General features: G+C 70.1%; 193 protein-coding genes, 1 tRNA gene, 3 rRNA genes and 3 pseudogenes (2 of these 200 cut by a window edge). 129 read left to right on the forward strand and 71 right to left on the reverse strand.

Going from position 1 to position 230,686, the window contains the following annotated elements; all coding sequences use genetic code 11:
* From OG623_RS18825 to OG623_RS18860, 8 genes are all read left to right on the forward strand, one after another.
* A protein-coding gene (locus OG623_RS18825) for a methyltransferase (protein ID WP_406147877.1) crosses the window boundary here: on the forward strand, positions 1-649 show its 3' portion. Its footprint begins 854 nt before the window's first position; only the last 649 of its 1,503 coding nucleotides appear in the window; its start codon lies off the left edge, out of view; its stop codon occupies positions 647-649.
* Positions 650-824: 175 nt separating this feature from the next.
* Positions 825-1,022 (forward strand): hypothetical protein, encoded by a 198-nt coding sequence (locus tag OG623_RS18830; RefSeq protein WP_362892263.1) that lies wholly within the window; start codon positions 825-827, stop codon positions 1,020-1,022.
* Positions 1,023-1,338: 316 nt separating this feature from the next.
* Positions 1,339-4,206, forward strand: coding sequence for a type I DNA topoisomerase (gene topA, locus OG623_RS18835; RefSeq protein ID WP_406147878.1), 2,868 nt, complete (start codon positions 1,339-1,341; stop codon positions 4,204-4,206).
* 157 nt (positions 4,207-4,363) lie between these two features.
* A complete protein-coding gene (gene tmk / locus OG623_RS18840; protein WP_406147879.1) occupies positions 4,364-7,567 on the forward strand; it encodes a dTMP kinase in 3,204 nt (1,067 codons plus the stop codon).
* A gap of 112 nt (positions 7,568-7,679) precedes the next feature.
* Entirely contained in the window at positions 7,680-8,885 is a 1,206-nt protein-coding gene (locus tag OG623_RS18845; RefSeq protein ID WP_406147880.1) for a DNA polymerase III subunit delta', read from the forward strand.
* Between the two features lie 107 nt (positions 8,886-8,992).
* On the forward strand, positions 8,993-10,522 hold the full coding sequence (locus tag OG623_RS18850) for an alpha/beta hydrolase (protein ID WP_406147881.1): 1,530 nt from the start codon (positions 8,993-8,995) through the stop codon (positions 10,520-10,522).
* Between the two features lie 98 nt (positions 10,523-10,620).
* A tRNA-Thr gene (locus OG623_RS18855) sits at positions 10,621-10,694 on the forward strand.
* Positions 10,695-11,006: 312 nt separating this feature from the next.
* Positions 11,007-12,059 carry a hypothetical protein gene (locus OG623_RS18860; RefSeq protein WP_406147882.1) on the forward strand — a complete coding sequence of 351 codons (1,053 nt, stop codon included), beginning with the start codon at positions 11,007-11,009 and terminating at the stop codon, positions 12,057-12,059.
* Positions 12,060-12,259: 200 nt separating this feature from the next.
* Here OG623_RS18860 and OG623_RS18865 read toward each other — a convergent pair whose 3' ends face one another.
* A complete protein-coding gene (locus OG623_RS18865) occupies positions 12,260-14,020 on the reverse strand; it encodes a CocE/NonD family hydrolase (protein ID WP_406147883.1) in 1,761 nt (586 codons plus the stop codon).
* A 268-nt stretch (positions 14,021-14,288) separates the two neighbouring features.
* Between OG623_RS18865 and OG623_RS18870 the strand changes: the two genes are divergently transcribed.
* Together OG623_RS18870 and OG623_RS18875 are read left to right on the forward strand one after the other, a co-directional pair.
* Positions 14,289-14,963 carry a TetR/AcrR family transcriptional regulator gene (locus OG623_RS18870; protein WP_406147884.1) on the forward strand — a complete coding sequence of 225 codons (675 nt, stop codon included), beginning with the start codon at positions 14,289-14,291 and terminating at the stop codon, positions 14,961-14,963.
* 141 nt (positions 14,964-15,104) lie between these two features.
* Positions 15,105-15,239 (forward strand): transposase, encoded by a 135-nt coding sequence (locus OG623_RS18875; protein ID WP_406151901.1) that lies wholly within the window; start codon positions 15,105-15,107, stop codon positions 15,237-15,239.
* A gap of 78 nt (positions 15,240-15,317) precedes the next feature.
* On the opposite strand, the gene OG623_RS18880 is transcribed toward OG623_RS18875, so the two are convergent.
* Positions 15,318-15,755 (reverse strand): HIT family protein, encoded by a 438-nt coding sequence (locus tag OG623_RS18880; protein WP_406147885.1) that lies wholly within the window; start codon positions 15,753-15,755, stop codon positions 15,318-15,320.
* Between the two features lie 337 nt (positions 15,756-16,092).
* Here OG623_RS18880 and OG623_RS18885 point away from each other — a divergent pair, with 337 nt between their 5' ends.
* From OG623_RS18885 to OG623_RS18915, 7 genes are all read left to right on the forward strand, one after another.
* Entirely contained in the window at positions 16,093-16,773 is a 681-nt protein-coding gene (locus OG623_RS18885) for a DUF3159 domain-containing protein (RefSeq protein WP_406147886.1), read from the forward strand.
* 249 nt (positions 16,774-17,022) lie between these two features.
* Positions 17,023-17,583 carry an RNA polymerase sigma factor gene (locus tag OG623_RS18890; RefSeq protein ID WP_406147887.1) on the forward strand — a complete coding sequence of 187 codons (561 nt, stop codon included), beginning with the start codon at positions 17,023-17,025 and terminating at the stop codon, positions 17,581-17,583.
* Positions 17,580-18,383: a zf-HC2 domain-containing protein gene (locus tag OG623_RS18895; RefSeq protein WP_406147889.1), complete on the forward strand. Its 804-nt coding sequence runs from the start codon at positions 17,580-17,582 to the stop codon at positions 18,381-18,383. The genes OG623_RS18890 and OG623_RS18895 overlap by 4 nt, the downstream gene beginning before the upstream one ends.
* Positions 18,384-18,403: 20 nt before the next feature.
* The gene (locus tag OG623_RS18900; RefSeq protein WP_406147890.1) at positions 18,404-19,213 is read left to right on the forward strand and encodes an ABC transporter ATP-binding protein; all 810 of its coding nucleotides are present in this window, start codon (positions 18,404-18,406) and stop codon (positions 19,211-19,213) included.
* Complete coding sequence (locus OG623_RS18905; RefSeq protein WP_406147891.1) at positions 19,210-20,592, forward strand: hypothetical protein; 1,383 nt, start codon at positions 19,210-19,212, stop codon at positions 20,590-20,592. The genes OG623_RS18900 and OG623_RS18905 overlap by 4 nt, the downstream gene beginning before the upstream one ends.
* Positions 20,589-21,149 carry a hypothetical protein gene (locus tag OG623_RS18910; RefSeq protein ID WP_406147893.1) on the forward strand — a complete coding sequence of 187 codons (561 nt, stop codon included), beginning with the start codon at positions 20,589-20,591 and terminating at the stop codon, positions 21,147-21,149. Before OG623_RS18905 ends, OG623_RS18910 begins: the two co-directional genes overlap by 4 nt.
* Before the next feature lie 228 nt (positions 21,150-21,377).
* On the forward strand, positions 21,378-23,270 hold the full coding sequence (locus OG623_RS18915; RefSeq protein WP_406147894.1) for a S9 family peptidase: 1,893 nt from the start codon (positions 21,378-21,380) through the stop codon (positions 23,268-23,270).
* Between the two features lie 88 nt (positions 23,271-23,358).
* On the opposite strand, the gene OG623_RS18920 is transcribed toward OG623_RS18915, so the two are convergent.
* Complete coding sequence (locus OG623_RS18920; protein ID WP_406147895.1) at positions 23,359-23,970, reverse strand: NAD(P)H-dependent oxidoreductase; 612 nt, start codon at positions 23,968-23,970, stop codon at positions 23,359-23,361.
* Between the two features lie 80 nt (positions 23,971-24,050).
* Between OG623_RS18920 and OG623_RS18925 the strand changes: the two genes are divergently transcribed.
* On the forward strand, positions 24,051-24,992 hold the full coding sequence (locus OG623_RS18925; protein ID WP_406147897.1) for a cupin domain-containing protein: 942 nt from the start codon (positions 24,051-24,053) through the stop codon (positions 24,990-24,992).
* Positions 24,993-25,005: 13 nt separating this feature from the next.
* Here the strand turns inward: OG623_RS18925 and OG623_RS18930 are convergent, their stop codons facing one another.
* A complete protein-coding gene (locus OG623_RS18930; RefSeq protein ID WP_406147899.1) occupies positions 25,006-25,728 on the reverse strand; it encodes a hypothetical protein in 723 nt (240 codons plus the stop codon).
* Positions 25,729-25,802: 74 nt separating this feature from the next.
* Positions 25,803-26,120 (reverse strand): hypothetical protein, encoded by a 318-nt coding sequence (locus OG623_RS18935; RefSeq protein ID WP_406147900.1) that lies wholly within the window; start codon positions 26,118-26,120, stop codon positions 25,803-25,805.
* A 156-nt stretch (positions 26,121-26,276) separates the two neighbouring features.
* Between OG623_RS18935 and OG623_RS18940 the strand changes: the two genes are divergently transcribed.
* Together OG623_RS18940 and OG623_RS18945 are read left to right on the forward strand one after the other, a co-directional pair.
* On the forward strand, positions 26,277-27,170 hold the full coding sequence (locus OG623_RS18940; protein WP_406147901.1) for a serine/threonine-protein kinase: 894 nt from the start codon (positions 26,277-26,279) through the stop codon (positions 27,168-27,170).
* An 88-nt stretch (positions 27,171-27,258) separates the two neighbouring features.
* Positions 27,259-30,753 carry a protein kinase domain-containing protein gene (locus tag OG623_RS18945; RefSeq protein WP_406147903.1) on the forward strand — a complete coding sequence of 1,165 codons (3,495 nt, stop codon included), beginning with the start codon at positions 27,259-27,261 and terminating at the stop codon, positions 30,751-30,753.
* A 216-nt stretch (positions 30,754-30,969) separates the two neighbouring features.
* Here OG623_RS18945 and OG623_RS18950 read toward each other — a convergent pair whose 3' ends face one another.
* The 4 genes from OG623_RS18950 to OG623_RS18965 form a co-directional block, all read right to left on the reverse strand.
* Positions 30,970-32,175, reverse strand: a complete 1,206-nt coding sequence (locus OG623_RS18950) for a beta-1,3-glucanase family protein (protein ID WP_406147905.1) — start codon at positions 32,173-32,175, stop codon at positions 30,970-30,972.
* Between the two features lie 52 nt (positions 32,176-32,227).
* Positions 32,228-33,562 (reverse strand): family 16 glycosylhydrolase, encoded by a 1,335-nt coding sequence (locus tag OG623_RS18955; RefSeq protein ID WP_406147906.1) that lies wholly within the window; start codon positions 33,560-33,562, stop codon positions 32,228-32,230.
* A 296-nt stretch (positions 33,563-33,858) separates the two neighbouring features.
* Positions 33,859-34,914 (reverse strand): DUF2804 domain-containing protein, encoded by a 1,056-nt coding sequence (locus OG623_RS18960; protein WP_406147908.1) that lies wholly within the window; start codon positions 34,912-34,914, stop codon positions 33,859-33,861.
* A gap of 162 nt (positions 34,915-35,076) precedes the next feature.
* The gene (locus tag OG623_RS18965; protein WP_406147910.1) at positions 35,077-36,783 is read right to left on the reverse strand and encodes a bifunctional 3'-5' exonuclease/DNA polymerase; all 1,707 of its coding nucleotides are present in this window, start codon (positions 36,781-36,783) and stop codon (positions 35,077-35,079) included.
* A gap of 146 nt (positions 36,784-36,929) precedes the next feature.
* On the opposite strand from OG623_RS18965, the gene OG623_RS18970 reads away from it, so the two are divergent.
* From OG623_RS18970 to OG623_RS18980, 3 genes are all read left to right on the forward strand, one after another.
* Positions 36,930-37,859, forward strand: coding sequence for an NADP-dependent oxidoreductase (locus OG623_RS18970; RefSeq protein ID WP_406147911.1), 930 nt, complete (start codon positions 36,930-36,932; stop codon positions 37,857-37,859).
* A 51-nt stretch (positions 37,860-37,910) separates the two neighbouring features.
* Positions 37,911-39,086 carry a DUF2786 domain-containing protein gene (locus OG623_RS18975; RefSeq protein ID WP_406151902.1) on the forward strand — a complete coding sequence of 392 codons (1,176 nt, stop codon included), beginning with the start codon at positions 37,911-37,913 and terminating at the stop codon, positions 39,084-39,086.
* Positions 39,087-39,155: 69 nt separating this feature from the next.
* Positions 39,156-41,237 carry an FUSC family protein gene (locus OG623_RS18980; protein WP_406147912.1) on the forward strand — a complete coding sequence of 694 codons (2,082 nt, stop codon included), beginning with the start codon at positions 39,156-39,158 and terminating at the stop codon, positions 41,235-41,237.
* Between the two features lie 12 nt (positions 41,238-41,249).
* On the opposite strand, the gene OG623_RS18985 is transcribed toward OG623_RS18980, so the two are convergent.
* A complete protein-coding gene (locus OG623_RS18985) occupies positions 41,250-41,744 on the reverse strand; it encodes a hypothetical protein (protein ID WP_406147913.1) in 495 nt (164 codons plus the stop codon).
* A 254-nt stretch (positions 41,745-41,998) separates the two neighbouring features.
* On the opposite strand from OG623_RS18985, the gene OG623_RS18990 reads away from it, so the two are divergent.
* Positions 41,999-42,241, forward strand: a complete 243-nt coding sequence (locus OG623_RS18990; protein ID WP_362892371.1) for a DUF397 domain-containing protein — start codon at positions 41,999-42,001, stop codon at positions 42,239-42,241.
* A gap of 96 nt (positions 42,242-42,337) precedes the next feature.
* Here OG623_RS18990 and OG623_RS18995 read toward each other — a convergent pair whose 3' ends face one another.
* Positions 42,338-42,931 carry an ATP-binding protein gene (locus tag OG623_RS18995; RefSeq protein ID WP_406147914.1) on the reverse strand — a complete coding sequence of 198 codons (594 nt, stop codon included), beginning with the start codon at positions 42,929-42,931 and terminating at the stop codon, positions 42,338-42,340.
* Between the two features lie 353 nt (positions 42,932-43,284).
* Between OG623_RS18995 and OG623_RS19000 the strand changes: the two genes are divergently transcribed.
* The 4 genes from OG623_RS19000 (at position 43,285) to OG623_RS19015 (ending at position 46,979) form a co-directional block, all read left to right on the forward strand.
* Positions 43,285-44,169 carry a helix-turn-helix domain-containing protein gene (locus tag OG623_RS19000; RefSeq protein WP_406147916.1) on the forward strand — a complete coding sequence of 295 codons (885 nt, stop codon included), beginning with the start codon at positions 43,285-43,287 and terminating at the stop codon, positions 44,167-44,169.
* A 54-nt stretch (positions 44,170-44,223) separates the two neighbouring features.
* Positions 44,224-45,681 (forward strand): aldehyde dehydrogenase family protein, encoded by a 1,458-nt coding sequence (locus OG623_RS19005; RefSeq protein WP_406147918.1) that lies wholly within the window; start codon positions 44,224-44,226, stop codon positions 45,679-45,681.
* A gap of 83 nt (positions 45,682-45,764) precedes the next feature.
* Complete coding sequence (locus tag OG623_RS19010) at positions 45,765-46,319, forward strand: DinB family protein (protein ID WP_406147919.1); 555 nt, start codon at positions 45,765-45,767, stop codon at positions 46,317-46,319.
* 18 nt (positions 46,320-46,337) lie between these two features.
* The gene (locus OG623_RS19015; RefSeq protein ID WP_406147921.1) at positions 46,338-46,979 is read left to right on the forward strand and encodes a PadR family transcriptional regulator; all 642 of its coding nucleotides are present in this window, start codon (positions 46,338-46,340) and stop codon (positions 46,977-46,979) included.
* 13 nt (positions 46,980-46,992) lie between these two features.
* Here OG623_RS19015 and OG623_RS19020 read toward each other — a convergent pair whose 3' ends face one another.
* The gene (locus tag OG623_RS19020; RefSeq protein WP_406147922.1) at positions 46,993-48,417 is read right to left on the reverse strand and encodes a glutamate decarboxylase; all 1,425 of its coding nucleotides are present in this window, start codon (positions 48,415-48,417) and stop codon (positions 46,993-46,995) included.
* 274 nt (positions 48,418-48,691) lie between these two features.
* Here OG623_RS19020 and OG623_RS19025 point away from each other — a divergent pair, with 274 nt between their 5' ends.
* Positions 48,692-50,065, forward strand: coding sequence for a DedA family protein (locus tag OG623_RS19025; protein ID WP_406147924.1), 1,374 nt, complete (start codon positions 48,692-48,694; stop codon positions 50,063-50,065).
* Between the two features lie 40 nt (positions 50,066-50,105).
* Here OG623_RS19025 and OG623_RS19030 read toward each other — a convergent pair whose 3' ends face one another.
* Together OG623_RS19030 and OG623_RS19035 are read right to left on the reverse strand one after the other, a co-directional pair.
* Positions 50,106-51,818, reverse strand: coding sequence for a threonine/serine exporter ThrE family protein (locus OG623_RS19030; protein ID WP_406147925.1), 1,713 nt, complete (start codon positions 51,816-51,818; stop codon positions 50,106-50,108).
* 194 nt (positions 51,819-52,012) lie between these two features.
* Entirely contained in the window at positions 52,013-52,507 is a 495-nt protein-coding gene (locus OG623_RS19035; RefSeq protein ID WP_406147926.1) for an inorganic diphosphatase, read from the reverse strand.
* 86 nt (positions 52,508-52,593) lie between these two features.
* On the opposite strand from OG623_RS19035, the gene dacB reads away from it, so the two are divergent.
* From dacB to OG623_RS19070, 7 genes are all read left to right on the forward strand, one after another.
* The gene (dacB, locus tag OG623_RS19040) at positions 52,594-54,096 is read left to right on the forward strand and encodes a D-alanyl-D-alanine carboxypeptidase/D-alanyl-D-alanine-endopeptidase (protein ID WP_406151904.1); all 1,503 of its coding nucleotides are present in this window, start codon (positions 52,594-52,596) and stop codon (positions 54,094-54,096) included.
* Between the two features lie 48 nt (positions 54,097-54,144).
* A complete protein-coding gene (locus OG623_RS19045; RefSeq protein WP_406147927.1) occupies positions 54,145-55,290 on the forward strand; it encodes a zinc-dependent metalloprotease in 1,146 nt (381 codons plus the stop codon).
* 187 nt (positions 55,291-55,477) lie between these two features.
* Positions 55,478-56,551 (forward strand): tRNA lysidine(34) synthetase TilS, encoded by a 1,074-nt coding sequence (gene tilS, locus OG623_RS19050; RefSeq protein ID WP_406147928.1) that lies wholly within the window; start codon positions 55,478-55,480, stop codon positions 56,549-56,551.
* A gap of 98 nt (positions 56,552-56,649) precedes the next feature.
* Positions 56,650-57,189, forward strand: a complete 540-nt coding sequence (hpt, locus tag OG623_RS19055) for a hypoxanthine phosphoribosyltransferase (protein ID WP_406151906.1) — start codon at positions 56,650-56,652, stop codon at positions 57,187-57,189.
* Between the two features lie 210 nt (positions 57,190-57,399).
* Positions 57,400-59,448, forward strand: coding sequence for an ATP-dependent zinc metalloprotease FtsH (ftsH, locus tag OG623_RS19060; RefSeq protein WP_406147929.1), 2,049 nt, complete (start codon positions 57,400-57,402; stop codon positions 59,446-59,448).
* Between the two features lie 182 nt (positions 59,449-59,630).
* Positions 59,631-60,236 (forward strand): GTP cyclohydrolase I FolE, encoded by a 606-nt coding sequence (gene folE / locus OG623_RS19065; protein WP_406147930.1) that lies wholly within the window; start codon positions 59,631-59,633, stop codon positions 60,234-60,236.
* Between the two features lie 44 nt (positions 60,237-60,280).
* Positions 60,281-60,634, forward strand: a complete 354-nt coding sequence (locus tag OG623_RS19070; protein ID WP_406147931.1) for a VOC family protein — start codon at positions 60,281-60,283, stop codon at positions 60,632-60,634.
* A gap of 43 nt (positions 60,635-60,677) precedes the next feature.
* Here OG623_RS19070 and OG623_RS19075 read toward each other — a convergent pair whose 3' ends face one another.
* The 6 genes from OG623_RS19075 to OG623_RS19100 form a co-directional block, all read right to left on the reverse strand.
* The gene (locus OG623_RS19075; RefSeq protein ID WP_406147933.1) at positions 60,678-61,163 is read right to left on the reverse strand and encodes a DUF3180 domain-containing protein; all 486 of its coding nucleotides are present in this window, start codon (positions 61,161-61,163) and stop codon (positions 60,678-60,680) included.
* A 96-nt stretch (positions 61,164-61,259) separates the two neighbouring features.
* Positions 61,260-61,871, reverse strand: coding sequence for a 2-amino-4-hydroxy-6-hydroxymethyldihydropteridine diphosphokinase (gene folK, locus OG623_RS19080; RefSeq protein WP_406147934.1), 612 nt, complete (start codon positions 61,869-61,871; stop codon positions 61,260-61,262).
* Complete coding sequence (gene folB / locus OG623_RS19085) at positions 61,868-62,227, reverse strand: dihydroneopterin aldolase (RefSeq protein WP_362892405.1); 360 nt, start codon at positions 62,225-62,227, stop codon at positions 61,868-61,870. The genes folK and folB overlap by 4 nt, the downstream gene beginning before the upstream one ends.
* Positions 62,228-62,419: 192 nt before the next feature.
* Positions 62,420-62,902 (reverse strand): nuclear transport factor 2 family protein, encoded by a 483-nt coding sequence (locus OG623_RS19090; RefSeq protein WP_406147935.1) that lies wholly within the window; start codon positions 62,900-62,902, stop codon positions 62,420-62,422.
* Entirely contained in the window at positions 62,899-63,696 is a 798-nt protein-coding gene (gene folP / locus OG623_RS19095) for a dihydropteroate synthase (RefSeq protein WP_406151908.1), read from the reverse strand. The genes OG623_RS19090 and folP overlap by 4 nt, the downstream gene beginning before the upstream one ends.
* 115 nt (positions 63,697-63,811) lie before the next feature.
* The gene (locus OG623_RS19100; protein WP_406147936.1) at positions 63,812-64,987 is read right to left on the reverse strand and encodes an ABC transporter ATP-binding protein; all 1,176 of its coding nucleotides are present in this window, start codon (positions 64,985-64,987) and stop codon (positions 63,812-63,814) included.
* Positions 64,988-65,128: 141 nt separating this feature from the next.
* Between OG623_RS19100 and OG623_RS19105 the strand changes: the two genes are divergently transcribed.
* The 4 genes from OG623_RS19105 (at position 65,129) to OG623_RS19120 (ending at position 68,698) form a co-directional block, all read left to right on the forward strand.
* Positions 65,129-65,848, forward strand: coding sequence for an ABC transporter permease (locus tag OG623_RS19105; protein ID WP_406147937.1), 720 nt, complete (start codon positions 65,129-65,131; stop codon positions 65,846-65,848).
* A gap of 3 nt (positions 65,849-65,851) precedes the next feature.
* Entirely contained in the window at positions 65,852-66,526 is a 675-nt protein-coding gene (locus OG623_RS19110) for an ABC transporter permease (RefSeq protein ID WP_406147938.1), read from the forward strand.
* A 52-nt stretch (positions 66,527-66,578) separates the two neighbouring features.
* Entirely contained in the window at positions 66,579-67,559 is a 981-nt protein-coding gene (locus OG623_RS19115) for a glycine betaine ABC transporter substrate-binding protein (RefSeq protein WP_406147939.1), read from the forward strand.
* A gap of 116 nt (positions 67,560-67,675) precedes the next feature.
* Entirely contained in the window at positions 67,676-68,698 is a 1,023-nt protein-coding gene (locus tag OG623_RS19120; protein WP_406147940.1) for a hypothetical protein, read from the forward strand.
* 14 nt (positions 68,699-68,712) lie between these two features.
* Here OG623_RS19120 and OG623_RS19125 read toward each other — a convergent pair whose 3' ends face one another.
* Together OG623_RS19125 and OG623_RS19130 are read right to left on the reverse strand one after the other, a co-directional pair.
* Complete coding sequence (locus OG623_RS19125) at positions 68,713-69,855, reverse strand: NADH-quinone oxidoreductase subunit D (RefSeq protein ID WP_406147941.1); 1,143 nt, start codon at positions 69,853-69,855, stop codon at positions 68,713-68,715.
* A gap of 18 nt (positions 69,856-69,873) precedes the next feature.
* Complete coding sequence (locus OG623_RS19130) at positions 69,874-70,854, reverse strand: SAM-dependent methyltransferase (RefSeq protein WP_406147942.1); 981 nt, start codon at positions 70,852-70,854, stop codon at positions 69,874-69,876.
* Positions 70,855-70,950: 96 nt separating this feature from the next.
* On the opposite strand from OG623_RS19130, the gene OG623_RS19135 reads away from it, so the two are divergent.
* Together OG623_RS19135 and OG623_RS19140 are read left to right on the forward strand one after the other, a co-directional pair.
* Positions 70,951-72,159, forward strand: a complete 1,209-nt coding sequence (locus OG623_RS19135; RefSeq protein ID WP_406147943.1) for a sensor histidine kinase — start codon at positions 70,951-70,953, stop codon at positions 72,157-72,159.
* A gap of 23 nt (positions 72,160-72,182) precedes the next feature.
* Positions 72,183-72,857 (forward strand): response regulator, encoded by a 675-nt coding sequence (locus OG623_RS19140; RefSeq protein WP_406147945.1) that lies wholly within the window; start codon positions 72,183-72,185, stop codon positions 72,855-72,857.
* 69 nt (positions 72,858-72,926) lie between these two features.
* Here OG623_RS19140 and OG623_RS19145 read toward each other — a convergent pair whose 3' ends face one another.
* Positions 72,927-74,075 (reverse strand): threonine aldolase family protein, encoded by a 1,149-nt coding sequence (locus OG623_RS19145; protein WP_406147947.1) that lies wholly within the window; start codon positions 74,073-74,075, stop codon positions 72,927-72,929.
* 165 nt (positions 74,076-74,240) lie between these two features.
* Between OG623_RS19145 and OG623_RS19150 the strand changes: the two genes are divergently transcribed.
* From OG623_RS19150 to OG623_RS19195, 10 genes are all read left to right on the forward strand, one after another.
* A complete protein-coding gene (locus OG623_RS19150) occupies positions 74,241-75,215 on the forward strand; it encodes a Rossmann-like and DUF2520 domain-containing protein (RefSeq protein WP_406147948.1) in 975 nt (324 codons plus the stop codon).
* Positions 75,212-76,225, forward strand: a complete 1,014-nt coding sequence (gene panC, locus OG623_RS19155) for a pantoate--beta-alanine ligase (RefSeq protein WP_406147949.1) — start codon at positions 75,212-75,214, stop codon at positions 76,223-76,225. Before OG623_RS19150 ends, panC begins: the two co-directional genes overlap by 4 nt.
* Positions 76,222-78,003 carry an L-aspartate oxidase gene (locus OG623_RS19160; RefSeq protein WP_406147951.1) on the forward strand — a complete coding sequence of 594 codons (1,782 nt, stop codon included), beginning with the start codon at positions 76,222-76,224 and terminating at the stop codon, positions 78,001-78,003. Before panC ends, OG623_RS19160 begins: the two co-directional genes overlap by 4 nt.
* Positions 78,004-78,005: 2 nt before the next feature.
* Entirely contained in the window at positions 78,006-79,049 is a 1,044-nt protein-coding gene (gene nadC / locus OG623_RS19165; RefSeq protein WP_406147952.1) for a carboxylating nicotinate-nucleotide diphosphorylase, read from the forward strand.
* Positions 79,049-79,846 (forward strand): type III pantothenate kinase, encoded by a 798-nt coding sequence (locus OG623_RS19170; protein ID WP_406147954.1) that lies wholly within the window; start codon positions 79,049-79,051, stop codon positions 79,844-79,846. Before nadC ends, OG623_RS19170 begins: the two co-directional genes overlap by 1 nt.
* A 140-nt stretch (positions 79,847-79,986) precedes the next feature.
* Positions 79,987-80,583, forward strand: coding sequence for a hypothetical protein (locus tag OG623_RS19175; protein ID WP_406151910.1), 597 nt, complete (start codon positions 79,987-79,989; stop codon positions 80,581-80,583).
* Positions 80,584-80,646: 63 nt separating this feature from the next.
* Positions 80,647-80,826, forward strand: coding sequence for a hypothetical protein (locus OG623_RS19180; protein WP_406147955.1), 180 nt, complete (start codon positions 80,647-80,649; stop codon positions 80,824-80,826).
* A gap of 100 nt (positions 80,827-80,926) precedes the next feature.
* Positions 80,927-81,361, forward strand: a complete 435-nt coding sequence (locus OG623_RS19185; protein ID WP_406147956.1) for a BlaI/MecI/CopY family transcriptional regulator — start codon at positions 80,927-80,929, stop codon at positions 81,359-81,361.
* A gap of 9 nt (positions 81,362-81,370) precedes the next feature.
* Complete coding sequence (locus OG623_RS19190; RefSeq protein ID WP_406147958.1) at positions 81,371-81,940, forward strand: amino-acid N-acetyltransferase; 570 nt, start codon at positions 81,371-81,373, stop codon at positions 81,938-81,940.
* A 144-nt stretch (positions 81,941-82,084) separates the two neighbouring features.
* Positions 82,085-82,420 (forward strand): Lsr2 family protein, encoded by a 336-nt coding sequence (locus OG623_RS19195; protein WP_406147959.1) that lies wholly within the window; start codon positions 82,085-82,087, stop codon positions 82,418-82,420.
* On the opposite strand, the gene OG623_RS19200 is transcribed toward OG623_RS19195, so the two are convergent.
* Positions 82,399-82,983, reverse strand: a complete 585-nt coding sequence (locus OG623_RS19200) for an SCO3374 family protein (protein ID WP_406147960.1) — start codon at positions 82,981-82,983, stop codon at positions 82,399-82,401. The genes OG623_RS19195 and OG623_RS19200 overlap by 22 nt on opposite strands.
* Before the next feature lie 440 nt (positions 82,984-83,423).
* On the opposite strand from OG623_RS19200, the gene OG623_RS19205 reads away from it, so the two are divergent.
* Positions 83,424-85,949 carry an ATP-dependent Clp protease ATP-binding subunit gene (locus OG623_RS19205; protein ID WP_406147961.1) on the forward strand — a complete coding sequence of 842 codons (2,526 nt, stop codon included), beginning with the start codon at positions 83,424-83,426 and terminating at the stop codon, positions 85,947-85,949.
* 518 nt (positions 85,950-86,467) lie between these two features.
* Positions 86,468-87,163: a M23 family metallopeptidase gene (locus OG623_RS19210; protein WP_406147963.1), complete on the forward strand. Its 696-nt coding sequence runs from the start codon at positions 86,468-86,470 to the stop codon at positions 87,161-87,163.
* Between the two features lie 47 nt (positions 87,164-87,210).
* On the opposite strand, the gene OG623_RS19215 is transcribed toward OG623_RS19210, so the two are convergent.
* On the reverse strand, positions 87,211-87,801 hold the full coding sequence (locus OG623_RS19215) for a TetR/AcrR family transcriptional regulator (protein WP_406147964.1): 591 nt from the start codon (positions 87,799-87,801) through the stop codon (positions 87,211-87,213).
* 136 nt (positions 87,802-87,937) lie between these two features.
* Here OG623_RS19215 and OG623_RS19220 point away from each other — a divergent pair, with 136 nt between their 5' ends.
* A complete protein-coding gene (locus tag OG623_RS19220; protein ID WP_406147966.1) occupies positions 87,938-89,530 on the forward strand; it encodes an MDR family MFS transporter in 1,593 nt (530 codons plus the stop codon).
* 69 nt (positions 89,531-89,599) lie between these two features.
* Here OG623_RS19220 and cseC read toward each other — a convergent pair whose 3' ends face one another.
* From cseC to OG623_RS19245, 5 genes are all read right to left on the reverse strand, one after another.
* Positions 89,600-90,922 (reverse strand): two-component system sensor histidine kinase CseC, encoded by a 1,323-nt coding sequence (cseC, locus tag OG623_RS19225; RefSeq protein ID WP_406147968.1) that lies wholly within the window; start codon positions 90,920-90,922, stop codon positions 89,600-89,602.
* On the reverse strand, positions 90,919-91,629 hold the full coding sequence (gene cseB / locus OG623_RS19230) for a two-component system response regulator CseB (RefSeq protein WP_406147970.1): 711 nt from the start codon (positions 91,627-91,629) through the stop codon (positions 90,919-90,921). The genes cseC and cseB overlap by 4 nt, the downstream gene beginning before the upstream one ends.
* A gap of 12 nt (positions 91,630-91,641) precedes the next feature.
* The gene (locus OG623_RS19235; protein ID WP_406147971.1) at positions 91,642-92,253 is read right to left on the reverse strand and encodes a hypothetical protein; all 612 of its coding nucleotides are present in this window, start codon (positions 92,251-92,253) and stop codon (positions 91,642-91,644) included.
* 71 nt (positions 92,254-92,324) lie between these two features.
* A complete protein-coding gene (locus OG623_RS19240) occupies positions 92,325-92,909 on the reverse strand; it encodes a SigE family RNA polymerase sigma factor (protein ID WP_406147972.1) in 585 nt (194 codons plus the stop codon).
* 182 nt (positions 92,910-93,091) lie between these two features.
* Positions 93,092-93,994 carry an A/G-specific adenine glycosylase gene (locus tag OG623_RS19245; RefSeq protein ID WP_406147974.1) on the reverse strand — a complete coding sequence of 301 codons (903 nt, stop codon included), beginning with the start codon at positions 93,992-93,994 and terminating at the stop codon, positions 93,092-93,094.
* A 254-nt stretch (positions 93,995-94,248) separates the two neighbouring features.
* Between OG623_RS19245 and OG623_RS19250 the strand changes: the two genes are divergently transcribed.
* A complete protein-coding gene (locus OG623_RS19250; RefSeq protein WP_406147976.1) occupies positions 94,249-95,094 on the forward strand; it encodes a hypothetical protein in 846 nt (281 codons plus the stop codon).
* Positions 95,095-95,146: 52 nt separating this feature from the next.
* On the opposite strand, the gene disA is transcribed toward OG623_RS19250, so the two are convergent.
* Together disA and radA are read right to left on the reverse strand one after the other, a co-directional pair.
* A complete protein-coding gene (gene disA / locus OG623_RS19255) occupies positions 95,147-96,271 on the reverse strand; it encodes a DNA integrity scanning diadenylate cyclase DisA (RefSeq protein WP_406147977.1) in 1,125 nt (374 codons plus the stop codon).
* A gap of 80 nt (positions 96,272-96,351) precedes the next feature.
* Positions 96,352-97,764 (reverse strand): DNA repair protein RadA, encoded by a 1,413-nt coding sequence (gene radA / locus OG623_RS19260; RefSeq protein ID WP_406147978.1) that lies wholly within the window; start codon positions 97,762-97,764, stop codon positions 96,352-96,354.
* Between the two features lie 211 nt (positions 97,765-97,975).
* Here radA and OG623_RS19265 point away from each other — a divergent pair, with 211 nt between their 5' ends.
* A complete protein-coding gene (locus tag OG623_RS19265; RefSeq protein ID WP_406147979.1) occupies positions 97,976-99,787 on the forward strand; it encodes a BACON domain-containing protein in 1,812 nt (603 codons plus the stop codon).
* Positions 99,788-99,904: 117 nt separating this feature from the next.
* Here OG623_RS19265 and OG623_RS19270 read toward each other — a convergent pair whose 3' ends face one another.
* Entirely contained in the window at positions 99,905-100,744 is an 840-nt protein-coding gene (locus tag OG623_RS19270; RefSeq protein WP_406147981.1) for a hypothetical protein, read from the reverse strand.
* A 32-nt stretch (positions 100,745-100,776) separates the two neighbouring features.
* Here OG623_RS19270 and OG623_RS19275 point away from each other — a divergent pair, with 32 nt between their 5' ends.
* The 5 genes from OG623_RS19275 (at position 100,777) to ilvD (ending at position 106,667) form a co-directional block, all read left to right on the forward strand.
* Positions 100,777-101,724, forward strand: a complete 948-nt coding sequence (locus OG623_RS19275) for a Ppx/GppA family phosphatase (RefSeq protein WP_406147983.1) — start codon at positions 100,777-100,779, stop codon at positions 101,722-101,724.
* A gap of 83 nt (positions 101,725-101,807) precedes the next feature.
* Entirely contained in the window at positions 101,808-102,632 is an 825-nt protein-coding gene (locus tag OG623_RS19280) for a sugar phosphate isomerase/epimerase family protein (protein ID WP_406147985.1), read from the forward strand.
* Complete coding sequence (locus tag OG623_RS19285; RefSeq protein ID WP_406147986.1) at positions 102,629-103,252, forward strand: TetR family transcriptional regulator; 624 nt, start codon at positions 102,629-102,631, stop codon at positions 103,250-103,252. The genes OG623_RS19280 and OG623_RS19285 overlap by 4 nt, the downstream gene beginning before the upstream one ends.
* A 272-nt stretch (positions 103,253-103,524) precedes the next feature.
* Positions 103,525-104,715, forward strand: coding sequence for a PQQ-binding-like beta-propeller repeat protein (locus tag OG623_RS19290; RefSeq protein WP_406151912.1), 1,191 nt, complete (start codon positions 103,525-103,527; stop codon positions 104,713-104,715).
* 101 nt (positions 104,716-104,816) lie between these two features.
* Positions 104,817-106,667 (forward strand): dihydroxy-acid dehydratase, encoded by a 1,851-nt coding sequence (gene ilvD, locus OG623_RS19295; protein WP_406147988.1) that lies wholly within the window; start codon positions 104,817-104,819, stop codon positions 106,665-106,667.
* Between the two features lie 43 nt (positions 106,668-106,710).
* On the opposite strand, the gene OG623_RS19300 is transcribed toward ilvD, so the two are convergent.
* A complete protein-coding gene (locus OG623_RS19300; RefSeq protein ID WP_406147989.1) occupies positions 106,711-108,942 on the reverse strand; it encodes a serine/threonine-protein kinase in 2,232 nt (743 codons plus the stop codon).
* Positions 108,943-109,066: 124 nt separating this feature from the next.
* Between OG623_RS19300 and OG623_RS19305 the strand changes: the two genes are divergently transcribed.
* From OG623_RS19305 to proC, 6 genes are all read left to right on the forward strand, one after another.
* Complete coding sequence (locus OG623_RS19305) at positions 109,067-109,417, forward strand: SH3 domain-containing protein (protein WP_406147990.1); 351 nt, start codon at positions 109,067-109,069, stop codon at positions 109,415-109,417.
* 34 nt (positions 109,418-109,451) lie between these two features.
* Entirely contained in the window at positions 109,452-109,997 is a 546-nt protein-coding gene (locus tag OG623_RS19310; RefSeq protein WP_406147991.1) for a hypothetical protein, read from the forward strand.
* A 51-nt stretch (positions 109,998-110,048) separates the two neighbouring features.
* Positions 110,049-110,819 carry a class I SAM-dependent methyltransferase gene (locus OG623_RS19315; protein ID WP_406147992.1) on the forward strand — a complete coding sequence of 257 codons (771 nt, stop codon included), beginning with the start codon at positions 110,049-110,051 and terminating at the stop codon, positions 110,817-110,819.
* A 64-nt stretch (positions 110,820-110,883) separates the two neighbouring features.
* Entirely contained in the window at positions 110,884-111,678 is a 795-nt protein-coding gene (locus OG623_RS19320) for an ABC transporter ATP-binding protein (RefSeq protein ID WP_406147993.1), read from the forward strand.
* Positions 111,675-112,433 carry an ABC transporter permease gene (locus OG623_RS19325; RefSeq protein WP_406147994.1) on the forward strand — a complete coding sequence of 253 codons (759 nt, stop codon included), beginning with the start codon at positions 111,675-111,677 and terminating at the stop codon, positions 112,431-112,433. Before OG623_RS19320 ends, OG623_RS19325 begins: the two co-directional genes overlap by 4 nt.
* A gap of 63 nt (positions 112,434-112,496) precedes the next feature.
* Entirely contained in the window at positions 112,497-113,306 is an 810-nt protein-coding gene (proC, locus tag OG623_RS19330; protein WP_406147995.1) for a pyrroline-5-carboxylate reductase, read from the forward strand.
* Between the two features lie 10 nt (positions 113,307-113,316).
* Here proC and OG623_RS19335 read toward each other — a convergent pair whose 3' ends face one another.
* Entirely contained in the window at positions 113,317-113,904 is a 588-nt protein-coding gene (locus OG623_RS19335) for a cysteine hydrolase family protein (RefSeq protein ID WP_406147996.1), read from the reverse strand.
* A gap of 74 nt (positions 113,905-113,978) precedes the next feature.
* Here OG623_RS19335 and OG623_RS19340 point away from each other — a divergent pair, with 74 nt between their 5' ends.
* From OG623_RS19340 to OG623_RS19395, 12 genes are all read left to right on the forward strand, one after another.
* Positions 113,979-114,971 (forward strand): GlxA family transcriptional regulator, encoded by a 993-nt coding sequence (locus tag OG623_RS19340; protein ID WP_406147998.1) that lies wholly within the window; start codon positions 113,979-113,981, stop codon positions 114,969-114,971.
* A gap of 668 nt (positions 114,972-115,639) precedes the next feature.
* A 16S ribosomal RNA gene (locus OG623_RS19345) occupies positions 115,640-117,165 on the forward strand.
* A 296-nt stretch (positions 117,166-117,461) separates the two neighbouring features.
* Positions 117,462-120,585, forward strand: a 23S ribosomal RNA gene (locus OG623_RS19350).
* A 79-nt stretch (positions 120,586-120,664) separates the two neighbouring features.
* Positions 120,665-120,781 (forward strand): 5S ribosomal RNA (gene rrf / locus OG623_RS19355).
* Together the 16S, 23S and 5S rRNA genes form the textbook arrangement of a ribosomal RNA operon.
* A gap of 72 nt (positions 120,782-120,853) precedes the next feature.
* Positions 120,854-121,501: an HAD family hydrolase gene (locus OG623_RS19360; RefSeq protein WP_406147999.1), complete on the forward strand. Its 648-nt coding sequence runs from the start codon at positions 120,854-120,856 to the stop codon at positions 121,499-121,501.
* A gap of 42 nt (positions 121,502-121,543) precedes the next feature.
* Positions 121,544-122,749 carry an MFS transporter gene (locus OG623_RS19365; protein WP_406148000.1) on the forward strand — a complete coding sequence of 402 codons (1,206 nt, stop codon included), beginning with the start codon at positions 121,544-121,546 and terminating at the stop codon, positions 122,747-122,749.
* The gene (locus tag OG623_RS19370) at positions 122,718-123,893 is read left to right on the forward strand and encodes an acetoin utilization protein AcuC (protein WP_406148001.1); all 1,176 of its coding nucleotides are present in this window, start codon (positions 122,718-122,720) and stop codon (positions 123,891-123,893) included. The genes OG623_RS19365 and OG623_RS19370 overlap by 32 nt, the downstream gene beginning before the upstream one ends.
* A 100-nt stretch (positions 123,894-123,993) precedes the next feature.
* Entirely contained in the window at positions 123,994-124,809 is an 816-nt protein-coding gene (locus OG623_RS19375; RefSeq protein WP_406148002.1) for a phosphatase, read from the forward strand.
* A gap of 128 nt (positions 124,810-124,937) precedes the next feature.
* A complete protein-coding gene (locus OG623_RS19380) occupies positions 124,938-125,150 on the forward strand; it encodes a helix-turn-helix domain-containing protein (RefSeq protein ID WP_014046653.1) in 213 nt (70 codons plus the stop codon).
* A 110-nt stretch (positions 125,151-125,260) separates the two neighbouring features.
* Complete coding sequence (locus OG623_RS19385; protein WP_003948845.1) at positions 125,261-125,359, forward strand: 30S ribosomal protein bS22; 99 nt, start codon at positions 125,261-125,263, stop codon at positions 125,357-125,359.
* Positions 125,360-125,540: 181 nt separating this feature from the next.
* Positions 125,541-126,611, forward strand: a complete 1,071-nt coding sequence (locus tag OG623_RS19390; RefSeq protein WP_406151914.1) for an NAD-dependent epimerase/dehydratase family protein — start codon at positions 125,541-125,543, stop codon at positions 126,609-126,611.
* A gap of 16 nt (positions 126,612-126,627) precedes the next feature.
* Complete coding sequence (locus tag OG623_RS19395; protein ID WP_406148003.1) at positions 126,628-127,695, forward strand: lysophospholipid acyltransferase family protein; 1,068 nt, start codon at positions 126,628-126,630, stop codon at positions 127,693-127,695.
* Between the two features lie 78 nt (positions 127,696-127,773).
* Here the strand turns inward: OG623_RS19395 and OG623_RS19400 are convergent, their stop codons facing one another.
* The 3 genes from OG623_RS19400 to OG623_RS19410 all read right to left on the reverse strand — a co-directional run bounded on the left by OG623_RS19400 (position 127,774) and on the right by OG623_RS19410 (position 131,238).
* Positions 127,774-128,970, reverse strand: coding sequence for a DUF5667 domain-containing protein (locus tag OG623_RS19400; RefSeq protein ID WP_406148005.1), 1,197 nt, complete (start codon positions 128,968-128,970; stop codon positions 127,774-127,776).
* Between the two features lie 209 nt (positions 128,971-129,179).
* A complete protein-coding gene (locus OG623_RS19405) occupies positions 129,180-129,956 on the reverse strand; it encodes an ECF subfamily RNA polymerase sigma factor, BldN family (RefSeq protein WP_406148006.1) in 777 nt (258 codons plus the stop codon).
* Between the two features lie 340 nt (positions 129,957-130,296).
* Positions 130,297-131,238: an HAD family hydrolase gene (locus tag OG623_RS19410; protein WP_406148007.1), complete on the reverse strand. Its 942-nt coding sequence runs from the start codon at positions 131,236-131,238 to the stop codon at positions 130,297-130,299.
* A gap of 146 nt (positions 131,239-131,384) precedes the next feature.
* On the opposite strand from OG623_RS19410, the gene OG623_RS19415 reads away from it, so the two are divergent.
* The 5 genes from OG623_RS19415 to OG623_RS19435 all read left to right on the forward strand — a co-directional run bounded on the left by OG623_RS19415 (position 131,385) and on the right by OG623_RS19435 (position 136,865).
* On the forward strand, positions 131,385-131,657 hold the full coding sequence (locus OG623_RS19415; protein ID WP_406148008.1) for a glutaredoxin family protein: 273 nt from the start codon (positions 131,385-131,387) through the stop codon (positions 131,655-131,657).
* Between the two features lie 285 nt (positions 131,658-131,942).
* Entirely contained in the window at positions 131,943-132,728 is a 786-nt protein-coding gene (locus OG623_RS19420; protein ID WP_406148009.1) for a redox-sensing transcriptional repressor Rex, read from the forward strand.
* Positions 132,725-134,218, forward strand: a complete 1,494-nt coding sequence (locus OG623_RS19425) for a glutamyl-tRNA reductase (RefSeq protein WP_406148010.1) — start codon at positions 132,725-132,727, stop codon at positions 134,216-134,218. Before OG623_RS19420 ends, OG623_RS19425 begins: the two co-directional genes overlap by 4 nt.
* Positions 134,215-135,201, forward strand: a complete 987-nt coding sequence (gene hemC / locus OG623_RS19430; RefSeq protein WP_406148011.1) for a hydroxymethylbilane synthase — start codon at positions 134,215-134,217, stop codon at positions 135,199-135,201. The genes OG623_RS19425 and hemC overlap by 4 nt, the downstream gene beginning before the upstream one ends.
* Positions 135,198-136,865 carry a uroporphyrinogen-III synthase gene (locus OG623_RS19435; RefSeq protein ID WP_406148013.1) on the forward strand — a complete coding sequence of 556 codons (1,668 nt, stop codon included), beginning with the start codon at positions 135,198-135,200 and terminating at the stop codon, positions 136,863-136,865. Before hemC ends, OG623_RS19435 begins: the two co-directional genes overlap by 4 nt.
* A gap of 88 nt (positions 136,866-136,953) precedes the next feature.
* On the opposite strand, the gene OG623_RS19440 is transcribed toward OG623_RS19435, so the two are convergent.
* Positions 136,954-137,691: a class I SAM-dependent DNA methyltransferase gene (locus tag OG623_RS19440; protein ID WP_406148014.1), complete on the reverse strand. Its 738-nt coding sequence runs from the start codon at positions 137,689-137,691 to the stop codon at positions 136,954-136,956.
* Between the two features lie 143 nt (positions 137,692-137,834).
* Between OG623_RS19440 and hemB the strand changes: the two genes are divergently transcribed.
* The gene (gene hemB / locus OG623_RS19445; protein ID WP_406148015.1) at positions 137,835-138,830 is read left to right on the forward strand and encodes a porphobilinogen synthase; all 996 of its coding nucleotides are present in this window, start codon (positions 137,835-137,837) and stop codon (positions 138,828-138,830) included.
* Positions 138,831-138,845: 15 nt separating this feature from the next.
* Here the strand turns inward: hemB and OG623_RS19450 are convergent, their stop codons facing one another.
* The 6 genes from OG623_RS19450 to OG623_RS19475 form a co-directional block, all read right to left on the reverse strand.
* Entirely contained in the window at positions 138,846-139,112 is a 267-nt protein-coding gene (locus OG623_RS19450) for a DUF397 domain-containing protein (RefSeq protein WP_406151916.1), read from the reverse strand.
* A 66-nt stretch (positions 139,113-139,178) separates the two neighbouring features.
* Complete coding sequence (locus OG623_RS19455; RefSeq protein WP_406148017.1) at positions 139,179-139,838, reverse strand: response regulator; 660 nt, start codon at positions 139,836-139,838, stop codon at positions 139,179-139,181.
* Positions 139,835-140,989: a sensor histidine kinase gene (locus OG623_RS19460; RefSeq protein WP_406148018.1), complete on the reverse strand. Its 1,155-nt coding sequence runs from the start codon at positions 140,987-140,989 to the stop codon at positions 139,835-139,837. The genes OG623_RS19455 and OG623_RS19460 overlap by 4 nt, the downstream gene beginning before the upstream one ends.
* Complete coding sequence (locus OG623_RS19465) at positions 140,986-141,819, reverse strand: CPBP family intramembrane glutamic endopeptidase (RefSeq protein WP_406148019.1); 834 nt, start codon at positions 141,817-141,819, stop codon at positions 140,986-140,988. Before OG623_RS19465 ends, OG623_RS19460 begins: the two co-directional genes overlap by 4 nt.
* A gap of 130 nt (positions 141,820-141,949) precedes the next feature.
* A complete protein-coding gene (locus tag OG623_RS19470) occupies positions 141,950-142,357 on the reverse strand; it encodes an SRPBCC family protein (RefSeq protein WP_406148020.1) in 408 nt (135 codons plus the stop codon).
* Positions 142,358-142,398: 41 nt separating this feature from the next.
* Positions 142,399-142,749 carry a hypothetical protein gene (locus tag OG623_RS19475; protein WP_362895702.1) on the reverse strand — a complete coding sequence of 117 codons (351 nt, stop codon included), beginning with the start codon at positions 142,747-142,749 and terminating at the stop codon, positions 142,399-142,401.
* Positions 142,750-142,977: 228 nt separating this feature from the next.
* Between OG623_RS19475 and OG623_RS19480 the strand changes: the two genes are divergently transcribed.
* Positions 142,978-144,258 (forward strand): lipase, encoded by a 1,281-nt coding sequence (locus OG623_RS19480; RefSeq protein ID WP_406148021.1) that lies wholly within the window; start codon positions 142,978-142,980, stop codon positions 144,256-144,258.
* Between the two features lie 70 nt (positions 144,259-144,328).
* Here the strand turns inward: OG623_RS19480 and OG623_RS19485 are convergent, their stop codons facing one another.
* The gene (locus OG623_RS19485; RefSeq protein WP_406148022.1) at positions 144,329-145,057 is read right to left on the reverse strand and encodes a DUF4232 domain-containing protein; all 729 of its coding nucleotides are present in this window, start codon (positions 145,055-145,057) and stop codon (positions 144,329-144,331) included.
* Positions 145,058-145,460: 403 nt separating this feature from the next.
* Here OG623_RS19485 and OG623_RS19490 point away from each other — a divergent pair, with 403 nt between their 5' ends.
* Positions 145,461-146,882: a helix-turn-helix domain-containing protein gene (locus OG623_RS19490; RefSeq protein WP_406148023.1), complete on the forward strand. Its 1,422-nt coding sequence runs from the start codon at positions 145,461-145,463 to the stop codon at positions 146,880-146,882.
* Here OG623_RS19490 and OG623_RS19495 read toward each other — a convergent pair.
* Positions 146,815-147,624: a 4'-phosphopantetheinyl transferase gene (locus OG623_RS19495; protein WP_406148025.1), complete on the reverse strand. Its 810-nt coding sequence runs from the start codon at positions 147,622-147,624 to the stop codon at positions 146,815-146,817. The two genes, OG623_RS19490 and OG623_RS19495, sit on opposite strands and share 68 nt — an antisense overlap.
* Before the next feature lie 112 nt (positions 147,625-147,736).
* On the opposite strand from OG623_RS19495, the gene fabG reads away from it, so the two are divergent.
* The 18 genes from fabG to OG623_RS19585 all read left to right on the forward strand — a co-directional run bounded on the left by fabG (position 147,737) and on the right by OG623_RS19585 (position 182,802).
* A complete protein-coding gene (gene fabG, locus OG623_RS19500) occupies positions 147,737-148,483 on the forward strand; it encodes a 3-oxoacyl-[acyl-carrier-protein] reductase (protein WP_406148026.1) in 747 nt (248 codons plus the stop codon).
* Positions 148,480-149,247 carry a thioesterase II family protein gene (locus OG623_RS19505; protein ID WP_406148027.1) on the forward strand — a complete coding sequence of 256 codons (768 nt, stop codon included), beginning with the start codon at positions 148,480-148,482 and terminating at the stop codon, positions 149,245-149,247. The genes fabG and OG623_RS19505 overlap by 4 nt, the downstream gene beginning before the upstream one ends.
* Before the next feature lie 37 nt (positions 149,248-149,284).
* Positions 149,285-150,220 carry a TauD/TfdA family dioxygenase gene (locus tag OG623_RS19510; RefSeq protein WP_406148028.1) on the forward strand — a complete coding sequence of 312 codons (936 nt, stop codon included), beginning with the start codon at positions 149,285-149,287 and terminating at the stop codon, positions 150,218-150,220.
* 112 nt (positions 150,221-150,332) lie between these two features.
* Positions 150,333-151,247 (forward strand): TauD/TfdA family dioxygenase, encoded by a 915-nt coding sequence (locus OG623_RS19515; protein ID WP_406151918.1) that lies wholly within the window; start codon positions 150,333-150,335, stop codon positions 151,245-151,247.
* Between the two features lie 33 nt (positions 151,248-151,280).
* Complete coding sequence (locus OG623_RS19520; protein WP_406148030.1) at positions 151,281-152,237, forward strand: beta-ketoacyl-ACP synthase III; 957 nt, start codon at positions 151,281-151,283, stop codon at positions 152,235-152,237.
* Positions 152,238-152,328: 91 nt separating this feature from the next.
* On the forward strand, positions 152,329-152,574 hold the full coding sequence (locus OG623_RS19525; RefSeq protein ID WP_406148031.1) for an acyl carrier protein: 246 nt from the start codon (positions 152,329-152,331) through the stop codon (positions 152,572-152,574).
* A gap of 3 nt (positions 152,575-152,577) precedes the next feature.
* Positions 152,578-153,975, forward strand: coding sequence for a condensation domain-containing protein (locus OG623_RS19530; RefSeq protein ID WP_406148033.1), 1,398 nt, complete (start codon positions 152,578-152,580; stop codon positions 153,973-153,975).
* Positions 153,972-154,985 (forward strand): 2,3-diaminopropionate biosynthesis protein SbnA, encoded by a 1,014-nt coding sequence (sbnA, locus tag OG623_RS19535; RefSeq protein ID WP_406148035.1) that lies wholly within the window; start codon positions 153,972-153,974, stop codon positions 154,983-154,985. The genes OG623_RS19530 and sbnA overlap by 4 nt, the downstream gene beginning before the upstream one ends.
* On the forward strand, positions 154,979-155,980 hold the full coding sequence (gene sbnB, locus OG623_RS19540) for a 2,3-diaminopropionate biosynthesis protein SbnB (RefSeq protein ID WP_406148037.1): 1,002 nt from the start codon (positions 154,979-154,981) through the stop codon (positions 155,978-155,980). The genes sbnA and sbnB overlap by 7 nt, the downstream gene beginning before the upstream one ends.
* A 55-nt stretch (positions 155,981-156,035) precedes the next feature.
* Entirely contained in the window at positions 156,036-160,907 is a 4,872-nt protein-coding gene (locus tag OG623_RS19545; RefSeq protein WP_406148039.1) for an amino acid adenylation domain-containing protein, read from the forward strand.
* A gap of 25 nt (positions 160,908-160,932) precedes the next feature.
* Complete coding sequence (locus OG623_RS19550; protein ID WP_406148040.1) at positions 160,933-161,850, forward strand: ornithine carbamoyltransferase; 918 nt, start codon at positions 160,933-160,935, stop codon at positions 161,848-161,850.
* Positions 161,847-163,214, forward strand: coding sequence for an MFS transporter (locus OG623_RS19555; protein ID WP_406148042.1), 1,368 nt, complete (start codon positions 161,847-161,849; stop codon positions 163,212-163,214). Before OG623_RS19550 ends, OG623_RS19555 begins: the two co-directional genes overlap by 4 nt.
* Positions 163,207-163,986: an ABC transporter ATP-binding protein gene (locus tag OG623_RS19560; RefSeq protein WP_406148044.1), complete on the forward strand. Its 780-nt coding sequence runs from the start codon at positions 163,207-163,209 to the stop codon at positions 163,984-163,986. The genes OG623_RS19555 and OG623_RS19560 overlap by 8 nt, the downstream gene beginning before the upstream one ends.
* Positions 163,983-166,472 carry an FtsX-like permease family protein gene (locus tag OG623_RS19565; RefSeq protein ID WP_406148046.1) on the forward strand — a complete coding sequence of 830 codons (2,490 nt, stop codon included), beginning with the start codon at positions 163,983-163,985 and terminating at the stop codon, positions 166,470-166,472. The genes OG623_RS19560 and OG623_RS19565 overlap by 4 nt, the downstream gene beginning before the upstream one ends.
* 183 nt (positions 166,473-166,655) lie before the next feature.
* Positions 166,656-166,871, forward strand: coding sequence for an MbtH family protein (locus tag OG623_RS19570; RefSeq protein WP_406148047.1), 216 nt, complete (start codon positions 166,656-166,658; stop codon positions 166,869-166,871).
* A gap of 77 nt (positions 166,872-166,948) precedes the next feature.
* Complete coding sequence (locus tag OG623_RS19575; RefSeq protein ID WP_406148049.1) at positions 166,949-177,880, forward strand: amino acid adenylation domain-containing protein; 10,932 nt, start codon at positions 166,949-166,951, stop codon at positions 177,878-177,880.
* A complete protein-coding gene (locus OG623_RS19580) occupies positions 177,877-180,729 on the forward strand; it encodes a non-ribosomal peptide synthetase (RefSeq protein ID WP_406148050.1) in 2,853 nt (950 codons plus the stop codon). Before OG623_RS19575 ends, OG623_RS19580 begins: the two co-directional genes overlap by 4 nt.
* Before the next feature lie 213 nt (positions 180,730-180,942).
* On the forward strand, positions 180,943-182,802 hold the full coding sequence (locus OG623_RS19585; RefSeq protein ID WP_406148052.1) for a BTAD domain-containing putative transcriptional regulator: 1,860 nt from the start codon (positions 180,943-180,945) through the stop codon (positions 182,800-182,802).
* Positions 182,803-182,851: 49 nt separating this feature from the next.
* Here the strand turns inward: OG623_RS19585 and OG623_RS19590 are convergent, their stop codons facing one another.
* The 4 genes from OG623_RS19590 to argS all read right to left on the reverse strand — a co-directional run bounded on the left by OG623_RS19590 (position 182,852) and on the right by argS (position 189,516).
* On the reverse strand, positions 182,852-183,685 hold the full coding sequence (locus tag OG623_RS19590; protein WP_406148053.1) for a 4'-phosphopantetheinyl transferase family protein: 834 nt from the start codon (positions 183,683-183,685) through the stop codon (positions 182,852-182,854).
* A 248-nt stretch (positions 183,686-183,933) separates the two neighbouring features.
* Entirely contained in the window at positions 183,934-184,110 is a 177-nt protein-coding gene (locus OG623_RS19595) for a hypothetical protein (protein WP_406148055.1), read from the reverse strand.
* Between the two features lie 173 nt (positions 184,111-184,283).
* Positions 184,284-187,271, reverse strand: a complete 2,988-nt coding sequence (locus OG623_RS19600; RefSeq protein WP_406148056.1) for a BTAD domain-containing putative transcriptional regulator — start codon at positions 187,269-187,271, stop codon at positions 184,284-184,286.
* Positions 187,272-187,746: 475 nt separating this feature from the next.
* Positions 187,747-189,516 carry an arginine--tRNA ligase gene (argS, locus tag OG623_RS19605; RefSeq protein WP_406148057.1) on the reverse strand — a complete coding sequence of 590 codons (1,770 nt, stop codon included), beginning with the start codon at positions 189,514-189,516 and terminating at the stop codon, positions 187,747-187,749.
* 149 nt (positions 189,517-189,665) lie between these two features.
* On the opposite strand from argS, the gene lysS reads away from it, so the two are divergent.
* Positions 189,666-191,423 carry a lysine--tRNA ligase gene (gene lysS / locus OG623_RS19610; protein WP_406148058.1) on the forward strand — a complete coding sequence of 586 codons (1,758 nt, stop codon included), beginning with the start codon at positions 189,666-189,668 and terminating at the stop codon, positions 191,421-191,423.
* Between the two features lie 85 nt (positions 191,424-191,508).
* Here lysS and OG623_RS19615 read toward each other — a convergent pair whose 3' ends face one another.
* The 6 genes and pseudogenes from OG623_RS19615 to OG623_RS19640 all read right to left on the reverse strand — a co-directional run bounded on the left by OG623_RS19615 (position 191,509) and on the right by OG623_RS19640 (position 196,789).
* On the reverse strand, positions 191,509-192,909 hold the full coding sequence (locus OG623_RS19615; RefSeq protein ID WP_406148059.1) for a DUF2637 domain-containing protein: 1,401 nt from the start codon (positions 192,907-192,909) through the stop codon (positions 191,509-191,511).
* 224 nt (positions 192,910-193,133) lie between these two features.
* Positions 193,134-193,348: pseudogene (locus OG623_RS19620) on the reverse strand (DUF3558 domain-containing protein); the annotation flags it as partial.
* 354 nt (positions 193,349-193,702) lie between these two features.
* The gene (locus OG623_RS19625) at positions 193,703-194,236 is read right to left on the reverse strand and encodes a hypothetical protein (protein WP_406148060.1); all 534 of its coding nucleotides are present in this window, start codon (positions 194,234-194,236) and stop codon (positions 193,703-193,705) included.
* Entirely contained in the window at positions 194,236-194,871 is a 636-nt protein-coding gene (locus tag OG623_RS19630) for a hypothetical protein (RefSeq protein ID WP_406148061.1), read from the reverse strand. Before OG623_RS19630 ends, OG623_RS19625 begins: the two co-directional genes overlap by 1 nt.
* A gap of 108 nt (positions 194,872-194,979) precedes the next feature.
* Complete coding sequence (locus OG623_RS19635; RefSeq protein ID WP_406148062.1) at positions 194,980-195,780, reverse strand: DUF3558 domain-containing protein; 801 nt, start codon at positions 195,778-195,780, stop codon at positions 194,980-194,982.
* Between the two features lie 196 nt (positions 195,781-195,976).
* Positions 195,977-196,789, reverse strand: coding sequence for a DUF3558 domain-containing protein (locus OG623_RS19640; RefSeq protein WP_406148064.1), 813 nt, complete (start codon positions 196,787-196,789; stop codon positions 195,977-195,979).
* Positions 196,790-196,962: 173 nt separating this feature from the next.
* Here OG623_RS19640 and OG623_RS19645 point away from each other — a divergent pair, with 173 nt between their 5' ends.
* Complete coding sequence (locus tag OG623_RS19645; protein ID WP_406148065.1) at positions 196,963-198,156, forward strand: RtcB family protein; 1,194 nt, start codon at positions 196,963-196,965, stop codon at positions 198,154-198,156.
* Between the two features lie 51 nt (positions 198,157-198,207).
* On the opposite strand, the gene OG623_RS19650 is transcribed toward OG623_RS19645, so the two are convergent.
* From OG623_RS19650 to OG623_RS19665, 4 genes and pseudogenes are all read right to left on the reverse strand, one after another.
* Entirely contained in the window at positions 198,208-198,966 is a 759-nt protein-coding gene (locus OG623_RS19650; protein WP_406148066.1) for an SDR family NAD(P)-dependent oxidoreductase, read from the reverse strand.
* Positions 198,967-199,021: 55 nt separating this feature from the next.
* Positions 199,022-199,786 carry a Mut7-C RNAse domain-containing protein gene (locus OG623_RS19655; RefSeq protein ID WP_406148067.1) on the reverse strand — a complete coding sequence of 255 codons (765 nt, stop codon included), beginning with the start codon at positions 199,784-199,786 and terminating at the stop codon, positions 199,022-199,024.
* Entirely contained in the window at positions 199,783-200,361 is a 579-nt protein-coding gene (locus tag OG623_RS19660) for a GNAT family N-acetyltransferase (RefSeq protein ID WP_406148068.1), read from the reverse strand. The genes OG623_RS19655 and OG623_RS19660 overlap by 4 nt, the downstream gene beginning before the upstream one ends.
* Before the next feature lie 102 nt (positions 200,362-200,463).
* Positions 200,464-200,877: pseudogene (locus OG623_RS19665) on the reverse strand (helix-turn-helix domain-containing protein); the annotation flags it as partial.
* Positions 200,878-200,913: 36 nt separating this feature from the next.
* On the opposite strand from OG623_RS19665, the gene OG623_RS19670 reads away from it, so the two are divergent.
* The gene (locus OG623_RS19670) at positions 200,914-201,075 is read left to right on the forward strand and encodes a hypothetical protein (RefSeq protein WP_406152143.1); all 162 of its coding nucleotides are present in this window, start codon (positions 200,914-200,916) and stop codon (positions 201,073-201,075) included.
* Between the two features lie 95 nt (positions 201,076-201,170).
* Here OG623_RS19670 and OG623_RS19675 read toward each other — a convergent pair whose 3' ends face one another.
* Positions 201,171-201,584 carry a MerR family transcriptional regulator gene (locus OG623_RS19675; RefSeq protein ID WP_406148069.1) on the reverse strand — a complete coding sequence of 138 codons (414 nt, stop codon included), beginning with the start codon at positions 201,582-201,584 and terminating at the stop codon, positions 201,171-201,173.
* Between the two features lie 137 nt (positions 201,585-201,721).
* On the opposite strand from OG623_RS19675, the gene OG623_RS19680 reads away from it, so the two are divergent.
* On the forward strand, positions 201,722-203,233 hold the full coding sequence (locus tag OG623_RS19680; RefSeq protein WP_406148070.1) for a SulP family inorganic anion transporter: 1,512 nt from the start codon (positions 201,722-201,724) through the stop codon (positions 203,231-203,233).
* Between the two features lie 58 nt (positions 203,234-203,291).
* On the opposite strand, the gene OG623_RS19685 is transcribed toward OG623_RS19680, so the two are convergent.
* The gene (locus tag OG623_RS19685; RefSeq protein ID WP_406148071.1) at positions 203,292-203,891 is read right to left on the reverse strand and encodes a hypothetical protein; all 600 of its coding nucleotides are present in this window, start codon (positions 203,889-203,891) and stop codon (positions 203,292-203,294) included.
* A gap of 291 nt (positions 203,892-204,182) precedes the next feature.
* On the opposite strand from OG623_RS19685, the gene hemL reads away from it, so the two are divergent.
* The 7 genes from hemL (at position 204,183) to ccsB (ending at position 211,831) form a co-directional block, all read left to right on the forward strand.
* Positions 204,183-205,490 carry a glutamate-1-semialdehyde 2,1-aminomutase gene (gene hemL, locus OG623_RS19690; RefSeq protein ID WP_406148072.1) on the forward strand — a complete coding sequence of 436 codons (1,308 nt, stop codon included), beginning with the start codon at positions 204,183-204,185 and terminating at the stop codon, positions 205,488-205,490.
* Entirely contained in the window at positions 205,487-206,176 is a 690-nt protein-coding gene (locus tag OG623_RS19695; RefSeq protein ID WP_406148073.1) for a histidine phosphatase family protein, read from the forward strand. The genes hemL and OG623_RS19695 overlap by 4 nt, the downstream gene beginning before the upstream one ends.
* Before the next feature lie 186 nt (positions 206,177-206,362).
* Positions 206,363-207,619, forward strand: coding sequence for a hypothetical protein (locus tag OG623_RS19700; RefSeq protein ID WP_406148075.1), 1,257 nt, complete (start codon positions 206,363-206,365; stop codon positions 207,617-207,619).
* Between the two features lie 67 nt (positions 207,620-207,686).
* Positions 207,687-208,286, forward strand: coding sequence for a TlpA family protein disulfide reductase (locus OG623_RS19705; RefSeq protein ID WP_406148076.1), 600 nt, complete (start codon positions 207,687-207,689; stop codon positions 208,284-208,286).
* A gap of 4 nt (positions 208,287-208,290) precedes the next feature.
* Positions 208,291-209,055: a cytochrome c biogenesis CcdA family protein gene (locus OG623_RS19710; RefSeq protein WP_406148078.1), complete on the forward strand. Its 765-nt coding sequence runs from the start codon at positions 208,291-208,293 to the stop codon at positions 209,053-209,055.
* 5 nt (positions 209,056-209,060) lie between these two features.
* Positions 209,061-210,755 carry a cytochrome c biogenesis protein ResB gene (locus OG623_RS19715; protein WP_406148079.1) on the forward strand — a complete coding sequence of 565 codons (1,695 nt, stop codon included), beginning with the start codon at positions 209,061-209,063 and terminating at the stop codon, positions 210,753-210,755.
* A complete protein-coding gene (gene ccsB, locus OG623_RS19720) occupies positions 210,752-211,831 on the forward strand; it encodes a c-type cytochrome biogenesis protein CcsB (protein ID WP_406148081.1) in 1,080 nt (359 codons plus the stop codon). The genes OG623_RS19715 and ccsB overlap by 4 nt, the downstream gene beginning before the upstream one ends.
* Positions 211,832-211,895: 64 nt before the next feature.
* Here the strand turns inward: ccsB and OG623_RS19725 are convergent, their stop codons facing one another.
* Together OG623_RS19725 and OG623_RS19730 are read right to left on the reverse strand one after the other, a co-directional pair.
* Entirely contained in the window at positions 211,896-213,221 is a 1,326-nt protein-coding gene (locus OG623_RS19725) for an aldehyde dehydrogenase family protein (RefSeq protein ID WP_406148082.1), read from the reverse strand.
* On the reverse strand, positions 213,218-213,913 hold the full coding sequence (locus OG623_RS19730; RefSeq protein ID WP_406148083.1) for a type 1 glutamine amidotransferase domain-containing protein: 696 nt from the start codon (positions 213,911-213,913) through the stop codon (positions 213,218-213,220). The genes OG623_RS19725 and OG623_RS19730 overlap by 4 nt, the downstream gene beginning before the upstream one ends.
* 84 nt (positions 213,914-213,997) lie before the next feature.
* Here OG623_RS19730 and OG623_RS19735 point away from each other — a divergent pair, with 84 nt between their 5' ends.
* Positions 213,998-214,438, forward strand: a complete 441-nt coding sequence (locus tag OG623_RS19735) for a MarR family winged helix-turn-helix transcriptional regulator (RefSeq protein WP_406148085.1) — start codon at positions 213,998-214,000, stop codon at positions 214,436-214,438.
* Between the two features lie 51 nt (positions 214,439-214,489).
* Here OG623_RS19735 and OG623_RS19740 read toward each other — a convergent pair.
* Positions 214,490-214,765, reverse strand: a pseudogene (locus tag OG623_RS19740) (PLD nuclease N-terminal domain-containing protein); the annotation flags it as partial.
* 89 nt (positions 214,766-214,854) lie between these two features.
* Here OG623_RS19740 and OG623_RS19745 point away from each other — a divergent pair.
* Both OG623_RS19745 and mqnP read left to right on the forward strand, forming a co-directional pair.
* Positions 214,855-216,312, forward strand: a complete 1,458-nt coding sequence (locus OG623_RS19745; RefSeq protein ID WP_406148086.1) for a menaquinone biosynthesis decarboxylase — start codon at positions 214,855-214,857, stop codon at positions 216,310-216,312.
* The gene (gene mqnP / locus OG623_RS19750) at positions 216,309-217,214 is read left to right on the forward strand and encodes a menaquinone biosynthesis prenyltransferase MqnP (protein WP_406148087.1); all 906 of its coding nucleotides are present in this window, start codon (positions 216,309-216,311) and stop codon (positions 217,212-217,214) included. The genes OG623_RS19745 and mqnP overlap by 4 nt, the downstream gene beginning before the upstream one ends.
* Here the strand turns inward: mqnP and OG623_RS19755 are convergent.
* Positions 217,204-217,809 (reverse strand): rhomboid family intramembrane serine protease, encoded by a 606-nt coding sequence (locus OG623_RS19755; RefSeq protein WP_406148088.1) that lies wholly within the window; start codon positions 217,807-217,809, stop codon positions 217,204-217,206. The genes mqnP and OG623_RS19755 overlap by 11 nt on opposite strands.
* A gap of 113 nt (positions 217,810-217,922) precedes the next feature.
* Between OG623_RS19755 and OG623_RS19760 the strand changes: the two genes are divergently transcribed.
* Positions 217,923-218,588 carry a UbiX family flavin prenyltransferase gene (locus OG623_RS19760; RefSeq protein WP_406151920.1) on the forward strand — a complete coding sequence of 222 codons (666 nt, stop codon included), beginning with the start codon at positions 217,923-217,925 and terminating at the stop codon, positions 218,586-218,588.
* A 27-nt stretch (positions 218,589-218,615) separates the two neighbouring features.
* Here the strand turns inward: OG623_RS19760 and OG623_RS19765 are convergent, their stop codons facing one another.
* Positions 218,616-218,765 carry a hypothetical protein gene (locus OG623_RS19765; protein ID WP_406152144.1) on the reverse strand — a complete coding sequence of 50 codons (150 nt, stop codon included), beginning with the start codon at positions 218,763-218,765 and terminating at the stop codon, positions 218,616-218,618.
* 121 nt (positions 218,766-218,886) lie between these two features.
* Between OG623_RS19765 and OG623_RS19770 the strand changes: the two genes are divergently transcribed.
* From OG623_RS19770 to OG623_RS19790, 5 genes are all read left to right on the forward strand, one after another.
* Complete coding sequence (locus OG623_RS19770; RefSeq protein WP_406148089.1) at positions 218,887-219,342, forward strand: Lrp/AsnC family transcriptional regulator; 456 nt, start codon at positions 218,887-218,889, stop codon at positions 219,340-219,342.
* Between the two features lie 91 nt (positions 219,343-219,433).
* Positions 219,434-220,597 carry an aminofutalosine synthase MqnE gene (gene mqnE, locus OG623_RS19775; protein ID WP_406148090.1) on the forward strand — a complete coding sequence of 388 codons (1,164 nt, stop codon included), beginning with the start codon at positions 219,434-219,436 and terminating at the stop codon, positions 220,595-220,597.
* A gap of 136 nt (positions 220,598-220,733) precedes the next feature.
* The gene (locus OG623_RS19780) at positions 220,734-221,261 is read left to right on the forward strand and encodes a GNAT family N-acetyltransferase (RefSeq protein ID WP_406148091.1); all 528 of its coding nucleotides are present in this window, start codon (positions 220,734-220,736) and stop codon (positions 221,259-221,261) included.
* A gap of 165 nt (positions 221,262-221,426) precedes the next feature.
* On the forward strand, positions 221,427-221,723 hold the full coding sequence (locus OG623_RS19785) for a DUF4229 domain-containing protein (RefSeq protein WP_406148093.1): 297 nt from the start codon (positions 221,427-221,429) through the stop codon (positions 221,721-221,723).
* 458 nt (positions 221,724-222,181) lie between these two features.
* Positions 222,182-223,537 carry a dicarboxylate/amino acid:cation symporter gene (locus tag OG623_RS19790; protein WP_406148094.1) on the forward strand — a complete coding sequence of 452 codons (1,356 nt, stop codon included), beginning with the start codon at positions 222,182-222,184 and terminating at the stop codon, positions 223,535-223,537.
* A gap of 73 nt (positions 223,538-223,610) precedes the next feature.
* Here the strand turns inward: OG623_RS19790 and OG623_RS19795 are convergent, their stop codons facing one another.
* Positions 223,611-224,816 (reverse strand): alpha/beta hydrolase family protein, encoded by a 1,206-nt coding sequence (locus tag OG623_RS19795; RefSeq protein ID WP_406148095.1) that lies wholly within the window; start codon positions 224,814-224,816, stop codon positions 223,611-223,613.
* Between the two features lie 220 nt (positions 224,817-225,036).
* On the opposite strand from OG623_RS19795, the gene OG623_RS19800 reads away from it, so the two are divergent.
* Positions 225,037-225,678: a TetR/AcrR family transcriptional regulator gene (locus OG623_RS19800; RefSeq protein ID WP_406148097.1), complete on the forward strand. Its 642-nt coding sequence runs from the start codon at positions 225,037-225,039 to the stop codon at positions 225,676-225,678.
* Here the strand turns inward: OG623_RS19800 and OG623_RS19805 are convergent.
* Both OG623_RS19805 and OG623_RS19810 read right to left on the reverse strand, forming a co-directional pair.
* Entirely contained in the window at positions 225,675-226,577 is a 903-nt protein-coding gene (locus OG623_RS19805; RefSeq protein WP_406148098.1) for a MaoC/PaaZ C-terminal domain-containing protein, read from the reverse strand. The two genes, OG623_RS19800 and OG623_RS19805, sit on opposite strands and share 4 nt — an antisense overlap.
* 3 nt (positions 226,578-226,580) lie before the next feature.
* The gene (locus OG623_RS19810) at positions 226,581-227,903 is read right to left on the reverse strand and encodes a 3-oxoacyl-ACP reductase (RefSeq protein WP_406148099.1); all 1,323 of its coding nucleotides are present in this window, start codon (positions 227,901-227,903) and stop codon (positions 226,581-226,583) included.
* A gap of 74 nt (positions 227,904-227,977) precedes the next feature.
* Between OG623_RS19810 and OG623_RS19815 the strand changes: the two genes are divergently transcribed.
* Entirely contained in the window at positions 227,978-229,255 is a 1,278-nt protein-coding gene (locus tag OG623_RS19815) for an acetyl-CoA C-acetyltransferase (RefSeq protein ID WP_406151922.1), read from the forward strand.
* 154 nt (positions 229,256-229,409) lie between these two features.
* Positions 229,410-230,686, forward strand: partial view of an AMP-dependent synthetase/ligase gene (locus OG623_RS19820; protein ID WP_406148100.1) — the 5' portion only. Its footprint extends 646 nt past the window's final position; the window shows 1,277 of its 1,923 coding nt (coding positions 1-1,277); it begins with the start codon at positions 229,410-229,412; the stop codon falls past the right edge of the window.

A 230,686-nucleotide genomic window follows, 5' to 3' on the forward strand; every position in this document is an offset into this window, starting at 1 on the left:
GCAGGACCGGGTGCGCTCCTGGGTGCCCGCCGGCTGTGACGCCTGGATCGTGCAGCGCGAGGTGCAGGACATCACGCAGTACGCCGAGCTGTGGCTCCGCGACAGCGGCGACCACCGCACCGACCCCGCCGTGTACACCGAGCGCTACGAGGCCTGGCTGGACGAGTTCGAGGCCAGGAACACCAGGGCCGTGGGCTTCGGCTGGATCACCCTGCGGAAGTCCGCGTCCGCCGCCGCGCATCCCTCGGTCGTCGCCGAGGAGTGGCCGCACGCGGTGGAGCAGCCCCTCGGGCCCGCGGTCGAGGCCCATTTCGCGCGGCAGGACTATCTGCGGGAGCATGACGACGCGGCGCTGCTCGGAGCGCACTTCACCCTCGCCGACGAGGTCGTGCAGGAGCAGGTCGGCCTGCCCGGCGCGGAGGATCCCGAGCATGTGGTGCTGCGTCAGCACCGCGGTATGCGCCGGGCCACCAAGGTCGACGCGGTCGGTGCGGGATTCGCGGGCGTGTGTGACGGTTCGCTGCCCGCGGGCCGGATTCTGGACGCCATCGCGCAGCTGATGGCCGAGGACCCGGTGCTGCTCCGCGACCGTACGCCACAGGCGATCCGGCTGCTGGTCGAGGAGGGCTTCATCGAGCCCGTGCGGTGACACGCCGGCGCGGATCCTTCCCATACCCGTCTCCCGGCAGCCGTGCGGTGTTCATCCGGGGTTCGTCCCTGCGTCGCCCTCACGTGGCAGCCTCCCACTGCCGAGCCGCCCGCACACCGCGGCGGCCTACGAGCGCCGCGGTGGCAGCCGTGGGGACGAGGGTGAGGATTCGGACATGGAGAGTGCCGCCGCGGTCTTCGCCGGTGCTGCCTTCGCGCTGTTCGGTGCGGCCCTCCTCGTCTGGACAGGGGCGCGCACCATCCAGCGCGCGCCGGTCGCCCTCGGTGTGAGCCCCGTCGCCTCCACCGTGCTCGCCACGCTCTTCGGCGTACTCTTCCTCGTTCTCGGCGTGTGGTGCTTCACCCGCATCTGATCCACTTCTCGGACCGGCGCGACGACCGGCGCGACGACCGGCGCGACGACCGGCGCGACGGCCGCCGAGCAGCCGCCCCGCGGGTTCCCCCGAGAGGGCGCCGAAACCCGCAGGCGAGGGCCCCGCGAGGAGCGGACCCGGCAGTCCGGGCGGCAGGAGTGGCGGAAGTCGGGTTACCGTTCGAGTGGCCGTTGCGGGCTTTTGCCGTTTGACACGGGGGCGGGTTGTACCGTCACACTCCGCAGCGACAGCACCGCGGGCAGCGTCAGAGGGCTGCCCGGATGCCCACGAGTGCCGACCGGAGAGAAGAGCGAAGTTGTCCCCGACCAGCGAGACCGCAGGCCGCCGACTCGTCATTGTCGAGTCGCCTGCCAAGGCGAAGACGATCAAGGGCTATCTCGGCCCCGGATACGTCGTCGAGGCGAGCGTCGGGCACATCCGCGACCTGCCGAACGGCGCCGCCGAGGTGCCGGACGAGTACACCGGTGAGGTACGCCGCCTCGGCGTGGACGTCGAGAACGACTTCCAGCCCGTCTATGTCGTCAACGCGGACAAGAAATCCCAGGTCAGGAAGCTCAAGCAGCTCCTCGCCGAATCCGACGAACTCTTCCTCGCCACCGATGAGGACCGCGAGGGCGAAGCCATCGCGTGGCACCTGCAGGAAGTTCTCAGGCCCAAGGTCCCGGTCCACCGGATGGTCTTCCACGAGATCACCAAGGACGCGATCCGCGCCGCCGTCGCCAACCCGCGCGAGCTGAACCAGCGCATGGTCGACGCCCAGGAGACCCGCCGCATCCTCGACCGCCTCTACGGCTACGAGGTCTCGCCGGTCCTGTGGAAGAAGGTCATGCCGCGGCTCTCCGCGGGCCGTGTCCAGTCCGTCGCCACGCGTCTGGTCGTCGAGCGGGAGCGTGAGCGCATCGCCTTCCGCTCCGCCGAGTACTGGGACCTGACGGGCACCTTCGCCACCGGACGCACAGGCGACGCCTCCGACCCCTCGACGCTCACCGCCCGCCTCAGCGCGGTCGACGGGCGCCGCATCGCCCAGGGCCGTGACTTCGGCCCCGACGGACAGCTGAAGCAGGGTTCCGCGCAGACGCTGCACCTGGACGAGACGAACGCCCGGGCCCTGGCCGCCGCGCTCGCCGACTCCGCGTTCGCGGTCCGCTCGGTCGAGTCGAAGCCGTACCGCCGTTCCCCGTACGCCCCCTTCCGCACGACGACCCTCCAGCAGGAGGCGAGCCGAAAGCTGGGCTTCGGGGCCAAGGCCACGATGCAGGTGGCGCAGAAGCTGTACGAGAACGGCTTCATCACCTATATGCGTACGGACTCCACGACGCTCTCGGACACCGCGGTCTCCGCGGCCCGTGCGCAGGTCACGCAGCTGTACGGGGCGAACTACCTGCCCGACAAGCCCCGGACGTACGCCGGGAAGGTCAAGAACGCGCAGGAGGCGCACGAGGCGATCCGTCCCTCGGGCGACCGCTTCCGCACCCCGGCGGAGACGGGCCTCACCGGCGACCAGTTCCGGCTCTACGAGCTGATCTGGAAGCGGACCGTCGCCTCCCAGATGAAGGACGCCGTCGGTAACTCCGTCACCGTCAAGATCGGCGGACGGGCGAGCGACGGCCGGGACGCCGAGTTCTCCGCGTCCGGCAAGACGATCACCTTCCACGGCTTCATGAAGGCGTACGTCGAGGGCGCGGACGACCCGAACGCCGAGCTGGACGACCGTGAGCGCCGGCTGCCGCAGGTCGCCGAGGGCGACGCGCTGACCGCCGACGAGGTCACGGTGGACGGCCACGCGACCAAGCCGCCGGCCCGCTACACCGAGGCCTCGCTGGTCAAGGAGCTGGAAGAGCGCGAGATCGGCCGTCCGTCGACGTACGCCTCGATCATCGGCACCATCCTCGACCGCGGCTACGTGTTCAAGAAGGGCACGGCCCTGGTGCCGTCGTTCCTCTCGTTCGCCGTGGTCAACCTGCTGGAGAAGCACTTCGGCCGGCTCGTCGACTACGACTTCACCGCCCGCATGGAGGACGACCTCGACCGCATCGCGCGGGGCGAGGCCCAGTCCGTGCCGTGGCTGAAGCGCTTCTACTTCGGCGCGGGCGACGACACGACCGGCGCGAGCGCCGCCTCCGACGCGGGCAACGGCGACGGGGACCACCTCGGCGGCCTGAAGGAGCTCGTCACCGACCTGGGCGCGATCGATGCCCGTGAGATCTCCTCGTTCCCCGTCGGCAACGACATCAAGCTCCGTGTCGGCCGCTACGGCCCGTACATCGAGCGTGGTGAGAAGGACTCCGACGGCCACCAGCGCGCGGACGTGCCGGAGGACCTGGCGCCCGACGAGCTGTCCGTGGAGTACGCGGAGGAGCTGCTGGCCAAGCCCAGCGGCGACTTCGAGCTCGGCACCGACCCGGTCAGCGGTCACCAGATCGTCGCGAAGGACGGGCGCTACGGGCCGTACGTCACCGAGGTGCTGCCCGAGGGCACCCCGAAGACCGGCAAGAACGCGGTGAAGCCGCGGACGGCCTCACTCTTCAAGTCCATGTCGCTCGATACGGTGACGCTGGCCGATGCCCTGAAGCTGATGTCGCTGCCGAGGGTCGTCGGTGAGGACGCCGAGGGCGTCGAGATCACCGCGCAGAACGGCCGCTACGGGCCCTACCTCAAGAAGGGCACGGACTCGCGTTCCCTGACGTCCGAGGACCAGCTCTTCGACATCACGGTCGAAGAGGCCCTGGCGATCTACGCGCAGCCGAAGCAGCGCGGGCGCGCCGCGGCCAAGCCGCCGCTGAAGGAACTGGGCACGGACCCGGTGAGCGGTGCCCCGGTGGTCGTGAAGGACGGCCGCTTCGGCGCGTACGTCACCGACGGCGAGACCAACGCGACGCTGCGCACAGGCGACAGCGTCGAGGACATCACGCCGGAGCGCGGCTACGAGCTCCTTGCCGAGAAGCGGGCCAAGGGGCCGGCGAAGAAGAAGACGGCGAAGAAGGCTCCGGCCAAGAAGGCCACCGCGAAGAAGGCCACGACGGCGAAGAAGACGACCGCCAAGAAGACGGCTGCCACCAAGACGACGGCCGCGAAGAAGACGACCACCGCCAAGAAGGCGCCGGCGAAGAAGTCGGCCACCGCGTCGAAGAAGGCGGCTTCGGCTTCGTCCGAGGAGAGCTGACCGCCTGCGGCAGCAGGCCGTGAGGCCGAGAACGCCGGAAGGGCCGGGGTCACCCCCGGCCCTTCCGGCGTTCGTACGACGCGGTGCCCGGGCTCCCCTTGCGCATATGTTCGGACGCGGCCCCCGGGCACCGCACCGCTCCCGATAGGCTGGGCGGATGACGCGAGCCGAGCAGCCACCGGTCGTGAGCCCCACCTCCGACACACTTGCCGCAGACTCACGCGAGCGCGCCGTACGAGCCCTGTTGCGTGTTCCCCCGCTCCGGCGGTTGTGGAGCGCCCAGCTCGTCGGCAGTATCGGCGATTCACTCGCCCTTCTCGTGCTGGTGCTGTTGTCGCTGCAAGCGGCGGTCATCGAGGGCTCCTTCGGGGCCGGATACCGCGGGGCGGCCTTTGCCGTCGCCGCCGTGTTCGGCGCCCGGATTCTTTCCACCGTGCTCTTCGGAGCCGTACTTCTGGGACCTCTGACGGCGCTCACCGCGCCCGGTGGTCCCCTCGACCGGCGCTGGCTGATGATCGGGGCGGACGCTCTGCGGCTCGCTCTGCTGGTCGTCGCGCCGCTGTGGATCGACTGGATGCCGGACAAGGCACTCATGATGATCCTGATCACCGTCTTCGTGGCCGGTGTCGGTGAACGCCTGTGGGCGGTCGCCAAGGAGAGCGCGGCTCCCGCGCTGCTTCCCGCCCCGCCCCCGGAGGGCGCCGCCGTGCGCCCCCTGCCCGACCACCTCGACGCCCTCCGCAGGCTGTCCCTGCGGACGAACTTCCTGTCGGTCCCCGTGGCCGCGGCCGTGCTGGTGGTCGCCGCGCTGATCGGTGAACTGCTGGGCACCGGCTTCGACTGGTTCTCCTTCCACCCGGCCGCGCTCGGTTCCTACGTCGCGGCGGGTCTCTTCTCCGCGTCCGTCTCGACCGTGTACTTCCTGGAGCTTCCGGCCACGCAGACGCCCCGTCCGCGTTCGCCCCTGGAGGGGCTCCGCAGGCCCTCCACCGGGACCGGCTCCGACAAGGGCCGCACCGGCAGCATCCCGCTCGTCGTCGCCGCCTGCTCCCTGGTCGCGGGGGCCATCGCCGCGGCGGCGGGCGTCTCCGTGCTGCACGCCTCCGACCTCGATGGCGGGCCCGCCACCTTCGCCCTGCTGATCGTCGCGCTGACCGGTGGCACCGCGCTCGGTATCCGTACCGCGCAGAAGGTGCTGCCCGCCCTGTCGCGGCGCCGGCTGCTGGCCCTGGCGGTCGCCGTCACCGGAGTGGCGCTCCTCGCGCTCGGTCTGGTGCCCGACACCGCCACCGGTCTGCTGATCGCACTGCTCGCCGGTTACGCGGCGGGGGTCGCCGCCCATGTCGGGCACGCGGTCATCGACCAGGAGACGGAGCCCTTCCGGCAGGCCAGGGCCACCGAGCACCTCCAGGCCGTCGTCCGGGTGCTGGTGGCGCTCGGCGCGGTGGGCGGGCCGCTGCTCGCCGCCGCCATCGGCCGGCACCGTCTCGGGTCGGGTGACTTCGTCTTCGCGCACGGTGGCGCGGCCTTCGCGCTGATGCTGATCGGCGCTCTGCTGCTGCCCGTCGCGGTGATCGTCCTCGCCAGGACCGACGACCGTGCCGGTGTGCCGCTCCGTCGTGACCTGCGGGAGGCGCTGCGCGGCGGCGACCCCGCCGTCGCGCCCGCCGCGAACGGTTTCTTCCTCGTCCTGGAGGGCGGCGACGGGGCCGGCAAGTCCACCCAGGTCGAGGCCATCGCCGAATGGATCCGGGCCAAGGGCCACGAGGTCGTCGTGACCCGCGAGCCGGGGGCCACCCCGGTCGGCAAGCGGCTGCGTTCGATCCTGCTGGACGTCTCGTCGGCCGGTCTGTCGAACCGGTCCGAGGCCCTGCTGTACGCCGCCGACCGCGCCGAGCACGTGGACTCGGTCGTCCGTCCGGCACTGGAACGCGGCGCGGTCGTCATCTCCGACCGCTACATCGACTCGTCCGTGGCCTACCAGGGTGCGGGCCGTGACCTCGCCCCGACCGAGATCGCCCGGATCTCGCGCTGGGCGACGAGTGGGCTCGTACCGCATCTGACGGTGCTGCTCGACGTCGACCCGGAGACGGCGCGGGAACGCTTCACCGAGGCGCCCGACCGGCTGGAGTCCGAGCCGGCCGAATTCCACACCCGGGTGCGGTCCGGCTTCCTCACCCTCGCCGCGGCCGACCCGGCCCGCTATCTGGTGGTGGATGCCGGGCAGGAACCGGAGTCGGTCACCACCGTCGTACGCCACCGTCTCGACCGGATGCTGCCGCTCTCCGAGGCCGAGATCAAGGCCCAGGAAGAGGCGCGCAAGGCGGCCGAGGAGGAGGCCAGGCGCAAGGCGGAGGAAGAGGCCGCCCGCAAGGCCGAGGAGGAGCGGCTGGAGCGTGAGCGGCAGGCTCAGCTCGCCAAGCTCCGGGCCGAGGAGGAGGAGCGCAAGCGCCGCGAGGAGGAAGAGGCGCGGCAGCGCGAGGCCGAACGGCAGGCGGAGGAGGCGCGGCAGCGCGCCGAGGATGCCCGCCGCCGTGCCGAGGAGGAGCGGGCCCGTCTCGAGGCCGAGGAGCGGGTGCGCGAGGCCGAGCAGGAGCGGCTGCGTCTGCAGGCCCAGGAGGAGGCGCGGCTGCGCAAGGAGGCCGAGGAGCAGCGCCTGGAGAAGCAGCGCAAGGCGGAGGAGGCGCTGGTGAGGGCCGAGGAGGCCCGCCACCGCGCCGAGGTCGAGGCCGCTGCCAGGGCCGAGGAGGCGGCAGCCGCTGCCGCACAGCGCTCCCGGGAGACCGGCCGCTCCGGGTCCACCGGGCAGCAGCCGGGATCGTCCGGTCCGTCCGGGGCATCCGGTCCGTCTGGTCCGTCTGGTCCGTCTGGTTCATCCGGTCCGTCCGGTCCGTCCGTGCCGGACAACGAGCTCACCGTCCCGACCCCCGTCGTCAACCCGAACGAGATCACGCAGCCCGTACCGGTCGCCAGGCCCGACCGCCCGGCGCCCGACGCGGACGAGACGACCGTCCTGCCGCCCGTGCGGGACGCGGACGAGACGGCTGTGCTGCCGCCCGTGCGGGACGAGCATCCGTCGGACCGGGTCCCGCCGGGCGTCTTCCGCGACGGGCGCAGGGCATCGGGCGCCGAGAGCGAGAACGAGCGCACGCGTGAACTGCCCCAGATCAGCGACGATCCGCAGGCCGGACGCGCGGCTCAGGCCGCCCCTCGCCAGAAGCGGCCGCGTCCCGACTGGGCCGAGGAGACGCCGCTCGACGACCTGCCGTCCCTGGCCGACGAACTGCTCGGCGACCAGGACGACGGCCGGGACGAGGGCCAGGGCGGATCGGGACGCGGCGGGCGCCGGCCGCGCCGCTGACGGACGGGCCGTGGGCACGGAACGCCGGGATTGTCAGACCCTTCCCGCACAATAGGGAGGCGCTGGGATTCCGGCGTTCCAGCACCACACCACCTCCGGAAGGGCGGTGACCATGACCGTATGGGACGACCTGGTCGGACAGGACCGGGTGCAGGAGCAGCTCGGTGCCGCCGCCCGGGACGCCGATGTGCTGGTCACCGCGAATTCCGCGGGCGATCCGGTGCCTCCGGGTTCGAAGATGACGCATGCCTGGCTGTTCACGGGACCGCCCGGCTCGGGCCGGTCCACGGCCGCCCGTGCCTTCGCAGCCGCGCTCCAGTGCACCAGCCCCGACCGGGCGTTGGGCGGGGCTCCGGGCTGCGGCTTCTGCGACGGCTGCCACACGGCGCTGATCGGGACGCACGCCGACGTCGAGGTGATTCGCACGGATCTGCTCTCCATCGGTGTGAAGGAGACCCGTGAGCTCGTCCGCAGGGCCCAGCTGTCCCCCGCCGTGGGCCGCTGGCAGGTCATCGTCATGGAGGACGCCGACCGCCTCACCGAAGGTGCGGGCAACGTCCTGCTGAAGGCGGTCGAGGAGCCCGCGCCCCGCACGGTGTGGCTGCTCTGCGCCCCCTCCCTGGAGGACGTGCTGCCCACGATCCGCTCCCGCTGCCGTCATCTCACGCTGCGTACGCCTCCGGTGGACGCGGTGGCCGATGTGCTGATCAGACGCGACGGTATCGACCCCGAGCGGGCCGCGTCCGCCGCCCGTGCCACCCAGGGCCACATCGGCCGGGCCCGCCGCCTGGCCACGGACGAGCGCGCGCGTGCCCGCCGTGCCACCGTGCTCAAGCTCCCGCTGCGTGTCCATGACGTCGGCGGCTGCCTCAAGGCCGCCCAGGAGCTGATCGACACGGCGACGGACGACGCGAAGCAGGTCGCCGAGGAGGTCGACGTCAAGGAGACGGACGATCTGAAGGCGGCGCTCGGCGGCGTGGCGGGAGGCCGGATGCCCCGTGGGACGGCGGGTGCGATGAAGGAGCTCGAGGACCGGCAGAAGCGCCGCAGGACACGTACCCAGCGCGACAGCCTCGACCTGGCGCTCAGCGAACTCACCGGCTTCTACCGCGATGTGCTGGCCCTTCAGCTGGGCTCCGGGATCGCCCTCGCCAACACCGATGTCCGTGACGCCCTCGACCGGATCGCCGAGTCGTCCACGCCCGAGCGCACCCTGCGCCGGATAGAGGCCGTCATCGCCTGCCGCCGCGCCCTCGACCGTAACGTCGCGCCCCTGCTCGCCGTGGAGGCGATGGCGGTGTCGCTCCGGGCGGGCTGAGGCCCGGCCCCGTCTCCCCGCGTGCCGGGAAGACGAGGTGACGGGGTGAATTCACCCGTATGAGCAGGGAATCGGTCGAGTCGTCCCCGGGCGGCTACGCTCCGGGGATGGACACCAGGCGCCTGCTCCGGATCTTCGCCACCGTGCTCGGCACTGCCGGCCTTCTCGTCTCCGGCTGCAGCAGCGGAGGGTCGGCACCGAGCGCGTCGGCGACGGGCTCGGCCGCCACCGAGGAGCTCGAGTCGTACTACGCGCAGAAGCTGAGCTGGCGGGACTGCGGTACGGAGGGCTTCCAGTGCACCACGATGAAGGCCCCGCTGGACTACGAGAAGCCCGACGACGGGGATGTGAAGCTGGCCGTCTCCCGTAAGAAGGCCACCGGTCCCGGTAAGCGGATCGGCTCGCTCCTGGTGAACCCCGGCGGTCCTGGCGGCTCGGCCATCGGCTACCTCCAGGGGTACGCGGCCATCGGTTATCCCGCCCAGGTCCGCGCCCGGTACGACATGGTGGCCATCGATCCGCGCGGGGTGGCCCGCAGCGAGCCGGTCGAGTGCCTCACCGGCAAGGAGATGGACGCCTACACACAGGTGGACCAGACCCCGGACGACAAGGCCGAGGTCGCCGAGCTGAACGCCTCCTTCGAGAAGTTCGCCGACGGCTGCGAGAAGCGCTCGGGCAAGATCCTCCCGCATGTCTCCACGGCCGAGACGGCGCGTGACATGGACATCCTGCGTTCCCTGCTCGGTGACGAGAAGCTGCATTACGTCGGCGCCTCGTACGGCACGTTCCTCGGCGCGACCTACGCCGATCTGTTCCCCGCCCGAGTCGGGCGTCTCGTCCTGGACGGGGCGATGGACCCCTCGCTCCCCGCGCTCGACGTCAACCGCGACCAGACGGCCGGCTTCGAGGCGGCGTTCCAGTCGTTCGCCGCGGACTGTGTGAAGCAGACGGACTGCCCGCTCGGCACCACGTCCACCGCCGCCGCGGCGACCGCCCTGAAGAAGCTCTTCGGCGATCTGGACTCCGAGCCCGTGCCCACCGGTGAGACCCGCCGGCTGACCGAGTCCCTGGCGACCACGGGTGTGATCGCCGCGATGTACGACGAGGCCGCCTGGCCCCAGCTCCGCCAGGCCGTCGCGGCGGCGCAGCGCGGCGACGGCTCCGGGCTCCTCTCTCTGGCCGACAGCTACTACGAGCGCGAGCCGAACGGGAAGTACGCCAATCTGATGTTCGCCAATGCCGCGGTGAACTGCATCGACCTGGCGCCGCCCTTCACCGGCCCCGCGGACGTGGAGAAGGCGATCCCGGACTTCGAGAAGGCCTCCCCGGTCTTCGGCAGGGGCTTCGCCTGGGCCGCGCTGAACTGCGGCGCCTGGCCCGTCGACCCCACCGGCACCCCGCACCGCACCGAGGCGAAGGGCGCAGCCCCGATCGTCGTGGTCGGCACCACCCGGGACCCGGCCACCCCCTACAAGTGGGCCGAGTCCCTCGCGGACCAGCTCTCCTCCGGCACTTTGCTCACCTACAAGGGCGACGGACATACGGCGTACGGCCGGGGCAGCGACTGCATCGACACGGCGATCAACACCTACCTGCTGGAGGGCACGCCGCCCAAGGACGGCAAGAAGTGCAGCTGACCTGCGCAGACGGCCACGGGGGCGGGCGGTTCGGAGCACCCCTGGAAACTGTGTAGACTTGGCGTCGCTGCTGACCGCACCATGGTGCGACAGAGCGTGCCGCCTTAGCTCAGTTGGCCAGAGCAACGCACTCGTAATGCGTAGGTCTCGGGTTCGAATCCCGAAGGCGGCTCCGTAGTGAACCCCAGGTCAGGCTTCTGACCTGGGGTTTCTTGGTTGAGATGACCTTGGAATGTCGATGCATCGGGCACCTGCGGTCTGTGCGTCGCACGGCGTGGGTCGGATGTGTGGTTTCCGTGGCCGCATGGATCGCCTGAGTCCCTGGGCTGGGCTTTTTCTCCAGGACAGCAGTTCCTCGCCGGGGTCGCCCCCTCGACGTACCTCAAGGCCTGCGGAGGCGGATCCCGCCGGATGGGGCAGAGGCGGAGTATAGGGCGGGCATGGAGGCTGGGATCAGGTCATTCCAACCTTCAAGGAGTCATGCATGAAGCCCATGAGACGTGCCGTCATGCCAGTGGTCTCCGCAGTCGTGGCTGCCGCCGCGGTCACCGCGGTCGCACCCTCTGCCCAGGCCGATGCGCAGGCCTGCACCTACCGGCCGAGCCAGCTGCCGGTGCCGGGCGGCACCACCGCCGGCGCCGTAACGGCGGTGGCCGGCGGCGGTATCTCCGCCGGACAGATCGAGTTGCCCGGCTCCGGTGATTCGCAGACGCACGCGGCACTGTGGACAGGGGACACTGTCACCGACCTGGGAACCGTTCCGGGCGCCGACGTCGCGCTCGGCGTCAACGACGTGAACAGCGCGGGCGTCGCGGTCGGCTATGGATGGGAACTCACCGGGTCGTCGGACGGCTTCCCGATCGGCGAGAACCACCCGTTCCGCTCCCGCGACGGGAAGCTGGAGCAACTGCCGGTGCCCGCAGGGGCGTTCAACGTCGTGGCGAGGGCCGTCACGGCGAACGGGGACGTCTACGGCGACGGCTTCGGCGACGACATCAACCACCGGACGGTCTACTACTGGCCCGCCGACAAGCCGGGGACGGTGACCACGCCGGCCGGCTTCCCGGTGGGCAGTCGGGTCGAGGGTGTCGACACCGATGGCACGGTGGCAGTGACAGCGGTGTCCGACATCAAGGGGACCACGCGCGCGTACCTCTGGAAGGGCGGCGTGGCCACGGCGCTGGCGATGCCCGCGGGCGCAACGAACTCCACCATCTCGGCGATCTCCAACGGCACGGTGGTGGGCGACGGCCGGACCGCGGACTTCGACCGGTTCGCCGTTGTGTGGGGCAAGGACGGCCAGGCGACGAAGCTGCCCGACGCCTTCGGCACCAGCGATGTCAACAGCAGCGGCCTGATCCTCGGTACGTCGGCCGGGGCGCGGGCCACCACGCTGTGGCAGGGCACCAGCACGGTGGCCACCCTCAGCGATGACGCGAAGGTGTACACAGTCGGCGACGACGCCACGCTGGGTGGCTCCAACCTGACGTCGAGTGCGCCGACTTTGAGGTTGCCGACCCTGTGGCGCTGCTCCTGATGTCCTGAGCCGTATGGCGTGGGGAGGCGCGGCCAGGAGGAGGACAACCACTGCCCACAACCCATCCTTCTGCCGCAGCCTTCAGCCGCGGGTGGGGACACGTTGCCCAGCGTTCCGGTCCGCGTAGGAGAGCTGGTGCAGCTGACCCGTGCCGATGTGGCGGACCGACGTGACGAGGATGCCCGGCGGTGTGGCGTTCCTCAGCGTCGCGTACCGGCTGGGGGCACGGTGAAGGTGGCGGGGCCCGGTGTCAGTTTCGCCGCGTTGATCTGTGTGTAGGTGTCGATCCATGGCGCTCGGTCGCCGTCGGTGGCGGTGTCTTCGGCCGGGTCGTCCAGGGGCAGATGGAGACGGGCGTTACTGATCCGGATCTTTTGCTTGGAGGGGGTGTCGAGCCAGTCGCCGGTTCGTACCGAGCCGATTTCCACAGCGAGGCGGTGGCCGGTCCGCAGGGTCCAGTCGGTCGACTTCAGGCCGATGTCCAGCTGGTCCTGGTCCAGGCGGGAGACGCGCTCGTCGAACGCGACGGCGTTGCCGTCGGGGTTCACGTCGTACAGCTTGACCATCACGTTGCCCTCGCCCCTGGCCGTCAGGGTGATCCTGGGTGTGCCGCTGACCCGGGTGGCTGCCTCGAGAGGCCCGGACCAGACGAAGAAGCTTCCGGCATCACGACCGGTTTCCTCTTCCGGGGGTGTGGGCTGTGAGCCCGCTCCGCTGTCCAGGTACGAGCCGTTGCCGAGCCGGAGGTTCGCGGAGCGGTTCGCTGTGGGCCAGGACTTCTCGGCCCGCCAGTCGCCGAGGTTGTCCTGGACGGCGTAGTCCGGGTACGTGACCTTGGGGTCCATGCCCTTGAGGTGTTCGTCGAAGAAGGACATCGTCTCCTTGAACCAGGTCGCCCGGCCCATCGCGAACTTCCCGTCCTGCGTGCGGTCGTTGCCGCGCACGTGGTCCCAGGGGCCGATCCAGGCGCGCTGCGGGCCGCGGTGGTTGTCGAGGAACACGTCCATCCCCACCGGGAGGGTGTTGGTCTCGGCGGTGCCCTGGGTGAACAGGAGTGGCGTGTCGGTGCCCTTCGCCTTTTCGGCGGGACTGCGGTCCTTCCAGTACGGGTCTTCCGGGTCGCCGATGGTGGGGCCGAAGGAGTTGAGTGCCAGGCACTCGGGGTGCTTCGTCTCGTACGCGGCGTTGGTCCGGTAGTGCTCGTCCTCGTCCGGCAACTGGGCCAGGCCGGCCATGCGGTTGTAGCTGGTGGGCAGTTGCACGCTGTTCGGGCGGGGCACACCGTTGGAGTGCAGGTGCTGATACAGGTCCCAGATGGGCTCCTGGGCGACGACTGCTTTCAGCGCGTCGTCCTTCGCGTTGTTACCGAGAAGGCCGGTGTAGGCGTCGAAGGACTTGCCGTACATTCCCACCGCTCCGGTGGACCATGGCTGTTTCGAGCTCCAGTCGATCGCGGCCTTGACGTCGGCCTGGTCTCCGGGGCCGCCGAGGTCGAGGCATCCTGTGGAGCCGCCGAAGCCGCGGGTGTCCACCATGACGAAGGCGTACCCCTTGTCGAACAGGTCGGTTCCCTCCAGGAGGTCCTGGAAGCGCCCCGAGGGGCCGGCGTGCTCTTCCTCCACCTCCATCTCCCCGGAGTGGCCGAAGTACGCGCCGGCCGACATGACCACGGGCACCTTCGCGCCCTCGGGAAGGTTTTCCGGAAGCAGAACATCGGCGTGCAGCTCGGTCCCGGAGCCGTCCGAGGAGGGGAAGTAGTGCTGGGTCCATCGCGCCCCCTCCGGCACCCGTTCGTTCTCCTCGTGGGTCACCGAATGGGTGGCCGTGGCAACAGTCGTCTTCTCTGCGCGGTCGCCGTCGGTCGTCCGGTCCGGCGTGGCGACGGCTGCCCCCGTGAGGGTGCCAGTCACAGCGCAGGCCGTGATCAGTGCTGCGGCGGTTGCGGCTGATCGTTTCCTCATGAAGTGCTCCTGGCTTCTGATGCGGGCGGACGAGGGAGGGTGGCACTCGCACGCATTGGTCACCCCTGCATGGAATCAACCTCTGTCACTTAGTGACAGTGTCACTAAGTGACGCGCTTTGCAAGGCGGGCCCCTCGTTCCGCGGGTGCACTCGGGTCGCGGATCGAGGCCGTGGGCTGCTGGAGGTGCGCCGCTGGAGACTGGCGAAAATCGTCACTTAGTGCCAATCTGGCGCCGGGTGAAAATTATGGGATCGGGTGGTGAAGAGATGGCCGACGACGAGGCCACGACCAGGCGCGGCCGTGGCGGGATGAGTGAGCAGCGGCGCCGTCGTGTACGTCTGGAGATTTCGCGGGAGGCGGCACGTCTGTTCTGGGCGCAGGGCGTCGACGGCACGAGCGGCGACCAGATCGCGGAGGCGGTGGGCTTGTCGACCCGCACCATCTGGCGCCATTTCCGCAGCAAGGAGAGCTGTGCGGAGCCGATCATCGCGCAGAGCGTGGAGTGGGAACTGGCCACTTTGCGCAGTTGGCCGCTGCACCGCTCACTGGAGGAGCACTTTGCCACGGAGGCGAAGCGGTTGGTCAGCGAGATCGGCCCGCAGGAGCAGGCCGATGCCGGGCTGGGCGTGAAGATGATGCGACTGGCTGACACCGAGCCGGCCCTGCGGACGGCCTGGCTGATGGCCTGCGATCAGGTGGAACACGAACTGGCCGCGGTCATCGCGACCCGGCTCGGACTTGAGCACGATGATCTGCAGGTACGTCTGCACGCCGCGGCTGCTTCTGCCGCCCTGCGCGTGCTCAACGAGTACGTGGGAGCAGGGCTTCTGGACGGCACTGATCCCCGGGAGCTCGGTGACGAGAGTTTCGCCTTCATCGCCGATGCGGTCCGCACGGCCACCGGGGGTGCCGTGGGCGACCCGGTCCACGCCGACCAGTAGTACTTCACGCGGCTCCGGGGTGAGTTGGCGGAGTTCGTGGGTGATGCGTTCGGGTCGCAGCAGTTCGTGAATCAGTAGCCGTGGGATCCGTTGCCGGTGCGGCGGTGGATCGCCCGGCGGCGGATCGCCCGTCGGCTGTCGGTGAACTGCCAGGTCTCGGCCGGTGTCCCTGCCGCCGCCGATACCGCGTCGTGTCCGTTGGACCGGCAGTTGTATCTGCCCCGTGAGTGGACGGACGAGCCGGGCCGCCGGGCCGGCGTCCCCGTCTCGGCCTGACCGGGCCGAACGATGAGCTGCGCACCCCGCTCGCCGTGCAGCGTGCCTGTATCGCCGCACCGTCCTCCTGGGTCCGGTTCACACTCCGGGGGCGGAGTCGCGAGCCTGTTCATAGCCGAGTTCCAGCAGGGCGGTACTCAGCTTCGCCGCCGCTTCGGTCAGAGCCGACTGGTCCTTCTCCTGCTCGGCCTTGCTGAAATCGAAGTCGGTCATGTCCCATACCGGCGCGACATGTATATGCATATGCGGTACCTCGAAGCCCGCAACGACGAGGCCGGCGCGCGGGGCGTTCCAGGCCCGCTGCACTCCTTGCCCCACGGCCTGGGCCACCTCGAAGCAGCGCGCCAGGAGGGCCCCGTCGATGTCCGTCCACCGGTCGACCTCACGGCGCGGCACCACCAGGGTGTGGCCAGGCCGCAACGGGGCTATCGACAGGAAAGCGACGATTTCCGGGTCCTGCCAGACGAAATGTCCGGGCAGCTCTCCGGTGATGATGCGCGAGAACACAGTGGTCATACGGGCATTCTCCCCGGAGGCGTCAGGGCCCGGACAGCGGGTCGGGCGACGTCGGTCAGTGGTTCGGCACAACGGAACTGTGGTGGCGATTCCCGGGGTTACCGGTCTGTCGAACAAGCGCAACGCGGTCGGCCCCGTCCGCGGCGGACGTGGGTGGTCCACGGCTGCCGCGTACGGACACCCCGTCGAGTGACGCGCTGAGCCTGGATGTCATCCCGATGTGGTCCAGATCACGTCGATCCGAGTGGTGCAGTCAGGCGCGCGATGACAAGATGTCACTTAGTGACGCTCTAATGAATCGCTGACGCTTTGAATCGACCCGGAGGCGCGGATCACTATGCAGACCACGAGTTCCCCAGAGGTGGCGGCCGCCACGCAGGCGACAGATCGGCAGGCGAAGAAGAAGACGGTGCTCGAGCAGGCGGGTGGCACCAAGGGCGTCATCTACTCGGCGTTGCCCGCCCTGGTGTTCGTCGTCGCCAACAGCGTCGGTGGACTCAAGGTCGGTGTCCTGGCCGCCCTGCTGGTCGCCGGCGGCATCGCGGCGAACCGGCTGGTGCGTAGGGAGTCGATCCAGCCGGCGCTGGGTGGTGTGTTCGGCGTGGCCGTCGCCGCCGGCGTCTCCTGGTACACGGGATCCGCCAAGGACTTCTTCCTCATCGGCATCTGGGCGAGCCTGGTCGGCGCCGTCGCCTTCGTTCTCTCCGTGGCGGTGCGCTGGCCTCTGGCCGGGCTGATCTGGAACTCGACGACCGGTAAGGGTGTTGTCTGGCGGGCGGACAGGCGCTCGCGGCTCTACTACGACATCGCCACCCTGGTGCTGGCGGCCATCTTCGGTGCCCGGTTCGTCGTGCAGCAGTACCTCTACCAGGCCGACGAGGTCGGATCGCTGGGCTTCGCCAAGATCGCCATGGGCTACCCGCTCCTCGCCGTCGGGGCCCTGGCCGTCGCCTGGGCCGCCCGGGCTTCGGACAAGCGACTGAAGGCGGTAGGGCTGCTGCCCGCCAAGCGCACCTGACCGACGGCTTGAGCTCCTCGTCCGCCCCGGACGGGCCACCCACGGCCCGTCCGGGGCGCACGTATGCGCCCCGTCTGTGGCCGGACTCGATTCGGCCGTGCTGCTTTCTTGCGGCTGCCGCCCTTGCCGGCCCACCGGTTGCCCGCGAGGCGAACGCCCTGACCGAGCGAGGGGGCTCCCCGGGGCAGAGGTGTGCCATAGGTCACATGGAAGTGAGAACCTGACGGGAACTGCTCGCGTCTGGGGTGTGTGAAGACCTGGAAGAAGCGGCCCCCCGATCTGACCGAGGAACTACTCCTCCGCCGGATCGCCGACGGTGATCGCGACGCGTTCGACGTCCTGTACGGGCGTACGGCGCCCTGGCTGGCAGTGCGTCTGCAACGCCGGTGTGCTGACGAGCAGATCGTCGCCGAGGTCATGCAGGAGACCTATCTCGCTGTGTGGCGTGCCGCCGGCGCGTTCGGTGGCAGTGACATCGGGGGAAGCGCGGCGGGATGGCTGTGGACCATCGCGGCCCGTCGACTGGTCGATGCCTTCCGCCGACGTGCTCACCACGCCCAGCCCCCTGTGACAGCTGTCGAGCGCACCGTCGCCCCTGCCGCCGAGGACGAAGTGCTGGCGGCCGGCATCGGCGGGGAGCTCGGCGACGCGCTGCGGGCCTTGGCGCCCGAGCTGCGACACGTACTTGAGGCGATGGTGCTCGACGGCCTTTCGGTCCGTGAGACCTCCGTACTCCTCGGTCTTCCCGAAGGCACGGTCAAGACCCGGGCACGCCGGGCCCGTATCGCGATGAGGAGGGCACTGGCATGAGCGCGAAGCACCCCACCGACCACTTGATCGACGGCTACGTCCGGGGAGGCGCCGACCTGCCCGCCGATGAGCTGTGGGCCGTCGAAGCCCACCTGGAACAGTGCGCCCGTTGCAGGGGGCGGCTGGCCGTCGCCGCAGCCGACGTGCCCGAGGTCACCGATCTGCTGACCGCTGTCCGCAGCGGCCTGGAACCGGCTCTCGCACGGTCGGTGCCCGCCCCACCCCGGCGACGGCGCATCCCGCTCCGGGCGACGCCGGCGATGGGTCCCTGGCTGGCCATGGTCGTAGGGGTAAGTGTTGTCGCGGTGCTGTTGGACCGCGTGGCCGGCTGGACGGCGAATACACCCGCCGTACTGCTGGTGGCACCGGCTCTTCCGCTCGCCGGAGTCGCCGCGGCCTGGTCACGGAGTCTGGACCCCGCGTTCGAACTGACCTCGGTCACCCCGCAGGCCGGTCTTCCCCTGCTCCTGAAGCGTACGTTGACCGTCCTCGCCGTCCTCCTGCCCGTGCACCTGCTTGCGGGGTTCCTGACGGGCGTCGCTCTCGCGCAGTGGTTGCTGCCTTCCCTCACCCTCACCGCGAGCGCCGTAGCGCTCGGCGGTGTCATCGGTGTCGGTCGTGCCACCGCTGCCCTCGGAACGCTCTGGACCGCGGTGGTCCTCGCACCAGCCCTTGCGCTGGGACGCCCTTTCCTCCTCCAAGCCGGCCAACTGCCGTTCTGGGCCCTGGCGCTCGCCGTCGCCGTCGCCGTCGTCCTGATCCGCCGACACACCTACACCACGCCCGTAACCCTCCGATAACCCTGTCATGGAAGGCATTGATGACTCTCCCGACCGGCGCGCTCGACACCGCGCCACGCATGTACACGCATGAAATCCATGCCACCGGGCTCACCGTGGAAGTGGGCCGCGGCCATCGCGCCGTCGATGGGCTCGACCTCTCGCTGGGCACCGGTACCCACGGTCTGCTCGGGCCCAACGGCGCCGGCAAGACCACCCTGATCCGGACGCTCGCCACCGTCCTGCGGCCCACCGGGGGAGACCTCGAGCTCTTCGGCCACTCGGTCCGCGACCGCGGTCACCACCGCGAGCTGCGCCGCCGTATCGGCTATCTGCCCCAGGAGTTCGGCTACTACAAGCGGTTCACCGTCCGCGAGTTCGTGACCTACATGGCCTGGCTGAAGGACATGCCCGCCCGGGACATTCCCGGCGCCGTACAGCGCGCCGTGGAACGGGTCGGTCTGGCGGACCGGGCCGAGAGCCGGATGAAGGCGCTCTCCGGAGGAATGGTGCGCCGCGCCGGCATCGCCCAAGCCATTGTCAACGACCCCTCGGTGCTGCTGCTCGACGAACCGACCGTCGGCCTCGACCCGGCGCAGCGCCTCCAGTTCCGCTCCCTGCTCCAGGAACTGGGTCGGGAGAGCTGCGTGCTGGTCTCCACCCACCTCGTCGAGGACGTCGCCGCCGCCTGCTCCGACGTGGTGCTCTTCGCCCAGGGGCGCCTCGTGTTCCAGGGGACCTCCGAGGAACTGGCCGCCGAGGGAAGCGCCGACCAGCCGGGCGACAGTCCTCTGGAACGCGGCTACTCCGCCCTGCTGTCGGAATCCGGGCATGAAAAGAGCACGTGGTGAACCTCCGAGTCCTGCGCACGGAACTCCTGCGCTCCGCCGCCCTCTGGGCCGGTGTCATCATCCTGACCACCGCTCTTCTGCTCCTGTACGCCATCGACGGCGGCTGGTGGCACGGCTCCGTTCGGTGGAACACGCAATGGACCTCGCTGGCCCTGTGGACCCGGGGGCTGCTCGCCTACCTGTGGCCCGTGGCCGCCGGGCTCGGCGCCCTGTACGGGCTGCGTGACCACCGTTCCCGCATGCCGGAACTCCTGGCCTCCATGCCACGCCCCGCGTGGCAGCGCGCGGCCGTACCGGCGACCGCCATGGCACTCGGCCTGACGGTCGGCTTCGGAGCTCTGTTGGTGACCGGCGGCGTGCAGGTGGCGCTCGCACCCACCTCTTACACCCACTACGGCTGGCTACCGATCTCCGCTGTGGCGATACTCGCCCTGGTGGCTGCGGCAGTGCTCGGAATGGGCGTGGCGCGTACTCTGCCCTCGCCTCTGACCCCGCCGATCGTGGCAGTGCTGTTCCTCGTCGTCACTGTCATGCTCATGCAGGAGGGAGACAGCGCTCTGCCGACCGCCCGCCTGGGCTCGCACCTGCTGTCGCAGTTCTCCCCCGTGGTCGCTGAACCACGCCAGGCCCTCCTGACTCCGACCGGCGCTGTACACCTGGGACAGATGATCTGGCTGCTCGGGCTCCTGGCCACGGGCTTCGCTCTCCTGGCTGCCACGCGACGCCGGGGCCGGCTGATGGCCCTCCTGCCCGCGGCTGTCGGAGCCGCTCTCGCTCTGGTCGTACTGCCCGCCGTCCCGAAGGACAGCTACCGTATCGATCAGGCCGCGGCCGCCCGAGTCTGCGAAGGCCAGGTGTGTGTCACCGAACTGAGCCGTGACCGGCTGCCCGCCCTCGCCCCGGTCGCCACCCGCGCTCTCGGCGCCCTGAGCGCCGCCCTCGGCGACGACGCACCCGAGCGCGTGTGGGAAGAGACCACGCCCCGGGCCGTCGGCGATCTGCGCCGCCTCGACCCTTCCACTGTTCTCGTGAACTTCGAAGATCCGAATATGGGTGCGACGAAGGGCGATGCTCTGCTGCGCCGACTGATCGGTGAGGGTCTGGCGCCGAACTGTCAGGCCGTCAGCTCCCGCGAGTCGTCCGGTGACATGGCCATCACCACGCAGAGTGTGCTCGCCAGTTGGGCGCTGGGATCGTACAAGCCCATAGAGGGGGATGTGTACGACCGGAAGTCCTACCTCGCCACCGCCGAGAGGGCGTGGAAGGAGTTCACGGCCCTGAGTGCGCAACAGCAACGGAACCGTGTCATCGAAGTACGGCGGGCCGCGCTCCGCTGCGAGTTCACCCTGGCCGAAAACCTCGCCGGGGGGCCGCAGTGACAGGCGGACTCCTGCTGTACGCCCGAGCCCGGCAGGCACCCGCCGCATTGGGAGGCGTCCTCGCATCGGCAGTACTGCTCATGCTCGCCACGGCCGGCGGCACCACCGACCCTCGATGGACCGCTCTGGCCACAGTGGCAGCAGCAGCTGCCGCCGCACCCGGCCTCGGCGGCCAGGACGCCGACCTGGACCGGACTGCCGCGATCCGCTGGGCCCTCCTCAGGGCAGCACACGTGCTGCTGATCGCCTCCGTCGCCACCCTTTCTCTCCTGGCGGCACAGGCGGTCGGCACCGAACCCACGACAGCCGGCTTCCTGGTCCGGAACGCGGCCGGGCTGACCGGACTCGCGGCCCTGGGCGCGGTCCTGTTCGGTGCACAGCATGCTTGGCTGCCGGTCGTCGCGTGGTCGGCCGTCGCCCTCTTCATCCCGTCCGACCCGGACGGGCTTGTCGGCTGGCTCCTGGCCCCGCCCGACGCTGCGCCTGCCAACTGGACCGCCGCCGTACTGATGGCCGTCGGCATCACCACCTATGCGCTGGCAGGCCCTCGGAGATGACCTGCCGGCCCTCCCGCCCGGGTGGTACGCGGTCCGCCGCCTCACTGCCTGCCCGGTGTCCGGCCGACGGTCCACAGCGACGGTTGACACTGCTGTCACTTAGTGACACTGTCATTAAGTGACAGCAGGGGCGGGAGGTGGCGACTCCAGGCTGCGGACCCGCTCAGGTTCCTTGCCGACGCCGGGGTCCTGTCGTTGCTGTCCGGGGTGACCACAGGAAGGACCGATATGGCATTGCCGAAGATCATCAGCGTTGAGGAGCTCTTCGCGCCTCCCAGGCGTTCGAGGGCCTCCATCTCGCCGGACGGCACAAAGATTGCTTATCTGGCCCCTTGGAAGACCCGTCTGAACCTGTGGGTCGCGAGTGTCGAAGCGCCCGAGAAGGCACGGCGGGTCACCTCTGAGGACCGCAACCTGCTGAGCTACCACTGGACGGATGATCCGCGGTGGCTGCTCTACACCCGGGACCAGGGCGGCGACGAGAACATTCACCTGTACCGCGTCGATCTCGACGCCCCGGACGCAGCGGCCGTCGACCTGACCCCCTTTCCCGGCGCACGCATCGCAGATCTGAAGCTTCCCGCCGCCCGGCCGGGGAAGGCGGTGTTCTCCTCCAACAGCCGGAATCCCGCTGTGTTCGACCTCTTCGAGCTGGACATCGCCACCGGTGACCTGCGGATGCTCGCGGAGAACACGGGAGGCGCGGCCACCACTCTCTTTCATGGCGGCAGCGCCGGCCCCCTCACCAGCGAGGTCACCGAACATGGCGACCTACGACTCTCACGCTGGGACGAATCCACGCAGACCTCGTGCCACCTCGCGCAGTTCGAGGGTGCGGACCATCCGCTGGGCATCTACCCGCTGGAGGTGACCGCCGACGGCGGCGGCGTGCTCCACGGCTCGTACCGGGGCTCGGACAGGCTCCGCCTGGTCCGGCTGGACACGGCGACCGGCGAGGAGACCGAGGTCGACTCCCACCCGGACCATGACCTGGACACTCGGGCCCGCGTGTTTCCCGCACTGCCCTCCCCGCTCATCTTCGGTCGGCGTACCGGTGAACTCATCGGGGTTCGTTATCTGGGGGAACGGCTGGTGATCAAGGCGCTGGACCCGCACTTCGCCGAGGTCCTGGAATGCCTGGAGAAACTGTCCGACGGCGACCTGGCCGACATCTCGTCCGACGAGGCCGGGCAGCGGTGGGTCGTCAGCTTCACCCACGACCGTGATCCCGGGGCCGCGTACTTCTACGACCATTCCTCAGGTGAGAGCCGGCTCCTGTTCCGGCCCCGTGGCCATCTGGATCCCGAGCAGCTGGCGCCGATGACACCGGTGACGATCACCTCTCGGGACGGTCTTGCGCTTCCCTCGCACCTGACGCTGCCGCTCGGGACGGAGCCGCACCGACTGCCGCTGGCTCTGCTCGTGCACGGCGGCCCCTGGGACCGGGACAGCTGGGGATTCAACCCTCTGGTCCAGCTGTTGGCCAATCGGGGCTACGCGGTTCTGCAGGTGAACTTCCGCAGCTCCACGGGGTACGGCAAATCGTTCATGAAGGCCGGCATCGGGGAACTGGCCGGGAAAATGCACGACGACCTGATCGACGGGGTCGACTGGGCCGTCGAACAGGGATACGCGGACCCGGACCGGGTGGCCATCCTGGGTGGCTCCTACGGAGGTTACGCGGCACTGGTCGGGGTCACCTTCACCCCCGATGTCTTCGCCGCCGCGGTGGACATCTTCGGAGTCTCCGACCTCGCGAACTTCCTGCGCAATCAGCCGGAGTTCCTCCGGCCGGCCCTTGCCGCCAACTGGTTCCGCTGGGTCGGCGACCCCGCGGATCCGCACCAGGAAGCCGACATGCTGGCCCGCTCACCGATCAGCCGGGTGGACCGGATCCGCACACCGCTGCTCATCGCCCAGGGCGCCAACGACGCGAGGGTGAGGCAGGCGGAATCCGACAACATGGCCCAGGCTCTCCAGGCGCGTGGGGCCTCCGTCGAGTACATCCTCATGGCGGACGAGGGGCACTCCATCGAGAACTCGGAGAACCTGATCACCGTGTATCGCGCAGTAGAGCGGTTCTTGGGCGAACACCTCGGACCCGGCCGGGACGACGCATAGACCATCGCCCCCACTCCCGGTGCTCCACCGACCCGCCTCACGGGCGCCCGCGTGCGGAGTCGGGGCAGCGGATCAGGAATGCAGCGGATCAGGAACGGGAAGCAGGAGCTCCGACGGCGGCGGCCAGCGTGCGGACCGCGCGGTCGACGTTGGCCTCCATGGTCCCTGCGGAGGACTGTTCGGAGTCGTGGACGAAGGCGGTGGCTCCGCGGTGGCTGCCGACGTAGTCGATGAGGCCGTGCGTGAGTTGTGTGCGCAGCGCCGCTTCGTAGCCGTGCCGCTCGTACGCGCCGGCGTCGGCACCCGCTACCGGTAGCAGGTGCGTCGTGAGGCGCTGGAGCTTGGGCAGCACTCCTCCTGCGGCGGAGTACTCGAAGGCCCAGCCGTTCACGAAGACCCGGTCGATCCACCCCTTCAGGAGGGCCGGTACCGACCACCAGTACACAGGGAAGACCAGAACGAGGTCGGTCGCCCGGTCCAGGCGCTGCTGCTCCCGGACCACATCGGGTGGGTGGCCGCCGCCCTCGCGGTAGGCGCGACGGTCCGCCGGGGTGAAGCGGGGGTCGAAGCCCTCCTGGTGCAGGTCCGCGATCTCGACCGCCCCGGGGCGCAGGGCCGTGCTGAGACGTTCCGCGACGTGGTGGGTGAGGGAGCCGGGGTCGGGGTGCGCGGTGACCACGAGAGAAGTGTGTGCGTTCATGCCTCCACACAACACCAGCAGCTCGGACCATCCCATGGGTGAAGAGCTGCATCACCTTTGCGATCGTCTAATCTGGGCGCGTGGACATCACCAGTGAGCTGTTCCGAGGCGTGCGAGCCCACGGCTCCCTGTTCGGCAGCTCCACGCTGTCCCCGCCCTGGTCCCTGCACTTCGTGGACGGGCCCCCACTGACGTTGTGCACCGTTCTCACAGGCGCCGGCTGGATCGTTCCGGACGGCCATCCGCCCGAACGGCTCGGCACCCACGACACGATCGTGGTGCGCGGCCCCGCGACCTTCACCTTCGTCGATGACCCGGCAACCACCGTCGAGCCCCTCGTCTGCAGCGCGGAGTGCGCCACCCCCGAGCAGGGTGGCACCCGCCATCGGCTCGGCTGGCACGAACCCGGCGAGGACGGGGCGGGGGACGGCACAACGACCCTGGTCATCGGCGCCTACCCGGTAAGCGGAGAGATCGGCCGCCGGCTGCTGGACAGCCTGCCCGTCGTGCTGCGCGTACCCGCCGGCGGCGACGGCGACCCGGTGCTGGATCACCTCGCCGCCGAGGTCGCCCGCGACGAACCGGGCCAGCAGGTGGTGCTCGACCGGCTCCTGGACTGGATGCTGGTGTGCACGCTGCGCACCTGGCTCGACGAGCCCGGTCGTCGTCCCCCGGCCTGGTGGTCCGCGCAGAGGGACCCGGTGGCCGGCAAGGCCCTGCGCCTGCTGCACGCCGAACCGGCCGCGCCCTGGACGGTGGCCGCGCTGGCCCGGCGTGCCGGGGTGTCCCGCTCGACACTGGCCAAGCGGTTCACCGAGCTGCTCGGCGAACCGCCGCTGACCTACCTCACCCGCTGGCGCATGACGCTCGCGGCGGACCTTCTGGCCGAGCAGCCCTCCGCCACGGTCTCGTCTGTCGCCTGCGCGGTCGGCTACACCGACCCGTTCGCGTTCAGCGTGGCCTTCAAAAGGATCCGCGGCATCACACCCAGCACCTACCGCCGGACCACCGAAGCACGCTGACGCACGCACGCGATCACGTCGCTCGGCGTCCCTGCCGGGATGCTCCTGGGCCGGTCTGTGTGCGGATCCGGGACGGTGCCTCGGGGGCCGGTTCCAGTGGCTGTCTGATCTCCTCGTCCAGGGCCGTCACAGCGCTCTGCAGCACCTCGGGGCCGACGATGTTGATCAGGAGGAGACCGAGAGCGTACGACTTCTGGGTGTCCGTCATGTCGCTGGCGTTCAGCGCTTCGACGGCCACCGCGAGGTCGCGTTGTTCCTGTTCGGCGAGGTTCTGCAGAAGGGCGAGGCAGAAGGTGGGCAGGGCGGTGTTCGCGCTGGCGAAGTGCACTCCCCGCATGATGCGGGTGACCTGCTGGGAGCGGTCCTTGGCGCGCATCCTGTCCACCCCCCGGTCGGCCACGCCCAGGAGCGTGACGAGGATGAGGTTGGGGCCGACGCCGACTTCCTGGTCGCCGATGCGGACCGTGAACAACGAGCTGCGGAACAGGGCCAGGGAGGCCAGACCGGCCATGAGTACCTGGATCGCTGCCGTCTGGTCGGCGGATGTGGTTCCGAACCTCCAGCCGAAGACCTGTACGACCCACAGAACGGCGCCGCTCGCCGCCGCGTTGAGCAGAACGTAGACCCAAGCGCTTGCGACGCCCAGCAGGGCCGACGGGCGGTCGCGGTAACGCGACGCCAGCTCCGCGGCTCCCACCAGTGCCCCCAGCAAGCCTGCCGCGACGAATGCCAGCACTCGGTGCCTCCCTCATCTGTCGCATGCCTGAGCATCCTGACGTACGCACAGGTCCGCACGGTGTTCTCCCGCGACTACGGTGCCGCAAGCAATGCCCTGCCCCGTGCGGTGAGTTCCAGCTCCTCGTCGATGCCGTCCTGGTGGATCTCGATCAGCCCCAGGCGGTTCAGCATCGTGACCAGGTCGGCGATTCGGCGTGTCGTGAGACCCAGGGTGAGGCGTAGCTCGTCGACCGGTGTGCGCTCCCTGTCCAGCAGGGCTTCGAGTGCCGTCCTCGCGATGGGCGGCAAGGGCTCGGTGGAGTCTCCTCGGCTCATCGCCTGGTGTGCGGACTGCCGGTTGGTGGCGTTGAGGAAGGCACTGAACGGATCCGCCGAGCGTTCCCTGGACATCCTGGTCCTCCCTGAGCTGCCACGAGTGGTCCTCGATGTCCCACTTCCGGTGTGGGTTTGTGGGCAAAGCGGGTCCGGCGCGGGTGGAGGCTCCTACTATACGAGGCGGCGCGCACCACGGAGTTGGTCTCGACCGGCGCGAAACGGGGAGCACCCATGGACCTGACACACCAGCCGCCCGTTCTCGACCGGTGGGCGGTCGGTGAGCCGCTGGGGCGTGGCGGGATGGGGACCGTGTACCTCGCAACCGACCGGGCCAGTGGCGAGCGGTGCGCCGTAAAGTTCATCCACTTCCTCGACGACGCACCGTCGGCGTCACCGGGCGAGGAGACGCATGTCCTGCGTGAACTCCGCACGGCAGCGGTCCTCGAACACGAGCATGTGGTGCGCACCCTGGCCTCCGGATACGCCGACGGGCAGTACTTCCTCGTCATGGAGCCATGCGAGGCAGGCAACCTGCACCAACTCGTGGAGCGCCAGGGGCCGCTGGCCCCCGAGGTGGCCGTTCCCCTGTTTCTCGATGTGCTCGACGGCCTGCACTACGCGCACACGGCACCGCTGGGCGCGTGGGACGACCAGGGGCGGCAGATCCAGGTCAACGGTGTGGTCCACCGCGACATCAAGCCGCGGAATCTCCTGCTGACCGGGGAAAACGCGGTCCCGCAGGTCAAGATCGCCGATTTCGGCCTGGCCAAGTCGTACGAGCTGGCCGGGGCGAGCGGCGTGACCCACACCGGCGCGACCGGCGGCACACCCACGTTCACCCCTCGGCAGCAGGTGGCCAACTTCAAGTACGCCAGGCCCGACGTGGACGTGTGGGCGGCCGCGGCGTCACTGTATTTCGCGCTGAGCGGCCACGCCCCCCGCGACTTCGCACCGGACAGGGACCCATGGCTGACCGTGTGGAACACCGCACCGGTGCCACTCGCCGAGCGGGTGAGGGGAATACCGCCGCGCCTGGCCCGCGTCGTGGACAACGCTCTCGTCGACGACCCGCGCATCCATTTCCCCACGGCCGCTGCCTTCAAGACGGCGCTGGAGGCGGTGTAGACCAGGCACCGGACCGCCTCGACAGCCGTCCGGACCGTCGCGACAGCCGTCCGTACGTCTCTCACTTCTGGAGGATTCGCCCATGCCGATGAGCAGCTCACGTCCCGGGCGCCCCCGTGCGGGAGGCGACACCCCGTGGCAGGAGGGGATGACGGTCCTGGGGGAGTTCGTCATCGAACGCAGTCTCGGCCGCGGCGGATTCGGCGAGGTCGTCCTCGCGGTGAGCCGACGCACCGGGGAGCGCTACGCGGTCAAACGCGTCCGCCGTGACGACCCCGTGGAGCAGGGGCGTTTTCTCACCGAGGCACAGCGCTGGACCGGCCTGGCGCCGCACCCGCACATCACCCCGTGTCGCTTCACCCGCACCGTCGGGAACCAGATGGCGGTGTTCAGCGAGCACGTCGGCGGAGGCTCCCTGGCCGACTGGATCAAGGACGGCCGCCTCTACGCCCGCGACCCGCAGGAGACCCTGGCCACGGTGCTGCGCATCGCGGTCGAAGCCGCCTGGGGCCTCGACGCCGCGCATGCCCACGGTCTGCTCCACCTCGACATCAAACCGGGCAACGTGCTGCTCACCGAGCGGGCCACCGCCAGGATCACCGACTTCGGGCTGGCGGCAGTCCCCGAGCGGGGCACGCGGGAGGTCCTCGCCAGGGAGTTCGTGGTGGAGCTCCTCTCGCGGCCCGGCCCGGGGATCGACGCCGCCACCAGCGACATGCTCAAGTCCACCATCCGCCAGGTCATGGGGGAGCCCCGCGCGGGCGAACCCGCCTCCGCCCTTCGGGCCGTCGCTGACGGCGTCACGCCCGGTTACGCCTCCCCCGAACAGGCGGAGGGCAGGACCCTGGGCCGGGCCGCCGACCTGTGGAGCTGGGCGGTGACCGTGCTGGAGATGTTCACCGGTGGTCGTACCTGGCGTTCGGGAACCGTCGCCGGGGCCTCGCTGGAGATGTACCTGAACGGCGAGAGCGACACCTCGATGTCTCTCGCCATGCCGGAGGGGGTGGCCGAACTCCTGCGCGCCTGCTTCCGGCCGGATCCGGATGAGCGCCCGCGGTCCCTGCGGGCGGCGGCGGACAGCCTGACGCGTACCGCGGCACGGGAGTGCGGCATCACGCTGGACGGCGAACCGCCCCGGAGCCGGCCGCGAAGCCCTGCCAAGGGCGGGTACGAGCGTCGGCTGCCCGGCGGGTCTTCCTGGCAGGACCCCCGGGAGCTGCTCGGTGCCGCCTACCGGGCCGCCGGTCGTGACCCGGGGGATGCTGTCCGGTTCTGGCCGAGCGGCCTCGGCAGCCGCGTATCGCAGGCCATGGAGGACCTGCGGGCGCTGACCGAGGCGGCCCGTGTCCTCGACACCGTGGACGCTCCCGACCCGCCCTATCTCGGGCCACTCGTCACCGCCGAATCGGGCCGGGTCCGCCATGGCCTGGGTGATCTGCCCGGGGCCGTACAGGCCTACCGGACGAGCGCGCGGGCCCTGGAAGCGCTCGACTCGGCGGACGCCCGCTCACTGCGGCTCTCGGTGCTGCACTCCCTGGCGATCGTCGTGCGGCTGTCAGGCTCTCCCGCTGAATCGGCGGCGATCTGTGACCTGGTCGTCGACTCGGCAGCCGGCCTGGAGGATCCGTCCGAGACGGCAAGGTTCCGGGGCATGGCCCTCGGCACGAAGGCCAACGCCGTCGACGATCCGGACGAACGGCTCCGGCTGATCGAGCGGTCCCTCGCACAGCTGCGCGCCGCGGGCGAGGACGAAGGCCTGGCCGTGGTGCTGGCCAACCAGGTCGGGGCGTTGGCGGAGGCCGGGCGCCATGCCGATGCGGCCGCCCTGTGGGAGCAGGCCGATGAGATGATCGAGGCCGCCGCCTCCCCCGGCCGCACCGATCTCGACGCGGTCCGTGCCACGCTCCGCCTCAACAGGGCCGTCATCGCCACGAACCCGCGGGACAAGGCGGCGTACGCACAGGCGGCGGTCGACCTGTACGAGACCCTGGTCCACGAACGCGGCCGCCACGATGTCGCGGGTGATCTGGGTCGTGCTCTGTTCCTGACAGGGCAAGGCCATGAGCACGCCGACAGGCCGAAGGAGGCGCTCGCGGCCTACCGGTCGGCTCGGACCTTGCTGGAGGAGACCGTGCTCCGCGACGGTCGGCCGGAGTACGCCCGTGACCTGGCGAAGGCCCACGATCACGAATCGACCCTCACCTGGGGGCTGGAAGATCCGGGCAGTGCTCTCGCCCTCGCCCGGCGGGCCGTCGAGGTGTGGGAGCGCGTCAGCGACACCGACGGTGAGAGGAGCTGCGTCGTCGAACGAGCCGATGCGCGGCGCAAGCTGGCCGTCAACCTGGTGGAGGCCGGCGAAGCGGCCGATGCCTCCCGGGAATTCGACGAAGCCCGGCGCATCCTCGGGTCGGCGGCTGAAGCGGATGCGGACGGCCGCCTGGCCGAGGCGCTGATCCATCAGGGGCGAGCGGTGCTGCTCCGTAGGACAGGAGACCCCGACGCCGCCTGCCGCGAAGTGCGGACCGCGCTCGACCTTCTCGGTGGGGCAAGCCGGCCGGAGGACGAAAAGGCCCGGGTGGTCTGCCTGCAGACGCTCAATGCCGTGCTGGCCAACCTGGGCGACGACGAGGAGGCGCTGGTGGTGGCCGACACCATCGCCAACGCGGTCGAATCCCTCCGCGAGCGGGGCGAGGGCTCACGCCGTGACCTCGCCGACGCCCGCCAGCGCCGGGCCAACGTCCTGATTCGTCTCGGCCACACCACCGAGGCACTGGTCCCCGCCTCCCAGGCGCTGGACGCCTACCAGCACTTGATCGACGAGGGGCGCACCGACCTCGTGTCCGAAGCGGCCCGGATGCGCGCTGCTCTGGCGCTCGCCCTCCACAGGGCCGGAGACATCGACGGCGCGACTCAGGCCCTGGAAACCGCCCGCCGGCAGTTCGCCGGGCATTCTCCCTATCGCTGGCACGGCGTCCTGAGCCCGGACGCAGCGAAGATCCCCGCAGCCCTGGGAACAGATGCCCACTCGCTCATGCTGGAGGGCCTCGACGTCCGGCTCGCCGGCCTGGCGGAGATCCGGACCGTCAAACGCAGGCACCTGGGCCGTCTGCTCGCCGCCTTAGCCCGGCGCCGTGACGAACTGATGGGCGGAAGCATGCCGTTCATGGAGCCGGCGCAGGTCTCGCACGCGCTGGAGGAGATGTGCGGCGGCCTCCTGTGGCTGGCCGGGAAGTATCCGCAGGATGCCGTGCACGAGGCGTGCGCACAGACAGGGCTGCTGCTGGGCATCTCCTCGATGAGCTGCGGCCGTGTCGGCGCGGCTCGGCGCGGCTTGCGGTCGGCCATCGATCATGGACGCGTCCTCGTGCTCGAACGAGGCAGAACCGGACACCTCACCGCATGGGCCAATGCCCATCTGGCGCTGGCCTCCTGGCTGACGGTGAGGGGTGACGACGAGGGCGCCGACCGTACGGTCCGCGAGATGCAGGAACACCTGGCCGCACTCGCCCCGGGGCGAGTCGCCGACTGGTCGGCCCAGGCCCGGCAGGTCCTGGCATCCGCCGGGCGGCGCCACATGGGTTGAGCCGCGGGTTGTCGACACGGTTGATCAGAGGTTGGTCCGACCGGAAACGCTTCGGCGCCGGCCCCTGCCGCGGCAGGCACCGGCTGGAACGGCTCAGGCGGCTCGGTCCCGTGCGGACGTGTGAGGCGGCCGCACACGCCGAAAAGCCCCAGGTCCCCCCCTGTGACCTGGGACTTTCCCTGCGCCAGCCGGACAGGCGCGGACAACGGCCGCCGGCTAGAAGGGCGTCAGCGTCAGCGTGGCGCCCGTCGGGGCGGTGTCCTGGATGTACGAGGCGAAGTCGGCCACATCGTCGAAGGCGAAGCCGTACGCCTTGCCGTCCTCGGTCGCCGCGTGGATGGCCGCCGCGTAATGGTTGGTCAGCTCCGACGCGGTGTAGAACGCGGCCGGGTCGGTGCTGGGCTGGGCCGGCTCGCTGATCAGCGTGGAGCGGTTGAAGCCGGCGCCCAGGACCGCGGCGACGGGGCCTGTGGTGCCGTCGTTGGGGGCGGCCAGGTTCCCGTCGCAGAAGAGCACGTCGCGAGTGGTCGGCTTGCTGAACGAGACCGAAGCGGGGCCGTCGAACACGAACTGGTCGCCGCGGACCCGGCCGGTGAAGGCGCCCGCGTTGGTGGTGACCGTGAGGTCCTTGCCCGTGTAGGTGCTCCACACCTCGTCGATGTACGGGGCGAAGTAGTCCTTGTCGAAGATCCCCGCGTCCAGGCCGTGGCCGGGGGCGATGATGCGCCGGTCCTCCACCACCAGGGGGGCGAACTCGGGGATCTTGCTGAGGGCCGCGAACGCCTGTGCCCGTCCGCCGTCGCGCAGGGTGCCGACGGTCTGGTTCTCGGAGCCGGTCAGGCTGATGCTCAGGGGGACGCTGAACATGTCGACCATGGTGGTGTTGCAGTACATCCCGGTGGAGTTGTACGTGAACTCCGCGCAGTCGTGCAGCACGGAGTAGTTGGGGTCGGTGGTCACCCAGCCCGCGGGGTACTGGAGGGCGCCGTTGCCGTCGCCGTCCTCGACCGCCTTGAACTTCAGCTTGTCGCCCAGGGCGACGTAGATGCGGCCGGACATGTACGGCAGCGACAGCTTCGTCTCACCGCTGCCGGACAGCTCGATGGCGTAGTCGGTGAAGCCGTCGTCGCCGTTGTCGGAGAGGGCTATCGGGGCCAGGGTGCCCTCGGGGGTGAGCCGGACCTGCTTGCCGTCCTGGTTGCCCACGATGTAGAGGAACACCGAGGAGTTGTCGTACGAACCGGAGTTGTTGACGATCGTCAGCGGCAGAGCGCCGTCGGCCTTCGTGCCGTTGTCGTCCGAACCGGCCGTGGCGAGGGCGTGCGGGGCGATCACGGCGATGGCGGGGGCGGCCACCGCTGCTCCGGCCAGAGTGGTGAGCAGCTTGCGACGGGAAACGTTGAGCTGGTGGCGGGGGGACATGAGAGCCCTTCCTTCGTGTGGGTGGTGGGGGTGGCGGGCCGGGCCGAGGGGGTCAGCCGACCGTCCACTTCTGGTTGGCCTGGCCGGTGCAGGTCCAGATCCGGAGCCGGGTGCCGTCGGCCGCGGAACCGTCCGTGGCGTCCAGGCACTTGTCCGCCGCGGTGTTGGTCAGGTCATCGGCCTCGGTGTGGACCCAGCTCTGGGACCCGTCGCCGTTGCAGCCGCTGAGCTGGACGGCGGCGCCGTCGGCGGTGGAACCGTCCTGCACGGTCAGGCACTTGCCCAGCGCGCGTACGGTTCCGTCGTCGGCCAGCGTCCACTTCTGGGCGTCGACGCCGTTGCAGTCGTGCAGCTGGATCGGGGTGCCGTCGGCGTCCGACGCGCCCGCGACGTCGACGCACATGCCGCCGATGCCCTTGATCGGGCCGGTCGTACCGGTGCCGCCGTCCCCGCCGCCGCTGCCGCCGTCCCCGCCGCCGCTGTCGCCGGCGTCGTCGGATGCGGTGACCCGTACGTAGTCGATGGTCATCGTCTGCGGGAAGGCGGTGTCACCGTTCGGGCTGCCGGGCCAGTCACCGCCGACGGCCAGGTTCAGGATGATGAAGAAGGGGTGGTCGAACACCCACTTGTTGCCGTTCACATCGGAGGGGGTGCGGGTCTGGTAGGCCTCACCGTCCACCGACCAGACGATCGCGTTCGGGCTCCAGTCGACCGCGAAGGTGTGGAAGTCGTCCGCGAAGGCCTTGCCGTCCGGCAGGCTGTAGGACGCGCCGATGCCGGCGCCGCCCGAGTAGCCGGGACCGTGGATGGTGCCGTGCACGGTGTCGGGCTCCATGCCGACGTTCTCCATGATGTCGAGCTCGCCGCTCTCCGGCCATCCCACGCTGCCGAGGTCGTCACCGAGCATCCAGAAGGCCGGCCAGATGCCCTGGCCGCGCGGAATCTTGATCCGGGCCTCGTAGCGGCCGTACGCCTGGGTGAAGGTCTGCGCGGTGTTCAGCCGGGCGGAGGTGTACTGGCAGGGGCCGTACCAGCAGTCGAGGCCGGAGTCGCTGTTCTCGCGAGCGGTGATCACCAGGTTCCCGTCGCCGTCCAGGGACGCGTTCTCGGTGCTGTCGGTGTAGTACTGCAACTCGTTGTTGCCGTTGCCCGAACCACCGGTCTCCAGGGTCCACTTCGACGAGTCGGGCGCGCTGCCCGCGGCGCCGTCGAACTCGTCGGCCCAGGTCTGCTCCGCGGCGGATGAGGAGGCGTCGGAGGCGGAAGCGGCGTCGGCCCGGGAGGTGCCGGGGCCGGTCGAGTTGATCAGGAAAGCGGCGGCGAGGGCTGCGGCGAGCAGGAGGACCAGTCCGCCTAGTGACCATCTGCGTGCGCGGTGGGTGGCCATGGTCTACGTACCTTTTCTGGGGGGAAGAAACAGGACACGGAGCCGGCGGTGACGGGCGGGAAGACGCGGGGGACGCGTGGGGGCACGCCTGAGAGCGCTCTCGCCCAGCGGTGTTCGCCGCCGACGGAGCCTGATGCTACGCAGATGCCCGGCATAGGCCAACCATGCTTGCAACGATGAAATCGCCCTGAGCTGGGCTTTCTTGAGAGAGTGGCTGTGAGGCCCCCCATGCTTAAGGCGCCTTTAGCCCGCGCTTAAGTTCGCGAGGGGGTTCCTGGCGCCGGCACCCGGGGGAGTCACCAGCGCATGTGGACGTCCTCGGCCCAGCCCAGCAGGTGCTCCACGGCGATCTCTTCACCGTCGTCGGTGCGGATCCGTCCGTCGAAGTGACCGAAACGCTGGTCGGTCCGGTTGGCGATCAGGCCCACGTCCGTGTGCACGGACCGGTTGTGGAACGGGGTGAACGCCAGGTCGACCTGGTCGGACGAGCGCGTACGGAGGGTCCAGGGTGCCAGCGGGTCGGAGGGGGACCACCGCCAGTCCAGCTCCTTGCCGATCTTGGTGAGCCGGCCGTTCACACAGAGGCCGTTCTCGGTGGAGCCGGTGCCCTCGGTCCAGCGTCCGCCGAACTGGAGGCCGACGGTGTGCCCGTCCGTACGCCCGGACGCGGTAGCCCAGTTCCAGTCGATCGTACGAGGCCAGCGACCGCGACCGTGGTCGAGGACGGCCCACGCCTCGCTGTCCTTCCCGCCGAACGTCACGATCTCGCTGCCGATACGGACCCGTCCGGAGGCGGGGAGCGCGGTGTGCTTGGAGGTGTACTGGAAGCGCTGCTCGTTCCACGGCACGACCACGGAGAGCGACTCGTGTCCTTCCGGCCGTGCCACCAGGAGGCCGACCTCCAGCGGCAGCCGCCCCGGCGTCAGGCAGCGGGCCCTGAGCCGTGTGCCGGCGTTCTCGTCGCGGATCTCGATGCGCACCTTGTTCCCGGTCGGGCGGGCGGGGCCGACGACGACGTCCTCGGAGCCGGGAGCCCCTGCGATGGTGTCGGGGAGATGGACGCCCCGGCCTGCGGGGACGATCGACGCGCACTCGAACTCGCGGCCGCCGGGGCCGAATTCCAGCACGTAGACCGAGTTCAGCGCCAGGAAGTCGAGGTCGCTCACGGTCAGGGCCACCAGATGGGTGGGCGTGGTCACGCACCAGTACTCCCACCGCTTCGTCCGGCCCCAGCCCCGCAGATTGGCCCGGTGCAGCGGCTTCCTGGACCAGCCGATCGCCGCCGGATCCAGGTTCCCGTCGGGCAGGCAGAGGTCGACGGGCTCGGTGATCTCCTGCTCGTGCGTCGCCATGGCCGGAGCCTATAGGGGGCACGGCGCCCGGCCCGGCCACGGCTCGGGCGGGTGCTCCGCCCGGCTGCGGCTCAGGCGCGTGCCTCGTCCGGCGACGGCTCAAGCACGGCGCCCGGCCCGGCCACGGCTCGGGCGCACGCTCCGTCCCGCTGCGGCTCAGGGCTACTTCGCGTCCGAATAGCGCTCGACGACCGCCGTGCTGAACGGGAAGCGCACCGGTGTGTCCCCGAACGTGACGCGGCCCGCCAGCTCCCCGGCTTCGCGCACCGCCTCCACCACCGCGGGCGCCTCTTCGGCGGGGCAGTGCACGATCACCTCGTCGTGCTGGAAGAAGACCAGCTCCGCCCGCATCCCCCCGGCGGCGAGCGTCTGCCGCAGCGCCGCCAGGAGCAGCAGAGCCCAGTCCGCAGCGCTGCCCTGGACCACGAAGTTACGGGTGAAGCGGCCCCGCGCACGGGCGTTGGACGAGGCGTAGCCCGGGGTGAAGCCGTACGCACCGCCGCTCTCGGCGGGCAGTGGCTCCTCGCTCTCCTGCGGGATGCCCGCCTCCTCGTCCTCACCCGCGCCTGCGGCGGGCGGGCTGGTGCGGCCCAGCCAGGTGCGGACGAGGCGGCCCTCCTCGCCCGCCTTCGCCGCGTCGTCGACATAGGCGACGGCGTGCGGGAACCGTCGGCGCAGCGCCGCCAGGTTCTTCAGACCGTCGCCCGAGGTCTGCCCGTAGATCGCGCCGAGCAGTGCGATCTTGGCGTGGTCGCGGTCGCCGTGGAACGCCCGGTCGGACAGGGCCTTGTAGAGGTCGCCCTCGTGTCCCGCCACCTCCATGAGGCCCCGGTCGCGGGAGATCGCGGCCAGCACGCGCGGCTCCATCTGGTCGACGTCCGCCACGACCAGCCGCCAGCCCTCGTCGGCGACGACCGCCTGGCGTATCACCTTGGGGATCTGCAACGCCCCGCCGCCGTTGGTCGTCCAGCGCCCGCTGACCGTGCCTCCCGGCTGGTACTCGGGGCGGAAACGGCCCTCGCGCACCCAGTCCTGGAGCCAGCCCCAGCCATGTGCGGTCCAGACGCGATACAGCTTCTTGTAGCGGATCAGCGGCTTCACCGCGGGGTGGTCGAGCTCCTCCAGCTCCCACCGCCGGGTCGATCTGACCTTGATCCCGGCCTGCCCGAACGCCTTCAGGACATCGGCCGGCAGGTCGGGCCGCACCCGTCTGCCGAACGCGGCCGACACCTCGTCCGCGGCCTCGGCCAGCCTGCGGGGCTCGCCACCGCCCGCGTAACGCTCGCCGAGCAGCTCGTCCAGCACCTCGCGGTGCACATCGGCGCGCCAGGGCAGACCTGATCTGTGCATCTCGGCGGCGACCAGCATGCCCGCGGACTCGGCGGCCGTGAGCAGCCGCATCCTGCCGGGGTGCTCCGCGGCCTCGTGACGGCGCAACTGCTCCGCGTAGACCTCCAGCAGCGCCTCGAACGGCAGATCGGCGCCGGAGAGCGGCTCGAAGAGGGAGGACTGGGAGCCGGGCTCCGCCGAGCGGGGCGGCGGATCGGGCGGCACCGGCGCATGCCGCAGCCGCGCCCAGGCCGCAGCGGCGGAGCGGGGCTCCCCGAGCCGTCCCTCGTGGCCGAGGAGCAGCAGCTCGGCGCACTCGATGTCGTAACACCGCTCGACCCGCACGCCCTCCGCGAGCAGCAGGGGGTAGATCGCGGTGGTCGAGCGCCAGACCCAGCGCACCACATCGGGGCGGGAGCGGACGGACTCGGCGAGGTCGGGCTCGGACAGGACGGGACCGGCGGGCAGGCCGTCGCGTGTCAGCGGTGCGAGGAGCGCGCCGCCTCCATCCGCGGTGGCCAGGGCCCAACGTTCGGTCATGGGCCGAGTCTTGCACCCGGCACTGACATCCCTGCGGCAGCGGGCCCCGGTCCAGCGCGCGGGCGCGTCCGACTGCCGCGAGGATCGAGGGTGCGGTGCGCACGGCGCGTACCGGGACACGGCAGGCGGCGGAGGAGACGGTAGTGATGGAAGCGATCGTGTACGACGAGTTCGGCGGTCCCGAGGTCCTGCGCAGGGCCCAGGTCGACGACGTCCACGCGGGCCCCGGGCAGATCCGGGTGCAGGTCAGGGCCGCGGGGGTCAACCCGGTCGACCACAAGATCCGCAACGGCTGGATGGAGGCGGCGTTCCCGACCCCGCTGCCCGCGACGCCCGGCAGCGAGTTCGCCGGAGTCGTCGACGAGACCGGTGAGGGCGTCACGGAGTTCGCGGTCGGCGACGAGGTCCTGGGCCGGAGCGTGACCGGCGCGTACGCGGAGTACGTCCTGGCCGATGTGGGCGCCGTCGCGCCCAGGCCCGAGGGCCTTGGCTGGGCGGAGGCGGCCGCGCTGCCCGTCGCGACCGAGGTCGTGGCCCGGGTGCTCGACGAGCTCGCGGTGTCGGCGGGCGAGACCCTGCTGGTGCACGGGGCGTCCGGGGCGGTCGGCTCCGCCGCCGTCCAGCTGGCCGCGGCCCGTGGCGCCACCGTCATCGGGACCGCCTCACCGGCCAACCACGACTATCTGCGGGTGCTGGGCGCGGTCCCGGTGGCGTACGGGGACGGGCTGGTGAGCAGGGTGCGGGAGGCCGCGCCGCAGGGCGTGGACGCCGTGTTCGACGTCGCGGGCAAGGGCGCGCTGGCGGACTCGGTGGAGCTGCGCGGCGGCACGGCCGACCGGATCATCACCATCGCCGACCCGGACGCCGCGCGTTACGGGGTGGCCTTCTCGGCGGGCGGCGGGAACAGTCCGGACGAGAGCGGGCGGCTGGAGGAGTACGCGCGAGCGGCGGCCGTCGGCGGTCTGCGGATCCCCGTCGAGCGGACCTTCCCGCTCGGTGAGGCGGCGCGGGCGCAGCAGCTGAGCGAGGCCGGACATGTACGCGGCAAGCTCGTCCTGCTCCCGGGGGAGCACTGAGCGCGCTGCTGCCGCCCTGGCCGCTCCCCTTACGCTGGCCCGATGGAATCGGTGGAGTCGGTGACCGACCGGGCGTGTGCCGCTGCCCTGTACTCGGAGGGGGACGCGGGGCTGGACACCGGCGCGTCCCTCCTGGCCGCGGACCCGTCCGCCGACGAGGAGCTGCACCGCAGGGGCCGGGAGTTCGTGCGGCGGGCCTGGACACGCGGCTGGCAGCCCGCCGACGTCGTACGGACCGTCCGCCGCGAGCTGGACGCGTCCGCAGCCGAGCTCGTCTCCGCCCTGATCACCGCGGAGACGGCGGGCTACGGCTCGCTGCCCCCACGCTGGGCCGACCAGCTCGCCGCCCTCCCGGCCCCCGCGCCGCGCAACCGCCCCGACCGCTTCACGTACGCCTCCGCGCTCCTGGGGCTGTACCGGCTGCTGCTGCGGCTCCCGGTCGTCGAGCCGGTCGGTCCTGTGCCCGGCACGGCCGCCCACGCCCCGCACCGGCCGCCGACCGCCGGTGAACCCCGCATGCTCACCAGGATCAGGGCGCTGCTGGCCAAGGCGGAGGCGACCGGATTCCCGGAGGAGGCCGAGGCGCTCACCACCAAGGCGCAGGAGCTGATGGCCAGGCACAGCATCGACGAGGCGCTCATCGCCGCCCGTACGCACAGCGCCGACACCCCGGGGGCCGTCCGCATCGGGGTCGACGCCCCGTACGAGAGCGCGAAGGCCGTCCTGCTCGACGCGGTCGCATCGGCGAACCGCTGCCGAGCCGTGTGGAACAGCGATCTCGGCTTCACCACGGTCGTGGGCTTCGAGCCCGACCTGGAGGCCGTGGAGCTGCTCTTCACCTCCCTCCTGGTGCAGGGCACCACCGCGATGACGAAGGCGGAGGCCGGACAGCGGGCAGGCGGGCGCAGACGGACCAAGACCTTCCGGCAGTCGTTCCTCATGGCGTACGCCCAGCGCCTCGGCAGCCGGCTCGCGGCGGACACCGAGCGGGTCACCGCGGCTGCCGGTTCCGAGGCCGCTTCCGATAGGCGCGAGGGCGACCCCGGGGCGCTGCTGCCCGTCCTGGCGGCCAGGGACGTCGCCGTCACCGACACCGCGGAGCAGATGTTCCCGATGACCACCACGACCCGGCTGCGCGGGGCGACGGACGCGGCGGGCTGGACGCACGGCACGGCCGCGGCCGACCGGGCCAGGATGGGCCGTGGAGGGCCGGAAATCCGCCGCTGAGGGCTGTCCCGTCATCCCCGGCGGAGCGGCATAAGTCGGTGTTGTCCGGAATCCGGCTAGGGTCACCCCATGAGCTGGCTCCGGGCGCTGAGGGAGACGGCCCGCTCGGGCCTGTCGATCGAGCGACGGCGTCTGGAACCGCTCATCGCGCTGCGCGGCGCCGCCGGCCTCGCGCTCGTCGTCGGGGTGAGCCTGGTGTTCTTCGGCCCGGTGATCGCCGCCGGGTCGGCCTTCGGCGCGTACCAGGCGGCCATCGCCACCTTCCAGCGCAGCTGGCGCCCCAGGCCCGTGCTCGCCCTGGTCTCCGGAGCCAGCCTCGCCGTGTCGACGTTCGTCGGCTATCTCACCGTGTCCCACACGCTGCTGTTCCTGGCCCTGCTGATCCTCTGGACGTTCACCGCCGGGATGACCTGGGCGGCGGGCCCGACGGGCGGCATCATCGCGGCATCCAACGTCGCGATCGTGCTGGTCACGGTCACCCTGCCCACCTCCGTCGCCGACGCCGCGGCGCACGCGGCGATGATGGCGCTCGGCGGGCTCGTCCAGGCGTCGCTGATCGTGCTGTTCCCGATCCGCAGATGGGGCGTCCAGCGTGACGCGCTCGCCGACGCCCTGGCCGGCGAGGCCGACTACGCCCGCAGGCTGCGCAACGACCCGGTGGCGCCCTTCGACCCCGTACCGCTGATGACCGCGCGCGCCGCAGCCGCCGTCACCCCACGCCAGGCCCGCCGCCGCCCCGCCGACCTGCACGGCGCGCGCGGGGTCGCCGAGCGGCTGCGGCCGGTACTCGCCTCGCTGGCGGATCCCGCGCTGGGCGTCCCGGCCGAGGGCCCTGAGCGTTACTGGGCCTGGGAGATCCTCGGCGCCGCCGGATCACTGCTCGACTCCGCGGCCAGGGCGGTGCGCCACGGCGACCCGGTGCAGCTGGACGAGACGGCGCTGTCCGTCCTGAAGTCCCCCGACACCGAGGTGATCCTCACCGGTGCGCCGCGCCGCGCCGCGGAGCGGCTGACCTCGTTGCTCGCCGACGTCATCGAGATCGCGGAGGGGACGGGCACGGACGACCGGACACCCGGCGAGCCGCTCATCCCGCACCGCCGCCGGCCCACCCTGCTGCGGCTCGTCCCCGTCGTCCACCGCTCCATGCGCCGCGAACTGCGCCGTGGATCGACGATTCTGCGCCACGCCCTGAGGGTGTCGGCGGTGGCCGCCGCCGGCTATCTCCTGGGTCTCGCCCTGCCGTTCGGTCACGGCTACTGGGTGCCCATGACCGCCGTGATGGTGATGCGCCCGGAGTTCACCCACACGTACTCGCGGTCCGTGGGCCGCTTCCTCGGCACAGTGATCGGCGTCGCCGTCGCCACCGGCATCGTGCAGGCCGCGCACCCCGACGCACAGCTCTCCGCCGCGCTCGCCCTCGTCTGCGCCACACTGAACTACCTGCTGATGCGCACCGGATACGCGGTCGGCCAGGTCTGCGTCGCCGCCTACGTCGTCTTCCTGCTCGGGATGGCGGGCGACGACTGGTCGCAGACCGTGCCCGAGCGGGTGATCCTGACCCTCATGGGCGGACTGCTCGCGATGGCGTCGTACGCCCTCTACCCGGCCTGGGAGACGCCACGGCTGCGCGACCGCCTCGCCGGCTGGCTGGTCACGGACGGGCGCTACGCGGCGACGGTCCTCGACCGGTACGCCGATCCCGCGTCCAGGAGTCTGGACGACGTGCGCACCGCCCTCCTCACCACCCGGGAGGCCCGCGTCGTCTGGCAGGAGGCGCTGGACACCGCCCAGCACGAGCCCGTACGCCACCGGGGCATCTCCCGGATCTCAGCGGCCGACGCCCAGGACGCGCTCGCCCAGTTCGGCCGGGTCGCGATGCTCATGGAGGCTCATCTGCCGGCCGCGTCCGCGACCCCCGTGCCCGAGGCCGCGGGCCTGGCCGACGCGGTGCGCCGGGCCACCGAGGAGGGCGCGAAGGCGGTACGGGAGCGCCGCGTCCCGGACTGGGAGCCGGTCAGGAGGACGCTGGCGCGCCGGGACGAGGCGGAGGGTCCGCCGCCCGACGCGTTCGTACGCAACGGCGCCACGCTGCTGCTCCGCGCCCTGGACGACTTCTCGCGGGCGCTGGAGATCAGCAGCGGACGGGCGTGAGCCCGGGGCGCGTCAGGGAGCGGGGATCTCGGGCAGGTCCGACGGCAGCCCGGAGACATCGGCCTTGGACAGGGTGTCCTTCGCCCCGGCGTCCCAGGAGATGACGAGCTTCTCGCCGTCGTTGGACTCGATGGCCCCCATGGTGCGCTCGGTGTCCCCGTCCGTGCACTTCAGCGCGAGCATGGCCTTGCCGCCCATGTCCTTCACCTCGCCCTGGCAGATGTGCTTGCCGGTGGAGAGCGCGGCCTTCCCCGAGGCGACCGACAGGGCGACGGGCCCGCCGTCGGACGTGCCGGCCCAGGTGCCCTCCAGCGCCGTGGCGTCCTCGCCGCCGGACCCTTCGTCCGTACCCCCGGTGGCCGAGGGTGTCGGGGTCGCGGAGTTCGTGGCCGGGGCCTTGTCCTCGGCGGGCGTGTCACTGCCGCAGGCGGTCAGTGCGAACGCGGCGACGAGACCGGCGGCGGCAAGAGCGCCTGAGCGCGGAAGCGAGCGCGGAAGCCTGCCCATATGGAGTTCCCCCTTGTGGATTCTCTGACGAAAGACCGCGCCAAGCTACCAGGAGTGAGCGATACGACTCGGGGAAGTGGGAGCCATATTGACGTTCCGTTCGTCTCTTCCTCATAGAGGTGGGCGGATCGGGGGAAAAGCTGTAATCGCGCGCACACCCCGCGTGCACGTGCATCTGCTCATGCATTGGCATATGAACACAGCTATGATCCGAGCTAGTTGACACTTGCACCTTGCAACTCGGGGAGCGTCCTGTGCACCACGTGTACAACGGCATGGCGGCCACAGAGCTTCTCGGGGTCGTCTGGCAGAAGAGCAGACACAGCAACTCACAAGGATCGTGCGTGGAGTTCGCGAAACTGCCCGGCGGAAATGTGGCGATGCGGAACTCGCGCCACCCCGACGGGCCCGCGCTGGTCTATACACCGGCCGAGATCGAGGCGCTGCTTCTCGGCGTCAAGGACGGGGAGTTCGACCACCTGGCCGCCGGCGGCTGAGCGCACGGACGGCCCGGAGCGCACGGATGCCCCGGGGCGCACGGGTGGTCCCGTGCGGCTGCCGGGGCGGTGCCTCGCCTGCGAGGACGTCGGGGCCTACAGGCCGTCGGGGTACGCGTCGACCGGGACCGGGCGCTCCGGTGCCTCGTGGTCGCTCAGCCGGAACAGGGCCCAGACCACCTTGCCGAACCCTCCCTCGGGCGGGGTTTCCCCCGCGGGCACGGGGGAGGGATGCCAGCCCCAGCCGTCGCTGAACGACTCGACGAGGAACAGGCCCCGGCCGGACTCGGCCGAATCCGGTGCCTCGCCGACGACCGGACCCTTCTCGCTGGGATCGCGCACCGCGCACACCAGACGGGAGGACCAGTGCAGCAGATGCAGCCGTACGGAGGGATCCCGGCGCTCCCGGTGCTCCCGCTCCTGGTGCTCCCGGTCCCGGTGCTCCCGGTCCTTGGGTTCTCCCGCGGCATCGGCCGGCAGGGCGTGCCGCAGCGCGTTGGTGACCAGCTCGGACACGACCAGGGCGACGTCGTCGAAGCGGTCGCACAGATCCCAGGAGTTCAGCGTCGTACGGGTGAACCTGCGGGCGCCGCCAACCGCCTCGTACCGCGCCGGCAGCGTGCAGGTGGCCGAGCCGGAGACCGCCGAGGGGTCGATGGGCCAGAGACCCTGCCGTAACGGCTCGAGCATCGTCGATCCATTCGTCCCCATGCGAGGCACTCCCGGGATTCGCGGCTGTAGCGGTACTGCTGTAGTGGCACTGCTTGTAGCGGGCACTGCGGGTACAGCGGCACAACACGTAACGAGCACGCAGGTGCGCGGGGCCCATGGTTCCGAATGCGTACGGCAGATGCAAGGGCAGATGCACGTGCACGTGCACGGTCTGCCCGGTAGCGTGCTGGTTCGGGTCATTTCTTCTGCTTCAAAGTTTTGAAGGTTTCGGAAAGTCTTGCCATCTCTGTAATCGAATGAGTACGGGCTGAAGCGTTTTGGTGGCAGAATCCGCCTCCGGGGTTCGGGGGGATCCCGAAGTACGGGCAGCGATGGGGAGGGTTGGGAAGTCAGTGTCGGCAGGCGAGTCGAGTGGTTCTGTGGTGCGGCGCATCCTGCTGGGCTCACAGCTCAGGCGCCTGCGTGAGTCGCGCGGCATCACCCGTGAGGCGGCCGGCTACTCCATCCGTGCCTCCGAATCGAAGATCAGCCGCATGGAGTTGGGACGGGTGAGCTTCAAGGCCAGGGACGTCGAGGACCTGCTCACGCTGTACGGAGTCGCGGACGAGGCGGAGCGGGATTCACTCCTCGGCCTGGCCCGCGAGGCCAATGTGGCGGGCTGGTGGCACAGTTACGGCGATGTGCTGCCCGGCTGGTTCCAGACGTATATCGGTCTGGAGGGGGCGGCCTCGCTCATCCGGATCTACGAGGTGCAGTTCGTCCACGGGTTGTTGCAGACCGAGGCGTACGCCCAGGCCGTCGTCGCGCGCGGCATGCCCGGCGCTCCCGCGGCCGAGGTCGACCGCAGGGTCGCGCTGCGTCTGGCGCGGCAGAAGGCGCTCGTCTCCGAGCGCGCCCCGCGCTTCCACGCCGTGCTCGACGAGGCGGCGCTGCGCCGTCCGTACGGCGGGCGTGAGGTGATGCGTGCGCAATTGCGGCATCTGATCGATATGTCGGAGCAGCCGAACATCACCCTCCAGGTGATGCCCTTCAGCTTCGGTGGCCATGCCGGCGAGAGCGGGGCATTCACGATGCTGCGTTTTCCGGAATCCGATCTGTCGGACATTGTCTATTTGGAGCAGCTGACAAGTGCCCTCTATCTGGACAAGGCAGAAGAAGTCGCCCAGTACGAAAAGGCCATGGTCCGGCTCCATGAGGACAGCCCGGGGCCCGAGGAGAGCCGGGATCTTCTCCGTGGACTCCTCCAACTGACCTGATTCGCCAGTACGATGACTTACCGACAGGAGTCTGCGCCTGCAGTAAGGGATTGCATGTCCTTCCCCAGTGAACTGGCCCGCCAGTACATCGACGGCGAGTGGCTGACCGGCAACGGTGCGTGGGACATCATTGATATCAATCCCTACAACGGCGAGAAACTCTGCTCGATCACCGTGGCAACCGCGGCGGAAGTCGACCTGGCCTACCGTGCCGCCGAACGCGCACAGCGGAAATGGGCGGCGGTCGGTGCTTATGAGCGGCGGGCCGTGCTGGAGAACGCCGTGCGTCTCGTCGGTGAGCGCGCCGATGAAATAGCCGAGCTCATCATCGACGAGCTCGGCGGTACCAGGGCGCGAGCCGAATTCGAGGTGCGGGCCGCGCAGGAGTTCCTGCGTGAGGCCGTGGGGCAGACGATGCGCCCCTCGGCCCAGCTGCTGCCCTCGGTCGCCGACGGCAAGGAGAACCGGGTCTACCGGCTGCCCATCGGGGTCATCGGCGTGATCAGCGCCTTCAACTTCCCCTTCCTGGTGACGATGAAGACCGTCGCCCCCGCGCTCGCCCTCGGTAACGCGGCCGTGGTGAAGCCCCATCAGAACGCCCCGATCGCCGGTGGCAGTCTGGTCGCCCGGATCTTCGAGGACGCGGGTCTGCCCGCGGGACTCCTGAACGTCCTGATCACCGACAGTGCCGAGATCGGTGACTCCTTCGTCGAGCACCCCGTGCCCAAGTTGATCGCGTTCACCGGTTCGGACCGGGTCGGCCGTCATGTCGCCTCCGTCGCGGCCGGGCTGTTCAAGAGGACCGTCCTCGAACTGAGCGGCAACAGCGCCCTGGTGGTGCTGGAGGACGCCGATCTCGACCACGCGGTCAGCGCGGCGGTCTACAGCCGCTTCCTGTTCCAGGGGCAGGTCAGCATGGCCGCCAACCGCATCCTGGTGGACCGGTCCGTGGAGAAGGAGTTCACCGCGCGGTTCACCACCGCGGTGTCCGCCCTCGTGGCGGGGGACCCGCGCGACCCGGACACCCGTATCGGACCGGTCGTCAGCGCGTTCCACGCGGAGGCGCTCACCGCGCTGGTCGACGGGGCGATCGAGGCCGGTGCCACCGCGCTCGTACGGGGCCGCACGCGCGGCAATCTCGTCGAGCCGACCGTCCTGGCCGGACTGCCGGAGGGATCACCGCTGCTGGAGCAGGAGATCTTCGGCCCTGTGGCGCTGCTGGTGCCCTTCGACGGCGAGGACGACGCCGTACGCGTCGTGAACGACAGCCCCTACGGGCTGAGCGGTGCCGTCCACACGGCGGACGCCGAGCGCGGGGTGCGCTTCGCGCGGCGTATCCGGGGCGGGATGTTCCATGTCAACGGCGCGACCGTGCAGGACGACCCGGCGGTCGCGTTCGGGGGCGAGAAGAGGTCGGGGATGGGCCGGCTGAACGGCGAGGCCGCCGTGGAGGCGTTCACCACCCGGAAGTGGATCTCCGTGCAGCACGGGCGAACGGATTTTCCCTTCTGACGCGGCCCGACGAGGCCCGAATCCGACCTGGTGGGCTCGTACGTTGACTGCGCAAGCAGCCAATCGGTACGGAGGCACCCCTCATGGTCACGCACGTTCCCGCAGAGGCTCCAGGCGACGAGCGCGGCGCGCTCCTCGCTTTCGTCGAGGCTCAGCGCGGCGCGATCCGGCGGTCGGTGCTCGGCCTCACCGAGGAGCAGGCGGCGAGCCGCCCGGCTGCCAGTGAACTCTCCCTCTCGGGGCTGCTGAAGCACGCGGCCGAGATGGAGCTGAACTGGCTGCGGATGGCACAGCAGCGTCCGAACGAGCGGGAGCGGTCCGTGGAGGACCGGGCCGACAGCTTCCGGCTCGTGGAGGGCGAGACGATCCCGCAGACGCTCGAATTCTGGGCGAAGGTCGCCGCGGAGACGGAGTCCTTCATCCGTAACGACGTCGACAGCATGAACAACACCTTCCCGCTGCCCCCTGCGCCCTGGTTCCCGGAGGACGAACGCTGCTCCATGCGCTGGCTGCTGGTCCATCTCGTCGAGGAGACCGCCCGCCACGCCGGCCACGCCGACCTGCTGCGTGAGGCCCTGGACGGCAGGAAGGCCCTCGATCTGGTCATGGAAGAGGCGGGCTACCCTGGTCGAAGTTGACCACAAAGGGTGGGTGGTATGTCGGCGATCCGGCTCCTGGTCCTCGGCGCGGTGCGCCAGCACGGCCGCGCACACGGCTATCAGGTGCGCAACGACCTGGAGTACTGGGGCGCCCACGAGTGGTCCAACGCCAAGCCGGGGTCGGTCTACCACGCGCTCAAGCAGATGGCGAAGCAGGGACTCCTCATCGCCCACGAGGTCGCCCCGTCCACGGCGGGCGGCCCGCCCCGCACGGAGTACGAGGTCACCGGCAGCGGCACCCAGGAGTACTTCTCGCTGCTGCGGGCCTCGCTGACCTCGTACGACCAGAGCGTGGACGTGCTCTCGGCCGGCATCGGATTCATCGTGGACCTGGATCGGGCCGAGGCGGTGGCCCTCCTGCGTGAGCGGGTCACCGCCATCGAGGGCTGGCGCGCTTCGGTCACGGAGCACTACACACCGTCCGAGGGGCCGGAGGCGCTCGGGCACATCGGCGAGATCATGAACATGTGGGTGCACTCCGCCGACGCGGGAGCCGAGTGGACCCGCGGCCTGATCGCACGGATCGAAGGGGGCGCGTACACCTTCGCGGGTGAGGGTGAGCCCTTCGTCGGGGTGCTCGCGGAGGGCGAGCACAACCCGTACGCCACCGGTGTCACGGCTCCAGGGGATTCCGGCTGATCGACCGGGGGCCTCAGTGGTGGAACGCCGTCTGGACCGAGGCTGCGCGTTTCAACGGATGCGACTGCGCGCGCAGTTCGGGCAGGAGCCTGCGCAGGTCGTCCAGCAGCAGCTCCGCGAGATCCGAGGAGAAGCCGTTGCGGCAGACCACGCGCAGCACCGAGAGGTCCTGGCGGTTGGCGGGGAAGGTGTACGCGGGCACCAGCCAGCCGCGCTCCCGCAGCCGCCTCGACACGTCGAAGACGTCGTACGCCTTCACCTCGGGCGTCGTCGTCAGGGCGAACACCGGGAGCTCGTCGCCCCGGGTCAGCAGCCTGAAGTCGCCCAGGGATCCGAGCTCCGTGGCCAGCCGCCGCGCGATGTCCCGGGACGCCTGCTGGACGGCGCGGTAACCCTCCCGGCCCAGTCTCAGGAACGTGTAGTACTGCGCCACCACCTGCGCACCGGGACGGGAGAAGTTCAGCGCGAAGGTCGGCATGTCACCGCCCAGGTAGTTGACCCGGAAGACCAGCTCCTCGGGCAGCTCGGACGGCGAACGCCACAGTGCCCAGCCCACACCCGGGTAGACCAGGCCGTACTTGTGCCCCGATGTGTTGATCGAGGACACCCTCGGGAGCCGGAAGTCCCACACCAGGTCGGGGTCGAGGAACGGTGCCACCATCGCCCCGGACGCGCCGTCCACATGGACCGGGATGTCGAGGCCCGTGCGCTCCTGGAGATCGTCCAGCGCCGCGCACAGCTCGGCGATCGGCTCGTAGGAACCGTCGAAGGTGGAGCCGAGGATGCCGACCACGCCGATGGTGTTCTCGTCGCACAGGTCGGCGGCCGCCTGCGGGTCCAGATGGAAGCGCTCGCCCTCCATCGGGACCTGACGGGGCTCCACCTCCCAGAACGTGCAGAACTTCTCCCAGCAGACCTGCACATTGACGCCCATCACCAGATTGGGCCTGGCGGTCGCCGGATAGCGGTCGGCGTTCCTGGCGGACCAGCGGCGCTTCAGCGCCATCCCCGCCAGCATGCAGGCCTCGCTCGATCCGGTGGTCGAGCAGCCCACCGTGGTCGTCGGGTCGGGGGCGTTCCAGAGGTCGGCGAGCATCGCCACGCAGCGGCGCTCCAGCTCGGCGGTGCGCGGGTACTCGTCCTTGTCGATCATGTTCTTGTCCCGGCACTCGCCCATCAGCACACCGGCCTGTGGCTCCATCCAGGTGGTGACGAAGGTCGCGAGATTGAGCCGGGAGTTCCCGTCGAGCATCAGCTCGTCGTGGACGAGCCGATAGGCGGTCGCCGGGGGCAGCGGGCCGTCGGGCAACTGGTGCGTCGGAGGCGCCGAGATCATCGGCGCGGTCGGGTCGGCCTCCGCGAAGAACGGGTTGAGGGCGAGTCGGCGGTGCTCGTCGGACGGAGCTGTTCCGCCGTGCGAACCCTTGTGGAGCGGCATGGACGGGGCTCCTCAGCTCTGGGCGTCCGTGGACCGGTTTGATCACGGCAGCGGTCCCGCAGGCGCGGACCTCGGTGCCCACGGCCGCCTACCGCCGAGGTGACGGGAGCGGACTGTGAGTCCGAACACCTCGCACCTCCTGGGCAAAGCTTTGCCCCGGTTCGCCCCGCGCGCATCCTTGGCTACGCCAGTGGAACCCAGACATCCGCCGCAGCGTTGATAGCTTGGGGCGGCCACGCAGCCGCGCACACCGACCAACCTGGAGCCCGGACCCTTGAATACGCTTGCGCTAGGCCCGAGCTGGCTGGACCCGGATTATCTGCTCAACACCTTCGGGCTGCCGGGCCTCCTGCTCATCGTGTTCGCCGAGTCGGGGCTGCTGATCGGCTTCTTCCTGCCCGGTGACTCCCTGCTGTTCACCACGGGTCTGCTGGTGACGACGGGCGATCTGAAGTACCCCCTGTGGCTGGTCTGTGTGCTGATCGCCCTCGCGGCGATCCTCGGTGACCAGGCCGGTTATCTCTTCGGGCGCAAGGTGGGGCCGTCGCTCTTCAGGCGCCCGGACTCCCGTCTCTTCAAGCAGGAGAACGTCGAGAAGGCCCACGAGTTCTTCGAGAAGTACGGCCCGAAGTCCCTGGTGCTGGCCCGCTTCGTGCCCATCGTCCGTACGTTCACGCCGATCATCGCCGGTGTGAGCCGGATGAACTACCGCTCCTTCCTCACGTTCAACATCATCGGTGGCGTGCTCTGGGGCGTCGGGGTGACACTGCTCGGCGCGGCCCTCGGCAAGATCGACTTCGTGCACGAGCACATCGAGCTGATCCTCATCCTGATCGTGCTGATCTCCGTGGTGCCGATCGCGATCGAGTTCCTGCGGGCCCGCAGCAGGTCGAAGAAGGAAGCCGCGCGACAGGGCGACGGCCAGGGCCCGGCGGACGGCGGCCCCGCGGCGGGCCCCCGGGAGGCGGACGACGAGGGCCAGGGCCCCGCCGCCTACGGGTACACCGGCGACCAGGCGGCGTCGTACGACGTCGGCGGGTACGACAGCCCGTACGGCACCGATCAGGCCGGCCCGTACGACGCGCGGTACGGCGGTCAGGGCGCGCAGTACGGCAGCGGTCAGGCCGGCGGGCAGTACGACGCACAGCAGGGCGGCCAGTACGGCGCGCCGCAGCAGGGCGGGCAGTACGGCGGCGCCCAGGAGGCTCCGTACGGCTCCGGGTACGGCGACCGGCAGGGCGGCACCCAGCAGCAGGGCGGCGGCCAGTACGGCGACCCCCGGTACGGCGCGCAGGGGCAGTACGGCACGGGTCAGGACGGGCAGTACGGCGGCCGGCCGTACGCCGGCGACCAGGGCGCGCAGTACGGCGCCGGTCAGGGCACCCCGTACGGCGCCGGGCAGTACGACAACGGTCAGGGCGGCCAGTACGGCAACGGGCAGTACGGCGGTCAGGACGGCCGGTACGGCGACAACCAGGCCGGGCAGTACGGCCACCGGGCCGGCGGCCAGTACGGCGCGGGTCAGGGCGCACCGTACGGCAACGGCAACAGCCCCTACGGCGAATTCGGTGACCGCCCCGCAACAGCGGCACCCGGCGACGGCCAGGAGGAGGACCCGGGGCAGTACGGCTGGCAGAACGGGCGCTGACCGGACGCCGTCAGGAGCGTGGGCCGGACGCCGCCGTGGGTCAGAAGCCGCGGGTCCGCTTGGCCGCCCGGCGGGACGGGCCCTCGACGGCACCCGGCACCCGCATGAACAGCCGCGAGATCTCGCTTCCGAGGTTCACCCCGATGGCGATGGCCAGCGCCGTGGCGACAGCGGTGAAGAGCGAGGTGAGCCCGGTGTCCACCTCGTTCTGCGCTACACCCAGCAGACCGAAGTACGTGGCGGAACCGGGCAGCAGCGGGCCGATCGCGGCCGTGATGTAGGGCAGCGACGAGGTGTAGCGGTAGCGCGAGAACAACTGGCCGAACAGCCCCACCAGACCGGCAGCCACCGCGGTCGCCGCCACCGGTGAGATCTTGGCGGTGGTGGCCATCGCCCCGAAGACGATCCAGGCGACGCCCCCGTTGAGGGTCACCGCGAGCACGGTTGAACGTTCCTGCTGGAGCAGGATGGCGAAGGCCAGCGTCAGGGTCATCGAGACCAGGATCTGGAGCACCGGCCGGTCGTTCGGTACGAAGCGGGCCTCCGGGTTGAGCTCGGCGCCGAGCTGGACACCCAGATAGAGCATCAGCAGCACACCGGCCACGATGCCGATGAAGAAGTACATGACCTCCAGGAGCCGGGCACCAGCGGTGAGGTAGTAGCCGGTCAGCCCGTCCTGCACCCCTGCGACGAGTGCACGCCCCGGCAGCAGCGCGAACAGCCCACCGGTGATCACCGCGGAGGGCCGTACGCCCGTCGAATGGGTGAGGGTCAGCAGGATGCCCATCGCGGCCGGGGGCATGGCCGCGGCGGTGAACTGGTAGAACTCCGGCAGCCCGCGCCCGGCGCAGAGCCAGGCCAGCCGGTCGCCGAGCATCGCGCCCGCCGCCGCCACGACGAAGACCAGGAACCCACCGCCGACCAGCACCGACGCCGAACCCGCGAGCAGCCCCGCGGCGGCCGTCAGCACCCAGCCCGGGTAGGGGTGCCGGTTACGGCGGATCTCGGCCAGGCGCCGGTAGGCCTCCTCCAGCGAGACCTCGACATGCTCGGCCGTGGTGATGTCGTCGATCAGCCGGAACACGGCCGCCAGCCGGGTGTAGTCGGTGCCCCGGCGGCGTACGGTACGGCTCGCCGTGATGGGGTCGTCGACCAGCGACGGCTGGTACGAGATGGACAGCAGCGTGAAGGTGACCGTCGGCTCACTGCGGTCGAGGCCGTACGAACGCGTCACCGCGAACATGGCCGCCTCGACGTCCTCGGCGCCCTCACCGCCCGCGAGCAGCAGCTCCCCGATACGCAGCGTCAGGTCGAGCACGCGGGGCACCGCGGGGCCCGCGTCGTCGGTCCGCTGCACGCTCTCCGGCGCCGGGCGCTCCGTCACCGGCATCCGCAGCATCGTGCGCATGCGGTCCTGCCAGGGGGCTTCCTTGGTCAGCCGCACCATCGGAATGCCGTGCGCGGGAGTGAAGGCGGGCTGCTGCTGGGCGTTGTACCCGCTCGGTGGGACGAAGGCGGAGGAGAGCGCGTCGGGACCCGCCCCGCCTCCCGCCCCCGGAGAGGCTCCGGCGCCGGAGCCGGACGACGAGGGCGGCTCCGGGTGCAGACCGGCCGGAAGGGCGAATTCCGATGACGGGTGGTCGTCCTCGGGCGGATACGCCGCCTGGTCCACACCGGCCGGCGGGACGAAGGCGCTGCGCGCCTCGTCGGACTGGGGCTTCTGGTCCTCGGGACCGCCCTGTTCCGCCACCACTCGACCTCGAACCTCCTCGACCGCTCGTTCCGGGAGCGCTTCTGCCCAGTATGGGCACGGACATGGGCCGCACACGCAGCGGGCGGCGCACCGGTGAAGGTGCGCCGCCCGCTGTCCGTACGGCTCGCTGGGCCGGTCGGCCCCATGCGCCGTGATCCCGCCGTTCCGCCTTGTGGGCGGACGCCGGGATTACGTCAGTGCGTCCCGCCCTGCGCCTCGAGGCGCTTGCGGGAGGCCTCGATCTCGGCCTCCGCCTCGGTGCGGCCGACCCAGTCGGCGCCCTCGACGGACTTGCCGGGCTCCAGGTCCTTGTAGACCTCGAAGAAGTGCTGGATCTCCAGGCGGTCGAACTCCGACACGTGGTGGATGTCGCGCAGGTGCTCCACCCGGGGGTCGGATGCCGGGACGCACAGCAGCTTGTCGTCGCCGCCGGCCTCGTCGGTCATCCGGAACATGCCGATGGCGCGGCACTTGATGAGGCAGCCGGGGAACGTCGGCTCCTCCAGGATGACCAGCGCGTCCAGCGGGTCGCCGTCCTCGCCGAGGGTGTTCTCGACGAAACCGTAGTCCGCCGGGTAGCTGGTCGAGGTGAAGAGCCGACGGTCCAGACGGATCCGACCGGTCTCGTGGTCCACCTCGTACTTGTTCCGCGAACCCTTCGGGATCTCGATAACGACGTCGAACTCCACGGGTGGCTCCTCCATGATCAACACATACGACTGGTGGTTAAGTGTCCCTCACGCAGATGAGTGCTCGCGAAAGGGGCTGGTCAACGGTGGCCGAGCCGGTGGAGAAACCGATCGACGAACCGTTGGACCGGTGGGGCGGGTGGGGCGGGTGGCGCGGGTGGAAAGCCCCGGAGTATCTGAAGCGCGGGAGCGGACCGAACGATCTCCGGCTCGTCGCAGGCTCCGCGGTGCTCGGCCTGGTGGTCGCCGTCGGCGCCGTCCTGGCGGCAGGTCCCTGGGACTCCGGTCAGCGTAAGGCCGAGCGGGACCGGGCAGCCGTCCTGCAGCGCGCAGGTGGCGTACATCACGAAGGTGCCGACGCCGGCGGTCCTGAGCCCGCAGCCAGTGCGCCCGCCGTTCTCGGCGCGCTCGGCACCACGACGGGTCTGACCGCCCCGGCGGGCGCCGGAGACCTGGAGGGCGCACTCGGGCCCCTGCTGGACACGCCCGCGCTCGGCTCCGTAAGCACGGCGGTGGTCGTCGACGCGGCCACCGGCAAGCAGCTGTACGCACGGGGCGCGGCGACCCCCATGACCCCCGCGTCCACGGTGAAGATCGCCACAGCGGCCGCCGCGCTCTCCGCGCTCGGGCCCGCCCACCGCATCCCCACGAAGGTCACGCTGTCCCCGGACGCACGGACGCTGACCCTCGTCGGGGGAGGCGACCCCACCCTGGACAAGGCCGACCTGCGCGCCCTGGCATCCGACACGGCGCGCTCCCTGGGGAAGGCCGGCGCGGGGCCCCTGCGGCTGGCGTACGACACCTCGCGCTATACGGGTCCGGCGCTCCACCCGATCGGCCCCAACGAGAACATCGCTCCCGTCAGCGCGCTGATGGCCGACGAGGGCCGTCTCGACAAGAGCGACCACGGACCCGCCGCGCGCAGCGACGACCCGGCGGGTGACGCCGCGCGCACCTTCGCGGGGCTCCTGGACGACGCGGGTGTCGCCACCCGGTCGGACCCCGCGTCCGGTCGGGCACCGGCCGACGGCAGGACGGTGGCGACGCACCTGTCGAAGCCGCTCTCCGCACTGGTCGAGCGGGCGTTGACCAACAGCGACAACGACATCGCCGAGGCCCTGGCGCGGCAGACCGCGCTGAAGGCGGGGGAGCCCGCCTCCTTCGCCGGGAGCCGTCGCGCGGTGACCGCCCGGCTGAAGGCGCTCGGTCTGCCGCTGGGCGGCGCCCGGCTCGCGGACGGCAGCGGTCTCGACCGGGAGGACAAGGTGACGGCGGGACTGCTGGCCAGGCTGCTCGCGCTCGCGGCAGGCCCCGACCACCCGGAGCTGCGTCCCGTCCTCACCGGACTCCCGGTCGCCGGCTTCAGCGGCACGCTCGGCGGGCGCTACACCGCGACGTCTCCGGCGACCGGCGTGATCAGGGCCAAGACGGGCACGCTCACCGGGGTGAACACCCTCGCCGGAACCACGGTCGACGCCCAGGGCCGGCTGCTCACGTTCGCCTTCCTGGCCTCGGGCACCGCGTCGGCGGGCGACGCGGAGGACTCGCTCGACGCCCTGGCCACCGCGCTCACCCGGGGCACCCGGTGAGCGGCTGACACCCCACCACGGAGCGGCCACCTCACGTACGGTTGACGCATGACGAGCATCGGTGGTGCCGAGATGGTCGACTGGAACCTCGCGGTCGCGACAGCGACCCGGCTCGTGCGGCCGGGTCCCGAGATCAGCCGCGAGGAGGCCCGCGCCGTCGTGGCGGAGCTCCGCCGGCATGCCAAGGCCTCGGAGGAGCACGTCCGTTCGTTCACCCGGATGATCCCGGACGGGCACGAACCCGAGGACACCCCTGTCCTGGTCGTCGACCGGGCCGGCTGGATCAGGGCCAATGTCGCGGGCTTCCGTGAGCTGCTGCGTCCGCTGCTCGGCAAGATGCAGGACCGCCGTGGCGGCGGCCCCGGAAACGCCGTGCTCGGCGCGGTCGGCGGCAAGGTGACCGGCGTCGAGCTGGGCATGCTGCTGTCGTTCCTCTCCTCCCGCGTCCTCGGGCAGTACGAGACCTTCGCCCCCGCCACCCGGGAGCTGCCCGCGTCCTCCAAGGGCGGCGGAAGACTGCTGCTGGTCGCCCCCAACATCGTCCACGTCGAACGCGAACTCGACGTCGACCCGCACGACTTCAGGCTCTGGGTGGCTCTCCACGAGGAGACGCACCGCACCCAGTTCACCGGGGTCCCCTGGCTCCGCGACCATCTGCAGGGCGAAATCCAGTCGTTCCTCGACGAGACCGACGTCGACCCCATGACCGTGCTCGAACGCCTCCGCGAGGCCGCGCAGGCCTTCTCGGGAGGCAATCGCCCCGAGGGCGAGCGGGGCGAGGAGGGCGACGACGGCGGGCACGGCCTCGTCGAGATCGTCCAGACCCCCACCCAACGCGAGATCCTGGGCCGTCTCACCGCCGTGATGTCCCTGCTCGAAGGGCACGCGGACTTCGTGATGGACGGGGTGGGCCCCGAAGTGGTGTCCTCCGTCGCCGAGATCCGGGAGAAGTTCCAGCAGCGCAGGGCGCGCGGCGCCAGCCGGCTGGATCTGGCGCTGCGCAAGCTCCTGGGGCTCGACGCCAAGCTGCGGCAGTACCGCGACGGCGAGAAGTTCGTCCGGGCCGTGGTGGACGAGGTCGGTATGGAGGGCTTCAACCGGGTGTGGACCTCCCCCAACACCCTCCCCACGAAGGCCGAGATCGCGGCGCCCGCGGACTGGGTGGCGCGGGTGCACCGTAAGGCAGACTCGTGATCTTGTCGGGTCCGACGGCAGAAGATTGCCTCGCTAATCACCCATCCGAGGGACCGTAGGGGCATGGGAAGGCGTGCAATGCTCGATGAACAGCTTGGCTCTGTCACCATCGACGCACTCTGAGTGACGGGAATCCGTTCCGCGCTCCGAGGCACCCCCCAAAAACTTCACCCGAAGGGCACCGGACATGGGTCCCCATCCTGCGGTCGCGGCGATACGCCTCGCGGTCCGCCGCGTACTCCACGACGTCGTCACCGAACACGACCGCCACATCGAACAGGCCGGACGCGCCGAGTTCGCCGAAGCCGGGGCGGGAGGACGGCGTTCCGGGCTTCCCGAGCGGCCGGACACCCCGCTGGTCCTCGTCGCCTGCTCCGGGGGCGCGGACTCGATGGCGCTCGCATCGGCCCTCGCCTTCGAGTCCCGCAAACTCCCCGTCCGCGCCGGCGGCATCACCGTCGACCACAATCTCCAGCCCGGCTCAGGACCCCGGGCCGACGAGGTCGTCGCCCGCCTCGCCGAGATGCGGCTCGACCCGGTCGAGTGCGTCGCCGTGCGGGTCGGCCGCGACGGCGGGCCGGAGGCCGCCGCCCGTGACGCCCGCTACGCCGCCCTGGACGCCGCCGCGGAGCGGTACGGCGCCGCCGCCGTGCTCCTCGGCCATACCCGCGACGACCAGGCAGAGACGGTTTTGCTCGGGCTCGCCCGCGGGTCGGGCATCCGCTCGCTCTCCGGGATGGCCGCCGCCTCGGGCCCCGCCGGCCGCTACCGCCGCCCGTTCCTCCAGCTCGACCGGCAGACCGCCCGCAAGGCCTGCCTGGTCCAGTCGATCCCCGTCTGGGACGACCCCCACAACATCGACCCCGCCTACACCCGCTCCCGGCTGCGCCACGAGGGCCTGCCCGCCCTGGAGAAGGCGCTGGGCAAAGGCGTCGTGGAAGCACTCGCCCGCACGGCGCAGCTCTCCCGTGACGATGCGGACGCCCTCGACACCTGGGCCGCCGAGGCCGCGCGCTCGGTGTGCGACGACGCCGGACGACTGGAGTGCGCCAAGCTCTCCGTCCTGCCGCCCGCGGTGCGCCGCCGGGTGCTGCGCCGCGCCGTGATCGACGCCGGATCCCCCGCGGGCTCGCTCTTCGCCCGGCACATCGAGGAAGTCGACCGGCTCATCACCGGGTGGCGGGGCCAGGGCGCCATCAACCTGCCCGGCCGCGTCGAGGTGCGACGGCAGGGTGGCAGACTGGTGATTCGGCAGAGCTGAAGCGCAAGCGGCTGAAGTGCAGGCGAAACGCCGGTCAGGCCCGGGGAACAGTCCGGCCGGTCGCGGCAGGGAAAGAGACGCGGGTGAACGAGAAGGACATGGGCGCCGACCTTGAGTCGGTGCTCCTCACCAAGGAAGAGATCGACGCGAAGCTCGTCGAGCTGGCAGCGAAGATCGACGCGGAGTACGCGGGCAAGGACCTGCTCATCGTCGGCGTGCTCAAGGGCGCCGTGATGGTCATGGCGGATCTGGCCCGCGCGCTGTCCACTCCCGTCACCATGGACTGGATGGCCGTCTCGTCGTACGGAGCCGGCACGCAGTCCTCGGGCGTCGTCCGGATCCTCAAGGACCTCGACACCGACATCAAGGGCAAGCACGTCCTGATCGTCGAGGACATCATCGACTCAGGTCTGACACTGTCCTGGCTGCTGACCAACCTCGGCTCGCGTGAACCCGCGAGCCTTGAGGTCTGCACGCTGCTCCGTAAGCCGGACGCCGCCAAGGTCGCGATCGACGTGAAGTGGGTCGGCTTCGACATTCCCAACGAGTTCGTCGTCGGCTACGGACTCGATTACGCGGAGAGGTACCGCAACCTCCCCTTCGTCGGTACGCTCGCCCCTCACGTCTACGGAGGCTGAGACAGCCGCTCCACGAGGAGCCGGCACAACCCGGCCGGGCACCCGGGAACCCTTGTGGCGTTCGGGCCGTTGGAGCCTTCGAAGACAGGCTTGTCGGACCTCCCCTGCGGTCACGCGTGACGATGCTGGGGTACGGTCCGAAGAACACTCTTTTCTCACAGCAGCATTTACCTACGGGCAGGAGGGACGGGGCGACTTCGCTCCGTATGGATGGACGTGAAGCGATACTTCCGTGGGCCGGTCATGTGGATCGTGCTGGCCGTCCTCGCCGTGGTCGTGTTGATGCAGGTCGTCGGCTCGTCCGGCGGCTACAAGACGGTGGACACCGGCAAGGTGATCCAGGCGATCAGTAAGAACCAGGTGGAGCAGGCCAAGCTCACCACCGGTGACGAACAGATCCTGAAGATCGAGCTGAAGGACAAGGAAAAGCTCCAGGGCGAGTCCGGCAGCAAGTTCCAGGCGAGCTACATCGGCAACCAGGGTGTCGAGCTCGCCGACACGCTGCAGAAGAAGTTCGAGAGCGGTGACATCGAGAAGGGTTACACCGTCTCGCCGTCGAAGCAGTCCCCGTTCGTCTCGATCCTTCTCTCCCTGCTGCCCTTCGTCCTGATCGTGGTCGTGTTCCTGTTTCTGATGAATCAGATGCAGGGCGGCGGCTCCAAGGTCATGCAGTTCGGCAAGTCCAAGGCCAAGCTGATCACCAAGGACACGCCGAAGACGACGTTCGCCGATGTGGCGGGGTCGGACGAGGCGGTCGAGGAACTCTACGAGATCAAGGAATTCCTCCAGGAGCCGGCGAAGTTCCAGGCCGTCGGCGCCAAGATCCCCAAGGGCGTCCTGCTCTACGGGCCGCCCGGTACGGGTAAGACACTGCTCGCCCGCGCCGTCGCGGGTGAGGCGGGCGTGCCGTTCTACTCGATCTCCGGTTCCGACTTCGTCGAGATGTTCGTCGGTGTCGGTGCCTCCCGGGTGCGTGACCTCTTCGAGCAGGCCAAGGCGAACGCCCCGGCGATCGTCTTCGTCGACGAGATCGACGCCGTCGGACGGCACCGCGGTGCCGGCATGGGCGGCGGTCACGACGAGCGCGAGCAGACGCTCAACCAGCTGCTCGTCGAGATGGACGGCTTCGATGTGAAGGGCGGGGTCATCCTGATCGCCGCCACGAACCGGCCGGACATCCTGGACCCGGCGCTGCTGCGTCCCGGACGCTTCGACCGGCAGATCGCCGTCGACCGGCCGGACATGCAGGGCCGCCTTGAGATCCTCAAGGTCCACCAGAAGGGCAAGCCGGTCGCGGAGGACGTCGACCTCAACGCGGTCGCCCGTCGTACGCCCGGTTTCACCGGTGCCGACCTGTCGAACGTGCTGAACGAGGCCGCGCTCCTGACGGCGCGCAGCAACAAGAAGCTGATCGACAACCAGATGCTCGACGAGGCCATCGACCGCGTCGTGGCGGGTCCGCAGAAGCGGACCCGGATCATGTCCGAGAAGGAAAAGAAGATCACCGCGTACCACGAGGGCGGACACGCCCTGGTCGCGGCGGCCTCTCCCCAGTCGGACCCGGTCCACAAGATCACGATTCTCTCCCGCGGCCGCGCCCTCGGTTACACGATGGTGCTCCCGGAGGAGGACAAGTACTCCACGACGCGCAACGAGATGCTCGACCAGCTGGCATACATGCTGGGCGGGCGCGCGGCCGAGGAGCTGGTCTTCCACGACCCGACGACCGGTGCGGCGAACGACATCGAGAAGGCCACCGCGACGGCCCGCTCGATGGTCACGCAGTACGGCATGACCGAGCGCCTCGGTGCCATCAAGTTCGGTGGGGACAACAGCGAGCCGTTCGTGGGCCGGGAGATGGGCCATCAGCGCGACTACTCGGAAGAGGTCGCGGCGCTCGTCGACGAAGAGGTCAAGAAGCTCATCGAGACCGCGCACAACGATGCGTGGGAGATCCTCGTGGAGAATCGCGACATCCTCGACGCCCTGGTCCTCGAGCTCCTCGAGAAGGAGACGCTCGGCAAGGACCAGATCGCCGAGATCTTCGCCCCGATCGTGAAGCGCCCGGCTCGTCCGGCGTGGACCGGCTCCGCCCGGCGTACCCCGTCGACGCGTCCGCCGGTGCTTTCCCCCAAGGAGCTCGCCCTCACCAACGGCTCCGCCAATGGTTCGGGCACTCCGGAGATCGCTCCGACGGATCTCACGAAGGACACCGGCGGCTCGACCGAGGCGCGTCCCGAGGACCGCCCCGAGAGTTAGCCCCTGCCCGATCCGATGTGGCCCCTGTCACGGGGGCCCCACCAGGCCCGGAATGGATGCCGCGCCCCCCAGGTTCTAGCCTGTGGGGGCGCGGCTTTTTCGTATGTCTGCGTCGAGCCTGCCGAATTTCCGTGAGGCCGGGCGGGTCCGCGCATGTGACTGCACAGAGGAACGAGGCACAGATGACCGACCCGGTGACGCTCGACGGGCAGGGCTCGATCGGCGTATTCGACGAGAAGCGGGCCGAGTCGGCCGTACGGGAGCTGCTCATCGCGGTGGGGGAGGACCCCGACCGTGAAGGCCTGCGGGAGACCCCGGGCCGGGTGGCGCGTGCCTACCAGGAAATATTCGCCGGTCTCCACCAGGAGCCCGAGGACGTCCTGACGACGACCTTCGACCTCGGCCACGACGAGATGGTGCTGGTCAAGGACATCGAGGTGTTCAGCACCTGCGAGCACCACCTGGTGCCGTTCCACGGTGTCGCCCACGTCGGCTACATCCCCGCGGCCAGCGGCAAGATCACCGGGCTGTCGAAGCTGGCACGGCTGGTCGACGTCTACGCCCGGCGGCCGCAGGTCCAGGAGCGGCTCACCACACAGATCGCCGACTCCCTGATGGCGATCCTGGAACCGCGCGGTGTCATCGTCGTCGTCGAGTGCGAGCACATGTGCATGTCGATGCGGGGCATCCGTAAGCCCGGGGCCAAGACCATCACCTCCGCGGTCCGTGGGCAGCTGCGTGACCCGGCCACGCGTGCCGAGGCGATGAGCCTCGTCATGGCACGCTGAGAGCGGTCCGGCGCCCGGCCGGACCCGCCAGGAGAGGAGCCCCCATGGCATTCACCCATGTGCTCGCCGTAGCGCCCGTGATGGCCGTCCAGCCGGCGGTGGAGTGGTACGAGCGGCTTCTGGGCCGTCCGGCCGACGCGCGGCCGATGGACGGGCTCGCCGACTGGCACATCTCCCCGTCCGGCTGGCTCCAGGTCTTCGAGTCGCCCGAGCAGGCCGGCGGGGCCCTGGTGAATCTGGTGGTCGACGATCTGGACCGGGCGCTCTCGGATCTCACGGACCGGGGGATCACGGCGGGAGAGATCCAGCCGGGCTCGCGCGGTGTGCGGTTCTCCGCGGTCCATGACCCCGACGGCAACCGGGTCACCCTGATCGAGAACCCGGTGTCCTCCGACTGACGCGCGTGGGCGTGGTGCGAGGCATCGCGGGACGGCCCGGCCCTCAGGCGGCCCGGGCGGTGTTCCCGTCGTCGTCCCCGTCGTCGGGGAGCTTGCAGACACGCTCGACGAAGAAGGCGGCGGCGACGACCGCGACGCCGGCCAGCACGGCGAAGCCCGCGTAGATCGCCTGGTCCCGCCGGGACGGGATGTCGAGGGAGCCGAGCAGGAAGACGCCCGTGCCGCCGTACATCCCCGCGACGAGTGCGGCGACGAGCGCGCTCGCCTGGCCGAAGACCACGGCGCGCGCCGCCATCATCGGGTCCACGCCCTTCGCCCCGGGGCGCCGTTCCCGCTGCGCGCGGAGCCTCGACCGGATCGACAGGGCCGTGGCCAGCAGCACGACGGCGATCACGGCCAGCACCACGGGCGCGGCGAGCGGCACGCTGGGCAGCGTCCCCAGGGCGTCCCAGAGGCGGGCCGCGCCCCAGGACAGCACCCCGGCTCCGGCGAAGAGTCCGGCCAGGAGCCCGAGCCGTAGTTGCTTCACCGAGAGTGCCGCCCTTCGTCGCCGTTGCCCGTCATGGGTCGCCCGTGCCGTCGGACGCGTCGCTGGTCCGTGACCGGTCGTCCTTGAGCCTAACGACTACTCGGGGAGACGGAGTTCCAGGTCGGGCCGGGGAAGCACTCCCTGCCGGCCGACACCGGCCAGCAGGTCGGCGACCGGGCCCGAACCGGGAAGCTGGGCCTCCGGGTCCACGTCGTGCCAGGGGGCGAGGACGAAGGCGCGCTCACCGGCGCGGGGGTGCGGGAGGGTCAGCAGCGGGTCGTCGGAGACCACCTCGGCGTACGACACGATGTCGACGTCGATGGTGCGCGGTCCCCAGTGCTCCTCGCGGACCCGGTCGAAGGCCTCCTCGATGGCCTGGCCGCGCTCCAGCAGGGAGGAGGGCGGCAGGGTCGTCTTCACGACGATCACCGCGTTGAAGTACGAGGGCTGGGAGCCGGGCTCGACGCCCCAGGGCTCCGTCTCGTAGACCGGGGAGACCGCCTTGACCCGGAGGCCGGGGGTGTCCTCCAAGGCGTCGATGGCGCCCTGGAGGGTCTCCAGCCGGTTGCCGAGATTGGAGCCGAGTGAGATCACGGCGCGTTTCGGGTTGGAGAGGGTGACGTCTGCCGCGTCGACCTGCTCGACCACTGCGGCGGGAACCGGCTGTACGGTCGGGTCGCTCTGCCCCTCGGTGGAAAATGCAGTCATGCTCGGCTCCGGGTGATGGTGATGGTCACGTCGTCGAAGGGGACGGTGATCGGGGCGTCCGGCTTGTGGACGACGACCTCGACCTCCTCGACCCCCTCGTGCTTGAGGCACTGCTGCGCGATGCGTTCCGCGAGGGTCTCGATCAGATCGACGGGCTCACCCTTGACGACGTCGGCGACCTCCTCAGCGACCACGCCGTAGTGAACGGTCTTCGACAGGTCGTCGGCGGCTGCCGCGGGGCGGGTGTCGAGGCCGAGCACCAGGTCCACGATGAAGGTCTGGCCCTCTGCCCGTTCCCGGGGGAAGACACCGTGGTATCCACGGGCCTTGAGGCCGCGCAGCGCGACACGATCCACGCGAATCACTCCTGCTGTTCGTCGTCTCTGGAGCACCTGACCGCGTGCGGGCGGTGCGGGTGCCGTCTTCGAATCTACCCGCGAGCACAGACAGCGCCCGCCCGCGGGGGCGCGGACCGGCCCGGCAGGGGGTTGGTAGCCGCGTATACCCAGTGATCCGGGGGCTCAATCCCGGTGACCCGAGCCGTCCGCTCAGGCGGTCGGCTCTTCGTCCTCTTCCTCACCGGTTTCGGCCAGTACGGGCGAGCCATGGTGGGACCAGAGCTTCCAGCCCTCCGGTGTGCGCCGGAACACATTGGTGGCGACGACGAGCTGGCCGACGAGCGGTCCGAGCGCGTTGCCCTCCTCGGCGGGGCCACCGCTGAGGATGTTCTCGGTGCAGGTCACCAGGGCGGTGTCGCCGGTCATCGAGACGCCGACATCGGTCAGGAAGAACTGGATGTACTCGGTGTTCGCCATGATCAGCGCATAGCTCCGCAGCACCTCGCCCCGGCCGGTGAGCACCGGCCAGCCCGGGTGGACGCAGGACACCGTGAGGTCCTCGCCGGGCAGCCACAGACCGGAGAGCTCGTCGAGATCGCCGCGCTCCATCGCCTCGTAGAAGGCGGTGTTGGCCTGTTCGACCGCCGCGATGTCGGCCGCTGCCTCCTCGTGCTCGTCGCGGGCGGCGCTCACGCGGCTCCCTCGACGGCGCGGGCCACCCGCACCGCGTCCGCCGTCGGCCGCACCGCGTGCACCCGGACCGCCCAGGCGCCCGCGGCGGCGGAGAGCGCGGAGACCGCGGTCGTCGCCGCGTCGCGTTCACGCGCGGGTGGCGGGACCGCGTACTCGCCGGCCAGCACCTGGCCGAGGAACCTCTTGCGGGAGGCGGCGACCAGCAGCGGCCTGCCCAGGTCGTGCAGCCGGTCCAGGTGCGCCACCAGCGTGAGGTCCTGGGCCGCGTTCTTGGCGAAACCGAGCCCCGGGTCGATCACCAGCTTCTCGGGGTCCACCCCGCCATCGGTCACGGCGTCCATACGCTCCCGGAGCTCCGCGACGACTTCACCGACGACGTCCCCGTACACCGCGCGGCTGTTCATCGACTCGCTGAAACCACGCCAGTGCATGACGACGAACGGCACTCCCGCGGCGGCGACGACCGGGATCATGCCGGGGTCGGCGAGGCCGCCGCTCACGTCGTTGACCAGGACGGCGCCGGCGGCGACGGACTGTTCGGCGACACCGGCCCGCATGGTGTCCACGGAGACGGTGACGCCCTCGGAGGCCAGCCCCCGCACGACGGGGATCACCCGCCGCAGCTCCTCGGCCTCGTCCACCCTGCTGGCGCCAGGGCGGGTCGACTCGCCGCCGACGTCGATCAGATCCGCACCCTCGGCCACCAGCTCGAGGCCGTGCTTGATCGCCGCCGTGGTGTCGAACCAGTGGCCTCCGTCGGAGAAGGAGTCGGGCGTCACGTTGACGACTCCCATGACCGCACAGCGGTCCCACTTCGGGAGACCCCGCACCGTGCCCCGCCCTCGCAACGTACTCATGCCTTCAGCCTAGGCCGTGCCGACGACAACCCGCCCGGCGCGCACGCGCCGCTCACGGGGTGCCGACACCCGCCACGGTCTCCACGGCGACCTCGGCGCGCGGCACGTCCTGGGCGTCCGCGTCGATCGAGCGGCGCAGCGCCTCATGGAGGCGGGCCGGGGTGAGCACGCCGAGGAAGCGGCCGGTGGCCTCCTCGTCGATGACGGCGATCCAGCCCGCGTCGTGCTGCAGCATCGTGGCGAAGGCCTGCTTGAGGGGTGCGCCGAGCGGAAGCCACGCCTCCATGCGCCGGGCGTGTTCACGGACCGTGCCCTTGGCGCCCGCCCCCTCGTCAGCCGGGATCCAGCCGTGCAGATTGTCCTGGCCGTCGAGTACGACAGCCCAGCGTGCCCCGTCGGCCCGCAGCCGCTCGGTCGCCTTCGACAGCGGATCGTCGAGATGGACGACCGGCGGCTGGTCCAGGTCGCTCTCCTCCACCGGCGTGACCGAGAGCCGCTTCAGGCCGCGGTCCGCTCCGACGAAGTCGGCGACGTAGCCGGTGGCCGGGGCGCCGAGGACCGTGGCCGGGGTGTCGAACTGCTCGATGCGGCCCTGCCCGTACACGGCGATCCGGTCGCCGAGCCGGACCGCCTCCTCGATGTCATGAGTGACGAAGAGCACGGTCTTGCGGACCTGGGCCTGCAGCTTCAGGAATTCGTTCTGGAGCCTCTCCCGCACGACCGGATCGACCGCGCCGAACGGCTCGTCCATCAGCAGGACCGGCGGATCGGCCGCCAGCGCCCGTGCCACGCCGACGCGTTGGCGCTGGCCGCCGGAGAGCTGCTCGGGATAGCGGCCGCCGTAGACGGACGGGTCGAGCCCGACGAGATCCAGCAGTTCGGCGGCGCGACGCCTGCCCTTTTCGCGCCCCCAGCCGAGGAGATGGGGAACGGTCGCCGTGTTCTCCAGGACCGTCTTGTGCGGGAAGAGTCCGACCTGTTGGATCACATAGCCGATACGGCGCCGGAGCTGGACCGGGTCGATGGCGGATATGTCGTCCCCATCGAGGAATATCCGGCCGTCGGTCGGCTCGGTCAGCCGGTTCACCATCTTCATGGTGGTCGTCTTGCCGCAGCCGGAAGGCCCGACGAGCGTGACCAGTTCACCCTCGGCGACCTCGAAGGAAAGGTCGTCGACGGCTGTGGTGCCGTCCGCGTACCGCTTGGTGACGTGCTCGAAACGGATCATGATTCCCCATTGTGACGCGGGTTATGTGAAGGCCATGTTGCCGGAATACGACAGCCTCGGCGATTGTCGGTGGTCGAGGATAGGGTCTCCCAGGGCCGGATCCGGGGCGGCATCACGAGGGCAAACAGGAGGTGGGGGCGGGTGGCCGAGCAGAACTGCCTGGTGGCGAACGACTGGATCTGCGGAGAGTATCTGCGCTCCCGCGGTCATGAGTTGGCCGATGCGACCGTCCAGCACATCTGGATCACGGTGGTATCCGTGCTGATAGGCCTCGTGGTGGCATTCCCGCTCGCGCTGCTCGCCCGCCGTGGCCGGCATTTCGCGGCCCCGGTGCTGGGCCTGACGACCGTGCTCTACACGGTGCCTTCGCTGGCGATGTTCTCGCTGCTGCTGCCGCTCTTCGGCCTTTCGGCTGCGCTCGTCGTCACCGGCCTTGTGCTCTATTCACTGACCATTCTCGTGCGCAACATCCTGGCGGGTCTCGAAGCGGTCCCACAGGAGGCCAGGGAGGCCGCCGAGGGCTTGGGATACGGCCCGGTCAGGCTTCTCTGGGAGGTCGAGCTCCCTCTCGCGCTGCCCGCGCTCATGGCCGGGCTGCGGATCGCCACGGTGTCGACGGTCGCGCTGACCACGGTCGGCTCGCTCGTCGGCAAGGGCGGCCTCGGCAATCTCATCGAGGACGCGCTGCCCAGCTTCTTCAAGGCACAGGTGCTCACCGCGTCCGTGCTCTGTGTGCTTCTCGCGGTGGCCGCGGACCTGCTCCTGCTCGGTGTCCAACGCCTGCTCACGCCCTGGACCCGGATACGGACGCCCGCCGTGGCATCCGCCGGGGCGGGCATCGCCAAGACTGAGGCGGTCTGAGTCATGGGAGTCATCGGGGAGGCCTGGAGCTGGCTCACGACCGGCGCCAACTGGTCGGGGGACGGCGGGGCGGGACACCGGCTGGCCGAGCATCTGTACGTCAGCGGGATCGCCCTCGCGGTGGCCTGCCTCATCGCCCTGCCGGTCGCGCTGTATCTGGGACACCTGGGCAAGGGGGGCGGGCTCGCCGTCAACATCTCCAACGTGGGCCGCGCGGTCCCGGTGTTCGCGGTGCTGGCCCTGTTCATGATGACGCCCCTGCGCAACTCCGGCTATCTGCCCACGGTCATCGCGCTGGTGCTGTTCGCCGTACCCCCGCTGCTGACCAACGCCTACGTCGGGATGACGGAGGTGGACCGCTCGGTGGTGGAGGCCGCACGCGGCATGGGGATGTCAGGCCCGCAGCTGTTCGTCAGGGTCGAGCTTCCGCTCGCCTACCCGATGATCATGACCGGCCTCCGGTCGGCCGCGGTCCAGGTGATCGCCACCGCCTCGATCGCGGCGATGGTCGGTCTCGGCGGGCTGGGCCGGATCATCACCGCCGGATTCAACACCTACGACACCCCGCAGGTCTTCGCGGGCGCCGTGCTGGTCGCCCTCCTGGCGTTGGTGGTGGAGGGCGTCCTGGTGGTGCTCGACCGGCTGCTGTCGCCGCTGCGCCGCCGCCGGACCGTATGAACGCGCTGACCTTTCGGACTGTGCACACCATTTTTCTCGGACGGAGAACAACATGAGCAGGACCTCGCGCATAGCGGGTGCGGTCATCGGAGCCGTCGCGCTGGCAGGGTCGCTCGCCGCCTGCGGCGGCGACAGCCTGGAGAAGGACAAGGGCGGCTCGGACACGGGTTCCGGCGCCGACTCCAAGAAGGGCTCGCTCGTCGTGGGCGCGGCCGGCTTCACCGAGTCCAAGGTGCTCGCCGAGCTGTACGCCCAGGTCCTGGGCGGCGCCGGTTACGACACGTCGGTCACCACGGTGAAGAACCGTGAACTGTACGAGCCCTCGCTGGAGAAGGGCGAGATCGACGTCGTCCCGGAATACGCGGCGACCCTCGCGGAATTCCTCAACGCCAAGGTCAACGGCGCGAAGAAGGCGGAGAAGGCACCGGTCGCATCGGGCGACGTGAAGGCGACCGTCACCGCTCTGGAGAAGCTCGCCACCCCGCTCGGACTGAAGGTCCTTCCGGTCGGGGAGGCGGTCGACCAGAACGCCTTCGCGGTCTCGAAGGAATTCGCCGACAAGAACAGCCTCACGACCCTTTCCGATCTCGGCAGCTCGAAGATCAAGGTCAAGATCGCTGCCGGCGACGAGTGCGAGGTGCGTCCGTTCTGCGCACCCGGGCTGAAGAAGACGTACGGCATCGACGTCTCGGGGATCGACCCCAAGGGCGTCGGCACCCCGCAGTCCAAGCAGGCCGTGAAGGACGGCAAGGACCAGCTGGTCCTCACGACCACCACGGACGCGGTGCTCGACTCCTACGGGCTGGTGTTCCTGGAGGACGACAAGAAGCTGCAGAATGCGGACAACGTCGTTCCGGTACTCAATGCGAAGGAAGCGGGCGCGCCCGAGATCGCGGAGGCGCTCGGAAAGCTCACCGACGTACTCACCACGGAGGACCTCGCGGAACTGAACCGGAAGGTCGACGCGGAGCGCGCCAAGCCCGCGGACGCGGCCGGTGACTATCTCCGGTCGAAGGGCCTGATCAAGAAGTAGAAAGGCGTACCAGAGGGCCACTTGAGGGGCCGCGCGGGACGTCGCGAGGTAACCGGCGGGGAACAGATTGCCGGGCGGTCTCCCAAGTGGCCCGTGCGCACGGTAAATTTCGAGCCATGCCACGAGGACGCCACCGCCATTCACCGCCCCTCCACAGAATCCTGCCCCCCGTTGTGGTGGCCGGAGTGCCGGTCGTCTGCGCCGCCGGTGCCTGGCTCCTCGCGGAACCTCTGCCGCTGCGGGCCCTGGTGGCCGTGACAGCGGCAGCCGCCGTCACCGGTGGCTGTCTGATGCGCGGCTGGGACCGAGCGGCCGGACTGCGTGTCGCCGAGCTGACCCGGGCCAGGGCCAGCGACGAGTGGAAGGCCGAGGAGCGCATAGCCGAACTCGAGGCGGACCTCGAGGAATCAAGGGAGCTGCGCACCCGGCTGGAGACCAAGCTGCGCCGCAAGCGTGTGGAGCTCGCCGGGCTGCGGGGCGAACACGCCGCGCTGCTGCGCCGGTACGCCAACGCCGAGACGGAGCGTGCCAGCGCGCTCGAGGGCCGCAGGCAGCTGGCCATCGAGGCGTCCGCGCCGCGCGAGCTGCTGCCCGCCAGGTCCACGCCGACGCCCGGCGCCTATCAGCGTGCCGCCCAGGCCTTGCAGGAGCTGCCCCGCAACGCCGCGCTCCAGGAGGCTCGCCGCACGGCCGAGCTGGCCAGGCAGCGTGACATCGCCGAGCGGTCGGCGGAGCGGGACACGGAGGGCGACGGCCCGGCGGGGAAGCACGCGGCGGTCTCCGGAGCGGGTGCCCCCCAGCACCGCCGCGCCCAGGCCGCCCTCCCCGCGCCGCAGTTGTCCCCCGCCGTGCGCCCGCCCCGCGCCGTGCCCGCCGCGTCGGCCGTCGCGCCGTACGACGCCGCGCGCCGTCAGCTGGTGCCGCAGGGAAGCTTCGACTTCTTCGGCACGCAGAAGGCGAGCGCCGCGATCGAGTCCGTGCAGAACGAGGACCTCGCGGACGTGGTGGGCGAGGAGGCACTGGCCGCACACCGCACGGGCACGGCCGAGAACCGCGCCGTCGGCAAGGTCATCGACCTCACGGCGCACGACGACACCGAGCAGCTGGACGTCGTCGAGCTGCGCAGCGCGATCTCGTAGCAGCCGGCTCCCCGCTACTTGTCGATGTCTCCGACCACGAAGAAGAGCGAGCCCAGGATCGCCACCATGTCGGAGACCAGCGTGCCGGGCAGCAGCTCGGTGAGTGCCTGGATGTTGTTGAACGAGGCGGAGCGCAGCTTCAGCCGGTACGGGGTCTTCTCGCCCGTGGAGACCAGGTAGTAGCCGTTGACGCCCAGCGGGTTCTCGGTCCAGGCGTAGGTGTGGCCCTCGGGCGCCTTCAGCACCTTGGGCAGCCGCTGGTTGATGGGCCCGGGTGCCAGGTCGGCCATCCGGTCCAGGCAGGCGTCCGCGAGGTCCAGGGCGTTGTGCGTCTGCTCCAGCAGGCATTCGAAGCGGGCCAGGCAGTCGCCCTCGGTCCTGGTGACCACCTTGAGGGTGTCCCGCAGCTCCCCGTACGCCAGATACGGCTCGTCGCGCCGCAGGTCGAAGTCGACCCCGGAGGCACGGGCGATCGGCCCCGACACCCCGTAGGCGTGCACGGCCGCTGCGGACAGCACACCCACCCCGCGCGTGCGGCCACGGAAGATCTCGTTGCCGAGGACCAGCCGGTCGTACACGTCCATCCGCGAACGCACGGACGCCACGGCGTCCCTGGCCCGGCCGAGCCAGCCCGCCGGCAGGTCCTCCTTGAGGCCGCCGACCCGATTGAACATGTAGTGCATCCGGCCGCCGGAGACCTCCTCCATCGCGGCCTGGAGCTCCTCGCGCTCCCGGAACGCGTGGAACATCGGGGTGATCCCGCCGAGTTCGAGGGGGTAGGAGCCGAGGAACATCAGATGGTTCAGGACGCGGTTCAGCTCCGCCAGCAGCGTCCTCGTCCAGACGGCGCGCTCGGGAACCTCCATGCCCAGCATCCGCTCGACGGCCATGACGACCCCGAGCTCGTTGGAGAACGCCGACAGCCAGTCGTGGCGGTTGGCGAGCATGATGATCTGCCGGTAGTCCCTGGCCTCGAAGAGCTTCTCCGCGCCCCGGTGCATATAGCCGATGACGGGCTCGGCCCGCTGGATCCGCTCGCCGTCCAGGACGAGCCGCAGCCGGAGGACACCGTGGGTGGAGGGGTGCTGCGGACCGATGTTCAGCACCATGTCGGTGCTCTCCGCCGCGCCGCCGATGCCGATCGTCGTCTCCGTCATGCGGGACAGTATCCCTCCTCATCCCTCCGCGCGGTCCGGGACCCGATGCCGCAGCCAGCCGAAGTCGCCCAGCCCGCCGCGCGCCGTGAGTTCCGCCGCCTCCCCGGCCGACGCGAGCGCCCGTACGTATCCGGCCGGGTCCGCCGAGGCCTGTGCCAGCGGCGGGCGTCCGCCGCTGATGCCCAGGTCCGCCAGTGCCGTCCGCTGGTCCAGGAGTTCGGCCTCGCCGCCCACCGCCGCCGCGCAGGCGTCCAGGGCCACGTGCGAGGTCAGGTCGCAGCTCCCGTCGGGCACGGGCGCCACCTCACGGCCTCCCCGGAATCCGGTCAGCGTCCCGAACGGCGGCCTCGACGCCCGTACATGCGCGTAGTCCACCGCCACCGCCGTCCCGCCGGCCAGCGTCGCGACGGCCCTGGCCCAGGCCTCGTCGCGCGGCCTGCCGATCTCCGCGCGGTCGCCGGGCGCGGACAGCGGCCACCAGCGGCTCAGCCACCGGGCGTCCTCGCCGCTGACCGGATCGCCCAGCCGCTCGGCGCCGTCGGCCGCGCGTACGAGGACATAGCGGGGCACCCCGTCCGCGTCGGCCTCGGCGATGTCCGTGGGGACGTTGTCCAGCCATTCGTTGGCGAACAGCAGTCCCCGGGCGCCACGCGGCGGCTCGGCGCACCACTCGATGTCCGGGGCGAGGCCCGGCGGGCGCGGGGCGAGCTCCACGGCGTACGCCCGCACGGTGAGGGCGGGGGCGGCCCGCAGCGCCGCCAGCACCCCGGTCAGCAGCTCGCCGCGGCCCGCCCCCATGTCGACCAGGGCGACCGAGTCCGTGCCCAGCTCCCGGGCGGTGCCGGCCAACAGCCGGGCGACGGCCGTGGCGAACAGCGGGGAGGCGTGCACCGAGGTGCGGAAATGGCCGGCAGGACCCTCCGGGCGCCGGTAGAAGCCCTCTTCCCCGTACAAAGCGGTCTCGGCGGCTTCCCGCCAGCGGCACCAGTCATACGTCACAGAGGCAAGTCTCCACCTTGGGGAGTAGGGTCCCTTGACCCGGATCGACCCTTCGGCTGACCCGTGCACCGAGATGCTGTCCCTACGCTGGGTAATGTGCAGCGCTTCTACGATTTCATCCGCAGACACCCGACGGGCGTCGACATCCTCTGGGCTGTCCTCCTCCTCGGGTTCTCCGGCGTGTCCATCGTGGCCGGCCAGGTCGGCAGCGGGCGGGAGCGCGTCGCCGCGGTCCCGATCGCCGTCGGTCTGGCCGTCGTGGTCGCCCTGCGCCGGCGCCTGCCGGAGAAGATGCTGCTGCTCGCGATCCTGATGGGGCTCGCCCAGCTGCTGCTGGGAGTGCGGCCCGACGCGGCCGACTTCGCCATGCTGGTGATCACGTACACCGTGGCCACGGTGGGGGAGCGCTGGGCGTCCCGGCTCGCCCTCGGGTGCAGTCTGTGCGCGGCGGGGCTCTCGCGGCTGCGCTGGTCCGACGACGCGCCGAGGGGCGGCTGGGGCGAGGCTGTCTTCTACGTCGTCGTGATGACCGTGCCCTTCGTGCTGGCCTGGGTCCTCGGCGACTCCATACGCACCCGCCGGGCCTATTTCAGTCAGCTGGAGGAGCGGGCCGCCCGGCTGGAGCGGGAGCGCGAGGCGCAGTCGAAGGTCGCCGTCGCCGCCGAGCGGGCCCGTATCGCCCGCGAACTGCACGACGTCGTCGCGCACAACGTCTCGGTGATGGTCGTTCAGGCCGACGGTGCCGCATATGTCATGGACTCGTCCCCCGATCAGGCCCGGCAGGCGCTGGAGACCATCTCGGGCACCGGCCGCCAGGCGCTCGCCGAGATGCGGCGGCTGCTCGGGGTGCTCAGGACCGGAGATTCCGAGGAGAGCGGGGAGTACGTCCCCCAGCCCGACGTCGGGCAGATCGAGGAGCTCGTCGGCAAGGTCAGGGAGACCGGCCTCGCGGTGGACTTCAGGATCGAGGGCACTCCGCGCCCGCTCCCGAGCGGGGTCGAGCTGACCGCGTACCGCATCGTCCAGGAGGCCCTCACCAACACCCGCAAGCACGGCGGCCCCGACGCCGGTGCGAGCGTGAGGCTGGTCTACTTCGACGACGGGCTCGGCCTGCTCGTCGAGGACGACGGCCGCGGTGCCCCGCACGAACTCTACGAGGACGGCGGCGCCGACGGCGCCGGACACGGGATGATCGGGATGCGGGAGCGGGTCGGCATGGTCGGCGGCACGCTGGACGCCGGACCGCGCCAGGGCGGCGGCTTCCGGATCAGCGCGCTGCTCCCCCTCAAGTCGGCCAGTCAGTGAACGAAGGAAGGACAGGACACCGCATGGCGATCCGAGTGATGCTCGTCGACGACCAGGTGCTGCTGCGCACCGGCTTCCGGATGGTGCTCGCCGCCCAGCCGGACATGGATGTCGTCGCGGAGGCGGGCGACGGCGCCGAGGCGATCGAGATCCTTCGCTCCACCGCCGTCGACGTCGTGCTGATGGACGTACGCATGCCACGGCTGGACGGCGTCGAGGCGACCCGGCGCATCTGCGCGCAGACCGATCCGCCCAAGGTGCTGATCCTGACCACGTTCGACCTGGACGAGTACGCCTTCTCCGGTCTCAAGGCGGGCGCCGGCGGTTTCATGCTCAAGGACGTGCCGCCGGGCGAACTGCTCTCCGCCATCCGCGCGGTGCACAGCGGCGACGCCGTCGTGGCACCGTCCACGACCCGCAGGCTGCTCGACCGGTTCTCGCCGATGCTGCCGAGCGGCAGGAAGGAGCCGCAGCACCAGCAGGTCGAGAAGCTGACCGGGCGTGAGCGCGAAGTGATGATGCTGGTCGCCCAGGGGCTGTCGAACGGCGAGATCGCGGGCCGGCTGGTGCTGTCCGAAGCGACCGTGAAGACCCATGTGGGCCGCATCCTCACCAAACTGGGCCTACGCGACCGTGTCCAGGTGGTCGTCCTCGCGTACGAGACCGGACTTGTCAGGGCCGGCGGGCAGACAGGCTGACCCGCCCCAGGACGGGGGCCCGGGCCGGACAGGTGCCGCTCACCGCAGGACGCCCTCCGATGTGCACGCTCACCTCTGGAGCCGCGCCACGAATGCCGCCGCCGCGTCCCGTACGTCACCGGCCGTCCACTCCAGGCCCGGCGCCGCGACCGTGACCTCGGTGCACGAGAGTCCGGGCGGCCCCGCCTGAGCCGCGAACCAGCGCCGGAACAGCGTCACCCCCGTCTCCTCCGCCTGCCGCACCGACGCCTCGTCCAGCACATCGGCGGCGTACGGCAGCCAGACCTGGAACTGGTGCGTGTGCGGCGGCTCGGGGTGCACCCGGAACCACGGCACCGCGGACCCGGCGAAGGCCTCTGCCAGAGCGGCGGCGACCACCTTCGCATGCGCCACGTACGACGGGAGCCTCGGCAGCTCCCGCTCCAGGCCCAGCAGGGCCGAGAGCGCGGCCGGGAACTGCTGGAAGACCTGGCCGCCGTACCGGTGGCGCCAGGTCCTCGCCTCCTCGACCAGGGACCCGGAGCCGGCGAGCACCGCTCCGGACAGCCCGTCGAGGGACTTGTAGAACGACACGTACACACTGTCGGCGAGCGCCGCGATCTCCGGCAGGCTCCGGCCGAAGTGCGGTGTGCACTCCCAGAGCCGCGCCCCGTCCAGATGCACCACGGCGTCCCGCTCGCGCGCGGCGGCCACCACGGCCTCCAGCTCCTCCCAGGAGGGCAGGACGAAGCCGGCGTCACGCAGCGGGAGCTCCAGCATCAGCGTGCCGAACGGTTCGGGGAAGTCCCGGATCTCCTCCGCGGTGGCCGGCCGGGGCGCGGTCGTCGGATGCACCGTGCGCAGCCCGCTGACGGAGGTGAGGGCGCCGCGCTCGTGCACCTCCGGGTGGGCGAGGGGGTGCAGTGCCACGGTCCGGTCGCCGGTGCGCCCCGCCCAGCACCGCAGTGCGACCTGCTGGGCCATCGTCCCGGTCGGGAAGAAGGCGGCGTCCTCCATGCCCAGCAGGCCGGCCGTGCGCCGCTCGACCTCGGCGACGACCCCGTCGCCGTACACATCCGTCCAGCCGCTCAGGTCGTGGACCGTGCCGGCGTCGGCGGCCAGCGCCGCCAGCCGCTCGGCCAGCGTGTGGTCCGCCGACGTCCTTGCCAGCACCTTCCCCGACCGCTGCCAGGCGGTCAGCCTGCGGTGCCGCTGCCTCTGTTCCTCGGTGTCTCCCATGGGACGATCATCGCCCCGGGCACTGACACCGCCTATCCGGGATCGTTTACCGCCGAAAGTTATCCACAGGCTGTGGACGGCTGAGGTGTGCGGCGAAACGCTGGCGTAGCATGCAGAGGAATCGTCCGGTACCCCCCGCGGACTGGAACGGAAGGCCATCGCCGCGTGAACGCATCAGTTTCCAAGGAACCCCTCGACGCGAGGGACCGCCCCGCCCGTCTCACGGTCGGCGTCGTCGGCGCGGGACGGGTCGGCCCCGCCCTCGCCGCTTCGCTTCAGCTCGCCGGGCACCGCCCGGTCGCCGTGTCGGGCGTCTCCGACGCATCCGTGCGCAGGGCCGCGGCCCTGCTCCCCGACGTCCCCCTGGTGACCCCGGCCGAGGTCCTGGCGCGCGCCGAGCTCGTGCTGCTGACCGTCCCCGACGACGCGCTGCCCGGCCTGGTCGAAGGCCTCGCCGAGACCGGCGCCGTCCGTCCCGGGCAGCTGCTCGTCCACACCTCTGGGCGGTACGGGACGAAGGTGCTCGACCCCGCGTTGCGGGCCGGCGCCCTCCCGCTCGCCCTGCATCCGGCGATGACCTTCACCGGCAGCCCCGTCGACGTCCAGCGGCTGGCGGGCTGTTCCTTCGGGGTGACCGCGCCCGAGGAGCTCAGGCTGGCCGCGGAGGCGCTGGTCATCGAGATGGGCGGCGAGCCCGAATGGATCGCCGAGGAGTCCAGGCCGCTCTACCACGCGGCACTCGCCCTCGGCGCGAATCACCTGGTCACCCTGGTCGCGCAGTCCATGGACCTGCTCCGCGACGCCGGTGTGGCCGCGCCCGACCGGATGCTCGGACCGCTGCTCGGTGCCGCGCTCGACAACGCCCTGCGCTCCGGCGACGCGGCGCTGACGGGTCCCGTCGCCCGGGGCGACGCGGGCACGGTGTCCGCGCACATCCGCGAGCTGCGCGCGCACGCGCCGCAGACTGTGGCCGGATATCTCGCGATGGCACGCGCCACGGCCGACCGTGCCCTCGACCACGGCCTGCTCAAGCCGGAGTTCGCGGAGGACCTCCTCGGCGTCCTGTCCGACAGCAACGCCGCGCACGGCACGAACGGAACACACGGTCCTGACGAACCCGGACCGGGGGAGAAGCGATGAACACCGCACCCGCCACCCTGCTGCGCTCCGCCGCCGAGCTGGACGCCATCGGCCGGGTACCCGGCGCACGCCGCGCTGTCGTGATGACCATGGGCGCGCTCCACGACGGCCACGCGACCCTGATCCGTGCGGCGCGGGCAGCCGTCGGCCCCGGCGGCCAGGTCGTGGTCACCGTCTTCGTCAATCCGCTCCAGTTCGGCGAGGCCGCTGACCTCGACCGCTACCCCCGCACCCTGGAGGCCGACCTGGCCGTCGCGTCGGGGGCCGGCGCCGACGCGGTCTTCGCCCCCGCCGTCGACGAGGTCTACCCCGGTGGTGAGCCGCAGGTCAGGATCACCGCGGGCCCCATGGGCGAGCGGCTCGAAGGTGCGGCCAGGCCCGGGCACTTCGACGGCATGCTCACCGTCGTCGCCAAGCTCCTACACCTCACCCGGCCGGACGCGGCGTTCTTCGGACAGAAGGACGCCCAGCAGCTGGCGCTGGTCCGCCGTATGGTGCGCGACCTCAATTTCGGCATCGACATCGTCGCCGTGCCGACCGTCCGCGATCCCGACGGCCTCGCGCTCTCCAGCCGTAACCGCTTCCTCTCCGCCGAGGAGCGCAGGACCGCGCTGGCCATCCCCAGGGCCCTGTTCGCCGCCCGTGACCGGTTGGTCGCCCAGCAGACGCTGCACGCCCGTGCCCGGACGGTCCCGGAGCGCGAGGGCCGGGCCGCCGCGCTGAACAAGCTGGGGGAGGCCCGCGCCGCGGCCGACACCCAGGCCGTGGCGCTGGCCAGGCCGACGATCGCACCCGCGGCGGTGCGGGCGGCCGCACAGGCCGTCCTGGACGAGGCGGCCGAGGAAGCGGTGCCCCTCGCCCTGGACTACGTGGCGCTCGTGGACTCCTCGGACTTCACCGAGCTCCCCGACGACCGCGTCAGCGGCGACGCGGTCCTCGCCGTCGCGGCCCGGGTGGGAGCCACCCGCCTGATCGACAACATCCCGCTGACCCTCGGAGCCCTCACATGACCGGAATACGGCTGACCGCCCCCGCCCCCGGCTGGGCCATCGACGCGGACGTCGTCGTGGTCGGCTCCGGCGTGGCCGGTCTCACCACCGCACTGCGCTGCGCCGCCGCGGGCCTGGCGACCGTGGTCGTCACCAAGGCCCGTCTCGACGACGGCTCCACCCGCTGGGCACAGGGCGGCATCGCCGCCGCGCTCGGCGAGGGGGACACCCCCGAGCAGCACCTCGACGACACCCTGGTCGCCGGGGCCGGACTCTGCGACGAGACGGCGGTGCGCACCCTGGTCACCGAGGGCCCCGACGCCGTACGCCGGCTGATCGACACCGGTGCGCACTTCGACACCACCGACACCGGCACCATCGCCCTGACCCGGGAGGGCGGCCACCACCGCCGCCGCATCGCACACGCGGGCGGCGACGCGACGGGCGCCGAGATCTCCCGCGCGCTGGTCGGGGCGGTCCGCTCGGCCGCCCTGCGCACCATCGAGAACGCCCTGGTGCTCGACCTCCTCACGGACGCCGAAGGCCGTACGGAGGGCGTCACCCTGCACGTCATGGGCGAGGGCCAGCACGACGGCGTGGGCGCCGTCCGCGCCCCGGCCGTGGTGCTCGCCACCGGTGGCATGGGACAGGTCTTCTCCGCCACCACCAACCCGCCGGTCTCCACGGGCGACGGGGTGGCGCTCGCGCTGCGGGCGGGTGCCGAGGTCTCCGACCTCGAATTCGTCCAGTTCCACCCGACCGTCCTGTTTCTCGGCGCGGGCTCCGAGGGCCAGCAGCCGCTGGTGTCCGAAGCGGTGCGGGGCGAGGGCGCGCATCTCGTCGACGCCTCCGGCACCCGGTTCATGCTCGGGCAGCACGAGCTGGCCGAGCTGGCGCCCCGTGACATCGTCGCCAAGGCCATCACCCGCCAGATGCTCCTGACGGGCACCGACCACATGTACCTCGACGCCCGCCACTTCGGCGCGGAGATGTGGGAGCAGCGCTTCCCGACGGTCCTGGCCGCCTGCCGTGCGCACGGCATCGACCCCGTCACCCGGCCGATCCCGGTCGCCCCCGCGGCGCACCACGCGTCGGGCGGTGTGCGCACCGACCTCAGGGGCCGTACGACGGTGCCCGGCCTGTACGCCTGCGGCGAGGCCGCCTGCACGGGTGTGCACGGCGCGAACCGGCTGGCGTCCAACTCCCTTCTGGAGGGCCTGGTCTTCGCCGAGCGCATCGCCGAGGAGATCGCCGGAGCGGCGGAGGGGTCGGCGGCTTCCCGTACGGCGCGGACGGCGGACCCCGTGAAGGACCTGGTGACGGCGCCCGCCGGAGCCGAGACCGTCCCGCTGCTCACCGCCGAGTCGCGTACGACGATCCAGCGGATCATGACCAGGGGCGCCGGCGTGATCCGCTCCGCCGACAGCCTCGCGACGGCGGCCGGGGAGCTGGAGGCGCTCCAGCGGGCCGCCGCGGCCGAGGACGACGGCGCCAAGGACGCCGTACCCGGGGTGGAGGCGTGGGAGGCCACCAATCTGCTTCTCGTCTCCCGGGTGCTGGTCGCCGCGGCCCGTGAGCGCGAGGAGACCCGCGGCTGCCACTGGCGCGAGGACCACCCCGACCGCGACGACGCCGCATGGCGCCGCCACCTCGTCGTCCGCGTCACCCCGGACCGCCGGCCCGTCGTCCGCACGACGGACAGTGCCGCGTTCCCGCCCGTACGACCCGGAGACCCGGCAGACTCCCCCCTGTCCGACAGCCTCCGCAACCACCCCGCCGACGCCCCCGAGGAGCCGTGACCGTGAGTACGCCCGAAGAGAATCCGCGCCCCACACCTGTGGACGTACCGCTGATCCACATCGGCGCACCCGCCGAGTCCGGTGGTGGCTGCGGCGACGACTGCGGCTGCGCCGACGGCTACGACCCCGACGGCCTGGAGTGCGGCCTCGACCCCGCCCTGGCCAAGCTCCTGGCGGACGCCGGCCTCGACCCGGTGCAGGTCGAGGACATCGCGCACGTGGCGATCGAGGAGGACCTCGACGGGGGCGAGGACGTCACCACCGTCGCGACCGTCCCCGAGGACGCCGTCGCCACCGGCGACTTCACCGCGCGTGAGGCCGGTGTCGTCGCGGGGCTGCGCGTCGCCGAGGCCGTCCTGTCCATCGTCTGCACCGACGCGTTCGAGGTCGAGCGCCACGTCGAGGACGGCGCCCGCGTCGAGCCCGGCCAGAAGCTGCTCACGGTGACGACCCGCACCCGTGATCTGCTCACCGGCGAGCGCAGCGCGCTCAACCTGCTGTGCCGGCTCTCCGGCATCGCGACGGCGACCCGCGCCTGGGCCGATGTGCTCGAAGGCACGAAGGCGCGGGTCCGTGACACCCGTAAGACCACACCCGGGCTGCGCGCGCTGGAGAAGTACGCCGTGCGCTGCGGCGGCGGGGTCAACCACCGTATGTCGCTCGTGGACGCGGCCCTGGTCAAGGACAACCACGTGATCGCGGCAGGGGGCGTCGCCGAGGCCTTCCAGCGGGTCAGGAAGACGTTCCCGCAGCTCGCCATCGAGGTCGAGGTCGACACCATGGAGCAGGTCGGCGAGGTGCTCGACGCCGGCGCCGACCTGATCCTGCTGGACAACTTCACCCCCGAGGAGACCGCCGCCGCGGTCACCCTTGTCGACGGCCGCGCGGTGCTGGAGTCATCGGGTCGTCTCGCCCTCGACTCCGCCCGTGCCTACGCCGAGGCGGGCGTCGACTATCTGGCTGTCGGCGCGCTCACCCACTCCTCGCCGATCCTCGACATCGGCCTGGACTTCCGTGACGCGGCGACCGGCGGGGCCGACGCCTGATGCTGCTCACCATCGACGTCGGCAACTCCCACACCGTCCTCGGTCTGTTCGACGGCGAGGAGATCGTCGAGCACTGGCGGATCTCCACCGACGCCCGCCGCACGGCCGACGAACTCGCCGTTCTGCTCCAGGGTCTGATGGGCATGCACCCGCTGCTCGGGATGGAGCTCGGCGACGGCATCGAGGGCATCGCGATCTGCTCGACCGTCCCCGCCGTACTGCACGAGCTCCGCGAGGTCACCCGCCGCTACTACGGCGATGTCCCGGCGGTGCTCGTCGAGCCCGGCGTGAAGACCGGTGTCCCGGTCCTCACGGACAACCCGAAGGAGGTCGGCGCGGACCGCATCATCAACGCGGTCGCGGCCGTCGAGCTCTACGGCGGCCCGGCCATCGTGGTGGACCTGGGCACGGCCACCACCTTCGACGCGGTCTCCGCGCGCGGTGAGTACACCGGCGGTGTGATCGCACCGGGCATCGAGATCTCCGTGGAGGCGCTCGGGGTGAAGGGCGCCCAGCTCCGCAAGATCGAGCTGGCGCGGCCCCGCAGCGTCATCGGCAAGAACACCGTCGAGGCCATGCAGTCCGGCATCGTGTACGGCTTCGCCGGGCAGATCGACGGTGTGGTCGCGCGCATGAAGAAGGAGCTGGCGGCCGACCCCGACGAGGTCACCGTCATCGCGACCGGGGGGCTTGCTCCGATGGTGTTGGGGGAGTCCTCCGCCATCGACGAGCACGAGCCCTGGCTGACGCTCGTCGGGCTGCGCCTCGTGTACGAGCGCAACATCGCCCGGATGTAGGGCAGGCCCGTGGTCACCTGCGGGAACGACCCGGCGCCGGGGTGCGCGGCGCCGCGCCGCCGAGCGGTTGGTTAAGCGGATTTTGTCCATTTAGCACGTATTGTCGCTTCATGCCCACGCCCTACGGATCACGCGGCGGCATGGCGTTCAGCGCGGACGAGCTCCGGGTGCTCCGACGTGCTCTCGCCAACGCCCTCCACCCCACGCCCCTGCCGGAAGAGGATGTCCAGGACTGCCTGCGCCTCGCGGGCGCCGTGGACGAGGTGGTGAGCGAGGCAGGCAGGCTGCGCGCCTTCCTTCTCGCCGATCTCGCCCGCTACCGCGACGCCCTCCCCGGCTCGCTCAGTGGCTATCTGGAGCTCCTCCAGGACGCCCTCGCGGCCGGTTACGACCCCCGTCCGGACGATCTCGCGGCCCTGCGCGCCCTGCGTGCGGGGCCGGTCGCCGCAGCCCTGCTGGAGCGCTGCCAGGTGCTCGCCGAGCGTTCGGTGCGGGCGCGCCTCGCGGGCCGCGCGGCGCCCATGACGACGCCCGCGCCGCGCGGCAGGCTGCTCGCCCTCCCTGGCGGCCGGGCGGCGGCCGAGGGTCCCGAGCGGCCCAAGGCCCCGTCGAAGCCCGCACCGTCGTCCCGTCCGGCGGCCCCCGGCGAGCGACCGATGCCGAAGCCGTCCGAGGTCTTCCCGCCCCGTCGCAGGCCGGCGCCCGCTCCGGAGCCCGAGGAGCGCGCGGTGTCCTGAGGCGCGACACGTCCTAGGGGTGCCGGGAGTGGCCGGAATGCCGGGCTCGCTACCCTGGACGGCATGGAATACGTATCCGCGCTCGTTCCCCCCGTGGTGATGGCCGCCTTCTTCGTCGGCCTCGTCGTGACGATCATCAAGAGCCAGGGCGGCCCGAACAAGGCCAAGGAGGACGCCGCCGTGGACGCGGCGCTCGCCCGCGCCGAATCGGCTCAGCAGGCTCCGAGGCCCGAGGGCGTCTGACCCGGACCCGAGCATGAAGGGCGCACGGCTCCTCGGAGCTGTGCGCCCTTTTTCGTTCCGGAATTATCCCATTCCAGACATCTAGCACTAAGGTGACGCTGTGCCTCGCCAATTGGGAGAGCTGGAAGACACCGTGATGACACGGGTCTGGCAATGGAACCGCCCGGTCACCGTGCGGGAAGTTCTCGAGGACCTTCAACAGGAACGGTCCATCGCATACACGACCGTCATGACGGTAATGGACAATCTCCATCAGAAGGGCTGGGTGCGCCGGGAAGTTGATGGCCGGGCATATCGATATACGGCCGTCTCCACCCGCGCCGCATACTCGGCCGCACTGATGAACGAGGCCTGGTCGCAGAGTGACAACCCGGCCGCCGCACTGGTCGCCTTCTTCGGCATGATGTCGGCGGAGCAGCGTGAAGCTCTCCGTGACGCGATGCGCGTCGTCGCGCCCACCTTCCCCGAACCGGCCGAGAGTCGGCCCGATGACGGGACCACGGCCGATGAAGCGCCGCCACGGGGCGGGCGATAGCGTCGGAGGATGTCATCGGAGCAGTCGCAAACCGGATCGCGTACAGAACTTCATACCGACCCGTCGGTAAATAGGCCCGCCATCACCGTCCGCCGAGCCAGGACGAGCGATGTGGCGCCCGTACGCGCACTCCTTGACGGCTACGTCTCCGAAGGCATCCTGCTCGACAAAGCGACGGTCACCCTTTACGAGGACATCCAGGAGTTCTGGGTCGCCGAACGCGACGAGGACGCCCGTGTCATCGGATGCGGCGCACTCCATGTGATGTGGGAAGACCTCGCCGAAGTCCGTACCCTCGCCGTCGATCACAGCATCAAGGGAGCCGGAGTCGGGCACCAGGTCCTGGACAAGCTCTTGCAGACCGCCCGCTGGCTCGGTGTCCGCCGGGTTTTCTGTCTCACGTTCGAAGTCGACTTCTTCGCCGCGCACGGCTTCACCGAGATCGGAGAGACTCCGGTCGACGGAGATGTGTACAGCGAGCTGCTGCGTTCCTATGACGAGGGTGTCGCCGAGTTCCTGGGTCTCGAACGAGTGAAGCCGAACACCTTGGGCAACAGCCGGATGCTTCTGCACCTGTGAACGGCGGAAGGAGCCGGAGCCCTATGTCCGAATCGCGCATGTTTCCCGCGCTCTTGCGCTCCTGAACCTCTCCCAGGGGTTTGTGTTTTCCGGGGAAAAGCGGTTTCCTTTCCGCGTACTACATTTTCGATGAAAGGAAATCCGGTGGCACAGAAGGTTCAGGTCCTTCTTGTTGATGACCTCGACGGTGGCGAGGCGGACGAGACCGTGACGTTCGCTCTGGACGGCAAGACGTTCGAGATCGACCTCACCACGGCCAACGCGGACAAGCTCCGTGGTCTTCTTGAGCCCTACACCAAGAGCGGACGTCGCACCGGCGGCCGCGCGGCGACCGGCCGTGGCAAGGGCCGCGCCGTTTCCGGTGGCAACAAGGACACCGCCGAGATCCGTAGGTGGGCCCGCGAGAACGGCCACAACGTGAATGACCGCGGTCGCGTTCCCGCCGAGATCCGCGAGGCTTACGAGAAGGCGAACGGCTGACCTGTCGGCCGATGGGTCCACAGGCGCGTCCGGGCATGAGCGAGCCTGGCCCGGTGGCATTCCGTCGCCGCCGCGTCCACGAGTCGTACGAGATCGGGAGCGTCCCCGCCCCTGTTCCCGAGGCCGCCGACGGCCGGGAGCGATGTCTCCACCTCCTGGCGCGATCCGGGGGGCCGCAGCCAGACCGCGGTCCCCGGCGAGCCCAGGGCGCCACCCGGCGGCACCGGGGCCGTGATGTGTCCGCCGACCCCGAGTGCGGACAGGTCGAGAGCGATACCGCCCCACTCCAGCCAGTCGAGCAGACCGGGCAGTTCGTCGGCGCTGCCGGCTGCCACCAGCAGCCGCATCCGCTGTCCCCCCAACGCCACGGGGCCGGTGCGCCCGACCCGGCGCAGCGCCGCGTGACCCACCGCGGCGGGCAGCTCCAGGACGTCGAAGCGCAGCCCCGTCAGCAGCCGCACCGGCGATGTGCCGGCCGTGGCCCAGTCGAGTTCGCGGGCGTACCACTGCGCGCGGTCGTCGGATTCGGACGATGCGCGGGGGGACGGGACGAGGGAAGCCATGTCCGATGAACCGGCGAACCGGCCCCCGGGTTACGCATTGTCCGCACCCGACCGCGCTGCGTGTCCGTCATGGGGGCGTGCGGAAGCGTCCGGCGGCGCGAAGTTGTTCGCCCGTAGCGGAGTAAACGGGGGTGCGCCGCATGGACTGTCAGTGGGTGCGGGTAAGACATCCCTAGTGGGAAGGGGCGACACGCGGGCAAAAACGTCTCACGTTCGCCATCGGCGTACTGGCGAAAGGGCTATCTGCCTGGCCTGCGGGAACATCGTCTCGCACCATCGGGTTGGAGGAGTTGTCGGCGTTCGGGGCAGGAGATCCCTCCGGAAGCAGGGCCGGGTGTCGGCAGTTGAAATGAGCGGTCCCCGCTTGCGGGACTAAGCTGCGGAAGGACAGGGAGGGGACCGACCCCTTACTGCCTGACCGCTCTGAGGAGCGATTAACGATGTTCGAGAGGTTCACCGACCGCGCGCGGCGGGTTGTCGTCCTGGCTCAGGAAGAAGCCCGGATGCTCAACCACAACTACATCGGCACCGAGCACATCCTCCTGGGCCTGATCCACGAGGGTGAGGGTGTCGCCGCTAAGGCCCTGGAGAGCCTCGGGATTTCGCTCGAGGCGGTCCGCCAGCAGGTGGAGGAGATCATCGGCCAGGGCCAGCAGGCCCCGTCCGGCCACATCCCCTTCACTCCCCGGGCGAAGAAGGTCCTGGAGCTGTCGCTCCGTGAGGCACTTCAGCTCGGCCACAACTACATCGGCACCGAGCACATCCTGCTCGGCCTGATCCGCGAGGGCGAGGGCGTCGCGGCCCAGGTCCTCGTGAAGCTGGGCGCCGACCTGAACCGGGTGCGGCAGCAGGTCATCCAGCTGCTCTCCGGGTACTCGGGAGGCAAGGAGGCGGCCACCGCGGGCGGCCCCGCGGAGGGCACGCCCTCCACGTCCCTGGTGCTCGACCAGTTCGGCCGGAATCTCACCCAGGCCGCTCGCGAGTCCAAGCTCGACCCGGTCATCGGGCGCGAGAAGGAGATCGAGCGGGTCATGCAGGTGCTGTCCCGCCGTACGAAGAACAACCCGGTTCTCATCGGCGAGCCCGGCGTCGGCAAGACGGCGGTCGTCGAGGGCCTGGCCCAGGCCATCGTCAAGGGCGAGGTGCCCGAGACCCTCAAGGACAAGCACCTCTACACCCTGGACCTCGGCGCCCTGGTGGCGGGCTCCCGCTACCGAGGTGACTTCGAGGAGCGCCTGAAGAAGGTCCTGAAGGAGATCCGCACCCGCGGCGACATCATCCTGTTCATCGACGAGCTCCACACCCTGGTGGGTGCGGGCGCCGCCGAGGGCGCGATCGACGCCGCGAGCATCCTCAAGCCCATGCTGGCGCGAGGCGAGCTCCAGACCATCGGCGCCACGACGCTCGACGAGTACCGCAAGCACCTGGAGAAGGACGCCGCGCTGGAGCGCCGCTTCCAGCCCATCCAGGTCGCGGAGCCGACGCTGCCGCACACCATCGAGATCCTCAAGGGTCTGCGCGACCGTTACGAGGCCCACCACAGGGTCTCCATCACGGACGAGGCGCTGGTCCAGGCCGCCACCCTGGCCGACCGGTACGTCTCCGACCGCTTCCTGCCGGACAAGGCGATCGACCTGATCGACGAGGCCGGATCCCGGATGCGCATCCGCCGGATGACCGCGCCGCCGGACCTCCGCGAGTTCGACGAGAAGATCGCGGGTGTCCGCCGCGACAAGGAGTCGGCCATCGACTCCCAGGACTTCGAGAAGGCGGCCTCCCTCCGCGACAAGGAGAAGCAGCTGCTGGCGGCGAAGGCCAAGCGGGAGAAGGAGTGGAAGGCCGGCGACATGGACGTCGTCGCCGAGGTCGACGGCGAGCTGATCGCCGAGGTCCTGGCAGCCTCCACCGGCATTCCGGTCTTCAAGATGACGGAGGAGGAGTCCTCGCGCCTGCTGCGCATGGAGGATGAGCTCCACAAGCGCGTCATCGGCCAGAAGGACGCCATCAAGGCCCTCTCGCAGGCGATCCGCCGTACGCGAGCGGGTCTGAAGGACCCGAAGCGCCCGGGTGGCTCGTTCATCTTCGCCGGCCCGTCCGGTGTCGGTAAGACCGAGCTCTCCAAGACGCTCGCGGAATTCCTCTTCGGTGACGAGGACGCGCTGATCGCCCTCGACATGTCGGAGTTCAGCGAGAAGCACACGGTTTCCCGTCTCTTCGGTTCGCCCCCCGGTTACGTGGGTTACGAGGAGGGTGGCCAGCTCACCGAGAAGGTGCGCCGCAAGCCGTTCTCCGTCGTCCTCTTCGACGAGGTCGAGAAGGCCCACCCCGATATCTTCAATTCCCTGCTCCAGATTCTGGAGGACGGTCGCCTGACCGACTCCCAGGGCCGGGTCGTGGACTTCAAGAACACGGTCATCATCATGACGACCAACCTCGGGACCAGGGACATCTCGAAGGGCTTCAACCTGGGCTTCGCCGCCCAGGGAGATGTGAAGACGAACTACGAGCGGATGAAGAACAAGGTCAACGAAGAGCTCAAGCAGCACTTCAGGCCCGAGTTCCTCAACCGTGTCGATGACACGGTCGTCTTCCACCAGCTCACCGAGGAAGACATCATCCAGATCGTCGACCTCATGCTCGACAAGGTGGACGAGCGACTGAAGGACCGCGACATGGGCATCGAGCTCAGCGCCGAGGCCAAGTCGCTCCTGGCGAAGAAGGGCTACGACCCCGTGATGGGCGCCCGGCCGCTGCGCCGGACGATCCAGCGCGAGATCGAGGACGTCCTCTCCGAGAAGATCCTCTTCGGCGAGCTGCGTCCCGGTCACATCGTGGTCGTGGGCACCGAGGGCGAAGGGGACGAGAAGACGTTCTCGTTCCGTGGCGAGGAGAAGTCGCCTCTGCCCGACGTCCCGCCGATCGAGCAGGCTGCGGGCGGCGGCCCGAACCTGACGAAGGAGGCGTAGGGCGCGTAGCGTCTGAGCGTCGAAGGGGCTGCCCCGGACCGGTTTCCGGTCCGGGGCAGCCCCTTTCCTCCGTTCGAGGGTGTTGAGCGTCTGCCCCGGACGACGTCGTCGGCGCGGGCGCCGAAGGTCCCGAAACGGGCAGGCTTCCGGCCCACCGGCCGTGACAAGGCGCACAGGCCCTCGGAGGCCTACTAGGCGCACTAGGAGAAGTCGGGGTGGGCGGGCGTGGGACCTTGGTCCCGCCCCGGGCGAGTCCTTAGGCATTCGGGTGAATATGACCGCATTGATGGCCCTTGTCCAGGAAGGGTGCCTGTGGAGCAGGGGTTATGCCCGCTGTGCGATAGATGTCCGCAAGATCGTCCACCGTCGTCGGAGCGATGGACGCGATGAATTCCCGGCGCCTCGGCTACGGCTTTTGATCGTAGATGGGGTGTTTGAGTGTTGCTGGGGGTGCGGGTTACCAAGGTGGAGCAAGCCCGGTCGAGCACCGGGTCCAGTCACCCCGGAGGTTCCCCCGTATGTCGAAGCGCGTTACGTTCCCGCACTCCCGCCGCCCGTCCATGTCCCGCGCCAGTGGCGTCGTCGTGGCCGCAGGCCTGGGTGCGTCGATGGTGTTCGGTGCGGGCGCGGCGTTCGCGTCGTCCGGCACTGCGGACACCGCGGCCATCGCCGGCGTCGCCACCGCCGACTCCGTCGCCAAGCAGGCCACCGCCCAGAGCAAGGCCGCGGCGAAGGCGAAGACCGACAAGGCCGACAAGGCCGAGGCCGCGAAGAAGGCGGCCGCCAAGAAGAAGGCCTCGTGGGAGGCCCCGGTCAGCCACTACGTGCTGAGCGCCACCTACGGCACCGGCGGCGACCGCTGGGCCAGCAAGCACTCCGGTCAGGACTTCGCGGTTCCGATCGGCACCAAGGTCGAGGCCGCTCACACCGGCCGTGTCGTCAAGGCCGGCCCGAACGGTGGCGGCGACGGCCCCGCGTACGGCAACGCCATCGTGATCAAGCACGCGAACGGCAAGTACTCGCAGTACGCGCACCTGTCGAAGATCGAGGTCAAGGTCGGTGACCGGGTGAACACGGGTGACGAGATCGCCAGGTCCGGCAACACCGGTAACTCCAGCGGCCCGCACCTGCACTTCGAGATCCGTACCTCGCCGAACTACGGTTCCGCGCTCGACCCGGTCGCGTACCTGAGGACCGTGCACGTCAAGGTCTGACGCGCGTCCCCGTAGCCGCTGATCCACCAGGGATTACGGGACGGCCCTCAGCCGGCGGGCCCCGGCTCGTGGTCATGGGCCTTGGTCACCAGCTCGAAGGCGACCTCGAGAGCAGCCTTGCGCTTCTCGTCGGGGTCGCCTTCGCTCTCTCTGAGGGCCAGCGTCCCGGCGTGCATCGCGAAGAGCGCGGTGAAGCAGCGCACCTGGTCGATGAGCGGGGCGTCCGGATCCTTGACCAGGTCCACCAGGGCCACGACCCGGTTCTTCATGGTGTGGCCGATACTCAGCTCGCGCACCGTCGCCTGGTTCTCCTGCATGAAGACGAAGAGCGGCGTGGCGGCCTTCAGCGCCTCGCTGTAGCGGACCAGGATCTCCTTCTTCGTCTCCAGGGTGCGCGGCTGCTCCTGACCCCAGGCGATGAGCTCCTCGATCGGCCGGTTCAGGTCCTCGAAGATGCTGATGAGGATGTCTTCCTTGGTCTTGAAGTGGTAGTACAGCGCCGCCTTGGTGACCTGTAGCTGCTCGGAGATCTCGCGGAGCGAGGTCTTCTCGTACCCCTGCTGGGCGAAGAGGTCCATGGCGACGTCCTGGATGCGCTGGCGGGTGTTGCCCCGGCGCGGCTGCGGCGTGCTGTCCATGCGACTCTCCCAAGAACTTACTTGACGCCCGGCTAGTTACGGGTCTACTTTCCTCAGTGTAGCCAACTAGCCGGGCGGCAAGTAAGTGCCGGGTCGGTGGCAGACCGGGTATCAGGGGATCAGGGGAGCGGACGGCATGACGGAACTCAAGAAAGCGACGGCGGACGGGAAAGCGGAACCGCCCGCGCGCAGCGTCCGGGTGGTGATACTCGCGCTGATGATCGCGATGCTGCTGGCCATGCTCGACAACATGATCGTCGGCACCGCGATGCCCACCATCGTCGGCGACCTCGGCGGTATGGAGCACCTGTCCTGGGTCGTTACCGCCTACACCCTGGCCACCGCGGTCTCCACCCCCATCTGGGGCAAGCTCGGCGACATGTACGGACGCAAGGGAATCTTCCTCACGTCCATCGTGATCTTCCTGATCGGCTCGGTGCTGAGCGGAATGGCCCAGGACATGGGCCAGCTGATCGGATTCAGGGCCGTCCAGGGCCTCGGCGCCGGTGGCCTCATGGTCGGCGTCATGGCCATCATCGGGGACCTCGTACCGCCCAGGGAGCGCGGCAAGTACCAGGGCATGATGGCCGGTGTGATGGCCGTCGCCATGATCGGCGGACCGCTGGTCGGCGGCACCATCACCGACCACCTGGGCTGGCGCTGGAGCTTCTACATCAACCTGCCGCTCGGCGCCGTCGCGCTGGCCATGGTCACCGCCGTGCTGCACCTGCCCCGCAAGGAGCGCAGGAAGGCGAAGGTCGACTATCTGGGCACCGCGCTCCTCACCGTCGGCATCACCTCGATCGTGCTGGTCACCACCTGGGGCGGTACGGAGTACGCCTGGGGCTCGGCCGTGATCATGGAGCTCATCGCCCTCGGCGTCGCCTCCCTCGCCGGCTTCTTCTTCGTCGAGAGGAAGGCCGCCGAACCGATCGTGCCGTTCCACATCTTCAGGAACCGCAACTTCACCCTGATGTCCCTGGTCGGCTTCATGGCGGGCTTCGTGATGTTCGGCGCGGTGCTCTTCCTCCCGCTGTTCCAGCAGTCGGTCCAGGGGGCGTCCGCGACCAACTCCGGACTGCTGCTCCTGCCCATGCTGCTCGCGATGATGATCGTCTCGCTGGTCGCGGGCCGGATCACCACCAGCACCGGCCGGTACAAGATCTTCCCGATCCTGGGCAGCATCCTGATGGTCGCCGGTCTGTTCCTGCTGTCCACGATGGACACCGGCACCACGCGCTTCACCTCCGGCGTCTACATGGCGGTGCTCGGCGCGGGCATGGGCTTCCTGATGCAGATCACGATGCTCGTCGCCCAGAACAGCGTCGAGCTCAAGGACATGGGCGTCGCCTCGTCCTCGACCACGCTCTTCCGTACGCTCGGCAGCTCCTTCGGAGTCGCGATCATGGGCGCGCTGTTCACCGGACGGGTGCAGGACGAGATGACGGCACGCGGCGGCGGCGGAGCCACCGAGAAGTCCGCCCAGCTGGACGCGGCGCACCTGGAGATGCTGCCGGCCGCGATGCGCGAGGCGTACCAGTACGCGGTGGCATCCGGTACCCACATCGCCTTCCTGGTGGGCGGCTCGGTCGCGGTGTTCGCCCTGGTGGCGGCGCTGTTCGTCAAGGAGGTCCCGCTGCGCGGCTCGGCGAAGCCGGAGTCCGCACCGGACGACGACGGAACGGCACCCACCCCGCCCGCGGCGGCGAAGGCCACGCAGAACGCCTGAGCGGTCCCTGTCGGTGAACGAGCCCCGGAGACGTCCCGGACATCACGTCCGTCCCGTCGTCCCCGGGGCTCAGTCCTTCCTCGGCTCCCAGAGGACCGGGAAGCTCCCGGTGTTCGTCGGCGCGTGCTCGGGCAGCCACAGCACGGCGACCGCCCCGCCCGTCTCCCCGCCGCCCGCCGGCCCCGCGTTGCGGAACGTCAGCCTGGCCCCCAGGACCCGTGCCTGCCCCGCGGCGATGGTCAGCCCCAGGCCATGGCCGTGCCCTGACCTGTCACTGCTTCCGGTACGGAACCGGCTCGGCCCCTCCCGCACCAGCGCCTCGGGGAACCCCGGGCCATGATCGCGGACCCGCACCACGCGGCCCTCGACCGTGACCTCGACCGGGCCCGCCCCGTGCTTGGCGGCGTTCCCCAGCAGATTGCCCAGGATGCGTTCCAGCCGCCGCGGATCCGTGGACACCCAGGAATCGTGCACCACCCGGACCGTGACCTCCGGATCCAGCAGCCCGATCCGCCGGCTGACGAATTCGCCCAGCTGCAGCTCCTGCAACTCGGCCCGCTCCGACGCGCTGTCCAGCCTGGCCACCTCCAGGACGTCCTCGACCAGGGTCCGCATCGCCTGGGCCCTGTCCCGTACGAGCTCCGTGGGCCGGCCAGGGGGGAGCAGCTCGGCCGCCGTGAGCAGACCGGTCACCGGGGTGCGCAGCTCATGGGCGATGTCGGCGGTGACCCGGCGTTCCGCCTCGATCCGCTCGTTCAGCGCGTCCGTGAGCGCGTCCACGGCCCGGGCCAGCTCGTCGGTCTCGTCCCGTACGACCCCGCCGACGGCCTCCCGTACCCGGACCTCCGTGTTGCCCTGGGCGACCTTGCCGGCCGCTGCCGCCGCCTTGCGCAGCCTCCTGGACAGCTGGCCGCCGATCAGCACGCCCAGCGCGCAGCCGCCGACGACGACCGAGACCGAGCCGATGACGAGGGCCCGGTCGAGGTCACCCATGACCGTGGTGCTGCGGTCGGCGAAGCGGGTGTGCAGGGACAGCACATCGCCGTTGGCCAGCGGTACGGCCGCCCAGACGTCGGGCACCCCGTTCTCGTACTCGTCGACATGGGTGGCGCGCCGGTTCTCCCGGATCTGCGTGCGCAGGCTCGCCGGCAGCGACGGATCGTTGATCTTGGCGCCGAACTTCGGCGACTGCTTCTGCGTGCTGGTCGCCTCGTACAGCCGCTGGGCGAACAGCAGCCGCTCCAGCTGGACCTCGCGCGCGTTCTCCAGCATCGAGACGCGGGCCGCGTTGTGGACGACGAGGCTCAGCGCCAGCGCGATGAGCGCGCCGACCGCCGCGATCGCGACGCTGATCTTCCAGCGGACACCGGTCCGCAGCGCCAGCCGCTTCACGGGCGCAGCTTGTAGCCGAAACCGCGGACCGTCTCGATCCGGTCCTGCCCGATCTTGGTGCGCAGCCGCTGCACATGGACGTCGACGACGCGGGTGTCCCCGCCCCAGCCGTAGTCCCAGACCCGCTCGAGCAGCCTGTCCCGGGAGAGCACCGTGCCGGGCGCCGACGAGAACTCCAGCAGCAGCCGCATCTCCGTCGGGGTCAGTCCCACGTGCGCGCCCCCGCGGCGCACCTCCATGCCCTCCGTGTCGATCTCCACATCACCGAAGACCAGCACACCGTCCGCCCGGTCCTGCACGCCGTCGGCCCCCTCGGGCGCACCGCCCGAACCTGCGGCGTGGCCGAAGCGGCGCAGCACGGCGCGGATCCGGGCGACGAGCACCGCCCCGTCGAACGGCTTGGTGACGTAGTCGTCGGCCCCCGCCTCCAGGCCGAGCACCACATCGATGCTGTCGGCGCGCGCCGACAGCATGACCACGGGCACGGTCGACTCGTCGCGGATGCGCCGGCACAGACTGACCCCGTCCAGGCCCGGCACCATCACATCCAGCAGGGCGATGTCCGGGCGATCCGCCCGGAAGGCCTCGAGGCCCAGCAGCCCGTCCGGCACCGCGGTGACCGTGAAGCCGACCCGCTCCAGAGCGAGCTGGGTGGCCTCACGGATGACGTCGTCGTCCTCGACGAAGAGGACATGGGTCTCGGCCATGGCGAGGGGCTCTCAGTTCTGCGTCGTCTGCGGTGCGGGGAGGTCACCCTCCCCGCTGCCGACAGCTCGGTTGAAGTCGTTGTGCACCCGGTCGGTCTCGGTGAAACCGTCGGTGGCCCAGTGGTAGGTCACGACGTTCTCGCCGGAGGGGTAGGCGACCGAGTCCTTCGATCCGTACACCTGCGTCGTCACGACGAGATCACCCCGGTCGATGGTTCCGTAGACCGCGGGCACCTCGGCGGCGAAGACGTTCCCGTACGTGCCGTCGGAGCGCCGCTGGTAGACGTACGTACCGACGCCCACCGAATCGCCGCAGGTCATGACGTTGACCACGACGTCGGCCTCGGAGCCTCCGGTGAGCGTGCCGTAGGAGGTGTCCACCGGGTACTCGTCGCCGGTGCAGGGCTTCAGATCGTCCTTGAGCTGCCGGCTCGCCTTCGGGTCGCCCTTGACGAGCATCACGGCGTTGACCCGGGAGTACGGCTTCGCCGTCCCGCTGGGCATCGCGCTCGCCGGGGTGTCCCGGGCGGCCTGCTGTGTGCTCGCCGGGCCCTCGTCCCGCGTGCCGTTCCCCCCGGCGGAACAGCCGGCGCACAACAGGCCGAAGGCGGCGAGCCCGGCCACCGCCGTGCTCCCCGCCGCCAGGCCGGCCGCGAATCTCCCGCGGCCCGCCCTCGTCCCCCCGCTGCTGCCTGTCAGGCCGCGCACCGCTCCCGCCCCCGCTCGTCGTGCCGCCCGTCGCGCTGCGCGGGTATCCGCGCCGGCGTCTCCCGGGCCTCATGGCTCCGGGCGGCCCGGTCCTCCAGCTCCTGGCGCAGGCGCGCCAGGGCACGGTGCAGCGTGCTCTTCACCGTGCCGGCGGACATACCGAGCGCCGCGGCCGTCTCCTCCGTACTCATCTGCTCCCAGTGTCGCAGCACGACGACGCTGCGCTGCTTCGGAGCCAGCACTCCGAGTACGTCCATGAGCAGGGCACGGTCGGCGCGCTGCTCGCTGCCGTCGTCGACGCTGGCGTCGGGGAGCTGATCGGTGGGGATCTCGTCGAGCTTGCGGGCCCGCCACCACTCCGTACGCGTGTTGATCATGACGCGGCGCAGATAGGCGTCGGCGAGGGACTTGTCGGCGATGCCGTCCCAGCGGCCGAAGGTGCGGACCAGAGCGGTCTGGAGCAGGTCCTGTGCGTCCAGGGGGTCGGCGACGAGCCGACGCGCACTGCGCAGCAGCGCGTCCTGCCTGGTCCGCACGTACTCCTCGAATCCGAGCACCTCGCCCTGCGCCATCACAACCGCCTCCGATCCCCGTGGTTCCCCGTGTGCGTCGGCCGGGTGGTCCCGTTGCCGACGTCCGGTGACGTTACGGAGGCGTTGTCACGAGGCTGTGCGGAGCAGCCGTAGGCGGACGCACGGCTGCCCATCGGTTGTGTAACAGCCGCTGGACAGCCGGTCCGCCCGAGCGCGGCCTGTCAGGTCAGGGGCAGCCGGTACCGGCCGTTCGCCAGAGGCTCGACCAGACCGTCGGAGACGAGCCCGTCCAGGGCGCGCGCCCGCTGCACGGGCTCCTCCCAGACCGAGTCCAGCGCCGACTGGGGCACCGGTGTGACCGCCTCGCGCAGCACCGCGAGCAGCCGGCCCCGCACCTGCCGGTCCGTGCCCGCGTAGGTCTGGCCACGGCGCGGCGGACCCTGGTGGGCGGGCTTCCCCGCCAGCCGCCAGGCGCACTGTCCGGCGATCGGGCAGCGCGTGCAGTCCTCGTTCTTCGCGGTGCACACGAGTGCGCCGAGCTCCATCGTCGCCGCGGCCCAGCGGGCGGCGCGCTCGTCCTCCTCGGGGAGCAGTGCGCGGGCGAGCTTGCGCTCGGCCGCGGTGGTCGCGTTCGGCGGGTACTGGATGCCGGTGGCGGCCCGGGCGAACACCCTGCGGACGTTCGTGTCCAGCACGGCGTGACGCTGCCCGTACGCGAAGGAGGCCACGGCCGCCGCCGTGTACTCCCCGATCCCGGGCAGTGCGAGCAGCTGACCGTGCTCGCTCGGCACGTCACCGCCGTGGCGTTCCGTTATCGCCTGCGCGGCCCCGTGCAGCCGCAGCGCACGCCGCGGATAACCGAGCCGTCCCCAGGCACGGACGGCTTCGCCCGGTGCGTCGCCGGCCAGGTCGGCGGGGCGCGGCCAGCGGGCCATCCACTGCTCGTAGACCGGGAGGACTCGGACCACCGGGGTCTGCTGCAGCATGAATTCGCTCACCATCACGCCCCAGGCGCCCGCATCGGGGCGGCGCCAGGGCAGATCGCGGGCGTGCTGCTCGAACCACCCGATGACGGGGGTATGGAGGGAGGCGGGGGGCGTCTGTGTCGAAGTCGTGGCAGTCATCGCACCCCCGATCCTGGCACGGAAGGCAGGACATCGGGCACGGCTACGGGGGTGTCGGCCCCGCAGGGCGTCCAAGGAGTGATAACGCCACCCGTTCTGACCCCTCCCGGGGGGCCGGCCGGGGGTCGAGCTGGTGCAAACGGGCCGTAAGTACCCCTGGAACGACCGCTCCATGATGATGATCCGGAAAACTTGTCGATCAGAGCGGCGGTTGGGGGCCGGAGTTGGCGTGGATCTCTCGTACAGTTCGGTCCGTGGGTTCTATGCGCAATCCGGTCGGGCCGCTTCCCTCCAGCATCTACTGGCGTAGGAGAGCAGTAGCGGTGCTGGTGATCGCGCTGCTCGCGGCGCTGGTCCTGTGGGCCGTCACCTCGGGCGGCGGCAGCGGCGGACACGACGACGGGAAGTCCGGAGGCTCGGGCCCCGCCCTGTCCATCACCCCCGGACCTTCGAGCTCGGGCCCTGACACCGGCCAACCCCCCGGCGGACGCGACGAGTCGGACGGCGGGGGCTCCGGTGAGGACGCCGGGGGCTCCGGTGGAGACGGCGGGGACGCCGGGAGCGGATCGGACGGAGCCGGAGGCACGGACGACGACGGGGACGCGGCCGGCGGCGGAGCAGGCGGCTCCGGATCGGCGGGTACGGCCGGGGGCACCGGCGGCAGCACGGGTGGCCAGCAGGTACCGGCCGGATCGTCGATCCCCAACTGCACGTCCGCCGTGCTCCAGTTGAGCCTGAAGACGAAGAACAGCTACGGGCCCGACGACAAGCCGACGTTCGAGCTGAGCGCCAGGAACACCTCGGCCGGCGACTGCAAGGCCGACTTCGGCCCGAAGAACGCGGTGTTCACGGTCACCGAGGCCGGGGAGGACGACGAGCAGATGTGGTCGTCGAAGGACTGCCCGAAGAACGGCTCCCTGTTCCTGAAGATCCCGGCCGGTGCGACGGTCGTCCACACCGTGGAGTGGGACCGCAAGGGGAGCGCGCCCCAGTGCGCGACACCGCCCGTGCGGTCCGCGGGTCCGGGGACGTATCTGCTGGAGGCCAAGGTCCCGGGCGAGGCCGTCCAGCGCGCCTCGTTCGTCCTGGCCAAGGACTGACCCGACCGTGCGGGGCCCCGCCCGGGGCCCCGCACCGTACGGACGGGAGGTCCTAGACGTACCGCTCCAGGATCGAGGACTCCGCGAGCCGCGAGAGTCCCTCGCGGACGCTCCTGGCCCGTGCCTCGCCGACCCCGTCCACGGTCTGGAGGTCGTCCACGCTCGCGGCGAGCAGCTTCTGCAGGCCGCCGAAGTGCTCCACCAGGCGCTCGATGATCGCTCCGGGCAGCCGCGGCACCTTCGCCAGCAGCCGGAAGCCGCGCGGGGAGACGGCCGAGTCCAGCGTCTCGGGCGAGCCGCTGTAGCCCAGCGCCCGTGCCACCACGGGGAGTTCCAGCAGCTCGGTGTGGGTGAGCGTGTCCAGCTCGGCCAGCGCTTCCGCGACCGTACGGGACCGCCTCGCGGTGGGTTCGGGGACGTAGTCGCGGACGACCAGCTCGCGCTCCGGCTCCACGCCGGCGATCAACTCGTCCAGCTGGAGCGCCAGAAGACGGCCGTCGGTGCCCAGCTCCACCACGTACTCGGCGATCTCGGTCGCGATGCGGCGCACCATCTCGAGACGCTGCGAGACCGCGGTGACGTCCCGGACGGTGACCAGGTCCTCGATCTCCAGCGCGGAGAGCGTCCCGGCGACCTCGTCGAGCCTGAGCTTGTACCGCTCCAGGGTGGCGAGCGCCTGGTTGGCGCGGGACAGGATCGCGGAGGACTCCTCCAGGACCCGCCGCTCCCCGTCCACGTACAGCGCGATCAGGCGCATCGACTGGGAGACCGACACCACGGGGAAGCCGCACGCCTTGGAGACGCGGTCCGCCGTGCGGTGGCGGGTGCCCGTCTCCTCGGTGGGGATGGAGGCGTCCGGGACCAGCTGCACGCCGGCCCGGAGGATCTTGGTCATCTCCTTGTCGAGGATCATCGCGCCGTCCAGCTTGCACAGTTCGCGCAGGCGCGTCGCGGCGAACTCCACGTCCAGCACGAAGCCGCCGGTACACATGGATTCGACGGTTTTGTCCATGCCGAGGACGATCAGTCCACCGGTATTGCCACGGAGGATGCGCTCCAGGCCGTCCCGGAGGGCAGTTCCGGGCGCGACAGCGCTCAACGAGGCGCGCATCAGCGCCTCGTTCCCCGTGCCTTGGCCGGACTTTCCGGGCGATGCTGCCCGGTCGTTGGCTGCCACTGCACTCCTCCGGTCACAGGTTTGCGGTGCCCTTGCGTCCCTCATACCGTTCGTACGGGCGGGCGAGACCAGGGCAAAGTCTACCGGCGTGCGCCGTCCTCCTGTGGTCCGTCCGGCCGAGAGCGACGGGGAAGGGCTCTCAGGGCGTCGCCCATGTCGGCCACTTCCGTGACCTTCATACCGGCCGGGACCTTTCCCGGGTCCCTCGGGACCAGGGCGTGCTTGAACCCGAGACGGTACGCCTCGGCCAGCCTGCGCTGGACCCCCGTCACCCTTCTGACCTCCCCGGCGAGGCCCACTTCGCCGATCGCGACGAGGTTCTTCGGGAGCGGTGTGTCGCTGGCGGCGCTGGCCAGCGCGAGGGCGATCGCGAGGTCCGCGGCGGGCTCGGTGAGCTTCACGCCGCCCACCGTCGCGCTGTAGATGTCGCGCTTGCCGAGGGCGCTGATCCGGCCCCGCTGTTCGAGAACGGCCAGCATCATCGAGACCCGGGAGGTCTCCAGGCCCGAGGTGGTGCGCCGGGGTGAGGGGATCTGTGAATCGACCGTCAGCGCCTGCACCTCGGCGACGAGCGGGCGCTTGCCCTCCAGGGTGACCGTCAGGCAGGTGCCGGGAACGGGCTCGTCACGGCGGGTGAGGAAGAGTCCGGAGGGGTCGGCCAGGCCCGTGATGCCCTCGTCGTGCAGCTCGAAGCAGCCGACCTCGTCCGTGGCGCCGTACCGGTTCTTCACGCCTCGGACGAGGCGGAGGCGCGCGTGCCGGTCGCCCTCGAAGGAGAGCACCACATCGACCAGGTGTTCCAGGAGGCGTGGTCCCGCGATGGCGCCGTCCTTGGTGACATGGCCCACCAGCAGCGTCGCCATGCCGCGCTCCTTGGAGGCTCTGATCAGCGCGCCCGCGACCTCGCGGACCTGGGCCATGCCGCCGGGCGCGCCGTCGAGCTCGGGCGAGGCGACGGTCTGCACGGAGTCGAGGACGAGGAGGGACGGCTTGACCGCGTCCAGATGTCCCAGGACCGCGGAGAGGTCGGTCTCGGCGGCGAGATACAGATGGTCGTTGATCGCGCGGATCCGGTCGGCGCGCATCCGCACCTGGCTCGCGGACTCCTCCGCCGTGACATAGAGCGTGCGGTGGTCGTCGGACGCCGCCTTGGCCGCGACGTCGAGCAGCAGCGTCGACTTGCCGACGCCCGGCTCGCCCGCGAGCAGCACGACCGCGCCGGGCACGAGCCCGCCGCCGAGCACGCGGTCCAGCTCGCCGACCCCGGTCGAGCGGGCGGTGGCCTGCCGGGTGTCGACCTGGCCGATCGGCACCGCGGCCGCGGAGACCCGGCCCGCCGCCGTCGTACGGACGGCCGGGGCGCCGCCGAACTCCTCGACCGTCCCCCAGGCCTGGCACTCCGGGCAGCGGCCGAGCCATTTGGCCGTCGTCCAGCCGCATTCGGTGCAACGGTAGGACGGGCGGTCCTTCGCGGATTTCGTACGGGCAGCCATGGCGTCACCGTATAGGTGGGGTCTGACAGCGCAGGGCCGGGTGGGGTCGGACGGCGGCGGGCGTGAGCGCCGAGGTCGAACATGCGCTCGATGCGGTATTTCCGGTGGAATCTGGGATTCCTGTCCCCTTTCGAGTGAGACCGTCACCCGTAAGGATTAAATGTCGGAAAGTGCTGTCAGGGTTCCGCCCGTATCTGCCTACGGTCGCCACGTGACGAGCAGCAGGCAGGAGACCCCCACACACACCACCGGCGCACACCGGGCGCACCGCCGAGAGGCCGGCCCCTCGGCGCGGCGGTCGTCCGCACGGTTCGAGCCGCACCTCGACGGCCTGTTCACCTACTGCCTCTCCGTGCTCTGCGACCACGAGGCGGCCACCGAGGCGCTCGGCGCGGTCCTGGCCATCGCCGAGCGGCAGGACGGCCGGTGCCCCACGGCCGAGGAGGAACGTAAATCCTGGCTGTACGCCCTGGCCAGATGGACATGTCTGCGGGCGCTCACCGAGCAGGGGCGCGGCCGTCAGGCACACCGGCGGCCGGCCCCGCGTGCCACCGCCCGGCCCGACGGCGCCCGCGCGTCCCGTGCCGAGGACGCCCACGGAGCCGCCGAGGAGACCGGCGCCGCCGTGGGCCCGGCGGAGTCCCCCGCGGCCGAAGCGCGTCGGCGTGAACTCGCGCAGCTGGCCTGGCCCGAGGCCGCGGGCACCACCCCGGAGCAGCGCGAGGCGCTGGAGCTCGCCGTGCGCCACGGGCTCACCCCGCGCGCCGTCGCCGCCGTCCTCGGTCTCGACCCCGGCAGCGCCCGGGAGCTCCTGGCCGGCGCGGCCTGCGAGGTGGAGCGCACCCGCGCCGCGCTCGCCGTCGTGGAGCGGGGCGACTGCCCCGCCGTCGCCCGGCTCACCGGCACCCATCAGGTGCTGCTCTCCGCGGCCCTGCGCCGGGAGCTCGTCCGGCACGTCGACGACTGCCCCCGCTGTCGCCGCGCCGCCGAGCGCGCCGGTGCGGCGGGACCCTGGCCGGGCGCGACCGTCACCCCGGCCGCCGCGCTGCCGGTCGTGGAGGCGCCCCGTCCCTCGGTGCACGTCGCCCTGACGCACGCGAGGCGCTCCAGGACCGGCGCCCCCCGTTTCGGCCGCACCGGCTTCCCGCTGGACCCCAAGGACCATGCCGCGCGCCGGGACCGGCTGCGCGCCCGGGTCCTGACGACCACGGTCGTGGCGACGGTCGTCGCCGCCCCGGTGATCGCCCTGTGGGCCGCCTACCGGGGCGCGCCGCTGACCGGGGAGGGCCGCGGCACCTCGGTCACGGCGACGGACGCGGACGGGCGGTCGGGCTCCGACGCCCCGTACGACCACTACGAGAACGCGGGCAACGCCAGTCCCGACGGCGACGACAGCTTCACGGACGGCCCCCGGAGCCCCGATGTCTCGGCCGAGGTCATCAGTGTCGGGGGCGGCAAGGACCCGGCGGCCTCGCTCTCCGTCTCGGCCCGGTCGTCCGGCGGCCGTACGACGATCACGCTGACCGCGACCGGCGAAAGGACCGTCGTCTGGTCGGCCAGGGCGGACGCCCCCTGGCTGCACCTCAGCCGTACGTCCGGCACGGTCGCCCCCGGCCGGAGCGCCACCCTCCAGGTGTTCGTGAACCGCGCGGCCGAGCCCCGGGGCGCGTGGAGCGCCCGCGTCCTGCTGGCCCCGACGGGTTCCGCGGTCGCGATCACGGGCCACGGCGCCCCGCGCCCCGGAAGCCCGCGGCCGTCGCAGGACCCGTCGTCCGGAACCCCGGCCCCCACACCGACCTCCCCGTCCCCGACCACGCCGACGGATCCGGCCCCCGACCCCACGGGATCGGACGATCCCACCGACCCGACGGAGCCCACGGATCCCACGGACCCGACCGGCCCGCCGACGGACCCGGAGCCCACCGAGCCCACCACGCCACCGTCGGACGGCTCCACAGGACCCACCCCGACGTCCGGCCCGTCCACGGAACCGGGCGGCGGTTCATCCAGGCCGGAGAGCTGACGTGCGACGGCGCCCCGGTGCCCGGCGGAACGTTTGTGCGCCGCACGCCGGGGCGCCGCACGCCGGGGCGCCGGCGAGTGGCCGACGGGCCGGACGGCCCGGCCCGGAGGGCCCGCGTCAGGCCGGGTCGGCCGGATGCGGAGCCATCGGCAGCAGCGAGGCAAGACGCTGCTCGCACAGCTCGACCAGCTGGTCGTATGCCTCCTTGCCCATCAGCTCGGTGAGCTCGGGCCGGTAGGAGACATACACCGGGTCACCTGCCCCGTGCGCGGAGGTCGCCGATGTGCACCACCAGTGCAGGTCATGACCGCCCGGGCCCCAGCCCCGGCGGTCGTACTCCCCGATGGAGATCTGGAGCACGCGCGTGTCGTCGGGCCGTTCGATCCAGTCGTACGTACGGCGCACCGGCAGCTGCCAGCACACGTCCGGCTTGGTCTCCAGCGGTTCCCTGCCCTCCTTGAGGGCCAGGATGTGCAGGGAACAGCCCATGCCGCCCGCGAACCCGGGGCGGTTCTGGAAGATGCAGGAGCCCTCCCAGCGCCGCGTCTGGCGCTCGCCGTCCTCGTCCACACCGACCCAGCCGGTGTCCGTACCGACGTCGTGGAACTGCCACAGCTCGGGTGTGAGCCGTGCCACGTGTCCTGCCACCCGCTTCTCGTCGTCCTCGTCCGAGAAGTGCGCGCCCAGCGTGCAGCAGCCGTCGTCCGCGCGGCCCGCCTGGATGCCCTGGCAGCCGCTGCCGAAGATGCAGCTCCACCTGGACGTCAGCCAGGTCAGATCGCAGCGGAAGACCTGCTCGTCGTCGGCGGGGTCGGGGAATTCGACCCAGGCCCGCGCGAAGTCGAGCCCCTTCTCGTCGGGTCCGGTCGCTTCCGGCTGCCGCATCTCCTGCTTCGTCTCCTGCTGCCGCTGCTTCTTCGTGGCTTTGTCCGGCTTCGCCTTTTTCGTCTTTGGCACGAGCCCAGAGTAAGCCGCAGTAGCGTTCCCGTATGAGACTCGGAGTCCTCGACGTGGGATCGAACACGGTGCACCTCCTGGTGGTCGACGCGCATCCCGGTGCGCGCCCGCTGCCCGCCCACTCGCACAAGGCGGAACTGCGGCTCGCCGAACTCCTCGATCCGGACGGGGCGATCGGTCCCGAGGGCGTCGACCGCCTCGTGACGGCGGTCACCGGCGCCCTGCGGGCGGCCGAGGACAAGGGCTGCGAGGACGTGCTGGCGTTCGCCACCTCCGCGGTGCGTGACGCGGGCAACGCGGACGAGGTGCTGGCCCGGGTGCGGGACGAGACCGGAGTCACCCTCGCCGTCCTCAGCGGCGAGGAGGAGGCCCGGCTGACCTTCCTGGCCGCCCGCCGCTGGTTCGGCTGGTCCGCCGGCAAGCTGCTGGTCCTCGACATCGGGGGCGGTTCGCTGGAGGTCGGCTACGGGCTGGACGAGGAGCCCGACGCCGCCGTCTCGCTGCCGTTCGGCGCCGGCCGGCTCACCGCGGGCTGGCTCCCCGGCGACCCGCCGGACCCCACGGACGTGCGGGCGCTGCGCCGTCATGTCCGCGCCGGTATCGCCCGTACGGTCGGTGAGTTCACCAGGCTGGGGCCGCCCGACCATGTCGTCGGGACCTCCAAGACGTTCCGGCAGCTCGCCAGGATCACGGGCGCGGCCCGCTCCGCCGAGGGGCTCTACGTACAGCGGGTCCTCACCCGCAAGGCCCTGGAGGAGTGGGTGGCGAAGCTGTCGCCGATGACCGTCGAGCAGCGCGGTTTTCTGCCCGGGGTCACCGAGGGGCGCGCCGCGCAGCTCCTGGCCGGTGCGCTCGTCGCCGAGGGCGCGATGGACCTGTTCGGGGTCGAGGAGCTGGAGATATGCCCCTGGGCGCTGCGCGAGGGGGTCATCCTGCGCCGGCTCGACCACCTGCCGACGCAGCAGGCGGCCCTGGCCTGATTCCGGCGGCCGGCCCGCATGGGCCATCTCACTTTCAGCCGGGCTCCCTCGGACTCGCCCACGGCTGCCCGTACCCTGGCCGGGTGGCAGAACCAGTGGTGCGCATCCCGGATGCGAAGGTCGCCCTGTCGACGGCTTCCGTCTATCCGGAGTCGACGGCGACGGCCTTCGAGATCGCCGCGCGCCTGGGCTACGACGGTGTCGAGGTCATGGTCTGGACCGACCCCGTCAGCCAGGACGTCGAGGCGCTGCGGCGGCTTTCGGACTACCACCAGGTGCCGATCCTGGCCGTTCACGCGCCCTGTCTGCTGATCACCCAGCGGGTCTGGTCCACCGACCCGTGGGTGAAGCTCCAGCGGGCCAGGGCAGCGGCGGAGAAGCTCGGCGCATCGGCGGTGGTCGTCCACCCGCCCTTCCGGTGGCAGCGCAACTACGCCCGCGAGTTCGTCTCCGGCATCTGGCGCATGGCGGACGAGACCGATGTGCGTTTCGCGGTGGAGAACATGTACCCGTGGCGCTACCGGGACCGCGAGATGCTCGCGTACGCCCCCGCCTGGGACGTCAGCAACGACGACTACCGGCACTTCACCGTGGACCTCTCGCACACCGCGACCGCGCGCACCGACGGCCTGGCCATGGTGGACCGGATGGGCGACCGGCTCGCCCATGTCCACCTCGCCGACGGCAAGGGATCGGGCAAGGACGAGCACCTGGTGCCCGGCCGGGGCGACCAGCCCTGCGCGGAACTCCTGGAGCGGCTGGCCCGTACGGGCTTCGACGGGCATGTGGTCATCGAGGTCAACACCCGCCGTGCCATGTCATCGGCCGAACGCGAGGCCGATCTCGCCGAGGCGCTCGCCTTCACCCGGCTCCATCTGGCGTCGTCGGCGCGGGCGCCCCGCAGGTGACCCCCGGCGCCGATGGCCCGCCCCCGCGGCGCAGGGGCCGCCCTTCGCGTACGGCAGGCGCCACGGGCCCCGATGCCAGGGCCCGGATCCTTGAGGCGGCCCGCACGGAGTTCGCCGAACGTGGTTACGACAAGACGTCGGTCAGGGGCATCGCCAGGGCGGCGGAGGTCGACGCGGCCCTGGTCCACCACTACTTCGGTACGAAGGACGAGGTCTTCGCCGCGGCCATCGAGCTCTCCTTCGAGCCGGCGCTGATCCTCCCGCAGGTGCTCGGCGGGCCCGTGGAGGACCTGGGCGAACGGCTGGCCCGGTATTTCATCGGCGTATGGGAGAACCCGGTGTCCCGGGCGCCGCTGCTGGCGATACTCCGCTCGGCCCTCACGCACGAGGCAGCGGCGAAGGTGCTGCGCGGCTTCGTGCTGCGGCGGCTGCTGGAGCGGATCGCGGCCGAGCTCGATGTGCCCGACCCGACCTTCCGCGCCGAACTGGCGGCCGCGCACATGGTCGGTATCGCGATCCTGCGCTACGTCGTCAGGGCGGAGCCGCTGGCGTCCACGGACCCCGAGCGGATCATCGCGATGGTGGCCCCGACGCTCCAGCGCTACCTGGCCGAAGGGTGACCGAAAAGGTGCCCCGGGGCGGCCGGTGACCCCGGTCCCGCCTGTGTGACGGCTGTGCCGGTGGCATCACAACGATGTCGCGAGTCGGTATCGGCACCGGACCTGGCCGGATCCTGATGGTTGGCTGTGCCGGATCATGCAGGCCGGACGTATGCCGGGAACGACGGGTGGGGGAGACGACCATGAGCGTGACCAGCAAGGGTGAGCACAGACAGGACGGTCCGCCTCGGGGCGGCGGGAGCGCCGGTGTGCCGCGCAGGCGACTGCTGCGGATGGCCGGTGCGGGCCTCGGTCTGGTGCTCACCGGGGCGTTCACCACCGCGTGCGGACCTGAGGACGAGGACGCCTCGGGCGGCGCGGGGGACCCGAAGCCCAGCGGCAGCGGCAAGGGCGGCGCGGACGCGTTCGAGACGCCGCCCGCCGGGACCGCCCCGTCCGCCCTGTGGCAGCAGCAGACCGCGGTGGGCACCCTCGGCAACCACGAGGTGCTGGCCGTCGTGGGGAACGTCGTGCTGGTCGCGGGCGACCCCCTGGTGGGCCGGGACATCGCCACCGGCAAGAAGCTGTGGTCGCTGAAGGACGCCGCCCAGCCGGGCGCGCGGCTGATCATGGGCGGGGACACGCTCTACTTGGCCAGCGGTACCTACGACGGCGATGTCGTGGGCCTCGACCCGGCCACGGGCAAGGAGACCTGGCGCAGCCACCTGGAGGGGGACTACGCCCAGCCGCGGCCCGTCGGCGCCGACAGCGAACGCGTGTACGTGATCGCGGGCATCCTGGAGAAGGACCTCAGCTCCCGGACGAACGTGATCGCCGCCATCGACGTCCGTACGGGCAAGGCCGTCTGGAGCGAGAAGCGGGACACCGGGACCGACGAGTCCGGCCTCACCTCGGCGGTGAGCGGTGAGCACCTCGTCTACACCGACCTCCGCAAGAACCTGACCGTCCGCGACACCACGACCGGACGGCAGCGGTGGACGAAGAAGATCAGCAGGGCGAACTTCGAGAGGATCGCCGTCCACGACGGTGCGGTGATCGTCTCCGACGGCCGGAACCTGCGCGCCTTCGCCCTGGAGGACGGCACCGAGCGCTGGACGCTGCCGACCGAGAAGTTCGACACGTTCAACGGGCCGACCGTCATCGACGGCGTGCTCTACGCCTCGGACAGCGCCCACTCCCTGTGGGCCGTCGACGCCGGCACGGGCAAGCAGCGGTGGCACAACACCGAGGCCCTGCGCGAGGTCTCGGTCCCGCTGCAGTTCGCGAAGGTGGGTGACACCCTGTACGGCGCGACGGAGTTCGACAGGAACGGCGGCGTCCAGGCCTTCGACGCGAGTGACGGAAAGCTCCGCTGGACCTTCAACGACGGCACGGGCGAGCTGCCGCAGTGGTACGTGGTCTCCAGCGGCAAGCGGCTGGCGGCGCTGCACGCCAAACGCCTGATCGCGCTTCCGGCAGTCTGAGACGCGGGCACCGGGTCCCGCATTTCGGACACGGTGTCCAGATCTTGGCATGGGAGGCGTACGCTCGAAGACAGTCTTTTATGTCGAAGGAGCGAGAGACGATGCCCCAGCTGAGGTCCCGCACTGTCACCCACGGCCGCAACATGGCGGGCGCCCGCGCCCTTATGCGGGCGTCCGGCGTAGCCAGCGAGGACATCGGCAAGCCGATCATCGCGGTGGCCAACTCGTTCACCGAGTTCGTCCCGGGCCACACCCACCTCGCACCCGTCGGCCGGATCGTCTCCGAGGCGATCCAGGCGGCGGGCGCCGTGCCCCGCGAGTTCAACACCATCGCGGTGGACGACGGCATCGCCATGGGACACAACGGCATGCTCTACAGCCTGCCCTCCCGCGACCTCATCGCGGACAGCGTCGAGTACATGGTCGAGGCCCACTGCGCCGACGCACTGATCTGCATCTCCAACTGCGACAAGATCACCCCCGGCATGCTGATGGCCGCGATGCGCCTCAACATCCCCACGGTGTTCGTCTCGGGCGGTCCGATGGAGGCCGGCAAGGCCACCCTCGTCGACGGCACGGTCCGCAAGCTCGACCTGGTCAACGCGATCAGCGACGCGGTCGACGAGAGCATCTCCGACGAGGACATCCTCCGCATCGAGGAGAACGCCTGCCCGACCTGCGGCAGCTGCTCCGGCATGTTCACGGCCAACTCGATGAACTGCCTGACCGAGGTCCTCGGCCTCTCCCTCCCGGGCAACGGCTCGGTGCTCGCCACGCACACCGCCCGTAAGGCGCTGTACGAGGACGCCGGCCGCACGATCGTCGACATCACCAAGCGCTACTACGAGCAGGACGACGAGACCGTCCTGCCGAGGTCGATCGGCACCCGCGCCGCGTTCGACAACGCCATGGCGCTCGACATCGCCATGGGCGGCTCGACCAACACGATCCTGCACCTGCTCGCCGCGGCGGAGGAGGCCGAGCTGGCCTACGGCCTCGACGACATCAACGAGGTCTCGCGCCGCGTGCCCTGTCTGTCGAAGGTCGCTCCCAACGTCGCCCCCGGCGGTACGTACTACATGGAGGACGTCCACCGGGCGGGCGGCATCCCCGCCCTCCTGGGCGAGCTGCACCGCGGCGGTCTGCTCAACGAGGACGTGCACTCGGTCCACTCCGACACCCTCGCCGAGTGGCTGAAGAACTGGGACATCCGCGGCGGCTCCCCGTCGCCCGAGGCCGTCGAGCTCTGGCACGCGGCCCCCGGCTGTGTCCGCAGCGCCACCGCCTTCTCGCAGTCCGAGCGCTGGGACACCCTCGACCTGGACGCGGCCGGCGGCTGCATCCGCGACGTGGAGCACGCGTACTCCAAGGACGGCGGCCTGGCCGTCCTCAAGGGCAACATCGCCGTGGACGGCTGCGTCGTGAAGACGGCGGGCGTGGACGAGTCGATCTGGACCTTCGAGGGACCGGCCGTCGTCTGCGAGTCGCAGGAGGACGCCGTCGACAAGATCCTCCGCAAGGAGATCACGCACGGCGACGTCGTCGTCATCCGTTACGAGGGCCCGCGCGGCGGTCCCGGCATGCAGGAGATGCTCTACCCGACGTCCTTCCTGAAGGGCCGGGGTCTCGGCAAGACCTGTGCGCTCGTCACCGACGGCCGCTTCTCCGGAGGCACATCGGGCCTGTCCATCGGCCACGCGTCGCCCGAGGCGGCGTCCGGCGGCGCGATCGCACTGGTCGAGGACGGGGACCGGATCCGGATCGACATCCCGAACCGTTCGATCGAGCTGCTCGTCCCGGACGCGGAGCTCGCCACCCGCCGCGAGGCACTGAACGGTGTGTACGCGCCGAAGAACCGCGACCGCAAGGTCTCGGCTGCCCTGCGCGCCTACGCGGCGATGGCCACGAGCGCCGACCGCGGCGCCGTCCGCGACGTCTCCAAGCTCGGCTGACCGCCCGCAGCGGTCCCGCCCGGCCCCGACCCCGTCCCTGGTCTCACCAGTGGGCGGGGTCGTCCGCGTCCACGGCGAAGACGGACCCGTCCGGCGCGGTGCCGACGACGCTCCGGCCCAGCACGACGGGGGAGGGCAGCGACGACGCATGGCTGAGCTTCCCCGCCCTCAGCCGGGGACGGGTCTGGCCGACGAGCGTCCCGTGCTCGGTGTCGACGGCGAGCAGCCGCCCGTCGGAGGCCGAGAAGTACAGCCGGCCGCCCGCGCCGACGACCGGCGCCGAGGTCGTGCTGACGGCCGTCTCCAGCCGCCACCGCTCGGCCCGCTCGGCCCCCGGACGGACGTCGAGAGCGAGCAGCGTTCCGCCGCGCTCCAGGAGCAGGGCGGTGCCCGCGTGCACCACGATCTCGGGGCTGTCCATCCGGAACGGCAGCGCGATGCGGGTCGTGCTCCGCAGCACCGGGTCGTAGCGGACGAGCCCGGTGGTCTGCGCCTTGTCGTTCATCGAGGTCAGCAGGAGCGCACCGGCCGATGTCCCGGCGGGGGTGAGCATCCCGTCCAGCCTGCGCTGCCAGGCGGTCTTGCCGGTCCTCGCCTCGACGGCGGTGACCAGGGTGGAGGTCCCCTGCGCGGAGCTCTCGTAGGCGTACGCGAGCCCGGTCCCCGCCTCGTACAGCGCGTATCCGGGACTCTGATGGCCCGGGACTGCGCGCCGCCAGCGCGATGCGCCGGTCGCCGCGTCGAGGCCCTGGAGCGTCCCGTCCTGGCGGGCCGTCAGCAGGGTGTCGCCCGCGGGGAAGGGGATGTCGCGGTAGTCGGAGAGACCCTTGTGCCAGAGCTCCTTGCCGTCGGCGGGGGAGTACGCCCGTATCGTCTCGCCGGCCACGACGGTGTACGCCGCGTCCCCGTTCGCCGCGCCCACCGGGCCGGGCCCTCCGGAGCCGTTCGCCGTTGTGTCCTTCGCCGTTGTGTCCTTCGCGCCCTCTGTCTCCTCTGTGTTCTTGTGCGACCAGACCGGGCGGCCGTCCGACGGGTCCAGCCGGGCCGCGCCGAAACCGTCGGAGACGCAGTACAGCGCCGGTCCCTTGCCGGTCGTCCCCGGGACGCACGACGGTGTCGAGCCGCCCTGCGAGAGCAACGACGTCCGCCACGGCACGAACGCCGCCGCATCCGCCTTCCCCGTGCCGGCCCGCGCCTCCGGATCCGGCGCCCCGCCACCGCCCCGGCCCTGGGCCGCCCAGATCCCTCCGGCCACCAGCACCGCCACCGCGAAGGCGGCGACCGCGAGCCTGCGCCTGCCCTTCACGGGCGCCGGCCCGGACGGCAGCCCGTCACCGGCCCGCACATGCGTCGTCCCGTCGTCCGCGCCCTCTGCCCCGTCGCTCGCCGCCTCCACGGATTCGGCGGCGGCCGGCTTGCGCTGGACGGGTATGAAGGCGTTCGCCTCGTACGACGGAGGATGCAGCGCGGCCATGATCTCGTCCGGGGTGGGGCGCTCCTCGGGATCCTTGGCGAGGCAGCGCCCGACCAGGGGCGCGAGATCCGCAGGCACCCCGGCCAGGTCGGCCTCGTCGTGCACCACCTGGTAGGCCACGAGGTACGGGCTGTCCGAGTCGAAGGGCCCCCGCCCCGTCGCCGCGTGCACCAGCACCGCCCCGAGCGCGAACACGTCCGCGGCGGGACCCACCTCGCGGGGCCGCTGGAACTGCTCGGGTGCCATGTAGGGCGGCGAGCCGATCAGCTTGCCCGTCTCCGTGCGGAGATCGCTGTCGTACGGCCGGGAGATGCCGAAGTCGATGACCTTGGGCCCGGAGTCCGGCAGCAGCACATTGCTCGGCTTGAGATCACGGTGGATGACACCGGCGCGATGGATGTCGCGCAGCGCCTCGGCGAGCCCCGCGGTGAGCCTGCGCAGTGCCGCGGGGCTCATCGGCCCGTTCCGCTTCACCTGCGCGGCGAGCGTCGGGCCCGGCACGTAGAGGGTGGCCATCCAGGGCAGCACCGCCCCCGGATCGGCGTCCACGACCGGCGCGGTGAACGCCCCGCTGACCCGTCGGGCCGCCGCGACCTCCTGCCGGAAACGCGCCCTGAACTCCGGATCCGCCGCGTGCTGGCGGTGCACCACCTTGACCGCGAGCTGTAGCCCCGACGCGGAGCGCGCCAGGTGTACGACACCCATGCCGCCGGCTCCGAGACATGCCTCGAGCCGGTACTGCCCGGCGTATTCAGGATGCTCCGCTTCCGGATATGACCCGGTCCCTCGCAGCGGCGGCATCGCCCACCCCCGTGTTGTTCGTGCGCAAGCGCGACGCACGGAGCCTAGTCGATGGTGCGTGCGAGAAGGGTGGGGCTTGTTAGCCTGCGCGTCGTACGCATCGCTTTCAACGGGGGAGGCCCTCATGGGTGTTGAAGAGAACACGGCAGACAGAGCCGGCACGGACGCCGCGAACGCCACGGCCACCGAGGAGTCCGCGGTACAGGAGGCGACGGTCGCCGCTGCCGCGGTGGTCTACCCGATCGCTCCCGGCTACCGCGTCAACGTCCGCAGGGGACCCGGCACGCAGTACGGGATCGTCCGGACACTGCCGTACGGGATGAGCGTCCCGGTGCACTGCCAGAAGCCGGGGGAGCGGGTGTCGGGTCCGTACGGCACCTCGAACATCTGGAACAACATCGCCAACGGACAGTTCGTGTCGGACACCTATGTCCTCACGGGCAGTGACGGCTACATCGCCCCGCGCTGCGACTGACGTAACCGGCACACGGCCGGGGATAATCGATTCCGTGAGCGAGAACAGCGAAGCCCCCGGAACGCCATCGGCCACGCCTTCGGGCGGCACCGCACCAGGGCCGCAGCCCGAATCCCTCCGCTTCTTCGGTACGACCTGGGTCGACCACGACGGCGGGTACGGGCTGCGGCGCGCCGGTGCCACCATCGGCTCGCTCGCCGCGGCCGTCGCCGCGTGCTTCATCCTGCGCTTCGCCTACCAGGGACTGGAGATCGCCGAGGTCGGAAGCCTCGTCGGCATGCTCGTCGTGCTGATGTTCGCGATCTGCAGCGCCATCGCCTTCCGCAAGACCTGGGAGGGCTTCGTCCGCCGCCCCGTCGACCCGTCCCAGGACGACAGGCTGCGCGGCCTCAAGTCGATCGGCTTCGTCGGCTCGCTGCTCGCCTACTTCTTCCGCTCGTTCCAGGAGGCACCGGGCGAGAAGCTGCGGCGCACGGAGTACGAGACGGCGCTCGCGCAGTACGCGAAGCGCCGCTCCTCCAGGACCGGCAATCCGGCGGCCCGCAAGAGCGCCAAGGGAAAGCGTTCAGGGCGCAGGTAAATCCGGCGCATTCCATGTCCGCGTGCGCCGGGGCGCGTGCACCATGAAGTCATGCCGACCTCCACGCCTCGCGCCCTTTCGTTCGACAGCGTCGCCGCCCAGTACGCCGCCGCGCGCCCCGGATACCCGCCCGCCCTGCTGGACACCGTCGAGACACTCTCCGGCCGCCCGCTGAAAGGCGCCCGCACCATGGACGTCGGCGCGGGAACGGGGATCGCCACCGGACTGCTGAACGCCCGCGGCGCCCTGGTCACCGCCGTCGAACCAGGCCCCGGAATGGCGGCCGAACTGCGCCGCTCGCTGCCGTCCGTCCCCGTGGTCCGGGGCGACGGCAACCACCTCCCGCTGGCCACCGCGTCCGCCGACCTGATCACCTACGCCCAGTCCTGGCACTGGACCGACCCCACCCTCGCCCTTCCTGAGGCACGGCGCGTCCTTCGTCCCGGTGGTGCGCTGGCGCTGTGGTGGAACGTCTCCGACCACGCGGTCGACTGGATCGCCGACCAGGACGTCCGACTGCGCCGGTACTTCGGCGCGGAGGAGAGCGCCCACGGCACACCGGGCGTCACCGGTCCGCGGAACCTCGACCTGCTGCCCGGCGACGCCTTCGAGCGACGCCTGGTGCCGTGGTCCCGTACGGTGCCGGTCGACACCCATATCGCCAACCTCGCCAGCCACTCCGCCTTCCTCGTGCTGGGCGAGGCCGGAGCGGAGCCCACCGCCCGGTTCCTGGACGAGGAGCGGGAACACCTCGCCGCGGTGTTCCCCGACGGCATGGTCGAGGAGCACTACGTGGTCGAACTCGCCGTGCTGATCCGCTGACCGAAAGCCCCGAAGAGGCCGCGTCCCTTGACGTGGCCTCTTCGGCAGGACCAATATTCATCACATGATGAATTCTCTGCGTACTACGAGCGCGAGGGCCGTCGAGGCACGCGCCCTCACCGTCGTACGAGGAGACCGCACCGTCCTGCGCGGCCTCGACTTCACCGTCGAACCGGGCAGGATCACCGGCCTTCTCGGCCCGTCGGGCTGCGGCAAGTCCACTCTCATGCGGGCCGTCGTCGGCACCCAGGCCAAGGTCACGGGCACGCTCGACGTCCTCGACCACCCCGCGGGGCACCCCTCCCTGCGGGCCCGCGTCGGCTACGTCACCCAGGCGCCGTCCGTCTACTCGGACCTCACCGTGCGGCAGAATCTGGACTACTTCGCGGCTGTGCTCCAGCCGGGCCGCGCCCACCGTGACTCCCGGCAGGAAGCCGTCACCCGCGCCATCGGTGACGTCGACCTCACCAGCCGAGCCGACGCCCTCGCCGGCACCCTCTCGGGCGGCCAGCTCAGCCGCGTCTCCCTCGCCGTCGCCCTGCTCGGCACCCCCGAGCTCCTGGTCCTGGACGAACCGACCGTCGGCCTCGACCCCGTGCTGCGCCGCGACCTCTGGGACCTCTTCCACGCCCTCGCCGCAGACCGGGGCACCACGCTCCTCGTCTCCTCCCATGTGATGGACGAGGCCGAACGCTGCCATCGGCTGCTGCTCATGCGCGAGGGCGAGATCCTCGCCGACGACACCCCCGACGCCCTCCGCACCCGTACCGGCTCCGCCACCGTCGAGGACGCCTTCCTCCACCTCGTGGACCAGGTAGCCGAGGCCGAGGCAGCCGCCCGCCAGGAGACGACCCGATGAGCACCGACGCCCGCGCACTCTCCCCGGCCAGGACCCTCGCCACCGCAGGACGCGTCCTGCGCCAACTGCGCCACGACCCCCGCACCATCGCGCTCCTGCTGCTCGTCCCGCTCCTGATGATCACGCTCCTGCGCTACGTCTTCGACGCGTCCCCGGAGACCTTCGACTCCATCGGGGCCTCGCTGCTCGGCATCTTCCCGCTGATCACGATGTTCCTGGTGACCTCGATCGCCACCCTCCGCGAACGCACGTCGGGCACCCTCGAACGCCTCCTCGCCATGCCGCTCGGCAAGGGCGACCTCATCGCCGGATACGCACTGGCCTTCGGCGCGGTCGCCGTCGCCCAGTCGCTCCTGGCCACCGCGATGTCCGTCTGGGTCCTCGGCCTCGACGTCGTCGGATCCCCCTGGCTGCTGCTCCTGGTCGCCCTGCTCGACGCGCTCCTCGGCACGGCACTCGGCCTGTTCGTCTCGGCCTTCGCCGCCTCGGAGTTCCAGGCCGTCCAGTTCATGCCCGCCGTGATCTTCCCGCAGCTGCTGCTGTGCGGACTGTTCACACCGCGCGACCGGATGCACCCGGTCCTCGAAGGCATCTCCGACGTGCTGCCGATGTCGTACGCCGTCGACGGGATGAACCAGGTCCTCACCCACACCGACATCACCGGCCAGTTCTACCGGGACGTCCTGATCGTCGCCGGCTGCGCCCTGCTCGTCCTCTGCCTGGGCGCCGTCACCCTCCGCCGCCGCACCGCCTGACGGCGCGGTGCGAGGATGGCGACCGACGACGCACAGCGCACCGCCATCCGGAGGATGAACCGCATGCCCCAGACAGTCGCAGTCCTCGGTACGGGAAAGATCGGTGAGGCCCTGCTCAGCGGCATGATCAGGGCCGGCTGGCCGGCCGGCGACCTGCTGGTGACCACCCGCCGCCCGGACCGCGCCGAGAAGCTCCGCACCCGCTACGGCGTCGAGGCCGTCACCAACGCCGAGGCCGCCAAGAGCGCCGACATCCTCATCCTCGCGGTCAAGCCCCAGGACATGGGCACGCTCCTCGACGAGCTCGCCCCGCACGTCGCCTCCGACCGCCTCGTCATCAGCGCCGCCGCCGGCATCACGACCGGGTTCATCGAGGAGAGCCTCACCGCGGGCACCCCGGTCGTACGCGTCATGCCGAACACCCCCGTCCTGGTGGACGAGGGCATGTCCGTCATCTCCGCGGGCAGCCACGCCACGGCCGAGCACCTCGACCACGCCGAGGCGATCTTCGGCAGCGTCGGCAAGACGCTCCGGGTCCCCGAGTCCCAGCAGGACGCGGCCACCGCGCTCTCCGGCTCGGGACCGGCGTACTTCTACTTCCTCGTCGAGGCCATGACCGACGCCGGCATCCTGCTCGGCCTGCCCCGTGCCCAGGCCCACGACCTGATCGTCCAGGCCGCCATCGGCGCCGCGGTCATGCTCCGGGACAGCGGCGAACACCCGGTCAAGCTCCGCGAGGCCGTCACCAGCCCGGCCGGCACCACCATCAGCGCCATCCGCGAGCTGGAGAACCACGGCGTACGGGCCGCCCTCATCGCGGCGCTCGAAGCCGCCCGCGACCGCAGCCGCGAGCTGGCCAGGGGCAACGGCTGACCCGCGGCCTCTACTCCGTGGCCGCGGCCACCAGTTCCCCGGTACGCACCACGCTCGCGAAGCCACCGCCGTGCAGGGTCACGGCGGTGGCCCGCGACAACTCCTCCGCGCGCAGCGTCCACCCCCAAGGACCCACCTGGTCGAAGGTGTACGTCGCATCGAGGGCGAAGAACACCTCGTAGCCGAGATTGCCGCCCATGCGCGCCGTCGTCTCCGCGCACATATTGGTCTGGATTCCCGCCACCACGATCTGCCGCACCCCCGACTCCCGCAGCCAGGCGTCGAGATCGGGTGTGCCGTAGAAAGCGGAGTTCACCGACTTCGTGAGGAACAGTTCGGGGCCCGCGCCCTTTCCTCGCCGCTCCTCGACGTACTCCTTGAACGCGTTGCCCGTATGTCCCACCCGCAGCGGTGAGTCCGACCGCGTCGAGGCATGCCGTACGAACACGACGGGCCGGCCACCGGCCTGCCAGACGTCGATCAGCGCCGCGATGTTCCGATGGGCCTCCGGATTGTTCCGCCGGCCCCAGTACTCCACCTCCTCGAAGCCCTGCTGCACATCGACGACCACCAGCGTCGCGTTCTCCACGATCTCCATACGCACCACTGTCCTCCCGGCTACGGCTGGATCCCAGAGGCCGGAAAGTCATCGATCGATGCTTTACTGCCATCATGACCGTCCCGCCGAACCGCCCCGCCCGTATCGCCCTGGTCGCCTTCCCCGGGATCCGCGCCTTCGACGTCTCGGTCATCACGGAGGTCTGGGGCGTGGACCGCACGGACCGCGGCGTGCCCGCCTTCGAGCTGCGGCGCGTGGCGAGCCGGCTGGATCCCGTCCACCTCCGGGGCGGCCTGTCCCTCACCCCGGACCGCACGCTGGCCTGGTTCCCCCGCGCGGACCTGATCGTGGTCCCCGGGCTCGACGACCACCTGACGCCCGCGCCCGAACCGGTACTCGCCGCCCTGCGCCGCGCCCATATACGGGGCACCCCGCTGGCGGCACTCTGCGGCGGGGCGTTCACCCTCGCCCAGGCCGGACTCCTCGACGGCCGCAGGGCCGTCACCCACTGGAACCTCACCGAGCTGCTCAAGGCACAGCACCCGCGGGTGGACGTGCAGCGCGAGGCCCTCTTCCTGCACGAGGACAACATCTGGACCTCGGCAGGGACCGCGGCAGGCATCGACCTCTGTCTGCATCTGGTGCGTACGGCGCACGGGGCGGAGGCGGCAGCGACGATCGCGCGTTCGATGGTCACGGCTCCCTTCCGCACCGGTGGCCAGGCGCAGTTCATCGAGCACCCCACACCGCGGGCGGACCGCGACGCGGACGCACTCGCGCAGGCCCGCGCCCATGCGCTCACCCACCTGGCGGATCCCCACACCGTGACCGACCTGGCCGAGCGTGCCGGCATGTCCGCCCGCACGTTCGCCCGCCGTTTCCGGGCCACCACCGGTACGACGCCGATGCGCTGGCTGATCATCCAGCGCATCGCAGCAGCCCAGAAGCTCCTGGAGAGAACCGACTTGGCCGTCCCCGAGGTGGCCAGGCGTGCGGGGTTCGGCAGCGAGATCACGATGCGCCAGCACTTCACGACGCACCTGGGCACCAGCCCGCGCGACTACAGGCTGGCCTTCCACGACAGGGACGCACCTGGCGGGGCTTGACACGTCCCACCCGCGTCCGTAGTGTGCTCCGAGTTGTCCGACGTGAGTGCCGACCTCGGCCGGTCCCCGGACAACCATTCCGCAGTAACCACTCGAAACGAGCGACATCTGTCGCGCGATTTTGCGTGCACACGTGCGAAATGAGGAATCAGCGTTCGAAGGCGACCCGATTAGCGTCGGGGCCAGGGATTCCGCTAAAGTCTCACTCGTCGGAACGGCCCAAGGGCCGGGATGACAAACCCCGCTGACTGGGAATCAGGCCCGAAAGGATCTGATAGAGTCGGACTCGCCGGAAAGGGAAACGCGAAAGTGAAGAACTGGAAAGCGAATCAAGCAGTAACCCGCAGGATCCCGCTTCGGCCGGGAATCGGACACGAAAGAGTCTGATAGAGTCGGAAACGCAAGAACACGAAGGGAAGCGCCCGGAGGGGCCCGGTGAAACGGGACCGAAGGAAGCGTCCGTTCCTTGAGAACTCAACAGCGTGCCAAAAGTCAACGCCAGATATGTTGATACCCCGGCCTGCTTCGGCAGGTTGGTGGTTCCTTTGAAAAGTCCTACCGGTCCTTCGGGTCGGGTAGGCAACAACAGCGAGGACGCTGTGAACGACTGGTCTTATTCCGACTTGGTTGTTCCGCTCTCGTGTTGTGATCCCGATTACGGGAAAACATTCACGGAGAGTTTGATCCTGGCTCAGGACGAACGCTGGCGGCGTGCTTAACACATGCAAGTCGAACGATGAAGCCTTTCGGGGTGGATTAGTGGCGAACGGGTGAGTAACACGTGGGCAATCTGCCCTTCACTCTGGGACAAGCCCTGGAAACGGGGTCTAATACCGGATAACACTCTGTCCCGCATGGGACGGGGTTAAAAGCTCCGGCGGTGAAGGATGAGCCCGCGGCCTATCAGCTTGTTGGTGGGGTGATGGCCTACCAAGGCGACGACGGGTAGCCGGCCTGAGAGGGCGACCGGCCACACTGGGACTGAGACACGGCCCAGACTCCTACGGGAGGCAGCAGTGGGGAATATTGCACAATGGGCGAAAGCCTGATGCAGCGACGCCGCGTGAGGGATGACGGCCTTCGGGTTGTAAACCTCTTTCAGCAGGGAAGAAGCGAAAGTGACGGTACCTGCAGAAGAAGCGCCGGCTAACTACGTGCCAGCAGCCGCGGTAATACGTAGGGCGCAAGCGTTGTCCGGAATTATTGGGCGTAAAGAGCTCGTAGGCGGCTTGTCACGTCGGATGTGAAAGCCCGGGGCTTAACCCCGGGTCTGCATTCGATACGGGCTAGCTAGAGTGTGGTAGGGGAGATCGGAATTCCTGGTGTAGCGGTGAAATGCGCAGATATCAGGAGGAACACCGGTGGCGAAGGCGGATCTCTGGGCCATTACTGACGCTGAGGAGCGAAAGCGTGGGGAGCGAACAGGATTAGATACCCTGGTAGTCCACGCCGTAAACGTTGGGAACTAGGTGTTGGCGACATTCCACGTCGTCGGTGCCGCAGCTAACGCATTAAGTTCCCCGCCTGGGGAGTACGGCCGCAAGGCTAAAACTCAAAGGAATTGACGGGGGCCCGCACAAGCAGCGGAGCATGTGGCTTAATTCGACGCAACGCGAAGAACCTTACCAAGGCTTGACATATACCGGAAAGCATCAGAGATGGTGCCCCCCTTGTGGTCGGTATACAGGTGGTGCATGGCTGTCGTCAGCTCGTGTCGTGAGATGTTGGGTTAAGTCCCGCAACGAGCGCAACCCTTGTTCTGTGTTGCCAGCATGCCTTTCGGGGTGATGGGGACTCACAGGAGACTGCCGGGGTCAACTCGGAGGAAGGTGGGGACGACGTCAAGTCATCATGCCCCTTATGTCTTGGGCTGCACACGTGCTACAATGGCCGGTACAATGAGCTGCGATGCCGTGAGGCGGAGCGAATCTCAAAAAGCCGGTCTCAGTTCGGATTGGGGTCTGCAACTCGACCCCATGAAGTCGGAGTTGCTAGTAATCGCAGATCAGCATTGCTGCGGTGAATACGTTCCCGGGCCTTGTACACACCGCCCGTCACGTCACGAAAGTCGGTAACACCCGAAGCCGGTGGCCCAACCCCTTGTGGGAGGGAGCTGTCGAAGGTGGGACTGGCGATTGGGACGAAGTCGTAACAAGGTAGCCGTACCGGAAGGTGCGGCTGGATCACCTCCTTTCTAAGGAGCATCTAGGTTCCTTTCGGGGAATCCAGAGACCATTTCGTCGGCAAATGTTCGACGGTGGTTGCTCATGGGTGGAACGTTGACTATTCGGCGCGGTGAGCTTGTTGTGTGAGTACTGCTTCGGCGTGGAAAGCGGAACAAGTTGATCGGGTCGGGCACGCTGTTGGGTATCTGAAGGTATGGCCGTAAGGCTGCCTTTGGTTGCCGGCCCCAGTGAACTCGCCTGTAAGGGTGGGGTGGTGGGTGGCTGGTCGTTGTTTGAGAACTGCACAGTGGACGCGAGCATCTGTGGCCAAGTTTTTAAGGGCGCACGGTGGATGCCTTGGCACCAGGAACCGATGAAGGACGTGGGAGGCCACGATAGTCCCCGGGGAGCTGTCAACCAAGCTTTGATCCGGGGGTTTCCGAATGGGGAAACCCGGCAGTCGTCATGGGCTGTCACCCGCTGCTGAACACATAGGCAGTGTGGAGGGAACGAGGGGAAGTGAAACATCTCAGTACCCTCAGGAAGAGAAAACAACCGTGATTCCGGGAGTAGTGGCGAGCGAAACTGGATGAGGCCAAACCGTATGCGTGTGATACCCGGCAGGGGTTGCGCATGCGGGGTTGTGGGATCTCTTTTTCATAGTCTGCCGGCTGTGAGACGAGTCAGAAACCGTTGATGTAGGCGAAGGACATGCGAAAGGTCCGGCGTAGAGGGTAAGACCCCCGTAGCTGAAACATTGACGGCTCGTTTGAGAGACACCCAAGTAGCACGGGGCCCGAGAAATCCCGTGTGAATCTGGCGGGACCACCCGCTAAGCCTAAATATTCCCTGGTGACCGATAGCGGATAGTACCGTGAGGGAATGGTGAAAAGTACCGCGGGAGCGGAGTGAAATAGTACCTGAAACCGTGTGCCTACAAGCCGTGGGAGCGTCGCTGGCAGCACTTGTGTTGTCAGTCGTGACTGCGTGCCTTTTGAAGAATGAGCCTGCGAGTTAGCGGTGTGTAGCGAGGTTAACCCGTGTGGGGAAGCCGTAGCGAAAGCGAGTCCGAATAGGGCGTTTGAGTTGCACGCTCTAGACCCGAAGCGGAGTGATCTAGCCATGGGCAGGTTGAAGCGGAGGTAAGACTTCGTGGAGGACCGAACCCACCAGGGTTGAAAACCTGGGGGATGACCTGTGGTTAGGGGTGAAAGGCCAATCAAACTCCGTGATAGCTGGTTCTCCCCGAAATGCATTTAGGTGCAGCGTCGTGTGTTTCTTGCCGGAGGTAGAGCACTGGATAGGCGATGGGCCCTACCGGGTTACTGACCTTAGCCAAACTCCGAATGCCGGTAAGTGAGAGCGCGGCAGTGAGACTGTGGGGGATAAGCTCCATGGTCGAGAGGGAAACAGCCCAGAGCATCGACTAAGGCCCCTAAGCGTACGCTAAGTGGGAAAGGATGTGGAGTCGCAGAGACAACCAGGAGGTTGGCTTAGAAGCAGCCATCCTTGAAAGAGTGCGTAATAGCTCACTGGTCAAGTGATTCCGCGCCGACAATGTAGCGGGGCTCAAGCGTACCGCCGAAGTCGTGTCATTCCAGCACATACTCCTAACGGGGGCTGGGATGGGTAGGGGAGCGTCGTGTGCCGGGTGAAGCAGCCGTGGAAGCGAGTTGTGGACGGTTCACGAGTGAGAATGCAGGCATGAGTAGCGATACACACGTGAGAAACGTGTGCGCCGATTGACTAAGGGTTCCTGGGTCAAGCTGATCTGCCCAGGGTAAGTCGGGACCTAAGGCGAGGCCGACAGGCGTAGTCGATGGACAACCGGTTGATATTCCGGTACCCGCTTTGAAACGCCCAGTACTGAATCAGGCGATGCTAAGTCCGTGAAGCCGGCCTGATCTCTTCGGAGTTGAGGGTAGTGGTGGAGCCGATGAACCAGACTTGTAGTAGGTAAGCGATGGGGTGACGCAGGAAGGTAGTCCAGCCCGGGCGGTGGTTGTCCCGGGGTAAGGGTGTAGGCCGTGTGGTAGGTAAATCCGTCACACGTTAAGGCTGAGACCTGATGCCGAGCCGATTGTGGTGAAGTGGATGATCCTATGCTGTCGAGAAAAGCCTCTAGCGAGTTTCATGGCGGCCCGTACCCTAAACCGACTCAGGTAGTCAGGTAGAGAATACCGAGGCGTTCGGGTGAACTATGGTTAAGGAACTCGGCAAAATGCCCCCGTAACTTCGGGAGAAGGGGGCCATTTCTGGTGATCCGATTTACTCGGTGAGCTGGGGGTGGCCGCAGAGACCAGCGAGAAGCGACTGTTTACTAAAAACACAGGTCCGTGCGAAGCCGTAAGGCGATGTATACGGACTGACGCCTGCCCGGTGCTGGAACGTTAAGGGGACCGGTTAGTGCACTTTCGGGTGTGCGAAGCTGAGAACTTAAGCGCCAGTAAACGGCGGTGGTAACTATAACCATCCTAAGGTAGCGAAATTCCTTGTCGGGTAAGTTCCGACCTGCACGAATGGCGTAACGACTTCTCGACTGTCTCAACCATAGGCCCGGTGAAATTGCACTACGAGTAAAGATGCTCGTTTCGCGCAGCAGGACGGAAAGACCCCGGGACCTTTACTATAGTTTGATATTGGTGTTCGGTTCGGCTTGTGTAGGATAGGTGGGAGACTTTGAAGCGGCCACGCCAGTGGTTGTGGAGTCGTCGTTGAAATACCACTCTGGTCGTGCTGGATGTCTAACCTGGGTCCGTGATCCGGATCAGGGACAGTGTCTGATGGGTAGTTTAACTGGGGCGGTTGCCTCCTAAAGAGTAACGGAGGCGCCCAAAGGTTCCCTCAGCCTGGTTGGCAATCAGGTGTTGAGTGTAAGTGCACAAGGGAGCTTGACTGTGAGACCGACGGGTCGAGCAGGGACGAAAGTCGGGACTAGTGATCCGGCAGTGGCTTGTGGAAGCGCTGTCGCTCAACGGATAAAAGGTACCCCGGGGATAACAGGCTGATCTTCCCCAAGAGTCCATATCGACGGGATGGTTTGGCACCTCGATGTCGGCTCGTCGCATCCTGGGGCTGGAGTCGGTCCCAAGGGTTGGGCTGTTCGCCCATTAAAGCGGTACGCGAGCTGGGTTTAGAACGTCGTGAGACAGTTCGGTCCCTATCCGCTGTGCGCGTAGGAATATTGAGAAGGGCTGTCCCTAGTACGAGAGGACCGGGACGGACGAACCTCTGGTGTGCCAGTTGTTCTGCCAAGGGCATGGCTGGTTGGCTACGTTCGGAAAGGATAACCGCTGAAAGCATCTAAGCGGGAAGCCTGCTTCGAGATGAGTGTTCCCACCACCTTGAGTGGTTAAGGCTCCCAGTAGACGACTGGGTTGATAGGCCAGATGTGGAAGCCCGGTAACGGGTGGAGCTGACTGGTACTAATAGGCCGAGGGCTTGTCCTCAGTTGCTCGCGTCCACTGTGTTGGTTCTGAAATAACGAACGGCCGTGTTTTTGTCCGGTGTTGGTTAATTTCATAGTGTTTCGGTGGTCATTGCGTTAGGGAAACGCCCGGTTACATTCCGAACCCGGAAGCTAAGCCTTTCAGCGCCGATGGTACTGCAGGGGGGACCCTGTGGGAGAGTAGGACGCCGCCGAACTATTATTCCGGGAAAGCCCCGTGCCCTTGTGGCACGGGGCTTTTCTGCGTTCTGAGCGTCTAGGGTCGAACCATGCGCTACGAACTGGTCATCTTCGACAACGACGGCGTGCTCGTCGACAGTGAGCCGATCTCCAACACCGTCCTGGCCGGCTACCTCACGGAGCTCGGTCACCCCACCTCGTACGAGGAATCCCTCCGCGACTACATGGGGGCCGCCGTCCACCGGGTGCACGACCTGGTGGACGAGCGGACAAGCCAGAAGCTCCCCGCCGACTTCGACGAGGAGTTGCACCGCCGCACGCTCGCCGCCTTCGAAGCGGAGCAGCTGACCGCGGTGGAGGGAGTCCATGAACTGCTGGGCGAGCTCGTCGCCGACGGGGTGGCGTACTGCGTCGCCTCGTCGGGGAGCCACCAGAAGATCGCGGCCGGGCACCGGAAGGCCGGGCTCGACCAGTGGTTCGAGGAGGAGTGGGTCTTCAGCTCCGAGGACGTGGGGCGCGGGAAGCCGGCCCCGGACCTGTTCCTGCACGCCGCAGAACGGATGGGGGTCGCCCCCGACCGGTGCGTCGTGATCGAGGACAGCCCCCTCGGCGTCGAGGCGGCCCGTGCGGCCGGGATGGATGTGTACGGATTCACCTCGATGATTCCGGCGGACCGGCTCGTCGGAGCCACCGGGCACTTCTCCGACATGTCGCAGCTGCTGAAACTGCTCGCCTGATCGATCTACCCAGCGGTAGACCGGAGCTCTACGCTCGCGGCCATGACAGATGCGCGGTTGCGGTACGGCAGAGCCTCCCTGGCGCTCAGCTTCCTGGTGCAGGGCGTGACCTTTGCCCTGCTTGTGACGCGCATCCCCGCCATCCAGGACCGGTACGGGATATCCGACGGGCTCCTGCCCGCGTTCCTTGCCGCGGTGCCTGTCCTGGCGGGGGTCGCCAGTGTGGCCACGGAGAAGGTCGTCGCACGGGTGGGGCCCGGGAGCGTGCTCAGGTGGGCGCAGCCCGTGGTGCTGCTGGCCCTGCTCGGTGTGGGTGCCGGCAGCGAGGTCTGGCAGGTGGCCCTCGCGCTGGGGGCGTTCGGGCTCGGGGTCGGGGCGCTGGACGCCTCGATGAACATGCTGGGCGTCAGCCTCCAGCGGGCGTACGGGCGCAGCATCATGCTCGGGTTCCACGCCGCGTACAGCCTGGGCGGTATCGCCGGGGCGTCGATGGCCTGGGCGGGTGCGCACTGGGATCTGTCGCTGCTGGTGTCGTATCTGCCGGTGGTGGTCGTCCTGTTGCCCGCCGCGCTGATCGGCAGTCGGTGGTACACGGAGGGGAGGACCGGCCAGGACCCGGCGGGGGCGAAGGAGCCCGGACGATTCCCGTCCGTGTCGTTCAGGCTGTTGCTGCCGCTGTGCCTGGTGATGGCGTTCGCGTACATCGGGGATTCGACGGTCTCCAACTGGAGCGCGAAGTATCTGCAGGACGTGCTCGGGAGTTCGGAGCAGCTGGCGACGGTTCCGTACAACGTCTACATGGTGACGACGCTGCTGGGGCGGGCCGTCGGGGACCTCGGGGTGCGGCGGTTCGGGGCGGTGGCCGTGGTGCGGGGCGGCAGTGTGCTGGCGGCTGTCGGGTTCGGGGTGGTGGCGGTGGCTCCCGGTGCCTGGTGGGGGATGCTCGGCTTCACGCTGCTGGGGCTCGGGCTCTGTGTGATCGTGCCGCAGACGTTCGCCGCGGCGGGGCGGATGTTCCCCGGGGCGAGCGATGTGGCGGTGGCCCGGCTGAATGTCTTCAACTACGTGGGTTTCCTCGTCGGCTCGCCGCTCGTGGGGGCGCTCGGGGACGCCTGGAGCTACCGGGGCGCGATGCTGGTGCCGATGGTGCTGGTCCTCGCGACGCTCGTGTACGCCCGCTCGTTCGGCTCGGGCCCCGCCCGATACGGTGGCGGGCATGAGCGGGCGAGCGCGGCTGATGTGGGATGAGGCAGTGACGGAGTACGACTTCGGGGCCGACCACCCCATGGATCCGGTCAGACTCGCTCTGACGATGGGCCTGGTGCGGGCGTTCGGGCTCGACGCGTCGGTGGATGTCAGGGCGGCCAGGTCCGCCGGGGACTCCACGCTGCGGCTCGTGCACCGCGAGGACTATGTGGAGGCCGTGAGGGCGGCGTCCGTGGATCCGAGGGCCGCCGACCAGGCGTACGGGATCGGGACGGTCGACGATCCGGCCTTCGGGGGGATGCACGAGGCGTCCGCGCTGATCGCGGGGCTCTCGGTGGGGGCTGCCGAGGCGGTGTGGCGCGGGGAGAGCACGCACGCCGTGAATTTCACGGGCGGGCTGCACCACGCGATGCCGGGGGCGGCCTCGGGCTTCTGTGTGTACAACGATCCGGCGCTCGCCATCGCCCGGCTGCTGGAGCTGGGCGCGGAGCGGGTGGCGTACGTCGATGTGGACGTCCACCACGGGGACGGGGTCCAGGCGGCGTTCTGGGAGGACCCCAGGGTGCTGACCGTGTCGCTGCACGAGCATCCGCGCACCCTGTTCCCGCAGACGGGCTGGCCGGAGGAGACCGGTGCTGCCGGGGCGGGTGAGGGCGGTGCGGTGAATGTGGCGCTGCCGGCGGGTACGGGCGACGCCGGGTGGCTGCGTGCGTTCCACGCGGTGGTTCCCGAGCTGCTGGCGGACTTCCGGCCGCAGGTGCTGGTGACCCAGCACGGCGCCGACACACATTTCGAGGACCCGCTGGCCCATCTCGCGGTGTCGCTGGACGCCCAGCGGGCCGTGATGGAGGCCTGCCACGATCTCGCGCACAGCTACGCCGATGACGGGCGCTGGGTGGCGCTGGGCGGGGGCGGTTACGCGGTGGTGGATGTGGTGCCGCGGTCCTGGACCCATCTCGTGGGGATCGCCGCGCATGCGCCGATCGACCCGGAGTCGGTCGTTCCGTCGTCGTGGCGGGACGAGGTCTTCGCGCGTACACGGCAGTTGGGGCCGGCCAGGATGACGGACGGCCGTACGCCGTCGTGGCAGTCGTGGGAGGACGGGTACGACCCGGCCGACCGGCTGGACCAGGCGGTGCTGGCGACCCGGCGGTCGGTGTTCCCGCTGCGGGGGCTGCTGGCCTGAGGGGGCCCATCGGCCCCTGGACGCACGGCCGTTACGCCAACGGTGGGGTCGTGACGGGGTTCCGGCACGCGGGCGCCCGTGGTGCGGGAGCATCGGGAAGGTGTTGAGCACAGGAGCGCTGCGCGCTCATCTGCTGGCGGCCAGGATCGCCGGGCCCGTGGCCACACCGCGGGAGACGAGTCTGCGGAGTTATCGGCTGTTCGCGGCGAGGGACCCCCGTGTGCTGCTGGGGCTCGATCCCGACCGGGTCTGGGGCGAGCGTGACCTGCTGCGGCTGATGGCCGACAAGTGCGGGGTCTCGGGCGATCCCGATCATGTGACGGGCCCGGACGTCATCGACCCGGAGCGGACGCTGACCGCGCTGGACGCGTTCGCCGAACGGCTCGCGGAGGCTGCCGGAAGACGGGCTCCGGTGCTGTTCGGCACCGGGCATCCGCACCGGCTGCTGGGGTTCTACGCCGGGCTGGCAGACGCTTTGTCGGCGGCGGGGTGCGCGGTGCTCACCCCCGCGCAGGGCCGATGTGTCGACATAACGACCCGGTTCGGCGTACGCACGTACAACCTCGACTACGTACAGGGCGTCGCTCTGGTGCGCGAACCGGGCGTGCGGGCTCCGGGGAGTGCCACCGGCGCACATACCCACTCGCCGCTCCCGGTTCGGGCCGTGCTGGAGGAGGCGGTGAACAGTCGCGGGGCGCTGCCCGAGCTGGTGGTCGGGGACCACGGATGGGTCTGCGGAGCAGGTCAGCTGGGCATCGAGGCCATCGGTCTGGCGGATACGGACGACCCCGCGCTGTTCGTCGGCGAGGCGGAGGGGCGGGTGTCCGTCGCCGTTCCGCTTGATGACGGCGTGCGTCCCGACTACTACCGTCCTCTTACTCGGTATGTACTCAATCGGGCGTGTCTGTCACAGTAGGCGGCCGATCGTCTCACCTCTTCCCCACTCGCATCACCCGCCCCTAATCTGGGGAGTGAGCGCACAACGACGAAGAGTCACCGGAGGGGAAGCCGGTGCGCGTCTCGTGCGGAAGGTACAGGTGGGTCATGGCTGCTGGCAGCGAGAGGCCTCTCAACGAGGTCAAGTTTCTGACCGTGGCGGAAGTCGCCTCGGTCATGAGGGTGTCGAAGATGACCGTGTACCGATTGGTGCACAGTGGTCATCTGCCGGCGATCAGGGTGGGAAGGTCCTTCCGGGTCCCGGAGCAAGCGGTTCACGAGTATCTCCGAGAGTCCTTCGTGGGGGTGGAGTCGGCCTGACGTCGCCCTCGGATTACGCCCCTCACCCGGTGGCGGGTAGGCTAGGCCGACGTAGGTCGTGTGGGCCCAGACGCCCCGCACCAGTGAAGAAGAAGTGAGCGAGGGTAGTCGTGGGCTCTGTTATCAAGAAGCGGCGTAAGCGGATGGCCAAGAAGAAGCACCGCAAGCTGCTCAAGCGCACGCGCGTTCAGCGTCGCAACAAGAAGTAGGCGAACGCAGTTCGTGAGTCCGAGGCCCTTTCGCCGTACCGGCGGGAGGGCCTCGGTGCATTCCTGTCGGGTGTTCCCGCGACCGGGCCCGCCCGGGGTCATCACAGGGCAACATCCAGCGACTACGGTGACGGCCAGGGGAAGACCCCGCTCGGTGAACGATCGACGGAAGGCGCTGATCTTGGGGAAGATCGTGCTCGTCACAGGTGCGGCCAGGCAGCTGGGAGGCCGTTTCGTGCGGCGCATCCAGCGGGACCCGGGTGTGGACCGGGTGATCGCCGTGGACGCGGTCGCGCCGGGACATCAGCTGGGCGACGCCACATTCGTCCAGGCGGACATCAGACAGTCGGCCATCGCCAGGGTCCTGGCGGAGCACTCCGTCGACACGGTCGTCCACCTGGGGGTGTCGGCGAAGGCGCTCGGCGCGGGCGGCCGGACGACGGTCAAGGAGACCAACGTCATCGGCACGATGCAGCTGCTCGGTGCCTGCCAGAAGTCCCCGACCGTCCAGCGGCTCGTGGTGAAGTCCAGCACGAATGTGTACGGCTCCGCCCCCCGGGACCCCGCCGTCTTCACCGAGACGACGCCCCCCAAGTCCCTGCCCAGCGGCGGCTTCGCCAAGGACGCGGTGGAGGTCGAGGGGTACGTACGCGGCTTCGCCCGCCGCAGGCCGGACGTGGCCGTGTGCGTGCTGAGGTTCGCGAACATCCTGGGACCCGAGCCGGATTCGCCGCTCGCCGACTATCTGTCGCTGCCGGTCCTGCCGACGGTCCTCGGGTACGACCCCCGGCTGCAGTTCGTCCATGAGGACGACGTCGTCGACGTACTGGAGATCGCCGCCCGCGAGGCCCGGCGATCCACGCTGAACAGCGGCACGTTCAACATCGCCGGTGACGGCGTGCTGCTGCTCTCGCAGTGCTCGCGCCGGCTGGGACGGCCGACCGTGCCGGTGCTGCTGCCGGCCGTGACCTGGGTCGGGTCGGCGCTCCGTACGATCGGTATGACGGACTTCTCACCGGAGCAGATCCGGCTGCTCACCCACGGCAGGGTGGTCTCCACCGTGCAGATGCGCGAGACGCTGGGCTTCCGGCCGAAGTTCACGACGGCCGAGACGTTCGCGGAGTTCGCGCGGAGCCGGGGACCGGGGCTGCTGCCGCCCGAGCGGGTGGGCTGGGCGGTCGGGCGGCTGGCGGAGCTGCCGCGCGGCGCCGGACCGTCCGGCAGGACACATTCGACGCACGGCGCCAGGTAGAGGAGCGCGACCGACGATGGCGGACGCCAAGGTCATTCCCTTCGACGACGACCGTTCGCGCTCAGGCGCGGGACGGCGCAGAGGCACGCTTCCGGGCACCGGCCGGGACCGTACGCCCGCGTCGGCCGGTCCTGCGCCCGTGAGCGCCCTGCCGGGCGGCCAGGTGCCGGAAGGGGCCGCAGAGGCCGCCGGCGCCGTCTCCGAGGGCGCCGGGGACGGCACCGGCGACCGGGCGGGCACCGGGAGCGGCTGGGACCGGCGGGTCGCGGGCGGGCTCGCGTTTCTGCGGCGCAGGCTCACGGGCGACTACGAGGTCGACGAGTTCGGCTACGACAAGGAACTCACCGACCAGGTCCTCATGTCGATGCTCCGGCCGCTCGCGGACAAGTACTTCCGCGTCGAGGTGAAGGGCATCGAGAACATCCCGTCCGACGGCGGGGCGCTCATCGTGGCCAACCACTCGGGGACGCTCCCGCTGGACGGGCTGATGCTCCAGGTCGCGGTGCACGACAACCACCCGGCCGAGCGGCATCTGCGGCTGCTCGCGGCCGATCTCGTCTTCATGCTCCCGGTGGTCAACGAGCTGGCGCGGAAGGCCGGGCACACGCTCGCGTGCGCGGAGGACGCGGAGCGGCTGCTCCAGGGCGGCGAGGTCGTCGGGGTGATGCCGGAGGGCTTCAAGGGCATCGGGAAGCCGTTCGGCGAGCGGTACAAGCTCCAGCGCTTCGGGCGGGGCGGCTTCGTGTCGACGGCGCTGCGGGCAGGGGTGCCGATCGTGCCGTGCTCGATCGTGGGCGCGGAGGAGATCTACCCGATGATCGGCAACTCGAAGACGCTGGCACGGATCCTCGGGGTGCCGTACTTCCCCATCACGCCGACCTTCCCGTGGCTCGGTCCGCTGGGGGCGCTCCCGCTGCCGACGAAGTGGACCATCCAGTTCGGGGAGCCCATCCCCACGGACGGATATCCGCCGGAGGCGGCCGAGGACCCGATGCTGATGTTCAACCTGACGGACCAGGTGCGGGAGCAGATCCAGCACACGCTGTACAAGCTGCTGGTCCAGCGCCGGTCGGTCTTCTTCTGACGGATGACGACCTGCGGGACTGACTGACGAAGGGGGCCGTCCGGTCCGGACGGCCCCCTTCCTCGTGCGGTGGTCCCCCTACCGCTCCACGTCCTCGCCGTCGATGCCGAGTCCGGGCAGCAGGCCCGGGAGCAGCGGCGGCAGGGTGACGTCGGGTGCGGGGGAAGAGCCGGATGAGCTGCCCGGGGACGACGGGGTGGTGCCGTCCGTGGGGAGCTTGTCCAGCAGGCCGTCCGTGCCGCCGCCGATGAGGCCGTCGGCGGGGCCGTCGGAGCCGGAGGGCTTCGGCGTGGTGCTGTTGCCCGAAGCGCTGTCGTCCGGCGCTGCGGAGGAGGACGGAGCCTTGTGCTCCGGGGCCGCGGATGCGCCGTCCTCCTGGGTGGGTCCTGAGGGCCGTGCGTCCCCTTCGGAACCCGGGGTGCGGGGCAGCAGGGACTTCAGCGGCGCGACTTCCTGGTCCATGGCCTCGAAGACGGAGCTGACCTCGTCGCGGACGTCCGTCAGCTGGACGGGCAGTCGGCTGCTGAGGCTGCTCCAGCTGTCCCGGTGCGAGCGGGAGAAGGAGTCCAGGGCCTGGATGGAGCCGATGGCGCCGTCGTGCTCGTAGGCGGTGTGGAGCAGGCGGTGGCCCTCGGTGGCGTCGTGCGTCATGCCGTCAAGGGCGCGTCTGATCTCACCGATCGATTCGTGGTCCATCTCGCCCGAGCGGCCGCGCTCCATGAGCCGGCGGGCTTCGCTCAGACGGGTCGAGGCCTGGTCGAGATAGACCTTGCCCCGGTCGGCGTCGCCGCTGGCCATGCCGCGGCTGATGTCCTCCATGCCGCGCTTGAGCGGGTAGAGGGAATCACCGGGCAGGGCGTCGGAACTGGCAGCGGCCACTCCGCCGAACGCTCCCGCGGCCACACCGACCGTGAGCCCGCCCGCGGTGAGGCCTTTCGCCCAGCGGGAGCGGGGGCGCAGCCTCCGGATCGGGGACGCCCGGTGGGCTCCCTTGCTCCGTTGTTCGGGCACGGTAGGGCCCGTGGACGCACCGCCTTCGGCGAACATGGTCTCCATGGCTGCGACGAGCTGAGCCCGCTGCACCACTTTGACCTCGGGATCGAATTCCGGCTCCGGTAGCTCACCGAGGCCGTTCGCCAGGGCCAACAGCGTTCCGTGGTCGGCCGGTTGGGCCGGGTCCTCGGGCTGTACGGCCGCCGCACCCTGGGGGGACTGATCCTCCAGGGCCTGGGCGAAGGCGTTCGCCCGCCGGTGTGCCGAAACGTTTGCGATCACTGGCGGCACCTCCTCTCGTCATGACGGTCGACTCCCCTGAGGGTCCGGAAGGTTGCCCACCGGAGACGTTTCCACACGATCGAGCGAGTGGAAACGGTCAGGCGTGGCGACAGGGGGCCTGCATCCGGCACAACGAGTGGCGCGGCAGTTGGGTTACGGACTGAGGATGATCCGATCGGTGTGTCACGGACACGTCACGGATGGTGACCTCAGCGGGCGTCGTCCGGCAGAAGTCGCGCGAGTGTTCGCACGGCTCGGTACTGCAAGGTTTTGATCGCGCCCTCGTTCTTTCCCATGACCCGGGCGGTCTCGGCGACCGAGAGACCTTGCAGGAATCTCAGGGTCACGCACTCCTGCTGCTGTGGGTTCAGCCGGCGTACGGCTTGCAGCAGTGCGGCGTTGGAGAGGGATTCCAGGACGGAGTCCTCCGGGCTCCGCGCGACCTCGTTGGCGTCGAGCATCTCGCCGGTGGTCACTTCCAGTCGGAAACGGCTGGATTTGAAGTGGTCGGCGACCAGGTTCCGAGCGATCGTGACCAGCCAGGCGCCGAAGTCGCGGCCCTGCCAGGTGAAGGTGGAGATGCGGCGGAGTGCGCGCAGGAACGTCTCGCTCGTGAGGTCCTCCGCTGTCGCCTTGCCTCCCACGCGGTAGTAGATGTACCGGTACACGGTGTCGCTGTACTGGTCGTACAGGCGGCCGAAGGCATCGGCCTCACCGGCCTGCGCGCGCTCGACGAGATCCATCATGCGCGCGCTGTCGCTGTCGGCCGTCGGCCGCCTGACGGCAGGTGTGGTCGCAGCGCCGCGGTTGCTGCGTCTTCCGACGGCCGCGCTGCGTTCGGCCAGCGCGTAGCAAGGGCCGGTAGGTACAGGGGTGGCAAATTGGGGGACGGCGTACGCGGTGGGGACGAAGCCGCGCAAGTGGTCGAGGACCGTTGCGCGCAGCGTAGCCAGGCCCGAGGTGTCAACCCCGACGTGTGGGTACACGGGACTCCCAGAGGCAGAGCTTCCATCACGTGCAGTGGAAAGACCATCACGCGTGGTAGTGGGTGACGGGCTTCTTATGCGTCTGAGGAGAATAACGCTTCGTACAGGCGGTGCTACACCCAGTTGCTCAAATCACCGGTTCCGTCGCTTCCGTAACCTCTAAGTGACGGATCAAGTAGCACATCGTGACCGGTTATTGATCGAATGGCTTCGGAATCTGCCTCTGGCGGCGACGGGTTGTGGTCGCCCGCACGTAACGCGACTGGCCGGGGCGATGGGTGTATATGCCGACTGTTCCGCTCCCGATTGGGCGTACGCAGCCGGGCGTGCCGCTTTCCTGTCAGCGGCGGCGGCGGTGGAGCGCCACCGCGGCGGCCGTGCCTCCGGCCAGCGCGCCGACGCCGGCCGCGGCCGGGATGCCGACCTTGGCCGCCTTGCGGCCGGTGCGGTAGTCGCGCAGCCGCCAGTCCAGGGAGCGCGCGTGCTTGCGCAGCTTGGAGTCCGGGTTGATCGCGTACGGGTGGCCGACCAGGGACAGCATGGGGATGTCGTTGTGCGAGTCGCTGTACGCGGCGCAGCGGTCCAGGTCCAGGCCCTCGGCCGCAGCCAGCGCGCGTACCGCTTCGGCCTTCGCCGGGCCGTGCAGGGGCTCGCCGACCAGCCGGCCGGTGTAGACGCCGTCGACGGACTCGGCGACGGTGCCCAGCGCGCCGGTGAGACCCAGGCGGCGGGCGATGATCGTGGCGGTCTCCACCGGGGCGGCGGTGACCAGCCAGACCTTCTGGCCGGCGTCGAGGTGCGCCTGGGCCAGGGCGCGGGTGCCGGGCCAGATGCGGTCGGCCATGTACTCGTCGTAGATCTCCTCGCCGATGGACATCAGCTCGGAGACGCGGTGGCCCTTGACGATGGACAGGGCGCTGTCGCGGGCGTCCTGCATGTGCTCGGGGTCCTCGACCCCGGCCAGCCTGAACCAGGCCTGCTGCCAGGCGAACCGGGTGAGTTCGCGCCGCTGGAAGAACTTCCGCTTGTACAGGCCGCGGCCGAAGTGGAAGAGCGCGGCGCCCTGCATCACGGTGTTGTCCAGGTCGAAGAAGGCCGCGGCCCTGGTGTCCCCGGCCACCGGGAACGCGGGCTCCCCGGCTTCCTCGGGGGCGGCCGCCGACTCCTCGGCCTCCTCCGGAAGCGCGGACTTCCGCGCGGCCTCGGCTGCGGCCTCGCCTGCGAGCACGCTGCGTGCCGTGGCGGGGCGCCTGCGGGGGGTGAGCCATCCAAGAGCGGCCATGTCGTGAGCATAGCCATTCTGTTCGGCTGTTCCCGAACCGGCGGGATGCGGTGGTGTGAACTCTCCGGAACCGGGGCGTTAAACGGGTGATTTCGCGCACGTGCTGAACCCGTGCCCGTCCTCCGGGGAGGGGCAGAATGGAAGGTATGAGTGCTCTGCTGCGTCGTACGAAGAAGCCCGCGGACCGGGTCGTGACCCTTGTGGGAAAGCCCGGGTGCCATCTCTGTGACGACGCCCGACTCGTGGTGAGCGCGGTGTGCGAGGAGACCGGTGCGTCCTGGGTGGAGAAGGACATCACGCGGGACGAGGCGCTGTACAAGGAGTACTGGGAGCAGATCCCGGTGGTCCTGATCGATGAGGAACAGCACACCTTCTGGCGGGTGGACCCGGCGCGGCTGCGCACGGCGCTGCGTACGTGAGGGGGCTTCCCCGGCGAAACCCGGTTAACATCATGGGCGTTTTGAGTGGTCTCGGGGGCGTGGACATGAGGAGTGTGTACCGTCTTGCCCCCTTCGGACCTGCGGCGGGCCGATGGCGTCCCGGGTTCCGGGAACACGCAGGGAATATGCGTGACCCCGGTCACTTTGACCAGACAAAACGGACACTATCTTTGTGCACGCGTTCACAAAGACATAGCCTGCTGTCGACGGGGCGGTCATAGGACATACGGCCGCCTGCAGCCCCGCTCATCCCGCAGGAGCACCGTGGCAACTGGCCGAACTCACCGACCGGCGACCCGTAGCCGAGGAATTCCCGAGGCCACCGTCGCCAGGCTTCCCCTGTATCTCCGCGCACTGACGGCGCTCTCCGAGCGCTCGGTTCCCACGGTTTCGTCCGAGGAGCTCGCCGCGGCGGCGGGGGTCAATTCCGCCAAGCTGCGCAAGGACTTCAGCTACCTGGGCTCCTACGGGACGCGCGGAGTCGGGTACGACGTCGAGTATCTCGTCTACCAGATCTCCCGTGAACTCGGCCTCACCCAGGACTGGCCCGTCGCGATCGTCGGCATCGGTAATCTCGGCGCCGCCCTCGCCAACTACGGCGGGTTCGCCTCCCGCGGCTTCCGGGTCGCCGCGCTGATCGACGCCGACCCCGCCATGGCGGGTACGCCCGTGGCCGGGATCGCCGTCCAGCACACCGACGACCTGGACCGGATCATCAGCGAGAACGGTGTGTCCATCGGTGTCATCACGACCCCGCCCGGTGCGGCCCAGCAGGTCTGCGACCGGCTCGTCGCCGCGGGCGTGACCTCCATCCTGAACTTCGCGCCGACGGTGCTCTCCGTGCCCGACGGCGTCGACGTGCGCAAGGTCGATCTCTCGATCGAGCTGCAGATCCTCGCCTTCCACGAGCAGCGCAAGGCCGGCGAGGAGGCCGCTGCCGACGGCAGGCCCGTCGATGACGCCGACGAGGACGAGGCGCCGCCGATGCGCGCCAACCCCGCCGGCCGGAAGGGACCTGACGGGGACATGCCCGCGGTGATGCCCGCATGAGTCTCCTGGTCGTAGGTCTGAGCCACCGCAGCGCCCCCGTCTCCGTGCTGGAGCGGGCGTCGCTGGCTGCCGAGGCCCGGACGAAGCTGCTTCAGGACACCCTCGCCGCGGAGCCCGCGACCGAGGCCGCCGTCCTGGCCACCTGCAACCGCATCGAGCTGTACGCGGACGTCGACAAGTTCCACGCGGGTGTCGCCGAGCTGTCGACCCTCCTCGCGCAGCACAGCGGGGTCGGCCTGGACGAGCTCACTCCTTATCTTTATGTGCACTACGAGGACCGTGCCGTCCACCACCTCTTCTCGGTGGCGTGCGGGCTGGACTCGATGGTCGTCGGCGAGGGCCAGATCCTCGGCCAGATCAAGGACGGGCTGGCGCTGGGGCAGGAGCTCCACACCGCGGGTCGTCTGCTGAACGACCTCTTCCAGCAGGCACTGCGGGTCGGCAAGCGCGCCCACAGCGAGACCGGGATCGACCGGGCCGGGCAGTCGCTCGTCACCTTCGGTCTGGAACAGCTCGCGGGCGGCGCCGAGGTCACCGGATGGGCGGCAGGCAAGAGCGCCCTGGTGATCGGCGCGGGCTCGATGTCCTCGCTCGCCGCGGCCACCCTGGCCAGGGCCGGCGTCGACCGGATCGTCATCGCCAACCGGACCAGGGCACGTGCCGACCGGCTCGTCGAGATCCTCGGCCAGGCCGGTGTGAGCGAGGCGCGCGCCGTGGAGATGGGCGGCGTCGCGGACGAACTGACACGTGCCGACGTCGTTGTCTCCTGTACGGGCGCGACCGGGCTCGTCCTCACGGCGGAGGCCGTCGCCGACGCGCTCGGCGTCGACTTCGACGCCGCCGCGCGCGTGACCGAGGCCCCGGCCGCGGCCACGCCCGGCGCGCTCGACCAGCACGCCGCGTGGGTGGAGAACGGTTCCGCCACCGCCGCGGCGCAGGACCGGGCCGTGCGCCGGGTGCCCGTGCGGCCGGCCGTCACCGGACCCGCCAGGCTCCATCTGCTCGACCTCGCGATGCCGCGTGACATCGACGGAGCGGCCCACCGCGTCGCCGGTGTGCGCCTCGTCGACATCGAGTCGCTCGCCGAGGCGTCCGCGGACGCCCCGATGGCCGCCGATGTGGACCAGGTGCGCACCATCGTCGCCGATGAGGTCGCCGCCTTCGGAGCCGCCCAGCGCGCCGCCCACATCACCCCGACCGTCGTCGCCCTGCGCACCATGGCCGCCGATGTGGTGGCCGGCGAGATCGCGCGGCTCGACGGACGCCTTCCCGACCTGGACGAGAAGCAGCGCGCCGAGATCACACAGACCGTGCGCCGCGTCGTCGACAAACTCCTGCACGCGCCCACCGTGCGGGTCAAGCAGCTCGCCAGTGAGCCCGGCGGCGCCGGGTACGCCGATGCGCTGCGTGAACTCTTCGACCTCGACCCGCAGACGGTGGCCGCCGTCTCCCGGGCAGACCTGAACGACCCGAATAGAGGGCGGTCATGACCGACAACTCACCCCTGGGTGGGGAGACCACCACACCGCTCCGGCTGGGCACCCGGCGGAGCAAGCTCGCCATGGCACAGTCCGGCATGGTCGCTGATGCCGTCCGCGAGGTGACCGGGCGCGCCGTCGAGCTCGTCGAGATCACCACGTACGGGGACGTCTCCCGGGAGCACCTGGCGCAGATCGGCGGGACGGGCGTGTTCGTCGCCGCCCTGCGCGAGGCGCTGCTGAGCGGCGAGGTGGACTTCGCCGTCCACTCGCTCAAGGACCTGCCGACCACACAGCCCGACGGGCTCGTCCTGGCCGCGGTGCCGCAGCGCGAGGACTCGCGCGACGCACTGGTGGCGCGGGACGGACTGACCTTCGACCAGCTGCCGCCCGGTGCCCGCATCGGCACAGGATCGCCGCGCCGCATGGCGCAGCTCAACGCGTACGCCCGCTCGCACGGCCTTGAGATAGAGACCGTCGCGATCCGTGGCAACGTCGATACGCGTATCGGATTCGTACGAAGCGGGGAGCTGGACGCGGTGGTACTCGCCGCCGCCGGGCTCAGCCGCCTCGGACGCACGGACGAGGTCACCGGCTTCCTGCCGGCCGATGTCGTCCTGCCCGCTCCCGGCCAGGGAGCACTGGCGGTCGAATGCGCTGAAAGCAGCGCGGACCTCGCCGCAGCACTCGCCGAGCTCGACGACCCGTACACCCGGATCGCCGTGACCGCCGAGCGCGCCCTGCTCAACGCCCTGGAAGCCGGCTGTTCCGCACCTGTGGGTGCGCTGGCCGACCTCATGGCGGACGGGCAGGTTGTCAACGAACTGCGCCTGCGCGGTGTCGTCGGTTCAACCGACGGTACTTCCCTGGTGCAGCTGTCCATCACCGGTCCCGTCCCCACGTCGCACGACGACGCGGCGGCCCTCGGTCGCGAGCTCGCGGCCGAGATGCTTGCCAAGGGTGCGGCCGGTCTTATGGGGGAGCGAGCACTTTGAGCCCCACCGGCCCTGTCGTATCCGACTTCCCTGTCACGTCCTCAGGGCATGTCACCTTCCTGGGCGCCGGTCCCGGCGACCCGGGACTGCTGACCCTGCGCGCTGTCGAGGCGCTGGCGAGCGCGGACGTCCTTGTCGCCGAACCGGACGTTCTCGACGTCGTCCGCTGCCATGCGCGGACAGGGGTAAGCACACCTGAGGTGACGGTTGTTGACAAGACGTCAACAGCCGCCGGAGTCCCCGTCCTCAGGGATGCCGCCAATCTTGTCATGGAGGCAGCGAAGGGCGGGAGGCGGGTGGTCCGCGCTGTTACGGGCGACCCGGGCCTGGACGGCAACACGGGCGCCGAGATGCTCGCCTGTGCTGCCGCGGGTGTGCCCTTCGAGGTCGTGCCCGGCATCGCGAACGTGGTCGGTGTGCCCGCGTACGCCGGTGTACCGCTGCGTGATGCGCAGGGCGCCGATGTGCGGTTCGTCGACGCGCGTACCGCATCGGACCGCTGCTGGTCCGAGGTCGGTGCGAGCGACGCGACGGCCGTCGTCTCCGCCTCGCTCGACTCGGTGGCGGCGGCCGCCGGTGAGCTGGTCTCGGCCGGGCGTAAGCCCGACACCCCGCTCACGGTCACGATCGCCGGCACGACTACGCGCCAGCGCACCTGGACGGCGACCCTCGGGACGATCGCCCAGGTCCTGAAGCAGGCCAAGGTGCTCCCGTCGCCCGACGGGCATCTGCCCGTCATAGCCGTGGTCGGGGAACGCAGCTCCGCCGCCCAGCGCGACCAGCTCGCGTGGTTCGAGTCCAAGCCGCTGTTCGGCTGGAAGGTGCTCGTCCCGCGGACGAAGGAGCAGGCGGCGTCGCTCTCCGACCAACTGCGTTCGTACGGCGCCGTTCCGCACGAGGTGCCGACGATCGCCGTCGAGCCGCCGCGCACGCCCCAGCAGATGGAGCGCGCGGTCAAGGGCCTGGTCACGGGTCGCTACGAGTGGATCGCCTTCACCTCGGTCAACGCGGTGAAGGCCGTGCGCGAGAAGTTCGAGGAGTACGGGCTCGACGCCCGCGCCTTCGCCGGGATCAAGGTGGCGGCCGTCGGCGAGCAGACGGGCGCCGCACTGGTGGACTTCGGGGTGAAGCCGGATCTGATGCCGTCCGGCGAGCAGTCGGCAGCGGGGCTGCTGGACGACTGGCCGCCGTACGACCCGGTCTTCGACCCGATCGACCGGGTGTTCCTGCCGCGTGCCGACATCGCCACCGAGACCCTGGTGGCCGGGCTGATCGAGCTGGGCTGGGAGGTCGACGACGTCACCGCGTACCGCACGGTCCGCGCCTCGCCGCCGCCGGCCGAGACCCGGGAGGCGATCAAGGGCGGCGGTTTCGACGCGGTGCTCTTCACCTCGTCGTCGACCGTCCGCAACCTGGTCGGGATCGCGGGCAAGCCGCACAACGTGACGGTGATCGCGTGCATCGGTCCTGCCACGGCGAAGACGGCCGAGGAGCACGGTCTGCGGGTCGACGTCCTGTCCCCCGAACCGTCGGTCCACAAGCTGGCCCAGGCGCTGGCGGACTTCGGCGCGCAGCGCCGGGACGCGGCCAAGGAGGCCGGCGACCCGGTGACCCGGCCGAGCGAGCGGCGCCCGGGTGCGCGACGGCGCAGGTCCACGACCTGACCGGTTCCGGTGTGCGTGTGTGCGAGGGCCGGCCGTCTCCTGAGGGAGGCAGCCGGCCCTCGCATGTGCCCGTGGGCTCTCCCGGGTCTCAGCCCGGCTTGCGCCAGACGGAGATGTGCCCCGTGGAGTTCTGGGTGAACGGTGTCCCGTCCCAGTCGGCGACCCGGCGTTCCAGCCGGAGTCCGGCGATCCGCGCCATCAGGTCGAGCTCGGCCGGCCAGGCGTAGCGATGCCGGCTCGCGCCCCGGCGGTAGCGGCCGTCGTCCTCGCGGGTGAAGTGGTGCGAGACGAGGGTCTGCTCGACGAGGTCGAAGGTGTCGAAGCCGAGATGCCGCTCGGAGACGTCGAAGGGCACGGCGGCCTGCGTCGGCGGCAGGAGCCGCAACGGCGGCAGGCCGAGCTCGATGACGAACCGGCCGCCGGGCTCCAGGTGGCGCGCGGCGTTGCGGAAGCATTCGACCTGCTCGTCCTGGGTGAGCAGGTTCCCGATGGTGTTGTAGACGACGTAGACGAGGGAGAACTCACCGGGGACGGTGGTCGTGGCCATGTCCCCGATGGTCACCGGAAGCCTGTCCTCGGTGATCTTGCTCCGCAGGACGGCTGCCATGGGCTCGGAGAGTTCGATGCCGCTCACGGGTACGCCGCGTTCCCGCAGCGGAATCCCGACGCGGCCGGTACCGATGGCGAACTCCAGAGCGCGGCCGTTCCCGGCGAGGCCGGAGAGGAAGTCGAGGGTCGGTCCGAGGAACGCGGCGGTGGATCGCGGCGCCTCCTCGGTGTCGTAGCGGTCGGCGGTCGCTTGGTCCCACAGGTCGCTGCTGGTCACGGGCGAGTACTCTGCCGGGCGGTCGCTGCCCCTGTCGACGCATTTATCGCTCCCGGAGAGGCGCGCCCGGACCGCTCTTTTCCCGCATTTTTCCGGCTCGGGTGTCGGTAAACCGGTGATGTGTGCGGGTCTAGTCTCGAAGGATGACCGATTACGGAAACTTCCCCGGTTCGCGGCCCCGCCGACTGCGGACGACCCCCGTCATGCGCCGCATGGTCGCCGAGACCCGGCTCGACCCGTCGAATCTGATCCTGCCCGCGTTCGTACGCGAAGGCGTCGACGCGCCGGTCGCGATCTCGGCCATGCCGGGCGTCCAGCAGCACACCCTGGACACGCTGCGGAAGGCCGCCGTGGACGCGGTCGCCGCGGGGGTCTCGGGGATCATGCTCTTCGGTGTCCCGCTGGACGAGAAGAAGGATGCGCGGGGCACGGCGGGGACGGACCCGGAGGGCATTCTCCAGGCCGGTCTGCGGGCGGTGCGGGAAGAGGTCGGGGACGACCTCGTGATCATGTCCGACCTGTGTCTGGACGAGTACACCGACCACGGCCACTGCGGGGTCCTGACGGCGGACGGCCGCGTCGACAACGACGCGACCCTGGAGCGGTACGCGGAGATGGCCCAGGTCCAGGCGGACGCGGGCGCGCACGTGGTGGGCCCGAGCGGGATGATGGACGGTCAGGTCGGTGTGATCCGGGACGCGTTGGACCAGACGGGCCATGAGGACGTGTCGATCCTCGCGTACACCGTGAAGTACTCGTCGGCCTTCTACGGCCCGTTCCGTGAGGCGGTGGGCTCCTCGCTCAAGGGCGACCGCAAGACCTACCAGCAGGACCCGGCCAACATCCGCGAGTCTCTGCGCGAGCTGTCGCTCGACCTGGAGGAGGGCGCCGACATGGTCATGGTCAAGCCGGCCGGCCCCTACCTGGACATCCTCGCCAAGGTCGCCGACGCGGTGGACGTGCCGGTCGCGGCGTACCAGATCAGTGGCGAGTACGCGATGATCGAGGCCGCGGCGGAGAAGGGCTGGATCGACCGGGACGCGGCGATCCTGGAGAGCCTGCTGGGCATCCGGCGGGCGGGCGCGGGCATGATCCTGACGTACTGGGCGACGGAGGTCGCCCAGCGGCTCGGCCGCTGACCGAAAGGCCCCAGGTCAGTCCTGGGCGGCGAACGCGGCGAAGGCCGACCAGGCGGTGGGGGCGACGGTGAAGGTGGGGCCTTCGGGGTTCTTGGAGTCGCGGACGTGGATGGCGGCGGGGTGCGAGGCCACCTCGATGCAGGCGCCGCCCTGCTCGCTGCTGTAGCTCGACTTGCGCCAGTCGTAGGCGACTTCGAGGCACTGGCCGCCGTCGCTGCCGCTGTAACTGGACTTGAACCACGTCAATGCGGTGTTCTTACGCTGCCGTTTCCTGGGGTGCATACGGTCGAACTCCCCGCCCTCGTACGTGCTCACCTACTGCTGTCTCGTGAACGAGACGATGAGGGCTCAGGTCACCAGGCCGTGGCGGTAGGCGTAGACGACCGCCTGGACGCGGTCGCGGAGGCCGAGCTTGGTGAGGATGCGGGAGACGAACGTCTTGACGGTCTCCCGGCTGATCACGAGGGCCGCGGCGATCTCGGTGTTGGAGAGGCCGTCCGCGATGAGGCGCAGGACCTCCTGCTCGCGCGGGGTGAGCGGGATGTCCTGCGGAGCCCCGTCTGTTGGTCGGATCCGGGCGGCGTAGCGGCCCACCAGCTGACGGGTGACCTCGGGGTCGAGCAGGGCCGCGCCCGCTGCCACGGTTCGGATGCCCTGCAACAACCGGTCCGGCGGTGCGTCCTTCAGGAGGAACCCGCTGGCGCCCGCGCGCAGCGCCTCGTAGACGTACTCGTCCAGATTGAACGTCGTGACCACCAGCACCTTTACGGGCCGCTCCACCCCGGCGCCGGCCAGCAGGCGGGTCGCGGCGATGCCGTCGAGCACCGGCATGCGGATGTCCATCACCACGACGTCCGGACGCAGTTTCCCGACGAGGTCGACCGCGGTCTGTCCGTCGCCGCACTCGCCCGCGATCTCCAGATCGGGCTGCGCGTCGATGATCGTCGCAAGGCCGGTGCGGATCAGCACCTGGTCGTCGCAGATCAGGACCCGGATCGGTTCGGTCACGCATTGCTCCCGGCAGGTATACGGACCCGGACGACGAAGCCGCCGTCCGGTTGCCGGCCCGCGCTGAAGTCGCCGCCCAGGACGTCGACGCGCTCGCGGAGACCGGCAAGGCCTCGTCCGCTTCCGCCGGTGAGGGAGACCTTCGAGGTGGAGCTGTCCGTGCTCACCTCCACGGTGATCTCCCTTTCGCAATGGTGCACGCGGACCGAAGTGGCGCTGCCATGAGCGTACTTGAGGGCGTTCGTGAGGGACTCCTGCACCACCCGGTAGGCGACGAGGTCGGCGCTGCCGGTCGACTCGGCGGGCGTGCCCTCCTCCGTGAACTCGACCGGTTGCCCGGCCCGCCGTGTCTGCTCGACGAGGGTGAGGAGTCTGCCGACGGGCGGCGGTGTGGCCTCGGTGCCGTGATCGGGGTTGAGGAGGTTGAGCAGGTGCCGCAGGTCGGTGATGGCCCGGCGGCCGGTGTCCGTGACCGCGGACAGGCTCTGGTCGAGGCGCTCGGGTGCGGCGGCCAGATAGCGTGCTGCCTCCGCCTGTACGACCATCGCCGTCACATGGTGGGTCACGACGTCGTGGAGTTCACGGGCGATGCGGGTGCGTTCGGCGGTGCGGGTGTCCTCCGCGACGCGGCGGCGCCGCTCGGCCTCGGCGGCCCGGGTGGTGCGGAGCCATGCCCCGACGCCCCAGGCGAGTGCCACGGCCAGGTAGAACATCACGTACTCGCTGGTCGGCTCGCCCGGTCCGATCTCGTTGAGGGCGACGACGAACGGAATGTACGCCGCGGTGAAGGCGAGGGCGGTGGCGCGCCTGTGGTGTTCCAGCTGGGACGCCACGCTGATCAGTGCGATGGGCAACGCGGTGCCCGCGAGTGTGTGGTAGCCGCGGAGCTGGTCGAGGGCGAAGCCGACCGAGACCAGGGTGAAACAGACGACCGGCCACCGCTTGCGCCCGGCCAGCGGGAGGCACTGAAGGGCGATGGAGACGACGGCCAGGGCGTCGAAGGGTCGGTCCGGCAGGTTGCCGATCATGGTGCCGTGGTTCTGCATGGCCGGGACGAACGAACCGGTGAAGATCAGCAGTGCGAGCGGCCAGTACCAGAGTGTGGCGCCTGACCGGCGCCACAGTTCGAGGATCCGCGGGAGTCCGGTCATCGGGGAAGTGTAGTGGCGGCGGCGACCCGGTCGGCGCGGCGCATGGGGACGAGGTTGCCGCGCCGGCGGGCCAGCCACATGAATGCGGCCGTCAGCAGCAGTCCGAACACCACCGAGTACAGGCTTCCTTCAGGTCCGAAGTCGCCACCGGTGACCCACTCGGCGCCCGACGTCGTGCTGTCCAGCAGCCCCTGCGGGGTGTTGTTGCCGGAGACCTCGGTGCTGAAGATCCCGCCTGCGGCGAAGTTCCAGCCGAAGTGCAGACCGATGGGCAGCCACAGGTTGCGGGTCGCGACATAGGCGGCGGCGAGCATGCCACCGGCCTCGATCGTGATGGCGACGGCGCCCCACAGGCTGGCGTTCGGGTTGAGCAGGTGCATGGCGCCGAACAGTACGGCCGTCAGCACCATCGCGATCCAGGTGCCGGTGAACTCCTCGACGATCCGGAACAGGACGCCGCGGATCATCAGTTCCTCCGTCACGGCGGCGGCCGCCATGAAGCCGATCAGTCCTACCGCACCGCTCGGGGAACCCAGTCCGTGGACCTCGTAGTGCGCGTTGAAGAAGATGTTCGTGATGACCGCACCGAACAGTGCGAGGCCGATCAGCAGCCCCCGGGCGAGGGCGGGCACAGCACCCTCGCGGGCCACTTCGGTGGACGGGCGGTGCTCGGTCCTGCGCACCACCCATCCGTAGGCGAGCACGGCGAGTACGGAGGTCAGGAGCCCGAAGACGAGTTGCAGCCACGGATTGTCCTCCACGGCGCCGACGATCTGACCGCCGATCATCGCGATCAGTACGACGGTCAACAGTTGCCAGACGATCCTCATGAGCACTCCTTCGCCGGTCCCGCGACCAGGGTGCCGCGGCGCCTCGAACGCTACGGACCGGGCGTTCACGAAGCGTCACCTCACGGTGGACACCTGCGCGTAGCTCACGCGGGGGACAGCCCCGGTCAGGTCAGGCGCGTTCTGTGAGGCGCTTGAGCGTCGCGAGGTCGGCCGCCACCGCGTCCGCGTCGCGCCGGAACGCTTCGGCGCTCATGTCGGGCCTGCGGCGCAGGGTGAACACGACCTCGCAGCCGTCGCCGTCGGCGATCACCCGCACCGGGTTGTAGACGCTCTCGCCCGTCGGCAGTGTCACGTGGTGGTCGAGCACGCCGAATTCGTTCCCGGGCGCGAAGTCGACCACGACCTGCCCCATGGGCGAGTCGGCGACCCACCGCCCGTCCGTCTCCTCGATCGAGGCGCTCAGCCCCGCCGCCCACTCGGGCAGGTGGGACGGGTCCGACGCGTAGGCGTAGACCTCGCCGACGGGGCGGTCGATGTGGATGCTGACGTGACGGGATTCGGCACCGGAGGTAGTCATGGCCGTGAGGCTAGCGGACCGGAATCGGGACCAACAGCGTGTCAGGGCCAGTCGACGAGGGCCATGAACGCCACGAGGGAGACACCGACGACGGCGGGCGCGGCCAGGGAGAGCAGCACCCGGGTGGCGGCCTGCCGCTGACGCCAGGGCAGGGCCCAGCTCGCCACGAGGACGATCAGCGACAGGACGAGGCCCACACGGAGGAGGGCCCAGGCCGGGCTGAACGAATCGTCGAAGTGGGCGGCCCGTGCGCCGTTGCAGGAGTCGCACGCCATGGGCGACAGGCCACCGACGAGCAGGGCGAAGCCCGCTGCGGGCAGGGTGACGAGCGTGGAGATCAGAGGCCCGATCCAGGCGCGCGGAGTGCGGGGGTCGAGGAGGTCTTCCGGCATGCGTACGAGTCAACGCGGCCGGCCGCGACCGCACATGAGTGGTCGTACTCAGACCCGGCTGAGCGTCGGGGGTGGATCCCCCAGGTACATCAGGGGGTCTGCCGCAGTGCGCTGTTCCTCGCCCCCTGTGAGGGTGAACAGACAGATGTCCACACCCGCTATCCGCACGCGACCGGGAGAACCATGACCGCTTCAGCAGCAAGGTCCTCGCGCCTTTCGTCCACTTCCATGTCCCGCAGACTGAGAGCGCCGCTGGCAGCCGCCTGTTGCGCTCTCCTGCTCAGCGGGCCGGCAGCGGCGGCGGCCGTGGCCGCGCAGCCCCCTGCCCCTACGCAGGCACAGACGCAGGTCCAGCGGCAGGGGCGCGGCACGCTGGTCTCCGCCGAGAGGCTGTACACGCTCACCACTCCGGACGCCGTGGCGGCGGAGCTGGCAGCGGCCGGGTTCGCGGGGGACGCCGTCCGGCACGGCGTGGTCGCGTACCGGCTCGTCTACCGGACCGTCGACGTACACGGGCGGCCCACCACGGCGAGCGGGCTGTTCGCTCTGCCGCTCACGGGCGAGCGACGGCTGAGCGCGGTCTCCTTCGCGCACGGCACGGGCAGCCACAAGAACGACTCCCCGTCCATGCGGCGCGCAGATTTCGTGTCAGCCCCGGTCATCGCGCACGCGGCGGCGGGCGCGGCAGCGGTCGCGCCCGACTATCTGGGCATGGGCAAGGGACCCGGCCTGCACCCGTGGATGGACATCGGCTCGGAGACCACGGCTTCGCTGGACATGCTCCGCGCGGCCCGTGCCTTCGCACCGCGTACCGGCCACGCGCTGGAACGCGACGTCATGGTCACGGGCTTCTCGCAGGGTGCCTCGGCGGCGCTGGGGCTCGGCAGGGCCCTGGAGGCGGGCGAGGACCGGTGGTTCAGGCTGGGCGCGCTGGCGCCGGTCAGCGGCGCGTACGACTTCGGCGGTACGGAGCTGCCCGCGCTGTTCAGGGGCGACGTGGACGCGAAGTCGGGCGCGGTGTACGCGGCGTACACGCTGGTGGCCTTCAACCGCCTCCACCCCGTCTACGACCGCCCCGGCGAGGTCTTCGCCGAAGGCGAGGGCGAGGGCGAGGACGCCGCCGAGATCGAGGCGCTGTTCGACGGCGTGCACACGGGGGAGCAGCTGATGGCGCGCATCCCGGCGAGCGTGGACGAACTGCTGACCGACCGGGGCCGCGAGGTGCTGGGGCATCCGACGGGCGGGATGGCGGAGGCGCTGCGTACGACGGACGCCGTGTGCACCGACTGGGTGCCGAGGGCGCCGGTCCGGCTGTACATGGCGGCAGGTGACGAGCAGGCCGTCACCGCCAACACCGACCGGTGCCGGGCGGCTCTGCACCGCAACGGCGTGGACGCCCCGGTCGTCGACCTCGGCGCGGTCGACCACCAGGACTCCCGCCACCTGGGCTCCAACGTCGCGGCCACCTCGGCGATCGTGCGGTGGTTCGGGGAGCTCCGGGGGCGGTGAACGCGGTTACGGACAGCTCCGCGCCCGTTTTCGGCGTGAATGCTGTCCGTAACTTCCCCCGGCGGAGCCGTCAGTACTGGAGGGCGTCGTCCATCTCCGTCTGCCAGTGGGTGACCGTCAGGGTGCTGTCGATGTACACGGGCTTGGACAGCGGGACGTCCACCATGCCGTCCATGAACTCGGCCTTCTTGTTCTGGAAGCCGATCGCCAGGTCCTCGGCCTCGTAGCCGCCCTGGCCGCTGCCGTCGGCCGACGAGGTCGTGATGCCGGCGTAGGCGGACTCACCGGGGGAGATGGTGACGACGGCCTGCGGCAGGCTGTCCTCGATGACCGGGGGGACGGCCTGCGCGTCGGTGAACCGCAGGGCGGGGTAGTAGAAGGCATTGCAGGCCTTCGAGCCGGAGTTGGTCAGCGTGAGCAGCATGTGGTTGACCGGGCGCTTGACGCTCGTGATCGTGACCTTGGTGTTCTTGCCGTTGCAGGTGGGGAGGGACTGGGCGTCGTCGTCGGCCTGCGGCTGCTTCTTGGAGCTGTCCGCGGCGTCGGAACCGGAACCCTTGACTTCGTCCGAACCGGAACCGGCGGCTGTCTTCTCACCGGAACCCTTCGTGGAGGTGTTCGTGGCCGCGGTCGTGTCCGAGGCGGTGTCGGCCGACTCCTGGGACGTCGAGTCGGCGGCGCCGTTCTTGGGGGACGGGTCGGCGCCGCCCTCGCAGGCCGTGAGGGACAGGGCGGCGATCAGCGCGGCGGTGCCGAGGGCGGAGGTGCGGGCGGCGTGGCGGAAGCGAAGGTTGCGCATGAGAAAGTTCTCCCCGTTCGATGGTGGTTGACAGACGGATGCTCCGGGGCGCCGTTTGGCTCCCTGCGGTGCAGGCGGGTCTACTGGTCGTTGACGTGTGCTCAGAGGTGGTTGAGGAGCGTGATGATGACTGCGATGCAGATGATCAGCACCTGCACGGCCACCGCATCGGTCAAGCTGATGTCAGGTCTTGTACGCACGGCGTCTCCCGGGACAGGTGAGGGTGGGAAGTGCGGGTCGCGGAGAGCGCCGCGGCATGTCCACATCCTTTCCGTGCCTGGAATCCGGTGGCAACGGCCGACGTGGCATACGGGACGCTGGAATGCCCGAATGGCCTCTGACCTGCACGAACATAACCTGCCTGGGACGCCGTTCCGGGAAGGAACGGAAGGGAACGGTCGGGGTGGCCACAGAGATCCAGGACTTCGCGGCGTTGCTCGGGGAGCTGAAGGAGCGGTCCGGTCTCAGCTACGGGGCGCTCGCGCAGAAGCTGCACATGAGCACGTCGACCGTTCACCGTTACTGCAACGGTGAGGCCGTTCCTCATGACTACGCGCCCGTCGAGCGCTTCGCGCGGGTGTGCAGGGCGTCCTCCGACGAGCTGATGGCCCTGCACCGGAAGTGGATTCTGGCCGACGAGGCCAAGCGGAGGGGTACGCGGAAGGGGGAGGCGGCGGCGGTGGATGGAGCCGTCGCTTCCGAGGCCGTCGCTTCCGAGCCCGGTGCGTCCGGTGCGTCCGAGTCCGGTGCGTCCGAGGCGTCCGGTGCCTCCGAGCCCGCCGCCTCCGAGTCGCCCGCAGCCTCCGAGCCCGGCCCCTCCGGGACGGCGGCCTCCGACGTGCCCGCTGACGCGGCGCCCCTCTCCGAGGATGTGACGCCCGACGGGGCGCGGGGCGGTGTCGGAGCCGCTCCTCGTCGTCCCAGCAGGAGGCTGCGTGTCCTGCTCACCGCCGTGGCCGTCGTCGCCCTCACCGTCCCCGCCGCGCTCGCCTTCCGGGGCCTGGGGGGCGACAAGCCCAGCGAGGACGGGCGGGTGGACATGGCGGTCAGCCGGTCGCCGGTCGTGCCCACCGGCACGGCGAGCGTGAGCCCGAAGCCGAGCGCGAGCGCCGACGCGTCCACGAAGCCCAGCGCATCGGCCTCCCCGTCGGCGGACGGGAGCCGTAAGCCGTCGCCGGCCGCGGGTGGGCAGCCCGAGGGCGGGGTGCCCGTGAGCGCCTCCATCAGTTCGTACAACTGGGAGGAGCCCTGCGGCCAGTACTACCTGCTCGATGACGAGCCCGACAATGTACCGCCGCCGCCCGTCCCGCAGGACACCCGTGGCTGGGCGAAGGTCCTGGGCGGGGTGGACGGGGGCGCCATGAAGGTCGAGATCTCCGTCCAGGGGAAGTCGGACGAGGCGGTCGTGCTGAACGGGCTGCATGTCCGGGTGCTGGGGCGCAACGCGGCGCTCGCCCGGTCCGCGTACTCGATGGGGGAGGGCTGCGGCAGCGGGATCACGCCGCAGAGCTTCGACATCGACCTGGACGACAGCCGGCCGCGGACGAAGCCGGTGCCGGGGGAGCAGGCCGGCGAGGTCGTGCCCGCGAAGGACTTCCCGTACCGGGTGAGTTCCACGGATGTCGAGGTGTTCGACCTCGACGCGCACGTGGAGGGGCACGATGTGACCTGGTACCTGGAGCTGGAGTGGTCCAGCGGTGGCCGGAGCGGGGTCCTGCGCATCGACGACGGGGGCGAGCCGTTCCGTACGAGCAGTATCACCGCCCGGCCGCACTATCGGTATCGCTCGGACACGGCTCAGTGGGTGCCGGAGGAGGAGTTCTGACGGTGCCGGCGCGCGGGGGCAACGCGCGCGGGGGCACGGCGCGCGGGGGCACGGTGACGGCGGTGAGCAGCAGGCCGTCGCGGATCTGCCAGCGGCCGTCGAAGCCGGTCAGCGGGGGGCCACCGTCGGCCGTGGTGGTGTCCGTGACGAGCAGGGCAGCTGTGAAGGTGCCCTCGGGGCGCAGCGTGATGTGTGCGTCCTCGAAGCCGAGCCAGCGGCCGGTGAGCGGGGACCAGGCCTTGTAGACGGACTCCTTGGCGCTGAACAGCAGCCTGTCCCAGGGGATGTCGGGCCGGTCCGCGGCGAGTTCGCGCAGGGCGGTGCGTTCGGCGGGGAGCGTGACGAGGTTCAGCGTGCCCTCGTCACGCAGGGGTTCGGCCGGTTCGGCGTCGATGCCGAGGGAGGCCACCGTCGTGTCCCGGGCGACGGCCGCAGCCCGGTACCCGTCGCAGTGCGTGAGGCTGCCGACCATGCCGTCGGGCCAGCGGGGCGCGCCCGCGGTGCCCCGGAGGATCGGAGCGGGCGGCCACGCGTAACCGGCCAGTGCGGTGCGGGCGCAGTGGCGGACCGTGGCGAATTCCTGCCTGCGCTTGGCCACGGCGTCGGCGACCAGGGCCTCCTCCTCGGGGAAGAGGAAGGGCACGGCGCTGTCGTGGAAGGTGTCGACGGCTGTGACCAGCGGCGGGAGAAGCGGGTGCAGCAGGCCCGCGAGCACGGGTTCACCGGTCGGTAGCGAGGTCATGAACGGTCACGCTACCGGGGCCATCGCCCGCTCCCGATCGGTGCTGGATGCCGTATAGGCCAGATATAGCCGCTGAACGCACGCTCGACTCATTCGAACGGATGGGGGCAGCATGCCGGACCAAGACACACAGGTGGCAATGGTGACCGGGGGGTCGCGTGGGATCGGCCGGGCGGTCGCCACCCGGCTCGCACAGGATGGTTTCGACGTCGCCCTCTGCTACCGCTCCGATGACGCGGCGGCGGAGCAGGTGGAGAAGGAGATCCTGGCGACGGGGCAGCGCGCGCTGATCCGCCGGGTCGACGTGGCCGACCGTGTGGGAGTCCGGTCCTTCGTCGCGGACGTCGAGTCGGGCCTCGGGCCGGTGTCGGCGGTCGTGACCTCCGCGGGGATCACCCGCGACAGGCCGCTCGCGCTGATGTCGGACGACGAGTGGGACTCGGTGATCCGCACCAACCTCGACGGTACGTACAACCTGCTGCGCTCGGTGGTCCGTTCCATGATCCGGCGTCGCGCCGGCACGGTCGTCACCCTCTCGTCCGTGGCCGGAGTCGTCGGTAACGCGGGCCAGACGAACTACTCGGCGTCCAAGGCCGGGATCATCGGTCTGACGCAGGCGCTGGCCAAGGAGTTCGGCCGCTACGGAGTGCGTGCCAACGCGGTCGCACCGGGCTTCATCGACACGGAGATGGTCGCCGGTGTGCCGGAGGCCGTCGCGAAGGACGCCCTGACCCGCATCCCGATGGGGCGCTTCGGCACCCCCGAGCAAGTGGCGTCGCTGGTCTCCTTCCTGGCCTCTCCGCAGGCCGAGTACATCACCGGTCAGGTGGTCCGTATCGACGGGGGCATGGCGCTGTGAGTGCCCCCTCGGAGACCTGGTTCCGCAGGTATGTGCGGACGGACTCGCCGCGGCTGCGGCTGGTCTGCTTCCCGCACGCCGGCGGCAACGCCCAGCTGTTCCACGGCTGGCCCTCGCGGCTCCCCGCCGATATCGAGGTACTTGCCGTCCGGTACCCGGGCAGGCAGGAGCGGATGGACGAGCCGTGCATCGAGTCGATGGACGAGCTGGCCGACCTGATCTCCGAGGCACTCGACCCGTACGACGACCTGCCGATGGCCCTCTTCGGGCACAGCATGGGCGCTTCGGTGGCCTACGAGGTGGCGGTGCGGCAGGAGGCCGGTGCGGGCGAAGGCCCGGCGCAGGTCCTGCTCTCGGGGCGCAACGCCCCGCACCGGACGTCTCCCACGACCCTGCACAGGGCCGCCGACGACGTGCTGGTCGCCGGGGTCTCCCGTCTGGGCAGCCTGGGCGGCGACCCGTACGCGCTGCCTGAGCTGCGCGAGCTGCTGCTGCCCGTGCTGCGCTCCGACTACAAGCTCATCGAGACCTACCACCCGCACAGTCCGGTGGCGCTGCGCGCTCCGATCGTCGCGTACCAGGGCGACCGGGACCCGGGCATCTCCTACGAACAGTTGCTGGCCTGGGGCGAGCTGACGACCGGTGCCTTCGTGGTGCGGTCGTTCCCCGGGGACCACTTCTACCTCGCCCCTCGGGAGGCGGAGCTGACCGCGGACATCGCGGGGCGGCTGGCTCGGATCCCGTCCGGTCTGCGGGCCGGATAGCCGAAGGCTTCACCACAACAGCGAGAGGAGCGGCGCCGTGACGTTCTCGACGTCCTGGGCACCACTGGAGATCGAAGCGAAGGGTGAGGGCGGTACCGGCGAACTGCTGAGCCGCCTGGACGAACTGGAGCTCGGCCTGGCCGGGACCCTGGTCAAGGAGAAGGCCCTGGTCTTCCGCGGTTTCGGGATCACCCCGGAGACGCTGGACACGGCCCTGGACCGGCTGCTGCCGAACCGGCTGGCGTACGTGCACGGCAACTCGCCGCGCACCAAGGTCGGCGGGAACGTCTACACCTCGACCGAGTACCCGCAGGAATTCACCATCTCGATGCACAACGAGATGAGCTACGCCCACGCGTGGCCGTCCCGTCTGGCCTTCTTCTGCCAGGTCCAGCCGGGATCCGGCGGTGCCACCCCGGTGCTGGACGCCGAGCGCTGGCTGGCCGTCCTGGACCCGGAGGTGCGCGACGCCTTCGCCGGCGGGGTGCGCTACGTCCAGAACCTGCACGACGGCTACGGCCTCGGCAAGAGCTGGCAGGACACCTTCGAGACCAGCGAGCGCGCGGACGTGGAGGCCTTCCTGAAGGAGGCCGGCGCCGAGTGGGACTGGCGGCGTGACGGAAGCCTGCGGGTGGAGTCGCACCGGCCGTCCACGACCAAGCACCCGGTCACCGGCGCCGAGGTGTGGTTCAACCAGGCCGACCAGTGGCACCCGGCCGGTCTCGGTGACGACACCGCGGCCGAGCTCGCGCAGATCCTCTCCGAGGAGGAGCTGCCGCAGTCCGTGCGCTTCGCCGACGGCAGCCCGATCCCGCCCGAGTACGTCGCCCAGGTCCGCGACCGCGGTCTTGAGGCAGCCGTGAACGTCGACTGGCGCACGGGCGACCTGCTGCTCATCGACAACGTCCTGCTGGCCCACGGCCGGCGGCCGTTCACCGGGGACCGCCGTGTCCTCGTGGCGATGTCCGACTGAGCAGGCCCCAGGGCTGCCCGACCTCTTCGACCACGGAGCGAGTTTGACCATGACCACCATCACCTCGGAAGAGACACCCGCCGGCTGGGTGGGGAACGGAACCGTGCCCGGGATGCGACGTCCGGCGGCCCCCGGTACCGGCATCCACGACTACATCACCGAGAACAAGGCGGAGCTGCGCGAGCTGCTCACCCAGCGCGGCGCCCTGCTGCTGCGCGGATTCGAGGTCGGCGGTGTCGACGGCTTCGACGGCACCGTCCGGGCGTTCTCCGGCACGCCGCCGCTGGCGTACGCCGAGCGTTCCTCGCCCCGCAGCACGATCAAGGGCCAGGTCTACACCTCGACGGACTACCCGCCGAACGAGGAGATCTTCCTCCATAACGAGAACTCCTACCAGGCGGTCTGGCCGCGGACGCTGTACTTCTTCTGCGTCGAGCCGCCCGTCACGCAGGGAGCCACCCCGCTCGCCGACATCCGGCAGGTGCTGGCGGCCGTCGACCCTGAGGTGCGCGCGGAGTTCGAGGCGCGTGGCTGGCAGGTCGTGCGCAACTTCCACGCCGGGTTCGGAGTGCCCTGGCAGGAGGCGTTCAACACCCCGGACAAGGACGCCATCGTGGGGTACTGCAAGGAGCGCGGGATCGAGGCGGAGTGGCGTCCCGACGGCGGTCTGCGGACCACCGCCGTACGGCAGGCGGTGCACCGCCACCCGGTCACCGGCGAGGAAGTGTGGTTCAACCACGCGACGTTCTTCCACGTCAGCACCCTGGCGCCGGAGGTCGGTGCCGGTCTGCGCGCCATCTTCGCCGATGACGAGCTGCCTACGAACACCTTCTACGGCGACGGCGGGGTCATCCCCGACGAGGTGATGGACCACCTGCGTGCGGCCTACAGGTCGGCGTCGGTCCGCTTCGACTGGCAGCGCGACGACGTCCTCGTCGTCGACAACATGCTGGCCGCGCACGCGCGCGAGCCGTTCACCGGACCGCGGCGGATCGCCGTGGCCATGGCAGAGCCGTCCGACGCCTGACGGCCGACAGATCTTTGGGGAGTTGAGTCAGACATGTTCGAGACGTATGGATCACGGATCGCCGGGCTGGCCGTGTACCGGCCGGCCAGACTCGTGTCCAACGAGGAGCTGGCACCGCTGACGACGGTGTCGCCGCAGTGGATCGAGAGCCGCACCGGTATCAAGACCCGTCACCACGCCTCCGAGGAGGAGGACATGGTCACGATGTCGGCTGCCGCGGGCGAGAAGGCCGTCGTCTCCGCCGACATCGACCCGGGCGAGGTCGACCTCACGATCGTCGCGAGTGCCACCCGTCGCCGCCGTATGCCCGGCATCGCCCCCGAGGTGGCCAGCCGCATCGGGCTGCCCAACTCCGGTGCGTACGACCTCAACGCGGTCTGTGCCGGCTTCACCTACTCGCTGGCCATGGCGTCCAACGCCGTGCGGCTCGGCGAGGCGCGCAACGTCCTGGTCGTCGGCGCCGAGCGGACCAGCGAGTGGATCGACCCCAACGACCCCGACACGTTCGTCATCTTCGGTGACGGTGCCGGAGCCGCAGTGGTGTCCCGCTCGGACCAGCCCGCCATCGGCCCCGCGGTCTGGGGCAGCGACGGTGCCCGGCACGAGGTGCTCGGCATCACGGAGAAGGCCGACGGCCGCGAGTACGTCACGATGAACGGCCCGCTCGTCTACAAGTGGTCCACGGCCACCATGCCGGACGTCGCCCACCGGGCGTGCGCCGCAGCCGGGATCACCATGAAGGACGTCGACTGGTTCGTCCCGCACCAGGCCAACAACCGGATCATCAGGACGCTGGCCTCGAACCTGGACATCCCGGCCGACCGCGTCGTCAACGACGTCGTCGACACCGGCAACACCTCGGCCGCCTCGGTGCCGCTGGCGCTGAGCCGGCTCAAGGACAGCGGCCGCGCCACCCCCGGTGACAACGTTCTGCTGCTCGGCTTCGGTGCCGGCCTGACGTACGCCGGCCAGGTCGTCCGGATGCCGTAAGGCGCCCCCGAGACCCCCCTCGCACACGGATCCCCCCGCACCACACATCCCGCACACACATCCCCGCGACACACCTATGGAGACAAAGGTCATGACCAGAGACGAACTGATTGTCGAGATCATCAACCTCACGCTGCGTACCGCCCCCGACCTGGACGGCGAGGTCACCGCCGACTCCAGCTTCGACGAGCTCGGCATGGACTCCCTCACCCGTATCGACCTGCTGGCCGCGGTGGAGAAGACCTTCAACCAAACAGTTCCCGACGAGAAGGTCGGTGACCTGCTGCGCGTGTCCGACGTGGCCGACTTCCTGACTGCAAACAAGGCAGGAGTCTGACCCATGGACCACACGGACCCCATAAGCGGGGCTCTGCCCCTGTCGGTGGGCCAGGAGGGGCTCTGGCTGCTCCACAAACTGGCCCCCGACAGCGCAACCTACAACCTCGCCGGTGGTGTCCGGATGGAGCCCGCGCCGGACCCGGAGGTCCTGGCGCGGGCGGCCCGGGCGCTCACCGAACGGCATCCGATGCTGCGTTCGGTGTACGTCGAGGCCGACGGTGAACCGCGACGCGTGGTGCGGAAGGCGGGCGAGATCGGTGAACTCGTCGTCCGCGATGTACCCGACGCCGACGACGCGGAGCTCGACCGGCTCGTCAAGGCCGAGGCCGGCGCCCCTTTCAGGCTCTCGGACGAGGGGCCGTTCCGGGTGGTGCTGTGGCGCCGTCGCACGGACGCCGTGCTGCTGGCGCTCACCCATCACATCGCCACGGACGCCGTGTCGCAGTGGATGCTGTGGCGTGATCTGCTCGACGCCTACGCGGCGTTCGCCGAGGGCGGGGAGCCCGCCTGGGCGCCCATCGCCGTCGACTACGGCCACTTCGTCCAGGCCGAGCGCGATCTCCTCGAATCCTCACGCGGAGCGCGGCAGGCGGAGTTCTGGCAGGAGCAGGTCGAGGGCTCCGCGCCCGCCGAGCTGCTGACCGACAAGCCCCGGCCGGCCGTGTCCTCGTTCACCGGTGCCAGCCTCGTACGCAGGCTGCCCGACGAACTCGCCGAGCGGCTCAAGCGCGCGGCCGCGGCCCAGGAGATCTCGCAGTTCGCCCTGGCGCTCGGCTCCCTGCAGGCCCTGCTCAACCGCTGGACAGGACAGACCGACTTCCTCATCGCCTGCCCGGCATCGGTACGCCGGTCCGCCGCCAAGGACGTCGTCGGCTACTACGTCAACCCGGTGCTCGTGCGGGCCGTGTTCGACAGGAACACCCCGCTGGGCGAGGTGACGGCCGCGGCCAACGACCGCCTCAGGCAGGCGACCGCGCGCGCCACCTACCCCTTCCCGCTGGTCGCGCGGAACGCGGCCGCGGACGGACCGCTGTTCCGGGTCTCCATGACCATGGTCACCACGGACCGCTTCGGCGACGAGCTGGCCGGTGCGGTCGCCGGCGTGCCCCTCGACGTCGCCGGCCTGACCACCACGTACCTGGAGATCCCGCACCTCGAGGGACAGTGCGACATCAGCTTCGAGGTCACCCGTGACGCGCAGGGGCTCACCATCGCCCTGCGCTACGACACCGCGCTCTTCGAGCGGGCCACCATGGACCGGCTGTTCGACCAGCTCATCCGCTTCATGACCGCCGCCGGGGACACCCCCGAGCGCCCGGTCTCGCGGGTCCCGCTGACGGACGCCGCCCAGAAGCGTTCGCTGCTGGCCATGGGCAGCAACACCGGCGCCGGATCATGAAGCAACCCGTGCTCCACGGCATTCTCGACGGCGTGGGCAACACGCACCTCGTCGAGCTCGGCGGGCTGCTGCCCCGCTTCGGGTCGCGTGTCTTCGCGAAACTGGAGGCGTTCAACCCGGGCGGCAGCGTCAAGGACAGGTCGGCGCTGTCGATGCTGCTCGGCAGGATCCGTAACGGTGAACTGGTACCCGGCCGGTCCACGGTCGTGGAATCGAGCTCCGGGAACCTCGCGATCGGCATCGCACAGATCTGCCGGTACTTCGGGATCGACTTCATCTGCGTCGTGGACCCCAAGACCACCCAGCAGAACCTGGCGATCCTGCGCGCCTACCGGGTCACGGTCGAGATGGTGACCGAGACCGACCCGGAGACCCGCGCCTATCTGCCCACACGTCTGGCCCGGGTACGCGAACTGGTGGCCTCCATACCCGGCGCGTACTGGCCCAACCAGTACGCCAACCCGCTCAACCCGCAGGCCCATGTGCAGACCATGCGGGAGATCGCCGAGGCGCTGGACGGCCGGGTGGACTACCTGTTCTGCTCGACCGGCACCGGCGGCACCATGACCGGCTGCGCCCAGTACATCCGCGAGAGCGGGCTCGACACCACGCTGGTGGGCGTCGACGCGCTGGGCAGCGTGCTGTTCGGCGGCCCCTCAGGTCCCCGGCTGCTGCCGGGACACGGGGCCGCGATCAAGCCGCCGCTGTTCGACTCGACGCTGGCCGACGAGGTCGTGCTCGTCTCCGACCTCGACTGTGTCGTCGGCTGCCGGACCCTGACCCACCGTGAGGCGATCCTCGCCGGCGGCTCGTCGGGCGCGGTGACCGCCGCACTCGGGAAGATGGCCGACCGCATCCCGGCCGGCAGCAACTGCGTGATGATCTTCCCCGACCGCGGCGACCGCTATCTCGACACCATCTACTCCGACGACTGGGTGCGCGCCCACTTCGGAGAGGTCTCACATCTGTGGAACGAACCCGAACACACATTGGCGGTGGGCGCATGCTGATCATCAAGCACGGTGAAGTGGCCGGGCTGCTGGCCGGACGCGAGAAGGAGGTCATCGACCTCGTCGCCGATGCCTACCGGCGTCACGACGAGGGCCGTACGGTCCTGCCGCACTCCGTCTTCCTGCGCTTCCCCGAGCGTCCGAGGGACCGGATCATCGGTCTCCCCGGCTACCTCGGGGGTGAGAGCGAAGTCGCCGGAATGAAGTGGATCTCCTCCTTCCCCGGCAACGTCGCCAACGGACTGCAGCGCGCCAGCGCCGCCGTCCTGCTGAACAGCCTGGACAACGGACACCCCGAGGCGCTCATCGAGGGCTCGCTGATCTCGGCCCGGCGCACCGCGGCCTCGGCCGCGCTCGGCGCGCGGATGCTGCTCGGCGACCGCAGGCCGTCCGGGCTCACCCTCATCGGCACCGGGATCATCAACCGTGAGGTGCTGCGCTTCCTGGCCGCCGAGCGGCCCGAACTGGACTCGCTCGCCGTGTACGACACGGACCTGGAGCGCGCCAAGCACTTCACCGCGGACCACGCCAGGCTGCTGCCGGGCGCGAAGATCCGCCACTGCGCCACGCTCGAAGAGGCACTCGCCGCGCACGACCTGGTGTCGTTCGCGACGACGGCCGCCTCACCGCACACCGGCCTGGACGCCTGCCCGCCCGGCACCGTCGTCCTCCACATCTCCCTGCGCGACCTGACCGTGCCCGCCGTACTCGGTGCGCACAACGTCGTCGACGACACCGACCACGTGTGCCGTGAGCAGACTTCACTGCACCTCGCCGAACAGCACACCGGTGGGCGCGACTTCGTCGACGCCTCGATCGGCGCGCTGCTGCGCGGCACCGCCCGGCTGGAGCCGGAAGCAGGAAAGCCGCTCGTCTACTCCCCGTTCGGTCTGGGCGTCCTGGACCTGGCACTGGCCGGCTTCGTCCGGGACCAGGCACGAAGGAGTGGCATCGGCACCCGTATCGACGGCTTCGTACCCGCGCCGACCCCCTAGCTGCGCCGGGTCGCCGCCACTGAACGCTGCACTGATCAACACCTCTGGAGAAGAGATGTCTGTCCCGCTGCACGAACTGATCGCCCAGCAGACCGTCCGTACCCCACACGCCATCGCGGTCGACGACGCACAAGGGTCGATGACGTACGCGCAGCTGGACCGCCGCGCGAACGGCATCGCCCGGCTCCTGCGCGGGCGCGGCGTCCTCCCCGAGTCGCGGGTGGCCGTCTGCCTGCCCCGCGGGCGTGAGCTCGTCGCGGCGCTCCTGGGTGTCTGGAAGGCCGGCGCGGCCTACGTGCCGCTGGACGCGGGCCACCCGGCGGAGCGGATCGCCTGGATGGTCGAGGACAGCGGTGTGCGGACCGTGCTGACCGTCGGCGCTTCCGCCGAGGCTCTGGACGGCGTCGTGACCGATGGTGTCGTGCTGCTGGACGCCGCGGGCGGCGATGCCGACGCCGAACCCGTGGCGACGAGCCCGCAGCACGCCGCGTACATCACGTACACCTCGGGCTCGACGGGCCGCCCCAAGGGCGTGCTCGTCGAGCACGGCGGCATCGCCAACCGGGTGGCCTGGTCGGTCGCCCAGCAGGAACTCACCGCCGAAGACCGCGTGTTGCAGAAGACCGTCCTCACCTTCGACGCGGCGGCCCTGGAGCTCTTCGCGCCCCTGGTCGCGGGCGGCACCGTCGTGATGGCACCCGAGGGCGCCGAATCGAACCCCGCGCTCCTCGTACGGACGGTCGCCGACCGGCGGATCACCGTCCTCCAGGGCGTGCCCTCCGTGCTGCGGCTGCTCGCCGACGAGCCCGCCTGGTCCGAGTGCACCGGGCTGCGGCTCGTCCTGTCCGCGGGTGAGGCGCTCGACGCCGAGCTGTGCCGCAGGCTCGGCGAGCCCACCGGCGCCAAGGTGTGGAACACCTACGGCCCCACCGAGTGCTCCATCGACGTCACGGGCCAGGAGTTCGACCCCGAGCTGCACACCGAGGCGGTGCCGATCGGCCGGCCGATCGACAACATGCGGGTGTACGTGCTCGACGAGGAACTGGACCCGGTGCCGATCGGCGTCGTGGGCGAGCTGTACGCCGGAGGCATCGGCCTGGCACGCGGCTACGTCGGCAACGCCGCGCAGACCGCCGAGCGGTTCGTCCCCGACCCGCACGGCCCGGCCGGCAGCCGCATCTACCGCACCGGCGACCTCGCCCGCTGGCGTTCCGACGGCGCACTCGCCTACCTCGGCCGCGTCGACCACCAGGTCAAGGTGAACGGCGTCCGGATCGAGCCCGCCGAGGTCGAGGCCGCGCTCAACGCACACCCCGACATCCGGGGTGCCGCCGTCGGCGCGTACACCGTCGCCGGCGGGAAGCGGCTCGTCGCCCACCTGGTGGCCGCCCGCCGCATACCCAGGGACGAGCTGCGCAGCTTCCTGCGCAAGCGGCTCCCCGAGCCGATGGTCCCCGCCCTCTTCGTGCCGGTGGACTCCTTCCCGCTGACCAGCAACGGCAAGATCGACCGCAAGGCGCTGCCCGACCCCGAGCAGCCGGACACGCGGACCGCGGGCGAGGGCCCCCGGTACACCGCCCCCCGCACCGTCGCCGAACGCCTCGTGGCCGAGGTGTGGGAGCAGCTGCTCCAGGTCGAACGGGTCGGTGTGCACGACGACTTCTTCGCACTCGGCGGCTCCTCGCTCGTCCTGACCCGGCTGGCCGACGCCCTGGGCAAGGCCTCCGGCGACAGCATCCAGCTGCGCGGTCTCTTCTCGGCCTCCACGGTCGAGGCCCAGGCCAAGCTCCTGGAGGACGCACGGCCCGCCGTGCCCGAGGTGGTGCCGGTGGGACGCGAAACCCCGCTGCCGCTCTCCTTCGGACAGCACCGGCTGTGGTTCCTGGACCGCATGCACCCGGGCAGCGCGGAATGGGTCGCGCCGATGTTCCTGCGCCTGCCGCCCGGCACCGCCTCCGACACCGTGCAGTCCGCACTGGACACGCTGGAGACCCGCCACGAGTCGCTGCGCACCCGCTACGTCCTGGAGGGCGAGGAGCCCCGCCAGGTGGTGGCCGAGCCGCAGCCGGTCGAGCTGCGCGTGGTGGACGCGAGCGAGGCGGAGCTCGAAGGCCTCTTCGGCGAGCAGTTCGCCCGCGGCTTCGACCTGAGCGACGGGCCGCTGTGGCGCGCACTCCTCGTCCGGGTCCCCGTCGGCGGCCCCGTGCTCCTCGTCACGACCCACCACATCGCCGGCGACGGCTGGTCGACGGTCCTGCTGGACCGCGAGATCCGCGAGCTGTGCGCGGCCGCGGCCGAGGGCCGCACGGCGGAACTCGCCGACCCCGCGGTGCAGTACGCGGACTACGCGGCCTGGCAGGCAGCCCGGTCCGACGACGCGATCCTCGACCGCGAACTCGACTACTGGAAGAACGCGCTGCGCGGCATGCCCGAGCTGCAGCTCCACACGGACCGCGTACGCCCCGCCAGGCGTGACGGCAAGGGCGAGGGCGTGCGCTTCTCGGTGCCGGCCGGTCTCGCCGACGCCCTCAGCGGCATCGGACGGAAGCACGGAGCGACCCAGTACGCGACCCTGCTGGCCGTCTTCGCCGCACTGCTCTCGCGCCACAGCGGCCAGGACGACTTCGGCATCGGGAGCCCGGTCACCGGGCGTCTGAGGCCGGAGACCGAGGGAACGGTCGGCTTCTTCCTGAACTCGCTCGTCATGCGCTGCGACCTCACCGGTGACCCCAGCTTCGGCGAGCTGCTGGGACGCACCAAGGACACGGCCATGGCCGGCTTCGCGCACCAGGAGCTGCCGTTCGAGCGGCTGGTGGACGAGCTGCAGCCGGTCCGCGACCTGTCGCGCACCCCGCTGTACCAGGTGGCGTTCGACCTCCAGGACGAGGGAGCCACTTCGGTGGCAGCCGACGGCGTGCTGATGGACGCCTTCCAGGGCGCCTGGCGGGTGGCCAAGACCGACCTGACGATGTTCGTGTGGCGCCAGGCCGACGGCTCGCTGAACGGTGCGCTGGAGTACGCGAGCTCGCTGTTCGACCGGTCCACGGTGGAGCGTCTTGCCGACCACTTCGTACGGCTGGTGGAGGGCGTCGTCGCGGCGCCGGAGTCCTCGATCTCGACCATCGACATCACCTCGGTCCACGAGCACCGGCTCCTGCGGGTCTGGAACGACTCGGCGGTGGCGGTGCCGGAGATCGCGGTGCCCGAGCTGGTGGCACGTCGGGCCGCGGAGTCGCCGAGCGCGGTGGCCGTGGAGGCCGGCGGGCGGTCCCTGACCTTCGAGGAACTGGACGTCCGGGCCAACCGGTTGGCGCATCTGCTGCGTGCGGCGGGTGTGGGTCCTGAGTCGACGGTTGCGGTGCTGTTGGATCGTTCGGTTGATCTGGTGGTGTCGTTGCTGGCGGTGTGGCGTGCGGGTGGTGGGTTCGTTCCGATGGACCCGGTGCTGCCGGCCGGCCGTATCGCGGGCATGGTGGCCGACGCGCGGGTGACGGTCGCGTTGACGTCGAGCGAGTACGTGGACCGGTTCCCGGGTGTGGAGACGGTGCTGGCCGAGGACGATCTGTCCTCGCTGCCCGACTGGACCCCCGAGTTGGTGCTGGATCTGGATTCGGTGGCGTACACGGTGTTCACGTCGGGTTCGACGGGGCGGCCGAAGGGTGTGCAGGTTTCGCATCGGAGTCTGGTCAATCATGTGGACTGGGCGGTGCGGGAGTTGGTGGCGTCGGGTTCGGGTGGTGCGCCGGTGTTCTCGTCGGTGGCTTTCGACCTGGTGGTGCCGAATGTGTGGGCGCCGTTGGCGGCTGGTCAGCGTGCGTGGCTGTGGGACGGTGAGCTGACGGAGCTGGGCGGGAGTCTGGCGGCTGCGGGTCCGTTCTCGTTCATGAAGCTGACGCCGGGGCATCTGGAGGTGCTGTCGGGCCAGCTGTCGGATGACCAGATCCAGGCGCTGACCTCCCGCGTCGTGGTGGCGGGTGAGGCTCTGCCTGGCGGTCTCGTCGAGCGCTGGCGGGTCCTTCTCGGTGAGGGCCGGGTGCTCAATGAGTACGGTCCGACCGAGGCGACGGTGGGGACGTGTGTGTTCCCGCTGGTCGAGGCCTTCGAAGGCGTAGTCCCGATCGGGCGTCCGCTGCCGAACATGCTCATGCGCGTCCTGGACGCAGGCCTTCAGCCGGTGCCGGTGGGTGCGGTGGGTGAGCTGTTCGTCGGCGGTACGGGTGTGGCACGCGGTTACGCCTACCGTCCTGGTGCGACGGCTGAGCGTTTCGTGCCCGACCCGTACGGTCCGGCCGGCACGCGTCTCTACCGCACGGGTGACCTCGTCCGGTGGCGTGGTGATGGTGCGGTCGAGTTCCTGGGCCGTATCGACGATCAGGTCAAGGTCCGCGGTTACCGCATCGAGCTCGGTGAGATCCGTGCCGCGCTCATCGCACGCCCTCAGGTCACCGACGCCACCGTCGTGGTGTCGGAGGACCAGCGGCTGATCGCCTACGTCGTCGGTACGGGTATCGAGGGGCTGGCTGATGAGCTCGGGGCGTCGCTGCCCGAGTACATGGTCCCGTCGGTCTTCGTCGCACTCGATGCACTCCCGCTGACGGCCAACGGCAAGATCGACCGGCGTGCTCTCCCCGACCCCGAGGCCACGACCGCGGACGCGTTCATCGCGCCCCGCACGCCCACCGAGGAGCGCATCGCGTCCATCTGGCGCGATCTGCTGGGCAAGGAAGCGAGCGCCCAGGACAGCTTCTTCGACCTGGGAGGCCACTCCATCCTGGCCGTCCGGCTGGTCTCGCGCCTGCAGAACGAGTTCGACCTGGACCTGCCGATGCGCGTCGCCTTCGAGAGTCCGACGATCGCGCAGCTCGCGGTCGAGATCGAGGACCGGATCAGGGCCGAGATCGACGCCGTACTCACCGAGTCCCTCTGATCCCGTCGAGACGAAAGGCCTGCCCATGCGACATCTCATCTCCATCAGCGACCTGACCGACGACGACCTGCGGGGCCTCGTCGAGCGAGGGGCGGAATTCGCCGCCGGGGCGCGGGCGACCTCGCTGGAGGACGCGATCGTCGGTATCTACTTCCGGCGGACCTCCACCCGTACGCGTACCGCCTTCACCAGCGGCGCGCTGCGGCTGGGCGCGAGGACCGTGACGTACGGTCCCGACGATCTGCAACTGAACACAGGGGAGACCACCGAGGACACCGGCCGGGTGCTCTCCGGCATGCTGGACCTGCTGGTGGCCCGTACGTCGGACGCCACCGCGGAACTGCGGACCTGGGCGGCCGGCGGGCAGATGTCCGTCGTGAACGCGATGAGCGCCGAGGAGCACCCCACCCAGGGGCTCACGGATCTCACCACGCTCCACCACCACTTCGGCCGCGTCGACGGTCTGCGGGTCATGTACGTCGGCGAGGGCAACAACAGCGCCGCCGCCCTGGCCCTCGCCCTGACCCGGTTTCCCGGGACCGAGCTGGAGCTGCGGACACCGCCCGGTTACGGTCTTGCGCCGGAGATTCTCGCCGTCGCCACCGAACAGGCGGCGCGCAGCGGATCGAAGGTGTCCGAGCAGCACGACATGGCCGCCAGGCCCTCGGGGCTCGACGCCGTCTACACCACACGCTGGCAGACCACCGGAACCAGTAAGCCGACCGCCGACTGGCGAGAGGTCTTCGCACCGTTCCAGGTCACCGACGAGCTGTGGGAGCAGAGCCCGGACGCGGTCTTCCTGCACGATCTTCCCGCTCACCGCGGCCAGGAGGTCACCGCCGAGGTGCTGGACGGGCCGGCGAGCATCGCCTTCACCCAGGCCACGCACAAGCTGCACAGCGCGATGGCTGTCCTGGAATGGTGCTGGGCCGAACGTCCATGACCGACGAGGGGGAATACCGAGTCGTAAAGAAGAAGAGACGCAGCAAGCACGCGCTGCCGACGTTGCGCAGCTACCGGGACTTCCGGTTGCTGTGGACCGGCTCCGCCATGTCGGTCATGGCGGAGCGGTGCTCGGGCATGGCGTTCACCCTGCTCGTGCTGTGGCACACCCGCTCGGAGAGCGCTGCCGGACTTGTCGGCTTCGCGGGGCTGTTGCCCGCGCTGCTTGTCCAGTTGCCGGCCGGGGTGATGGTGGACCGGCTGAACCGGCGTCGGGTGATGATGACGTGTGTCATCGTGCGCATGATCGCGGTGGCGACGGTCGCCGCGACGCTTCTCGGGGACACCGTCTGGGTCTGGCACATCGCGATCGTGGCGTTCATCCAGAGCAGCATGACGGTCTTCTACCAGCTGTCCGAGCGGGCCATGGTCCGCGGTGTGGTGCCGCCCCAGCAGCTGGGGGCGGCCATGGCGACGAACGAGGCACGCTCGCGCGGCGTCAACTTCGTCGGACATCCGGTGAGCGGCGCCATGTTCGGCCTGTCGGCGTGGATGCCGTTCATGTCGAGTGTCGGTCTGTATCTGCTCTCCCTGATCACGCTGGTGCGGCTGCGCGGGGAGAAGGAGCCGCCCGCGAGGCCGAACAACAAGCGCCGCAAGATGCGGGCGGACATCGGCGCCGGGCTCCGGTGGGTATGGGATCGCGCCTATTTCCGGACGGCGCTGCTGATCATCGCGGGGAGCAATCTGGTCTTCCAGGGGCTCATCCTCACCGTGGCCGTGGTGGTCAGGGAGGACGGCGGAGCCGCCGGAACCGTCGGCCTGATCATGGCATCAGGCGGGGCGGGAGGGCTGTTCGGGGCGTTGGTCGGCGGCTGGCTCAACAAGCGCCTGGCGATGCGTCAGATCATGATCATCGCGCATGTGACCTGGGCGCTGGTCATGCCCGCAGCAGTATTTTTCAGACAACCTGTAGCACTCGGTGTTCTCTTCTTCATAACGTCTCATATAGGAGCCGCTGTTACTGTCTCCGGCATGTCCTACCAGGTGCGCATCACCCCCAACAACATGCAGGGGCGTGTCGGCAGTGTCGTCATGCTCATTGTGTCGGGGGCGAGTTCACTCGGGGCGCTGGGTACCGGGTACCTGCTGGAAGCGGTCGGCAGCCGGCACACGCTGATGGCCGTGTCGGGCGTGATGGTGCTGCTCGCTCTGATCGCCGCCGTGGTCTTCACCAGACGGGGTGCGGCACTCGAGGACAGACAGGACAGCGCACCGCCCCCACAGCCCGAGCCGGTTGCCATCGCGGACGGGTCGACGGCCGATCCCCTCACCACCCTGGAATTGCGGAGAATCGATGGATGACGCAGTGCGGCTCGAGTCGCTGACCAAGACATACGGATCAGGTGACAGCGCGGTGACAGCGCTGCGCGAGATCGGTCTGTCCTTTCCTCGCGGTAGCTTCACCGCGATCATGGGCCCCTCGGGCTCCGGCAAGTCGACTCTTCTGCAGTGTGCCGCCGGACTCGACAGACCTACTTCGGGCCGGGTGTTCATCGACGGCACGGACATCGTCGGGCTGAACGAGACCCAGCTCACCGAACTCCGCCGCGACCGCACGGGGTTCATCTTCCAGGCCTTCAACCTGCTGCCGTCCCTCACCGCCGAGCAGAACGTGGCGCTGCCGATGCGGCTGGCCGGGCGCAAGCCCAAGCGCCGGGCCGTGCTGCAGGCACTCGCCCAGGTCGGTCTCGAGAGCAAGGCGGGCAGCAGGCCGGGTCAGCTCTCCGGCGGTCAGCAGCAGCGTGTGGCCATCGCCCGCGCGCTGGTGTCCAGGCCCGCCGTGCTCTTCGCCGACGAACCCACCGGTGCGCTCGACCTCACCACGGGGCGCGAGCTGCTCGACACGTTACGTCAGCTGGCCGGTGCGCCCGTGCAGAATCCCGGTGTCGTGCCGGCACCGGGCCCCGGGGAGCGGGTGTCCACCACGATCGTGATGGTCACGCACGACCCGAACGTGGCGGCGTACGCGGACACGGTGCTGTTCCTCGCCGACGGCAGCCTGGTCGGCGAGCTGCGTTCGCCCACCGCCGAGGCGGTAGCCGCTCGGATGACGGACCTGGCGGTGTCCCGGTGATCAGGGTTGCTTTCCAGACCCTGCGGACACGGTGGGTGTCGTTCCTCGGCACCATCGTGGCGCTGGTGCTCGGGGTCGCGCAGGTCGCGGCCATGGGCGTACTCCTCATGACGATGCTCGACCTGCCGGACCGGCCGGTGGAGCGGTTCGCCGACGCGCCCGCCGTGGTGCAGGCGTCCGACCCGGAGTGGAACCCCGCCCATCACGACCTCGGTGTCCGCTCGCTGGCCGACGCGCACGGAATCTCGCCCGAGCTGAGCGAGAAGGTCGCCGCCACCGGCGAGACCGTGGTCGACCGTGCCTTCTACGCCCAGCTGGAGGGCGGCCCCGACGACCAGGTGGGACACCCCTGGCCGGTGGCACGCTTCGGCGGCTACAAGCTCGTCGACGGCAAGGAGCCGTCCGGTGACAAGGACGTCGTCGTCGCGTCGGACCGGGCGCACACCGGCGACAAGGTGACGGTCCTGACCGCGTCCGGGGTCGAGAAGTACACGGTCAGCGGCACCGTCGACCCGGTCGGCTGGGAGGACGCCGTCTTCTTCACCGACAAGGAGGCAGCGCGGCTCTCCCCCCGTATCGAGTCCCTGGTGGCGCTCGGTCCGGTGGCCGATGTGCGCGCCGCCGTCGGCGACGACGCCTCGGTGCTCACCGGCCAGGACCGCCACAAGGTGGACGCCAGCGAGGCCAGTGACCGCGAGACCCTGGACAACACCGTCACGCTCGTCCCGGTGATGGCCGGTGTGGCGGGCGTGACCGCGATCTTCGTGGTGGCCTCCACCTTCGCCTTCGCGGTGGTCCAGCGGCGCCGGGAGGTCGCACTGCTGCGTACCGTCGGCGCCACCCCCAAGCAGGTGCGCAAGATGGTCCGCAACGAGGCGCTGCTCGTCGGCACCTTCGCCTCCGCGGTGGGCGCCGTCCTCGGGCTGTTCGGCGCGCAACTGCTCGCCGACATGCTCAAGTCGATGGACATCTCGCCCGAGTGGTTCACGGTGGAACCCTCGCTGCACTGGACCGTACTCTCGCCCCTGGCCGCCGCCTTCCTGGTCGGTCTCCTGGTGGCGGTCGGCGGTGCGGCGAGCGCGGCACGCAGGGCCGGCGGCATCCGTCCGATCGAGGCGCTGCGTGAGGCGTCGGCCGACGACACGGAGGTGACGCCCAGCCGGGCGCTGCTCGGTGTCATCGCCCTGGTCGGCGGTGTCGGGTGGACGGCGTGGATCGCCATCGGCTCACCGACGAGCGTGCTCTCGCCCACGGTCTACGTCATCTCGCTGACGGTGCCGGTCCTGGCCGCCGCGGTGCTCGCACCGCTGGTCGTCGGACCGCTCACCAAGCTGCTGATGGCGCCCTTCAGGGGAGCTTCGGGCCCCACCGCGATGCTGGTGCGCGAGAGCGCGCTGACCTCACGGCGGCGTACCGCCGCCACCGCGGCGCCCGTCCTGCTCACCGTCGGGCTCACCTTCTCGCTTCTCGCCGCCACCGACTCGCTCGGTGCCGCTCGCGACAACGGGCTTCAGAACCAGGTCAGTTCGCAGTACGCGCTGGCGCCCGACGGCACCCCGGGCATCAGCCCGCAGGTGATCGACCGTGTCGCGGAGATCGACGGCGTGCACATCGCCGCGCCGATCCTCACCACCGTCTACACCAAGGACGAGAACCGGTACGACGAGGACGACGGGCTCGTCGTCGACCCCGTCGCGCTGAAGAAGACGACGGACCTGAAGATCATCGACGGGTCCCTGGACGATCTCGACGACAACAGCACGGTCGTGGCCGATCTGTGGCACAAGGACGTCGGCGAGAAGCTCGACGTGGAGATGGCCGACGGAGAGCACGTCCAGCTGAAGGTCGTGGCGACCTACAAGGCGCTGCGGGGCGAGGACGTGGCCTATCTGACGCCGAAGTTCGCCAAGTCGGCCGGCTACGCCAGGGACGGCCTCGCCAGGCGTGCCTACATCACCCTGGACTCCGGAGCCGATCACGCGGCGGTGACCGCGCAGATCCGCAAGGCGGTGGCAGGCAGCGGAGCCGAGTTCATGACGAGGGACCAGCTGGTCGCCTCCGAGAGCGCGTACGCACGTCATCTCACGGAGGTACGGCAGCGCTCCACCGCGGTGATCATCATGATCTTCTGCTTCATCGCGATCCTCAACACGCTCCTCATGGCGACGGCCGATCGGCGCCGCGACCTGGCGGTGCTGAGGATGGCGGGTGCCACCCCGAGGCAGGTCGTGCGGTTCTTCCTGGCCGAGGCCCTGCTGGTCTCCGCCATCGGTGTGGTGCTGGCCCTGGTGGCCACGGCGGTCAACCTGGGCGGTCTGTGGAGTGCGCTGCTCCAGCTGTTCGGCTCGACACCGATCGTCGTGCCGTACGTGATCGTCATCGCTGTCGCCGTCGTGTCCACCGTGCTCGCGGTGATCGGCACGGTGCTGCCCGTCGGCGCCGCACTGCGCGCACGGACCGTCCAGTTCCTCGGCTCACGCGAGTAACCCCTTCGAGGACGCGCCCCACCCGTACCACCCCGAACCCACGCGGTCCGGTCCCGCCTCCCCCGACGGGACCGGGCCGCGTGCTGCGTTGTGGCCGTGTGTGTACGGATGTGTCGAGTAGAGGGCCGATATAGGCGCGCGTCCGAAGCTGGGTGGGAATCCGACCACCGAAGGGAAACCGTCATGGCTGACGAGCAGACCGACAACCGCGTCTACCGAGTCGTCCTGAACGACGAGGAGCAGTACTCGATCTGGGACGCGGACCGTGAGCTGCCGGCCGGCTGGCACGCCGAGGGCACCGAGGGTGCCCGGCAGGTCTGCCTCGACCGGATCGAAGAGGTCTGGACGGACATGCGGCCCGCGAGTCTGCGCCGCCGTATGGAGACGTCCGGCGTCTGAGCGGGAACCGCCGGACAGAGCACGACGCACTACACCCAGTGAGACGTACGGAACGAAGGTCGGGAGGGGCGCTCAGCATGAGTACTGGCGAAGTCCGCACGGGCGGACAGGCCGAGGAGAGGCGCGAGGAACTGGTGCGCGCCCGACTCGCCGGAGGCCGCAGCGGCCGGCGTGCCGCAGTGGTGCCGGTCGAGCGGGGCGGCCCGCTGGCGCTCTCCCACGGTCAGCAGCAGATGTGGTTCCTGAGCAGGCTCGACCCGGACAGCTGGGAGTACAGCGTCCCGGTCGCACTGCGGCTGCGCGGACCGCTCGACCTCTCGGTGCTGCGCCGCAGCTTCGAGGAACTGGTGGCGCGGCACGAGATCCTCCGCACCCGGTACCGCCTCGAAGGCGCCGAGCCGGTCCAGCTGATCGACCCTCCCGCCCCGTTCGGTCTCCCCGTCGACGACCTCACCGACACGACCGACCCGGCCGAGCGGGAACAGCGCGCCTTCGCCCTGGCCGAGGCCGAGCCAGGCCGCCCCTTCGATCTGGAGAACGGCTCGCCGCTGCGGGCCCGGCTCATCCGGATCGCCGAGGACGACCACCTGCTGGTCGTGGTCTTCCACCACGTCGCCTGCGACGAGTGGTCCGTCGGCCTGTTCATGTCCGAACTCTCCGCCGTGTACGGGGCGTTCGGCGAGGGCAAGCCGTCACCGCTGGCGCCGATGGCCGTCCAGTACGCCGACTACGCCGCCTGGCAGCACACCCGCCTCGCCGGCGACGACCTGACCAAGCAGCTCGACCACTGGCGCGGCCGGCTGGCCGGCATCACCCCGCTCGAAGTGCCCACCGACCGCCGCAGGCCGGCATCGCGCAGCTACGACGGCGACGCGGTGCCCGTCGAGATACCGGCGCCGCTGGCCGAGAAGCTGCGCGCGCTCGGCTCCGCACACGGTGCCACCCCCTTCCAGACCCTCCTCGCCGGCTACCAGGCGCTCCTCTCCCGGTACACGGGCCGCGACGACATCGCGGTCGGCACCGTGGTGTCGGGCCGCAGCCGCCCCGAGCTGGAACAGCTGATCGGCTACGGCATCAACACCCTGGTCCTGCGCGGGCAGTGGCAAGGCGACCCGACGTTCAGGGACCTGCTCGTCGGCGCCCGGGAGACCGTGCTCGACGCCTTCGACAACCAGGAGTTCCCGTTCGCGCGGATCGCGGACGAACTCGTGCCGGTACGCGACCTGTCCCGCACGCCCCTGTGCCAGGTGGCCTTCACCATGCACCAGGAGCGCACCCGCGACTTCCAGCTGCCCGGTGTCGAGGCCGAAGCCCTGCACGCGGCCTCACGCGTCTCGCGCTTCGACCTCACCCTTCAGCTGAGCGAGTCCGCGGACGGCCGCATCAGCGGCACGCTCGAATACAGCACCGCGCTCTACGACCGGACCACCGTCGAGCGCATGGCCAAGCACCTCGTGCGGCTGGTCGATGCGGCCGTCGCCGAACCCGACCAGCGGCTCTCCCGCCTCGACATGCTGGACGAGTCCGACCTCGCGGTCCTGCTGCCCGAGCCCGCCTTCTTCGAAGAGCCCGACCGCTGCGTCCACGAGCTCGTCGAGGACCGGGCCGCGGCCACCCCCGACGCCACAGCCGTCGTCCTCGGCAACCAGCACCTCAGCTACGCCGAGCTCAACACCCGGGCCAACCGGCTCGCCCACCACCTGCGGGCCCAGGGCGCCGGCCCCGGCGGACTCGTCGGCGTCAGCCTGGACCGCGACCTCGACCTGGTGCCGACCCTCCTCGCCGTGCTCAAGACGGGGGCGGGCTACCTGCCCCTGGACCCGGAGCACCCGGCCGACCGCATCGGCTACACGCTGAAGGACGCGGGAGCCCGGATCGTCGTCACCGCCGGTGCGCACGCCGCGCACCTGGCCGACGTCGTCGACGGACTGCTCGTCGTGCTGGACGGCGAGGCGGAGACCGCCGCCCTGGCCGCGGCACCGGACAGCAACCCCGAGTCCGGCGCGGTGCCCGACGACCTGATCTACACCATCTACACCTCCGGCTCCACCGGACGCCCCAAGGGCGTCGGCCTCAGCCACACCAACGTCCTCCGCCTGTTCACCGCGACCGACACCCACCTCGGTTTCGACGAGAACGACGTGTGGGCCCTCTTCCACTCCTACGCCTTCGACATGTCGGTCTGGGAGATCTGGGGAGCGCTCATCCACGGCAGCCGGCTCGTGGTCGTACCGCCGGACGTGGCCCGTGCCCCCGAGGAATTCCTCCGCCTACTCACCGAGCAGCAGGTCACCCTCCTCAACCAGACCCCGTCCGCCTTCCGCAGCCTGGTCTCCCTCGCCGCGGACGGACACCGGCTGCTCGACGAACTCGCGCTGCGCGCCGTGACGTTCGGCGGCGAACGGCTGGACATCCCGGGCCTCAAGCCCTGGGTCGCCCGCCGCGGCCTCGAACAGACCTCGCTGATCAACCTCTACGGCATCACCGAGACCTGCGTCCACACCACGTACCACCAGCTCACCGACACCGACCTGGAGTCCGACACCGGGAACGCGATCGGCGTACCGCTGCGTGACCTCCAGGTCCACCTGTTCGGCCCGCACGGCGAACTGGTTCCCACCGGTGTGCCGGGTGAGATCCACGTCGGCGGTCCCGGCGTCGCCCGCATGTACCTCAACCGCCCTGCCCTGACGGCCGAACGCTTCGTACCCGACCCGTACGGAAAGCCCGGCTCCCGGCTGTACCGCAGCGGTGACCTCGCGAGCAGGCGGCCCGACGGCAGCCTCGACTACCTGGGCCGTATCGACCACCAGGTGAAGATCCGCGGACACCGCATCGAACTCGGCGAGGTCAAGGCCGCGTTGACCGCACACCCGCGCGTGCGGGACGCGGTCGTCGTCGCCCGTGAGGACACCCCGGGAGACCGCAGGCTCGTCGCGTACGTCGTGCCCACCAGCGAGGCCGTCGCAGCGCCCAGCGAACTGCGCACCCTGCTGGCCAGGTCACTCCCCGATTACATGATCCCGACGGCCTTCCTCGTCGTCGGGAGGATCCCGCTGACCGTCAACGGCAAGCTGGACCAGGCCGCCCTGCCGGCCCCTGACCGCAGCGCACTCGGTGTCGAGGCCGCCCACGTCGCGCCGCGCACCGCGGCGGAGGAGGAGATGAGCGCCGTCTGGCGCGAGGTGCTCGGGGTCGAACAGGTCGGCGTCGAGGACAACTTCTTCGACCTGGGTGGCGACTCGCTGCGCGCCGTCGCGCTCGTCGGCGCCCTGCGCGACAGCGAGTACGACGTCACCGTCCGCGACGTGTTCGAGCACAGGACCCCCGCCGAGCTCGTCCAGTTCATCACCGGACGCCCGGCCCCCACCAAGGCCGACCCGGCCGTCGAGCCCTTCGCCCTGCTCGCGCAGGAGGACCTCGACCGGCTGCCGACGGGCCTCGTCGACGCCTACCCGCTGGCACAGGTACAGCTCGGCATGGTCGTCGAGATGCTCGCCGACGACGGCCGCAACCACTACCACAACTCGACCAGCTTCCGGATACTCGACGACCAGCTCTTCGACCGCGATCGGCTCCAGCAGGCCGTGGACACGGTGCTGGCCCGCCACGAGATCCTGCGTACCTCCTTCGCGGTCGAGGGCTACTCCGTACCGCTCCAGCTCGTCCACGCCGCGTCCGAGGTCACCTCGACCGTCGGCGGACGGGACCTGCGCGGCCTGGACAGCGCCGCCGTCGAGGCATCGCTGCGCGCCTTCATGACCGAGGAGCGCACCCAGCTCTTCGACCTGACCCGGGCCCCGCTCGTCCGCTTCACCGGACACGCCTGCGACGACGGCTCCTGGTGGCTGACCCTGACCGAGTGCCACGCCGTACTCGAAGGCTGGAGCCACCACTCGCTGCTGATGGAACTGGCCACGACCTACCGCGCACTGCGCGACGGGACGCCGGTCGAGGAGCCCGAACCCGCCGCCGTACGGTACGCGGACTTCATCGCCGCGGAGCTGGTCTCCCTGGCCGGCGACGACGACCGCGACTACTGGCGGACGGTCCTGGAGAACAACGCCCCCTTCGAGCTGCCCGCCGGCTGGGGCGACGACCCCGAGGAGACGCCGCGCGGACTGCACCGCGCCTGGGTGCCGTACCACGACCTGGACGCGGGGCTGCGGACCCTGGCCAGCAAGGCGAAGGTGCCGATCAAGAGCGTCCTGCACGCGGCGCACCTCAAGGTCATGAGCCAGCTCACGCCGGAGGAGTCCTTCTTCACCGGCCTCGTGACCAACGCCAGGCCGGAGGCCGTGGGCGCCGAGCGGGTGTACGGGGTCTACCTGAACCCGCTGCCCTTCGCCTTCACGCGTGGCGCCGAGACCTGGCGCGATCTGGTGCGCCAGGTCTTCGACCAGGAGATCGAGGTCTGGCCGCACCGCCGTTACCCGCTGGGCGTGATGCAGCGCGAGCTCAGCACGAGCGACCGGCTGGTCAACGTCCGCTTCAGCTACCAGAACTTCCGGCAGGTCGACCAGGACCTCGTCGACTACCCGGCCACGCTCGACGACAGCCCCACCGAATTCCCGCTGGGTGTCTCCACCCGCGCCGGGTTCATGGTGATCACGGCAAACCGTCACCTCGTCGGCAGGGAGGGCACGGACCGCCTCGCGGCGATGTACCGGTCGGTGCTGGAGTCGATGGCCGCGGATGTCGAGGGTGACGCCCGTGAGGTGTTCCTGCCCGGTGGTGAGCGCGAACGCGTGCTGACCGGGTGGAACGACTCGGCGGTGGCGGTGCCGGAGGTCTCGGTGCCCGAGCTCGTGGCGCGTCGGGCCGCGGAGTCACCGGATGCGGTGGCTGTGGAGGCCGGAGACCGTTCGTTGTCGTTCGCCGAGTTGGATGTGCGGGCGAACCGGTTGGCGCACAGGCTGCGTGCGGGCGGAGTTGGGCCTGAGTCGACGGTTGCGGTGTTGCTGGATCGTTCGGTTGATCTGGTGGTGTCGTTGCTGGCGGTGTGGCGTGCGGGTGGTGGGTTCGTTCCGATGGACCCGGTGCTGCCTGCCGGCCGTATCGCGGGCATGGTGGCCGACGCGCGGGTGACGGTCGCGCTGACGTCGAGCGCGTACGCGGACCGGTTCGACGTGGCCGTGGTGCGGGTCGACGACGATGATCTGGCCTCCTTCCCTGATTCGGTGCCTTCGGGTGAGTTGGATCTGGATTCGGTGGCGTACACGGTGTTCACGTCGGGTTCGACGGGGCGGCCGAAGGGTGTGCAGGTTTCGCATCGGAGTCTGGTCAATCATGTGGACTGGGCGGTGCGGGAGTTGGTGGCGTCGGGTTCGGGTGGTGCGCCGGTGTTCTCGTCGGTGGCTTTCGACCTGGTGGTTCCGAATGTGTGGGCGCCGTTGGCTGCGGGTCAGCGTGCGTGGTTGTGGGACGGTGAGCTGACGGAGCTGGGCGGGAGTCTGGCGGCTGCGGGTCCGTTCTCGTTCATGAAGCTGACGCCGGGGCACTTGGAGGTGCTGTCGGGCCAGCTGTCCGATACCCAGATCCAGGCGCTGACCTCGCGTGTGGTGGTGGCGGGTGAGGCGCTGCCTGGCGGTCTCGTCGAGCGCTGGCGGGTCCTTCTCGGTGAGGGTCGGGTGCTCAATGAGTACGGTCCGACCGAGGCGACGGTGGGGACGTGTGTGTTCCCGCTGGTGGAGGCGTTCGAGGGCGTAGTGCCGATCGGGCGTCCGCTGCCGAACATGGTGATGCGCGTCCTGGACGCGGGTCTTCAGCCGGTGCCGGTGGGTGCGGTGGGTGAGCTGTTCGTCGGTGGTACGGGTGTGGCACGTGGTTACGCCTACCGTCCTGGTGCGACGGCTGAGCGTTTCGTGCCCGACCCGTACGGTCCGGCCGGCACGCGTCTCTACCGCACGGGTGACCTCGTCCGGTGGCGTGGTGATGGTGCGGTCGAGTTCCTCGGCCGTATCGACGATCAGGTCAAGGTCCGCGGTTACCGCATCGAGCTCGGTGAGATCCGTGCCGCGCTGATCGCTCATCCGCAGGTCACCGACGCCACCGTGGTGGTCTCGGAGGACCAGCGGCTGATCGCCTACGTCGTGGGCAGCACGGACGACCTGTCGGCCTGGCTGGCCGGCTCGCTGCCCGAGTACATGGTCCCGTCGGTCTTCGTCGCACTCGATGCGCTCCCGCTGACGGCCAACGGCAAGATCGACCGGCGCGCTCTCCCCGACCCCGAGGGGTCGGCCGAGGACACCTACGTCGCACCGCGCAACCCCACCGAGGAGCGCATCGCCGCGGTGTGGAGCGCCGTGCTCGGCGTGGAGCGGGTCGGGATCGAGGACAACTTCTTCGATCTGGGCGGTCACTCGATCAAGGCCATCGCCCTGGTCGGCGCCCTGCGCGCAGAGGGCTTCGAAGCGGGCGTGCGGGACGTGTTCCAGCACCGTACGGTCGCCGGACTCGCCACCGCACTCACGGGTACGGAACCGGTCACCGAGTCCGCAGTCGTCGCACCGTTCGCGCTGATCGGGGACGAGGACCGGGCGAAGCTGCCCGAGGGCCTCGTGGACGCCTTCCCGCTGGCGCAGGTACAGCTCGGCATGCTGGTCGAGATGCTCGCCGACGACGGGCTGAACAAGTACCACAACACGACCGCGTTCCGGATCAACGACGGCCGCCCGTTCGACGTCGAGGCCCTGCGCCGTTCCGGGCAGACCGTGGTGGAGCGCCACGAGATGCTCCGCGCGTCCTTCGACCTCGAAGGCTATGCCGTACCGCTCCAGCTCATCCACGCGAGCGCCGTCATCCCGGTGACCGTGCAGGACCTGCGTGGACTCGACGCCGAGCAGCAGGCAGCCGCGCGCCGGGAGCACACCGCGGCCGAGCGGGCCGAGACGTTCGATCTGTCCCGTGCCCCGCTGATCCGCATCTCCGCGCTCATCGAGTCCGACGAGGCCTGGTGGCTGTCGGTCAGTGTCTGCCACCCGATCACGGAGGGCTGGAGCCACCGCACCCTGCTCAGCGACATCGTCGAGGGCTACCTGCGGGTGCGTGGCGGCGAAACCCTGCCCGAGGTACAGGCACCCGCCGTGCGGTACGCGGACTTCGTCGCGGCCGAACTGGAGTCGCTGGCCTCGGACGAGGACAGGAACTACTGGCGGGACGTGCTCGGCTCGCACGCCAAGTTCGAGCTGCCCGCCGGCTGGGGCGACGCCGAGCCCGGCAACCGCGCGAACACCGTGCACGTGCCGCTCACCGACCTCACACCGGGGCTCCGAGCCGCAGCGAGCGGCACAGAGACTTCGCTGAAGGCTGTGCTGCACGCGGCGCACCTGAAGGTGATGAGCCAGCTGACGGCAGAGGACTCCTTCTGCACCGGCCTGGTCTCCAGCGGCCGGCCCGAGGTCGTGGGCGCCGAGCAGGTCTACGGCATGTACCTGAACACCGTGCCGTTCGCCTACGAGCGCGGCGCACGCACCTGGCGGGAGCTGATCCGCCAGGTCTTCGACCAGGAGGGCACACTCTGGCCGCACCGGCGCTTCCCGATGCCGGTGATGCAGCGCGAGCTCAGTGACGGTACGCGGCTGCTCGATGTGCGCTTCAGCTACCTCGACCTGGCGGACGCCCAGGCGGAGTCCGACCTCGTCGACACCGAGTCCGGGGACGGCGAAGGTGCCACGGAGTTCGGTCTCGCCGTCGCTGCCCGAGGCAGCGGGCTGCTGCTCACGGTCAACCCCCAGGTGCTCGGTGCCACCGGTGCACAGCGGGTCGCGGCGATGTACCGGTCGGTGCTGGAGTCGATGGCCGCGGATGTCGAGGGTGACGCCCGTGAGGTGTTCCTGCCCGAAGGCGAGCGCGAACAGCTGCTGACCGGGTGGAACGACTCGGCGGTCGCGGTGCCCGAGACCTCGGTGTCTGAACTCGTCGGCCGGTGGGCCGTCACGGCGCCGGCTGCGGTGGCTGCGGAGGCCGGCGGACAGTCCTTGACCTTCGCCGAGTTGAATGCGCGGGCGAACCGGCTGGCGCACAGGTTGCGTGCGGCGGGTGTGGGTCCTGAGTCGACGGTTGCGGTGCTGTTGGATCGTTCGGTTGATCTGGTGGTGTCGTTGCTGGCGGTGTGGCGTGCGGGTGGTGGGTTCGTTCCGATGGACCCGGTGTTGCCGGCCGGCCGTATCGCCGGGATGGTCGAGGACGCCCGAGTGGGTGTGGCCCTGACGTCGGGTGCCTATGCCGATCGCTTCCCGGGTGTGGAGACGGTGCTCGCCGAGGACGACCTGTCGTCCTTCCCTGATTCGGTGCCTTCGGGTGAGTTGGATCTGGATTCGGTGGCGTACACGGTGTTCACGTCGGGTTCGACGGGGCGGCCGAAGGGTGTGCAGGTTTCGCATCGGAGTCTGGTCAATCATGTGGACTGGGCGGTGCGGGAGTTGGTGGCGTCGGGTTCGGGTGGTGCGCCGGTGTTCTCGTCGGTGGCTTTCGACCTGGTGGTTCCGAATGTGTGGGCGCCGTTGGCTGCGGGTCAGCGTGCGTGGCTGTGGGACGGTGAGCTGACGGAGCTGGGCGGGAGTCTGGCGGCTGCGGGTCCGTTCTCGTTCATGAAGCTGACGCCGGGGCACTTGGAGGTGTTGTCGGGTCAGCTGTCGGATGACCAGATCCAGGCGCTGACCTCGCGTGTGGTGGTGGCGGGTGAGGCTCTGCCTGGTGGGTTGGTCGAGCGCTGGCGGGTCCTTCTCGGTGAGGGTCGGGTGCTCAATGAGTACGGGCCGACCGAGGCGACGGTGGGGACGTGTGTGTTCCCGCTGGTGGAGGCGTTCGAGGGCGTGGTGCCGATCGGGCGTCCGCTGCCGAACATGGTGATGCGCGTCCTGGACGCGGGTCTTCAGCCGGTGCCGGTGGGTGCGGTGGGTGAGCTGTTCGTCGGTGGTACGGGTGTGGCACGCGGCTATGCGTACCGTCCTGGTGCGACGGCTGAGCGTTTCGTGCCTGACCCGTACGGTCCGGCCGGCGCACGCCTGTACCGCACGGGTGACTTGGTGCGGTGGCGTGGTGATGGTGCGGTCGAGTTCCTGGGCCGTATCGATGACCAGGTCAAGGTCCGCGGTTATCGCATCGAGCTCGGTGAGATCCGTGCCGCGCTCATCGCACGTCCTCAGGTCACCGATGCCACCGTGGTGGTCTCGGAGGACCAGCGGCTGATCGCCTATGTGGTCGGTACGGGCATTGAGGGGCTGGCCGATGAGCTCGGGGCGTCGCTGCCCGAGTACATGGTCCCGTCGGTCTTCGTCGCACTGGACGCTCTTCCGCTGACGGCCAACGGCAAGATCGACCGGCGTGCTCTCCCCGACCCCGAGGGGTCGGCCGAGGACACCTACGTCGCACCGCGCAACCCCACCGAGGAGCGCATCGCGGCCGTCTGGAGCCGGGTCCTGGGTGTGGAGCGGGTCGGGGTCGAGGACAACTTCTTCGATCTGGGCGGTCACTCGATCAAGGCCATTGCCCTGGTCGGCGCCCTGCGCGCAGAGGGCTTCGAAGCGGGCGTGCGGGACGTGTTCCAGCACCGTACGGTCGCCGGACTCGCCACCGAGCTCGCCGGGACGGAGCCCGGTCAGGAGGATGTCGCGGTCGCGCCGTTCGCCCTGGTGTCGGACGAGATCCGCGCGGCGCTGCCGGACGGTCTCGTCGACGCGTACCCGATATCCAAGGTGCAGCTCGGCATGCTGGTCGAGATGCTCGCCGACGACGGGCTGAACAAGTACCACAACACGTCCACGTTCCGGATCAAGGACGGCAAGCCCTTCGACGCCGACGCCCTGCGCCGTGCGGGGCAGACGATCGTGGAGCGCCACGAGATGCTGCGTACGTCGTTCTCCATCGAGGAGTTCGACATCCCCCTCCAGCTGGTCCGTGCGGACGCCGACATCCCGGTGGCCGTGCAGGACCTGCGGGGCCTGGACGCCGAGCAGTTCGCGGAGGCCCGCCAGGCGCACATCGCGGCGGAACGGGCCGAGCTGTTCGAGCTCGGGCGGCCTCCGCTGCTCCGTGTCGCCGCACTCGTCGAGTCCGACGAGGCGTGGCACCTGGGCTTCACGCACTGCCACGCCATCACCGAGGGATGGAGCCAGCAGTCGCTGCTGATGGAGGTGCTCGACCTCTACCACGCGTACGCGGCGGGTGAGGAGCCCGAGCAGCCGGAGCCGGCGGCCGTGCGCTACGCCGACTTCATCGCGGCCGAGCAGGAGTCCCTTGAGTCGGACGAGGACCGGGGCTACTGGCAGGGGATCATCGACCGGCACGCCATGTGCGTCCTGCCCGCGGACTGGGGTGACGGCAACACCGCCCCGCGTGAGGACTTCAAGCTCTCGGTGGAGTTCCGCGACATCGAGCCGGCGCTGCGCGCGCTGGCGACGTCCAGCGGCACGTCGTTCAAGGCGGTCCTGCTGGCCACGCACCTGAAGGTGCTCAGCACGGTGACCAACGAACCGGCGTTCCACACGGGCGTGCTGTACAGCGCACGTCCTGAGGTTCCCGGGGCCGAGCGGGTCTACGGCATGTACCTCAACACGCTGCCGTTCGCCCATGACCGCACGGCGCGGACCTGGCGCGAGCTGATCCAGCAGGTGTTCGACCGTGAGGCCGAGGTCTACGGTCACCGGCGCCATCCGCTTCCCGCGGTGCAGCGTCTGGCCGGCGGGCAGCGGCTGTTCGACATCATGTACCGCTACCAGGACTTCCACCAGGTGGACACCGGGACGGTCGATGTCCAGGCCGGGGCGGGTGACAGCTCCAACGAGTTCACGCTGTCGATCGCCAATGTGCCGGGACGGCTGGTCCTGCGGGCCGTCAGCACCGGTCTCAACCGGGCGAACGCCGAGCGGCTCGCCGGGATGTACCGGGCGGTGCTGGAGGCCATGGCGGCCGATCCCGACGGGGACGTGGACGCGGCGCTCCTGTCCACGGCGGAGCTGACCCAGGTGCTGGAGGACTGGAACGACACCGAGGTGGAGTGGGGATGAGCAGATATGTGCACGAGGTGATCGAGGCGTCCGTCTCGGCCACCCCTGACGCCGTCGCCGTGCAGGTGGGCGCGGAGACCCTGACGTACCGCGAGCTCGATGTGCGGGCCAACCGGATCGCGCACCAGCTGCGCGAGGCCGGTGTGGGGCCCGAGTCCGTGGTCGGTGTCCTGCTGAACCGCGGGCCCGACACGCTGCCCAGCCTGCTGGGTATCTGGAAGGCGGGCGGCTCCCATCTGCCCCTGGACGCCGGGCTGCCCGCGGACCGGCTGACCTACATGCTCCGTTCTGCCGGAGCCCGGCTGATCGTGACGCACGAGGGCCTGTACGAGCGTCTCGGCGGAGGCTACGACGGTGCGGTCGTCGACCTCCACCGTGACCGTGCCCTGATCGCGGTCCGGCCGGGCACCCCGGTGGAGGAGCCCGCGGACCGTGGTCCGAAGGACCCGGCCCGCGGGCACCGGCTGGCGTACACGCTGTTCACCTCCGGGTCCACGGGGCGCCCCAAGGGAGTGCAGATCGCGCACTCCTCCCTGCTGAACGTCCTGTTCTCGATGCGGGAGCGGTACAAGGCGGGCCCGGGGCACACCTGGCTCGCCGCCACCTCGCTGTCCTTCGACATCTCGACGACAGAGCTGTATCTGCCGCTGATCACGGGCGGCCGGGTGGTTCTCGCCGACGACGACGAGTTCCACGACGCGGACGCCCAGGTGCGGCTGGTCGAGACGGCGGGGATCACCCATGCCCAGGCCACCCCTGCGGGGTGGAAGCTCCTCATCGCCGCCGGTCTCGGCCGTGTGCCGTTGACGACCATCACCGGCGGCGAGGACTGCCCGCCCGGTCTTGCCCGTGATCTGAGGGGCAGGGTGGACCGGCTGGTCAACCAGTACGGTCCGACCGAGGCGACGGTCTGGTCCACCGCCTGGGAGATCGAGCCGGACGCCACCACCGTGCCGATCGGGCGGCCCATCCACAACTACCGGGCGTATGTGCTGGATGCGGCGCAGCAGCCCGTGCCGGTGGGTGTGGTCGGTGAGCTGTACATCGCGGGCGCCGGTGTGGCCCGTGGGTACGTCGGGCGGCCGGGGCTGACGGCCGAGCGGTTCCTTCCCGAGCCGTTCGGCGGGAAGCCGGGTTCGCGGATGTACCGGACCGGTGACCTGGCGCGGTTCAGGCCGGACGGGGAGCTGGAGTGCCTCGGCCGGATCGACAACCAGGTGAAGATACGGGGCTACCGCATCGAACTGGGCGAGATCGAGGAAGTCCTCCTGGCCCACCCGGAGGTCAAGGACGCGACGGTGGTCGCCCGCGAGGACGGCAACGGAGAGAAGCTGCTCGTCGCCTACGCGGTCGCCGGCGGGTCCGTCGAGCAGGCACAGCTGCGGACGCACCTGGGGGCCTCGCTGCCCTCGTACATGGTGCCCAGCGCGTTCGTCATGCTCGACGCGATGCCGCTGAACGCGGCCGGCAAGGTCGACCGCAGGGCGCTGCCCGCACCGGGCCGTACGGCGCTGGTCGCCGGCCGGGAGTACGTGGCGCCGCGCACCAGGACCGAGGAGCTGCTCGTGGCGACCTGCGTCGAGGTGCTCCAGGTGCCCGAGGTGGGCGTACGGGACCGGCTGCTGGACCTGGGTGCCGACTCGATGCGCATCGTCCACGTGATGGCCGCGGCCCGGAAGTCGGGGCTCGACCTCACCCTGCGGATGCTGCTGGACAGCGAGACCATCGAGGATCTCGCGCTCACGATCGACGGCGCCGGGCCCGGAACCGGGCACGCCGAGAAGACCGGGACGACCGGGACGACCGACGGAGGAGCGAGCGGGCCGATGACGATGGTCACAGCAGGTGGGCAGCAGGCCGCGTCCGACGTGGCCGGGGCGATGGAGGCGCACGGGGTGCCCGGCGCCGCTGTCGCGCTCCTCAAGGACGGCCAGCTGGTCGGGGTGCAGGCCTACGGGACCAGGGCGGCCGGTGCTCCGGTGACGCTGCGGACCCGGTTCCAGGCCGGTTCGATCAGTAAGCACGTCACCGCGTTCGCGGCGCTGCGGCTCGTCGACCAGGGTGTGCTCCAGCTGGACGCGGACATCGACGGTTACCTGAGCGGCCGCCGTGCACCCAAGGCGCCCGGCGGCCGGCCGCTGACGCTGCGGCACCTGCTGTCGAACACCGCGGGTCTGTCGCAGACGCCCAGCACCTGGTGGCGGCCCGGCGAGACCATGCCGGAGCTGGCGGCCGTACTGGACGGGGTGAAGGCCGAGCACGAGCCGGGGGCGCTGTTCCGTAAGGCGGGCAGCCAGTGGGCGATGATCGAGCAGCTGCTGACCGATGTGACCGCACAGGGATTCCAGGAGCTGGCGGCGGAGCTGGTGTTCGGCCCGCTGGGCATGCGGGACAGCTCCTTCCTCGCCCCGGGTGCCCCGCACGCCGCGGGCCGGGACGTCGCCGAGGGGCACGACCAGCACAGCCGTGCGCTCCTGGACGGCTACCGGGTACGCCCGGTGCTCGCGGGCAGCGGGCTGTGGTCCACGCCCTCCGATCTGGCCCAGCTTGCGGTGGAGATCCGGCAGGCCCATCTGGGCTTCTCGGAACTGCTGTCCGCACGGTCAGCCGGGGTGATGCTCACGGAGGCGTTCCCGGGGAGCTTCTACGGTCTGGGCACCGTGGTGGACGGCTCGATGGCGGACCCGGAGTTCGGGCACGGCGGGCAGACGGCCGGGTTCCGCGCGCTGACCTCGCTGCGGCTCCGGTCGGGAAACGGCTGTGTCGTCATGACGAACTCCGACAACGGCAAGCATGTGCACAAGGTCGTCGCAGCCCTCCTCGGCCGTGATCTGGAGGTCACCGGCTGAAACGCACCCCTTGACACGGGAGATGACGGGCCGCCGCCTGTGCCGGGCGGCGGCCCCGCACCCGGCCGGGGAACCGGACCGGGAGGCGAGGCTTCCACCCCCGCATCACAAGGCCAAGGCCAAGGCGTTACCGAACGAATAACCCGCGAATAAGGCACCCGCATAGCTTCTGCAGCGAGCACACGTTCGTATAAGCCAGACGGGGGGTGCCGAATGGACTTCCGAGTCCTCGGCCCGGTTGAAGCTCACAAGGACGGCACACGCATCGCGCTGTCCGGTTCCAAGGTGCACACAGTGCTCGCGTCCCTGCTGCTCGCAAGAGGGCGCGTGGTGTCCGACACCCGGCTCAATACGCTCCTGTGGGGATGGGAGCCGCCGGCGACGTCGGGCGCACAGATCTATACGTACATGTCCAGGCTTCGCAAACTTCTCGGCGAGGAAGTCCGGATCGAGCGTCGCCAGCCCGGCTATCTGCTCGCCGCGCCGCACTCCAGAGTTGACCTTCTGGAGTTCGAGCGGCTGGAGAAGCTGGGGCGCGACGCGCTGCGCCGTAAGCGCTTCGGCGAGGCCGGGGCGCTGCTCACGGAGGCGCTGGGGCACTGGCAGGGCACAGCGCTCTCGAACGTCACCGAACACCTCGCCGACGCCGCGCTTCCTCAGCTGGAGGAGGCGCGGATGCACGCGCTCGAAAGCCGGATCGAGGCGGACCTCGCGCTCGGCCGGCACGAGCAGCTCACCGCCGAACTCACCGGTCTCGTCGCGCAATTTCCGCTGAGGGAGAAGTTGCGTGCACAGCTGATGACGGCGTACTACCGCAGCGGGCGCCAGAGCGACGCGCTGCAGAGCTACTACGAGGGACGCAGCCTGCTCGCCGACCAGCTGGGCATCGACCCCGGCGAGGCACTCGGATCGACGTACGAGGCCGTGCTCGCGGGCAACCGGGGCCCCGGGCCCGGGGCCAGGCCCCGGCAGAGCGAGGAGTCCGGCTACGAGGCCGACGACGCCCCGGCGATGCTGCTGCCCCCGGACACCGAGGACTTCGTCGGACGCCGGGCCGAACTCACCGCCCTGCGCGCCCAGCTGGCCGACGCCGCGGCCGGCCGCGGCCCCCGCCATCTGCTGGTCACCGGCATGGCCGGCGTGGGCAAGACGGCGCTCGCCGTGCACGCCGCCTACGCCAGCGCCGCGCACTACCCGGGTGGCTGTCTCTTCGCCGAACTCGACCAGCCCGACGGCCGGCCCCGGCCGCCCGCGGAGGTACTCACGACACTGCTGCGGGGGCTGGACGAACACGTCGGCAGAGGCGGAACGGGCAGCGGTGCGGACGGGCGCATGGAACTCGACGAGCTGGTGCGTCTCTACCGCAGGCGCACAGCGGGCAGGCGCCGCCTGATCGTCCTCGACGGCGCCGTCGGCAGCCGCGGGCTCGACCCCCTGCTGTCCGGTTCGCCGGACGCGGTCGTCCTGATCACGAGCCGAGCCCGGCTGACCCAGGTGACGACCGCGCGAACGACCGCGCTCGCCCCGCTCGACGACGGAGCCGCGTTCGACCTGCTGGCCGCGTCCGCCGACCGCGCGCGGCTGCTGGCCGAGCCCGACGCGACCGACGACGTGCTCGCCTACTGCGCGGGACTTCCGCTCGCGCTCCGTGTCACGGGGAGCAGGCTCGCCGCGCGCCCCTTCTGGCCCGTCGCCCGGCTCGCCGAGCGGCTGGCGGATCCGGAGACCCGGCTGCGGGAGCTGTCCCACGGCGGGCTGGACGTGATCGGCGCGCTGATGCCGGCGCTGCGACAGCTGCCCGGATCCGAGCAGGCACGGACCACACTGATCCAGCTGGCGGACATCGGCGCCGACGCGTTCCCCGCACAGCGGGCGGCCACGCATCTGGGGACCCGGGAACCGGCGGCTGAGCAGTGCCTCGAACAGCTGGTGGACGGTGCGCTGCTCGACATCTGCGGTGTCGACCGGCAGGGCCGGCCGCTCTACCGCTTCCATGAACTGGTGCTGCTCCTGGCCAGGTTGCTGAAGGACACGGCGCACAGTGGACAGCCCGAAATCACCGCGGCCCACTGAGCGGGGCCCCTGTGTCACGGCCCGTGTGGACGTCACGGCCCGTACGGTGTCACAAAGCGCCGGGGGCGGCGTCGCGCGCCGGTCTTTCGGGCAGGTGCATGCGCACCGGACCGCAGGGCGGCTCCGTCCCGGCGGGCTGGGCGACCGCGGCGGCCACGCGCGTGGACAGCGCCAGATCACGTACGACCCAGGCGGTACGGCCGTCGGGGTGCAGCGCGTCGGGAGTGCCGGGGCAGTACATCAGCACGGTGTCCGTCGTCGCAGGGTAGGACTCGACCTGATCCGGACGGACCCCCTCCGATGCATGCCCCAAGGCTCTGAGCACGGCCTCCTTCCGGGTCCAACATCGGTAGTAGACCTTGTCCCTGACCGCGCCCCTCGGCAGCTCCAGCAGATGCAGCGCCTCGTCGGGGGTGAGCCACGATTCGCTCAGCACGTCCTGGCGCACGGGCCGCAGATGCTCCACGGCCACACCGATCGTGGCCCCGGTCCCCACGGTGAGCACGGTGTGATCACCGGTACGGGCCAGACCGATGGTCAGAGGAACTTCCGGGCTGTCGAGCCGTGTGGGGCCGTGCCCCGGATCTCCGCAGACCGAACAGAGCCGCTTCGCGATGTCGACGTCCCCCGGTGCGACGGCGAGGAGCTCCCCGACAGCCCTGCGAGCCGTCGCCCTCGTGTGGACGTACGACGTCGCATCCCGCTCCGAATGCAGACACAGAGCCTGCCGGAACTCCTCGGTGTTGAGCAGGGCGAGATCCGCGGGGTCGGTGCGCAACGGGCGGCGCCACCACCAGACATGCGTGTCCCCGCCGGCGCGGAGCGCGCGGAACACGGCCGCGGGACTGTCCTCAGCCCCGCGGCCGCCGCTGTTCTCGAACATGTTGCGAGGGGGCGCCATAAGCACTCTCTGTCATTTCGACTGCCGGCTGCGTGGCGCGGACCGTACCGCCCTCGTATATCGCGGATATATTTCTTCGCCGCCCGGCCGCCCGGGGCGGGCGCTGCGAGGGTGGCCGGAGGGCCGGCAGGAGCGGCGCCGGAAGCGCACACACGGAGCGGGCGCCGGGATCCCGGCGCCCGCTGTTCACCTCCGCGGGCCGGGTGTGTACCACTCCGGCCCGCGGACGCTCAGTGCCAGCTCTCGTCGTCCGTGCCGTTGCCGGCCGTCCCGCCGGTCACGGCCGACACGGCGGGCTCGTTGCCGGGCTGCGCCGCCGAGGCCGCTCCGGCGCCGACGACGGTGCACAGCCCCACGAGAACAGCGGTGACCGTGGCGCTGGCGATGGTGTGACGGACGTTCTGCATGACGTGACTTCCCCCATGTCGGCAACCTGCTATGCGATGAACGTTATGGCATCAGGGTTTCGGCTCATTATCGCTCCGCTTTCGGTTTCCGGGTCCACCGATATCGAGGACGATAGGATTCCGGGTACCGGTTGGTAGGAACCGGGTAGCGGATTGTGGAACCGTCAGTGGATTTATGGCGTCTCTTCTTCAGGGCATGTTCCGACGAGCGCCAGATGTGCTCGCTCCACCCATGTCTCGACACCGATCCGGGTGAAGTCCGCCCGGGCCTCGGTGAAATAGCGCTGGGCATCCTCGATGTCGCCGCATTCCCTGGACGCCTCGCCCAGGGCCAGTTTGATTTTCCCCTCGACCAGAGCGCTGTCGACCAGTCCCACGATTTCGAGTGCGTGCCGCAGCGTTTCCCTCGCCTGCGCCCAGCTGCGCGCGCCCAGCCTCGCCTCGCCCAGCCCGAGCAGCCCATGGGCCAGACCGAGCATGTCGGCCTTGGCCCTGACGATCCGGATCATCCGCAGGAACGCCTCCTCCGCCAGGCCGTACTCCTGCTGCGCGAGGTAGACCCGGGCCAGCCGGTGGGTCCCCAGCGCCAGACTGCGGGCTCCGCCCTCACCGATCGCCGTGGAGACCCGCAGCGATTCGAGGCTCAGCTGCTTCGCCGAGTCCGTACGGCCACGGTCCAGCTCGATCTGCGCCATGTTGTTCAGCGCATGGGCCTCCGACGAGAGGTCGCCGACCGTCCGGAACGTCGCCAGGGCCTGTGCGCTGCGGTTCATGGCGGTCTCCAGATCCCCGCGCATCTCGTCGATCATGGCCATGTTGCGCAGGACGAGGGCGTGGCCGTGCGCCTCGCCCGCCCGGTCATGGAGCGCGAGAGCCTGGGTGAAGGACGCGTACGCCCCGCCGAAGTCGCGCTGGCGCATCTCGAGTGCCCCGAGGCTGTGCAGCATCGCGGCCTGGCCGCGGGCGTTGTCGGCCGCCCGTGCGGCGGCGAGCGCACGCTCGCTGCACTCGCGCCAGTCGTCGAGGTAGTTGCGCGTCTCGAAGAGCACCATGATGGACATCGTCAGATCCCAGGCGAGCTCGTCCATGCCGAGACCGGCGGCCAGGTCGACGACCGAGACCAGGGAGAGCCGCTCGGTCTCCAGCCAGTCGAGCGGTGCGGTGAGCAGCCCGGCGGCCAGCTCGTCCGGCAGCGGATAGCGGGGCACCGCACTGTGGATGATGCTGAAGTCGCCCCCGTAGGAGCGGCGGTGAGCCTGCTCGGCCAGCGAGAGATAGGCGCGGAAGGCGCGTTGCCGCGCGGCGTGTCTCTCCTCGGGGGTCTCCTCGGCCTCGGCGCGCTCCCGGGCGAACAGCCGCAGCAGGTTCTGGAACCGGTAGCGGGGGTGGCCCGTCGCGTCCAGACCGACCACGTCCAGGAACTGCGCGTCGACCAGCTGCTCGATGAGCCGTTCCCCGGTCAGCAGGTCGGTGTCCAGCAGAGCTGAGGCGACCCAGGCCCCGAAATCCGGCACATCGAGCAGCCCCAGACTTCGGTAGAGCAGCGCCGTCGCCGGGGAGAGGCCGCGGTAGGTGAGGGCGAAACTGGCACGCACCTGGGACTCTCCCGAGCTCAGCTCGTCCAGGCGAAGCCGCTCGTCGCTCAGCCGCCGCACCAGGCGCGACACCGTCCAGTGCGGCTTGGAGGCGAGCCGCGCCCCGGCGATCCGCAGAGCCAGCGGCAACAGGTCGCACAGCTCCACGAGCCGGGCCGCGGACGGCGGATCGGCGGCGATGCGCTCCTCACCGACGATCTTCCCGAGCAGCTCGACCGCCTCGTACGACGACAACCGGCCGAGCCGCACCCAGGCCTGCGGCGGCCAGGCGACCATCTCGGGCAGCTGCTCCCTGCTGGTGACCACCACACAGCAGCCCCCGCTGCTCGGCAGCAGCGGACGCACCTGCGCGAACGTGCGAACGTTGTCAAGGACCACCAGCACCCGGCGGTCGGCGAGCAGACTGCGGTACAGCGCCGCGCGTTCCTCGGGTTCACCCGGTATCTGCCCTATGGGCACCGAGAGGGAGCGCAGGAACCGGCCGAGGATCTCCCCGGCGGTCGTGGGCTCCAGATGCTCGTCGTAGCCGCGGAGGTCCGCGAAGAGCTGGCCGTCGGGGAAACGGTCGGCGACGCTGTGCGCCCAGCGGACCGCCAGACATGTCTTGCCGACCCCGCCGACCCCGGTGATCAGACCCGTGGCCGGGCCGTGCGCCACCGCGCTGAGTTCGAGCAGTTCGTCGAGCTGGGCCAGCTCCTCCTTGCGGCCGGCGAGACCCCATACATCGGGGGGAAGCTCCAGCGGGTCGCCGACGGGTTTCTGCACCGACAGCGGGTCGCCGCCCGCACCCTCGTGCCCGTGCGCGGTCAGCGAGGGCTCGTCCTGCAGGATCGCGTTGTGCAACTCGGCCAGGGCGGGTCCCGGTTCGAGGCCGAGCTCGTCGATGAGCCAGCGGCGCCCGTCCCTGAAGGTCTCCAGGGCCTCGGCCCGCCGGCCCGAGTGGTACTGGGCGGTGATGAGTTGATGTCGTGCCCGCTCGCGCAGCGGATGCTCCCGGACCATCGCCGCCAGATCGGGAAGGATCTTCTGGTGGTCACCGAGCCGCAGGTGCACGGCTGTGGCGTTCTCGTAGGTGTCCAGGCGCAGCTCCTCCAGGCGCTGGGCCTCGTCCTCGACCAGCCGTCCCGTCACACCCGCCAGCGGCCGGCCGCGCCATAACTTCAGCCCGTCCGCGTAGCAACGGGCGGCCTCGGCGAGCCTGTTGTTCTTGACGGCCAGCTCGGCCGCCGCGACCAGCCCGGAGAACTCCTCCGAGTCGAGCTGGTGCATCCCCACCTGAAGGAGATAGCCGGGATGTGCGGTGACGATGACCTCACCGGGGAAGCCGGCGGTCTTGAACGTCTTGCGCAGCGCTGCGATGCAGATGGACACCTGGGTACGGGCGGTGGCCGGCGGGTGGTCACCCCACACGGCCTCGATCAGGGTGTCCACCGGGACGATCCTGCCCGGGCTGAGCAGCAGCACGACGAGAATGGTCCGGTGCCGTGGCCCTCCTACGGGAACCTGCGAGGTCCCTGACGTCACTTCCAGGGGCCCTAACACCTTGAAGGTCAGACGCTTCTCCATGTAACCCCCTTGCCTCCCGTGAGGTGGAAGCAATTGTTCCTGTTGCTTGGCAGCCCGGCCTACCACTCCCGCACCGTGGTTTTCCTGAGCCGGCCCTGCGGTCTCACGATACGGCGACCTTACGATCTACCGCCCAGTACGTGGGCACTACTCCGGAGTAAGTGGCAACTCTTTCGCCGGAATGTCATGTTACTCGCGAGGTACGCCGCTAAAAGCCCAACGGGTTTCGGGCGGGTGGATTCGCGGAGCATTGCGCGCTGCCGGCGAAAAACATAGGTCCTGCCGAATCCAGGTGCGCCCGCGGGGCGTCCGTGGGTAACGCTATTCGGGCGGAGCTGCGGACCTTCTTATGTGAGCACTGTTCATGTTTTCCACGCGGGCAATTCCGGGGATATGCCTGCGGGACATGCCGGACATCGGACATGACAAGGGGGCTGCCGGGGCGCGCGCCCCGACAGCCCCCTGTGCCACGTGATCAGAGGCGCTCGGGTGTCCTGATGCCGAGCAGCTTCATGCCCTGGTGCAGGGTGCGGGCGGTGAGCTCGACGAGGAACAGCCGGTTCTCGACGACCTCGGCCGGGTTCTCCTCGCTCAGCACCTGGCACTGGTCGTAGAACGTGGTGAGGTGCGAGGCCAGCTGGTAGAGGTACGCGGCCAGCTTGTGCGGCTCGTACCCCTCGGCGACCTCGGCCAGGATCTCGCCGAACTGGTCCAGGTGCAGACCCAGCGCACGCTCCGCCGGGGCCAGCTCCAGCTCCGGGTGCGCGACGGGCTTCGCGTCGCCCGCCTTGCGCAGGATGGAACGGATCCGGGCGTAGGCGTACTGGAGGTACACCGAGGTGTCGCCGTTCAGCGACACCATCTGGTCCAGGTCGAACTTGTAGTCCCGTACGGCGGAGGTCGACAGGTCCGCGTACTTCACGGCGCCCACGCCGACGTACCGGCCGTTCTCGACGATCTCCTGCTCGGTCAGGCCCACCTTCTCGGCCTTCCCCCTGACCACCGCGGTGGCCCGCTCGACCGCCTCGTCCAGCAGGTCCTCAAGACGGACCGTGACGCCCTCACGCGTCTTGAACGGCTTGCCGTCCTTGCCGAGCACCGTGCCGAAGGCCAGCTGGTGGGCCTTGACGTCCTCGTTGAGCCAGCCGGCGCGGCGGGCCGTCTCGAAGACCATCCTGAAGTGCAGGGACTGCCGGGCGTCCACCACGTACAGCAGGCTGTCGGCCTTGAGGCCCTGGACCCGGTCCCGGATCGCGGAGAGGTCGGTCGCCGCGTAGCCGTAGCCACCGTTGGTCTTCTTGACGATCAGCGGCACCGGGTTGCCGTCCGGGCCCTTCACATCGTCGAAGAACACACACAGCGCGCCCTCGGAGCGGACGGCGACACCCGTCTCCTCCAGGATCCGGCAGGTCTCCTCCAGCATGTCGTTGTAGCCGGACTCACCGACGATGTCGGGGTCGTCGATCCTCATGTCGAGCTTGTCGAAGACGGAGTAGAAGTAGATCTTCGACTCGTCCACGAACCGCTGCCAGTGCGCCAGCGTCTCCGGGTCACCGGCCTGGAGGGCCACCACCCGGTCACGCGACCGCGCCTTGAACTCCTCGTCGGAGTCGAAGAGGACCCGCGACGCCTTGTAGACGCGGTTCAGCGACGACATCGCCGCCTCGCCGTCCGCCTTGTCGCCCTCGTGGGCCAGCTCGTCCGGGTGCTCGAACAGATACTGGATGAGCATGCCGAACTGGGTGCCCCAGTCGCCGATGTGGTGGCGCCTGACCACGCTCTCGCCGGTGAACTCCAGGATCTGGACCATCGCGTCCCCGATGACCGCCGACCGCAGATGACCGACGTGCATCTCCTTGGCCACGTTCGGCTGGGCGTAGTCGATGACGGTGGTGCCCGCGTCGGCCTTCAGCGGGACGCCGAGCCGGTCGCCGTCGGCTGCACGCGCGGCGAGCGTCCTGACGATCGCCGCGTCGGTGAGCGTGACGTTGAGGAAGCCGGGGCCCGAGACCTCGATGTCCTTGATCAGGTCACCCGCCGGAAGGGCGTCCGTGACCTTCGTCGCCAGCTCGCGGGGGTTGCCCTTGAGCTTCTTGGCGAGCGCGAGGATGCCGTTGGCCTGGAAGTCGGCCCGGTCACTTCGGCGCAGCAGCGGGTCCGCGGTGCCGGCCTCCGGCAGAGCTGCCGTCAGGGCGTCCGCCAGCTGCTGCTGGAGCGTGGAAGCGAGGGAAGGGACCGAGGCCATGAGCCGGCTGCCGTTTCGGTAGAGGACAAGTGATCTCTTCAGTATCCCACGGGGAGTAAAGCCGTTTTCGCGCTGCGGGGGGTAGCTGGGAGAATGGAGGGCGCCCCTCATGGGGGCCGCCCCCTACGAGTCCTACACGAGAGAAGGACGTGCCGACCGTGGCTTCGAGTCAGAGCAGCACCGAGACCGACTGGGTCTCCCGCTTCGCGGACGATGTCATCGCCGAATCGGAGCGACGTGCGCCTGGCAAACCGGTCGTCGTCGCGTCCGGCCTCTCCCCTTCGGGCCCGATCCACCTGGGCAACCTCCGCGAGGTCATGACCCCGCACCTGGTCGCCGACGAGATCCGCCGGCGCGGCCACACCGTGCGCCACCTGATCTCCTGGGACGACTACGACCGCTACCGCAAGGTGCCGAACGGCGTCGACGGCGTCGACGACTCCTGGCAGGCGCACATCGGCAAGCCGCTGACCTCGGTGCCCGCCCCCGCCGGATCCGCCTACCCGAACTGGGCCGAGCACTTCAAGGCCGCGATGACCGCCGCGCTCGACGAGCTCGGCGTCGAGTACGACGGCATCAGCCAGACCGAGCAGTACACGGCGGGGACGTACCGCGAGCAGGTCCTGCACGCGATGAGGCACCGCGCGGACATCGACGCCGTCCTCGACCGCTACCGCACCAAGAAGGACGGCACGGCCGGCGCGAAGGGCAAGAAGCCGCAGCAGAAGAAGGTCGACGAGGCCGAGCTGGAGGCAGCCGAGGGCTCGGGCGCCGCGAGCGAGGACGACGGCAGCTCCGGCGCCGCCGGCTACTTCCCGTACAAGCCCTACTGCGGCAACTGCGAGAAGGACCTCACCGTCGTCACCTCCTACGACGACGACACGACCGAGCTGAACTACACCTGCTCGGCGTGCGGCTTCGCCGAGACCGTCCGGCTCAACGAGTTCAACCGCGGCAAGCTGGTCTGGAAGGTCGACTGGCCGATGCGCTGGGCCTACGAGGGCGTGATCTTCGAGCCCAGCGGCGTCGACCACTCCTCGCCCGGCTCCTCCTTCGTCGTCGGCGGCCAGATCGTCCGCGAGATCTTCGACGGCGTCCAGCCGATCGGCCCGATGTACGCGTTCGTCGGGATCTCCGGCATGGCCAAGATGTCCTCCAGCAAGGGCGGCGTGCCGACCCCGGCCGATGCCCTGAAGATCATGGAGGCGCCGCTGCTGCGCTGGCTGTACGCCCGCCGCAGGCCGAACCAGTCCTTCAAGATCGCCTTCGACCAGGAGATCCAGCGGCTGTACGACGAGTGGGACTCGCTGGCCCGCAAGGTCGCCGACGGCACGGTGCTCCCCGCCGACGCCGCGGCCCACGCCCGCGCCGTCGGCACGGCCGCGGGGGAGCTGCCCAGCACCCCCCGCCCACTGCCGTACCGCACGCTCGCCTCGGTCGCCGACATCACCGCCGGCGCGGAGGACCAGACGCTGCGCATCCTCGGTGAGCTCGACCCGGAGCACCCGCTGACCTCGCTCGACGAGGTGCGGCCCCGGCTCGACCGCGCCGAGAGCTGGATCACCACACAGGTGCCGGCCGAGGCCCGCACCATCGTCCGCGACGAGCCGGACAAGGAGCTGCTCGGCTCCCTGGACGAGCAGGGCCGTGAGTCGCTGCGGCTGCTGCTGGAAGGGCTCGACTCGCACTGGTCGCTGGACGGCCTGACCACGCTCGTCTACGGAGTGCCGAAGGTGCTGGAGGGCCTGGAGCCGGACGCCAAGCCGACGCCCGAGCTGAAGGTCGCCCAGCGCTCCTTCTTCGCCCTGCTGTACCGGCTGCTCGTCGGCCGGGACACCGGCCCCCGTCTGCCCACGCTGCTCCTCGCGGTCGGAGCGGACCGGGTGCGGACGCTGCTCGGCGCGTAGCACCGGGGGGTTGAGGACGGGCGGGCTGCTCGTTTCAGCGGCCCGCCCGTCCTCAACTCCCGAGCGCCCGAGCTCGCGAGCCCTTTCAGGCGATGTGGTCGGCGGCCATCTCGCTGTCGAAGCGCTGCTTGAAACCGGGCAGCAGCCGACGGAGCAGGGCGGCGCTGCGCGGATGGCGGACGTTGTGCCCGTCCGAGAGGTGTATGTCGAGCACTTCGGCGCTCGGGTAGTCCTGGTGCTGATGCGTGTACGCGGTGAACACGTCGTACGCGATCTCGCTGAACTCGATCTCCGCCTCGGCCCACTCGGCCGGGTCGCTCTCCTGAGGCGGGGGGCTCTGCCGCTCGGCCTCCCGCTCGTCCGGCTCGGGCTCCCCGGGCTCGGGCTCCGCCGCACGCGGCTGCGGGAAGGTGCCCGCCGTGCCGACGTTGCCGAGCGGGCGGGTCCGCCCCGGGCCCGAGGGGATCATCACGGGAGCGGGGTCCAGGCCCTCGTCGTACGTCGGGTCGTACGCGCCCTCGTACGCCTCGTCCGTCACCTTGGGGGCGGCGAACCACGGGCTGTCGTGCGAGCCGGGGCCTTCCTGGGGGTACTGCGCCTGCTCGAACTGTTCCTGCTCGAACCGCTGGTCCGACGGCCCGTGCTGCTCGTGCTGCTCGTGCTGTGGATCCGGCTGCTGCTCCTGCCGGTACGCCTGCTGTGCCTGTGCCTGCTCCGTCCGCTCCCGCGGGGCGTACGGGAGCTGGGGCTGCTGCTGCTCGGTCTCCACGGCGGCCGGAGCGGGCGGCAGCAGGGCGGGTTCGACACCGGCGGCCGCGAGACCGGCCGGGGCGGTCTCGGCGAGCGGGACGCCGAACTTCGCCAGCCGCAGCGGCATCATCGACTCCACGGGCGCCTTGCGGCGCCAGCTGCGGCCGAAGCGGGCCTGAAGGCGGGCCTGGTAGATCAGCCGGTCCTGTTCGAGCTTGATGACCTGCTCGTAACTGCGCAGCTCCCACAGCTTCATCCGGCGCCACAGCTTGAAGGTGGGCACGGGCGAGAGCAGCCAGCGAGTGAGGCGGACGCCCTCCATGTGCTTGTCGGCCGTGATGTCCGCGATCCGGCCCACCGCGTGCCGTGCGGCCTCGACGGCGACGACGAACAGGATGGGGATCACCGCGTGCATACCGGCGCCCAGCGGGTCGGGCCAGGCGGCGGCGCCGTTGAAGGCGATCGTCGCCGCGGTCAGCAGCCAGGCCGTCTGGCGCAGCAGCGGGAAGGGTATGCGCATCCAGGTCAGCAGGAGGTCCAGCGCGAGCAGGACACAGATGCCGGCGTCGATGCCGATCGGGAAGACGATCGAGAACTCGCCGAAGCCCTTCTCCTCCGCGAGCTCACGGACGGCGGCGTACGAGCCCGCGAAACCGATCGCGGCGATGAGCACGGCGCCGGCGACGACGACCCCGATGAGTACGCGGTGTGTGCGTGTCAGCTGCGTTGCGGCCACCCGCGATCCCCTCCCGACTTCGATGAACCGGCCTTCACTTCGGCATCCGGCGCGGGCACAGCCTGGCACATGCGGGGCGGGAGTGTTGCGTGGGGAGGGGCCGAAACCCGGCACCCGCGGGGGTACCGGGCTTCGTCAAGTCGCCCCTGGGCAGGGGAGTCGGCGTTCCTGCCGGGCTCAGGTCACGACTTGTCGTCGGCCTTCCCGGACGACTCCGCCGATGCCTCGATCGACTTCTTGGCGATCGAGCCGCAGGCGTCGGGCAGCTCGGTGAACTTCGCGGGCTCGACGGCCTGCTCGGGCTTCCCCGCGCCGGCGGAGCCGAGGGGTCGGAACCCTTCGTGTTGTCGGAGTCCGACGAGCAGCCGGCGACGACGAGCATCACCGGAACGGCGGCGCAGGCGAGTATGCGAGACAGTCGCGGGGCCGGTCGGTGCATGGTTCCTTCACCCGGACGGCACATGGACGCAGCTGCTGCCACTCGGGCTGGCTGCGACGTGGCGTTGCTGCGGTATGGAGCCAGGCGGACGCCAACGGCCTCCATGGCATGAAGAGGATGAGTACATGGGGCTGTCGACGTGGTCTTCCAGCAAGCCGTCGAGGCCGAGCCACGCTGCGAATCTACGGGCCGCAGCAGGCATCGGCACGCACTTCAACTGACCGATCTGGGCCGCTGGCCGCGCTTTCACGGGAAGTCTCGACCCTACCCACTCCGTTTCCCCGATCCCGCCTGAGGTTGCCCTCAAGCGCAGCGCTGAATAGTCGCAGCCACGCGGTCAGGTTCCCGCCATCTTCACGATGTGCACTTCAGTTGCTTGGTCATCCCGGGCACGAAGTCATTCACAAAGTGCTCGACGTCCTTGATGTCTTCGTCCGTCTTCTTTACGTGATCCTTCCGCAGTTGGATATTGAACAGTAGGAACTTGGATGGAGCGGACTCGTCGCACTTCGCGGTCACGCGGGCGCCATCTGCGCCGATGACAGCGACACCGTGGAAGGAGGTGGTCTGCTTTTGGGCCCTGTCATACAGAGAGAGTGCAGTCTCCCAGTCCTCGGGGGGCAGAGGAGAGTCGATGGCGCGAATGATTGAGGTCAGCACTTTGGTGTTGTCGACAAGGAGCTCGCAATTGAGGCCCGGTTCGGGCTCCCCATCCTGTCGCGTCTTGACCGAACCGCTGGCTGGTAGAAGCGGGGAGAGGGTCGAAGTCTCAACCGAGTGGCCGCAAAACTTCTCGGGCACAGCCAAGCTGTCGCTGCTGCACGATGTGACAGTGACGGCCAGAGCTACCGGGGTAATAGAGGCCGCCGCACGCCGGGTCCACTTCATTACTGGTCTCCTGCAAGTCCATCGGCATGCTCGTTGCCGTCGTTCGCCGCTGCGGCAATCTGGTCGTACACGCCCTGCTGCAGTGAGAACCCAGGGTTTTCACTGGCCCATTCCGAATTGGCGGAGTGCCACTGCCGGGCAAGCTCGTCGAGCTGGCGCTGCCGAGTCTTGTAGGTGGCTTGGTTATCACTTGTGAGTTCGTCGTTCTGCTGCTTCTCCTCGTCCATAATCCACGCGGTCGTCACCACGTCAGCGCCGCGCTGTGCGATATCGCCGACTCCAGGAATGAAGTTGAGCATCGTTCCGGAGGCGTGGTAGCTCCACGCTTTGTCCCACGTGTAGTCCTTCAAGTCGCCCTTGAGAGCGTTGTAGCGGGCTTCTTCCATGAACCCGACAGTGTGCCCGGCGGCACTCAGAGTGTCCTCGTGGGGCCGACTGGTGTCGTTGAAGTCTCGAATCATGGCGTGGTTCATGCCCTCGTGAAGAATGCCGTACGAGTCCTGACTCCGAGAGACCTGCTTTGTCATCTCCATAAGCTGGTCCTGGTCGAGCAAGGAGGCGTCGGTTGACTGTCCTGCGATCTTGCCCATTGACCGGTGGACCTCGTCACCGTGGTTGATCATGATCTTTGCCATGTCGTCGCGCAGTGAGGACAGGGGGGCCGAAACCCGGCACCCGCGGGGGTACCGGGCTTCGTCAAGTCGCCCCTGGGCAGGGGAGTCGGCGTTCCTGCCGGGCTCAGGTCACGACTTGTCGTCGGCCTTCTCGGAATCCTTCTCCGACGACTTCTCGCCGGACTTGGCAGACTTGGACGGCGACGCGGACGGCGACGACGACTTCCCCGCACTGTCGCCGACCGAGGCGACGGCCTCCGTGGCGGCCTTCTGGGCGCCCTTGAGGATGGTGGCGGCGGAGGGTGACTTGGCGCCCGCGAAGCCGGCCCCGTTGTAGGTGACGCTGACGACGACATTGCCGGTGCGGGCGATGACCGTCGCGTACTCGAAGTCCTCGTCGGACTTGTTGAGGGCGTACGTGACGGAGGTGGCCTGCTCACCGAGGCCGGAGACGGGCTCGGCCGAGACCTTCTTCGCCTTCTCCGTCGCCTGCGCCTTGGAGACCTGCTTGGTGTACTCGTCCGTCGCGCGCTTCGCACCGCTGCCCAGGGCCTGGTCCGAGGCGAAGCGGGTGAAGCCGACGTCGAGCCAGCGGTACTGCGAGCCCTTGACGCCGTTGTCGTCCAGGCCGTTCCAGGAGCAGCCGCCGCGGCTCGCGGTGTCGCTCGACTTGCCCGGGGTGCCGCCCTTGGTCTTGGCCTTCGGGACCAGGTCCTCGATCGACTTCTTGGCGATCGAGCCGCAGGCGTCGGGCAGCTCGGTGAACTTCGCGGGCTCGACGGCCTGCTCGGACTTCTCCGCGCTCGCGGAGGCCGAGGAGTCGGACCCCTTCGTGTCGTCGGAGTCCGACGAGCAGCCGGCGACGACGAGCATCACCGGAACGGCGGCGCAGGCGAGTATGCGGGACAGTCGCGGGGCTGATCGGTGCATGGTTCCTTCACTCGGACGGCACGGCGGTCTCGGTCGTGCGGGTGGTCGGGCGGTACGTCGGGCTACGTCGGCCGGGGCCTACGTCGGTCGGGGGCCACGGTACGACGGACGGCGACCGGATGCCGCCTTCGGACGGATGGCCCCGGGGTGGCCCGGGGTGGCCCCGGTCACCGGCCCTGGGCCACCCGGCGGCCGGTCAGTCGTTGAGTGCTTCGTCCAGTTCCCGCGCCAGGGCCTGGGCCTTCTCCTGAAGTTCCTTGCTGTCGGGAACCTCGGTGACGCTGTCCGGCTGCGCGGTGTAGTGGACGGACACGATGACGTTCGATGTGCGGAATACCACGCTCACGGTGCGGTGCTGTGCGGTGGAACCTGCCCGAGTGAGCGAATCATCCAGAAACGCCGCATCCCCGAGCCCGTCGAGCAGCCGTGGCCGGAGATCCTCGCCGGGATCGGTGGCGCTGCCCGACGGGTCGGCGGAGGGCTTGGTGGACGTCTTGCCGTCGGGGGAGCCTGACGGTGTGCTGCCGCTCGAAGCGGAGGACGACGCGCCGGTGGTCCCGCTGGGCGTGACGCCGGCCGATGTGGGGAGGTCGGCGGCGTCCTCCTTCTTCGCGTACACCTCACGGGCGCCGGCGTCGTCGCTCACCGCGGGGTCGTACGAGACGACACGCTCGAAGTCGATGGACAGATTCCGGGTGGCGTCCGGACCGTCCGACTTCCAGCGGCAGCCGACCTTGCGGTCGGTGTCGTAGGTGACGGCGGCCGTGCCCTCGTACACCTTGTCCTGCTGCTCGTCGGACAGGTCGGCGGCGCCCGGCAGCAGGTCCTTGAGCGTGGAGCGCGGCACGGCGCGGCAGGACTCGGGCAGCGTCCGGTACTTCCCGGGAGGTGCGGCCGTGACCGTCGGGCTGCCGGGCTTGCTGTCGGCGTCGGGGTCGCCGGCGTCGGAGCCGGCGCTGCAGCCGGCGACGAGCGCTGCGAGAAGCGCGACGCCGGGTACGTACGCCATGTGTCGCACGGTCCCAGGGCTCCCTTCGGTACGAAAACGGGTTGCCGCGCGATGGCGGCCGATGGACACAATGTGTATCGCACGCGCCGCTGTGAATGCCGGTCGGCCGACCTGTATGCCGACCTCGGCACCGGTTTTGCGCTTTGAGTATTTTTCGGGGGAATCGAGGAGTTATGTCGTATGTAGAGGTGCCGGGTGCGCAGGTTCCCATCCGTATGTGGGCGGATCCGGCGTCGGTCGAGGACGGCGCGATGCAGCAGCTGCGGAACGTGTCCACGCTGCCCTGGATCAAGGGCCTCGCGGTCATGCCGGACGTCCACTACGGCAAGGGTGCGACGGTCGGCTCGGTGATCGCGATGCACGGTGCGGTCTGCCCGGCCGCGGTGGGGGTGGACATCGGCTGCGGGATGTCGGCGGTGAAGACGTCGCTGACGGCCAACGACCTGCCGGGAGACCTCTCGCGGCTCAGGTCCAGGATCGAGCAGGCGATCCCGGTGGGCCGGGGGATGCACACCGACACGGTCGACCCGGGCCGGCTCCACGGCTTCCCGACGGCCGGCTGGGACGACTTCTGGTCGCGCTTCGACGGGATCGCCGAAGCGGTCAAGTTCCGTCAGGAACGCGCCACGAAGCAGATGGGAACGCTCGGATCGGGCAACCACCACGTCGAGGTCAGCCTTGATTCGCGTGGCGCCGTGTGGCTGACGCTGCACTCCGGCTCCCGGAACATCGGCAAGGAGCTCGCGGAGTACCACATCGGCGTGGCCCAGAAGCTCGCACACAATCAGGGGCTGGTCGACCGTGATCTGGCGGTCTTCGTCTCGGACACGCCGCAGATGGCCGCGTACCGCAACGACCTGTTCTGGGCTCAGGAGTACGCGAAGTACAACCGGGCGATCATGATGAAACTGCTCAAGGACGTGCTCGGCCGGGAGTTCAAGAAGGCCCGGGTCACCTTCGGGCAGGAGATCAGCTGTCACCACAATTACGTGGCTGAGGAGCGATACGACGGGATGGATCTCCTGGTCACCCGCAAGGGGGCGATTCGTGCTGGTTCCGGTGACTACGGCATCATTCCGGGTTCGATGGCCACAGGAACCTACATCGTCAAGGGTCTCGGCAATCAAGCGGCGTTCAACTCGGCCTCGCACGGGGCAGGTCGGCGCATGAGCCGCAACGCCGCCAAGCGACGCTTCTCGGCCGAGGACCTGGCGAACCAGACGCGGGGCGTGGAGTGCCGCAAGGACTCCGGGGTGGTGGACGAGATCCCGGCGGCGTACAAGCCGATCGAGCAGGTCATCGACCAGCAGCGGGACCTCGTCGAGGTCGTCGCGAAGCTCAAGCAGGTCGTCTGCGTGAAGGGCTGAGAAAGGAGCCGGCCGAATCGCCGGCCCCTTTCCGCGCCCTGCCGCGGTGCCTCAGAGGGTGCGGTGGACCTTGGAGTTGGAGGCCTGGGCGCGGGGGCGGACCACCAGGAGGTCGATGTTGACGTGGCTGGGGCGGGTGACGGCCCAGGTGATCGTGTCGGCCACGTCGTCGGCGGAGAGCGGGGCGTCGACGCCCGCGTAGACCTTGGCGGCCTTCTCGGCGTCGCCCCGGAAGCGGGTCGTGGCGAACTCCTCGGTCTTCACCATGCCGGGCGCGACCTCGATCACCCGGACCGGGGTGCCGACGATCTCCAGCCGCAGGGTCTCCGCCAGCACGTGCTCGCCGTGCTTGGCCGCGACGTAACCTGCACCGCCCTCGTAGGTGGAGAGGCCGGCCGTCGAGGAGAGGATCACGACGGTGCCGTCCCCGCTCGCGGTGAGGGCGGGGAGCAGGGCCTGGGTGACGTTGAGCGTGCCGATGACATTGGTCTCGTACATCTGGCGCCAGTCGGCGGGGTCGCCCGTGGCGACGGGGTCGGCGCCCAGCGCTCCGCCGGCGTTGTTGACCAGGACGGCCAGGGACCGGAACGCCGTGGCGAACTCGTCGACCGCCGCACGGTCGGTGACGTCCAGGGCGTACGCCGTCGCCTGGTGGCCCGCATCGGTGAGCTCGGCGGCCAGTGCCTCGATGCGGTCCTTGCGGCGGGCGGTGAGGACCACGCGGTAACCGGAGGCTGCCAGCTGCCTGGCGGTCGCGGCGCCGATGCCGCTGCTCGCGCCGGTGATGACGGCGATGGGGGTGGCGGCCATGTCGAACTCCTCGGGCAGCTGATCGGTACGGGGCCAGGATAGGCGGGGGCCCCGGTCAGGGGTTCAGCGGTCGCGGCCCGGCCGACCGTCCGCCGGGCCCGCCGAATTCGCGCACGGCGTCCGCCACGACGGCCTCCAGATGGGTGTGGTGGGCGCCCCGCCAGTACACCCGGCCGCAGACCGTGCACTGGGCGAACACGTCGTAGGACGCCTGGGTGCCCTGTTCGAGCCGGTCGCTCACGGACTCCTTGTCCGCGTCAGCGAGCTCTCCGTTGCAGGCCGTGCAGCGGGTCCACGGTGCGAGCGCGGGGGCGAAGCGGCCGAGTACGTCACGGAGCTGTTCATCGGGCCGGTCGCTGTAGACGTACGCACCCGCCCAGATCTCCCTGCGCCGCAGCAACCCCCGGTCGCGGGAGAGCAGGACGCGCCGCTGCCGCGCCGAGCGGGTGGCGAGCGCCGGGTCGCCGATGTCCTCGCTCTCGTACGCGGCGTCCACACCCAGGAGGCGCAACCGCCGGGCCAGGGTGCCCAGATGGACGTCGAGCAGGAAACGCAGCGGTGCGCCGGGGACCTGCTGGGGGCGGCGCACCGCGCGCACCTCGATGCGTTCGCCCGCTCCGGGGATGTGGGAGACGGGAACGGGGCGGCCGTCGGCCAGGAGCTGCCCTGCCTCGGTGAGCGGGACGCCGACGGACTCCACGACGTGCCCCAGGGTCGAGGAGCCGTCCGTGGTGAGCGCAGTGGGGCCACCGCGCCGGTCGTGGGCGACGAAGAGCCGGAGTTCCGGGGCTACTTCGAGGGTGATCTCGGGTCCGTTCACCTGGTCAGGATGCCACCGGGGGGCGGCCCCGGCGGGAGCCCCGCCAGGTCCAGTCGCCAGTCGTTCGCCGACATCGGGCGGCCGGGCGGGTATTCGAGCTCGCAGGTGCCGAGCAGGGTGAAGCCGCTCTTGCGGCACACCGCGTTCGAAGCGGCGTTGTCCACGGACGGGTAGGCGTGCAGATAGCGGTGCCTGCCCGCCTCGCCGGCCCGCGCGGCGACAGCGGCGGTGGCCGCCGACGCGATGCCGCGGCCCTGGAAGCCCGCGAGGACCGCCCACCCCGTCTCGTACACCTCGTCGCCCTCGCGGGCCTGCTCCCAGAAGCCGATCGTGCCCACCGGCTGCCCGGTCGCGGTCAGGACGATGCGGAACATCCTGCCCCGGCCCGTCCGGTCGGCGCTCAGCGCGACATACCGGGCGTGCCGGACCTGCAGCTGCTCCTCGGTCTCCGGGCCTCCGAGGTGGTCCATCAGCTCGGGGGAGTTGGCCAGCCGGAGCAGCCCGAGGTCGTCCTGGGACCAGGGCTCGATGCTCACGGATGCGGGCGACGTCACACGCGGCGTACGGGGTTCCATGAGCCGACTGTAGGACGCCCCACCGACAGTGGGGCCCGCTCCTGGGCGCCGGGGCCTCTCGGAGCGGGGGCTCCTTGCGCCGGGGGCTCAGCGCCGGGGCTCTCAGCGCTGGGCGAAGGCCGCCGGGGGAACGCCCACCGTGGCGGTGAAGTCCCTGACCAGGTGCGCCTGGTCGCTGTAGCCGAGATCGGCGGCGATGGCGGCCCAGTCGGGCTCAGGGTCGTTCCCGGCGCGCCGGAGTGCCTCGTGGACGCGGTGGCGGAGGATGACCCACTTGGGCCCGACGCCCACACAGGTGGAGAACAGCCGTTGCAGCGAGCGGACGGACAGGCCTCCCGCGCGGGCGAGGGCGTCGACCCGCAGCAGTGATCGGTCCGTGCGTACGAGCTCGGCGAGTTCCGTGGCGCGTTCCGCCCGGGGGTCCGGCGGGGGGAGCCGGGCGAGCAGGTACGCGTCGAGTGCCGCGACCCTGGCGTCCTCGTCGGCGGGGTCCAGTACGTCTTGCGTCGGCACGGGGGCGAGCGACGGGGGGACTTCGAGCCGGATCCGGCCGTGGTGGCCGAGGTGGAGCCGGGTCTTGGGGCGCTGGCCCCGAAGGCACGGGAGATGAAGGTGTTCGGGGAGCCGTTCCCGCCGGCCCCCGGGGCCCCGGCCTTCGACCGGGTACTGGCCCTGACGGGCCGGGACCCCGCCTGGCGCCCCCCGACGCGCTGACCACGGGGGGCATCGCGTGCCGGCCCAGGTCCGCGGGCCGCGCTTCCGGCCGGCCCCGGCCATGGGCCGCGCCTCCGGCCCGCCCCGGTCACCCCTCACGCCTCCGGCCGGCGGCCCTCCCCGTCCAGGCGGGTGCGCAGGGTCCGGGCGAACTCCTCGGCCCGCGCCAGCTGGACCCGCAGCTTCGCGACCTGCTCGGCGGCGGCCCGCTCGTACGCGCGGACCCGTTCCAGGAGTGCGTCGCGCTCGCCCGGCGCCGGCTCCCCGCCGGCGTCGAGGCGGGCGACCACATCCAGCAGGTCCCGCATCTCGTCCAGCGTGAAGCCGAGGGGCTTCATCCGGCGGATGACCATCAGCCGGGCCACATCCGCCTCGGTGTACAGCCGGAACCCGCCGCGCGAACGGGCCGAGGGCACCACGAGCCCGGACTCCTCGTAGTGCCGGATCGTGCGCAGCGACAGCTCGGTACGCGCGGCGACCTCGCCGATCTGCATGTGCTTGCTGCTCACGGTGCCCTCTCGACTCCCGCCGTGACCACGGTGGGACGGCGTCTCCATCTCTACCCTAACGTTAGGGTAGAGTTGCTCGGCGCCCGGCGGGGAGCGCGTACCCGCCCATACTTCCGCAACGACAGGTCACGTCTCCCTTGCCCCTCCAGCTCTCATCCGTACTGTCCCCGGCCGGCCGGCTGCGCGACCACCGGCCCTCCTGGCTGTCCCCCAAGGTCTTCCGCACCGAGGTCCTGGCGGGTCTCGTCGTGGGGCTGGCGCTGATTCCCGAGGCGATCTCCTTCTCGATCATCGCCGGGGTCGATCCGGCGGTCGGTCTGTTCGCCGCCTTCACGATGGCCGTCGTCATCTCCGTCGTCGGCGGCAGGCCCGCGATGATCTCCGCGGCGACGGGCGCGGTCGCGCTCGTCATCGCCCCGCTCAACAGGGAGCACGGGTTCGGTTATCTGATCGCGGGAGTCATCCTGGGCGGGGTCTTCCAGGTCGTGCTCGGCGCGCTCGGCGTCGCCAGGCTGATGCGGTTCGTGCCCCGCAGTGTGATGGTCGGCTTCGTCAACGCGCTGGCCATCCTGGTCTTCATGGGCCAGGTCCCCGAGCTGAGCGATGTCCCCTGGCCGGTGTATCCGCTGGTCATCGGCGGACTGGTCCTGATGGTGCTCTTCCCGAGGATCACCAGGGCGGTGCCCGCCCCGCTGGTCTCCATCATCATCCTCACCGCGATCACCGTCGCCGCAGGCATCGCCGTACCGACCGTCGGCGACAAGGGTGAGCTCCCCTCGTCGCTGCCGGTGCCCGGCCTGCCGGACGTGCCCTTCACGCTGGACACCCTGACGACCGTCGCCCCCTACGCGCTGGCCATGGCGCTGGTCGGCCTGATGGAGTCGCTGATGACGGCCAAGCTGGTCGACGAGATCACCGACACCCGTTCGAGCAAGACCCGCGAGTCGGTCGGCCAGGGCATCGCCAACATCGTCACCGGCTTCCTGGGCGGCATGGGCGGCTGCGCCATGATCGGCCAGACCATGATCAATGTGAAGGTGTCCGGCGCCCGCACCCGGCTGTCCACGTTCCTCGCGGGCGTCTTCCTCATGGTGCTGTGCATCGCGTTCGGGCCGCTCGTCTCCCGTATCCCGATGGCGGCGCTCGTCGCGGTCATGGTCATGGTGTGCTTCGCGACCTTCGACTGGCACTCCGTCGCACCCGGGACCCTGCGGCGGATGCCCGCGGGGGAGATCGTGGTCATGGTGATCACGGTGGTCTGCGTCGTCGCCACCGAGAACCTCGCCGTCGGCGTGGTCGTCGGCTCGGTCACCGCCATGGTCATCTTCGCCAGGAGGGTCGCCCACCTCGCCGACGTCACCTCGGTCACGGACCCGGACGGCGGCCGGGTGATCTACTCCGTCTTCGGCGAGCTCTTCTTCGCCTCGTCCAACGACCTGGTCGGACGGTTCGACTACGCGGCCGATCCTCCGGCGGTGGTCATCGACCTGACCGCGGCGCACATCTGGGACGCCTCGGCGGTCGCGACGCTGGACGCCATCACCACGAAGTACGAACAGCGCGGCAAGAGCGTGGAGATCGTCGGCCTCGACGAACGGAGCGCCGACCTCCACGGTTCCCTGACCGGCCGGCTCGCCGGGAGCAGCTGAACCGCCCGGCCGCCTCCGCCCCGGCCGCCCGGTGCGCCGCGGGACCCCGGCTGCCGCGTCAGGGCCACACCAGGCAGTACGCCTGATGGCCCGCGTCATGCAGCCGGTGGGAGAAGTCCTGCCACTCGTGCAGCAGTTGGTAGACGTTGAACGCGTCGCGTGGGCCGCCACGGTCCGGGACCGTGGACCAGATGAAGGCCGCGGCGCCGACGGATTCCTCGCCGACGTCCCGCAGCGGGTCGACCACCGTCATCGGCAGCTTGACCACCGCGTAGTCGGGATGGAGCACGACGAGCTCCAGCGGGGGGACCTTGTGCAGGGGTATGCCCTGTATGCCGGTGAGGACCATGGCCGCCACCGTCTCGGGCTTGATCTTGCTGAACATGCCGCCCATGCCCAGCTCGTCGCCGCCCAGCTCCTCGGGGCGCATGGAAATGGGCACGCGTGCGGCGGTCGCCCCGTCGGGCGCACCGAAGTATTTGTAGGTCACCCCCACCCGTCCACTGCTCCTGCTCCCTGAACCGTCGGTCCCTGAACCGTCGGCCTCGACCGCCCGCGCGTTCCGAGCGCGCTCGGCCTCGCGCCGGTGCCGCCCTCGCCGGGCAGGCTCGGGCCCCAGGTCGTCGGTCCCTTCGCCCACTCCGCCACCGCGATGCATATCTCATCCACCCGACTACTTCTTAGGAGACACAGCCCCGCCGCGCAACCCGATCATCGTCAGTGACCTCCCCCGCGGGCGTGCGGTGAAACACCTGTCCGCAAGACCGTCGAGGCCTCTGACACCATGGCATGTGTGAGCTTTCCCCATGACGCCCCAGTTTCGCAGACGCGAGGAGACTGAAGCCCTTTCGTTGTACGAGCCTCATACGGGAGAGCGCGCTCCCCGCTCACCGGCGGCCGGGAATCCCGGCCAGGCCCCCCGAACTCCGAATCGCAGATCAGGACCAAAGTGGCGTATTCATACGAAGCCCCAGTTTCGCAGACGCTTTTCGACCGGGCGTCCCTCGTGACGCCCGGAGGCGTGAACTCACCCGTGCGTGCCTTCCGGGCCGTGGGCGGTACGCCCCGGTTCATGGTGTCAGGTACGGGTCCGTACCTCACCGACGCCGACGGCCGTGAGTATGTCGACCTCGTGTGTTCGTGGGGGCCGATGATCCTCGGCCACGCGCACCCCGAGGTCACCGCCGCCGTCCAGGACGCGGTGGCCCGGGGTACCTCCTTCGGTACGCCGGGTGAGGGTGAGGTCGCGCTCGCCGAGGAGATCGTCGCCAGGATCGAGCCCGTGGAGCAGGTGCGGCTGGTGTCGTCCGGCACCGAGGCGACCATGTCCGCGATCCGGCTCGCCCGTGGATTCACCGGACGCGCCAAGGTCGTGAAGTTCGCCGGGTGCTACCACGGGCACGTCGACGCGCTGCTGGCCGCGGCCGGCTCCGGCGTCGCCACCTTCGGGCTGCCCGACACGCCCGGTGTGACCGGCGCCCAGGCGGGCGACACGATCGTGCTGCCGTACAACGACCTGGACGCCGTGCGCGCCGTGTTCGCCGCGCAGCCGGGCGAGATCGCCTGCGTGATCACCGAGGCGTCGCCGGGCAACATGGGCGTCGTGCCGCCCGGGGAAGGCTTCAACGCCGGGCTCAAGGAGATCTGCGCGGCCGACGGGGCTCTGTACATCTCCGACGAGGTGATGACGGGCTTCCGCACGTCCAAGGCGGGCTGGTACGGCATCGACGGCGTACGGCCCGACCTGATGACCTTCGGCAAGGTCATGGGCGGCGGCTTCCCGGCCGCGGCCTTCGGCGGCCGCGCCGACGTGATGGCGCACCTGGCCCCCTCGGGCCCCGTCTACCAGGCCGGCACCCTCTCGGGGAACCCGGTCGCCACCGCCGCGGGCCTCGCCCAGCTGCGGCTGCTGGACGACGCGGCGTACGCGAAGGTCGACGCGGTCTCCGCAGAGCTGCGTGCGCTGGTCGGCGAGGCGTTCACCAAGGAGGGCGTCGCGCACACGGTGTCGGCGGCGAGCAACATGTTCTCCGTCTTCTTCACCGACGAGCCGGTCCGCGACTACGAGGGCGCGAAGAAGCAGGAAGCTTTCCGCTTCACCGCGTTCTTCCACTCGATGCTGGAGCAGGGCGTGTACCTGCCGCCCTCCGCCTTCGAGTCCTGGTTCGTCTCCACCGCCCACGACGCGCGGGCGCTCGAACTGATCGCCGAGGCGTTGCCCGCCGCCGCCCGCGCCGCTTCGGAGGCCACCGCATGAGCGAGAACAGCACCAAGGACATCACGGTCGTCCATCTGATGCGCCACGGTGAGGTGCACAACCCGGACGGCGTGCTCTACGGCCGCCGGGCCGGCTACAGCCTGTCCGACCTCGGTCGGGAGATGGCCGACCGGGTCGCCGAGCACCTGGAGAAGCGCGACATCACCCATGTCGTGGCCTCCCCGCTGGAGCGCGCCCAGGAGACCGCCGCGCCGATCGCCACGTCGCACGGCCTCGACCTGGCCACCGACGGGCGTCTCATCGAGGCCGCCAACGCCTTCGAGGGCAAGACCTTCGGGGTCGGCGACGGCGCGCTGCGCAAGCCGGCGAACTGGAAGCACCTCACCAACCCCTTCAAGCCGTCCTGGGGCGAGCCGTACGTCGAGCAGGTCGTACGGATGATGGGCGCCCTGGACGCGGCGCGTGACGCGGCCCGTGGGCACGAGGCGGTCTGCGTCAGCCACCAGCTGCCGATCTGGATCGTGCGGAGCTTCGTGGAGCGGCGCAGGCTGTGGCACGACCCGCGCAAACGGCAGTGCACTCTGGCCTCGCTGACGACCTTCACCTATCAGGGCGACGAGATCGTGTCCGTCGGATACACCGAGCCCGCCCGGGATCTGGTGCCCGCGCACCTCCTCGCGGGTGCGAAGCCGGTCAAGGGGAAGTCGAAGGCGTTCGGGGCGTAGGGCGGCCCGGCTGTCCCGGTGCTGCCCGTGTGACCCGGTGGGTTGTGGGCCATGTGCAGCATCTGCAAGGGTCCGTTCACGTGACAACTTTTATGATTATCAGCGGAACCACCGTGTCGGTTTCCTCATCTCAACCATTGCCAGTTTGTATGGCCTTGAGGTAATACGACCGCAGATGGGGACGCTATGCGTGAGATCAACCGAAGAGGCCTCCTCGGGGCCGGGCTCGGAGCCGCAGCCGCACTCTCGATGGCCGGCTGTGGCTCCGACGGGTCATCCAACGACGGCCCGACGGGAACCGAGAAGGGTTCGAAAGGCACCAAAGGGAAGCCGGGGAATGGCGCCGGCTCTTCCGGAAAGCAGGTCAGGCTGATCGGTGACGGCTCCACGGCCGACACCGGAAAACAGCCGAATCAGCCCGCCGCCCCCGTTCCGCTCGAACCCGGCCAGAAGCCGCCGCAGTTCGTGATCTTCTCCTGGGACGGCGCAGGCGAGGTCGGCAACGGACTCTTCCCGCGTTTCCTCGAACTCGCCAAGGAACACGAGGCGGGGATGACCTTCTTCCTCTCAGGCCTCTATCTGCTGCCCGAGTCGAAGAAGTCGCTCTACCGCCCGCCCAACAACCCCAGGGGTGCCTCGGACATCGGTTATCTCAACGATGACCACCTCAAGCAGACCCTGAAGTACGTCCACCAGGCCTGGCTCGACGGACACGAGATCGGCACCCATTTCAACGGGCATTTCTGCGGCGGTTCCGGTTCGGTCGGCAACTGGACGGCCGAGCAATGGCAGAGCGAGATCGACCAGGCGGTGTCCTTCGTCACCGAATGGAAGACCAACACCGGGTGGAACGACCTCGAACCGCTGCCGTTCGACTACCGGAAGGAACTGGTCGGCGGCCGTACGCCCTGTCTGCTCGGCCAGGACAATCTCCTGCCCACCGCCAAGCAGCTCGGCTGGCGCTACGACGCGAGCTCGCCCGGCGGCACCCAGATGTGGCCCGAGAAGCGCCAGGGCGTCTGGGACCTTCCGCTTCAGGGGATTCCGTTCCCCGGCCACACCTTCGAAGTCCTCTCCATGGACTACAACATCCTCGCCAACCAGTCGCAGAATTCCACCAACGGCATGCCGTCGCGCTATCCGGGATGGCGCACCCAGGCCACCGACTCGTACATCGCCGGATTCAAGCGTGCCTACGAGACGAACCGCGCGCCCTTCTATATCGGCAACCACTTCGAGGAGTGGAACGGCGGCATCTACATGGATGCCGTGGAGGACGCGCTCAAACACATCGCGGGGAAGCCGGATGTGCGCCTCGTCTCCTTCCGGCAGTTCGTCGACTGGCTCGACGTCCAGGACCCGGCGGTGCTCACGAAGCTGCGTTCGCTTCAGGTGGGACAGGCGCCGGAAGGCGGCTGGAACGCCTTCTTTAAGCAGGCCTGACAAGGGGCTTTACGGGCATCGAGGGGGGTGCCCAAGATCCCCGGAACTGTCATGCGAAACTTTTCACATGAGCTCTGGCCGTGCACCCCGACGCCGCTCCACCCTGCTCGCCGCCACCGCTGTGGCCGGTGCCCTGACCCTGTCCGCCTGCGGTGGCGGGCAGGCGGGCGGCGGCGGCAACACGAACTTCGTCACCGGCAGCGGTGGGATCTCCACCGTCGCCAAGGGCGAACGCACGGACGCGCCGAAGCTCGACGGCAAGACCCTCGAAGGCAAGGCCCTCGACATCGCCGACTACAAGGGCAAGGTCGTCGTCCTGAACTTCTGGGGATCATGGTGCGGCCCCTGCCGGGCCGAGGCCAAGCACTTCGCGAAGGTGGCGAAGGAGACCGAGGACGAGGGCGTCCAGTTCGTCGGCGTCAACACCAGAGACCCCAAGAAGTCCCTGGCGGTCAGCTTCGAGAACGACTTCGGCGTCACCTATCCGAGCCTCTACGACCCGACCGGGAAGCTGCTCCTGCGATTCCCGAAGGGCACGCTGAACCCGCAGGCCATCCCGTCGACCGTCGTCGTCGACCGGGACGGGAAGCTCGCCGCCCGCACGCTCACCGCCCTCGACGCGGAGAAGCTGCGGAAGATGATCGACCCGTTGATCGCGGAGAAGTGACGCCGTGCTCCAACTGGCCGCGGTCACCGGTGTCAACGACACCGTCTTCAACGGCGCCCTGCTGGTGGCTCTGCCCGTCGCCCTGCTCGGCGGCCTCGTCTCCTTCTTCTCGCCGTGCGTCCTGCCGCTCGTACCGGGCTATCTGAGCTACGTCACCGGCGTCAGCGGCACCGACCTGGCCCAGGGCCGGCGGGGCAGAACCGTGACGGGTGCCTCCCTCTTCGTGCTCGGCTTCACCGCCGTCTTCGTCTCGGGCGGGGCCCTCTTCGGCTTCTTCGGCCAGACCCTCCAGGAGTACAGCGGCACCCTGTCCAAGGTCCTCGGCGTGCTGATGATCCTGATGGGCGTCTTCTTCATGGGCCTGATGCCCTGGATGACGCAGCGCGAATTCCGCATCCACAAGCGGCCGGTGACCGGGCTGGCGGGCGCACCCCTGCTCGGCGCGCTCTTCGGGATCGGCTGGACGCCTTGCCTGGGGCCGACGCTCTCCGCCGTCAGCATGCTCGCCGTCGACCAGGGGACCGCCGGCCGCGGAGCGGTGCTCTCCGTGGCGTACTGCATCGGGCTCGGCGTCCCGTTCGTCCTGGCGGCCGTCGCCTTCCGTAAGGCACTCGGGGCGTTCGGCTGGGTCAAGCGCCACTACGCATGGGTCATGCGGATCGGCGGCGGCATGATGATCGTGACCGGAGTGCTCCTGCTGACGGGTGCGTGGGACGCGCTCATGCAGGAGATGCGAGTCTGGTCCGACGGCTTCACTGTGGGGATCTGAGTTTGATGAGCAACACGAACACCACGGAAGAGCGCGACCTCGGCCAGGCCGGGGAGCAGCTCTCCACCGCCCCGCGCGAAGACTCCGCCGCGTCCGTACCCGCGATGGGCTTCATCGGCTGGGCCCGCTGGTTCTGGCGGCAGCTCACCTCGATGCGGGTCGCGCTGATCCTGCTCTTCCTGCTGTCGCTCGGCGCCATCCCCGGCTCGCTGATCCCGCAGAACAGCGTGGACGAACTGAAGGTGCAGACCTTCAAGGACGCCCACACCACGGTCAGCCCGGTCTACGAGAAGCTCCAGTTCTTCGACGTCTACAGCTCGGTGTGGTTCTCCGCGATCTACATCCTGCTGTTCGTCTCGCTGATCGGCTGCATCGTCCCGCGCACCGGGCAGTTCGTCGGACAGCTGCGCGGACGGCCGCCCGGCGCGCCGAAGAAGCTGACCCGGCTGCCCGCGTACACCACCTGGCGCACCGACGCCGAGCCCGAGCAGGTCCATGAGGCCTCGCTCGCCATCCTGCGCAAGCGGCGCTTCCGCGCGCACATGGCCGGTGACGCGGTGTCCGCGGAGAAGGGCTATCTGCGCGAGGCCGGGAACCTGGTGTTCCACATCGCGCTGATCGTCATGCTGACGGCGTTCGCCGGCGGACAGCTCTTCAAGTCCGAGGGCGGCAAGCTCGTCGTCGAGGGCGACGGGTTCGCCAACACGATCACCCAGTACGACGACTTCAAGTCAGGCTCGCTCTTCGACACCGACGACCTCACCCCCTTCAGCTTCGATCTGCAGGACTTCGTCGGCACGTACGAGCGCGGCGGCCCCCAGCGCGGCACCCCCCGGACCTACGAGGCCAGGGTCACGTACTCCGAGGGCGCGGACGGGCCGACGAAGAAGAAGGTCATCGAGGTCAACAAGCCGCTCGTCGTCGACGGCACGAAGGTCTACCTCAACGCGCACGGCTACGCCCCGGTCATCTCGGTCAAGGACGGCAGCGGCAAGGAGGTCTACCGGAGCTCGGTGCCGCTGCTCCCCATCGACAACAACGTCACATCGACCGGTGCGATCAAGGTGATGGACGGCTACAAGGACAAGAACGGCAAGCGGAGCCAGCTCGGCTTCCAGGCGTTCTTCGTGCCGACGTTCGCCGGCAGCGGCCAGGGGACGATGTTCTCGCAGTACCCCGGACTCGACTACCCGGTCCTCGCGCTCAACGGCTACTACGGCAGCCTCGGCGTCGACTCGGGACTCCCGCAGAACGTCTACCAGCTCGACACGTCCAAGATGAAGGAATTCAAGGACAGCAACGGGGACCAGCTGAAGAAGCGGCTGCGCCCCGGCGAGACCATGAAGCTCCCCGACGGCGCCGGCTCGATCACCTTCGAGAGCGTCGAGGAGTGGGCCAGCTTCCAGATCTCACGCCAGCCCGCCAGCGGCTGGGCGCTCACCGGCGCCGTCGCCGCCGTCATCGGGCTCGCCGGTTCGCTCTTCATCCAGCGCCGCCGGGTGTGGGTGCGGGCCGTACGGGGGACGGACGGCGTCACCGTCGTCGAGATGGCGGGCCTCGGCCGCAGCGAGTCCGCGAAGCTTCCCGAGGAGCTGACCTCCCTCGCGGTCGCTCTCCACACCGTGACGCCCACGGCGTCCGCCCCAGAACCCCAGCCGGAACAACCCGCCGAAGCACCTGCCGAAGGGGCTGAGAAGTGAATCTCGCCGCCGCAACGAACGAGAACCTGGCGAACGCCAGCAACACGCTGATCTATTCGTCGATGGCCGTCTACACCCTGGCCTTCTTCGCGCACATCGCCGAGTGGGTGTTCGGCAGCCGCAGCAAGGTCGGCCGTACGGCCGCCGCGCTGAACGACTCGGCCGCCGGCGGTACGGCGGCGCAGGCGAAGGCCGCGCAGGGCGGCGGCACCGCCGTGCTGGAACGCCCCAAGGTCGTCACCCGGTCGGCGGTCGGCACCCGTGACGTCCCCGACGGCCCCGGAGCGGCGGGCGGCACCTTCAAGGGCGACCTGTGGGGGCGGATCGCGGTCTCCCTGACCGTCCTGGCCTTCGCCGTCCAGGCGGGCGGCGTCGTCGCACGCGCGCTCTCGGTGCAGCGGGCCCCCTGGGGCAACATGTACGAGTTCTCGATCACCTTCTCCACGGTGGCGGTCGGCGCGTACCTCGTCCTGCTCGCACTGAAGAAGAACGTCCGCTGGATCGGCCTGATCCTGGTCACCGTGGTCCTGCTGGACCTCGGCATCGCGACCACCACGCTCTACACCGACAGCGACCAGCTGGTGCCCGCCCTGCACTCCTACTGGCTGTGGATTCACGTCTCCACCGCCATCATCTGCGGCGCCGTCTTCTTCCTCGGTGCCGTCGGCACCCTGCTCTACCTCTTCCGCGACAGCTACGAGAGCAAGGTCGCCGGCGGTGGGACGCCCGGGAGGTTCGCCACCTCGGTCATGGAGCGGCTGCCCGCGGCGAAGACCCTGGACACCTTCTCGTACCGCATCAACGCCGCCGTCTTCCCGCTGTGGACGTTCACGATCATCGCGGGCGCGATCTGGGCGGGCGACGCCTGGGGCCGCTACTGGGGCTGGGACCCCAAGGAGGTCTGGTCCTTCATCACCTGGGTCGCGTACGCCGCCTACCTGCACGCCCGTGCGACGGCCGGCTGGAAGGGCCGCAAGGCCGCCTACCTGGCCCTCGTGGCCTTCGGCTGCTGGCTCTTCAACTACTACGGCGTGAACATCTTCGTCACCGGCAAGCACTCCTACGCCGGAGTCTGACCGGCCCGTACCCGAGGGCGCGACCGCTTCGGTGCGGTCGCGCCCTCGCGTCGTACGTCCGGGGTCAGCCCAGCGGGGTGTCCAGGACCGCCTTGCGGTGACTGAACGTCTCCAGGGAGTACCTGCCGTGGTAGTTGCCCATGCCGCTCTCGCCGACCCCGCCGAACGGCAGGTCGGAGACGGTCAGATGGGCCAGCGGCAGACCGATGCCGACACCGCCCGACGAGGTCTCGGTCAGCAGCCGCCTGCGTACGGCGGCGGACTCCGTGAACGCGTACAGCGCCAGGGGCTTGTCCCGCTCGTTGATGAAGCCGATGGCCTCGTCGAGGCCGTCCACGGTGAGGATCGGCAGGACGGGTCCGAAGATCTCCTCCCGCATCACGGGGGAGTCGGGTGGGACATCGGCCAGCACCGTCGGCGCGATGTACTTCGTGTCCCGGTCGTGGGCGCCGCCCGTCACCGTACGCCCGGAGTCCAGCAGGCCCACCAGCCGGTCGAAGTGCCGCTCGTTGACGATCCTGCCGTACTCGGGACTGGTGGAGGCGTCCTGCCCGAACAGCCCCTCGACAGCCTCGGCGAGGGCGTTCGCCAGGGCCGGCGCGGTCTCCGGGTCGGTCAGGACGTAGTCGGGGGCGACGCACGTCTGGCCGGTGTTCAGGAACTTCCCCGAGGCGAGACGGGCGGCCACCGTCCTCAGGTCGGTGCCCCGGTCGACGAACACGGGCGACTTGCCGCCCAGTTCGAGCGTCACCGGCGTGAGGTGCTTCGCGGCGGCGGCCATCACGATGCGGCCGACCGTGCCGTTGCCCGTGTAGAAGATGTGGTCGAAGCGCTCGGCGAGCAGTGCGGTGGTCTCAGGGACCCCGCCCTCCACCACGGTGAGCGTGTCGGCGTCCAGATACTCCGGCAGCAGCCGGGCGAGGGCCGCCGAGGTGGCGGGCGCCAGCTCGCTGGGCTTGGCGACGACGGTGTTGCCCGCCGCGAGCGCGCCGGCCACCGGGGCGAGCAGCAGCTGCACCGGATAGTTCCAGGGCGCGATGACGAGGACGACACCGAGCGGGTCGTGCACGGTCAGGGCGCTCGCCCCGGCCAGGACCTCGGGCACGGGGGCGGGCTCGGGCTCCAGCCAGCCCGCGAGGCGTTCCAGGGTGTGGTCGATCTCGCGCACCGTGAAGTCGATCTCGGTCCGGTAGGCCTCCTTACGGCTCTTGCCGAGGTCGGCCCGCAGCGCGTCGGCCAGCTCGTCGCCGCGCTGGGTGAGCAGCGTGCGCAGCCGTGTCAGCCGCTCCGTGCGCCAGGAGAGGTCCCTGGTGCGGCCGGTCCTGAAGGCGGCGCGGAGCCGGGCGACGGTCTCGGCGGGGGTCTCGGGCGCGGTCCCGGCGGCGCTCACAGGGCTGCCACGATCTCGCGGGCCAGCTGCTCGGACGAGCCGGGGTTCTGGCCGGTGTGCAGGGTGCGGTCGTGCACGGTGTGCACCGACCACGGTTCGGCTGCGGCGTACTCGGCGCCGAGCTCGACGAGACGGTCCTCCAGCAGCCAGGGCGCCTTGTCGGCGAGACCGCCCTGGGTCTCCTCGGCGTTGCTGAAGCCGGTCATGCGATAGCCGGCGAACGGCCAGCTGCCGTCCTCGCGCCTGGCCGGCAGCAGGGCCGCGGGGGCGTGGCACAGCACGGCGACCTGGGTGCCGGAGTCCAGCGCCGAGGTGAGCAGCTGTCCGGACGCCTCGCTGACGGCCAGGTCCTCCATGGGGCCGTGGCCGCCGGGGTAGAAGACGACGTCGTACGAGGTGGGCACGGTGTCCTCAAGCCGTGCGGGGATGCGGAGCGTCTCGTCGATGGCGGCGAGGTACGAGGCGACGGCGTCGGCCTGCTCCTGGCCGCCGTTGTACTCGGCGGTGAGGCTGGCAGGGTCCACGGTGGGGGCGACCCCGCCGGGGGTGGCGAAGGCGATGTCGAAGCCCGCCTGGGCGAAGACACGGTGGGGGGTGGTGAGTTCCTCGGCCCAGAAGCCGGTGGGATGGGTGGTGCCGTCGTTGAGGGTCCAGTGGTCGGCACCGGTGAGGACGAAGAGTACGGAGGGCATGGTGTGCTCCCTACGAGAACCTGAAGCTTGATATCGTCAAGCAATACTGTTCATGGAACGGTACCGAACGAAGGATGACCGACCATGACGACGGAGCCGGTTCCCCGCGCCGTCCCTACTCCGGACGAACTGCTGGAACCCCTCGCCGTCGTCGTCCGCGGCCATCACGACGACCTCACCGCCGTCGCGAGTCGGCACGGTCTCAGCACCTCGCAGGCCCGCGCGCTGATCGCTCTCCACGAGCCCATGCCCATGAGCGCGCTGGCCGCTCATCTGGTGTGCGACGCGTCCAACGCCACCGGGCTCATCAGCCGTATGGAGGCCCGTGGCCTGGTGGCACGCACCCCGGCGCCCGGCGACCGCCGCTCCAAGGTGGCCGCCCGTACGGAGGAGGGCACCGAGCTGGCGCACCGGATCCGCGCCGAGATGCGCGTGGTGCACGGCGCCCTGGAGGCACTCACCGCCCAGGAACGCGCCGCCCTGCTGCCCCTGCTCGACCGGCTGGGGCGCCTGCTGTCCACGTGAGCTGTCGAGGGCGTGAGCTCAGGGCGTGGCGGGACCGTCGCCCTTGCCGGGCTCCTTCTTGTCCTCGTCCTTCAGTGACCTCAGGAAGTCCGGGTTGTCGTCGGGCGCCACCCAGGTGGTGCGGCGGCCGAATCCACCGCCCGGCGCGACGCGCACCTTGCCGGCGACCAGCCAGACGACAGGACCGACCACCCAGAACAGCAGGATGATGAAGACCCAGGCGATCTTCGGCAGGTGCTTCGTCTCCTTCTCGGGCGTGTTCAGGCAGTCGATGAAGGCGAAGATCGTCAGCGCCAGCGGCAGGATGTAGATCAGGGCCCTGAGCATCGTGGAAGATCCCCCGAAGTGAGGTGACGAGGCGCATGGACAGCCCCCGGTGATGGGCCCAGGGTAGCGGGTGTCCGATACTTGGCCTTATGGCTTACGACGATCTTCGCTCCCTGCTCCGGGCTCTGGAGCGCGAGGGTGACCTCAAGCGCATCAAGGCCGAGGTCGACCCGTATCTGGAGGTCGGCGAGATCACCGACCGGGTGAACAAGGCGGGCGGGCCGGCCCTGCTGTTCGAGAACGTCAAGGGGGCGTCCATGCCCCTGGCCATGAATGTCTTCGGGACCGACCGGAGGCTGCTCAAGGCGCTCGGGCTGAAGTCCTACGCCGAGATCAGCGAGCGGATCGGCGGCCTGCTCAAGCCGGAGCTGCCGCAGGGCTTCGTCGGGATCCGGGAGGCCTTCGGGAAGCTCGGCTCGGTGACGCACCTGCCGCCGAAGAAGGTGAAGTCCGACAGCGCGCCCGTCCAGGAGGTCGTCCTCACCGGCGACGACGTGGACCTGGAGCAGCTGCCCGCGCTCTTCACCTGGCCCGAGGACGGCGGCTCCTTCTTCAACCTGGGCCTCACCCACACCAAGGATCCCGAGACGGGGATCCGGAACCTCGGGCTCTACCGGCTCCAGCGTCATGACAAGCGCACCATCGGGATGCACTGGCAGATCCACAAGGACAGCCGCAACCACTACCAGGTCGCGGCCAGGCGCGGTGAGAAGCTGCCCGTCGCCATCGCGTTCGGCGCGCCGCCCGCGGTCACGTACGCCTCCACGGCGCCGCTGCCCGGGGACATCGACGAGTACCTCTTCGCCGGCTTCGTCCAGGGCAAGCGGATCGAGATGGTCGACTGCAGGACCGTTCCGCTCCAGGTGCCCGCGCAGGCCGAGGTCGTCATCGAGGGATGGCTGGAGCCGGGCGAGATGCTGCCCGAGGGGCCGTTCGGTGACCACACCGGCTTCTACACCCCGCAGGAGCCTTTCCCCGCGCTGAGGATCGACTGTGTGACGATGCGGAAGCGTCCGCTGCTCCAGTCGATCGTCGTCGGCCGGCCGCCCACCGAGGACGGTCCGCTGGGGCGGGCCACCGAGCGGTTCTTCCTGCCGCTGCTCAAGGTCATCGTTCCGGACATCGTGGACTACCACCTGCCGGAGGCGGGCGGCTTCCACAACTGTGCGATCGTCTCGATCGACAAGAAGTACCCCAAGCACGCCCAGAAGGTGATGAGCGCCGTCTGGGGTGCCCACATGATGTCGCTGACGAAGCTGATCGTGGTCGTGGACGCCGACTGCGATGTCCACGACCTCCACGAGGTGGCCTGGCGCGCACTCGGCAACACCGACTACGCCCGTGACCTGCTGCTCACCGAGGGCCCGGTCGACCATCTCGATCACGCCTCCTACCAGCAGTTCTGGGGTGGCAAGGCGGGGATCGACGCGACCCGGAAGCTGCCCGAGGAGGGGTACACCCGGGACGGGGGCTGGCCTGCCATGGTCGAGTCCGACCCCGATACGGCGGCGATGGTCGACCGCCGCTGGAAGGAGTACGGCCTGTGAGCGCCTCAGCCGCCGCTGTGCCGCAGCCGCGCAGCAAGCCCCGCGCGTTCCTGCGGCTGGTGATGATCGAGCACTCGGTCTTCGCTCTGCCCTTCGCCTATATCGCCGCGCTGACCGCGATGTTCCGGCTGGACGGCACGTTCCACTGGGGCAGGCTGCTGCTCGTGACCGTGGCGATGGTCGGGCTGCGTACGTTCGCGATGGCCGCCAATCGCATCATCGACCGGGAGATCGACGCCCGTAATCCGCGCACCGAGGGCCGGGAGCTGGTGACCGGGGCGGTCACGGTGAGGTCCGCGTGGACCGGCGCGACCGTGGCGGTCGTCGTCTTCCTGGGCGCCGCGGCCCTGCTGAACCCGCTGTGTCTGGCGCTGGCGCCGGTGGCGGTCGTGCCGATGGTCGTCTATCCGTACGGCAAGAGGTTCACGAACTTCCCGCACGCGATCCTGGGTCTCGCCCAGGCCATGGGTCCGGTCGGTGCCTGGCTGGCGGTGACCGGGAGCTGGTCGTGGGAGGCGGTGATCCTGGGGCTGGCCGTCGGCATCTGGATCGGCGGTTTCGACCTGATCTTCGCCTGCCAGGACGTCCGGGCCGACCGGGCCCACGGGGTGCTCTCCTTCCCCGCCCGCTACGGGATCCCGGCCGCGCTGTGGGGCGCGCGGCTCTGCCATGTGGTGACGACCGGCCTCCTCGTGTGGTTCGGACTGGCGACGGACGCGGGGCTCTTCTACTGGATCGGCATGGTGATCGTCGCCGTGGCCTTCGTGTACGAGCACCGGGTCGTGCGGCCGCACGACCTGTCGCGGCTGAACCGGGCCTTCTTCTCGGTCAACGGCTTCATCGGTATCGCGCTCTTCGCCTGTGCGCTGCTCGACCTCCTGGTGCGAGGCCTCACACCGTGACGTAACCGTCCGATCCCTGCGGACGGCGGGGGCGGCGGAAGGCGAACGCCGCCGCCACCCCGCCCGCCAGGCCGAAGAGATGGCCCTGCCAGCTGATGCCGGAGTCCGTCGGCAGCACGCCCCAGAGCAGGGAGCCGTAGACCGCGGCGATGAGCACGCCGACGACGATGTCCAGCGGGCGCCGGTCCACGAAGCCGCGGACCAGCAGATAGCCGAAGAGACCGAAGACCACACCGGACGCGCCGAGCGTCACGGTGTTCGGCGGTGCGGTGAGCCAGACGCCGAGGCCGGCTGTCACGATCACGACGAGCACCACGGCGGCGAACCTGCGTATCCCGCCGAGCGCGGCGATGAAGCCGAGGACCAGCAGCGGGACGCTGTTGGACGCGACGTGGTCCCAGCCGCTGTGCAGGAAGGCGGACGGCACGATGTCGGCCAGTTCGGCGGGATCGCGGGGGCTGACGCCATGGCTGTCCAGCGAGTGGTTCGTCGCCACGTCGATGCCTTCGAGCAGCCACAGCAGCCCGATCCAGGCGACCATGACCACGCCGGCCGTGACGGCCCGTGCGGTGGCGGTCGGATGTGTGCCTGTCATGGTCACCCCCTGTCCATGGCTGTTCCCTCACCTGTTGCAACGTCCGGAGCCCCTGGCTCGGTTCCTCAAGGGGGGTGCCGGATAGGCTCGGCGGTGTGACAGCCGGGATTTCGATGAGTCAGCAGGAGCGCAGGCCTTGGATTGTCGGGGTGTCGGGTGCGTCGGGCACACCCTTCGCGGCCTCGGTGCTGCGCGGACTGCTGGCCGCGGGGGAGAGCGTCGACCTGGTGGTCAGCCGTGCCTCACGGCTGACGCTCCTGGACGAGACGGGGATCGCCTTCCGCGACGCCCACTGGCAGGAGGACCTGCGAGGCTGGCTGGCGCGGGGCGCGGACGGGAAGCCCGACGCGTTCCGGCCCGACATCGACGGTGTGCGCCACTGGGCGGCCGGTGATCTGGCGGCCGGGCCGTCGTCGGGGTCGTATCCGGCGAAGGGGATGCTGATCGTCCCGGCGTCGACCGCGTGTGTGGCCGGAGTGGCGCTGGGGCTGTCGAAGGACCTGTTGCAGCGGGCCGCGAGCGTGACGCTCAAGGAGCGGCGGAAGCTGGTGGTGGCCGTGCGCGAGACCCCGCTCAGCGGTCGGACGCTGAAGCAGATGGTCGCGCTCGACGAGGCGGGCGCCGTGGTGCTGCCCGCCTCTCCGGCGTTCTACGCGGGTGCGACGCACATCCAGGACCTGGTGGACTTCGTCGCCGGGCGGGTGCTGGACGCGGCGGGGGTGCCGCACCAGCTGTACCGCAGGTGGGAAGGGGAGCTCGGTGGCGCCTCCCGTGGCTGAACCGGTGGGGTCGGCGGACCGGTGGGGTCAGCGCTTCTTCCTGGTCGTGCGCGGGGCGCGGGTGCGGTCCACGCGGTGGGCGGCGGCGGGCTGGTGGGCACGCGAGCGGTTGGCCAGGTCCTGCAGCTCGCGCATCCGGGCGTAGGCCATCTCGATCGAGTACACGGTGAAGTTCACTCCTGAAGATTCGAAAGCGTTTCTCGGATGATGAGAAAGATTTACAGGGTCTGACCCTGTTGTGCCTTAGATTCTACACGTAAGCTCGCGGTACTGCTGAACAATGGAAGGTTTCAGTCATATGGACGCGGTGGACAGGCAGCTCATCCAGGCACTCAGGGAGAACGGCAGGGCCTCGTATGCCGAGCTGGGACGGCTCGTCGGGCTCTCCGGGCCCAGCGTCACCGACCGCATCAACCGGCTGGAAACCGCCGGTGTCATCACCGGTTACCGCGCGACCGTCGACGCCGCGTCGCTGGGGCTCGGCGTCACGGCGCTGATCGGGATCTCGCTCTCCGACGCCGCCGACCACGAGGACGTCGCGCACCGGCTGAAGGACCTCGCCGAGATCGAGGACTGCTGGTTCATCGCGGGCGACGACTCCTTCACGCTCAAGGTGCGGGTCGGCGATGTGGACGGTCTGGAGAGGACCATCCGGCGGCTCAGCGGCACCCGGGGGGTCTCCAGGACCCGTACGACGGTCGTGCTCTCCACCAAGTGGGAGAACCGGGTCGGGGAGCTTCCCGAGGAGGAGTGACCCGGCGCCGCGACGGGGGTGCCGGCACCCCGATGGCGGGGGAGTACCGTGGCTGGCGCAACGACTGCACAGAGACGATGGAGGCGCCCTAGTGGACGCGGGACTCAAGCGCGAGCTGGAGGAGAAGGTCCGGGGCGGCGAGCGGCTGACCCGCGAGGACGGGATCGCGCTCTACGAGTCCGACGACCTGGCCTGGCTCGGCGGGCTGGCCCACGAGGTGCGGACGAGGAAGAACGGCGACGTCGTCCACTTCAACGTCAACCGGCACCTCAACATGACCAACGTGTGCACCGCGTCCTGCGCGTACTGCTCGTTCCAGCGCAAGCCGGGCGAGAAGGACGCGTACACGATGCGCATCGAGGAGGCCGTCCGTCTCGCGAAGGCGATGCAGGGCGAGAATCTCACCGAACTGCACATCGTCAACGGGCTGCACCCCACTCTCCCGTGGCGCTACTACCCGCGCTCGCTCAGCGCGCTGAAGGAAGCCCTGCCTGAGGTGGCGCTCAAGGCGTTCACGGCGACGGAGATCCACCACTTCGAGACGATCTCGGGGCTCTCGGCCTCCGAGATCCTCGACGAGCTGATCGAGGCCGGTCTCGAATCGCTGACCGGCGGTGGCGCGGAGATCTTCGACTGGGAGGTCCGCCAGCACATCGTCGACCACAACACCCACTGGGAGGACTGGTCGCGCATCCACCGTCTCGCGCACGAGAAGGGTCTCAAGACCCCGGCGACGATGCTGTACGGGCACATCGAGGAGCCCCGTCACCGCGTCGACCACGTGCTGCGGCTGCGGGAGATGCAGGACGAGACCGGCGGCTTCCAGGTCTTCATCCCGCTGCGCTACCAGCACGACTTCGTGGACATGAAGGACGGCAAGGTCCGTAACACCCTTCAGGCGCGTACGTCGATGGCGACCGGTGCGGAGGCGCTCAAGACCTTCGCGGTCTCGCGGCTGCTCTTCGACAACGTCCCGCACGTCAAGGTCTTCTGGGTGATGCACGGCGTGCAGACCGCGCAGCTCGCGCTCCAGCACGGCGCCGACGACATGGACGGCTCGGTCGTCGAGTACAAGATCACGCACGACGCGGACGACTACGGCACCCCGAACAAGCTCGGCCGCGAGGACCTGCTGGAGCTCATCCGGGACGCGGGCTTCCGGCCCATCGAGCGCAACACCCGGTACGAGATCCTGCGCGAGTACCCGGGTCCTGACGCCGGTCGGCGCGAGACGCCGCAGCCGATGCGCGTCTGAGGCCCCACGCTCGTACGACGCCCCGGCAGCGGGGAGTCCCTGTCCGAAAGCCCCGGCCTGCCGTCCCCCGGCCGGGGCTTTCTCGTGTGCTGGACGCGAGTTGAACCAGATATTCCGTAATGGTTAATCTGCGAGCATGGCGCTTACATTCGATGTGGACCCCCCATTCGACCGAGACCTGCGGGACGGCATCACCGCGCTCTGGGTCGACGTCAGCAATGCCGGCGGTGCCGTCGGCTTCGTGCCGCCCGTCACCTCGGGCGACGTCAGGCCCGAGCTGGTCAACCACCTCGTCGGGCTGGCCGAGGGCCGCACCCGCCTGGTCGTCGGGCGGGACGAGGACGGCGCCGTGGCCGCCACCGCCTTCCTCACCCACAACACCCACCGGCTCATGCGGCACTGGATCGGCGCCTACACGGTGATGGTCCACCCCCGCCACCAGGGCAAGGGGTACGGTCGCGCGCTGATGGCCGCCACGGCCGACGTCGCCCTGGGGATCGAGGGCATCGAGGCCATCCGGCTCACCTGCCGTGGTGGCACCGGGGCCGACCGCTTCTACGCCTCCTGCGGATACAAGGAGGTGGGCCGGGTACCGAACGCCATCCGGGTCGCCGACGGTGACGACCGCGACGACATCATCATGCTGCTCCCGCTGTACAGGTAGGAGCGTCCGCCCGGTGCGCCGCGGGCCGTAGGCGGGCCGTGCGCGGGCCACGGGGACAACCCTGCGAACTGATCGAATTCGGGGCATGCTTCACTGGTCGGGCAGGACCCCGCACCGCATGACCGCATGACCGCAGGAACGTCGGACGTAGAGAGAAGGCCAGCCGTGTCCGCTGCCAAGCCGAGCGCAACGATCCGGTACACCGCCATGCGCCTGCTGATTTTCGTCGGCTGCTTCTTCGTCTCCGGCGTGGCGGTGCACTTCGGCGTGCTCCCCGCCGGTGTCGGCGGCTCCAACGTCGTCTGGGTCATCCTCCTCGGCCTGGTGCTCTCCGCGCCCCTCAGCTTCATCCTGCTGCGCAAGCAGCGTGACGAGATGTCCGAGCAGATCATCTCGACGGTCGGCCGGACCAAGGCGAGGCTCGAGGAGAACCGCACCCGCGAGGACAGCGTGACCCAGTAGGGGCGGCGTCACCCGGTGGAGGACAGCGTCACCCGGCAGGGCCGGTCGGCGTAAGCGCCGCGTAAGGTTCCTCACACCCGCACCTCCTCGCATACGAAACCCCGGACCGGAGCAGCCGCTCCCGTACCGGGGTTTCCGCGTGTCCGGGGCGCCGGAGGCGGGGCTCGGACAAAAATGATCAAGAAGCGGACCTTTGAGGTTCTCAAAGTTGCAGTGTTAACGTATTCGACATGATTACCGCAGTGCGCACCCATCACGCCTTGAGCGTCCCGCTCGTGATGCGCCTGCACGTCGATCTCTGCCGCTGTATGTCCGCGGTCTGTTGCCGCAACGTCTGAACCGGCATCATGCAGCGGCGCCGCCCTTGACGCGGGCGCCGCACCCCCGTTCCCCTGTTCGACCGCACGACCGTACGTCTGTCCTCGTACGTCCCGATGCGTCACATCTGGAGTGTGCCCGTGTCCGCGAATCCCGCGCCCACCGCCGAGACCGAGGCCGACAAGCCGTCCGGTTCCGGCTTCCGCCTGCCCAGCATCCCGTTCTGGATACAGATAGTCGCCGGCCTCGTCCTCGGTGTCCTGCTCGGCTGGATCACCCGCAGCTACGACGTCGCCTGGCTCTACACCACGCTCGACAAGGTCGGCCACATCTTCGTCCAGCTGCTCAAGCTGGCCGTCGCACCGCTGGTCTTCTTCGCGATCCTGGTGTCGATCACCAACCTGCGCAAGGTCAACAACGCCGCCAGGCTGGCCACCCGCACGCTGCTCTGGTTCATGATCACCTCGCTGATCGCGGTCGCCATCGGCATCGCGATCGGCCTGATCACCAACCCGGGCTCCGGCACCGGCCTCACCCCGAAGGACGGCGCCGCACCCGAAGGCGCGGGCTCCTGGCTGGACTTCCTCACCGGCATCATCCCGGAGAACGTGATCAGCCCGTTCACCGACCTGAACGTCCTGCAGATCGTCTTCATGGCGGCCGTCGCCGGCATCGCCGCGCTTCAGCTCGGTGACAAGGCCAAGCCGATCCTCACCCTCAGCGAGTCGGTGCTCGAACTCCTCCAGAAGGCCCTGTGGTGGGTCATCCGCCTCGCCCCGATCGGCACCGTCGGCCTCATCGGCTACGCCATCGCCGACTACGGCTGGGACCTGCTCGGCAAGTACGCCACCTTCACCGCCGACGTCTACGTCGGCTGCGCCCTGGTGATGTTCGGCGTCTACCCGCTGCTGCTCGCCACGGTCGCCAAGGTCAGCCCGATGCAGTTCTTCAAGGGCGCCTGGCCCGCGATCCAGCTGGGCTTCGTCTCCCGCTCCTCGGTCGGCACCATGCCGGTCACCCAGCAGGTCACCGAGCGGCTCGGCGTCCCGAAGGAGTACGCCTCCTTCGCCGTACCGTTCGGCGCCACGACCAAGATGGACGGCTGCGCCGCGATCTACCCGGCGCTGGCGGCGATCTTCATCGCGCAGATCTTCGACGTCCAGCTGGGCATCGGTGACTACATCCTGATCGCGTTCGTCTCGGTCATCGGCTCGGCGGCCACCGCCGGTCTCACCGGCGCCACGGTCATGCTGACCCTCACCCTGTCGACGCTGGGCCTCCCGCTGGAGGGTGTGGGCCTGCTCCTGGCCATCGACCCGATCCTGGACATGATGCGGACCGCCACGAACGTCGCGGGCCAGGCCCTGGTCCCGGTGCTCGTCTCGGCCCGCGAGAAGATCCTCGACCACGACGCGTACGACTCGGCGTCGGCCTCCCCGATCGACGAGCCCGAGAAGCACGAGGCGGAGGCGAAGGGCGTCCCCGTCGCGGCCTGACCCTCGCTCGCTCACACATACGAGGGCGCCCCCGGACACCGCGTCCGGGGGCGCCCTCGTATGTGCCGGGCCGTCAGGGGCTCCGGAAGACGACCTCCGGGTTGCCGGGGGTGGGGCCGTCCAGCAGGGGCTGGTGGTGGCCGCGCAGATGCTGGTCGAGGAAGGCCGCGACGTAGTCACGGGTGATCCGTGTGGACCGCTCTCCGGAGAGCGGGGCCGTGGGGTCCGTCGGCAGGCCGAGCTGCTCGCCCAGCTCCGGGGTGTCCGTGAAGGTGAAGTGGCCCGAGTCCTTGACGGTCAGCCAGCGCTTCCAGCCGTCCAGCCGCTGCCAGCCCTCGTCCCAGGAGGTGTCGGGGCCGCCGGGGGCGTGGTCCGCTTCCGTGCCGAGCATCAGGAACGGGCGCTTGCCGAGGCCGGCCGCGGGGACCGGTTCGAAGAACGTGCCGTCCATGTCGATCCCGGCGTCGAAGCGCGGGTCGGTGAGCATCGCGGACAGGGCGGCGCTGCCACCGATGGAGTGGCCGGCCGCGGCCACCCGCTGCCCGTCGATCATGCGGGAGTTCTCCCAGGCGGGCCGCGGGCCGGTCAGCCGGTCGAGCACGATGGAGAGGTCGGCGGCCCGTCCGGTGGAGACGGTCCTCAGCACCTCGCGCTCGGCCGCGTCGTCCGGCGCCGCCTCGGCCGCGTCGCAGGCCGCACAGGTGAGCACCCGCCCGCCGGGGAAGGCGGTCCCGGTGGTCTCGTAGGCGTGGTCGACGCTCGCCACGACATGACCGCGGCTCGCGAGGTCCTCGGCGAGGGAGGTCAGGGTGGCGCGGGGGGTGTTGAAGCCAGGGGAGAGCAGCACCAGGGGGAACCGGCCCCTGGCGGGGGTGGCGTCCGTACGCGCATGGGTGGCGGTGGAGCTGACGGCCGAGGCGGGCACGACGTCGTCAAGACCGCGCTCCGCCAGCATCAGCCGGGCCTCTTCGGTGCTCATGTACGGCGCGGGGGCGCTCCCGCTGCCCGCACGGGCCGGGTAGTGGAGCGACACCATCAGTTCGCGGTCCCCGGCCTCCGGCACCCAGGGGTCGGGGCGGCCGTGATCGGTGAGGTGCAGGATCTCGGTGCCGACGCTGTACGGGCCCGTCGGGCGGGGCAGTTCGAGCGTGGCTGTGGCTGAGGAGGCTGCCGGTGCCGGCGAGGCCGAGGCCGCCTGGGCGGTGGCGACGGGTGCGGCCAGCAGGAGGGTGGCCGAGAGGACGGCGACGGCCGTCCGTCTGCGGGGTCTCATGGTCATGTCAGGGACACTAGGTGGCGGGGCCGGGCGGAGGCGTCAGCCCCGGGAGGTAACCGGTGTGGGACTCGCGACGTACGGGCAGGCGCTCCGGGGTGGGCCGTCGGACGGACCGCTGTCGGCCGTCGTGGCCGGGCCCTTCGTGGTCCGTACGCCGACGGACAAGGGTGCGCCGTACTCTTACCGAGGAGTGGCGCAGAGGGGGCGGGAGGGGATGTCTGACGTGAGTGCAGTGAAGAGCAAACGGATGCCGCGCGCGGTGCGTGAGAAGCAGATGATGGATGCGGCCGTGCGGATCTTCGGGCAGCGCGGGTACCGGGCCGCCTCGATGGACGAGATCGCGGAACTGGCCGGTGTGTCCAAGCCCTTGGTCTATCTGTATCTGAACTCCAAGGAGGAGCTCTTCACCGCGTGTATTCGCCGCGAGTCAAAGGCGCTGGTGGAGGCCGTCCAGTCGGCGGTGGACCCGAAGATCCCGGCTGACGGGCAACTGTGGGCGGGGCTGCGGGCGTTCTTCACCCACACCGCCGAGAATCCGGACGGCTGGGCGGTGCTGCACCAGCAGGCGAGCTCGCACGGGGAGCCGTTCGTCAGCGAGGTGGGGGCGCTGCGCAAGGAGATCGTTGCGTTCGTGACGGGTCTGATCGGGGCGGCGGCGCGTGAGGCGCACAGCGATCCCGCGCTGCCCGACCGGGATGTGGAGGGGCTCGCGCAGGCGCTGGTGGGGGCGGCGGAGGCGCTCGCCGGGTGGGCGAACGTCACTCCCGGGGTCTCGGCCAAGGAGGCCGCAGCCACCCTGATGAACTTCTCGTGGGCGGGCCTGGAGAACCTGATGCACGGACGCGGCTGGCAGTCCCGGGGTTAGGGCCTTGCCGCCTGCCGCACGGCCCTCCCCGTGAGGTGGATCCGGTCACCGCCGCGCACCTGGAAGTCGGTTCCGTCGGTGGCGTACGTGACGGTCGAGGGCAGCAGGACGGGCGCCCTGAAGTCTGCCCGCACCGAGCGGACCGGGCCCCGACCGACCCCGTCGCCGCCGTTTCCGGTTTCCGCGCCTGCGCCCGCTTCCGCTTCCGCTTCCGCTTCCGCTTCCGCTTCCGCGAGGCAGCGGGCGACCGTCCACATGCCGTGTGCGATGTGCCGGGGGAAGCCGAAGAGCCGTGCCGTCACGGGGTGCAGATGGATGGGGTTACGGTCGCCCGAAGCGGACCCGTACCGTCGCCCGAGGTCGGCGGGCAGCCGCCATTCGGCGACGGCGGGCAGCACCGGGGGCGGCGGGGGCGGCGGTGAGGAAGGCCCTTCGGCCTGTGCTCCGGTCGCGTGCCGGGACAGATAGCCGCTGCGTGACTCCCAGACCAGCTCGCCCGCGATCCTGGCCTCGGTCACCACCGTGACCTCCGTGCCGCGCCGGTGGGGCGTCAGCTCGTCCGCGTACACGGTGATGGCGGGCTCGTCCGTCGGATGGAGCGGCCGGTGCCCGGTGATCTCGATCCAGGTGTGGACAAGACCCAGCACCGGCAGCGGGAAGGCGCGGTCCGTCATCAGCCGCATGGCCAGGGGGAAGCCCAGGACATGCGGGTAGGTGAGCGGCAGCGTGCCCGGATCGGCGAAGCCGCAGACCGTGTTGTACGCGGCGAGGGGCCCGGGGGCGATACGGCCGGCCGGGAGCACCTCGCGGCCCGCGGGCAGCGTGGCGCCGGGGCGCCCGGCCCGCTTGAACGGCGAGGTGACGGCTCCGCGGACGAGGGAGATGCCGAGGGCGGTCATGGGTCACGCCCCCAGCAGGCTCTGGCCGCAGACCCGTACGACCTGGCCGTTGACCGCGCCGGACGCGGGCTGGGCGAACCAGGCGGTCGTCTCGGCGACATCGACCGGAAGGCCGCCCTGGGACAGGGAGTTCATCCGGCGTCCTGCCTCCCGGATGAAGAGCGGCACGGCGGCCGTCATCTTCGTCTCGATGAAGCCGGGCGCGACGGCGTTGACCGTGACGCCGTGCTCGGCGGCGGCGCGCGGGGCCAGGGAGCGGACCAGACCGATGATGCCGGCCTTGCTGGCCGCGTAGTTGGTCTGGCCGTTGTTGCCCGCGATTCCGGCGATGGACGCGGTGGCGACGATCCGGCCGCCGCGGCGCACGGTGCCCGACTTGATGAGGGCGTCGGTGGTGCGCAGGACGCTGTCGAGGTTGACGTCGATGACCGAGGCCCAGCGGTCGGCCGGCATGTTGGCGAGCCGGCGGTCCCGGGTGATGCCCGCGTTGTGGACGAGGGTGTCGAGGCCGTCGGGGACGGCCTCGGCGATCAGGTCGGCGGCGTCCGGCGCGGTGATGTCCAGCGGCAGGGCGGTGGCGCCGAGCCGGTCGGCGGTGCGGGTCAGCTCTTCCCCGGCTCCCGGGACGTCCAGGCAGACGACCCGGGCGCCGTCCCTGGCGAGTACGGCGGCGACGGACGCGCCGATGCCGCGTGCCGAGCCGGTGACCAGGGCGGTGCGCCCGGCCAGCGGGGCCACCCAGTCGGCGACCTCGCCGGGTGCGTCGGCGGTGAGTTCGACGACCTGGCCGCTGATGTAGGCGGAGCGGGGCGAGAGCAGGAAGCGGAGGGTGGACTCGGCCGCCGCGGCGCCGGCCCCTGGGGCGAGCCGCAGCAGCTGCGCGGTGGAGCCGCGCCCGATCTCCTTGCCGAGCGAGCGTACGAACCCTTCGAGTGCCTGCTGGGCCGCCGCCTGGTGGTGGTCGTCGGGGGACGGCGTGGTGCCGAGGACGACGATGCGGCCGCCGCCGGCCAGCGACCGTACGACGGGGTGAAGGGCCGCGTGCACGTCCGCGAGACCGGCGGCCGTGGTGACGCCGGTGGCGTCCAGGACGACGGCGGCCGGGCGTTCGGCCTGCTCCATGACCTTCAGGCCGGTCGCGGCGAGCACCGGGCCGAGCGCCTCGGAGTGGGCTGACCTCCCTGCGGTGAGGTGGAGCAACGGCCCTTCCAGGGACGGGGTTTCCAGTGTCCAGCGGCGCAGTGGGGCGGGCTGCGGCAGGCCGAGCCTGCGGCTCAGGAAGCGGCCGGGTGCGGTGCCGGTGAAGTGCAGATAGCGATCGGCCATTGTCTGGACTCCTGCTCGGTCGTAGATTTACTCCTGAGTAAGGTTACTCAAGGGTCAGGAGTTGTCGAGATGAGCTGGTCGAGTTGATTCCCCTCGCACTTCCGCAGCCGCGCCGGGTCGCGGTCATCGGTGGCAGTCGTATCCCGTTCGCACGCTCCGACGGTCCGTACGCACAGGCGTCGAACCAGGAGATGCTGACCGCCGCGCTGGACGGGCTCGTCGAGCGCTTCGGTCTGCGGGGGCAGCAGGTCGGTGAGTTCGTCGCCGGCGCGGTCCTCAAGCACAGCCGGGACTTCAACCTGGCACGCGAGACCGTCCTGGGCTCGGCCCTTGACCCGCGTACGCCCGCGTACGACATCCAGCAGGCCTGCGGCACCGGTCTCCAGGCCGTCGTCGCCGCGGCCAACAAGATCGCGCTCGGCGCGGTCGACTCCGCCGTCGCGGGCGGCGCCGACACCACGAGCGACGCACCCCTCGGGGTCAACGACCGGCTGCGCAGAATCCTGCTCGACGCGCGCCGCGCCAGGTCGACAGGGGCAAGGATCAAGGCGCTGGCCGCCGTGCGTCCCGGGCACCTCGTCCCGGACATCCCGCGCAACTCCGAGCCCCGTACCGGACTTTCGATGGGCGAGCACGCGGCGCTCACCGCCCGGCAGTGGGGCGTGGCCCGCGCGGACCAGGACCTGCTGGCCGCCACCAGTCACCAGCGGCTCGCCGCTGCGTACGACCGCGGCTTCCTGGACGACCTCGTCGTCCCGTATCTCGGCCTGGACCGCGACCAGAACCTGCGTCCCGGCTCCACGGTGGAGAAACTCGCCACGCTGAAGCCGGTGTTCGGCGCCGATCACCCCGACGCCACGATGACCGCCGGCAATTCGACCCCGCTCACCGACGGCGCGGCCACCGTGCTGCTGGCGAGCGAGGAGTGGGCCGAGGCGCACGACCTCGAACCGCTGGCGTATCTGTCGCTGTACGAGACGGCCGCCGTGGACTACGTGAACGGCGAGGACGGGCTGCTGATGGCGCCCGCGTACGCCGTGCCCCGCATGCTGGAGCGTGCCGGGCTCACCATGGAGGACTTCGACCTCTTCGAGATCCACGAGGCCTTCGCCTCCCAGGTCCTCGCCACCCTGGCGTCCTGGGAGAAGCAGGGGCTCGCCCCCGTCGACAGGGACCGGCTGAACGTGGCCGGATCGTCCCTCGCCACCGGCCACCCCTTCGCCGCCACGGGCGCCAGGATCGTCGCGACCCTGGCCAAGCTCCTCGCGGAACGGGACACGCCGGGCCGTGGCCTGATCTCGATCTGCGCCGCGGGCGGCCAGGGGGTCACCGCGATCCTGGAACGCCCCTGACGCCACCCGAAGGCCCGCCAACCGCCATCCGTACGTTCTTCGTCCGTACGTTCTTCGTCCGCATGTGAACGCCCCAGCGCATCCAGCAGCAGCCGCCTCGGCGCCGGACCCCAGGGACGGGGCCGGCGCCGGACCCCATGTCGAGGAGCCGCTCGTGTCCACACCCGCCCCCGCCGCCGTGTCCGCCACACCCTCCGCCCCGGTCCTGGTCGAGCCGACCAAGGTCAGGGCTGCCGACGGTTCCGTACGGGAAGTCTCCGTGCCGCCGTTCGCGCCGACCGTGCGGCGTGGCTCGCTCGCCGAGATCCCCTTCGACAACGCCAGGGAGGCACCGTCCGAACCGGTGCTCAGCCGTAAGCGGGACGACGGCAGCTGGCGGGACGTGAGCGCGGCCGAATTCGCCGAGGAGGTACGGGCCGTCGCCAAGGGCCTGATCGCGGAGGGCCTCCAGCTCGGTGACCGGGTCGCGATCATGGCCCGTACGACCTACGAGTGGACGCTGCTCGACTTCGCCTCCTGGGCGGCCGGGCTGGTCACCGTGCCCGTCTACCCCACCTCGTCGGCCTTCCAGACGCGCTGGATCCTCCAGGACTCCGGGGCCGTCGCCTGCGCCGTCGAGACGAAGGTGCAGGGCAGGCTGGTCAGCCAGGAGCGGCAGCAGCTCGGGGACCTCGTCCATCTGTGGCAGTTCGACACGGGGGCGATCGGCCGGCTGAAGACGCTCGGCAAGGACATACCCGACGCGGTGGTCGCCGCCCGTCGCGGCGCCCTGGAACCGGACAGCGCCGCCACCCTCATCTACACCTCGGGCACCACGGGGCGCCCCAAGGGCTGTGTCCTCACCCACGGGAACTTCTTCGCCGAGGTCGACAACGCCATAGAGCTGCTCCACCCGGTCTTCAAGTCGGTGTCCAAGTACCCGGCCTCCACTCTCCTGTTCCTCCCCCTCTCCCATGTCTTCGGACGGATGGTCGCGATCGGCTGCATGCGCGCCCGGGTGCGGCTCGGGCACGCGCCGTCCATCCGGACCGAGGACCTGCTCGACGACCTGGCCGGCTTCAAGCCGTCGTTCCTGCTGGCCATCCCGTACGTCCTGGAGAAGGTCTACAACACCGGCCGCGCCACCGCCGAGAAGATGGGCCGTGCCTCGTCCTTCGACCGTGCGGCCCGGATCGCGCAGCGCTACGGCGAGGCGGTCGAGGCCGCCGAACACGGCACGGGCCCCGGCCCGGGACTGCGGCTACGCGCCGCCCGCGCGCTCTACGACCCGCTGGTCTACCGGCGCATCAGGGCGGCGCTCGGCGGCCACGTCCGGTACGCGATCTGCGGCGGCTCCCCACTGGGGCACCGGCTCGCCGCCTTCTACGCGGGCGCGGGCATCCAGATCTTCGAGGGCTACGGACTGACCGAGACCACCGCGGCCGCCACGGT

Origin of the sequence: Streptomyces sp. NBC_01012 (genome assembly GCF_045162755.1) — a bacterium.
GTDB lineage: Bacteria > Actinomycetota > Actinomycetes > Streptomycetales > Streptomycetaceae > Streptomyces.

Excerpts from the sequence above, each read along its gene's own strand:
- OG623_RS19555 (WP_406148042.1), top strand. The coding sequence starts at position 161,847 with ATGACCGACGAGGGGGAATACCGAGTCGTAAAGAAGAAGAGACGCAGC.
- OG623_RS19395 (WP_406148003.1), top strand. The coding sequence starts at position 126,628 with ATGGCGGACGCCAAGGTCATTCCCTTCGACGACGACCGTTCGCGCTCA.
- OG623_RS19140 (WP_406147945.1), top strand. The coding sequence starts at position 72,183 with ATGGCGATCCGAGTGATGCTCGTCGACGACCAGGTGCTGCTGCGCACC.
- hpt (WP_406151906.1), top strand. The coding sequence starts at position 56,650 with ATGGGCGCCGACCTTGAGTCGGTGCTCCTCACCAAGGAAGAGATCGAC.
- OG623_RS19160 (WP_406147951.1), top strand. The coding sequence starts at position 76,222 with ATGACCGGAATACGGCTGACCGCCCCCGCCCCCGGCTGGGCCATCGAC.
- OG623_RS18830 (WP_362892263.1), top strand. The coding sequence starts at position 825 with ATGGAGAGTGCCGCCGCGGTCTTCGCCGGTGCTGCCTTCGCGCTGTTC.
- OG623_RS19650 (WP_406148066.1), bottom strand. The coding sequence starts at position 198,966 with ATGGCCGCCACCCCCATCGCCGTCATCACCGGCGCGAGCAGCGGCATC.
- OG623_RS19780 (WP_406148091.1), top strand. The coding sequence starts at position 220,734 with ATGGCGCTTACATTCGATGTGGACCCCCCATTCGACCGAGACCTGCGG.
- OG623_RS19300 (WP_406147989.1), bottom strand. The coding sequence starts at position 108,942 with ATGCCGCCGCTGCGAGGGACCGGGTCATATCCGGAAGCGGAGCATCCT.
- ftsH (WP_406147929.1), top strand. The coding sequence starts at position 57,400 with ATGGACGTGAAGCGATACTTCCGTGGGCCGGTCATGTGGATCGTGCTG.
- sbnA (WP_406148035.1), top strand. The coding sequence starts at position 153,972 with ATGAAGCAACCCGTGCTCCACGGCATTCTCGACGGCGTGGGCAACACG.
- OG623_RS19770 (WP_406148089.1), top strand. The coding sequence starts at position 218,887 with ATGGACGCGGTGGACAGGCAGCTCATCCAGGCACTCAGGGAGAACGGC.
- OG623_RS19730 (WP_406148083.1), bottom strand. The coding sequence starts at position 213,913 with ATGCCCTCCGTACTCTTCGTCCTCACCGGTGCCGACCACTGGACCCTC.
- OG623_RS19735 (WP_406148085.1), top strand. The coding sequence starts at position 213,998 with ATGACGACGGAGCCGGTTCCCCGCGCCGTCCCTACTCCGGACGAACTG.
- OG623_RS18985 (WP_406147913.1), bottom strand. The coding sequence starts at position 41,744 with ATGGGCAGGCTTCCGCGCTCGCTTCCGCGCTCAGGCGCTCTTGCCGCC.
- folE (WP_406147930.1), top strand. The coding sequence starts at position 59,631 with ATGACCGACCCGGTGACGCTCGACGGGCAGGGCTCGATCGGCGTATTC.
- radA (WP_406147978.1), bottom strand. The coding sequence starts at position 97,764 with ATGGCTGCCCGTACGAAATCCGCGAAGGACCGCCCGTCCTACCGTTGC.
- OG623_RS18845 (WP_406147880.1), top strand. The coding sequence starts at position 7,680 with ATGACCGTATGGGACGACCTGGTCGGACAGGACCGGGTGCAGGAGCAG.
- OG623_RS19660 (WP_406148068.1), bottom strand. The coding sequence starts at position 200,361 with ATGGAACCCCGTACGCCGCGTGTGACGTCGCCCGCATCCGTGAGCATC.
- OG623_RS18860 (WP_406147882.1), top strand. The coding sequence starts at position 11,007 with ATGAAGCCCATGAGACGTGCCGTCATGCCAGTGGTCTCCGCAGTCGTG.
- OG623_RS19275 (WP_406147983.1), top strand. The coding sequence starts at position 100,777 with ATGAGACTCGGAGTCCTCGACGTGGGATCGAACACGGTGCACCTCCTG.
- OG623_RS18900 (WP_406147890.1), top strand. The coding sequence starts at position 18,404 with ATGACTCTCCCGACCGGCGCGCTCGACACCGCGCCACGCATGTACACG.
- OG623_RS19370 (WP_406148001.1), top strand. The coding sequence starts at position 122,718 with ATGAGCGGGCGAGCGCGGCTGATGTGGGATGAGGCAGTGACGGAGTAC.
- OG623_RS18870 (WP_406147884.1), top strand. The coding sequence starts at position 14,289 with ATGGCCGACGACGAGGCCACGACCAGGCGCGGCCGTGGCGGGATGAGT.
- OG623_RS19290 (WP_406151912.1), top strand. The coding sequence starts at position 103,525 with ATGGCCGGTGCGGGCCTCGGTCTGGTGCTCACCGGGGCGTTCACCACC.
- OG623_RS19410 (WP_406148007.1), bottom strand. The coding sequence starts at position 131,238 with ATGGCCGCTCTTGGATGGCTCACCCCCCGCAGGCGCCCCGCCACGGCA.
- OG623_RS19020 (WP_406147922.1), bottom strand. The coding sequence starts at position 48,417 with ATGCCGCTCCACAAGGGTTCGCACGGCGGAACAGCTCCGTCCGACGAG.
- OG623_RS19585 (WP_406148052.1), top strand. The coding sequence starts at position 180,943 with ATGGACTTCCGAGTCCTCGGCCCGGTTGAAGCTCACAAGGACGGCACA.
- OG623_RS19545 (WP_406148039.1), top strand. The coding sequence starts at position 156,036 with ATGTCTGTCCCGCTGCACGAACTGATCGCCCAGCAGACCGTCCGTACC.
- fabG (WP_406148026.1), top strand. The coding sequence starts at position 147,737 with ATGCCGGACCAAGACACACAGGTGGCAATGGTGACCGGGGGGTCGCGT.
- argS (WP_406148057.1), bottom strand. The coding sequence starts at position 189,516 with ATGGCCTCGGTCCCTTCCCTCGCTTCCACGCTCCAGCAGCAGCTGGCG.
- OG623_RS19470 (WP_406148020.1), bottom strand. The coding sequence starts at position 142,357 with ATGACTACCTCCGGTGCCGAATCCCGTCACGTCAGCATCCACATCGAC.
- OG623_RS18965 (WP_406147910.1), bottom strand. The coding sequence starts at position 36,783 with ATGACCGAACGTTGGGCCCTGGCCACCGCGGATGGAGGCGGCGCGCTC.
- OG623_RS19070 (WP_406147931.1), top strand. The coding sequence starts at position 60,281 with ATGGCATTCACCCATGTGCTCGCCGTAGCGCCCGTGATGGCCGTCCAG.
- OG623_RS19365 (WP_406148000.1), top strand. The coding sequence starts at position 121,544 with ATGACAGATGCGCGGTTGCGGTACGGCAGAGCCTCCCTGGCGCTCAGC.
- tilS (WP_406147928.1), top strand. The coding sequence starts at position 55,478 with ATGGGTCCCCATCCTGCGGTCGCGGCGATACGCCTCGCGGTCCGCCGC.
- OG623_RS19520 (WP_406148030.1), top strand. The coding sequence starts at position 151,281 with ATGTTCGAGACGTATGGATCACGGATCGCCGGGCTGGCCGTGTACCGG.
- OG623_RS19125 (WP_406147941.1), bottom strand. The coding sequence starts at position 69,855 with ATGACGGAGACGACGATCGGCATCGGCGGCGCGGCGGAGAGCACCGAC.
- OG623_RS19550 (WP_406148040.1), top strand. The coding sequence starts at position 160,933 with ATGCGACATCTCATCTCCATCAGCGACCTGACCGACGACGACCTGCGG.
- OG623_RS18970 (WP_406147911.1), top strand. The coding sequence starts at position 36,930 with ATGGAAGCGATCGTGTACGACGAGTTCGGCGGTCCCGAGGTCCTGCGC.
- cseB (WP_406147970.1), bottom strand. The coding sequence starts at position 91,629 with ATGGCCGAGACCCATGTCCTCTTCGTCGAGGACGACGACGTCATCCGT.
- OG623_RS19460 (WP_406148018.1), bottom strand. The coding sequence starts at position 140,989 with ATGACCGGACTCCCGCGGATCCTCGAACTGTGGCGCCGGTCAGGCGCC.
- OG623_RS19525 (WP_406148031.1), top strand. The coding sequence starts at position 152,329 with ATGACCAGAGACGAACTGATTGTCGAGATCATCAACCTCACGCTGCGT.
- OG623_RS18935 (WP_406147900.1), bottom strand. The coding sequence starts at position 26,120 with ATGTCCAGGGAACGCTCGGCGGATCCGTTCAGTGCCTTCCTCAACGCC.
- OG623_RS19515 (WP_406151918.1), top strand. The coding sequence starts at position 150,333 with ATGCGACGTCCGGCGGCCCCCGGTACCGGCATCCACGACTACATCACC.
- OG623_RS19325 (WP_406147994.1), top strand. The coding sequence starts at position 111,675 with ATGAGCACCGACGCCCGCGCACTCTCCCCGGCCAGGACCCTCGCCACC.
- OG623_RS19100 (WP_406147936.1), bottom strand. The coding sequence starts at position 64,987 with ATGATCCGTTTCGAGCACGTCACCAAGCGGTACGCGGACGGCACCACA.
- OG623_RS18880 (WP_406147885.1), bottom strand. The coding sequence starts at position 15,755 with ATGACCACTGTGTTCTCGCGCATCATCACCGGAGAGCTGCCCGGACAT.
- OG623_RS18980 (WP_406147912.1), top strand. The coding sequence starts at position 39,156 with ATGAGCTGGCTCCGGGCGCTGAGGGAGACGGCCCGCTCGGGCCTGTCG.
- OG623_RS19795 (WP_406148095.1), bottom strand. The coding sequence starts at position 224,816 with ATGACCATGAGACCCCGCAGACGGACGGCCGTCGCCGTCCTCTCGGCC.
- OG623_RS19645 (WP_406148065.1), top strand. The coding sequence starts at position 196,963 with ATGTCGTATGTAGAGGTGCCGGGTGCGCAGGTTCCCATCCGTATGTGG.
- folK (WP_406147934.1), bottom strand. The coding sequence starts at position 61,871 with ATGACTGCATTTTCCACCGAGGGGCAGAGCGACCCGACCGTACAGCCG.
- OG623_RS19685 (WP_406148071.1), bottom strand. The coding sequence starts at position 203,891 with ATGCATCGCGGTGGCGGAGTGGGCGAAGGGACCGACGACCTGGGGCCC.
- OG623_RS19700 (WP_406148075.1), top strand. The coding sequence starts at position 206,363 with ATGCGTGAGATCAACCGAAGAGGCCTCCTCGGGGCCGGGCTCGGAGCC.
- OG623_RS19560 (WP_406148044.1), top strand. The coding sequence starts at position 163,207 with ATGGATGACGCAGTGCGGCTCGAGTCGCTGACCAAGACATACGGATCA.
- OG623_RS19810 (WP_406148099.1), bottom strand. The coding sequence starts at position 227,903 with ATGGCCGATCGCTATCTGCACTTCACCGGCACCGCACCCGGCCGCTTC.
- OG623_RS18960 (WP_406147908.1), bottom strand. The coding sequence starts at position 34,914 with ATGGCGACGCACGAGCAGGAGATCACCGAGCCCGTCGACCTCTGCCTG.
- OG623_RS19415 (WP_406148008.1), top strand. The coding sequence starts at position 131,385 with ATGAGTGCTCTGCTGCGTCGTACGAAGAAGCCCGCGGACCGGGTCGTG.
- OG623_RS18940 (WP_406147901.1), top strand. The coding sequence starts at position 26,277 with ATGGACCTGACACACCAGCCGCCCGTTCTCGACCGGTGGGCGGTCGGT.
- OG623_RS19745 (WP_406148086.1), top strand. The coding sequence starts at position 214,855 with ATGGCTTACGACGATCTTCGCTCCCTGCTCCGGGCTCTGGAGCGCGAG.
- OG623_RS19570 (WP_406148047.1), top strand. The coding sequence starts at position 166,656 with ATGGCTGACGAGCAGACCGACAACCGCGTCTACCGAGTCGTCCTGAAC.
- OG623_RS18955 (WP_406147906.1), bottom strand. The coding sequence starts at position 33,562 with ATGGCCACCCACCGCGCACGCAGATGGTCACTAGGCGGACTGGTCCTC.
- OG623_RS19635 (WP_406148062.1), bottom strand. The coding sequence starts at position 195,780 with ATGCACCGATCAGCCCCGCGACTGTCCCGCATACTCGCCTGCGCCGCC.
- OG623_RS19625 (WP_406148060.1), bottom strand. The coding sequence starts at position 194,236 with ATGAAGTGGACCCGGCGTGCGGCGGCCTCTATTACCCCGGTAGCTCTG.
- OG623_RS19590 (WP_406148053.1), bottom strand. The coding sequence starts at position 183,685 with ATGTTCGAGAACAGCGGCGGCCGCGGGGCTGAGGACAGTCCCGCGGCC.
- OG623_RS19495 (WP_406148025.1), bottom strand. The coding sequence starts at position 147,624 with ATGACCTCGCTACCGACCGGTGAACCCGTGCTCGCGGGCCTGCTGCAC.
- OG623_RS19205 (WP_406147961.1), top strand. The coding sequence starts at position 83,424 with ATGTTCGAGAGGTTCACCGACCGCGCGCGGCGGGTTGTCGTCCTGGCT.
- OG623_RS19010 (WP_406147919.1), top strand. The coding sequence starts at position 45,765 with ATGGTCACGCACGTTCCCGCAGAGGCTCCAGGCGACGAGCGCGGCGCG.
- OG623_RS19245 (WP_406147974.1), bottom strand. The coding sequence starts at position 93,994 with ATGACTGCCACGACTTCGACACAGACGCCCCCCGCCTCCCTCCATACC.
- OG623_RS19480 (WP_406148021.1), top strand. The coding sequence starts at position 142,978 with ATGTCCCGCAGACTGAGAGCGCCGCTGGCAGCCGCCTGTTGCGCTCTC.
- OG623_RS19120 (WP_406147940.1), top strand. The coding sequence starts at position 67,676 with ATGCCACGAGGACGCCACCGCCATTCACCGCCCCTCCACAGAATCCTG.
- OG623_RS19190 (WP_406147958.1), top strand. The coding sequence starts at position 81,371 with ATGTCATCGGAGCAGTCGCAAACCGGATCGCGTACAGAACTTCATACC.
- OG623_RS19530 (WP_406148033.1), top strand. The coding sequence starts at position 152,578 with ATGGACCACACGGACCCCATAAGCGGGGCTCTGCCCCTGTCGGTGGGC.
- OG623_RS18920 (WP_406147895.1), bottom strand. The coding sequence starts at position 23,970 with ATGAACGCACACACTTCTCTCGTGGTCACCGCGCACCCCGACCCCGGC.
- OG623_RS19000 (WP_406147916.1), top strand. The coding sequence starts at position 43,285 with ATGGGGAGGGTTGGGAAGTCAGTGTCGGCAGGCGAGTCGAGTGGTTCT.
- OG623_RS19755 (WP_406148088.1), bottom strand. The coding sequence starts at position 217,809 with ATGACAGGCACACATCCGACCGCCACCGCACGGGCCGTCACGGCCGGC.
- OG623_RS19220 (WP_406147966.1), top strand. The coding sequence starts at position 87,938 with ATGACGGAACTCAAGAAAGCGACGGCGGACGGGAAAGCGGAACCGCCC.
- OG623_RS19760 (WP_406151920.1), top strand. The coding sequence starts at position 217,923 with ATGAGTCAGCAGGAGCGCAGGCCTTGGATTGTCGGGGTGTCGGGTGCG.
- OG623_RS19600 (WP_406148056.1), bottom strand. The coding sequence starts at position 187,271 with ATGGAGAAGCGTCTGACCTTCAAGGTGTTAGGGCCCCTGGAAGTGACG.
- OG623_RS19315 (WP_406147992.1), top strand. The coding sequence starts at position 110,049 with ATGCCGACCTCCACGCCTCGCGCCCTTTCGTTCGACAGCGTCGCCGCC.
- OG623_RS18865 (WP_406147883.1), bottom strand. The coding sequence starts at position 14,020 with ATGAGGAAACGATCAGCCGCAACCGCCGCAGCACTGATCACGGCCTGC.
- OG623_RS18885 (WP_406147886.1), top strand. The coding sequence starts at position 16,093 with ATGCAGACCACGAGTTCCCCAGAGGTGGCGGCCGCCACGCAGGCGACA.
- OG623_RS19485 (WP_406148022.1), bottom strand. The coding sequence starts at position 145,057 with ATGCGCAACCTTCGCTTCCGCCACGCCGCCCGCACCTCCGCCCTCGGC.
- OG623_RS19210 (WP_406147963.1), top strand. The coding sequence starts at position 86,468 with ATGTCGAAGCGCGTTACGTTCCCGCACTCCCGCCGCCCGTCCATGTCC.
- OG623_RS19630 (WP_406148061.1), bottom strand. The coding sequence starts at position 194,871 with ATGGCAAAGATCATGATCAACCACGGTGACGAGGTCCACCGGTCAATG.
- OG623_RS18915 (WP_406147894.1), top strand. The coding sequence starts at position 21,378 with ATGGCATTGCCGAAGATCATCAGCGTTGAGGAGCTCTTCGCGCCTCCC.
- OG623_RS19475 (WP_362895702.1), bottom strand. The coding sequence starts at position 142,749 with ATGCCGGAAGACCTCCTCGACCCCCGCACTCCGCGCGCCTGGATCGGG.
- OG623_RS19465 (WP_406148019.1), bottom strand. The coding sequence starts at position 141,819 with ATGAGGATCGTCTGGCAACTGTTGACCGTCGTACTGATCGCGATGATC.
- OG623_RS19715 (WP_406148079.1), top strand. The coding sequence starts at position 209,061 with ATGAGCAACACGAACACCACGGAAGAGCGCGACCTCGGCCAGGCCGGG.
- ilvD (WP_406147988.1), top strand. The coding sequence starts at position 104,817 with ATGCCCCAGCTGAGGTCCCGCACTGTCACCCACGGCCGCAACATGGCG.
- hemB (WP_406148015.1), top strand. The coding sequence starts at position 137,835 with ATGACCGATTACGGAAACTTCCCCGGTTCGCGGCCCCGCCGACTGCGG.
- OG623_RS19305 (WP_406147990.1), top strand. The coding sequence starts at position 109,067 with ATGGGTGTTGAAGAGAACACGGCAGACAGAGCCGGCACGGACGCCGCG.
- OG623_RS19705 (WP_406148076.1), top strand. The coding sequence starts at position 207,687 with ATGAGCTCTGGCCGTGCACCCCGACGCCGCTCCACCCTGCTCGCCGCC.
- OG623_RS19045 (WP_406147927.1), top strand. The coding sequence starts at position 54,145 with ATGACGAGCATCGGTGGTGCCGAGATGGTCGACTGGAACCTCGCGGTC.
- OG623_RS19805 (WP_406148098.1), bottom strand. The coding sequence starts at position 226,577 with ATGACCGCCCTCGGCATCTCCCTCGTCCGCGGAGCCGTCACCTCGCCG.
- OG623_RS19115 (WP_406147939.1), top strand. The coding sequence starts at position 66,579 with ATGAGCAGGACCTCGCGCATAGCGGGTGCGGTCATCGGAGCCGTCGCG.
- sbnB (WP_406148037.1), top strand. The coding sequence starts at position 154,979 with ATGCTGATCATCAAGCACGGTGAAGTGGCCGGGCTGCTGGCCGGACGC.
- OG623_RS19640 (WP_406148064.1), bottom strand. The coding sequence starts at position 196,789 with ATGGCGTACGTACCCGGCGTCGCGCTTCTCGCAGCGCTCGTCGCCGGC.
- OG623_RS19145 (WP_406147947.1), bottom strand. The coding sequence starts at position 74,075 with ATGGGAGACACCGAGGAACAGAGGCAGCGGCACCGCAGGCTGACCGCC.
- OG623_RS19580 (WP_406148050.1), top strand. The coding sequence starts at position 177,877 with ATGAGCAGATATGTGCACGAGGTGATCGAGGCGTCCGTCTCGGCCACC.
- OG623_RS19450 (WP_406151916.1), bottom strand. The coding sequence starts at position 139,112 with ATGCACCCCAGGAAACGGCAGCGTAAGAACACCGCATTGACGTGGTTC.
- OG623_RS19425 (WP_406148010.1), top strand. The coding sequence starts at position 132,725 with ATGAGTCTCCTGGTCGTAGGTCTGAGCCACCGCAGCGCCCCCGTCTCC.
- OG623_RS19240 (WP_406147972.1), bottom strand. The coding sequence starts at position 92,909 with ATGGCGCAGGGCGAGGTGCTCGGATTCGAGGAGTACGTGCGGACCAGG.
- OG623_RS19340 (WP_406147998.1), top strand. The coding sequence starts at position 113,979 with ATGACCGTCCCGCCGAACCGCCCCGCCCGTATCGCCCTGGTCGCCTTC.
- OG623_RS19200 (WP_406147960.1), bottom strand. The coding sequence starts at position 82,983 with ATGGCTTCCCTCGTCCCGTCCCCCCGCGCATCGTCCGAATCCGACGAC.
- OG623_RS19180 (WP_406147955.1), top strand. The coding sequence starts at position 80,647 with ATGGAATACGTATCCGCGCTCGTTCCCCCCGTGGTGATGGCCGCCTTC.
- folP (WP_406151908.1), bottom strand. The coding sequence starts at position 63,696 with ATGGGAGTCGTCAACGTGACGCCCGACTCCTTCTCCGACGGAGGCCAC.
- OG623_RS19335 (WP_406147996.1), bottom strand. The coding sequence starts at position 113,904 with ATGGAGATCGTGGAGAACGCGACGCTGGTGGTCGTCGATGTGCAGCAG.
- OG623_RS19015 (WP_406147921.1), top strand. The coding sequence starts at position 46,338 with ATGTCGGCGATCCGGCTCCTGGTCCTCGGCGCGGTGCGCCAGCACGGC.
- OG623_RS19170 (WP_406147954.1), top strand. The coding sequence starts at position 79,049 with ATGCTGCTCACCATCGACGTCGGCAACTCCCACACCGTCCTCGGTCTG.
- OG623_RS19695 (WP_406148073.1), top strand. The coding sequence starts at position 205,487 with ATGAGCGAGAACAGCACCAAGGACATCACGGTCGTCCATCTGATGCGC.
- OG623_RS19575 (WP_406148049.1), top strand. The coding sequence starts at position 166,949 with ATGAGTACTGGCGAAGTCCGCACGGGCGGACAGGCCGAGGAGAGGCGC.
- OG623_RS19380 (WP_014046653.1), top strand. The coding sequence starts at position 124,938 with ATGGCTGCTGGCAGCGAGAGGCCTCTCAACGAGGTCAAGTTTCTGACC.
- OG623_RS18950 (WP_406147905.1), bottom strand. The coding sequence starts at position 32,175 with ATGTCCCCCCGCCACCAGCTCAACGTTTCCCGTCGCAAGCTGCTCACC.
- OG623_RS18995 (WP_406147914.1), bottom strand. The coding sequence starts at position 42,931 with ATGCTCGAGCCGTTACGGCAGGGTCTCTGGCCCATCGACCCCTCGGCG.
- OG623_RS19005 (WP_406147918.1), top strand. The coding sequence starts at position 44,224 with ATGTCCTTCCCCAGTGAACTGGCCCGCCAGTACATCGACGGCGAGTGG.
- OG623_RS18850 (WP_406147881.1), top strand. The coding sequence starts at position 8,993 with ATGGACACCAGGCGCCTGCTCCGGATCTTCGCCACCGTGCTCGGCACT.
- OG623_RS19215 (WP_406147964.1), bottom strand. The coding sequence starts at position 87,801 with ATGGACAGCACGCCGCAGCCGCGCCGGGGCAACACCCGCCAGCGCATC.
- OG623_RS18895 (WP_406147889.1), top strand. The coding sequence starts at position 17,580 with ATGAGCGCGAAGCACCCCACCGACCACTTGATCGACGGCTACGTCCGG.
- OG623_RS19360 (WP_406147999.1), top strand. The coding sequence starts at position 120,854 with ATGCGCTACGAACTGGTCATCTTCGACAACGACGGCGTGCTCGTCGAC.
- OG623_RS19175 (WP_406151910.1), top strand. The coding sequence starts at position 79,987 with ATGGCGTTCAGCGCGGACGAGCTCCGGGTGCTCCGACGTGCTCTCGCC.
- tmk (WP_406147879.1), top strand. The coding sequence starts at position 4,364 with ATGACGCGAGCCGAGCAGCCACCGGTCGTGAGCCCCACCTCCGACACA.
- panC (WP_406147949.1), top strand. The coding sequence starts at position 75,212 with ATGAACACCGCACCCGCCACCCTGCTGCGCTCCGCCGCCGAGCTGGAC.
- OG623_RS19110 (WP_406147938.1), top strand. The coding sequence starts at position 65,852 with ATGGGAGTCATCGGGGAGGCCTGGAGCTGGCTCACGACCGGCGCCAAC.
- OG623_RS19595 (WP_406148055.1), bottom strand. The coding sequence starts at position 184,110 with ATGCAGAACGTCCGTCACACCATCGCCAGCGCCACGGTCACCGCTGTT.
- OG623_RS18945 (WP_406147903.1), top strand. The coding sequence starts at position 27,259 with ATGAGCAGCTCACGTCCCGGGCGCCCCCGTGCGGGAGGCGACACCCCG.
- OG623_RS19320 (WP_406147993.1), top strand. The coding sequence starts at position 110,884 with ATGATGAATTCTCTGCGTACTACGAGCGCGAGGGCCGTCGAGGCACGC.
- hemC (WP_406148011.1), top strand. The coding sequence starts at position 134,215 with ATGACCGACAACTCACCCCTGGGTGGGGAGACCACCACACCGCTCCGG.
- proC (WP_406147995.1), top strand. The coding sequence starts at position 112,497 with ATGCCCCAGACAGTCGCAGTCCTCGGTACGGGAAAGATCGGTGAGGCC.